Source organism: Nocardiopsis sp. L17-MgMaSL7 (assembly GCF_003182025.1).
Taxonomy (GTDB): Bacteria; Actinomycetota; Actinomycetes; order Streptosporangiales; family Streptosporangiaceae; genus Nocardiopsis; species Nocardiopsis prasina.
On record NZ_QGTF01000004.1, the window covers coordinates 115,344 to 346,029 of the forward strand.

At 70.3% G+C, this 230,686-nt stretch carries 201 protein-coding genes, 2 tRNA genes, 1 pseudogene and 2 CRISPR repeat arrays (2 of these 206 only partly in view); of the genes and pseudogenes, 122 read left to right on the forward strand and 82 right to left on the reverse strand.

Translation table 11 applies throughout. The features are described from left to right. The 13 genes from BDW27_RS08295 to der form a co-directional block, all read left to right on the forward strand. Positions 1-117, forward strand: the 3' end of a protein-coding gene (locus tag BDW27_RS08295) for a hydroxymethylglutaryl-CoA lyase (RefSeq protein WP_110049077.1). It extends 807 nt beyond the left edge of the window; the window shows 117 of its 924 coding nt (coding positions 808-924); the start codon falls outside the window, past its left edge; the stop codon is at positions 115-117. Positions 118-456: 339 nt separating this feature from the next. Next, positions 457-2,097 carry a CTP synthase gene (locus BDW27_RS08300; RefSeq protein ID WP_083927514.1) on the forward strand — a complete coding sequence of 547 codons (1,641 nt, stop codon included), beginning with the start codon at positions 457-459 and terminating at the stop codon, positions 2,095-2,097. 44 nt (positions 2,098-2,141) lie between these two features. Next, the gene (locus BDW27_RS08305; protein WP_017544589.1) at positions 2,142-2,810 is read left to right on the forward strand and encodes an NUDIX hydrolase; all 669 of its coding nucleotides are present in this window, start codon (positions 2,142-2,144) and stop codon (positions 2,808-2,810) included. A gap of 7 nt (positions 2,811-2,817) precedes the next feature. Further along, positions 2,818-3,852 carry a site-specific tyrosine recombinase XerD gene (locus BDW27_RS08310; RefSeq protein WP_233515688.1) on the forward strand — a complete coding sequence of 345 codons (1,035 nt, stop codon included), beginning with the start codon at positions 2,818-2,820 and terminating at the stop codon, positions 3,850-3,852. 290 nt (positions 3,853-4,142) lie between these two features. Further along, on the forward strand, positions 4,143-5,102 hold the full coding sequence (locus tag BDW27_RS08315) for a ParA family protein (RefSeq protein ID WP_017544591.1): 960 nt from the start codon (positions 4,143-4,145) through the stop codon (positions 5,100-5,102). Continuing rightward, on the forward strand, positions 5,099-5,500 hold the full coding sequence (locus BDW27_RS08320; protein WP_017544592.1) for a hypothetical protein: 402 nt from the start codon (positions 5,099-5,101) through the stop codon (positions 5,498-5,500). The genes BDW27_RS08315 and BDW27_RS08320 overlap by 4 nt, the downstream gene beginning before the upstream one ends. A gap of 120 nt (positions 5,501-5,620) precedes the next feature. Further along, positions 5,621-6,484, forward strand: a complete 864-nt coding sequence (locus BDW27_RS08325) for a ScpA family protein (protein WP_110048885.1) — start codon at positions 5,621-5,623, stop codon at positions 6,482-6,484. Then, entirely contained in the window at positions 6,484-7,074 is a 591-nt protein-coding gene (gene scpB, locus BDW27_RS08330; protein ID WP_110048886.1) for an SMC-Scp complex subunit ScpB, read from the forward strand. Before BDW27_RS08325 ends, scpB begins: the two co-directional genes overlap by 1 nt. Beyond that, entirely contained in the window at positions 7,061-9,049 is a 1,989-nt protein-coding gene (locus tag BDW27_RS08335) for a pseudouridine synthase (protein ID WP_110048887.1), read from the forward strand. The genes scpB and BDW27_RS08335 overlap by 14 nt, the downstream gene beginning before the upstream one ends. Positions 9,050-9,167: 118 nt before the next feature. Next, positions 9,168-9,530: a chorismate mutase gene (aroH, locus tag BDW27_RS08340; RefSeq protein WP_026129265.1), complete on the forward strand. Its 363-nt coding sequence runs from the start codon at positions 9,168-9,170 to the stop codon at positions 9,528-9,530. A gap of 131 nt (positions 9,531-9,661) precedes the next feature. Then, positions 9,662-10,804 (forward strand): prephenate dehydrogenase, encoded by a 1,143-nt coding sequence (locus tag BDW27_RS08345; protein WP_110048888.1) that lies wholly within the window; start codon positions 9,662-9,664, stop codon positions 10,802-10,804. 108 nt (positions 10,805-10,912) lie between these two features. Then, a complete protein-coding gene (gene cmk, locus BDW27_RS08350; protein ID WP_017544598.1) occupies positions 10,913-11,602 on the forward strand; it encodes a (d)CMP kinase in 690 nt (229 codons plus the stop codon). Between the two features lie 220 nt (positions 11,603-11,822). Beyond that, positions 11,823-13,259 (forward strand): ribosome biogenesis GTPase Der, encoded by a 1,437-nt coding sequence (gene der / locus BDW27_RS08355; protein WP_110048889.1) that lies wholly within the window; start codon positions 11,823-11,825, stop codon positions 13,257-13,259. 70 nt (positions 13,260-13,329) lie between these two features. Here der and BDW27_RS08360 read toward each other — a convergent pair whose 3' ends face one another. Next, positions 13,330-14,778 carry an MFS transporter gene (locus BDW27_RS08360; protein ID WP_017544600.1) on the reverse strand — a complete coding sequence of 483 codons (1,449 nt, stop codon included), beginning with the start codon at positions 14,776-14,778 and terminating at the stop codon, positions 13,330-13,332. 98 nt (positions 14,779-14,876) lie between these two features. Between BDW27_RS08360 and BDW27_RS08365 the strand changes: the two genes are divergently transcribed. Continuing rightward, entirely contained in the window at positions 14,877-15,374 is a 498-nt protein-coding gene (locus BDW27_RS08365; protein ID WP_110048890.1) for a DUF523 domain-containing protein, read from the forward strand. 31 nt (positions 15,375-15,405) lie between these two features. Here the strand turns inward: BDW27_RS08365 and BDW27_RS08370 are convergent, their stop codons facing one another. Together BDW27_RS08370 and BDW27_RS08375 are read right to left on the reverse strand one after the other, a co-directional pair. Next, the gene (locus BDW27_RS08370; protein ID WP_017544602.1) at positions 15,406-15,963 is read right to left on the reverse strand and encodes a dihydrofolate reductase family protein; all 558 of its coding nucleotides are present in this window, start codon (positions 15,961-15,963) and stop codon (positions 15,406-15,408) included. Further along, positions 15,960-16,913, reverse strand: a complete 954-nt coding sequence (locus BDW27_RS08375) for a helix-turn-helix domain-containing protein (protein WP_017544603.1) — start codon at positions 16,911-16,913, stop codon at positions 15,960-15,962. The genes BDW27_RS08370 and BDW27_RS08375 overlap by 4 nt, the downstream gene beginning before the upstream one ends. Before the next feature lie 213 nt (positions 16,914-17,126). Here BDW27_RS08375 and BDW27_RS08380 point away from each other — a divergent pair. The 4 genes from BDW27_RS08380 to BDW27_RS27740 all read left to right on the forward strand — a co-directional run bounded on the left by BDW27_RS08380 (position 17,127) and on the right by BDW27_RS27740 (position 20,169). Continuing rightward, a tRNA-Pro gene (locus BDW27_RS08380) sits at positions 17,127-17,200 on the forward strand. A gap of 388 nt (positions 17,201-17,588) precedes the next feature. Beyond that, positions 17,589-18,197, forward strand: a complete 609-nt coding sequence (locus BDW27_RS08385) for a phosphoesterase PA-phosphatase (protein ID WP_110048891.1) — start codon at positions 17,589-17,591, stop codon at positions 18,195-18,197. A gap of 50 nt (positions 18,198-18,247) precedes the next feature. Beyond that, entirely contained in the window at positions 18,248-18,907 is a 660-nt protein-coding gene (locus BDW27_RS08390) for a TetR/AcrR family transcriptional regulator (RefSeq protein ID WP_110048892.1), read from the forward strand. Then, positions 18,904-20,169, forward strand: a complete 1,266-nt coding sequence (locus BDW27_RS27740) for an Acg family FMN-binding oxidoreductase (protein ID WP_233515689.1) — start codon at positions 18,904-18,906, stop codon at positions 20,167-20,169. Before BDW27_RS08390 ends, BDW27_RS27740 begins: the two co-directional genes overlap by 4 nt. Before the next feature lie 60 nt (positions 20,170-20,229). Here the strand turns inward: BDW27_RS27740 and BDW27_RS08400 are convergent, their stop codons facing one another. After that, positions 20,230-21,048: an acetylxylan esterase gene (locus BDW27_RS08400; protein ID WP_110048893.1), complete on the reverse strand. Its 819-nt coding sequence runs from the start codon at positions 21,046-21,048 to the stop codon at positions 20,230-20,232. A gap of 167 nt (positions 21,049-21,215) precedes the next feature. Between BDW27_RS08400 and BDW27_RS08405 the strand changes: the two genes are divergently transcribed. Then, a complete protein-coding gene (locus BDW27_RS08405) occupies positions 21,216-21,623 on the forward strand; it encodes a RidA family protein (RefSeq protein WP_026129267.1) in 408 nt (135 codons plus the stop codon). Positions 21,624-21,644: 21 nt separating this feature from the next. Here BDW27_RS08405 and BDW27_RS08410 read toward each other — a convergent pair whose 3' ends face one another. The 4 genes from BDW27_RS08410 to BDW27_RS08425 form a co-directional block, all read right to left on the reverse strand. Further along, positions 21,645-21,875 carry a helix-turn-helix transcriptional regulator gene (locus BDW27_RS08410; RefSeq protein ID WP_017544608.1) on the reverse strand — a complete coding sequence of 77 codons (231 nt, stop codon included), beginning with the start codon at positions 21,873-21,875 and terminating at the stop codon, positions 21,645-21,647. Next, entirely contained in the window at positions 21,875-22,372 is a 498-nt protein-coding gene (locus BDW27_RS08415; RefSeq protein WP_110048894.1) for a DUF2975 domain-containing protein, read from the reverse strand. The genes BDW27_RS08410 and BDW27_RS08415 overlap by 1 nt, the downstream gene beginning before the upstream one ends. Before the next feature lie 86 nt (positions 22,373-22,458). Further along, positions 22,459-23,481: a zinc-dependent alcohol dehydrogenase family protein gene (locus BDW27_RS08420; RefSeq protein ID WP_026129268.1), complete on the reverse strand. Its 1,023-nt coding sequence runs from the start codon at positions 23,479-23,481 to the stop codon at positions 22,459-22,461. A 212-nt stretch (positions 23,482-23,693) separates the two neighbouring features. Beyond that, positions 23,694-24,143, reverse strand: a complete 450-nt coding sequence (locus BDW27_RS08425) for an ArsI/CadI family heavy metal resistance metalloenzyme (protein WP_110048895.1) — start codon at positions 24,141-24,143, stop codon at positions 23,694-23,696. An 88-nt stretch (positions 24,144-24,231) separates the two neighbouring features. On the opposite strand from BDW27_RS08425, the gene BDW27_RS08430 reads away from it, so the two are divergent. From BDW27_RS08430 to BDW27_RS08450, 5 genes are all read left to right on the forward strand, one after another. After that, the gene (locus tag BDW27_RS08430; protein ID WP_026129269.1) at positions 24,232-24,615 is read left to right on the forward strand and encodes a helix-turn-helix transcriptional regulator; all 384 of its coding nucleotides are present in this window, start codon (positions 24,232-24,234) and stop codon (positions 24,613-24,615) included. Beyond that, positions 24,612-25,754 (forward strand): ACR3 family arsenite efflux transporter, encoded by a 1,143-nt coding sequence (gene arsB, locus BDW27_RS08435; protein WP_110048896.1) that lies wholly within the window; start codon positions 24,612-24,614, stop codon positions 25,752-25,754. Before BDW27_RS08430 ends, arsB begins: the two co-directional genes overlap by 4 nt. Next, on the forward strand, positions 25,744-26,184 hold the full coding sequence (locus BDW27_RS08440) for an arsenate reductase ArsC (RefSeq protein WP_199560591.1): 441 nt from the start codon (positions 25,744-25,746) through the stop codon (positions 26,182-26,184). The genes arsB and BDW27_RS08440 overlap by 11 nt, the downstream gene beginning before the upstream one ends. Positions 26,185-26,573: 389 nt before the next feature. Then, the gene (locus BDW27_RS08445; RefSeq protein WP_110048897.1) at positions 26,574-27,662 is read left to right on the forward strand and encodes an NAD(P)/FAD-dependent oxidoreductase; all 1,089 of its coding nucleotides are present in this window, start codon (positions 26,574-26,576) and stop codon (positions 27,660-27,662) included. Between the two features lie 91 nt (positions 27,663-27,753). After that, positions 27,754-28,818, forward strand: coding sequence for a glutathione S-transferase family protein (locus BDW27_RS08450; protein WP_110048898.1), 1,065 nt, complete (start codon positions 27,754-27,756; stop codon positions 28,816-28,818). A gap of 151 nt (positions 28,819-28,969) precedes the next feature. Here the strand turns inward: BDW27_RS08450 and BDW27_RS08455 are convergent, their stop codons facing one another. Then, entirely contained in the window at positions 28,970-29,710 is a 741-nt protein-coding gene (locus BDW27_RS08455; protein WP_110048899.1) for a FadR/GntR family transcriptional regulator, read from the reverse strand. 179 nt (positions 29,711-29,889) lie between these two features. On the opposite strand from BDW27_RS08455, the gene BDW27_RS27205 reads away from it, so the two are divergent. The 11 genes from BDW27_RS27205 to BDW27_RS08505 all read left to right on the forward strand — a co-directional run bounded on the left by BDW27_RS27205 (position 29,890) and on the right by BDW27_RS08505 (position 41,532). Beyond that, positions 29,890-30,027: a hypothetical protein gene (locus tag BDW27_RS27205; protein WP_158543568.1), complete on the forward strand. Its 138-nt coding sequence runs from the start codon at positions 29,890-29,892 to the stop codon at positions 30,025-30,027. 77 nt (positions 30,028-30,104) lie between these two features. Continuing rightward, a complete protein-coding gene (locus tag BDW27_RS08460; RefSeq protein WP_110048900.1) occupies positions 30,105-31,514 on the forward strand; it encodes an aldehyde dehydrogenase in 1,410 nt (469 codons plus the stop codon). A gap of 14 nt (positions 31,515-31,528) precedes the next feature. Continuing rightward, on the forward strand, positions 31,529-32,293 hold the full coding sequence (locus BDW27_RS08465; RefSeq protein ID WP_017544620.1) for a 3-oxoacyl-ACP reductase: 765 nt from the start codon (positions 31,529-31,531) through the stop codon (positions 32,291-32,293). Positions 32,294-32,339: 46 nt separating this feature from the next. Continuing rightward, positions 32,340-33,038 carry a gamma-glutamyl-gamma-aminobutyrate hydrolase family protein gene (locus tag BDW27_RS08470; RefSeq protein WP_110048901.1) on the forward strand — a complete coding sequence of 233 codons (699 nt, stop codon included), beginning with the start codon at positions 32,340-32,342 and terminating at the stop codon, positions 33,036-33,038. 334 nt (positions 33,039-33,372) lie between these two features. After that, positions 33,373-34,038 carry a hypothetical protein gene (locus BDW27_RS08475; RefSeq protein ID WP_233515690.1) on the forward strand — a complete coding sequence of 222 codons (666 nt, stop codon included), beginning with the start codon at positions 33,373-33,375 and terminating at the stop codon, positions 34,036-34,038. A gap of 196 nt (positions 34,039-34,234) precedes the next feature. After that, positions 34,235-34,308, forward strand: a tRNA-Pro gene (locus BDW27_RS08480). Between the two features lie 480 nt (positions 34,309-34,788). Next, positions 34,789-35,529 carry a MerR family transcriptional regulator gene (locus tag BDW27_RS08485; RefSeq protein ID WP_017544623.1) on the forward strand — a complete coding sequence of 247 codons (741 nt, stop codon included), beginning with the start codon at positions 34,789-34,791 and terminating at the stop codon, positions 35,527-35,529. Positions 35,530-35,694: 165 nt separating this feature from the next. Beyond that, positions 35,695-36,906 (forward strand): MFS transporter, encoded by a 1,212-nt coding sequence (locus BDW27_RS08490; RefSeq protein WP_110048903.1) that lies wholly within the window; start codon positions 35,695-35,697, stop codon positions 36,904-36,906. Positions 36,907-37,150: 244 nt separating this feature from the next. Next, positions 37,151-37,765 carry a hypothetical protein gene (locus BDW27_RS08495; protein WP_110048904.1) on the forward strand — a complete coding sequence of 205 codons (615 nt, stop codon included), beginning with the start codon at positions 37,151-37,153 and terminating at the stop codon, positions 37,763-37,765. 405 nt (positions 37,766-38,170) lie between these two features. Beyond that, a complete protein-coding gene (locus BDW27_RS08500; protein ID WP_110049080.1) occupies positions 38,171-40,180 on the forward strand; it encodes a prolyl oligopeptidase family serine peptidase in 2,010 nt (669 codons plus the stop codon). Positions 40,181-40,311: 131 nt separating this feature from the next. Then, entirely contained in the window at positions 40,312-41,532 is a 1,221-nt protein-coding gene (locus BDW27_RS08505) for a pyroglutamyl peptidase (protein WP_110048905.1), read from the forward strand. Between the two features lie 60 nt (positions 41,533-41,592). On the opposite strand, the gene BDW27_RS08510 is transcribed toward BDW27_RS08505, so the two are convergent. Next, positions 41,593-42,501 (reverse strand): LysR substrate-binding domain-containing protein, encoded by a 909-nt coding sequence (locus tag BDW27_RS08510; RefSeq protein ID WP_017544628.1) that lies wholly within the window; start codon positions 42,499-42,501, stop codon positions 41,593-41,595. 159 nt (positions 42,502-42,660) lie between these two features. On the opposite strand from BDW27_RS08510, the gene BDW27_RS08515 reads away from it, so the two are divergent. The 5 genes from BDW27_RS08515 to BDW27_RS08535 all read left to right on the forward strand — a co-directional run bounded on the left by BDW27_RS08515 (position 42,661) and on the right by BDW27_RS08535 (position 47,547). Next, a complete protein-coding gene (locus tag BDW27_RS08515; RefSeq protein ID WP_017544629.1) occupies positions 42,661-43,977 on the forward strand; it encodes an MFS transporter in 1,317 nt (438 codons plus the stop codon). 85 nt (positions 43,978-44,062) lie between these two features. After that, positions 44,063-45,340, forward strand: coding sequence for an NAD(P)/FAD-dependent oxidoreductase (locus BDW27_RS08520; protein ID WP_110048906.1), 1,278 nt, complete (start codon positions 44,063-44,065; stop codon positions 45,338-45,340). An 8-nt stretch (positions 45,341-45,348) separates the two neighbouring features. Further along, the gene (locus BDW27_RS08525) at positions 45,349-45,771 is read left to right on the forward strand and encodes a RidA family protein (RefSeq protein WP_017544631.1); all 423 of its coding nucleotides are present in this window, start codon (positions 45,349-45,351) and stop codon (positions 45,769-45,771) included. Beyond that, positions 45,768-46,436, forward strand: coding sequence for a DUF1028 domain-containing protein (locus tag BDW27_RS08530; protein WP_017544632.1), 669 nt, complete (start codon positions 45,768-45,770; stop codon positions 46,434-46,436). Before BDW27_RS08525 ends, BDW27_RS08530 begins: the two co-directional genes overlap by 4 nt. Then, positions 46,426-47,547: a M20 family metallopeptidase gene (locus BDW27_RS08535; protein WP_110048907.1), complete on the forward strand. Its 1,122-nt coding sequence runs from the start codon at positions 46,426-46,428 to the stop codon at positions 47,545-47,547. Before BDW27_RS08530 ends, BDW27_RS08535 begins: the two co-directional genes overlap by 11 nt. A 31-nt stretch (positions 47,548-47,578) precedes the next feature. Here BDW27_RS08535 and BDW27_RS08540 read toward each other — a convergent pair whose 3' ends face one another. The 8 genes from BDW27_RS08540 to BDW27_RS08575 all read right to left on the reverse strand — a co-directional run bounded on the left by BDW27_RS08540 (position 47,579) and on the right by BDW27_RS08575 (position 57,868). Then, the gene (locus BDW27_RS08540) at positions 47,579-48,079 is read right to left on the reverse strand and encodes a hypothetical protein (protein WP_233515691.1); all 501 of its coding nucleotides are present in this window, start codon (positions 48,077-48,079) and stop codon (positions 47,579-47,581) included. A gap of 73 nt (positions 48,080-48,152) precedes the next feature. Beyond that, on the reverse strand, positions 48,153-49,394 hold the full coding sequence (locus BDW27_RS28070; protein ID WP_110048908.1) for a helix-turn-helix transcriptional regulator: 1,242 nt from the start codon (positions 49,392-49,394) through the stop codon (positions 48,153-48,155). Positions 49,395-49,541: 147 nt separating this feature from the next. Further along, positions 49,542-50,624, reverse strand: a complete 1,083-nt coding sequence (locus BDW27_RS08550) for a hypothetical protein (protein ID WP_017544636.1) — start codon at positions 50,622-50,624, stop codon at positions 49,542-49,544. 10 nt (positions 50,625-50,634) lie between these two features. Beyond that, a complete protein-coding gene (locus BDW27_RS27210) occupies positions 50,635-51,711 on the reverse strand; it encodes a TIR domain-containing protein (protein WP_110048909.1) in 1,077 nt (358 codons plus the stop codon). Positions 51,712-51,752: 41 nt separating this feature from the next. Then, the gene (gene fxsT, locus BDW27_RS08560; RefSeq protein WP_110048910.1) at positions 51,753-55,619 is read right to left on the reverse strand and encodes an FxSxx-COOH system tetratricopeptide repeat protein; all 3,867 of its coding nucleotides are present in this window, start codon (positions 55,617-55,619) and stop codon (positions 51,753-51,755) included. A 165-nt stretch (positions 55,620-55,784) separates the two neighbouring features. Further along, positions 55,785-56,000 carry a GNAT family N-acetyltransferase gene (locus tag BDW27_RS08565; RefSeq protein WP_233515692.1) on the reverse strand — a complete coding sequence of 72 codons (216 nt, stop codon included), beginning with the start codon at positions 55,998-56,000 and terminating at the stop codon, positions 55,785-55,787. A 114-nt stretch (positions 56,001-56,114) separates the two neighbouring features. Beyond that, positions 56,115-57,260 (reverse strand): PrsW family intramembrane metalloprotease, encoded by a 1,146-nt coding sequence (locus BDW27_RS08570; protein WP_110048911.1) that lies wholly within the window; start codon positions 57,258-57,260, stop codon positions 56,115-56,117. Further along, the gene (locus BDW27_RS08575) at positions 57,257-57,868 is read right to left on the reverse strand and encodes a hypothetical protein (RefSeq protein WP_370446463.1); all 612 of its coding nucleotides are present in this window, start codon (positions 57,866-57,868) and stop codon (positions 57,257-57,259) included. Before BDW27_RS08575 ends, BDW27_RS08570 begins: the two co-directional genes overlap by 4 nt. Positions 57,869-58,157: 289 nt before the next feature. On the opposite strand from BDW27_RS08575, the gene BDW27_RS08580 reads away from it, so the two are divergent. Next, positions 58,158-58,943, forward strand: a complete 786-nt coding sequence (locus tag BDW27_RS08580) for a class I SAM-dependent methyltransferase (RefSeq protein ID WP_110048912.1) — start codon at positions 58,158-58,160, stop codon at positions 58,941-58,943. Positions 58,944-59,323: 380 nt separating this feature from the next. Here the strand turns inward: BDW27_RS08580 and BDW27_RS08585 are convergent, their stop codons facing one another. Further along, entirely contained in the window at positions 59,324-60,757 is a 1,434-nt protein-coding gene (locus BDW27_RS08585; protein ID WP_110048913.1) for a WGR domain-containing protein, read from the reverse strand. 547 nt (positions 60,758-61,304) lie between these two features. On the opposite strand from BDW27_RS08585, the gene BDW27_RS08590 reads away from it, so the two are divergent. Both BDW27_RS08590 and BDW27_RS08595 read left to right on the forward strand, forming a co-directional pair. Further along, positions 61,305-62,045: a maleylpyruvate isomerase family mycothiol-dependent enzyme gene (locus BDW27_RS08590; RefSeq protein WP_017544644.1), complete on the forward strand. Its 741-nt coding sequence runs from the start codon at positions 61,305-61,307 to the stop codon at positions 62,043-62,045. A 104-nt stretch (positions 62,046-62,149) separates the two neighbouring features. Then, positions 62,150-63,124 (forward strand): phosphotransferase, encoded by a 975-nt coding sequence (locus tag BDW27_RS08595; protein WP_110048914.1) that lies wholly within the window; start codon positions 62,150-62,152, stop codon positions 63,122-63,124. Positions 63,125-63,143: 19 nt separating this feature from the next. On the opposite strand, the gene BDW27_RS08600 is transcribed toward BDW27_RS08595, so the two are convergent. Further along, entirely contained in the window at positions 63,144-64,616 is a 1,473-nt protein-coding gene (locus tag BDW27_RS08600; RefSeq protein ID WP_110048915.1) for a bifunctional phosphatase PAP2/diacylglycerol kinase family protein, read from the reverse strand. A 316-nt stretch (positions 64,617-64,932) separates the two neighbouring features. Between BDW27_RS08600 and BDW27_RS08605 the strand changes: the two genes are divergently transcribed. From BDW27_RS08605 to BDW27_RS08635, 7 genes are all read left to right on the forward strand, one after another. Then, positions 64,933-65,256 carry a hypothetical protein gene (locus tag BDW27_RS08605; RefSeq protein ID WP_017544647.1) on the forward strand — a complete coding sequence of 108 codons (324 nt, stop codon included), beginning with the start codon at positions 64,933-64,935 and terminating at the stop codon, positions 65,254-65,256. 133 nt (positions 65,257-65,389) lie between these two features. Next, entirely contained in the window at positions 65,390-67,312 is a 1,923-nt protein-coding gene (locus BDW27_RS08610) for a hypothetical protein (protein WP_110048916.1), read from the forward strand. A 220-nt stretch (positions 67,313-67,532) separates the two neighbouring features. Further along, positions 67,533-68,825, forward strand: a complete 1,293-nt coding sequence (locus BDW27_RS08615; RefSeq protein WP_110048917.1) for an NAD(P)/FAD-dependent oxidoreductase — start codon at positions 67,533-67,535, stop codon at positions 68,823-68,825. After that, entirely contained in the window at positions 68,819-69,622 is an 804-nt protein-coding gene (locus tag BDW27_RS08620; RefSeq protein ID WP_110048918.1) for a DUF1365 domain-containing protein, read from the forward strand. The genes BDW27_RS08615 and BDW27_RS08620 overlap by 7 nt, the downstream gene beginning before the upstream one ends. After that, positions 69,619-70,878, forward strand: coding sequence for a cyclopropane-fatty-acyl-phospholipid synthase family protein (locus BDW27_RS08625; protein ID WP_017544651.1), 1,260 nt, complete (start codon positions 69,619-69,621; stop codon positions 70,876-70,878). Before BDW27_RS08620 ends, BDW27_RS08625 begins: the two co-directional genes overlap by 4 nt. Next, entirely contained in the window at positions 70,875-72,188 is a 1,314-nt protein-coding gene (locus tag BDW27_RS08630; RefSeq protein WP_110048919.1) for a cyclopropane-fatty-acyl-phospholipid synthase family protein, read from the forward strand. Before BDW27_RS08625 ends, BDW27_RS08630 begins: the two co-directional genes overlap by 4 nt. After that, positions 72,185-72,997 (forward strand): DUF1295 domain-containing protein, encoded by an 813-nt coding sequence (locus BDW27_RS08635; RefSeq protein ID WP_017544653.1) that lies wholly within the window; start codon positions 72,185-72,187, stop codon positions 72,995-72,997. The genes BDW27_RS08630 and BDW27_RS08635 overlap by 4 nt, the downstream gene beginning before the upstream one ends. Positions 72,998-73,091: 94 nt before the next feature. On the opposite strand, the gene BDW27_RS08640 is transcribed toward BDW27_RS08635, so the two are convergent. The 7 genes from BDW27_RS08640 to BDW27_RS08670 all read right to left on the reverse strand — a co-directional run bounded on the left by BDW27_RS08640 (position 73,092) and on the right by BDW27_RS08670 (position 79,413). Next, positions 73,092-74,570, reverse strand: coding sequence for an aldehyde dehydrogenase (locus BDW27_RS08640; protein WP_110048920.1), 1,479 nt, complete (start codon positions 74,568-74,570; stop codon positions 73,092-73,094). Between the two features lies 1 nt (position 74,571). Then, entirely contained in the window at positions 74,572-74,832 is a 261-nt protein-coding gene (locus tag BDW27_RS08645) for a tautomerase family protein (protein WP_017544655.1), read from the reverse strand. Positions 74,833-74,920: 88 nt separating this feature from the next. Further along, on the reverse strand, positions 74,921-75,898 hold the full coding sequence (locus BDW27_RS08650; RefSeq protein WP_158543569.1) for an ABC transporter substrate-binding protein: 978 nt from the start codon (positions 75,896-75,898) through the stop codon (positions 74,921-74,923). Between the two features lie 76 nt (positions 75,899-75,974). After that, positions 75,975-76,796 carry an ABC transporter ATP-binding protein gene (locus tag BDW27_RS08655; protein ID WP_233515693.1) on the reverse strand — a complete coding sequence of 274 codons (822 nt, stop codon included), beginning with the start codon at positions 76,794-76,796 and terminating at the stop codon, positions 75,975-75,977. A gap of 10 nt (positions 76,797-76,806) precedes the next feature. Then, complete coding sequence (locus BDW27_RS08660) at positions 76,807-77,736, reverse strand: ABC transporter permease (protein WP_110048923.1); 930 nt, start codon at positions 77,734-77,736, stop codon at positions 76,807-76,809. Further along, a complete protein-coding gene (locus BDW27_RS08665; protein ID WP_110048924.1) occupies positions 77,733-78,560 on the reverse strand; it encodes an ABC transporter permease in 828 nt (275 codons plus the stop codon). Before BDW27_RS08665 ends, BDW27_RS08660 begins: the two co-directional genes overlap by 4 nt. 115 nt (positions 78,561-78,675) lie before the next feature. After that, a complete protein-coding gene (locus BDW27_RS08670; RefSeq protein ID WP_017544660.1) occupies positions 78,676-79,413 on the reverse strand; it encodes a FadR/GntR family transcriptional regulator in 738 nt (245 codons plus the stop codon). Between the two features lie 188 nt (positions 79,414-79,601). Between BDW27_RS08670 and BDW27_RS08675 the strand changes: the two genes are divergently transcribed. Both BDW27_RS08675 and BDW27_RS08680 read left to right on the forward strand, forming a co-directional pair. Next, positions 79,602-80,282, forward strand: a complete 681-nt coding sequence (locus BDW27_RS08675; protein WP_110048925.1) for a class II aldolase/adducin family protein — start codon at positions 79,602-79,604, stop codon at positions 80,280-80,282. Then, positions 80,279-81,175, forward strand: coding sequence for a VOC family protein (locus tag BDW27_RS08680; RefSeq protein WP_017544662.1), 897 nt, complete (start codon positions 80,279-80,281; stop codon positions 81,173-81,175). The genes BDW27_RS08675 and BDW27_RS08680 overlap by 4 nt, the downstream gene beginning before the upstream one ends. A 64-nt stretch (positions 81,176-81,239) precedes the next feature. Here the strand turns inward: BDW27_RS08680 and BDW27_RS08685 are convergent, their stop codons facing one another. Further along, entirely contained in the window at positions 81,240-82,025 is a 786-nt protein-coding gene (locus BDW27_RS08685; RefSeq protein ID WP_017544663.1) for an SDR family oxidoreductase, read from the reverse strand. Positions 82,026-82,160: 135 nt separating this feature from the next. Further along, positions 82,161-82,385 carry a hypothetical protein gene (locus tag BDW27_RS08690; protein ID WP_233515694.1) on the reverse strand — a complete coding sequence of 75 codons (225 nt, stop codon included), beginning with the start codon at positions 82,383-82,385 and terminating at the stop codon, positions 82,161-82,163. On the opposite strand from BDW27_RS08690, the gene BDW27_RS28140 reads away from it, so the two are divergent. Then, positions 82,384-82,455: a hypothetical protein gene (locus BDW27_RS28140; RefSeq protein WP_370446473.1), complete on the forward strand. Its 72-nt coding sequence runs from the start codon at positions 82,384-82,386 to the stop codon at positions 82,453-82,455. The two genes, BDW27_RS08690 and BDW27_RS28140, sit on opposite strands and share 2 nt — an antisense overlap. 52 nt (positions 82,456-82,507) lie before the next feature. Here the strand turns inward: BDW27_RS28140 and BDW27_RS08700 are convergent, their stop codons facing one another. After that, positions 82,508-83,557: an NAD(P)-dependent alcohol dehydrogenase gene (locus tag BDW27_RS08700; RefSeq protein WP_017544664.1), complete on the reverse strand. Its 1,050-nt coding sequence runs from the start codon at positions 83,555-83,557 to the stop codon at positions 82,508-82,510. A gap of 234 nt (positions 83,558-83,791) precedes the next feature. Here BDW27_RS08700 and BDW27_RS08705 point away from each other — a divergent pair, with 234 nt between their 5' ends. Together BDW27_RS08705 and BDW27_RS08710 are read left to right on the forward strand one after the other, a co-directional pair. Further along, positions 83,792-84,175, forward strand: a complete 384-nt coding sequence (locus tag BDW27_RS08705) for a VOC family protein (protein ID WP_110048926.1) — start codon at positions 83,792-83,794, stop codon at positions 84,173-84,175. A 64-nt stretch (positions 84,176-84,239) separates the two neighbouring features. Beyond that, the gene (locus BDW27_RS08710; protein ID WP_110048927.1) at positions 84,240-85,481 is read left to right on the forward strand and encodes an MFS transporter; all 1,242 of its coding nucleotides are present in this window, start codon (positions 84,240-84,242) and stop codon (positions 85,479-85,481) included. Between the two features lie 160 nt (positions 85,482-85,641). On the opposite strand, the gene mgrA is transcribed toward BDW27_RS08710, so the two are convergent. Further along, positions 85,642-86,637: an L-glyceraldehyde 3-phosphate reductase gene (gene mgrA / locus BDW27_RS08715; protein WP_110048928.1), complete on the reverse strand. Its 996-nt coding sequence runs from the start codon at positions 86,635-86,637 to the stop codon at positions 85,642-85,644. Positions 86,638-86,870: 233 nt separating this feature from the next. On the opposite strand from mgrA, the gene BDW27_RS08720 reads away from it, so the two are divergent. Together BDW27_RS08720 and BDW27_RS08725 are read left to right on the forward strand one after the other, a co-directional pair. Beyond that, positions 86,871-87,269, forward strand: a complete 399-nt coding sequence (locus tag BDW27_RS08720; RefSeq protein ID WP_017544668.1) for a VOC family protein — start codon at positions 86,871-86,873, stop codon at positions 87,267-87,269. 106 nt (positions 87,270-87,375) lie between these two features. Beyond that, complete coding sequence (locus BDW27_RS08725) at positions 87,376-88,374, forward strand: sigma-70 family RNA polymerase sigma factor (protein WP_110048929.1); 999 nt, start codon at positions 87,376-87,378, stop codon at positions 88,372-88,374. 84 nt (positions 88,375-88,458) lie between these two features. On the opposite strand, the gene BDW27_RS08730 is transcribed toward BDW27_RS08725, so the two are convergent. Next, entirely contained in the window at positions 88,459-88,680 is a 222-nt protein-coding gene (locus BDW27_RS08730; RefSeq protein WP_110048930.1) for a heavy-metal-associated domain-containing protein, read from the reverse strand. Continuing rightward, positions 88,677-89,078 (reverse strand): nuclear transport factor 2 family protein, encoded by a 402-nt coding sequence (locus BDW27_RS08735; protein ID WP_233515695.1) that lies wholly within the window; start codon positions 89,076-89,078, stop codon positions 88,677-88,679. The genes BDW27_RS08730 and BDW27_RS08735 overlap by 4 nt, the downstream gene beginning before the upstream one ends. A 75-nt stretch (positions 89,079-89,153) precedes the next feature. Here BDW27_RS08735 and BDW27_RS08740 point away from each other — a divergent pair, with 75 nt between their 5' ends. The 11 genes from BDW27_RS08740 to BDW27_RS08790 all read left to right on the forward strand — a co-directional run bounded on the left by BDW27_RS08740 (position 89,154) and on the right by BDW27_RS08790 (position 103,168). After that, the gene (locus BDW27_RS08740; RefSeq protein WP_110048931.1) at positions 89,154-89,705 is read left to right on the forward strand and encodes a TetR/AcrR family transcriptional regulator; all 552 of its coding nucleotides are present in this window, start codon (positions 89,154-89,156) and stop codon (positions 89,703-89,705) included. A 159-nt stretch (positions 89,706-89,864) separates the two neighbouring features. Further along, positions 89,865-91,040 (forward strand): glycosyltransferase, encoded by a 1,176-nt coding sequence (locus BDW27_RS08745; protein WP_110048932.1) that lies wholly within the window; start codon positions 89,865-89,867, stop codon positions 91,038-91,040. A gap of 136 nt (positions 91,041-91,176) precedes the next feature. Continuing rightward, positions 91,177-91,937: direct repeats of the CRISPR family, unit length 29 nt; unit sequence CTGCTCCCCGCGCACGCGGGGATGGACCC. A gap of 225 nt (positions 91,938-92,162) precedes the next feature. Further along, positions 92,163-95,072, forward strand: a complete 2,910-nt coding sequence (gene cas3, locus BDW27_RS08750) for a CRISPR-associated helicase Cas3' (RefSeq protein WP_110048933.1) — start codon at positions 92,163-92,165, stop codon at positions 95,070-95,072. Beyond that, on the forward strand, positions 95,062-96,813 hold the full coding sequence (gene casA / locus BDW27_RS08755; RefSeq protein ID WP_370446465.1) for a type I-E CRISPR-associated protein Cse1/CasA: 1,752 nt from the start codon (positions 95,062-95,064) through the stop codon (positions 96,811-96,813). Before cas3 ends, casA begins: the two co-directional genes overlap by 11 nt. Next, on the forward strand, positions 96,810-97,457 hold the full coding sequence (gene casB / locus BDW27_RS08760) for a type I-E CRISPR-associated protein Cse2/CasB (RefSeq protein WP_110048934.1): 648 nt from the start codon (positions 96,810-96,812) through the stop codon (positions 97,455-97,457). The genes casA and casB overlap by 4 nt, the downstream gene beginning before the upstream one ends. Before the next feature lie 116 nt (positions 97,458-97,573). After that, complete coding sequence (gene cas7e / locus BDW27_RS08765) at positions 97,574-98,758, forward strand: type I-E CRISPR-associated protein Cas7/Cse4/CasC (protein ID WP_110048935.1); 1,185 nt, start codon at positions 97,574-97,576, stop codon at positions 98,756-98,758. Between the two features lie 80 nt (positions 98,759-98,838). Further along, complete coding sequence (cas5e, locus tag BDW27_RS08770; protein WP_110049084.1) at positions 98,839-99,558, forward strand: type I-E CRISPR-associated protein Cas5/CasD; 720 nt, start codon at positions 98,839-98,841, stop codon at positions 99,556-99,558. Then, positions 99,558-100,352 carry a type I-E CRISPR-associated protein Cas6/Cse3/CasE gene (gene cas6e, locus BDW27_RS08775; protein WP_110048936.1) on the forward strand — a complete coding sequence of 265 codons (795 nt, stop codon included), beginning with the start codon at positions 99,558-99,560 and terminating at the stop codon, positions 100,350-100,352. Before cas5e ends, cas6e begins: the two co-directional genes overlap by 1 nt. Next, on the forward strand, positions 100,349-101,302 hold the full coding sequence (gene cas1e / locus BDW27_RS08780; protein WP_110048937.1) for a type I-E CRISPR-associated endonuclease Cas1e: 954 nt from the start codon (positions 100,349-100,351) through the stop codon (positions 101,300-101,302). The genes cas6e and cas1e overlap by 4 nt, the downstream gene beginning before the upstream one ends. Continuing rightward, positions 101,299-101,649, forward strand: coding sequence for a type I-E CRISPR-associated endoribonuclease Cas2e (gene cas2e / locus BDW27_RS08785; protein ID WP_110049085.1), 351 nt, complete (start codon positions 101,299-101,301; stop codon positions 101,647-101,649). Before cas1e ends, cas2e begins: the two co-directional genes overlap by 4 nt. Before the next feature lie 98 nt (positions 101,650-101,747). Continuing rightward, positions 101,748-102,325: a CRISPR direct-repeat array (repeat unit 29 nt; unit sequence CTGCTCCCCGCGCACGCGGGGATGGACCC). Between the two features lie 63 nt (positions 102,326-102,388). After that, the gene (locus tag BDW27_RS08790) at positions 102,389-103,168 is read left to right on the forward strand and encodes an endo alpha-1,4 polygalactosaminidase (RefSeq protein ID WP_110048938.1); all 780 of its coding nucleotides are present in this window, start codon (positions 102,389-102,391) and stop codon (positions 103,166-103,168) included. On the opposite strand, the gene BDW27_RS08795 is transcribed toward BDW27_RS08790, so the two are convergent. Beyond that, positions 103,153-103,470 carry a DUF6506 family protein gene (locus BDW27_RS08795; protein WP_110048939.1) on the reverse strand — a complete coding sequence of 106 codons (318 nt, stop codon included), beginning with the start codon at positions 103,468-103,470 and terminating at the stop codon, positions 103,153-103,155. The genes BDW27_RS08790 and BDW27_RS08795 overlap by 16 nt on opposite strands. Positions 103,471-103,591: 121 nt before the next feature. Between BDW27_RS08795 and BDW27_RS27755 the strand changes: the two are divergent. From BDW27_RS27755 to BDW27_RS08815, 4 genes and pseudogenes are all read left to right on the forward strand, one after another. After that, positions 103,592-103,909: pseudogene (locus tag BDW27_RS27755) on the forward strand (VOC family protein); the annotation flags it as partial. 76 nt (positions 103,910-103,985) lie between these two features. Beyond that, on the forward strand, positions 103,986-104,240 hold the full coding sequence (locus BDW27_RS27760; RefSeq protein ID WP_233515712.1) for a hypothetical protein: 255 nt from the start codon (positions 103,986-103,988) through the stop codon (positions 104,238-104,240). Positions 104,241-104,432: 192 nt separating this feature from the next. After that, the gene (locus BDW27_RS08805) at positions 104,433-105,614 is read left to right on the forward strand and encodes an SDR family oxidoreductase (protein WP_110048940.1); all 1,182 of its coding nucleotides are present in this window, start codon (positions 104,433-104,435) and stop codon (positions 105,612-105,614) included. Between the two features lie 395 nt (positions 105,615-106,009). After that, positions 106,010-107,101, forward strand: coding sequence for a glycoside hydrolase family 5 protein (locus BDW27_RS08815; protein ID WP_017544677.1), 1,092 nt, complete (start codon positions 106,010-106,012; stop codon positions 107,099-107,101). A gap of 48 nt (positions 107,102-107,149) precedes the next feature. Here BDW27_RS08815 and BDW27_RS08820 read toward each other — a convergent pair whose 3' ends face one another. Next, positions 107,150-109,648, reverse strand: coding sequence for an ATP-dependent Clp protease ATP-binding subunit (locus BDW27_RS08820; protein ID WP_110048941.1), 2,499 nt, complete (start codon positions 109,646-109,648; stop codon positions 107,150-107,152). 218 nt (positions 109,649-109,866) lie between these two features. On the opposite strand from BDW27_RS08820, the gene BDW27_RS08825 reads away from it, so the two are divergent. Both BDW27_RS08825 and BDW27_RS08830 read left to right on the forward strand, forming a co-directional pair. After that, the gene (locus BDW27_RS08825) at positions 109,867-111,183 is read left to right on the forward strand and encodes a bifunctional o-acetylhomoserine/o-acetylserine sulfhydrylase (protein ID WP_110048942.1); all 1,317 of its coding nucleotides are present in this window, start codon (positions 109,867-109,869) and stop codon (positions 111,181-111,183) included. A 17-nt stretch (positions 111,184-111,200) separates the two neighbouring features. After that, on the forward strand, positions 111,201-112,388 hold the full coding sequence (locus BDW27_RS08830; protein ID WP_110049086.1) for a homoserine O-acetyltransferase: 1,188 nt from the start codon (positions 111,201-111,203) through the stop codon (positions 112,386-112,388). A gap of 43 nt (positions 112,389-112,431) precedes the next feature. Here BDW27_RS08830 and BDW27_RS08835 read toward each other — a convergent pair whose 3' ends face one another. Next, positions 112,432-113,379 (reverse strand): aldo/keto reductase, encoded by a 948-nt coding sequence (locus BDW27_RS08835; protein WP_110048943.1) that lies wholly within the window; start codon positions 113,377-113,379, stop codon positions 112,432-112,434. Positions 113,380-113,628: 249 nt separating this feature from the next. Here BDW27_RS08835 and BDW27_RS08840 point away from each other — a divergent pair, with 249 nt between their 5' ends. Then, entirely contained in the window at positions 113,629-115,779 is a 2,151-nt protein-coding gene (locus BDW27_RS08840) for a M48 family metallopeptidase (RefSeq protein WP_146223249.1), read from the forward strand. A 12-nt stretch (positions 115,780-115,791) separates the two neighbouring features. Here BDW27_RS08840 and BDW27_RS08845 read toward each other — a convergent pair whose 3' ends face one another. The 4 genes from BDW27_RS08845 to BDW27_RS08860 all read right to left on the reverse strand — a co-directional run bounded on the left by BDW27_RS08845 (position 115,792) and on the right by BDW27_RS08860 (position 120,056). After that, on the reverse strand, positions 115,792-117,123 hold the full coding sequence (locus BDW27_RS08845; RefSeq protein WP_110048945.1) for a hypothetical protein: 1,332 nt from the start codon (positions 117,121-117,123) through the stop codon (positions 115,792-115,794). Next, on the reverse strand, positions 117,120-117,590 hold the full coding sequence (locus BDW27_RS27215) for a hypothetical protein (protein WP_158543570.1): 471 nt from the start codon (positions 117,588-117,590) through the stop codon (positions 117,120-117,122). The genes BDW27_RS08845 and BDW27_RS27215 overlap by 4 nt, the downstream gene beginning before the upstream one ends. 83 nt (positions 117,591-117,673) lie before the next feature. Continuing rightward, positions 117,674-119,065, reverse strand: a complete 1,392-nt coding sequence (xylB, locus tag BDW27_RS08855) for a xylulokinase (protein WP_110048946.1) — start codon at positions 119,063-119,065, stop codon at positions 117,674-117,676. A gap of 43 nt (positions 119,066-119,108) precedes the next feature. Continuing rightward, entirely contained in the window at positions 119,109-120,056 is a 948-nt protein-coding gene (locus BDW27_RS08860; RefSeq protein WP_017544685.1) for a sugar-binding transcriptional regulator, read from the reverse strand. 218 nt (positions 120,057-120,274) lie between these two features. Here BDW27_RS08860 and BDW27_RS08865 point away from each other — a divergent pair, with 218 nt between their 5' ends. The 6 genes from BDW27_RS08865 (at position 120,275) to BDW27_RS08890 (ending at position 126,145) form a co-directional block, all read left to right on the forward strand. Beyond that, on the forward strand, positions 120,275-121,633 hold the full coding sequence (locus BDW27_RS08865) for a sugar ABC transporter substrate-binding protein (protein WP_110048947.1): 1,359 nt from the start codon (positions 120,275-120,277) through the stop codon (positions 121,631-121,633). A gap of 75 nt (positions 121,634-121,708) precedes the next feature. Further along, positions 121,709-122,635 carry a carbohydrate ABC transporter permease gene (locus tag BDW27_RS08870; protein WP_017544687.1) on the forward strand — a complete coding sequence of 309 codons (927 nt, stop codon included), beginning with the start codon at positions 121,709-121,711 and terminating at the stop codon, positions 122,633-122,635. Next, complete coding sequence (locus tag BDW27_RS08875) at positions 122,632-123,522, forward strand: carbohydrate ABC transporter permease (protein ID WP_017544688.1); 891 nt, start codon at positions 122,632-122,634, stop codon at positions 123,520-123,522. Before BDW27_RS08870 ends, BDW27_RS08875 begins: the two co-directional genes overlap by 4 nt. Next, positions 123,522-124,517 carry a zinc-dependent alcohol dehydrogenase family protein gene (locus BDW27_RS08880; protein WP_017544689.1) on the forward strand — a complete coding sequence of 332 codons (996 nt, stop codon included), beginning with the start codon at positions 123,522-123,524 and terminating at the stop codon, positions 124,515-124,517. Before BDW27_RS08875 ends, BDW27_RS08880 begins: the two co-directional genes overlap by 1 nt. 14 nt (positions 124,518-124,531) lie before the next feature. Further along, a complete protein-coding gene (locus BDW27_RS08885; RefSeq protein ID WP_017544690.1) occupies positions 124,532-125,623 on the forward strand; it encodes an ABC transporter ATP-binding protein in 1,092 nt (363 codons plus the stop codon). 99 nt (positions 125,624-125,722) lie between these two features. Next, on the forward strand, positions 125,723-126,145 hold the full coding sequence (locus BDW27_RS08890; RefSeq protein ID WP_110048948.1) for a hypothetical protein: 423 nt from the start codon (positions 125,723-125,725) through the stop codon (positions 126,143-126,145). Between the two features lie 103 nt (positions 126,146-126,248). On the opposite strand, the gene BDW27_RS08895 is transcribed toward BDW27_RS08890, so the two are convergent. The 4 genes from BDW27_RS08895 to BDW27_RS08910 are packed head-to-tail and all read right to left on the reverse strand — an operon-like array spanning position 126,249 to position 129,828. Further along, the gene (locus tag BDW27_RS08895) at positions 126,249-126,773 is read right to left on the reverse strand and encodes a flavin reductase family protein (RefSeq protein WP_110048949.1); all 525 of its coding nucleotides are present in this window, start codon (positions 126,771-126,773) and stop codon (positions 126,249-126,251) included. 25 nt (positions 126,774-126,798) lie between these two features. Further along, positions 126,799-127,344: an NADPH-dependent FMN reductase gene (locus BDW27_RS08900; protein WP_110048950.1), complete on the reverse strand. Its 546-nt coding sequence runs from the start codon at positions 127,342-127,344 to the stop codon at positions 126,799-126,801. Positions 127,345-127,373: 29 nt separating this feature from the next. Beyond that, on the reverse strand, positions 127,374-128,543 hold the full coding sequence (locus BDW27_RS08905; RefSeq protein ID WP_110048951.1) for an LLM class flavin-dependent oxidoreductase: 1,170 nt from the start codon (positions 128,541-128,543) through the stop codon (positions 127,374-127,376). 28 nt (positions 128,544-128,571) lie between these two features. Further along, positions 128,572-129,828 carry an SfnB family sulfur acquisition oxidoreductase gene (locus tag BDW27_RS08910; RefSeq protein WP_110048952.1) on the reverse strand — a complete coding sequence of 419 codons (1,257 nt, stop codon included), beginning with the start codon at positions 129,826-129,828 and terminating at the stop codon, positions 128,572-128,574. 597 nt (positions 129,829-130,425) lie between these two features. Here BDW27_RS08910 and BDW27_RS08915 point away from each other — a divergent pair. From BDW27_RS08915 to BDW27_RS08925, 4 genes are all read left to right on the forward strand, one after another. Continuing rightward, on the forward strand, positions 130,426-130,968 hold the full coding sequence (locus BDW27_RS08915) for a cysteine dioxygenase family protein (protein WP_110048953.1): 543 nt from the start codon (positions 130,426-130,428) through the stop codon (positions 130,966-130,968). Further along, positions 130,965-131,375 carry a rhodanese-like domain-containing protein gene (locus BDW27_RS08920; protein WP_110048954.1) on the forward strand — a complete coding sequence of 137 codons (411 nt, stop codon included), beginning with the start codon at positions 130,965-130,967 and terminating at the stop codon, positions 131,373-131,375. Before BDW27_RS08915 ends, BDW27_RS08920 begins: the two co-directional genes overlap by 4 nt. Before the next feature lie 186 nt (positions 131,376-131,561). Beyond that, positions 131,562-131,708, forward strand: coding sequence for a hypothetical protein (locus BDW27_RS27450; protein WP_017544698.1), 147 nt, complete (start codon positions 131,562-131,564; stop codon positions 131,706-131,708). After that, positions 131,705-132,955, forward strand: coding sequence for a YeiH family protein (locus tag BDW27_RS08925; protein WP_110048955.1), 1,251 nt, complete (start codon positions 131,705-131,707; stop codon positions 132,953-132,955). Before BDW27_RS27450 ends, BDW27_RS08925 begins: the two co-directional genes overlap by 4 nt. A gap of 148 nt (positions 132,956-133,103) precedes the next feature. On the opposite strand, the gene BDW27_RS08930 is transcribed toward BDW27_RS08925, so the two are convergent. Beyond that, positions 133,104-133,646 carry a winged helix-turn-helix domain-containing protein gene (locus BDW27_RS08930; RefSeq protein WP_017544700.1) on the reverse strand — a complete coding sequence of 181 codons (543 nt, stop codon included), beginning with the start codon at positions 133,644-133,646 and terminating at the stop codon, positions 133,104-133,106. 239 nt (positions 133,647-133,885) lie between these two features. Here BDW27_RS08930 and BDW27_RS08935 point away from each other — a divergent pair, with 239 nt between their 5' ends. The 5 genes from BDW27_RS08935 to BDW27_RS08955 all read left to right on the forward strand — a co-directional run bounded on the left by BDW27_RS08935 (position 133,886) and on the right by BDW27_RS08955 (position 138,883). After that, positions 133,886-134,752: a MetQ/NlpA family ABC transporter substrate-binding protein gene (locus BDW27_RS08935; protein WP_110048956.1), complete on the forward strand. Its 867-nt coding sequence runs from the start codon at positions 133,886-133,888 to the stop codon at positions 134,750-134,752. 251 nt (positions 134,753-135,003) lie between these two features. Beyond that, entirely contained in the window at positions 135,004-136,053 is a 1,050-nt protein-coding gene (locus BDW27_RS08940) for an ABC transporter substrate-binding protein (protein WP_110048957.1), read from the forward strand. Between the two features lie 137 nt (positions 136,054-136,190). Further along, positions 136,191-137,240 (forward strand): ABC transporter substrate-binding protein, encoded by a 1,050-nt coding sequence (locus BDW27_RS08945; RefSeq protein WP_110048958.1) that lies wholly within the window; start codon positions 136,191-136,193, stop codon positions 137,238-137,240. Positions 137,241-137,247: 7 nt separating this feature from the next. Beyond that, positions 137,248-138,018 carry an ABC transporter ATP-binding protein gene (locus BDW27_RS08950; RefSeq protein WP_017544704.1) on the forward strand — a complete coding sequence of 257 codons (771 nt, stop codon included), beginning with the start codon at positions 137,248-137,250 and terminating at the stop codon, positions 138,016-138,018. Beyond that, complete coding sequence (locus BDW27_RS08955; protein ID WP_017544705.1) at positions 138,011-138,883, forward strand: ABC transporter permease; 873 nt, start codon at positions 138,011-138,013, stop codon at positions 138,881-138,883. Before BDW27_RS08950 ends, BDW27_RS08955 begins: the two co-directional genes overlap by 8 nt. Before the next feature lie 77 nt (positions 138,884-138,960). Here BDW27_RS08955 and BDW27_RS08960 read toward each other — a convergent pair whose 3' ends face one another. The 5 genes from BDW27_RS08960 to BDW27_RS08980 form a co-directional block, all read right to left on the reverse strand. Next, entirely contained in the window at positions 138,961-139,752 is a 792-nt protein-coding gene (locus tag BDW27_RS08960) for a sulfite exporter TauE/SafE family protein (RefSeq protein ID WP_017544706.1), read from the reverse strand. 47 nt (positions 139,753-139,799) lie between these two features. Next, on the reverse strand, positions 139,800-140,960 hold the full coding sequence (locus tag BDW27_RS08965; RefSeq protein ID WP_110048959.1) for an iron-containing alcohol dehydrogenase: 1,161 nt from the start codon (positions 140,958-140,960) through the stop codon (positions 139,800-139,802). A gap of 216 nt (positions 140,961-141,176) precedes the next feature. Continuing rightward, complete coding sequence (locus tag BDW27_RS08970; protein WP_017544708.1) at positions 141,177-141,773, reverse strand: Dps family protein; 597 nt, start codon at positions 141,771-141,773, stop codon at positions 141,177-141,179. 113 nt (positions 141,774-141,886) lie between these two features. After that, positions 141,887-143,101 carry a cytochrome P450 gene (locus BDW27_RS08975; protein WP_110048960.1) on the reverse strand — a complete coding sequence of 405 codons (1,215 nt, stop codon included), beginning with the start codon at positions 143,099-143,101 and terminating at the stop codon, positions 141,887-141,889. Positions 143,102-143,224: 123 nt separating this feature from the next. Continuing rightward, positions 143,225-144,388 carry a CdaR family transcriptional regulator gene (locus BDW27_RS08980; protein WP_110048961.1) on the reverse strand — a complete coding sequence of 388 codons (1,164 nt, stop codon included), beginning with the start codon at positions 144,386-144,388 and terminating at the stop codon, positions 143,225-143,227. Between the two features lie 309 nt (positions 144,389-144,697). On the opposite strand from BDW27_RS08980, the gene BDW27_RS08985 reads away from it, so the two are divergent. After that, positions 144,698-145,525 (forward strand): aldo/keto reductase, encoded by an 828-nt coding sequence (locus BDW27_RS08985; RefSeq protein ID WP_026129282.1) that lies wholly within the window; start codon positions 144,698-144,700, stop codon positions 145,523-145,525. A 48-nt stretch (positions 145,526-145,573) separates the two neighbouring features. On the opposite strand, the gene BDW27_RS27455 is transcribed toward BDW27_RS08985, so the two are convergent. Beyond that, on the reverse strand, positions 145,574-145,729 hold the full coding sequence (locus BDW27_RS27455) for a hypothetical protein (RefSeq protein ID WP_017544712.1): 156 nt from the start codon (positions 145,727-145,729) through the stop codon (positions 145,574-145,576). Positions 145,730-145,811: 82 nt separating this feature from the next. Between BDW27_RS27455 and BDW27_RS08990 the strand changes: the two genes are divergently transcribed. Further along, a complete protein-coding gene (locus BDW27_RS08990) occupies positions 145,812-146,345 on the forward strand; it encodes a RidA family protein (protein ID WP_017544713.1) in 534 nt (177 codons plus the stop codon). 58 nt (positions 146,346-146,403) lie between these two features. Here BDW27_RS08990 and BDW27_RS08995 read toward each other — a convergent pair whose 3' ends face one another. Beyond that, entirely contained in the window at positions 146,404-147,309 is a 906-nt protein-coding gene (locus tag BDW27_RS08995; protein WP_110048962.1) for a DMT family transporter, read from the reverse strand. A 64-nt stretch (positions 147,310-147,373) separates the two neighbouring features. Here BDW27_RS08995 and BDW27_RS09000 point away from each other — a divergent pair, with 64 nt between their 5' ends. Further along, entirely contained in the window at positions 147,374-147,964 is a 591-nt protein-coding gene (locus BDW27_RS09000) for a TetR/AcrR family transcriptional regulator (protein WP_110048963.1), read from the forward strand. On the opposite strand, the gene BDW27_RS09005 is transcribed toward BDW27_RS09000, so the two are convergent. Next, positions 147,961-148,845 carry a sulfotransferase gene (locus BDW27_RS09005; protein WP_110048964.1) on the reverse strand — a complete coding sequence of 295 codons (885 nt, stop codon included), beginning with the start codon at positions 148,843-148,845 and terminating at the stop codon, positions 147,961-147,963. The genes BDW27_RS09000 and BDW27_RS09005 overlap by 4 nt on opposite strands. 166 nt (positions 148,846-149,011) lie before the next feature. Here BDW27_RS09005 and BDW27_RS09010 point away from each other — a divergent pair, with 166 nt between their 5' ends. After that, positions 149,012-149,809 carry a Sir2 family NAD-dependent protein deacetylase gene (locus BDW27_RS09010; protein ID WP_110048965.1) on the forward strand — a complete coding sequence of 266 codons (798 nt, stop codon included), beginning with the start codon at positions 149,012-149,014 and terminating at the stop codon, positions 149,807-149,809. Positions 149,810-149,820: 11 nt separating this feature from the next. Here the strand turns inward: BDW27_RS09010 and BDW27_RS09015 are convergent, their stop codons facing one another. The 4 genes from BDW27_RS09015 to BDW27_RS09030 all read right to left on the reverse strand — a co-directional run bounded on the left by BDW27_RS09015 (position 149,821) and on the right by BDW27_RS09030 (position 157,261). Next, on the reverse strand, positions 149,821-153,033 hold the full coding sequence (locus BDW27_RS09015) for an NACHT domain-containing NTPase (protein ID WP_110048966.1): 3,213 nt from the start codon (positions 153,031-153,033) through the stop codon (positions 149,821-149,823). A 168-nt stretch (positions 153,034-153,201) separates the two neighbouring features. Then, a complete protein-coding gene (locus BDW27_RS09020; protein WP_110048967.1) occupies positions 153,202-153,876 on the reverse strand; it encodes a uracil-DNA glycosylase in 675 nt (224 codons plus the stop codon). Between the two features lie 494 nt (positions 153,877-154,370). Further along, on the reverse strand, positions 154,371-156,176 hold the full coding sequence (locus BDW27_RS09025; protein ID WP_233515709.1) for a glycoside hydrolase family 15 protein: 1,806 nt from the start codon (positions 156,174-156,176) through the stop codon (positions 154,371-154,373). Between the two features lie 404 nt (positions 156,177-156,580). Continuing rightward, positions 156,581-157,261: a YitT family protein gene (locus BDW27_RS09030; protein ID WP_017544725.1), complete on the reverse strand. Its 681-nt coding sequence runs from the start codon at positions 157,259-157,261 to the stop codon at positions 156,581-156,583. A 169-nt stretch (positions 157,262-157,430) separates the two neighbouring features. On the opposite strand from BDW27_RS09030, the gene BDW27_RS09035 reads away from it, so the two are divergent. Then, complete coding sequence (locus BDW27_RS09035) at positions 157,431-158,891, forward strand: PLP-dependent aminotransferase family protein (protein WP_017544726.1); 1,461 nt, start codon at positions 157,431-157,433, stop codon at positions 158,889-158,891. Between the two features lie 24 nt (positions 158,892-158,915). Here the strand turns inward: BDW27_RS09035 and BDW27_RS09040 are convergent, their stop codons facing one another. Then, positions 158,916-159,737 carry an alpha/beta hydrolase gene (locus tag BDW27_RS09040; RefSeq protein WP_110048969.1) on the reverse strand — a complete coding sequence of 274 codons (822 nt, stop codon included), beginning with the start codon at positions 159,735-159,737 and terminating at the stop codon, positions 158,916-158,918. Between the two features lie 312 nt (positions 159,738-160,049). On the opposite strand from BDW27_RS09040, the gene moaA reads away from it, so the two are divergent. The 3 genes from moaA (at position 160,050) to BDW27_RS09055 (ending at position 163,041) form a co-directional block, all read left to right on the forward strand. Beyond that, positions 160,050-161,057 (forward strand): GTP 3',8-cyclase MoaA, encoded by a 1,008-nt coding sequence (gene moaA / locus BDW27_RS09045; protein ID WP_199560597.1) that lies wholly within the window; start codon positions 160,050-160,052, stop codon positions 161,055-161,057. A gap of 150 nt (positions 161,058-161,207) precedes the next feature. Further along, positions 161,208-162,395, forward strand: a complete 1,188-nt coding sequence (locus BDW27_RS09050; protein ID WP_017544729.1) for an RtcB family protein — start codon at positions 161,208-161,210, stop codon at positions 162,393-162,395. Between the two features lie 43 nt (positions 162,396-162,438). Then, entirely contained in the window at positions 162,439-163,041 is a 603-nt protein-coding gene (locus tag BDW27_RS09055) for a molybdenum cofactor guanylyltransferase (RefSeq protein ID WP_110048971.1), read from the forward strand. A gap of 423 nt (positions 163,042-163,464) precedes the next feature. Here the strand turns inward: BDW27_RS09055 and BDW27_RS09060 are convergent, their stop codons facing one another. Further along, positions 163,465-163,731, reverse strand: a complete 267-nt coding sequence (locus BDW27_RS09060) for a hypothetical protein (RefSeq protein WP_110048972.1) — start codon at positions 163,729-163,731, stop codon at positions 163,465-163,467. 548 nt (positions 163,732-164,279) lie between these two features. Here BDW27_RS09060 and BDW27_RS09065 point away from each other — a divergent pair. Next, positions 164,280-164,489, forward strand: coding sequence for a dodecin (locus BDW27_RS09065; RefSeq protein WP_017544732.1), 210 nt, complete (start codon positions 164,280-164,282; stop codon positions 164,487-164,489). Positions 164,490-164,560: 71 nt separating this feature from the next. Here BDW27_RS09065 and BDW27_RS09070 read toward each other — a convergent pair whose 3' ends face one another. The 3 genes from BDW27_RS09070 to BDW27_RS09080 all read right to left on the reverse strand — a co-directional run bounded on the left by BDW27_RS09070 (position 164,561) and on the right by BDW27_RS09080 (position 167,959). Next, complete coding sequence (locus BDW27_RS09070) at positions 164,561-165,352, reverse strand: hypothetical protein (protein WP_110048973.1); 792 nt, start codon at positions 165,350-165,352, stop codon at positions 164,561-164,563. A 184-nt stretch (positions 165,353-165,536) separates the two neighbouring features. Then, a complete protein-coding gene (locus BDW27_RS09075) occupies positions 165,537-166,262 on the reverse strand; it encodes a cell wall anchor protein (RefSeq protein ID WP_110048974.1) in 726 nt (241 codons plus the stop codon). Positions 166,263-166,411: 149 nt separating this feature from the next. Next, a complete protein-coding gene (locus tag BDW27_RS09080; protein ID WP_110048975.1) occupies positions 166,412-167,959 on the reverse strand; it encodes an LCP family protein in 1,548 nt (515 codons plus the stop codon). A 464-nt stretch (positions 167,960-168,423) separates the two neighbouring features. On the opposite strand from BDW27_RS09080, the gene BDW27_RS09085 reads away from it, so the two are divergent. The 3 genes from BDW27_RS09085 to BDW27_RS09095 all read left to right on the forward strand — a co-directional run bounded on the left by BDW27_RS09085 (position 168,424) and on the right by BDW27_RS09095 (position 171,278). Beyond that, a complete protein-coding gene (locus BDW27_RS09085; protein WP_110048976.1) occupies positions 168,424-169,332 on the forward strand; it encodes an Lrp/AsnC family transcriptional regulator in 909 nt (302 codons plus the stop codon). 66 nt (positions 169,333-169,398) lie between these two features. Continuing rightward, positions 169,399-170,304, forward strand: coding sequence for a dihydropteroate synthase (gene folP, locus BDW27_RS09090; RefSeq protein ID WP_370446467.1), 906 nt, complete (start codon positions 169,399-169,401; stop codon positions 170,302-170,304). A gap of 227 nt (positions 170,305-170,531) precedes the next feature. Then, on the forward strand, positions 170,532-171,278 hold the full coding sequence (locus BDW27_RS09095; RefSeq protein ID WP_110048977.1) for an RraA family protein: 747 nt from the start codon (positions 170,532-170,534) through the stop codon (positions 171,276-171,278). 159 nt (positions 171,279-171,437) lie between these two features. Here the strand turns inward: BDW27_RS09095 and BDW27_RS09100 are convergent, their stop codons facing one another. Continuing rightward, positions 171,438-172,139, reverse strand: a complete 702-nt coding sequence (locus BDW27_RS09100) for a FadR/GntR family transcriptional regulator (protein WP_026129287.1) — start codon at positions 172,137-172,139, stop codon at positions 171,438-171,440. 168 nt (positions 172,140-172,307) lie between these two features. Here BDW27_RS09100 and BDW27_RS09105 point away from each other — a divergent pair, with 168 nt between their 5' ends. Continuing rightward, on the forward strand, positions 172,308-173,576 hold the full coding sequence (locus BDW27_RS09105; protein ID WP_110048978.1) for an MFS transporter: 1,269 nt from the start codon (positions 172,308-172,310) through the stop codon (positions 173,574-173,576). 9 nt (positions 173,577-173,585) lie between these two features. On the opposite strand, the gene BDW27_RS09110 is transcribed toward BDW27_RS09105, so the two are convergent. From BDW27_RS09110 to aceA, 3 genes are all read right to left on the reverse strand, one after another. Next, positions 173,586-174,434 carry a CPBP family intramembrane glutamic endopeptidase gene (locus tag BDW27_RS09110; protein ID WP_017544741.1) on the reverse strand — a complete coding sequence of 283 codons (849 nt, stop codon included), beginning with the start codon at positions 174,432-174,434 and terminating at the stop codon, positions 173,586-173,588. A 111-nt stretch (positions 174,435-174,545) separates the two neighbouring features. Beyond that, entirely contained in the window at positions 174,546-174,803 is a 258-nt protein-coding gene (locus BDW27_RS09115) for a hypothetical protein (protein WP_110048979.1), read from the reverse strand. A 297-nt stretch (positions 174,804-175,100) separates the two neighbouring features. Beyond that, complete coding sequence (gene aceA / locus BDW27_RS09120) at positions 175,101-176,399, reverse strand: isocitrate lyase (RefSeq protein ID WP_017544743.1); 1,299 nt, start codon at positions 176,397-176,399, stop codon at positions 175,101-175,103. Positions 176,400-176,616: 217 nt separating this feature from the next. Here aceA and BDW27_RS09125 point away from each other — a divergent pair, with 217 nt between their 5' ends. Then, on the forward strand, positions 176,617-178,056 hold the full coding sequence (locus tag BDW27_RS09125) for a helix-turn-helix domain-containing protein (RefSeq protein ID WP_082206267.1): 1,440 nt from the start codon (positions 176,617-176,619) through the stop codon (positions 178,054-178,056). Between the two features lie 90 nt (positions 178,057-178,146). On the opposite strand, the gene BDW27_RS09130 is transcribed toward BDW27_RS09125, so the two are convergent. Further along, positions 178,147-179,307, reverse strand: coding sequence for an alpha-hydroxy-acid oxidizing protein (locus BDW27_RS09130; RefSeq protein WP_110048980.1), 1,161 nt, complete (start codon positions 179,305-179,307; stop codon positions 178,147-178,149). Between the two features lie 163 nt (positions 179,308-179,470). On the opposite strand from BDW27_RS09130, the gene BDW27_RS09135 reads away from it, so the two are divergent. Further along, positions 179,471-180,421: an ATP-dependent DNA ligase gene (locus BDW27_RS09135; protein WP_110048981.1), complete on the forward strand. Its 951-nt coding sequence runs from the start codon at positions 179,471-179,473 to the stop codon at positions 180,419-180,421. A 2-nt stretch (positions 180,422-180,423) separates the two neighbouring features. Here the strand turns inward: BDW27_RS09135 and BDW27_RS09140 are convergent, their stop codons facing one another. Then, complete coding sequence (locus BDW27_RS09140) at positions 180,424-181,377, reverse strand: Ku protein (protein ID WP_110048982.1); 954 nt, start codon at positions 181,375-181,377, stop codon at positions 180,424-180,426. A 182-nt stretch (positions 181,378-181,559) separates the two neighbouring features. On the opposite strand from BDW27_RS09140, the gene BDW27_RS09145 reads away from it, so the two are divergent. After that, on the forward strand, positions 181,560-182,789 hold the full coding sequence (locus tag BDW27_RS09145; RefSeq protein WP_110048983.1) for an acyl-CoA dehydrogenase family protein: 1,230 nt from the start codon (positions 181,560-181,562) through the stop codon (positions 182,787-182,789). A 73-nt stretch (positions 182,790-182,862) separates the two neighbouring features. Here BDW27_RS09145 and BDW27_RS09150 read toward each other — a convergent pair whose 3' ends face one another. From BDW27_RS09150 to BDW27_RS09170, 5 genes are all read right to left on the reverse strand, one after another. Continuing rightward, positions 182,863-183,876: an ABC transporter ATP-binding protein gene (locus BDW27_RS09150; RefSeq protein WP_110048984.1), complete on the reverse strand. Its 1,014-nt coding sequence runs from the start codon at positions 183,874-183,876 to the stop codon at positions 182,863-182,865. Next, on the reverse strand, positions 183,873-185,027 hold the full coding sequence (locus BDW27_RS09155) for an ABC transporter ATP-binding protein (RefSeq protein WP_110048985.1): 1,155 nt from the start codon (positions 185,025-185,027) through the stop codon (positions 183,873-183,875). The genes BDW27_RS09150 and BDW27_RS09155 overlap by 4 nt, the downstream gene beginning before the upstream one ends. Continuing rightward, entirely contained in the window at positions 185,027-186,043 is a 1,017-nt protein-coding gene (locus BDW27_RS09160) for an ABC transporter permease (protein WP_110048986.1), read from the reverse strand. The genes BDW27_RS09155 and BDW27_RS09160 overlap by 1 nt, the downstream gene beginning before the upstream one ends. 16 nt (positions 186,044-186,059) lie before the next feature. Continuing rightward, positions 186,060-187,571 carry an ABC transporter permease gene (locus tag BDW27_RS09165; protein ID WP_110048987.1) on the reverse strand — a complete coding sequence of 504 codons (1,512 nt, stop codon included), beginning with the start codon at positions 187,569-187,571 and terminating at the stop codon, positions 186,060-186,062. A 135-nt stretch (positions 187,572-187,706) separates the two neighbouring features. Then, positions 187,707-189,434 carry an ABC transporter family substrate-binding protein gene (locus BDW27_RS09170; RefSeq protein WP_110048988.1) on the reverse strand — a complete coding sequence of 576 codons (1,728 nt, stop codon included), beginning with the start codon at positions 189,432-189,434 and terminating at the stop codon, positions 187,707-187,709. Positions 189,435-189,965: 531 nt separating this feature from the next. On the opposite strand from BDW27_RS09170, the gene BDW27_RS09175 reads away from it, so the two are divergent. The 7 genes from BDW27_RS09175 (at position 189,966) to BDW27_RS09205 (ending at position 197,699) form a co-directional block, all read left to right on the forward strand. Beyond that, positions 189,966-190,736 (forward strand): hypothetical protein, encoded by a 771-nt coding sequence (locus tag BDW27_RS09175; protein ID WP_110048989.1) that lies wholly within the window; start codon positions 189,966-189,968, stop codon positions 190,734-190,736. A 57-nt stretch (positions 190,737-190,793) separates the two neighbouring features. Next, entirely contained in the window at positions 190,794-191,447 is a 654-nt protein-coding gene (locus BDW27_RS09180) for a TetR/AcrR family transcriptional regulator (RefSeq protein WP_017544755.1), read from the forward strand. A gap of 380 nt (positions 191,448-191,827) precedes the next feature. Continuing rightward, the gene (locus BDW27_RS09185; protein ID WP_110048990.1) at positions 191,828-192,235 is read left to right on the forward strand and encodes a MerR family transcriptional regulator; all 408 of its coding nucleotides are present in this window, start codon (positions 191,828-191,830) and stop codon (positions 192,233-192,235) included. Then, a complete protein-coding gene (locus tag BDW27_RS09190) occupies positions 192,235-193,206 on the forward strand; it encodes an aldo/keto reductase (RefSeq protein ID WP_110048991.1) in 972 nt (323 codons plus the stop codon). The genes BDW27_RS09185 and BDW27_RS09190 overlap by 1 nt, the downstream gene beginning before the upstream one ends. A 141-nt stretch (positions 193,207-193,347) precedes the next feature. Then, a complete protein-coding gene (locus BDW27_RS09195; protein ID WP_199560593.1) occupies positions 193,348-195,573 on the forward strand; it encodes a hypothetical protein in 2,226 nt (741 codons plus the stop codon). 51 nt (positions 195,574-195,624) lie between these two features. After that, entirely contained in the window at positions 195,625-196,332 is a 708-nt protein-coding gene (locus BDW27_RS09200) for an SEC-C metal-binding domain-containing protein (RefSeq protein ID WP_110048992.1), read from the forward strand. A gap of 95 nt (positions 196,333-196,427) precedes the next feature. Continuing rightward, positions 196,428-197,699, forward strand: a complete 1,272-nt coding sequence (locus BDW27_RS09205; RefSeq protein ID WP_110048993.1) for a DUF5685 family protein — start codon at positions 196,428-196,430, stop codon at positions 197,697-197,699. A gap of 42 nt (positions 197,700-197,741) precedes the next feature. On the opposite strand, the gene BDW27_RS09210 is transcribed toward BDW27_RS09205, so the two are convergent. Further along, the gene (locus BDW27_RS09210; protein ID WP_026129291.1) at positions 197,742-198,077 is read right to left on the reverse strand and encodes a hypothetical protein; all 336 of its coding nucleotides are present in this window, start codon (positions 198,075-198,077) and stop codon (positions 197,742-197,744) included. Between the two features lie 377 nt (positions 198,078-198,454). Between BDW27_RS09210 and BDW27_RS09215 the strand changes: the two genes are divergently transcribed. After that, the gene (locus tag BDW27_RS09215; RefSeq protein WP_110048994.1) at positions 198,455-199,663 is read left to right on the forward strand and encodes a PLP-dependent cysteine synthase family protein; all 1,209 of its coding nucleotides are present in this window, start codon (positions 198,455-198,457) and stop codon (positions 199,661-199,663) included. 135 nt (positions 199,664-199,798) lie between these two features. Here BDW27_RS09215 and BDW27_RS09220 read toward each other — a convergent pair whose 3' ends face one another. Further along, positions 199,799-201,520 carry a DUF2075 domain-containing protein gene (locus tag BDW27_RS09220; RefSeq protein WP_233515697.1) on the reverse strand — a complete coding sequence of 574 codons (1,722 nt, stop codon included), beginning with the start codon at positions 201,518-201,520 and terminating at the stop codon, positions 199,799-199,801. Positions 201,521-201,933: 413 nt separating this feature from the next. On the opposite strand from BDW27_RS09220, the gene BDW27_RS09225 reads away from it, so the two are divergent. Continuing rightward, positions 201,934-202,878, forward strand: a complete 945-nt coding sequence (locus tag BDW27_RS09225; protein ID WP_110048995.1) for a hypothetical protein — start codon at positions 201,934-201,936, stop codon at positions 202,876-202,878. Then, positions 202,878-204,779, forward strand: coding sequence for a DNA/RNA helicase domain-containing protein (locus tag BDW27_RS09230; RefSeq protein WP_110048996.1), 1,902 nt, complete (start codon positions 202,878-202,880; stop codon positions 204,777-204,779). Before BDW27_RS09225 ends, BDW27_RS09230 begins: the two co-directional genes overlap by 1 nt. Before the next feature lie 148 nt (positions 204,780-204,927). Here the strand turns inward: BDW27_RS09230 and BDW27_RS27070 are convergent, their stop codons facing one another. Further along, positions 204,928-205,503, reverse strand: coding sequence for a hypothetical protein (locus tag BDW27_RS27070; RefSeq protein ID WP_146223250.1), 576 nt, complete (start codon positions 205,501-205,503; stop codon positions 204,928-204,930). A 734-nt stretch (positions 205,504-206,237) separates the two neighbouring features. Here BDW27_RS27070 and pglW point away from each other — a divergent pair. Next, the gene (gene pglW, locus BDW27_RS09235; RefSeq protein WP_110048997.1) at positions 206,238-210,524 is read left to right on the forward strand and encodes a BREX system serine/threonine kinase PglW; all 4,287 of its coding nucleotides are present in this window, start codon (positions 206,238-206,240) and stop codon (positions 210,522-210,524) included. Between the two features lie 51 nt (positions 210,525-210,575). On the opposite strand, the gene BDW27_RS27075 is transcribed toward pglW, so the two are convergent. From BDW27_RS27075 to BDW27_RS09265, 6 genes are all read right to left on the reverse strand, one after another. Further along, the gene (locus BDW27_RS27075) at positions 210,576-212,087 is read right to left on the reverse strand and encodes a hypothetical protein (RefSeq protein ID WP_146223251.1); all 1,512 of its coding nucleotides are present in this window, start codon (positions 212,085-212,087) and stop codon (positions 210,576-210,578) included. 158 nt (positions 212,088-212,245) lie between these two features. Then, positions 212,246-214,444 (reverse strand): tetratricopeptide repeat protein, encoded by a 2,199-nt coding sequence (locus BDW27_RS09245; RefSeq protein WP_370446468.1) that lies wholly within the window; start codon positions 214,442-214,444, stop codon positions 212,246-212,248. A 229-nt stretch (positions 214,445-214,673) separates the two neighbouring features. After that, a complete protein-coding gene (locus BDW27_RS09250) occupies positions 214,674-215,285 on the reverse strand; it encodes a DUF6879 family protein (protein ID WP_110049000.1) in 612 nt (203 codons plus the stop codon). Continuing rightward, entirely contained in the window at positions 215,278-215,547 is a 270-nt protein-coding gene (locus BDW27_RS09255; RefSeq protein WP_110049001.1) for a hypothetical protein, read from the reverse strand. Before BDW27_RS09255 ends, BDW27_RS09250 begins: the two co-directional genes overlap by 8 nt. 981 nt (positions 215,548-216,528) lie before the next feature. Then, positions 216,529-216,711 carry a DUF397 domain-containing protein gene (locus BDW27_RS09260; protein ID WP_233515698.1) on the reverse strand — a complete coding sequence of 61 codons (183 nt, stop codon included), beginning with the start codon at positions 216,709-216,711 and terminating at the stop codon, positions 216,529-216,531. 2 nt (positions 216,712-216,713) lie between these two features. Beyond that, positions 216,714-217,568 carry a DUF5753 domain-containing protein gene (locus BDW27_RS09265; protein ID WP_110049002.1) on the reverse strand — a complete coding sequence of 285 codons (855 nt, stop codon included), beginning with the start codon at positions 217,566-217,568 and terminating at the stop codon, positions 216,714-216,716. A gap of 237 nt (positions 217,569-217,805) precedes the next feature. Between BDW27_RS09265 and BDW27_RS09270 the strand changes: the two genes are divergently transcribed. The 5 genes from BDW27_RS09270 to brxD all read left to right on the forward strand — a co-directional run. Continuing rightward, positions 217,806-218,378, forward strand: a complete 573-nt coding sequence (locus BDW27_RS09270; RefSeq protein ID WP_110049003.1) for an ATP-binding protein — start codon at positions 217,806-217,808, stop codon at positions 218,376-218,378. A gap of 589 nt (positions 218,379-218,967) precedes the next feature. Next, complete coding sequence (gene pglX / locus BDW27_RS09280) at positions 218,968-222,681, forward strand: BREX-2 system adenine-specific DNA-methyltransferase PglX (RefSeq protein ID WP_110049004.1); 3,714 nt, start codon at positions 218,968-218,970, stop codon at positions 222,679-222,681. Between the two features lie 436 nt (positions 222,682-223,117). Then, complete coding sequence (locus BDW27_RS09285) at positions 223,118-226,939, forward strand: phage resistance protein (protein WP_110049005.1); 3,822 nt, start codon at positions 223,118-223,120, stop codon at positions 226,937-226,939. After that, the gene (pglZ, locus tag BDW27_RS09290) at positions 226,936-229,899 is read left to right on the forward strand and encodes a BREX-2 system phosphatase PglZ (RefSeq protein WP_233515699.1); all 2,964 of its coding nucleotides are present in this window, start codon (positions 226,936-226,938) and stop codon (positions 229,897-229,899) included. Before BDW27_RS09285 ends, pglZ begins: the two co-directional genes overlap by 4 nt. After that, a protein-coding gene (gene brxD / locus BDW27_RS09295) for a BREX system ATP-binding protein BrxD (protein WP_110049006.1) crosses the window boundary here: on the forward strand, positions 229,896-230,686 show its 5' portion. 535 nt of this gene lie beyond the right edge of the window; only the first 791 of its 1,326 coding nucleotides appear in the window; its start codon is at positions 229,896-229,898; its stop codon lies off the right edge, out of view. Before pglZ ends, brxD begins: the two co-directional genes overlap by 4 nt.

Consider the following 230,686-nt stretch of genomic DNA (forward strand, 5'->3'; position numbering starts at 1 on the left):
GGTCTGCGCACCGGGGTGAGCCTGTCCGGGGCGGCCGCACTGGGTGACTGGATGGGCGAGCGGCTCGGCAAGCAGCCGCCCGCCTACCTCGGCCGCGCCGGAGGCTTTCCCGCCTGACCCACGGCACGGGCTCCGGGCCGGTGAGTGGTGGTCCGGAGCCGCCAAGGGCTCCATGGGGGAGTTCGGAACGGTGTTGCCTTCGCCACCCGGCGGGCGGTGGTTCGCGCGGGAGGCCCGCGCCACCAGGGGTTCGCGGCAACCGCGCAGGTGGGGATGGGGAACAGCGGGGGCAGGGCGGACGTTCCCGGGTGTGGACGAACGGGGGGCCTGTTATTCTGGTGCCCCGTGGAGTCCGACGCGCTGGAACGGCATCGCCGCCGCTCGGAACCGGACCGCCGCACGGCAGCCAAGCTCGCCCGAGCCAGCCGTAGCCACTCAAACCACGGGAGCAACACTTTGGCATCCGCCGCGAGTACCAAGCACCTTTTCGTTACTGGCGGCGTCGCCTCCAGTCTTGGCAAGGGCCTGACCGCCTCCAGCCTGGGACGGCTCCTGAAGTCACGCGGACTTCGGGTCACCATGCAGAAGCTGGACCCCTACCTCAACGTCGACCCCGGAACGATGAACCCGTTCCAGCACGGTGAGGTCTTCGTGACCGACGACGGCGCCGAGACCGACCTGGACGTCGGCCACTACGAGCGCTTCCTCGACGTCGAGCTCTCCGCCTCGGCCAACGTCACCACCGGCCAGATCTACTCCAGCGTCATCGCCAAGGAGCGCCAGGGCGCCTACCTCGGTGACACCGTGCAGGTCATCCCGCACATCACCAACGAGATCAAGTCGCGCATCTACGCGATGGACGCTCCCGACGTCGACATCGTCATCACCGAGATCGGCGGCACCGTCGGCGACATCGAGTCGCAGCCCTTCCTCGAGGCCGTCCGCCAGATCCGGCACGAGATCGGCCGGGAGAACTGCTTCTTCCTGCACGTCTCCCTCATCCCCTTCCTCGGCCCGTCCGGCGAGATGAAGACCAAGCCGACCCAGCACTCGGTCGCCGCCCTGCGCAGCATCGGTATCCAGCCCGACGCCATCGTGTGCCGCTCGGACCGGCCCATCACGCAGAGCCTGAAGTCCAAGATCAGCCTCATGTGCGACGTGGACGAGGCCGGCGTGGTCTCCACCCCCGACGCCCCCTCCATCTACGACATCCCCAAGGTCCTGCACCGCGAGGGCCTGGACGCCTACGTCGTCCGCCGTCTCGGCATGCCCTTCCGCGACGTGGACTGGACCGAGTGGGACGAGCTGCTGCGCCGCGTGCACCAGCCCGACCACGAGGTCACCATCGCCATGGTGGGCAAGTACATCGACCTGCCCGACGCCTACCTCTCGGTCAGCGAGGCCCTGCGCGCCGGCGGCTTCGCCACCGACACCCGCGTGAACATCCGCTGGGTGGCCAGCGACAACTGCGCCAGCCCCTCGGGCGCGGCCGCCGAACTCGACGGCGCCGACGGCGTCCTCATCCCGGGCGGCTTCGGCGTGCGCGGCATCGAGGGCAAGCTCGGCGCGATCCGCTACGCCCGTGAGAAGGGCGTGCCGCTGCTCGGCATCTGCCTGGGTCTCCAGGGCATGGTCATCGAGTACGCGCGCAACGTGCTCGGCCTGGAGGGCGCCAACAGCCTCGAGTTCGACGACAAGGCCGTCGACCCGGTCATCGCGACCATGGCCGACCAGGAGGACGTCGTCGCGGGCGACCGTGACATGGGCGGCACCATGCGACTGGGCCTGTACCCGGCGGACCTGGGCGAGGGCACCCTGGCCCGCGACCTGTACGACGGCGCCGACCAGGTCACCGAGCGCCACCGCCACCGGTACGAGGTCAACAACGCCTACCGGCCCAAGCTGGAGGAGGCGGGTCTGGTGTTCTCCGGCCTCTCCCCGGATGGCAAGCTGGTGGAGTACGTGGAACTGCCCCGGGACGTGCACCCGTTCTTCATCGCGACGCAGGCGCACCCGGAGCTGCGCTCCCGCCCGACCAACGCGAACCCGCTCTTCCGCGGCCTGATCTCCGCCTCGCTGGAGCACAAGGTCTCCTAGCGGCGACGACCAGGCGGGTGGGGCCCGAGCCTGAGAGGGGCCGCATGGCCAACCACACCCGCCCGGTCGAGGACGAGACGACGGGGGCGTTCGCGAAGGTCGCGGACGCCCCCGAGTCGTGGCCGGTGGAGCGGTCCGAGGAGCGGTACCGGGGCGCCAAGTGCTCTATGCGCACGGACTGGGTGGAGATGCCCGGAGCCCACGGCCAGGGCCGGATCGTGGCGGCCCGCGACTACATGGACCACCCGGGCGCCTCCGCGATCCTCGCCCTCGACTCCCAAGGCCGGGTGCTGCTGCAACGCCAGTACCGGCACCCCACCCAGCACACGCTCTGGGAGCTGCCCGCCGGTCTGATCGACGGTGACGGCGAGGGGCCGCTGGCCACCGCCCGCCGTGAGCTGGTGGAGGAGGCCTCGCTGCGCGCCGCCACCTGGCACAGACTTCCGGACTTCTACCCGAGCACGGGGTTCTCCAACGAGCGCATCCACGTCTTCCTCGCCCGTGACCTCACCGAGGTCCCGGAGGAGGAGATCGACTTCGTGCGCGAACACGAGGAGGCCGACCTGGCCAGCGAGTGGCTCCCGCTGCCGGAGGCCGTGCGCGCGGTCATGGAGGGGCGGCTGCACAACGGGGCCACGGTCATCGGCGTCCTCGCCGCGCACGCCGCCTCGCAGGACGGGTTCGCCTCCCTGCCTGTGGCCTCGGACGACTGAACCGCCCGTGGGAACCGAAGCAGTGGAGAACGGGCCGGGGCGGACCGAACTCGACGACGGCCCCCTGGGCCGGGTCCGGTCCGCGTTCCTCGACCACCTGAGCGCCGAGCGGGCGCTGGCCGACAACACCCTGCTGGCCTACCGGCGTGACCTGTGGCGTTACGTGGAGTACCTGGACGCCCAAGGCGTCACCGACCTCGCCGTGGCGACCGCCGGGCACGTGGGAGCGTTCCTGGGGGCGCTGCGCGACGGTGACGACGCCCACGCGCCGCTGAGCGCCTCCTCCGCCGGACGCACCCTGGCCGCGGTTCGGGGGCTGCACCGGTTCGCGGTGCGTGAGGGGTGGGCGGCCACCGACCCCGCCGCCGAGGTGACCCCGCCGTCCCCGCCCATGCGCCTGCCCAAGGCCGTGCCCCTGGACCAGGTGGAGCGGCTGCTGGAAGCGGCCGGGCCGGTGTCGGCGCCGGCCTCGGACGCACGTGTCGACCTGCTCGCCCAGCGCGACCGCGCGCTGCTGGAGGTGCTGTACGGCACGGGGGCGCGGGTGTCGGAGGCGGTGGGCCTGGACGTGGACGACGTCGCGGACGCGGTGGACGCGGGCGGGCCGGTCGGCCTGGTGCGTTTCCGCGGCAAGGGCGGCAAGGAGCGGCTCGTGCCTTTGGGCTCCTACGCGCGCCGCGCGCTGGCCGGTTACCTGACCCTGGTGCGGCCGGTACTGGCCGCGTCCGGGCGGGGCGGCCCGGCGCTGTTCCTCAACACCCGGGGCGGACGCCTGACCCGGCAGGGCGGGTGGGTGCTGCTGTCGGCCGTGGCGGAACGGGCCGGGGTGGGGGGCGTCTCTCCGCACACCCTGAGACACTCCTTCGCCACCCACCTGATCGACGGTGGCGCGGACATCCGCGTCGTCCAGGAGTTGCTGGGGCACAGTTCGGTCACCACCACGCAGGTCTACACGCTGGTGACGGTGGAGCGGCTGCGCGAGGTGTACGCGTCCAGTCACCCCAGGGCGCGGCGCGGGGCGGATCCGGGTGGCCCGCCGTGACCGCCGGGGCCCGCTGCGGAGGGGGCCCGACCGCGTTCGGGACGAGTCCGACGTGCGTCGTGTGTACCCTTCTCCTACGAGAGAAATGGGTACGACCGTGCGGTTCCTCCCGGTTGCGGAGGGTGGGGAATCCTCGTCGGATCATGTTGAAGTGCGCCGTGTCGTCGTTCTAGAGTCGCCGCACAGAGGTACGTTGCTGTCGACATATTGAGTTTCCGACGGCGGCCAGTCGTGGGAAACGTCAAGAGTCCCATCGGGCCGTGGCCGGTCCGTAGGGGAGGTCAAGGGTTGTGAACTGGTCGGACAACGACGAGGCGGCGAACACCGCACCCGTCGGCGAGGAGGGCTTCGCCGACCCGGTGAGCAACCCGTGGGGGACGACACGCAACACGGGGGCGGATCTGCACACCAAGAGACCCGTGCGTACATATCCGGAGCCTGCGCCGCTTGACGAACACGGTCCGGCACGGATTGTAGCACTCTGTAACCAGAAGGGTGGGGTCGGTAAGACCACCACCACCATCAACCTCGGTGCCGCCATCGCGGAGTACGGCAGACGGGTACTGCTGGTCGACTTCGACCCGCAGGGCGCGCTGTCCGTGGGCCTGGGACGGCTGGACCCGCGCGAGCTGGACCTGACCGTCTACAACCTGCTCATGCAGCGCGACGTGACGGTCGAGGACGTCCTGCTCAAGACGGACGTCGACGGTCTGGACCTCATTCCGAGCAACATCGACCTGTCGGCCGCCGAAGTGCAGCTGGTCGGCGAGGTGGCCCGTGAGCAGATGCTGGGGCGCGCTCTGCGCCCGGTCATCAACGACTACGACGTCATCCTCATTGACTGCCAGCCTTCGCTGGGCCTGCTGACCGTCAACGCGCTGACCGCGGCGGACGGGGTCATCGTGCCGCTGGAGTGCGAGTTCTTCGCGCTGCGCGGTGTGGCGCTGCTGATGGACACCATCCAGAAGGTGCAGGAGCGCCTGAACGAGGACCTCGTCATCGACGGTTTCCTCGGCACCATGTACGACCCGCGCACCCTGCACGCCCGCGAGGTGCTGTCCACGATCGTGGACGGCTTCGGCGACAAGGTGTACGGCACGGTGATCAACCGAACCGTGCGCTTCCCGGACGCCACCGTGGCCGGCGAACCCATCACCAGGTTCGACTCGTCCTCGGCCGGGGCCAACGCCTACCGGTCGCTGGCCAAGGAGGTGCTGGCGAGGTGGCCTCTCAGCGGTCACGACGTGTGACGCTACCCGGGGCGGACGAGCTGTTCTTCCGCCCCTCCGGTCCCGAAGAGGAACCGGTCGAGACCGAACGCCAGTACCAGGTACCGGAACAGGATCGACAGAGCACCACCGAGGCCTCGTCGGAGCGGCCCGCGCGCAAGTCGAACGGCAGGGGGCGGAGCAAGGTACGCCGCGCTCCGAAGCCGAGCGGGCGCCAACGCCACGACGAGAAGATCACCGTCTACGTCTCCGGGGCCGAACTGCTGGCCCTGGAACAGACCCGGCTCTCGCTGCGTGCGGAGCACGGGTTGTCGGCCGACCGCGGCCGCCTCGTTCGCGAGGCCGTCGCCGTGCTGCTCGCCGACTTCGAGGAGCACGGCTCCAGCAGCATGCTGGTGCGCCGGCTGACCGAGGACTGACGTCCCCGGGCCGACCGCTGGGGGAGCGGACGGCGACCGGGAACCCGAGAGTGAGGGTGTCACCGGCTGGTCCCAGCCGGTGACACCCTTGTGTCATGAGCGAGAAGACGTGGACCCGTCATGGTGACTGACCAGGAGGGCGCACCGCCGGGGGCGGACGGCGCCGACGAGGTCGACGAGAACGCCTTCCAGGTGCACCTGGACAACTTCGAGGGCCCCTTCGACCTGCTCCTCGGGCTGATCTCCAAGCACAAGCTGGACATCACCGAGGTGTCGCTGTCGAAGGTCACCGACGAGTTCATCGCGCACATCCGCAGGTTCGGCGACGACTGGGACCTGGACCAGGCCAGCAACTTCCTGCTGGTCGCGGCCACCCTGCTCGACCTCAAGGCCGCCCGCCTGCTGCCGCGCGGCGACGTGGAGGACGAGGCGGACCTGGCGCTGCTGGAGGCGCGCGACCTGTTGTTCGCCCGGCTGCTCCAGTACCGCGCCTACAAGGAGGTCGCCTCGTTCATGCGCGAGCGCCTGGCCACGCAGGGGCGCAGGTACGCGCGGGCGGTGCCGCTGGAGGAGCGGTTCGCGGGGATGCGCCCGGACGTGCTGTTCAAGCTCGGCCCCGAGGAGTTCGCGGCGCTGGCCGGCCTGGTGTTCACGCCCCGGGAGCCGCCCAGTGTCTCGGTCACCCACATCCACCTCACCAAGACCTCCGTCAAGGAGCAGGGCGAGCTGATGGTGGCCGAACTCCGGGAGCACGGGCAGCTGACGTTCGCCCAGCTGACGGCCGAGTGCGACGGTACCTTCGAGGTCGTCGCCCGCTTCCTGGCCCTGCTGGAGCTCTACCGCGCCGCGAACGTGGGCTTCGACCAGCCCGTTCCGCTGGAGCAGCTGACCGTCACCTGGACCGGCGGCGACGAGGACGTCGAGCTGGAGTCCGACTACGACGAGGCGGAACCGACCGCCGAGACGACACCGGGGGAGCAGTGATGACCGCAGAGCACACCGCCGGGGCCGAGGAACTCTCCACGCCTCCAGCCCTGCGCCGCGACCTGGAGGCCGTGCTGATGGTGGTCGACCAGCCGGTGTCCGAGTACGACCTGGCCCGCGCCATGGACGTGCCGCTGGAGGTGGTGACCCGTACCCTGGAGGAACTCTCCCGGGAATACACCGAACAGGGCCGTGGTTTCGACCTACGGGCGGTGGCTGAGGGGTGGCGTGTGTACACGCGCCCCGAGTGCGCCGACATCGTCGAGCACTTCCTCAGGGAGGGGCAGGAGGTGCGGCTCACCCAGGCCGCACTGGAGACGATGGCTGTCGTCGCCTACCGCCAGCCGGTCTCACGTGGCAGGGTCTCCGCCGTTCGCGGGGTCAACTGCGACGGGGTTATGCGTACCCTCGTACTGAGGGGCCTGATCGAAGAGGCCGGACACGATCCCGAGTCCGGTGCGCTGCTGTATCGGACCACTTCCTATTTCCTGGAACGGCTGGGCCTGCGTGGCCTGGACGAACTGCCTGATCTGGCGCCGTTCCTCCCCGACGACATCGAAGGTCTTGACGACACCGGTGAGCACACCTAACAGAGAACGTTCCCGTGGTGAGCGGGACGGACACGCCCCGCGCGGTGAGCGCGGCGACTATGACAACCGCGGCGGCCGAGGCCCCCGCGACGACCGAGGCGGGAACGACCGCAGTGGTGGCGGACGCTACGACCGGGACGACCGTCCCCGCCGTGACGACCGCGGCCGTGGTGGTCCGCAGGGCCGGGACGACCGGCGTGGCGGCTACCAGGGTCGTGATGACCGTGGGGGCCGCTCCTACGACCGTCGTGACGACAACCGTGGCGGTCGCTTCGACCGCGACGACCGTGGCCGTGGCGGGTACCAGAACCGCGACGACCGGGGCCGCGACGACCGCCGTGGTGGTCCGCAGGGCCGCGATGACCGTCGTGGCGGCTACCAGGGTCGTGATGACCGTGGGGGCCGCTCCTACGACCGTCGTGACGACAACCGTGGTGGTCGCTTCGACCGCGACGACCGTCGTGGCGGCTACCAGAGCCGCGACGATCGCGGTGGCCGTCCGCAGGGCCGTGACGACCGTCGTGGTGGTTACCAGAGCCGTGACGACCGTGGTGGCCGTCCGCAGGGCCGTGACGACCGTCGTGGTGGTTACCAGAGCCGTGACGATCGCGGTGGCCGTCCGCAGGGCCGTGACGACCGCCCCCGCCGCGACGACCGGGGTCGGGACGACCGTGGCCGTGGCGGGTACCAGAGCCGCGACGACCGTGGCGGTCGTTCCTTCGAACGCCGTGACGACAACCGTGGTGGTCGCTTCGACCGCGACGACCGCCGTCCGCAGGGCCGCGACCAGCGGCGCGACGACCGTGGTGGCCGTTCCTTCGAACGCCGTGACGACAACCGCGGCGGCCGTCCGCAGGGCCGTGACGACCGTCCCCGCCGTGACGACAAGCGCGGTGGCGGCTATCAGGGCCGTGACGACAACCGTGGCGGTCACCGCGACGAGCGTCCCCGCCGTGACGCCCAGGGGCGTCGCCTCCCGGGCCGTGACGACAAGCGCGGTGGCGGCTACCAGCGCCGTGACGACAACCGCGGCGGCCGTCCGCAGGGCCGCGACGACCGTCCCCGCCGCGACGACCGGGACCGCGACCAGCGCCCGGTCCGCCGCGACCACGCGCCCGTCAACGACGTCAAGAGCGAGAACCAGCTCTCCAAGGCGGCGCGTGAGCGGCTCAGCGCCCTTCGCGCGGACTACGACCCACGCGACGAGGACCGTCACTCCGGTGACTCCCGTGACACCTACACGGACGTGCCCAACGGCATCCGGCTCCAGAAGGCCCTGGCGGCCGCGGGCGTCGCCAGCCGTCGGGCCAGCGAGGAGATGATCGCGGCCGGGCGCGTGAGCGTGGACGGTCAGATCGTCCGCCGCTTCGGTGCCCGGGTCGACCCGGAGGCCTCCGAGATCCGCGTCGACGACATGCGCGTGGTCACCGCTCCGGACAAGCTGTACTTCGCGCTGAACAAGCCGCGCGGCGTGGTCAGCACCATGTGGGACCCGGAGGGTCGCCCGACCCTGGCCGACTACGCCGGTCAGACCGCCGAGCGCATCTTCCACGTGGGTCGGCTGGACACCGAGACCGAGGGTCTCATCCTGCTGACCAACGACGGTGATCTGGCCAACCGCCTCACGCACCCGCGCTACAAGGTCGTCAAGACCTACATCGCGAAGGTGCCCGGCCCGGTGCCGCACCGCGTGGTGCGCGAGATCCAGAAGGGCGTGGAGCTGGAGGACGGGCCGGTCCAGGTCGACTCCTTCCGCGTGGTCGACAACGACGACGCCCAGGCCATGGTGGAGATCCGTCTGCACGAGGGACGCAAGCACATCGTGCGTCGCCTCATGGAGGCGGTGGGCCACCCGGTCTCGGACCTGGCACGCACCCAGGTCGGTCCGATCGACCTCAACACCCTGCGACTGGGCACCATGCGTGCGCTCAGCTCGCGCGAGGTCGGCGAACTCTACAAGGCCGCGGGTCTCTGACCCGGAGGTCTGTCGATACAGTTGACGGCGGTCGCGCCCCACTCCCGGGGAGCGGCCGCCGTCTCCTGTGTCCCCCAAGGCGACGGCACCACCGACGAGGACGAAAGCGGGATCGAACGTGGCGGTACGGGCCATTCGCGGTGCGGTGCAGGTCGACGCGGACGAACGCGAGCAGGTACTGGAGGCCACCACCGAACTGGTCTCCGAGGTGATGCGCCGCAACGGGCTCACCACCGACGACGTGATCAGTGTGTTGTTCACGGCCACCACTGACCTGACCAGCGAGTTCCCCGCGCTGGCGGCGCGCGGTGTGGGCTTCACCGACGTCCCGCTGATGTGCGCGTCCGAGATCGACGTCCCCGGAGCCCTGCCGCGCGTGGTGCGGCTGATGGCCCACGTGGAGACCGACCTCCCGCGCTCCGAGGTCCAGCACGTCTACCTGCGCGGCGCCCAGGCTCTGCGCCTGGACATCGCCCAGTAGTCGGCCCCGGCGTCGCCACCGCTCCCCGGCCGCGGACTCCACCGGCACCGCGGGCGGGAGGCCTGGTCAGGAGGTCGTACCCTTGGACCGTGCCCGCGACAGGCGTGGGCACGGTGAAGCGGGGGAGTGCTGTGGGCGAGGAAGCGGCCGGGACGCGCCGGACGGAGCCGCGCCGGGTCACCGTGGTCGGGACCGGTCTGATCGGTACCTCGATCGCCCTGGCCTTGCGTGCGCGCGACGTCGACGTCACCCTCAGCGACCCGGACCCCGCCTCCCTGAGCCTGGCCTGCGACCTCGGCGCGGGGCGTCCGCTGGAGGAGGCCGGGCACGGTGCCCCCGCGGACCTCGCCGTGATCGCCGCCCCGCCCGCCGTCGTCCCGGCGGTGCTGCGCGACGCCCAGCAGCGGAAACTGGCCCAGGTGTACACCGACGTGGCCAGCGTGAAGACGAGCGTGCTGGAGGGTGCGGAGCGGCTCGGCTGCGACATGGCGACCTTCGTGCCCGGACACCCCATGGGCGGCCGGGAGAAGCACGGTCCGGGCGCCGCCCGCGCCGACCTGTTCCTCGGCCGTTCCTGGGCGCTGTGCCCCACCCCGGAGGCCGACCACTCCTCCGTCGAGGCCGTGGCCGGCCTGGCCCGCGCGTGCGGCGCGGACCCGCTGGTGCTGGACGCCCGGGCGCACGACCGCGCGGTGGCGCTGGTCTCGCACGCCCCGCACGTGGCCGCCTCCGCGGTGGCCGCCCGGCTGCTGTCCGGAGACGACGACGCGCTGACCCTCGCGGGCCAGGGGGTGCGCGACGTCACCCGCATCGCCGGGGGCGATCCGGCCATGTGGGAGGAGATCCTCACCCACAACGCGGGTCCGGTGGCCGAGGTGCTGCGCGGGGTGGCCGCGGACCTGGCCGTCACTGCCGACGCCCTGCGCTCCTGGAGCGAGGCCGGGCTCGGGACCCCGCTTCGGGACGACCTGGAGCCCGTCCGCGACCTGTTGGCGCGCGGGCGTTCGGGGCAGGCGCGCATCCCCGGCAAGCACGGGTCGGTCCGGCGCCCCGAGTACACCGTGATCCCCGTGGTCATCCCCGACGAGCCCGGAGCCCTGGGCCGGCTGTTCGCTGCGGCCGCCACGGCTGGCGTCAACATCGAGGACGTGCGGATCGAGCACAGCCCCGGCCTGCCGCTGGGTGTGGCCGAGCTGTACCTGCTCCCGGAGGCGGTCGACACCCTCGCCGCCGCGCTTTCCGCCGACGGCTGGTCGGTCCACCCGGGCCTGTGAATCCACGGCCGGTGCCCGTGGTGCCGGGCGTCTCGGCACGAAGGTAGGCTGAGGCGTCGGCGACAGCAGACGCCGACGCAGGCACAGTGATTTCGGGAGTCAGCAGCAGTGAGCGCGCAGGGCAAGGGCATCGTCATCGCCATCGACGGTCCCTCCGGGTCGGGCAAGTCCAGCACGGCCAGGGGTGTCGCCAGGGCGCGGGAGCTGCGCTACCTCGACACCGGGGCCATGTACCGGGCCCTGACCTGGTGGATGCTGGACAACGGCGTGAACGTCGACGACGCCGCCGCGGTGGCCGCCAATGTCGGCCGTCCGGTGATCTCGATGGGCACCGACCCGTCCTCTCCGTCCGTGACAGTGGACGGCCGCGACGTGGCCGTCGAGATCCGCGGCAAGGAGGTCACCACCAGCGTCAGCGCCGTCTCGGCCGTGCCCGAGGCCCGTGAGCTGCTGGTGCGGACCCAGCGCGAGGTCATCGAGACCGCTCGTGAGGAAGGCGCGGGTATCGTGGTGGAGGGCCGTGACATCACGACGGTCGTCGCCCCCGAGGCCCCCGTCAAGCTGTTCCTGACCGCCAGCTCCGAGGCGCGCGCGCAGCGTCGCAGCAAGGAGGTCCGGACCGTCGACGTCGCGGCCACCCAGGCCGACCTGGCCCGCCGGGACAAGCTCGACTCCAGCCGGGCCCACTCGCCGCTGACGCAGACCGCCGACGCCACCGAGCTCGACACCACCGGTCTCACCCTCGACGAGGTCGTCGCCCTGGTCGTCAAGCTGGCCGACGAGGCCCGCGACAGCTAGCGAGCGACCCGCCGGAGACGGTGGGAGGCCGGGGAGAGACCGGCCACACCACCCCCGTCAGGGGGAACACACGAACATCCACGGGGGTTGCCCTCCGTGGCAGGACACGGGCGCCCACGGTGGCGCCCGTGGTGATTCACGTGGCGATCGCGCTGAATCCTTCGACATCCTCGCGGCACGCATCCTGGGCGCGTGAGGACCTGGAACCGGGAGTGAGTACATGATTGAGTTCGACGTGTCCGACGTGGGCGAGGCGCCCGAGGGCGAGGAGGCGGCGCTGCCCGTCGTCGCCGTCGTCGGCCGCCCCAACGTCGGTAAGTCCAGCCTGGTGAACCGGATCATCGGCCGCCGTGAGGCCGTGGTCGAGGACGTCCCGGGCGTGACCCGTGACCGGGTGGCCTACGACGCCGAGTGGCAGAGCCACCGCTTCACGCTGGTGGACACCGGCGGCTGGGAGACCAGCGTCAGCGGCCTGGCCGCGATGGTCGCCCGCCAGGCCGAGTACGCCGCGCAGACCGCCGACGTCATCCTGTTCGTGGTCGACGCGACCGTGGGCATCACCGACGCCGACGCCGCGGTCACCCGCGTCCTGCGCGCCACGAAGAAGCCCGTGGTGCTGGCCGCCAACAAGGTGGACGGCGGGCAGCAGGAGGCCGACGCCCTCGACCTGTGGAACCTCGGTGTGGGACAGCCGTTCCCGATCAGCGCCCTGCACGGTCGCGGTACCGGTGACATGCTGGACGCCATCGTGGAGGCCTTCCCCGAGACCCCCGTGGGCGAGGCCGAGGACGAGGAGGACGGTCCGTCCCGCATCGCCCTGCTGGGCCGCCCGAACGTGGGCAAGTCCAGCCTGCTCAACCGGCTCGCCGGTGAGGACCGCGTGGTCGTGGACTCGGTCGCGGGTACCACCCGTGACGCGGTCGACGAGCTGATCGAGCTGGGCGGCCAGACCTGGAAGTTCATCGACACCGCCGGTATCCGCCGTCGGTTCCGCGCGCTCCAGGGCGCCGACTACTACGCGACGATGCGCACCGGCACCGCCTTGGAGCGGGCCGAGGTGGCCGTGGTGCTGATGGACGTCAGCGAGCCGCTGGCCGAGCAGGACATCCGGGTCGTGGAGCAGGTCGTGGAGGCCGGGCGCGGTCTGGTGCTGGCCTTCAACAAGTGGGACGTCCTCGACGAGGAGCGCCGCATCTACCTGGAGAAGGAGATCGACCGCCAGCTGGCGCGGGTCTCCTGGGCTCCCCGGGTGAACATCTCCGCCATGACCGGCCGCCACATGGAGCGCCTCGTTCCGGCGATCGAGACCAGCCTGGCCGGATGGAACCAGCGGATCTCCACGGGACAGCTCAACAACTGGCTCAAGGAGCTGGTGGCGGCCACCCCGCCGCCGGTGCGTGGCGGCAAGCAGCCCAAGATCCTGTTCGCGACGCAGGCCGGTGCGCGTCCGCCGCACTTCATCCTGTTCACGACCGGGTTCCTTGAGGAGAACTACCGCCGGTTCATCGAGCGTCGTCTGCGCGAGGACTTCGGTTTCGAGGGGACCCCGGTGCACATCAGCATGCGTATCCGGGAGAAGAAGAACGCCACCCCGGGCCGCGCCTCCAAGGGCAGTGTGCGTCCGGACCGCAAGCCGCGTGGCGGCGGCCGCCGCTAGCGGCGGGTTCGAGGCATGAGGAAGGGGGCGTCCCGGTGGGCGCCCCCTTCGTCGTGTTCTGTGCGTCCGTTCAGGTGTCCGTGGGCAGGCGGCGGACGTTGCTGCCCCGGATGCCCGAACCGAACTCGCCGCTCTTCCTCGGGTAGGGCAGGTTCCCGGAGGTTCCGGGGGCACGCTCCGGGACCGGGATGACCGGGGCGCCGGGGAGCGGTTTCCCGGCGCTCTCCCTCATCCGCCAGACCACGACGAGTCCGATGACGCTCGCGGCCATCACCAGCCAGGCGGGGGAGTACGGGTTCCCGGTGGCCTGCACCAACGACTCCGAGATCAGCGGGGTGGTGCCGCCGAACAGCGCCACCGAGATGTTGAAGCTGATGGCCAGGGCGCCGTAACGGACCTTGGTCGGGAAGAAGGCCGGGAGCGAGGCGGGGCCCGCGCCGGAGAAGTGCACCAGGGTGAAGGCCAGGACCAGCACGCCCAGGGCCGCCGCCCACGCGGTGCCCTGTTGCAGCAGCCAGAAGGCGGGCAGCGACAGCAGGAGCCCGAAGAAGCAGCCGGACATCAGGATGGGCCTGCGGCCCACCCGGTCGCTCATGAAACCGAACAGCGTCACGGTGGCCAGCATGAAGATCATGGCCCCCAGGGTCACCACCAGGGCCAGGGTTGAGCTGTACCCCAGCACCGCCTCGAGGTAGGTGGGCATGTAGGCGGTCACCATGTAGTTGTTGACGTTGAAGACCATGACCAGGCCGATGCACAGGACGATGGCGTGCCACTGGCCGACGATCGTCTCCTTGAGCTGGCCCTTGCGGCGCTCGCCCTCCTCGTCCTTGGCGAAACCGTCGGTGTTCTGGTTGTAGACCGGGGTCTCCTCCAGCTTCACCCGCAGGTAGAGACCGATGGCGCCCAGTGGCAGGGCCAGCAGGAACGGGATGCGCCAGCCCCAGTCCTGCATGGTGTCGGTACCCAGGAGCAGGGTCATCACCGTGACGATGGAGGCGCCGCCGATGTAACCGCTGACCGTGCCGAACTCCAGCCACGAGGAGAGGAACCCCCGTCGCTTGTCCGGGGAGTACTCGGCGATGAACGTGGTGGCGCCGCCGTACTCGCCGCCCGTGGAGAAGCCCTGGAGCATGCGGGCGACCAGCAACAGAATCGGCGCGACGATACCGATGGTCGCGGCCGAGGGGATCAGGCCGATCGAGAAGGTGCTGACCGCCATGAGCAGCATGGTGGCGGCCAGGACGCGCTTGCGGCCGATCCGGTCACCGAGCGGGCCGAAGAACATGCCGCCGAGCGGACGGACCAGGAAGGCCGCGGCGAACGTCGTGAACGTCGCGATGAGCTGCACACCGGCCGACTGCGAGGGGTAGAAGACCAGGCCGATCGTCACGGCCAGGTAGCTGTAGACACCGAAGTCGTACCACTCGGTCGCGTTGCCGATCGCCGCCGCGACCACGGCCTTCCGCGTGGTCCTGTGCTCCGTCTTCAGGGTCGGCTGGCCCGGTTGTTCGCTCACTTCTCCCCCTCGGTGCAATCACCTGACGTACATAGACAAGCACTTTGGGTGGCGGAAGCGTGGGAGGTGTACGTGTCCAGCGGCGGTAGCGTGGCCTCATGCGTAAAGTGCTGGTCAGCGCCTGCCTTATGGGGCGCAGGGTCCGTTACGACGGTCGGGCCAAGCCGGTGGGGGACGACACCGTCACCCGCTGGCGGGAGGAGGGCCGCCTGGTCGTGCACTGCCCGGAGATCGCCGGGGGGCTGCCGGTCCCCAGGCCTCCCGCCGAGATCGAACCCGGCGCGGACGCCGCCGACGTGCTCGCCGGGCGGGCCCGGATCCGCACGCCTGAGGGCGTGGACGTCACCGACCACTTCGTCTCCGGCGCGCGGGCGGCGCTGGCCACCGCGCGGACGCACGGCGTCGTGGTGGCGGTGCTCAAGGAGTCCAGCCCCTCGTGTGGCACCAGCGAGGTGTACGACGGGGCCTTCGAGGGACGCAAGGTGCCCGGCGAGGGCGTGACGGCGCACCTGCTCCGTGAGAACGGGGTGGCGGTGTTCAACGAGGACGAGGTCGCGCAGGCAGCCGAGCGCCTGCGGGCCCTGGAGGCGGGCTGAGGGGGCGCCGGTGCGGCGACGCCCCCCTTGGTCAGTCCTTCACGACCTCGTAGCGCAAGCAGGCGAAGGCTCCCATGAGCTTGGCCTCCAGGGGCCGCAGCGACACCCGTCCGTCCAGCAGGGGCGCGCCCCCGCCCAGACTCACCGGGGCCACCGACACCGACACCTCGTCCAGCAGCCCCAGCCTGGCCAGGTCCGCGGCGATCCGTCCGCCGCCGACCACCCAGATGTCACGGCCGTCCGCGGCCCGCGCCATCTCGGCGTGCAGGTCCCGTAGCTCCTGGTCGGTGTCGGCACTGGTGAAGCGGAGGTCGCCCTCGAGCCGGGGCAGCTCCCGGTGGGTGAGCACCCAGGTGGGCGCCTCGTACGGCCAGGGCTTGTCACCCTCGTACTTGTGGATCCACTCGTAGGTGGTCGCCCCCATGACGATCGCCCCGGCGTTCCTGATGAACTCGGCGGTCTCGTCGATCGCGCCGCTGCCCTCCTCTCCCTCCTGTGCTCCCTCCACGGCGAACAGCCAGTCCAGCGAGTTGTCCCGGTCGGCGATGAACCCGTCCAGACTTGTGGCGGTCTCGTACACGGTCCTCATACTGTGTCTCCCCGTTTCCTCGGTGCTTCGTAGCGTTCCGGCAACCACTCCAGGGGGTCGCCCTGGTCGACCTCCACCCCCGCCTCCCGCAGCATGTGGCGGACGTTCTGCCTGCGATGAGCGGAGTAGGTGAGCACGTGTGCCACCACCCCGCCGAGCAGGAAGCTCTCCGGCGGGTCGCACAGGGCGTCGATGAGTCGGTCACGCCAGGCGTCCCGACGTCCGATGTCCGTGACCACGGCGATCCAGCGCGCCCCGGCCCTCTCATGCCTGATCCGCAGCGACTCCGGGTCGTCCGCCCCGTGCCCGGGTGTGTCCGCGCCCTCGATGGAGGCGAGCCATGACTCCTTGGTGCCCACCAGGTGGTCCAGGATCGCGGCGATGGAACCCTCGGGTCCGTCCCAGGACAGGACGGTCCGCTCCTCCCGTACCCTGCGGTACTCCTCCTCGGGCAGTGCGGCGGCGAGCCGGATGAGGTGCGCGGTGTCGTCCACGTCGTGGTGGGTCTGGAGCGCGGTCACGTCCATGCCGGGGTGTCCCCTCTGGTTCTCCTCGACCCACAGGTGGATCGGTGGGTGGAAGTGGACGCCGTTCGGTGCGGGCAGCCACCGGCCGCTGCCTGCCGTGGTGGCGCTCGGCGGGTGCCCGAAGGACCGGGCGAAGGCCCGCGTGAACCCCTCCACGGAGGCGTACCCTGCCTCGAAGGCCGCGTCGGTGACGCTGCTGCCCTGCCCGATCCGCCAGGCGGCCCGTTCCAGCAGGACCCTCCGACGCAGAGCCACCGGTGACTCCCCGGTGTCCCGGGACAGCTGACGGCTGAAGTGAAACGGGGAGGCGTGCGCCTGCCCGGCCATCTCGCTCAGGCGGGTGTTGTCCTCGTCCAGGACCGCGTCGAGCAGCTCCCGCAGACGGTCCCGCCCGGAGGGGGATTCGGTGGTGGGTTCGGTCATGTGACCAGTATGTTCCGGGGGCCCTCGCCCGCGCTTGACCGTTCTTGCGCAGTGTCGGCGGCCGACGGTTCCGCACCCGACGGAAGCGCCGCGAGTCGAGTCGCCGCCGGGGCCGGGTGCCCTCGCCCCGGTGCGCATCGTGGTGCGAACCCTCCGGAGGATGCGATAGAGTTTTCCCCGTTGGCGGCGCCGCATACGGCGTTGCCCAGCGGCCGGGACGTAGCGCAGTTTGGTAGCGCACTTGACTGGGGGTCAAGGGGTCGTGGGTTCAAATCCCGCCGTCCCGACAAACGAAGGGCGTTCACTCAGGTGGACGCCCTTTCGCGTGTCCGGGAGCGGATGGGCGACTCGCCACTGTCATCGGCGGCGTCTCCGCTGTCTGGACCGGCCAGCGTCGGGCGGGGATCGAGGACGGCGCCGCCCTCGCGTCCGCACGGCCCGACGGGGCCGTGCGAGCACGCCGTGCAACCCCTCGTGGGCTCACAGCGTTCCCTCCCTGCCAGGTGTGTGCCCGTGCGCTCCGAAGCCGGCGGGGTCGAAACGCGTGGCCACGCCGGGGGATCGGAGAACCCGGAGGACACTGGTGGCGCGAGGGGGCCGACGACTCCGGGCCCACCGGTCGCCTCATGCGGAGTCTTCCGCGCCCCACCACCGAAGTCCAGGAGAGCACCCGACATGACCACTCCGACTCCCCGCCGTCGCACGGGCGAGCGCGCCGCCCGCCTGGTCACCGAGATCTTCGCTCCCGGCGTCCTGGTCGTGGTCATCCTTCTGGCTGTGGGCTGGTACAGCGCTCCCGACCCGTCCGGCCTGGGCTGGGGGCTGCTGGCAGCGCTGTTCTGCGGCATCGTTCCCTACGGCATCCTCATCGTCGGTGCGCGGCTGGGCTGGTGGAGCGACCACCACGTGGGGGACCGTAGGCAGCGCCTGGTCCCGCTGGCCATCATCATCGTCTGTGTCACCGCTGGTATCTCGACCCTGGTCTTCCTGGGGGCTCCGCGGCCGATGGTCGCGCTGGTCGCGGCGATACTGGTCACCCTGTTCGTCACGTTGGCCATCACTGTGGCCGCCCGGTGGAAGATCTCGGTGCACACCGCCGTGGCCGGGGGAGTGGTCGTGCTTCTGGCGCTCACCTACGGCTCGTACACGCTGGCCCTGGTGCCGCTGGTCGGGCTCGTGGCCTGGTCCCGGGTGCGGCTGCGCGACCACACCGTCGCCCAGGTGATCGCGGGGGCCGCCCTGGGTGCGGGGCTGGCGGGCCCGCTCTTCCATCTGTTCACCTAGCGGGCGCCACCCGGTTGACAGCCCCATTTTAGAGTAAATACTCTAATCGGGTGAACGACGCCAGTACACCGCCCACAAGGCCAGCCCGGACGACGGCACGGGACAAGGTCCTCCTCGCCGCCTTGGACCTGTTCAACGAGCGGGGAACCGCAGCGGTCTCCACCAATCACATCGCCAAGCGAGCGGGTGTCAGCCCCGGCAACCTCTACTACTGGTTCGACGGTAAGCCAGCGATCATCACCGCCCTGTTCGAGCAGTGGAGCGAAGCCTCGGCTCCGGTCGCGCCCGAGGACGAGACCCCCGAAGCGCTGCTCACCGCGTTGTACGCCACCCACGGGGCCAACGACGGCCACGCCTTCCGCTACCGAGGCCTGGCCCGCGAGCTGCTGTCCCTGCTCCACGCCGACGAGCGCCTCGCGGAGCGGTACCAACGCAACTACCGCGAACGGACCGCCCTGTTGGAGGGCATCGCCGCGCAGCTGGTGGAGGCGGGCCTGTTCCGACGCCCCGACCCTCCCGGTTCGATCGGGGACCTGGTCGTCGCCGCCTGGGTGCTGAACGAGTTCACGCCCCCCTTCCTGCAACAGGTCGAAACCGGCGGCGTCGCCCCCGACTCCGCGCGCGCCACGCGCGCTCTGCTGAACGGACTGCTCACCGAACGAGGACGCCGTGTCCTCGACTCGGCCCACCGAGACGAGAGACACCCGTGAACCCCGACAGCAGCCCCTCGACCTCGTCCGATCCGGACCGGACCGGAACGACACCTGACGATCCGAGCTCCGCCGAACCTCCCCGACGGAGCCCGAGCCGCAGGAGACTGCTGCGTTGGGCGGGCCTGGGCGCGGGAGGGGCGATCGTGGCGGGGAGCGGAGCTGTGGGGGTGCGCGCGGGCACGAACGGTGTGTGGGGTGCGGGTACGCGTGACTCCCATGAGCTGTGGCGTTCCTGGAAGGACGAGACCGGTGTGCGAGGCGTCGTCGCGGCCGGCGTACTCGCGGCCAGCCCCCACAACACCCAACCGTGGCTGTTCGACGTCCGTCCCTCATCGATCGACGTGCTCTCGGAACCGAGTCGCAGGATCCCGATCACCGACGCGAGCCTGCGCGAGCACTACTCCGGCCTCGGCTGCGCGGTCGAGAACATGGTCAGAGCGGCGGGCGCCCTCGGATTCACCGCGACGGTGCGGGTGGTCCCGGAAGGCACGGACTCACCGGTCGTCGCCCGCCTCGAACTGGAGTCCGGTCCCGCTCGGGCCGACCCGCTGTACGAGGCGATCGGTGACCGCCACACCAACCGAGGCCCCTACCAGAACCGCGAGGTGCCCGAGGCACAGCTCTCCAGACTGGAGGAGCTCGCCCGTGCCCACGAAGGGGTCGGGCTGCGGTGGCTCACCAGCCGAGCCGAGCGCGACGAGATGTCCTACCTGATCGTCGAGGCGACACAGGCGATCACCGACGACGAGGAGCAGTCCAGGGACTCGGCCTCCTGGTTCAGGACCCCTCGCTCCGATGTCGACCACCACCGCGACGGCATCACCCTCGACGCGCAGGCGCTGGACTCGTTCACCCTGGCCATGGCGAAGATCCTCCCCGAGCAGTCCCGCCAGGCCGCCGACCGGTTCTGGGTCGAGCGCACCAGATCCGAGCAGTGCCCCACGGCTGCCGCCTACGGGGTCATCACCGTCGGCGACGCCGCCGCCCTCCAGGACCAGTTCAACGGTGGGCGCGCGCTCCAGGCCGTTCACCTGGCCGCGACCCGCGCGGAGTTGGGACTCCACCCGATGAACCAGATCACCGAGCGCATTGACCGCGACCACGCGCTCGGGCAGCCCGATCAGTTCGGTTCCCGCTACGCCGACCTCCTGGGCGCGGAGGCGAAGACCCTGTTGCTCGCGTTCCGCGTTGGATATCCCGAGCGGGCGGCCATGCCCAGCCCCCGGCTGCGCCTGGACGACGTCCTGACCTCACACTGACACCCCGTCGCTGCTGGGGGCGGTCGCTGACCACGGGCTCATCCGGTTGAGCGCGGCCCCTCAGCGGGCGGCGGCGTCGAGGTGGGTGACGTAGGCGTTCATGGCGTGGTCGCGCAGCGCGTCCACTCCCAGGGAGAAGGGATCGGCCGTGTGTCCCCGCACCGAGTCGGCCAGGCCTCCCAGCACCGACATCGGCTTCTCGTGTACCCGCCCGGCGGCGTCGATGTGCCTCACCTCGGAGACGTGGCGGAAGACCGGCTCGGGCGGGACATGGGCGACCACGTCGTTGTTGTTGACGAAGCGGTACATCCGTCCGCGGAACACCTCTTCGTAGGCCCTGGCCAGGGTGGCGTCGCAGGTCCGGGGCTGCCCGAACGTGTAGACGCCGTCCGCCAGGACGCCGTCGGCGAAGTGCAGGCGCGCTGCGGCCAGCATGGCCAGGGCGCCGCCGAGGCTGTGCCCGGTGACCCACACCGTCTGTTCGGCGTCGCGGAACTCCCGCAGGGCGGTCGACAGGTCCGTGTAGACAGCGTCCAGCGCGCGCTGGAAACCCCAGTGCACCCTGCCTTCGCAGGAGCGCTCGGGGACCGGGGGAGTGTTGATGTCGGAGAGCCAGTCGCGGATCTGTTCGGGCTCGGTTCCCCGGAAGGCGATGACGATCATGTGATCACCCGCCATCACGTAGGCCTGGGTGTCCTCCAGGGGAAAGGGTGGTGAGAAGGCCACCCGGAAGGAGCGCACGCGGTCGAACCCCCACGCCCGCGCGGTGCGCTCCACCGCGTCGTCGTCCCTGTAGGCCAGTCGCGCGGCGTGGGCCAGGGAGCGCACGTGCGACAGCTCGTAGTCCCTGACGGTGTGGTCGAAGGTGATCGTGGTCATCCCTGTACTCCCGAGCGCGTCGATGTCGTCACCATCTGTAACACCATCGCTGCCTTCGAGGGGCCTGTTCGCGCAGCTCCTCCGGGCGGTGAGCGGGTAATTCGCTGGGTTTGCCCAGGCTGGACCGCTAACGTTCCTGGTGTTCGACCTTCCTACTGGAGACATCCATGAACAGCGCAGTGACCCTGATCCGTTCCGCCGCACTCTCCGACGCCGCCGAGTACGCCTACGCGGCCACCGTTCCCGCGGGGGTGCGGCTGATCTTCCCCGCGGGATCGTGCCCCCTCAACGAGGACGGCTCCACCGCGGCGGTCGGCGACTACGCGGGGCAGGCGGCCGTCTGTGTGGCCAACCTGCGGACCGCGCTCGCCGAGGCTGGCGCCGAACTCACCGACGTGGTCAACACCCGGGTGCTCGTGGCCTCCACCTCCCAGGACGACCTCGTCGCCGCCTGGGAGGTGGTCCGGGACGCCTTCGGTGACCACGACGTCCCCAGCACGCTGATGGGCGTCACCGTTCTGGGCTACGACGACCAGCTGGTCGAGATCGAGGCGGTGGCCGCCGTTCGCGAGTAGACGGTCCGGGGGCTGAGGAGATCACCTCCGACCGGTGGCGGTGTCGCCGTCCGGTGCCCAGCGCAGGACGTCTCCGGGTTGGCAGTCCAGAACTCGACAGATCGCGTCCAGGGTGGTGAACCGCACCGCCTTGGCGCGGCCGTTCTTGAGGACGGCGACGTTGGCGGGGGAGATCCCGACGGCCTCGGCGAACTCCCCGACCGACATGCCGCGCCGAGCGAGTTGGACGTCGAGGTCCACGATGATCGCCATCAGACCACCCCGGCCATCTCGGTCTGGAGGTGGGTCGCCTTGCGCAGGAGGCCCCGCATCAGGACGACCATCATCGCGAAGGCCGTGCCCATGGCGGTGGTCAGGAAGGCGGCGCCGAGCGCGGCGACCGCCTCCATGTTGCCGTTGGCGAAGGGCATGTCGGTCAGGGCCAGGTGTGCCGTGACTCCGGCCGTGAGCAGTGATCCCGCGAGGCTGGCGCCGATGATGAGGTCCACCCACAGAAAGGCCCGGGTGCTGAAGAGCGTGTCGCGCCCCAGCATGGCGAGCAGCATCCACGTGGCAGCCAGCGCGACCTGGACGCAGGCGACGCCCAGGATGCCCAGGATCGTGTAGGGGACGACGATCCGCTCGTACGGGGGGAAGTGGGCGGCCTCGTCGGCGATCGCGCCGGGAATGACGACGATCTGTCCGAAGAGGCCGACCAGGATCGCCCCGATGATCGCGAGGCGCAGGATGGGGGTGAGGTAGCGGTGCATATATCGATTATCGATAGAATCCTATCGATAGTCAACACATTCCATCGGGTTCGATGGCACCGCGAGCCTCACCCGCCCCTGTCGTCTCAGAGCGTGAGCATCACCTTGGTGGCCCGACGCTCGTCCATCGCCCGGTATCCCTCGGCCGCCTCCTCGATCGGCAGGGTCAGGTCGAAGACCGCGCCCGGGTCGATCTGGCCGGTCATGATCAGCTCGACCAGCTCGGGAAGGAACCGCCGCACCGGCGCCGGACCACCCAACAGGCTGACGCTGGAGAAGAACAGGTCCAGGCCGTCGAGTTCGACCCCGTGGGACACACCGACGAAGCCGACGTGTCCGCCCGCACGTGTGGAGTGGATGGCCTGCACCATGGACTCCTGGGTGCCGACCGCCTCGACGGTCGAGTGGGCGCCGAGTCCGCCGGTGAGCTCCTTCACCTTCGCCGCGCCCGCCTCGCCGCGCTCCTCCACGATGTCGGTGGCGCCGAACCGCCGTGCCAGTGCCTGCCGGTCGGCGTGGCGCGACACGGCGATGACACGCTCCGAGCCGAGCCGTCTGGCCGCCAGGACCGCCAGCAGGCCGACGGCGCCGTCTCCCACCACCGCCACGGTCCGACCCGGTCCGGCCTGGGCGGCGACCGCGCCGAACCAGCCGGTCCCCAGGACGTCGGAGGCCGCCAGCAGGCCGCGGACCTGCTCCGGCGTCGGTTCGCCGGGCACCCGGACCAGGGTGCCGTCGGCCAATGGGACACGGGCGTAGTCGGCCTGGGTGCCGATGGAGCCCATCATCACCTGGTGGACACAGCGGGACTGGAAGCCCGCCCGGCAGATCTCGCAGGTGTTGTCGGAGGCCACGAACGAGCCGACGACGAAGTCGCCCACCCGAACCGCACGCACCTCCGGTCCGACCTGCTCCACCACGCCCACGTACTCGTGGCCCATCCGCGCTGGCCCGTCCTGCTGCTCGATGCCGCGGTAGGGCCACAGGTCCGAACCGCAGACACAGGTGGCGGTGATCCGCACCACCGCGTCGGTGGGTTCGACGATCTCCGGTTCCCGGACCTGCTCGACCCGGACGTCACCGGGTCCGTGCATCACTACAGCTCGCATGATCGCTCCCTCATTGGGCCCACTGTCCTTCCCCCAACAGCACCACGTCTCACATCCGTGAGGGAGTCCCGCCTGAGAGGGGCACCACGAGGGACTCCCTCACGAACGGGAGGGAGCGCGACCCGGGGCACGGGCAGCCGAACCGGGATGTTCGCGCTCGGCGCGCGGTGGCGTCGGCGCCGGGACACCTCGGTTCGGGGGGCATCGGGCGGCTACGCCTGGCCGGAGGAGCAGCAGCCGGAGGGTTCGGCGGGGGTGAGATCCGTGACGGCCGCGGGCGCGGCGCCCCTCTGGTCGCTGTCGCCCTTGATCGCGTAGACCTCCCAGGGCTCCCGTCCGGGTCCGTGGACCCACACCTTGTCCTGGACCGCGTAGCAGCACGAGGTGTCGTTCTCCTCGAAGGTGGCCAGGCCGGAGTCCCTGAAGCGAGCCGTGGCCGCGTCGACCTTCGCGGTCTCCTCCACCTCGACCCCGAGGTGGTCCAGGCGGGTCTCCTGGCCGGGCTCGCCCTCGATCAGGACGAGCTTGAGCGGGGGTTCGGCGATGGCGAAGTTGGCGTAGCCGGGGCGGCGCTTGGCGGGCTCGACGCCGAAGAGGGTCGAGTAGAAGGCCACCGACGCTTCGAGGTCGGCGACGTTGAGGGCGAGTTGGATACGGGACACGGGGTCCTCCTGAGTTCTGCATTGATGTTCATCTATCCAGGGTGGCTCCAGTGTTGCCTTCTGATTTGAAGTTTGTCAACATAGGCGCATGTCGAATCAAGAGGAGGGGGTCCTCGACCCCCCGGGCGGCGGAACCGACTGCTGTCCCAGGCTGTTGCAGTCCCCGCTGGAGGAGGGCGAGTCGGTCGAACTCGCCAGGGTGTTCAAGGCCCTGGGCGATCCGGTGCGGTTGCGCCTGCTGTCGATGATCGCCACCGCGCGCGGCGAGGAGGTCTGCGTCTGCGATCTGACGCCCGCCTTCGACCTGTCCCAGCCCACCATCTCCCACCACCTCAGACTCCTGCGTGAGGCGGGGCTCATCTCGTCCGAACGGCGCGGGACCTGGGTGTACTACCGGCTGCTCCCGGAGACGACCGACCGGCTGGCCTCGATCCTCACCCGCGCCGCGAGGCCCGCGGGGGTCGCCTCGTGAACGTTCCCGCTCGCTCGGACGCCGCCCCCTCGGGTGTGGTCGGACGCCTGTCGTCGCTGGACCGGTTCCTGACCGTGTGGATCCTGGCGGCGATGGTCGCCGGCCTGGCCCTGGGGCGGCTGGTCCCCGGGCTGGGGGAGGCGCTGTCCGCAGCCGGGGTGGCCGGTGTGTCCCTGCCGATCGCGCTGGGGCTGCTGGTGATGCTGTTCCCGCCCCTGGCCAAGGTCCGCTACGACCGGTTGGGGGCCGTCACCGGTGACCGCCGTCTGCTCGTCACCTCGCTGGCGGTGAACTGGCTGGCGGGCCCGGCGGTGATGTTCGCGCTGGCCTGGCTGTTCCTCCCGGACCTGCCCGAGTACCGCACCGGGCTGATCATCGTGGGCCTGGCGCGCTGCATCGCGATGGTGATCGTCTGGAACGACCTCGCGTGCGGCGACCGCGAGGCCGCCGCCGTCCTCGTGGCCATCAACTCCGTGTTCCAGGTGGTGGCGTTCGGCGCCCTCGGCTGGTTCTACCTGTCGGTGCTGCCCGGGTGGTTGGGGCTGGAACAGGCGGCCCTGGACGTGTCGTTCGTCGACATCTCGGTCTCGGTCCTGGTCTTCCTCGGAATACCCCTGCTCGCCGGGTACCTGACGCGCCGCCTGGGGGAACGGGCACGCGGACGGGAGTGGTACGAGACCCGGTTGCTGCCCCGGTTGGGCCCGTGGGGGCTGTACGGGCTGCTGTTCACCATCGTGATGCTCTTCGCCCTCCAAGGGGAGGCGATCACCTCGCGGCCCTGGGACGTGGCCCGCATCGCCCTGCCCCTGCTCGTCTACTTCCTGGTCATGTGGGCGGGGACACTGGCTCTGGGCCGTGCCCTGGGCATGGCCTACCCGCGCTCGGTCACCCTGGCCTTCACGGCTGCGGGCAACAACTTCGAGCTGGCGATCGCGGTGGCCATCGCCTCCTTCGGCGCCACCTCGGGACAGGCACTGGCCGGGGTGGTGGGCCCGTTGATCGAGGTGCCGGTGCTCATCGCGTTGGTGTACGTGGCCCTGGCGGCCCGGCGCTGGTTCCCGGAGGAGGGGCGCGCCGGGGTGCCGTCCACCGAGGACGGGAAGCCGTCCGCCGAGGAGAGGCAGGGAAGTGGTGGCTGAGACCCCGAAGGTGAACCCGCCCTCTGAGGAGGCGGTTCCGCAGGTGCTGTTCGTCTGCGTGCACAACGCGGGGCGGTCCCAGATGGCGGCGGCGTTCCTCGAACACCTGGGGGCTGGCCGTGTACGGGTGCGCTCGGCCGGTTCCGCGCCCGCCGACCAGGTCAACCCGGCGGTGGTGGCGGCGATGTCGGAGATCGGAATCGACATCGCCGCGAACACCCCGAGGGTCCTCTCCGAGGAGGCCGTCCGAGCCTCGGACGTGGTGATCACCATGGGATGCGGCGACGCCTGCCCGTTCTTCCCCGGCAGGCGCTACCTCGACTGGGAGCTGCCTGACCCGGCGGGGCGGGGCGTGGAGGCCGTGCGGCCGATTCGCGACCGGATTCGACGGCACGTGGAGGACCTGCTGGGAGAACTGTTCCCGGGATGACCCCGGCCCGCTGGCCGCGCCCGTGGACGGTCCCGGGGAGGGGTCACCGACCGGGTTCCGGTGGGGTCTGCGCCCACGCGGTCGAGCGCTTCCCGGGGCGGGGCTTCGGTGGGCGTCCGCGCTCGTCGCCATTCGGGCTCGCCGTGCTGTGGCTCGTTGGGCTTCGTGGTTTCCGTGGTGGGCCACGACCGAGGGGGCTCGGGCGCGAACACCGTACGGACCCGGATCACGCGGCCCGCGGCCGGGAGTGCGGGCAGGGCCACGTTGGACACGAAGCGTCCGGTCCGTCAGCAGCCCCCGGGACGACGCTCCTCCGCGCGCGGCGCCCCGGCATGAACCGGGGCGCCGCGTTGTTGCCCACTGATGGTGGACGAAGGTGAGGAGCGGTCGTGGAGGGTGTTCTGGGCGGGGGCCCGCCCGAGGCGGCGGACGTGGTGGTCATCGGAGCCGGACAGGCCGGGCTCTCGGTCGCCTGGCACCTGCGGCGGCTCGGGCTCGAACCCGGCGCCGGGTTCGTGGCCCTGGACCGAGGGCCCGACTCCGGCGGGGCCTGGCAGTTCCGCTGGGAGTCGCTGCGCCTGGACGACGCCCACAAGGTGGACGATCTCCCCGGGATGCGTGAGATGGGTCTGAGCTTCGCCACCGCCGACCCCGCGCGGCCCGCCCGGGAGGTGGTGCGCGACTACTACGAACGCTACGAACGCTGGTTCGGGCTGAACGTGGTGCGGCCGGTCCGTGTCACCTCGGTGAGTGATGAGGGAACCGGCCTCCTGGTCGCCACCGACAAGGGGGACGTCGCCGCACGGGTGGTGGTCAACGCCAGCGGAACCTGGGCGCGTCCGTTCCGCCCCTACTTCGCCGGAGCCGCCGACTTCCGAGGTGTACAGGTCTCCACGCCCGAGTACCGGTCGGCCGAGGACTTCGCCGGGATGCGGGTCCTGGTGGTGGGCGGCGGTACCTCGGCGGTGGGTTTCCTGCGGGAACTGGAGGGGGTCGCCGCGAGCACGGTCTGGGCCACCCGACGTCCGGTCGGGTTCGTCGACGACCCCCAGGCCGGGGTCCGCGCGGTGCGCCGGGCGGACGAGGCCGCCAGGGCCGGGCTGCCACTGCCCAGCATCATCAGCGGCACGGGCCTGCCCGCGACCCCCGAGAACCTCGCCGCACGCGACCGGGGGCTCCTCGTGGCCCGCCCCATGTTCACCGCGATCGAACCGGACGGGGTCCGCTGGGCCGACGGCTCCCTCACGCCCGTGGACGCCATCGTCTGGGCCACCGGGTTCCGTTCCGAACTCACGCACCTGGCACCCCTGCGTCTGCGTGAACCCGGCGGAGGGGTCCGGGTCGAGAACGGCCGCGCCGTCCGCGAGCCGCGCCTGTTCCTGGCCGGGTTCGGCCCCCAGGCCAGCACGATCGGCGCCAACCGGGCCGGGCGCGCCATCGCCCGACAGGTCATGGCCGAACTCGGAACCGGTGCCTGAAGAAGAGCCTGTGGACAACCGTTCCGCGGCCGCCCCGAGGGTTAGGGTCGTTTCTGGACCCAATCGTTCCCCAACGTCGGAGGTAGCCGGTATGAGGGCCAACAAGCTTCCCACCGAGGAGATCAAACGGGACCCGGCGGCCTTCGCCGACCGGGTCACCGCCGACGGTCGCTTCGGACGCACGGCCGAAACGGGACGCTACCGGCTGATCATCAACCGGGCCTGCCCGTGGGCGCACCGCGTGGTGATGACCCGGCGGCTCATGGGGCTCGAGGGTGCCGTCTCCCTGGCTGTCACGGACCCGGTCCAGGAGATCATCGAGGGCGACCCGCACTGGGTGTTCAGCGAGCGCACCGGCAGCCCCGGCGGACGGGACCCGGTCCTGGGCATCCACGCCCTGCGCGAGGCCTACCTCGCCCGTGCCCCCGCCTACGACGGAGGGGTGAGCGTGCCCGGGCTGGTCGACGTGCCCAGCGGACACCTGGTCTCCAACGACTTCGACCAGATCAGCGTGGACATGGCCACCGAGTGGGGCGACCTGACCCGGGAGGGGGCTCCGGAGCTGTACCCGGAGGACCTGCGCGAGGAGATCGACGCCGTGAGCGCGGAGGTCTACCGCGACCTCAACAACGGTGTCTACCGGTCCGGCTTCGCTCCCGACCAGCGGCGCTACGACCGGGCCGTGACCGCCGTCTTCGCACGGCTGGACGCCCTGGAGAACCGCCTCACTGACCGCCGCTACCTCGTGGGCGACCACGTCACCCTGGCCGACCTGCGGCTGTGGGCCACCCTTGCGAGGTTCGACGCCGTCTACCACGGTCACTTCAAGTGCAACCGCCGCAAGCTCGTCGAGTACCCGGCACTGTGGGCCTACGCGCGGGACCTGTTCCAGACGCCCGGGTTCGGGGACACCACCGAGTTCGAGCACATCAGAGTCCACTACTACCGGGTCCACACCGCCATCAACCCCTCGGGCGTGGTGGCGATCGGGCCGGACCCCGGCGCCTGGCTCACCCCGCACGGTCGGGAGGCCCTCGGAGGCAGTCCCTTCGGGAAGGGCACCCCGCCCGGTCCGGTCCCCGCCGTCGAGAGAGTCCCGCCCCTGGAGGCCCAGGACCGCGCGGCCGGAGGGACCTGGGACGCCCCGGTCGGCTGACCCGCACACGCCCTCGCCCCCGCTTCTCGTCCATGTTCGGCGAGGGCGTCCAACACGGACCGCGAACCCTTTTCGATGACCGGAGGCGGAGCCCCGAGGGTGGGCACGTGTCCGGGTGGGCGTACCGGGGATGCGGCCGCTTCCGGCGCGCTCAGGAAAGGAAGCCCCGGATCAGCGCCTCGCTGCCCTCCAGATGCTCACGGACCGCGCGCCGCGCCGACTCCGGCTCGCCCTCGCGGATCGCCCGCACCAGCTCCCCATGCTGTGCGTTGCTGTGCTCCAGGTTCCTGACCAGCATCGGCATGGCGTCGAGGAGGTCGTTGACCCGCATGCGCACCTCGGTGAGCGCTCGGGTGAGGGAGGCCGACCCGGTGAGCTCGGCCAGGGTCAGGTGCAGCACCGTGTCCAGACGCCGGTAGTCCTCCACCTCGGCCTCCTCCGTCGCCTCCAGGCGATCGCCGAGCAGGTCCTCCTGTTCGGGGGTGAGTCCCTTCTCGGCCAGCAGCACGGCCGCGCCGGTCTCCAGGGCACGCCGGTGGGTGAACAGGTCGTCCAGGTCCGTTCCGGCGTCCCGCAGGACCCTCTGGGCCTCGCTTCGACTGGGCCTCGGGCGCACGTAGGTGACGAAGGTGCCGCCGGACCTGCCGCGCCGGGACTCCACGTACCCGGCTTCCTGGAGGGCGCGCAGGGCGTCGCGGAGGGTGATCCGGCTGACCCCGAGCCGCGCGGCGAGCTCGCGTTCGGCCGGGAAGCGCTCCCCGTGGCCGACCACCCCCAACCGGATCGCGGACAGCAGGCGTTCCACGGTCTCCTCGAACGGGTTGCCGGTCCGCACGGTCCGGAACACGGCCTCGGCCGCGACCCCGGTCGGATCACCACCCGAAAGGTTCATGCTTGTTCCTTTTCTGCTTGATGGTGGTTGTGGAGAGGGGTGGCACCTGCCGGGACGCCGGGGGTTTCCCTCTGACGCGAGGCCATTGACAGCGCCGAAGGGCCCTGGTTGCATGTTCCACCATTGGTCTGAAGTCGAACCATACTCCCGAGCGCAGTCGCACGGACAAGGAGCCCCGGGTGCGAGACAGCCTCCCCCCACTGTCGCTGGACCAGCTCGGGACCGAGGCGGCCGCCGGAACGGTGGACACCGTCCTGGCCGCCTTCGACGCGGCCGTCACCGACTGGGAGCTCTTCCGGGGCTTCGAGCGTATGTAGACGATCAGTTCCCCCCCCCCCCGAGCACGGGGGTGCGGGCGGACACCCGAGGTAGCGGCACCAGGGAGGGACACCCAGTGGGAACCAGCGAGACCGCACCGGGCCAGGGGCCCCACCAGCACGGACCACGGGAGCAGGAGGTGGTCGACCCTGCCACCGGGGATGTCATCGCCACCGTCCCCCTCGCCTCCATGGAGGAGACCGACGCCGCCGTGGCCCGCGCGGCCGGGGCCTTTCCCGCCTGGCGCGACACCCCGCCCGGGGAACGGGCCCGTCTGCTGCGCGCCGTCGCCGACCGCATCGACGCCCACGTCGAGGAACTGGCCCAGCTTGAGGTCGCCAACGCCGGACACCCGCTCGGGCAGGCCCGCTGGGAGGCGGGCAACGCCCGGGACGTGTTCACCTACTTCGCCGCCGCCCCCGAACGCGCCACCGGTCGGCAGATCCCCGTCCCCGGCGGCTGGAGCGTCACCTTCGCCGAACCCCTCGGCGTGGTGGGCGTCATCGTCCCCTGGAACTTCCCCATGCCGGTCCTGTCCTGGGGGGTGGCCCCCGCCCTGGCCGCGGGCAACACCGTCATCGCCAAACCCGCCGAACTCACCCCGCTCACCGCCCTGCGCATCGGCGAACTGGCCCGGGAGGCCGGGTTGCCCGACGGTGTGCTCCAGATCCTGCCCGGCGCCGGGCCCGTGGCCGGGGACCGTCTGGTCCGCCACCCCGACGTCGCCAAGATCGTCTTCACCGGCTCCACCCGCGTGGGCAAGGGGATCATGGCGGCCGCCGCCGACGACCTCACCCGCGTCACCCTCGAACTCGGCGGCAAGAGCGCCAACATCGTCTTCTCCGACGCCGACCTGGAGCGGGCCGCGGCCGCCGCGCCCATGGCCGCCTTCGACAACGCGGGCCAGGACTGCTGTTCCCGGTCCCGCCTCCTCGTCCAGGCCGACGTGTACGAACCGTTCCTGGAACTCCTGCGCCCCGCCGTGGAGGGCATCGCCGTCGGAGACCCACGCGACCCCGGAACCGAGATGGGACCGCTGATCAGCGCCGCCCAGCGCGACCGCGTCGCCGCCTACGTGGACGGCGCCACCGTCGCCTTCCAGGGAGAGGCGCCACGGGGTCCCGGATTCTGGTTCCCGCCCACCGTGCTCACCACCCACGACCCGGCCGAACCCGCCTTCCGAGAGGAGATCTTCGGCCCGGTGCTGTCCGTCCTGCCCTTCGACACCGAGGCCGACGCGGTGCGCCTGGCCAACGACACCGAGTTCGGGCTGGCCGGGTCCGTGTGGACCCGCGACCTCGGCCGCGCCCTGCGGGTCTCCCGCGCCGTGCGCGCCGGGAACCTCTCGGTGAACTCGCACTCCGCCGTACGCTACTGGACCCCCTTCGGCGGCATGGGCCAGTCCGGCATCGGCCGCGAACTGGGCCCCGACGCCCTGGACGCGTTCACCGAGACCAAGACCGTCTTCCTGTCCGACGACACCTGAGCCGGAGGAACACCATGAACCGATTCCTGGACCGCGTCGCCGTCATCACCGGGGCGGCGGGAGGCATCGGCCGCGCCACCGCCCGCCGCCTGGCCGAGGAGGGGGCCACCGTCGTCGCCGTCGACCTCGACGAGGAGGGCGGCCGCAGCGTGGCCGAGGAGACCCGCGGCGGGTTCATCCGTGCCGACGTCACCGACGAGGCCGAGGTGGAGGCGCTGTTCTCCCAGGTCCGCGACGAGTTCGGCGGCGTGGACGTGGCCTTCAACAACGCGGGGATCTCGCCGCCCGAGGACGACTCCATCCTCACCACCGACCTCGACGCGTGGAAGCGGGTCCAGGAGGTCAACCTCACCTCCGTCTACCTGTGCTGCAAGTACGCCCTGCCGTACATGCGCGAACAGGGGAAGGGAGCGATCGTCAACACGGCTTCGTTCGTCGCCACCATGGGCGCCGCCACTTCCCAGATCTCCTACACCGCCAGCAAGGGCGGGGTGCTCGCGCTCAGCCGGGAACTGGGCGTCCAGTTCGCCCGCGAGGGCATCCGGGTCAACGCGCTCTCCCCGGGGCCGGTGGACACGCCGCTGCTGCGCGAGCTGTTCGCCAAGGACCCCGAACGCGCCGCGCGCCGCCTGGTCCACGTCCCGCTGGGGCGCTTCGCCGACGCCACCGAGATCGCCGCCGCCGTGGCCTTCCTGGCCAGTGACGACGCCTCGTTCGTCACCGCGTCCAACTTCCTCGTGGACGGCGGGATCTCCGGGGCCTACGTCACCCCGATCTAGTCTGGTCACCGTCCGACCGTACATACTCGTGCTCGCAGGAGGACCCATGCCGCCCGTCGTCGGGATCAGCGCCTACGCGGAGCAGGCCCGGTGGGGACCGGCCTGGGACCTGCCCGCGACACTGCTGCCGCAGTACTACGTGGACTCCGTCGCGGCGAGCGGCGGGGTTCCGGTCCTGCTGCCGCCGGTGGCCGGAATCGCCGGGGCGCTGGACCGGCTGGACGGGCTGCTGCTGGCCGGGGGCGGCGACATCGACCCCGGCCGGTACGGATCCCCGACCAGTGAGCACACCGCGGGGGTGCGGGCGGACCGGGACACCGCCGAGGTGGACCTGCTCGCCGGGGCGCTCGCCCGGGGCCTGCCCGTGCTCGGGGTCTGCCGGGGCATGCAGTTGCTCAACGTGTGTCGGGGAGGGACCCTCAACCAGCACCTGCCCGACCTCGTGGGCCACGCCGGACACCGTCAGCGGGTCGGCGTCTTCGACACCCACCCGGTCACCGTCGCCGAACACTCCCGCACCGCCCAGGTGCTGGGACGCACCATGCTCGACGTGCCCACCTACCACCACCAGTCCGTCGCTGACCTGGGCCGGAACGTGTCCGCCACCGCCTGGGCGGAGGACGGGACGGTCGAGGCGCTGGAGTACACGGACGTGTTCAACGTGCTCGGCGTCCAGTGGCACCCGGAGATGGGGACCGACCCCAGCCTGTTCGTCTGGCTGACCGAGCGCGCCGCCGAACGCTGATCCCGGCTCCCGCCCGCGAGGGACGAATCCGTCCGAGCGCGCTGGCACACTGTGCTGACGCCCCTGGTCAGGGGAAGGGGCCCGGCCGGGGCTGGAAGTGAACGGGGGAGACGATGGACAAGCCCACACGGACGGAGCGAGAGTCGGGGGCGCGGCCGTGAGCCCGCGGAACGGGGAACGGAACGGTCAGGGACCTCAGTGGCACCCGGGTCACCAGGGGCAGTACGGCCGGGACCAGCCCCAACCTCCCTACGCACGCCCGTACCAGGGTCACCCGCAGTTCCCCCGTTCCCACCACCCCCACTGGTCGCAGGGCCACCCGCAGCACGTCTCTGTGGACGGCCTGGCGCACGGGTGGACACGCTCGCCGGGATGGGCGCTGCCGGGGGAGCCCGGAACCATCACGGGGCGCCCCCACGGCGGCGCCGGCACCTACCTGCGCCACCTGGTGGCGTTCAGCCCGCTCCTCGGGGTGTTCTTCCTCGTCATCCTGCTCCTGGCCGCGATCCTCTTCGAGACGGCCAGCCCCGGGGCCGGCCTGACCGGCGGCATCATCGCCGGTGCCCTCGCCACGCTCTGCCTCAGCGTCTTCCCGGTGCGTCACACTCGGCGCATGCTCGTCGGCACCGTCGTGGTGATCTCCTCGGTGGGCGTCGAGCTGCGTGACCACCGGGGCTTCGAGGTGCGGCTGCGCTGGCAGGACGCGACGCAGGTCGGCAGGACCGTCGACCGCGTCGCCGCCGGACCGAGCGTCGAGGTCGGCGGGCAGCGGGTCCAGACCAGGGACCTGGAGTCCCGAGGCCTGGTGGGTTGGGGCGAACGGATCATCCCCGAGGGGGCCGCGCGCATGAGGACCGCCCTGGCCTCCCAGCCCCGCCATCCCCGGACCGGCGCCGAACTGGTCGCCGTCTCCTTCCAGGCAGCCGGAGGCCACGGCTGGGACAACCCCCTGGTCACCGAGGCCCGACGCCACCGCCCCGACCTCTTCGGCCAGCGGTAGGACACACCCGTGCGGCCCCGACTCCCGAGGGCTCCTTACGGGTGGAGTGCGCCGCGAACCCCGGTGGCCCCGGTGCTCGAGTTCCCCGACGGCTCTCGCCCGAGGCCCCGATCGGGGGTCGGACTGGTTCGAGTGCCCTGCTGAATGCGGTAAAGTTTCACCTGTTGGCGGGGCGGAGACGCCGCCGCTCAGCGGCCGGGACGTAGCGCAGTTTGGTAGCGCACTTGACTGGGGGTCAAGGGGTCGTGGGTTCAAATCCCGCCGTCCCGACAGAGAAGTTGCAGGTCATGGAGGGGTCCACCATCTGGTGGGCCCCTTTCTGCGTCTCAGGTGGGGTAAAAGTGGGGCAGAACCGGGGCCGTGTGGGGGGTCATCCCACGTCGTGCAGGATTTCGTTCCTCGCGTTTGCCGCGCATCGTCGTACCGGCCGCAGTTGGCGGCGGCAGACACGTTCGGTGGTGTCGGTACCGTTGTGGCCGACCAGCGGGGGATCTCCTCGATATGAGCTCACCTGTCCAGCTGCCCTGGCCGACGTAGCGCCGGATCCTGATCGCTTGTTCCTCAATCACCGGCAAAGAACGAGTATTCGATAGCGCTCGTCCCCGGACCCGGGGTTGTGAATACCGTCGCGGTACGGTTTACGGTCCTCCTCAACAGCCCTACGAGGGCGGACACAGTTATGGTTTCTCGTCCTGGTGACCGCGCTCGCTTCGCGCGTTCTGCGCGACGTGGACCCAAAGGAGCTGTCCGATGCTCAGCAGCGAACTGGCCGAACTGACCGGGGTCACCAAGCGCACGTTGCGCCACTACCATCAGATCGGACTGCTGCCCGAACCACCGCGCTCAGCCAGCGGGTACCGGCGCTACCACGTTGGCCACCTCGTCCGACTCCTGCGGATCACGAGAATGACCGCGCTCGGAGTGCCGTTGTCGGTGCTCCCCGAGGTGCTGGACGATGCGCAAGCCGCGGAGGAACTGCTCGACGAACTCGACCGGCAGGCGACCGCCGAGATCGAACGGCTCACCGCCCGCCGGGCCAGCATCGACGCACTGCGTCACAGCGGCGCCCCTCCCGACTTGCCTCCGGAGCTCTCGGCGTTGCGTTCCAGCCCAAGGGAGATACCTCCGGGCATGGCCCGCCACGAGCACGAACAGCTGATCCTGGTCGGACACCTGCTCGGCAAGGTCAGTCCAGAGGGAGTCGCCTCCCTGCAAGAGGAGGCGGACAGGGGGTCGTTCGCCTCCACACCTCTGATGGCACGCTTCTACACCCTGGAAGCCGATACTCCGGAGGAGGAGGTCGCCACGTTGATCGAGGAGCTGGTGGCCTACCTGGAACCGATAGCGGCGCGACTGGCCGACCAGTTCGCCCTGGTCGACCCACAGGGCTCAGAGCTCGTGGACCAACACAACGAGCGGATGCTCAAGCCCGTGCAACACCGCGTCCTGCGCCGGGTCCAGCAGCAACTGACTCCCCACGACCAGACCTGAAGCAGCCCTGCGACGCAGGGCCGCCCCTCACCCCTCAACCAGGCACGACCCAGGTGTCCAGTCAGGTGAGGCCCCCGACCTGTCCAAGCGCGCTCTGAGGCTTCGCTGCGAGCGGCGCTGGAGCGGGCTTGACTGCGACGCGACGTCATAGTTTGTGCTTGTCGCATGAAACGGACCGTCGTCTTCTACCTGACCTCGTTCGGTACCTCGTTGCTGGGCAACTCGATCACCGCGATCGCTCTGCCCCTGGTGGTGCTATTCACCACCGGGAGCCCCTTGAGCGCCGGCGTCGTGGCGATCGCCGCTGCGGTGCCCGCGGCCCTGGCGGGGCTGCTCATGGGGTCGCTCGTCGATCGGATCAACCGACGCACTGCCGCCGTTCTCTCCGACGTCATCTCGGCGGCGGCGCTGCTGGTCCTGCCGATCGTTGATCTCACGATCGGGTTGAGCCTGGGCTGGTTCCTCGCCGTGGCCGTTCTGAACTCGTTCGGGGACGTGCCGGGCCTCACCGCACGGGAGGCGATGCTGCCGGCGATCGCCAGGGCCGCCGCAATGGACTCCTCACGGCTCATCGGACTACGGGAGTCTCTGGCCGGGGTGTCGCTGCTGCTCGGCCCGGCCATCGCAGGGATCCTGGTCGCCGCTTTCGCGCCGGTCACAGTGCTATGGATCACCTCCGGTCTGGCGACGACGGCGGCCCTACTCACGCTCCTCATCCCCAAGAGTGCGACTGTGCTCGCCCCTGACCACACGGAGGCTTCCACAACACCGCCCGCGAGATCGGTGTTCCACGGCCTGGGGGTCATCGTCCGGTCCCCGCTGCTGCGCGGACTGGTCCTGCTGGGCATGGCCCTGGCCATCGTGCTGGCCGCGACGCAGGGCATGGTGATCCCGGTCCACTTCGCGTTCCAAGACGAGCCCCAGTTCGTCGGATTCGTGCTCAGCGCACTTGCCGCGGGCCTGTTGATCGGCGGCGGATGCTTCGCGGTTCTCGGCCACCGCATCCCGCACCGCGTTTGGTTCACCACCGGTCTCGTCCTCGTCGCGATGGGCTTCTCCATCATCGGCGTCCTCGGCCCTGTCTGGTCGATCTTCGCCGGGGCGGCGATCGTCGGCGTCGGCGGCGGCTCCATGAACGCCGTGATCGGACTCGCGTTCATCGAGAACGTCGACGACTCCCAACGCGGCACGGTGCTGGGCGCGCAGAACGCCATCATGACTCTGGTCCCCGCAGCGGGCATCGGTGTCGCCGCCGTGCTCATCGAGGTCAGCGGTCTGCACCTCGCGACGACCGCTCTCGCGGCACTGTGGATCCTCGCGGCCATCGGCGCGCTGCTCACCCCACGCCTTCGCCGCTTGGGACAGCACGAGGCCTGATGAACCTCAGTCTCCGTGGGGCTCATCGCCTGCGGCGAGGGATTTCCCAGGCTCTCTACCGCGGGAAGGCGTGCTCGGGCGGCAAACACTTCCGGTGGTGAGCGCTCTTGCCTCTCTGGCACAGGTTCTGCCTTGCCAGGGTCCGCGATGACGGTGAGAAGCAGGGGTGACCGGTCGACAACGCCATCACGATCAAACCCCCGTTCACCGATTCCACGCCAACCATAAGAAAGGAAACACAACCATGCGAATCTTCGAAAACTTCCGAACCGTGCTGCGCGAGAACTGGAGGACCTACCTCCTACTCAACCTCGTCGTCTACGGCACCCTCGTCGTGACGATGATCGTGACCCCGCTCATCCCCGGGATGTACGAGTTGGGGCTCAACAACGTGGAAGCGTTCCTCGAAGCGCCGGGTTCCTCCATCGTCGTCGACGCTTATGCCAGCGGCAGCATCGTGAAGGCAACGCTGTTGACGTTCCTTGCGAACCTCCTGTTCGCCGCCCTGTTGACGACGACTCTGCCCTCGCTCGGCATCCCCTTCTTCGGTGTGGTCGCGACGCTAGGACGTGCCGTTTTCATCGGCATGCCGTTCTCTCCGACATCGTCTGAAGAGGCGATGATGGTCATCATCAGTTCGCCTGTGCTCTTGATCGAGTTCCAGGCCTATGTCCTGGCGATGCTGGGGTCCGTCATCCTCTGGCAGTCGACCTTCGGCTACCGGCGGCGCGAACTTCCGTCGGCTTGGGCCGGGTACCGGGCGGGCATCAGAGACAACATCCGTCTCTACCCCCTCATCGTCGTGGTGCTCATCGGCATCGCGTTGATCGAGGCATTCACGTACAACTTCCTGCACTGAGGTTTTCTGAGCAAGTTCCTCTGGTGGCCTGAACGTGCGTTCTGGCCAGGTGATCCGTGTGGTTCAGCGACCTTCCCCGACTCCCCATGGCTCGCTTCAGTTTGACTGGGGGTCAAGGGGTCGTGGGTTCACATCCCGCCGTCCCGACAAACCAAGGGCGTTCACTCAGGTGAACGCCCTTCTTCGTGTTCCGAGGCCGACCGCTCCGGGGGCCGTGACGCACAGCCACAGTGGACTCCCCGGCGCCCGTCATCGGCCCACGGATCCCCGGCGAACCGCCACCAGTCCGGGGGGCCACCGCACGTACTCGAAGGCGAAGCGCGGGTGCGGCTGCTGGCGGGTGAGCCGTGAAGCGGACGCTGTCCCGCTCTATGGCCCGTTCTCCGCACGCGATACCGTGTGCCGGTGCCTTCACCGATATCTGCCTCGTTCTCCGACTTCGCCGACATCGACGCCTTCACGCGGATTCCCAGGATCTCCGCCGTGGCAGCCGGGCCCGACGGGCGGGTGGTGGCCTCGATCGACGAAGTCGACGAACACGGATCCCAACGCAGGTCGGCCCTGTGGGCGCTCGACCCGGAGGGCCTGACCCCGGCCCGGAGACTGACCTTCTCCACGGACGGCGAGGACGCACCGCGGCTCACCCCCGACGGTTCGCTGCTGTTCACCTCCCGGCGCCCCGACCCGGACGACGACTCGGCTGGGGGCACTGCGGCCGTCTGGCGCCTGCCCGAACACGGGGAGGCGGCCCTCGTCGCCCGGACCCCCGCGGGCCTGAGCGTCTCCGGTGTCGCGAAGGACGGCTCGATCCTCGCGAAGACGAGCGTCCTGGCCGGATCCACCCTGGAGGATGACGCGGACCGTCGCAAGGCCAGGAGGGCCGCCAAGCGGAGCACCATCTGGCACACCGGCATGCCGATCCGCCGTTGGGACCACGAACTCGGCGACGTCAGCCCACGCCTGGTGCTCATCTCCCCTGACGGCGGGATCAGCGACCTGACCGACGGCGTCGACACCCTGGCGCTCTCGGATGCGTCGGCCGACCTGTCCCCGGACGGCCGAACCGTCGCGACGACCTGGACCGAACGGGTCGAGGGCGGGCAGACCCGGACCGGTGTCGTCCTCATCGACACCGACAGCCGCGAACGATCCACCCTGCTGGCCGCTGACGAGCACCAGGAGTACGGCTCCCCGGTGTTCTCGCGCGACGGGGCCCACGTGGCGGTCACGCGCATCACGATCTCCACCCCCACCGACACCGGTTACGACTTCCTGGAGATCCACCCGCTGACGGGTGGTGAGCCGGTCAGGGTCGACGTCGGAGACCTCACGATCAGGGGGTACGTCTGGAGCTACGACGGCACCCTCCTGGTCACCGGCGATCTGCACTCCTCCGGCGCCGTGCTCGCCGTCGACCCGAGCACCGGCGAGGCGCGCACCCTGGCGGACGCCGGTGTGTTCACCTCGCTGGCTCCCGCGCCGGACGGCTCCCTGTTCGCGCTGCGTTCCGACGTCGCCACCCCCGCGCGTCCGGTACGGCTGGCGCCCGACGGTGAGCGGACCGAACTCCCCGCACCGGGTTCGGTGGACGCCCTGCCCGGCACCCTGGAACGGGTGTGGACCGACGTCGACGGCGTACGGGTCGGCGGATGGCTGTGCCTGCCTGACGGCGCCTCCCAGACCGACCCGGCGCCGGTGATGCTGTGGATCCACGGCGGTCCCCACGGATCCTTCAACGCGTGGTCCTGGCGGTGGTGCCCGTGGCTGGCCGTCGCCCGGGGCTACGCCGTGCTGATGCCCGACTTCGCCATGTCCAGCGGCTACGGGCACGCGGGGTTGAACCGCGGCTGGCCCAGGCTGCCGGACGTCGTCTACGGGGAGTGCGAGGCTCTGCTCGACCAGGAGCTGGAGCGCCCCGAACTGGACGGTTCGCGCACGGCGCTGCTCGGTGCCTCCTTCGGAGGCTTCATGGTCAGCTGGATCGCCGGTCGGACCGACCGCTTCTCGGCGGTCGTCACCCACGCTGGTTCGTGGGCGATGGGGCAACAGCACCGCACCACCGACGCCGCCGCGAAGAAGATGCGCGTGCACGGCCGCGAGGACCAGCAGCCCGAGTGGTACCGGGACAACTCCCCGCACCAGGGCGCGTCGCGTGTGGTCACGCCGGTGCTGATCACCCACGGCAACCGGGACTACCGGGTGCCGATCAGCGAGGCGCTGCGGATGTGGTGGGACCTGGTCTCGGGCTGGGACGGCCCGCCGGAGACCATGCCGCACCGGTTCCTCCAGCTGACCGGCGAGAACCACTGGGTGCTCACGCCCTCCAACGGCCGCGTGTGGAACGAGACCGTGCTGGCCTTCTGCGACCAGCACCTCCGGGGCGGTGACCCGATCCCCGAGATCCTGCCGTGGTGATGGTTCCACGGTCACGTCAGTGAGGCGAACAACTGAGAGGACGGGACAGCTTGTCGGACAGATCAACCGTAGGAAACGGGAGCGCGCGTCCATGGCGGACCGGTTCCCGTGTCGCAGCGTCGGCACTCGTCATGGCCCCCGCCCTGGCGCTCGTGGCTCCCGCGCACGCCGAGCCGGCGGACGGCTGCCTGGGTGAGGAGGGCGCGACGGTCGAGGAGGCGCGGGTCGAGCAGGAGGTCCCGCAGGAGATCCTGCGCGGGTCCGGGTTCGACGCCGCCGTGGACCGCTTCGAAGAGGAACTGTGCGCGGCGTCCGACCTGGACGGTGCCGGTGCGGTCGTCCAAGGACACGGGGAAGCGCTCTGGAGGGACGCGGTGGAGCGCGTCCAGGCCCCCGGGGAGGTCGAGGGGGACCTGAGCGCCGAGGATGACCGGCCGCTCTACTGGGCGCGGCTCGCCATGACCTCCGCGCTCAACCGCTGGGAGCCCGGGTTCGCGCTGAGCGGGGCCGAGCGCGCCGAACTCGTGGCCGATCTGGAACGACGCTCCCGGGGCCAGGACGGAGAGGACTTCGCGGAGGCCCCCGGGGAAGCCGACGTCAGCCACGTGGTCGTCACCGGGTTCGACCCGTTCCTCCTCGACGACGACATCCGCCAGGCCAACCCCTCCGGCGCCGCGGCCCTGGCCCTCGACGGAGCGGTGCTGGAGACAGCCGACGGCGTCGCGGTGGTCAAGGCGATGCTCTACCCGGTGCGCTGGAGGGACTTCACCGACGGCATGGTCGAGCAGTCCCTCCTGCCCTACTACACCGGTGACCAGCCGGCCGACGCGGTCATCACGGTCAGCCAGGGTTCGCCGGGGAGGTTCGACCTCGAGGCGCACAACGGTGCCTGGCGCGGTGGCTTCCAGGACAACGAGGTGCTCGGTACGCCCGAGATCATCCCCGTTCCCGAGGGCGTTCCCACCGTCTCCCCCCAGCCCCAGTGGTCGGACTCCTCCCTGGACCGCCCCGCCATCGTCGAGGAGACCACCGGGGCTCCCTTCCCCGTGTTCGACAACACCGAGGTGACCGAGATCCCGGCGGGCGGGACCGCGCCCGTGGTGCGCCCTGACGGCCCCACCCCCGGTTCCGAGGCGCGGTCCGGCGGCGGAGGGAACTACCTCTCCAACGAGATCGCGTACCGCAACACCCTGCTGCGCGACGCCACCGAAGGGGACGTCCCCGCAGGTCACATCCACACTCCGGTGCTGAACCTCGGCCTCGGCGGGAACATCTCCGATCCGGCCTTCGAAGAGGAGCGCGAGGCGATCGTCCGCCAGGTCGAGGACATCGTCGCGGCCTCGATCCGCTAGCGAATCGCCCGTCCGGGCCCGCCCGTGTGCGCAGGCCCGGACGGGCGCCCCCCGTTCGGCTCAGACCACGACCTCCCGGCAGACCTCGATGAAGGCCTGGGTCCGCCGGACCGGCGCACGGTCGGTCAGCTGGACGATCTCGATGCCCAGCCCCTCGGGCTCGACGTCCAGCTCCCGGGTCGCGTACGGCAGGTCCTCGTAGCTGCGTTCCAGCACGGTGCGCTGGGTCAGCAGCGCGTTGCCCAGGCCGCGCGCGACCAGGGCGCGGACCATCTCGAAGCTGGTCGTCCGGAAGCGTACGTTGGGGGTCAGCCCGGCCCGGGTGAACAGGCCGAGGAAGTACTCGCCGCCGGGCGGCAGGTCGAACAGGATCAGCGGTTCGACGGCCAGGTCGGCCAGGCTCGGCCGCTCCTTGGCGCTCACCGCCCCGCCCACGGGGGCGAGGACGTACGGGGGATCGGACCGCAGCGGCAGCGCGGTCACCCCGCTCGTGGTGCGCACCGAGGCCAGCTTGTAGTCGTAGGTGATCGCCAGGTCGATCCGCGTGTTCAGCAGGTCCTCCAGGAGCCTCTCGTGCGCGGCCTCGACGAAGGAGAGCTGGACGCTGGGGTGACGGCGGGAGAACTCGGCGATCACCCTCGGCAGCAGTATCGGCGCGATCGTGGCGTAGCAGCCGATGGTGAGTGTGCCCTCGATCTGCTCCCGTTCCTGGCGCGCCGACTCCCTGAACTGGGCGAGGCTGGCCAGCACGTTGTCGGCGGCCGCGATCGCGCGCTGGCCGGACGTGGTGAGCCGCATCCCCTTCTGTGAGCGCACGAACAGGGTGATGCCGAGGGCCGACTCCAGCTCGACCAGGGCGGTCGAGACCGCCGACTGCGACACGAACAGCTCGCGCGCGGCGGCGGTCACCGAACCGTGCCTCGCGACGGTCGTCAGGTACTCCAGTTGACGCAGGCTCACGTCCGCCATGCCCGCCCCACTCTCGGTTATCAGTTTTTCCGATGGGCAAGTTCAGATCTATGTGTTGTACAGATCGTACTTCGCACCCCGATACTCGTGACCCAGGCCACAGGCAGGGCGTCCCCCGGGCCCGTCCGTGCCTTGAGTAACGAGTCCCCAGGAGGCGAGATGACCGGTGCGACCCCGGATTCAGTGGACCGGAAGGACCTGCGCCGCAGCGTGTTCGCCGGAGCGGTGGGCGTCTTCGTCCACTGGTTCGACTGGGCCGTCTACGCGTACCTGGCCACCACCATGGCAAAGGTCTTCTTCCCCGAGCAGGACGGCACCACCGGACTGCTCTCGGTGTTCGCGGTCTTCGCCGTGGCGTTCTTCGTACGACCGCTCGGCTCCGTGCTGTTCGGACACCTCGGAGACCGGTTCGGACGCAAGACCACCCTGTCCATCGTCATCATCTCGATGGCGGCGGGCACGCTCATGCTCGGGCTGCTGCCCACCTACGACTCCGTCGGCATCCTCGCGCCGATCCTGCTCGTGGTCGCCCGCGTGATCCAGGGGCTCGCGGCGGGCGGGGAGTTCGGCAGCGCCGCCGCCTTCCTCGCGGAGTTCTCGCCGCCCAAGCGGCGGGGCTTCGGGTGCTCGTGGATCGAGTTCGGCTCGGTCGCCGGGTTCCTGTGCGCGTCGTTCGCGGTGTGGGCGCTCCACGCGGCCTTCCCGGCCGAGGTCGTCCTCGACTGGGCCTGGCGGATCCCCTTCCTGCTGACGGTGCCCATGGCGGCGGTCGGCCTCTACATCCGCCTGAAGATCGAGGACACGCCCGAGTACCGCGCGCTGGAGGACATGAACAACGTCCCCAGCCAGCCGGTCGTGGAGGTGTTCCGCTCCAACGGCAAGCAGTTCCTCCAGACGGTGGGCATCGAGACGTTCATGAACTCGACCTTCTACATCGTCCTCGTGTACCTGATCACCTACCAGGAGGAGATCGTGGGGGTGCCCGCGGACCGGGCCGCCCTGCTCTCCGCCGCCGCCTCGGTGGTGGCCATGGGTGTGATCCCGCTGTCGGGCATGATCTCCGACCGGGTGGGCCGCAAGCCGGTGCTGTACACCGCCGCCGGCGCGATGATCGTCGGCTCCGTGCCCCTCTTCCTGCTCATGCAGGCGAACACGTCGTGGGCGGCCTTCCTCGCCACCTTCGGACTCGCGGTGATCCTCGCCGTCATCCTGGGCACGCACGCGTCGACGGTGGCGGAGCTCTTCCCCACGCGTACCCGCCAGAGCGGCCTCTCCATGGCCTACAGCGTCGCCGGTGCCTTCTTCGCGGGCACCCTGCCGTACCTGATGACCTGGCTGATCTCGGTGACCGGAAGCTCCATGGTCCCGGGTTTCACGATGATCGTGATCGGCGTCATCGGTGCCGTCACCCTGCGGACCATGCCCGAGACCAGGGGATCCGACCTTCTGCACGAGAGCGACCGCGCGCGGGTCTGACCCGCCGACCGGCCCCGTGCCCGGGGGCTCGCGCCGTCGAGCCCCCACCAGTACCTCGCAACCGTCCATGGGAGTGGAGAGCAGTATGTCCGTTGAGGAGATCGAAGTCGTCGTCGTCGGAGGGGGGCAGGCCGGGATCGCGACGAGCGAGCACCTGCGCGGCCGCCGTGTTCCGCACGTCGTCCTCGAACGGCACCGCGTCGCCGAGCGCTGGCGTTCGGAGCGGTGGGACTCCCTGGTCACCAACGGGCCCGTCTGGCACGACCGGTTCCCCGGGATGGAGTTCGACGGCCTGGGTCCCGAGGACTTCGCCACGAAGGAACAGGTGGCCGACTACCTGGCCGCCTACGCGGAGAGGATCGACGCTCCGCTGCGCTGCGGGGTCGAGGTGACCTCCGTACGCAGGCACGACGGCCGCAGGGGCTTTCGCGTGGAGACCTCGGACGGCGTCTACGACGCACGTTACGTCGTGGCCGCCACCGGACCGTTCCAGCGTCCGGTGATCCCGCCGATCATCCCGGAGGGGGAGGGGCCGGTCCAGATCCACTCCAGCGGTTACCGCAACCCGGCGCAGCTGCCCGAGGGCGGCGTCCTCGTGGTCGGGTCCGGGTCGTCGGGCGTGCAGATCGCCGACGAACTCCGCGCCTCCGGCCGTCCGGTGTACCTGTCCGTCGGCCCGCACGACCGTCCTCCGCGCCGGTACCGGGGACACGACTTCGTCTGGTGGCTGGGCGTGCTCGGCAAGTGGGAGGCCTCGACCCCGCCCCAGGGCGCCGAGCACGTGACGATCGCGGTCAGCGGTGCCCACGGCGGCCACACCGTGGACTTCCGGGGGCTGGCCGAGCGGGGCGTCACACTGGTGGGCCGGACCGAGACCTACGCGGGCGGGACCGTGCGCTTCGCCTCCGACCTGCGGGACAACGTCGTCGGCGGCGACGCCAACTACCTGGCGCTGTTGGACGAGGCCGACGCCTACGTCACCCGCAACGGGCTCGATCTCCCCGAGGAGCCCGAGGCCAGGGCCCTGGGACACCTCCCGGACTCGGTGACCGACCCCGTCCTCGAACTCGACCTCGCCGCCGCCGGGGTCACCTCCGTCGTCTGGGCGACGGGCTTCACCGCCGACTACGGCTGGCTGCCCGCGGACGCCTGCGACGAGCACGGCAGGCCGAGGCACCAGCGCGGGGTCTCCAGCGAGCCCGGCGTCTACTTCGTGGGGCTGCCCTGGCAGTCGCGCCGGGGATCGAGCTTCCTCTGGGGGGCCTGGCACGACGCGAGCTACGTGGCCGACCAGATCTCCATCCAGAGGGGATACATGGAACACAACGACGCCCACCCGCGCCCGTCCCACGTCCAGAGGTGAGAGCACCCATGACCACGCACACCCGCATCCGCAAGTTCAACACCCGCGACACCTACCCCGAGCAGAACATCGACAACGACCTCTGCCAGGCCGTCGTCGCCGGGGGAGTCGTCTACCTGCGCGGCCAGATCGGCCAGGACCTGGAGACCCGGGAGTCGGTCGGCGTCGGCGACGTCCGCGCCCAGACCGAGAAGGCCATGGCCAACATCGACCTCCTTCTGCGGGAGGCGGGCAGCGGCCTCCAGGACATCGTCAAGGTGACGGTCTACCTGGTCGACCCGCGTTACCGCGAGGACGTGTACCGGGAGATGGGGCGCTGGCTCAAGGGCGTCCACCCGGTCTCCACCGGGATCGTCGTCCAGGCGCTGGCCCGGCCGGAGTGGCTGGTGGAGATCGACGCCACCGCCGTGATCTCGGGGGGCCGGGAGTGACCTTCTCCATCGCGGCACACCAGGACGGCAGGTTCGGCGTCGCGGCGGTGTCCTCCTCGCCGGCGGTCGCCGCGCGCGTCGTCCACCTGCGGGACTCCGTCGGGGCCGTCGCGTCGCAGAACATCACCGACCCCCGGCTGGGTTCGGCCCTGCTGGACCGGCTGGAGGCGGGCGCGAGCCCCGAGGCGGCCCTGGAAGAGGTCGTCGGGGCCGCCCCGAACTCCAACTACCGCCAGCTCACCGTGGTGGACGCCTCGGGTGCGGCGGCGACGTTCAGCGGGGGGCTCACCCTCGGCGTGCACGGCGAGGCCACCGGTCCGCACTGCGCGGCCGCGGGCAACATGCTCACCCGCGCCGACATCCCCGCGATCATGTGCGAGGCCTTCGCCTCGGCCGGGGGAGAGCTGGAGGAACGCCTGCTCACGGCGCTCTCGGCCGCACTGGCGGCGGGGGGTGAGGCCGGGCCGGTGTACTCGGCGGGGTTGTCCACCGTGTCCGGTCACGGCTGGCGCGACACAGACCTGCGCGTGGACTGGCAGGACGAACCCGTCGAGGCGCTGCGAGGGTTGCTCGACGTCTGGCTGCCCCAGCGCGACGACTACGTCCAGCGCGGCCTGGACCCGGCCGCCTCACCCGGATACGGGGTGCCCGGCGATGACCGCTGAGACGCACCGCCCGCCCGATGTCTCCGATCAGCTCGCGCGGCTGATCGCCTACTCCGAGATCCTGCACGCACATCCGGAGACCGCCTGGCGGGAACACCGCGCGGCGGCGTGGACGGCCGAACTGCTCGACGAGTTCGGTTTCGAGACGACCACCTCCTACCTCGGCTTCCCGACTGCGGTGCACGGCTCCTACGGGTCGGGCAGCCGCAGGGTGGGCCTGGTCGTGGAGTACGACGCCCTGCCCGGCCTGGGCCACGCGTGCGGGCACAACCTGATCGCCGCGATGTCGGCGGGCGCGGCGATCGCGCTCCGGCCCTGGGCGGACCGTCTCGACCTGCGGATCGAGGTCGTCGGAGCCCCGGCCGAGGAGGGCGGCGGGGGCAAGGTCGAGCTGTTGGACGCGGGCGCCTTCCACGGCCTGGACCTGGCGCTGATGGCCCACCCGGGACCGGTTGACGCTCCCCGCGCCGAGCCGTACGCGGTCGCCCACGACCACGTCCGCTTCACCGGGCAAACGGCCCACGCGGCCGCCTACCCGCACGAGGGCCGTAACGCCAACGACGCCTTCGTGGTCGCCCAGGTGGCCCTGGGGCTGCTGCGGCAGCAGCTTCCGCCCCACACGCGGGTGCACGGAATCCAGACCGTCGGAGGGGAGGCCCCCAACGCCATCCCCGGTGTCACCGAGGGCCGGTGGTACACCCGGGCCCGGACCCTGGCGGAGCTGGAACCGCTCAGGGATCGGGTGGAGCGGTGCTTCGAGGCGGGGGCGTTGGCCACCGACACCGAGCTGGAGTTCACGCCCGAGTCCCAGCCCTACTCCGAGTTCCGCACGGACGAGCGCGCCCTGGAGATCTACACGCGCCACGCCCTGGCGATCGGTCGCCGGTTCGACGCTCCGGTGGAGCACCAGACGATGAACCGCGCCTCGACGGACATGGGCAACGTCTCCCAGCACGTGCCCGCCATCCACCCCTACATCGGCCTGGACTGCTTCCCGGTGAGCAACCACCAGCCGGAGTTCGCCGCCGTGTGCGTGGGCGAGGCCGCCAACCGGGTCATCGAGGACGGCGCCACGCTGCTCGCGCGGACCGCCCACGAGTACTTCTCCTAGCTCGCACGGCCCGGCCCCCGGGGTGGTCCGTTCAGTAGCGGGCCACCCCGGGCTTCCAGAGGGTGGCCCGCTCCACCACGTAGACCTCCAGGTTGCCCACGCTCGCTCCGCACGTGTCCTGCCGCTCGGTGGCGACCAGGGCCGAGGCGATCAGCTCCGCGCGGTGCCGCTCCTCGGGCTCGGTGTCGCCCACCGGGATCACCTGGCGCACGTGGTGGCAGCGCGCGCGGCCGCTGGTGTGCACCAGACCCACCACGTACGTGCGCTTCCAGCGCCGTAGGGCGGCCTGGTGCGGGATCACGTACCGGTAGCGGCAGCGTACCCGGGTGCCGTCGGGCAGTCCCGCCTCGGCCTGGTAGGTGATCGACCACCAGTTCTCGGCCACGGGCACGACCGTCGCGTGCATGGCTCTCGCCCATGCCTCCAGGGTCGACCGGTTCTCGGCCTCGATGACGGCGGCGTCGGTCACGGCGCCCTCCGCGCTGTTGAACGGACCCCGGGCGTCCCCTCGAGTCGCCCGGGGCTCTGACATGTGATCACTCTAGGTGGCCAGTGGGATCCGAAGGGTACAGATTGTGTCCCCAGTGTCGAGACCGTTCGCCCGTTCAGGACAGCAGGCCGATCCGTTCGGCCAGAACCCCCGCCCCGTCGCGGCGCCGGGGATCGCGTGACTCCAGCTCCTCCAACACCATGTGGCGGGCGAAGGCGTTGTAACGGACCGTCTCCGGAGCCGCCGCGTGCGCGGCCTCCAGCACCCGCAGCGCCTCGTCCCGCTGTCCGGCCAGACGGTGGGCGCGGGCCTGCTCGATCCGGTGCCGGGCCCCGCGCGGCCTCGACGGGATCGCCTCCGCCGGGGCGCGTCCGGACTGGCGGACCGCCTCGTGCCCGCTGCGCAGCTCCACCGCCACGGTCACCGCGTGGGCGCCGATCACCGGCCGGGAGAACGAGGTCATCGGGTGGTAGTAGGACGCGGGCAGCCGCTCGGCCGCCTTCCGGGCGGTGTCCCAGTGCCGCCACGCCGTCCCCGCCTCCCCGCGCCGCGCCGCCGTGTACCCGGCCTCGAACCGCAGTGCGCCCCACACCGCCAGCACGTCCAGGTCGGCGTCCGGCAGGTGCCGCTCCAGGTGGCGGCTGGCCTCCTCAGTGACAGCGTCCGCCGCCTCCCAGTCGCCCGCGTCCCGGTGCGCCTGGGCCAGCAGCCAGGCCGCCACCCCCAGGGCGTGCGGGTCCTCCGCCTCCTGCGCGGCGACCATGCCGCGTTCGGCCACCCGCCACAGAAGGCTCTGCGCGGGCTGGTAGGCGATGAAGAACTGCGCCAGCGAGCACACCTCCGACAGCACCGAGTTCGCCGCACGCCGGTCCGTCCCGTTCTCGGCGCCGCGCACCGCCCGCTGGGCGTCATCGAACAGCCCGGGGAGCAGGCGCCCCACCACGTCGCGGTGGTTGGGCGCCGAGTGCCGCGCCCGCCAGGCCCCCGCCAGCCGGGCGCGCAGCCGCTCCACCGTGGGAACCGGCCGGTCGTCGCCCAGCGCGAGGGAGTTGACCGACGCTCGGACCCTCGGCAGCAGCGTGTGCCCCGGACCGCTGAACAGTGCCACGGGTACGGACTGCTTGCCGGTGAGTTCGGCCAGGTCACGAAGGTGCAGCGCCTCCACCAGGGACAGGAGGACCGGGAGTCTGGGCGTGCCCAGCCGTCCGGTCTCCAGGGCCTTGACCCACGAGGCGGAACGCCCCACGAGGCCGCCGAGCACCTCCCTGGTCAGACCTCGTCTGGTGCGGTTCAGCTTGAGACGGGTACCGAAGGGGATGTCGACCTCGTACGGGTCCGGGGTGCCGTCCACGGGCATCGCGGTTTCCTTCCCTGGGGGAGACGCGGAGTCCAGGCTACGAGCCGCCTCCTGGCCCCACGGCGGGAAGACGACCACTTCCCCCGGTCGGACCCCGCGCACCGTGTATGGCCCGGTCGGACCCCCTCCGAACTGGGGTGACGTCGCTCAGTTCCGTGTGCTGAGGGAGGGCGGCGGTGCCACCTGGGGGCCGCCGGGGCTGCGCAGACGTTCGAAGACGAGGTCGAAGGTGAACCCGGCGGTGAACCCCACCGGCACCACGAAGAACAGCAGGCGCCGGGCATCGAGCTCCACCAGCAGCTCCGGGACGGTCAGCAGCTGGGCGGCCACGTACAGCAGGACCGACACCGCGCCCGCGCCCAGTCCACGCGCGCAGGCCCGCAGGGCCGAGGGGGTCCGACCGAACGAGTCCCTGATCAGCGCCCCCGACACCGCCGCGCACATCGGCCCGGCCAACAACAGGGTGAGACTGAGCGCGTCGGCCGGCCCCGGACCTCCGGCCAGCACGATCGACGCCAGCGCGGCGAGCAACAGCAGGATCGCGCCGACCAGCCCGGCCGATTCGCGCCAGCGACCCCACCGCCGGGCCCGCTCCTCACGGCGCCGTCGTTCGGCCCGCCGCTCCATCTGACGGCGCAGCACCTCCGTCATGCGCCGGGCCGATCCCGGCGACCAGGACTCGCCCAGGGCGCGCACGTCCTCGCGGTCCACGTGCTCACCGGAACCGTCCAGGTACACCCACACCTGCCGGGCCGCGCCACCGAACACGGCCAGCGGGACCAGGGGGACGCCCTGGGCCAGCGCCACCACCCCGGTGACCCGGGTGGACCGTCCGCCCCCGGCCAGGACGATGCCGTCCACCTCGAACAGGGTCCGGTAGTACGGCACCTCCCACTCGGCGCCGGTGTCGCGGATCGTGGTGACACGAACCCTCGACCCCTCGGGCAGGTCGGGCGCGTAGTCCTGGTGCCGGGGAGGGTGGGCGATGATCTGGGCTTCGGGCGCGGAGGCCGCCGCGTACCCGCGCGCGACCAGGGTCTCGACGTAGTGCTCGTCGTCGGCGAAGACCACGAGGTCGTACCCGGCCAGGGCCAGCTCGCGGCCGAGTTCGTGGCAGGCGCCGCGCACCTGGTCGGTGGCGCTCAGGGGCGGTTCGTACTCGCGGGAGGAGTCGACGCTGCCGACCACGGCGATCCGCGGTCGCTTCGACGGGACGGGTGCCTGCTTCACGGGGACTCCATCACGGTGCGGGGAGGTCGGTCGGGGTGTCCTCCGTGGAGGGCCGACCCTGGGGGAGGAGGGCGCGCAGGGCCGCCGCCGCGGCGGCGGCACCGGCGGTCTCGGACACGGCGCGGGCGAGCCAGGCGAGGGCGTGGGAGTCCGGGTGCTGGGCGCGCAGGTGGGACACGAGGCGGGCGTGGCGCTCGGGGGCGGGTACGGTGACCGGCCAGTACAGGGGGTTGAGTGCCCGGTCCCGGCGGAGTTCTCCGAGCCTGCGCAGGAACGCCGCCCAGCACTCGGGGTCGTCCAGCGCGGGGACCGTGAGCAGGACCCGGGCGGCCCTCTCACCGACGGTCCCGCGCGCGTCGGGACCCCCAGGTTCGCACTCGGTGACTTCCTCGGGCGGGGCGGCCCCGTCCGAGCCCGGAGCCGAACCCGAACCCGGGACCGGGCCGTCCGGGTCACGGCCGTCCCTCCGGGCCGCCGCGTCCCAGGCGGGGACCGCCTCACGGGCGAGGGCCTCGGGCAGGGGCGGCAGGGCGACGGCCGCGGAGCGGGCGACTAGGGCCCCGATCCGGTAGCACAGGGCCTGGTACGCGGTCGGGTCGGTGAGCATCAGCTCCAGGACCCCGGCGTCCGCGTGACCCGGCACGCCCACCCAGTCCAGCCGCTGGCGTTCCCGCACCACGCGGGGGAGTGGCCCGCTGAGCGGTTGCCACACCAGGGGAAGGATGTGGTGGGGCGGGGCGCCGTCGTCGCGGAACCGGCGGACCCGCTCCTCGACGATCCACCACTCCCGGGCGCACCAGGCGCTGTTGAGGTGGGTCTCGCTGAGCAGGACCACCAGCGTGCGGGTGGTGGCGCAGTGCCGGAGCAGCTCGGAGCGCCACCCGCCGCCCGGCTCCAGGGTGGGCCCGGTGGCGCCGAAGGCGTGGTCGTCGGTGTGCAGACGGACCATGCCCTCCAGGTCGGCGTGGAAGCGCAGCACGTGCTCGCGGTCGGCCCTGCGCCCGCCGTAGCTCGTGAAGAAGGCGCTGGTCCCGCCCGCGCCGACCCCCTCCGTGCCGGTCGCCTCCACGCCCGTCGTCTCCACCATGGCCCTCCCCCCAGTCGGCCCAGCCCCGTCACCGATGTCGCTCAGATCTCCGGCACCTCCAGGTCGATGTGACCGCGTTCGCTGACGGAGTCGCCCATGTGCCGGGCGGTGCTGTTCAGGTAGTTGGCGTAGGCCAGCTCGTAATGCGGGTGCTGGGTGCCGCACACCTGGTGGAGCTCCTCCTGGGTGCGCACGTCCAGCGCCACGGCCTCGGTGATCTCCCCCTTGGCCACCAGGGCGTTGGCCAGGTTCACCGCCGCGCCCAGGGAGAGGGGGTGCCCCGCGCCCACCTGGGGGTCGGTGCACAGTCCCTCGTGCGCCCGCCTGGCCTGGACCTCCGCCTCCTGGACGTGCCCGGTCCGGCAGGCGTAGGCGGCGAGGTTGGCCCTGGCCACCAGGGTGAAGGGGTGGTCCTGCCCGAACACCCCCGTGTAGCCGTCGACACACGTGCGGGCCTGGCGGTGGGCCAGGTCGTGGCGGTGGGCGGCGGCCAGGCACGCCGCCAGTTCCAGGGCCATGGCCAGGCTGCGGGGGTGCTCGTCGCCGTACTCGCGGCGGTGCTGTTCGTGGGTTCGGCGAATCCGCTCCAGCGCCTGTTCGGGGTCGCCCACGAGCCGCTCGTTCACCGCCAGTTCCTTGCAGGCGTGCAGCGTGTGAGAGGACAGCTCCCCGATGGTGCGGCGCAGCATCTGCGCCGCCTGGTGGATCTGCCGGTGCGCCATCACGTACTCGCCCGTGCGACGGCGGTAGGTCGCGGTCGCCGAGGAGAGGATCCAGGTGTAGGGGTGGCGGTGGCCGAGGATCTCCCGGGTGACCCGGTGTGCCCGCTCACCGACAGTCAGGGCCTCCGCGTAGTCTCCGGCCGCCGAGAGCGACAGCGCCAGGTTGTGCTCGGCCAGGAGGGTGTGCTGGTGGTGGGGGCCGCGACCGGCCAGGTAGGCGGCGTAGGTCTCCTTGTCGTGTTCGAGCGCCGACCCGAACCGTCCCAGGGCCCGCAGGTCCGCGCCCATGCCCCGACGCGTCAGCAGCGTGAACGGGTGCCGTTCGCCCAGGACCTCCCGCTGGAGTTCGAGGGTGCGGGCGTTCAGGCGTCCCGCCTCACGGTGCTCGCCGCGCGAGCGGTGCACGTTGGCCAGCTGGGTGGCCAGGTGCAGGCGGAGCCGGTCGCGTTCGCCGAAGGCGTCGGTCCAGGTACGCAGCAGCGGGGTGCCCAGGTCCAGCGCCGCCTCGAACTCGCCCTTGCGGTGGTGGTAGCGCACCTGGTTGACGAGCCAGCGGCGGACCTCGTCGTCCCCGCTCAGGTTGGCCTCGGAGGGTGCGATCTGCCAGCGCAGGTTCTGGTAGCGGCGGTCGTGGCGGGGGTCGTCCGCCTCCTCGTCGTGCGGGGCGTAGGAGGCCAGCACCTGGCGCACGGACTCGCGGACCCCGGCGCGCTCCTCGGCGGGGATGCGGTCCCGGACCACCTCCTGCACCGCCGGGTGCACCGAGAACATCTTCAGCTGCCGGTCGAAGTCCATCAACAGGACCCGGGTGAGCTGGAAGTGGACGTGGTTGAAGTTGACCCGTCCGGTCCGGTACTGGGGGTCGGCCCCGCTGTACTCGCTGACCGCGCGCGGCGACCGGAGCAGGTCCTCGGGGACCCCGTCGGCGGACAGGTGCGCCGCCAGCCGGATCAGGCACAGACTCGCCGGGTGGTACTGCTCCAGTTCGTCCAAAGCGAGGGAACTGCTCAGCCGCTCCTCGAACGAACCGGCTCCCCGGACCACCGAGGGTTCGCGTTCGTCGAGCAGCCGCGTGTACTCCACGACAGCCTCGGCGGCCCCGTCCAGGCGCTGCCCCGAGCTCAGCCACTCCAGCGCGCGGTGCAGCTGGGCGGGCAGGTGGCCGAGTCGGCGCGAGAGGGCCAGCGCGGTCCCGGCCTCGATCTCCGGGAGGCGGTCCCGGAAGAGCTCCACCACCTCGCCCTCGGTGAAGGGCCCCACCTGGAGGCAGCGCCGGTGGCCGTAGGCCTCCCACTCCCGGTGGTAGGAGGTGATGATGACGTGTCCGTGGTCGTGCGGGATCAACGCGTCCAGCCCGCCGGGCGGCCCCGCGTTGTCGTAGACCAGCAGCCAGCGGTTGAGCGGACGCCCCGACCGGAGGGCGGCCAACACGGGGTCGGCCTCGGGGGAGCGGTGGTCCGGGAACCGTTCGGCCAGGGTCGCCGCCAGTTCCTCAAGGGACGACTCGACCTTCTCCGGGCGGTCCGAGGCGATCCACCAGATGAGGTCGTAGTCGCTGCGGAAGCGCCGGACGAACTCGCGGACGATCTCCGACTTCCCGCTGCCCTGCATCCCCACCAGCACCACCGGTGGTTTGTCCTCCATGCCCTGCCCGAGGAGGTCGCGCAGCCGCTCCAGGAACCCCTCCCGGCCGCTGAAGTTCTGGTTGCCGTGGGGGGCGTTGCTGATCAGCTCCGGGTTGGGTGCCCCGGGGTAGCTGGGGCCCTGACCGGGGCCACGGGAGCGGTGACTCGGGAACCTCGGGTCGAAGCGGGCGAGCAGGGCGCCACGGGCGTCCTCCTCCTCCCGGATGCGCAGGTTGATCCACTCGGCGTCCGGGAAGCCGTCCGGTGGGGCGCCCTCGTCGATGGTCACCCCCAGCACGCGGTGGGCTCCGTTGCCGCCCTGCTGCGGGGCGGTCTCCAGCAGACGGTGCAGGAGCCCGAAGGCGGGCGACCCGTGCAGGTGGGCCGAGACCAGCACCATGATGATCCCGTGTCCGCTGGTCTCCGGCAGGGGCGCGCCCGGGGCCGTCCTGGGCCGCACCACCCGGATGCCGACCCATTCCAGCTGGGGCTGGACCCAGTCCGCCCACGAACGGTCCCGGGAGTCGGCCAGCAGGGTCACCGAGGCGACGGCCCCGTGCCGGATCTGCTCGAAGACCAGCCTGACCTGCTCGCTCTGCTCTTGGGTGAGGTGACGTCCCCGGGGGACCGTGTCGCCGGTGAGGATGGAGGTCAGCCGTTCGTAGGCGTGGAACAGGGAGCTGGGTATCCACGTGCGTTCGAGGAAGGCCGCGAGGGTGAGGCGCTCGGCGATCCGCGCCTTGTAGGGGATCTCGGCGCGACCCCAGTACTGCCAGGGATCGTCCTGGGAGGCCTCGACCCAGGACGCGAACGTCTCGTACGCGCGGTCCCGGAGTTCGTCCAGGTTGGGGAGTTCCAGGTCCACGCGGGTCAGGACCGGCCGGACCGGAACGTGCGGTGCCTCGGCGCGCAGCTCGGCGGCGATGCGGGCCGACTTCTGGATGGCGGTGGTGTTGAGTGTCAGGCAGAGGGCGACCTGGTCGGCCAGGACGGCGGCGATGCGCCGCCCCAGGAGCCCGTTGCCGGGGGCTGTGTCGACCAGGACGTGGTCGTATCCGCTGTCCGCCAGCGCCGCGCGGAGTTCGCGCAGGAAGCGCGTGGACAGGTCGCCGCGGGCGAACCCCGAACCGTGGATGGTGTCCAGCTGGGTGAGCCGGGCGGCGTGGTGGGTGCCCGGACCCAGGTAGCCGATCTCGCCCTCAGGTACGCCGGGGATGACCGGCCAGCGGCTCAGGTGTTCGACCTGGTCGCTGAGGTCGGCTCCGCGGGCGCACACCTCGGCGGGGTCGGCCCCCGGGTCGTGGCAGCCCTCGATGACACCGGTGATCATGTCGACCAGGCCGTGGGGACGTCCGCCGCGGAGTCCGAACAGCGGGGAGAAGTACTCGCGCAGCTCGGGGGAGCGCAGGTTGAAGTCGACGAGCAGAACACTCCGACCGGTGCTGGCGATGTTCCAGGCCACATTGGCCAGGGATGTGGTGCAACTGCTGCCCGACAGGGGCGAATGGAACACGAGGATCTGTCCGGCGGAGTTCGTGTCCCCGATTACTTTGCTGGTCAACGCGGCTCCGGGGGGAGGAAGTTTCCTTTTCTCGCACCTTCCCGTCGGCCCGTGTGTCCCGTGCGCACGGGCTTTCGGCTTGGGAGAGAGGATGTTCCCACTTTTCATGGGAAGGAACCCCGGGAAACCTGGGTTGGGTGGTGAGGGAAAACGGCCGCAGTGAATTCAGGGGCCGTTGTTACCATTGGTTCTGAGGTCGGCTTGGAGAAGGACCGGTGAGACGGCGAATCCGTGCCGGGCGTAGGCGGGGACCGCCCGGTCGCTGGAGTGGACGCTCACCCGTTCCAGTCCGAGTTCGCGGGCCAGCCCCAGCACCGCCTGGATCAGCTGGCCGCCGAGACCGAGGTCCCGTGATTCGGGGCGTACGTGGACGCACTGCACGTCTCCCGAGGCGCAGCCCCCGGGGCGGTCTGCGCCGCGCCGGGGGCTCGTGGATTCCAGGAGGTGCTCGGGTCTTCTGAGGGTCCCCGGGAACCCCCGCAGGAACCGACCTCCTCAGCCCCGGTACTCCGAGGCCCGCTCCTCCGCCGCCGCCACCATCCGGTCCTGCCTTTCACGGACGGCGGGCCGCTCCGGAGCCGCCACCCGGCCCAGTTCGCGGTGCCGACCGTGCCGACTGGCGAGGGTGACCGCCGCCGATCGGAGCATGCCCAGTTCCTCGCCCTGTTCTGCCAGGGACTCACGGACCCGACGTCGATGGGCGTGCCGTGCCACGAAGTACACGGCGAGCGCGCTCAGGAACACCACCAGCGTCTTGAACAGTACGCCGAGGAGGCCCTCCAACAGCGGAGCGTCGAAGAGCCAGTGGACGCCGATCGCCAACAGGAACAGGAGCAGGGCGCCGGTGGCCCGGCCGGGACTGGGCCGCCAGGCCGAGGCGGCCAGGAGGCCGACCGCGGTACCCGCGATCGCCGACATCGCCCAGTGCGAGCCCAGACCGGTGAGACCGACCCGCAGGAACAGCGTCTGGAGTACCGAGGCGACCCCGTCCGTGGCCCCCTGCATCATGATCGAGTTGAGCGCGTAGGTGAAGTCCTCGGCGAGCTGGAAGCCCAACCCCACCAGGGCGCCCATGACGAAACCGTCCACGGGGCCACGCACCACGCGCGCGGCCATCACGGCGATCAGCACCACCCCGGCGGTCTTGAGCAGCTCCTCGTTGAGCGGTGCGGTCAGGGCCGCGCCCCACGCGGAACCGAACTCGACGCCGCCCAGTCGCGACCACGCGGACATCAGTTGGGTGTTGGAGAACAGGGACAGACCGATCGCCCCGGTCAGGCCCCAGAGCACCGCGAGGAGCGAGAACGTGAAGCTCGGAGGTCGGACCGGGCGAATCCGGCGCAGAACCCAGAAGCCGAACACACCGGCCACCGCCAGCACCACGGCGGCGGCCAACGTTTCGGTGGGGAAGACCCACATCGCCCCGAAGAAGTTGGTCAGGGTGAAGACGAAGCCGCCCAGGCAGAGGAGGGCGAGGCCCAACGTGGCGAACAGCGCCGGAAGGCGCTGGGCTCGGTGCGGTTCGGCGTGCGGGGCGGTCAGGTGTTCGGTGCCCTCGTGGCCCTGGCCGGACTGCCGGGGGGTGGGGACCTGCCCACTCGCGGTGGACGGGACGTCGGGTTCGGGTCGTGCGTGGCTCATGAGGTCCCTTCCGTGTCCCGGTCGAACCGGATCGACTGGACCGTTCGTTCGGCGTCGGCGAGATCGGCCATGCTGGCGTCGGCGCCGACAGCCTGGGTCTCCACGGCGAAACCGCCGTTCGGAGAGGGGAACACTGTCGCGACTCCGGTGTGCTCCTGGATGTGCAGGTCCCCGGTGAGGCCCTGCGCGCCGCCGTCGGAGGTGATCGGCTGCGGTTCTCCCAGGGTGGCCGAGGAGTCACTGACCCTGACCGTCTCGCGCATGCCGTCCCAGAGCTCCGAGGCGTCGGCGCGCTCGGACGGCTCCACCACGCTCATGTGGAGGTTGACCGGTCCCTTGACGAAGCGGAGCTGCTGGCCCAGGGTGCTGGACCCGGTGTCGAGTTCCCAGCCCTCGTCGAAGGTCACCGACGCCCCGTAGCCCTCGCTCGACCCGAGAGTCACGGCCTGCCCCGGTTCCACCGCCTCGGAGGAGGGCAGCGCCGCGTTCACCAGGGCCCACCCTCCCGTCAGGAACACGACCACCGCGGCCGTGGCCCCCAACGGGACCCAGTTGCTCCGTGGACCTCGTGACCTGGCGTGGCGTAGCTCCGTGCTCTCGTTCACCATCGCGCCCCCGTCTCCGCGCTCGTTCCGGTGTTCGCGTCCTGGAGACAGCGAAACACCCACAAAGGTGCCGAACAGAGAAAAGAGGGACACTTGGCGCAATTTTGCGGTGATTTCACCGACTCTGGGAGTGGTGACGAGACCGCGGGATCCGGTCCCGTCATGGGACCCCGGGTCGACGTGGCCGAAGGTGGCCCCGATGTCCCGTGGCCACCCCCTTGGCGAAACAAGTCCCCCCGTGATGGGATGCCACCTTCAGCGTGACGACCGAACGGAAGAGCACGGGCGACCGATGCCGAAGCAGAGCACAGAGCAACTCACCACGGACCGTTCCTCCCTGGTCCACCGCATCCGCTACGCCTTGCGGAACCCGGGCCGGATAGCGCCCCACGTCCTGCGGTCCGCGCGTGACCTGCGTCTGCGCCTCACACACCGGGACCACGTCTCCTACTACCGCGCGGTGATGGCCTCCGACGCGGCCCGGGACCCGAAGGCGGCGGTCGGCAGTCGCAACGAGGAGCGCTGGCTCGCCCTGGGACAGATGCAGTTCGACTACCTGGTCGAGCACGGCCTCAAGCCCGGCCACCGGATGCTCGACATCGGTTGCGGCAACCTGAGGGCCGGGTGGCGCTTCATCGACTACCTGGACACCGGCGGCTACTACGGCATCGACATCTCCCCGGACATCCTGATCGCGGGCAAGAAGGTCCTGGCCGAGCGCGGACTCCAGCCCAAGCTGCCGCACCTGACCCTCACTCAGGACCTGACCTTCGACTTCCTCCCCGACGACTCCTTCGACGTCGTCCACGCCCACAGCGTGTTCTCGCACTCGCCCGTCGAGGTCATCGACGAGTGCCTGGGCCACGTGGGCCGCGTGCTCGCCCCCGGCGGGTTCTTCGACTTCACCTTCGACCGCACCGAGGGCACCGAGCACCACGTGCTGCACGAGGACTTCTACTACCGCACGCAGACCCTGGTCGAGCTCGCGGAGAAGCACGGGCTGCGGGCCCGCTTCATGGAGGACTGGGAGGAGCGCCCGCACGGACAGTCGAAGATCCGGGTCACCGCGGCGGAGTGACCCACGGGGTCGACTTCTCGCCTCCTGGGCAGGGTGAGTACGAACTCCCTCTGCCTCAACGCCTTCGACACCCCTCCGGAGCGACAGGGGGACGTCAGCCGTGTGGTGCGGTCCCGGACCGCCGATTCTCCTCCCCTCCTTTTCGAGAAGGCGGGCGAGCCCGTCGGCGGCCCCGCCCCGGATCTGCGTGGCAGCCTGATGCGCCTGATTCTCAAGGGAACCCGTGTGAAACGGGTCCCCTTCTGTCTGGATTCCCTAACCGGGAGCGTTATGGATAAATTGTCATTCGCATTCCGAATTCCCGCCCAAGCGGAAACCGGCGTTCCGTGCGAAATCACCCTGGACGAACTCAGTGTGCGGCATCAGGCAAATCCCCGGGGCTAGCTCAGGCGGCGGATGTCGCCTCTGACGCGGTAGAAGCCCCCGCTGCCCGAGGTCAGCACCTCGTTCACGACGTAGCGGGCCCCCGCGCGACGGATGTCCTTGGGGAACTGCACCCGCAGGGACGGGTCGTAGCCGTGGGAGACCACACGGACCCGCAGGCGGCCGCCCTCGTCCACACACTCGACGATGATCCCGTCGGTGTCGGTGAGCTCGCTGCTCCGCACGGTCTCCAGCTCGGTGGCGGGGGTGACCGCGTCCCAGGAAGGGGCCTTGACGCTGACCGGCTCCGGGACCGTGCCCCGCTCCGCGGCCAGGATCGCCTCCTCGGAGGCGTCGACGCAGGCCAGAGATCCGTCGGTGGTGACGATGTACAGCCGGTCCTGGTGGAACTGCATCGAGTAGGCCGAGCCGCAGCCGGTGGCCAGCTTCCACAGGCGGCGCCCGTCCCTGGAGAAGCAGTAGACGGAGGAGTGGTTGTCACCCGCGAACACGTAACGCCCGTCCGGGGAGGCCGCGCAGGAGAAGACCGCCCCGTCACAGCGGTACGTGGAACGGTGTACGCCGTCCTTGCCGATGCGGTCCACGGAGTTGCGGGCCGTGGCGGCGAAGACCTCGTCGCCCTCCTGCCAGCCGAACAGCACCGCGCCGCTGGTCGGCACCGACCAGCGTTCGTTCCCGGTGCCCGCGTCGTACATGGTGACGCCCCGGGAGTGCCCGTGGTAGACGCCCGACTCGTCGTGGCGGACCATCCACGCGGCGTTGCCCGCGCTGCGCCGGGACCACTGGAACTCGTCCTCGTGGTCGATCACGGTGATCTGACCGGCGACGTCGGAGACACCGAGCACGCCGTCGTGGATGTCCAGCCAGAAGATGTCCACGTCCTCGGCGATCTCGTACGCCACGTGCGGGATCTTCGCGCCCAGGTCGTAGACCTTGCCGTCGTCGCATCCCGCGTAGATCCAGAAGTCGTCGGCCACGATGCACTTGACGCCGTCCGGGAGTCCGTAACGGGCGGTGACGGTGCCCTGGTGGGACAGGGTGTACACGTCCCCGCGCTCGTTGCCGACCCAGCAGCGCTCGTCGTCGACGAAGATGCCGAAGGCGGGGCTGCCCGAACGGAACCGCCACAGGACCGGTGCCAGGTTGGCGGTCGACCGCTGGCTGACGATCGTCCGCCTGGTCACCGCGCGCCGCTTGCGGACCCCGGCCACGGCGGGCTCGTACCCCTTGCGCCTCTTCTCGGCGACCTTCCTCGCCGCCGTCGCCTCGGCCCTGGCGACGGCGGTGTGGCTCGCGGTGCGCGCCTGTCCGGGTTCCCCGATCCGTCCGTAGCGGATGGTGACGTCGGTGCCGTCCACGGTCACCTCGTAGAACTTGTGCGCGCCGCCGCCCTCTTCCGAGAGCTCCAGGTAGGTGCGGGTACTGGTCATGGGACGCCCTTCGACGATCGGGTTCCGGGCACACGCGGGGGAGACGGGTGCCAGGCAGGGGTGGGGAGGGGTACCTGCCTCCGGGAGGAGGCCGTGTCGACTGGTTCGAAACTATCGGCGGGTGCCGACATTTCCGGTGCCTCCTGGACCCTGACCGTCGGCGAGACGGGCATCGCTCCGCCGTCTCACCCCACGGTGTCGGCGAGTACCCGGGCCGGTCCCATCGACGATGAAGTACCGTTCGGCGTCCGCCCGCGCGCCGAACCCACCGGGGCCGGCGGTGCGCGCTCCCCAGGGGTCTGTCACCCGCGCGGACGGCCCTGCCTCATGGCGATCCCCTCGTCGCGTGGCGGTTCGGGGCGTTTCCCCGACGGGCAGTGGCATCGCAAGCCCCGGACACGCGGGACCGGTCCGTCGACACCCTCACCGACCTGGCGGAGGTCCTGGCCCCGTGACCAGGCTTCGCACGCTGACGGAGTCCGATTCTTCGAGAATCCAGCTTGTGTAAAACCGAACTTCGGCCAGCGCTGGGTGCTAGCTTCCCAACATGGACACGCCTCGACACCTCACGGTCCTCCGCGAGAGCGGCACTCTCCTGGCCGACGCCGCCGAGGGCAGGCCGCACGCGCACGTGCCCACCTGCCCCGAGTGGAACGTCTCCGACCTGGTCTGGCACGTCGGCGAGACCCACCACTTCTGGAGGTCCGTCGCCTCCGGGGAGATCCGGGACCCCGACGACGGGTACGTACAGCCGGAGCGTCCCGAGGACGAGGAGCTCCTGGACTGGTACCGGGAGGGGTTGGCCGAGACCCTCACCGCCCTCACCGCGCTGGACCCCGAGGAACCGCGCTGGACCTGGTCCCCGCAGAAGAACGGCGCCTTCATCCACAGACGCATGGCCCAGGAGACCGCCGTGCACGCGTGGGACATGCTCAACGCGATCGGAGGCCCCGCGCGGCTTCCCGCCGACGTGGCCTCGGACGGCGTGGACGAGTTCCTCACCTTCTTCCTCGGCCTGGCCGAGATGCTGGACCTGCCCCGGGAACCGGTCGGCCCGATCGGCGCGGTGCTGCTGACCGCCACCGACGTCGACCGCTCCTGGTCGGTGGACCACACCGGCCAGCACTGGCGGGTCATCCAGGGCGTGACCCGGGCCAACACCACGGTGGAGGGCGCCGCCTCCGACCTGCTGCTCACCCTGTGGCGACGCGCCGATCCCGATTCGCTGCGGATCACCGGCGACGAGCAGGGCTTCGCCCGGTTCCTCAAGGTCGCCGAGACCGAGTGACCCGAGGCGACGTCCGCGGGCCGCGTGCCACGTGCTCCGGGGACGGAGCGGCGCACGAAGAAACTGCGTGTCCCGACGGGGCGGGGGGTGTTAGTTTCACAGCCATGTTGGACAGGCCCGTTGACTTCGACGAACACCAGATCAAGGACGCCCTGGCGGACTGGGGCATCCACGCGCAGGTGCTGACGCACGTCCCCCTGGGGTTCGGCGACCACCACTGGAGCGCCACCGACACCTCCGGTCGGCGCTGGTTCCTCACGCTGGCCGACCTCGCACACAAGCCCTTCCTCGGCGGCGACCCCGACACCGCCCTGCGCAACCTGCGCCGGGCAATGGACACCGCCGCGGACCTGCACGACGTGCACGGGCTCGGTTTCGTCGTGGCCCCGCTCCGCTCCACCGAGGGTGTCACCGCACTGAGGATCGGCGACCGCTACGCGCTCAGCGTCTTCCCGCACATGGAGGGCACCCCCGGCGACTTCGGGCAGCGGCTCACGCCCGAACAGCGGGCCCGGGTCCTGGACACGCTCGCCCGTCTGCACGGGCGCACCCCGCCCTCCGACGTCCGGGCCACCCCGCCGACCCTGGACGGAGCCGACCGGCTGGCCGGGCTCACCACCGCCCCCGAGGGCATCGGTGACCACGGCCCCTTCGCGGGGCCCACCGCCGAACTGCTCTCCACCCACGGCGCCGTCCTGCGGGAGCGTCTGGACGAGTTCGGCCACCGAGCCGCCGAGGTCGACGACGCGCGGGCGGTCACCACCCACGGCGAACCGCACCCGGGCAACCTGCTGTGGCGAGGGTCCGGTCCGTTGCTCGTCGACTGGGACACCGTGGGCCTGGCCGTCCCCGAGCGCGACCTGTGGCTGGTCACCGACGACCCCGACGAACTCGCCCGCTACGCCCGGGCCACCGGGCACCGGCCCGACTCCGCGCTCCTGACCCTGTACCGGCTGCGCTGGGACCTCCAGGACGTCGTGGAGTTCGTCGACTGGTTCGCCGCCCCGCACCTGCGCGGCCCCGACACCGAGCAGGCCTGGCGGGACCTCGGCGCGATCCTGCGCCGTCTGGAGCTCTGAGCCGGGGGCGGGCCCGGGCTCAGCCGTTGACCAGCGGCACGAACACCCGCAGTGCCCCCGGGCGCTTGCGGAAGACCACCTCGGGCGATCCCTCCACGACCTCGCCGTCCACGGCCAGCAGCCGGGGCTCGTCCGGAATGGACAGGGTCAGCGACTCGGTCAGCCGCTCGGTGTAGCCCGCCCCGGACACCGTCCGGGCGAACAGCACGTCCGCCAGGGCACGCAGTCGGGGGAAGGGCGAGCGCGCGCGCAGCACCCGCACGTCCAACCGTCCGTCGTCCAGGCTCTCCCGCAGACCCGGAACCCGGGCGTGCGTCCGGTACCGGCAGTTGCCCACGAACGCCCACCACACCTTCACGGGGCGTCCGTCCACCAGCGCCGGGGTGGGCTGGACCTCCCGCAGGTCGCGCCAGAGAGCGAGCGCGAAGGCGGGCCACTTGCCGATCCGGTCCGCCCAGCGGTCGCGCTCCTCCACCATGCGCGGGTACGACCCGAACGACGACGTGTTGAGGAAGACACGCCCGTCGACCTCGCCCACGTCCACCCGGGCCAGCCGAGCGCCCTGATAGGCGCGCAGGGCGATCTCCACCGAGGTCAGTCCCAGGGTGCGGGCGAAGTTGTTGAGGGTACCGTCCGGCAGCACCAGCAGCGGCCGGTCGTGGGTGAGCGCCGCCGTGGCCCCGGCGTTGACGGTCCCGTCGCCGCCCGCCACCGCGAGCACCTCGCAGTCGCGGGCCGCCCCGTCCATCACCGCGGCGACGTCGTCGTCGGCGGAGAGCGGAACGATCCGTGCCCGGGGCAGTTGGCGGGCCACCCTGGTGGTGGTGTCGGCGGTGGTCAGCGTGGGCACCCCGGTGTCGCCGCCGCGAGGGTTGACCACGACGGTCACCCCCGAGCCCTCCGGGTCCACGTCCGCCTCTCCGGCGGGGGCGGTGCTCGCGCCGAAGACGAGTTCGGGGCGGGGCGGGAGGAGGGTGCGGGCGAGCAGAGCCGAGGCGGCGCCGACCGCGACCCCGCCGAGCACGTCACCCGGGTAGTGGACCCCGCTGTGCACGCGGGAGAAGCCCACGGCGCCCGCCATGGCGGACACCAGCACCGACAGCGGCAGCGGGGCGTCGGACAGGACACCGCCCGCGTAGCCCACCGCGGCGGCGGTGTGACCTGAGGGGAAGGAGGAGCTGGCATAGGTGCGGTAGGGGACACGGGCGGTCGGTACCGCGGAGCTGTCCGGGCGGGAGCGCCGTGCCAGGTACTTGACCGCGGTGGCGCCCGCGTTGGCGAGCCCGGCGGCGACGATCGCCCGCAGCGCGGTGCGGCGCAGGCGTGGGCCGCCGGTGACCGCGAGTGTGGCGGAGACCAGGACCCATGGCGCCATGTTGTCGGTGCTCTGCACGAACTTCGGCGTGTAGCCGTCCAGGAAGGGGGTGCCCACTCGGGTCACACGATCGTAGACGCGCTGGTCGATGCGTTGGAGTCGAGGGAGCAGTCTCATGGGGCCAGCCTGGTGGCTACCGGATGAGTTGTCCATAAGGCGCGCTTCGCCCCGAGAAGCGGCCGGAAGGGAGATGGTGCTCGGGGGCGACGACTGGGGAAGGGCCGTCGCCCCCGAGCGCCACGGCTCAGCGGTTCGCACCACCGGAACTCCGTGGACCTGTTCTGAGGTTAGCCTGTCCTGTTCGGCTTGGGGTGGGATCCCCGTCACTGTGCGGGGTCGTCCCTGGGTGGCCGGTTCCGGCCCGGTGAAAGACGTTTCGGAGGGGGTGAGGGAGAGTAGGTCTTCGGGCGTTCCCCCCTGAGGAAAGGCGCCCATGTCCACCACTGAGACCCCCGACCCGATCCACGTCGTGGTCCTGCACTCCGAGCAGCCGCTCACCGTCGACCTCTCCGAACTCCACCCCGACTGCCGGGTCACCGTGCTCACGGACGGAGCCCCGGGTGCGGCCAGTGAGGGGATCGAACCCCCGGATGTTGTGTCCATGCCCCGTTCCGAATGGGCCGACCAGCTCGCCCGCTGGGCGCGTGGCGGCGAGGTGGACGTCGTCACCAGGGACGAGACCTGCCAGGACGTGTGCGCCGACCTGCGTTCCGGGCTCGGGCTGGACCCTCGTCCCGCGGCGTCCGCCGACCACTGAACCCGCTCCTGCCACGGGGCTTCGGGCCCCTTCGAGTGGCCCCTCCCGCCGCTGCCAGGTTGTCGTTCGCACGACGGGCCGTCGGGGTGCGGACACACGAGGGGGCTGTCGCGGGCGGGGAGGGGCGGGGCGAGTGAACGACCACCGAAGCGCCTCGGATCCGCCCTCGCGGGAGCCCCTGCGCGCCGCACTCGCCTGGACCGGGGCCGGGCTCTTCGCTGGTTCCCTGGTCTTCGCCGTGGTCGGCCTGGCCCTGACCTTCGAACCGGTCGCCGCTCTGACCGGAACGGAGCGCGTGGCCGACATCCCCGCGCACGCCACCACCTCCTGGCTCCTACTGGGCCTGATCGCGGCGGCCGGTCTGGTCGTTCAGCGCCCTCTCCTGCCCCGGTCGGGCGTGAGCGCGGGCGGGGAGGACACTTCGCCGAGGGCGCTCGGGATCGGAAGGACGCTGGTGGCGGTGGGTGCCGCGGTGCTGGCTCTGCTCGCCGTGCGTCACTTCCCCCGGGACGCCCTGCTCCCGGCCTCGGTCCACGCGCACTCCTTCACCGAAACCGGCGTCCTGATCTGGTCCTGCGTGGTGCTGTTGGCAGCGGCCGGGCTCCTTTCGGCCGGGGCGGGACACGCGCGCGGGCGCCGCTCGCGCCCCCTCCTCCCCGTCACCTCCGCCGGTGCCGGGGTCGTCGCCGTGGTCCTGGTCGCCGGGCTTGCCGCGTCGGTCACCCATCCCAGAGTGATCCACACGGTCGTCGCGGGCGACCTCGGCGAATCGCCGTCCGTCCCCTCCAGTGTCGGGGCCGAGGGGTGGGTCTGGTCTCCTCCGCCGGGTGTACGGGTGGAGCGCGTGGAGGCCGGGCCCCGGGGACCGATCCTCGTGCTGCCGGACGGGGTCATCGCCCTGGACGGCCCGAGCGGGCAGGAGCTGTGGACCTATCGCGAACCGCACGGCGAGGGGGTCGCGGCGCGACTCCTCGACGACGTCCTCTTCCTGACGCGGGACTCCGGGAACATCTCCATGACGGGTACGGCGCTGGACCCCGCCACCGGCGGGATCATCCCCGGTGAACCCCACCTGGAGGAGCTGGTGGCGTACGCGCGGTCGACCACCCTGCACGAGTACCGCGACGACGCCGGGACCAGGGGGATCGAGGCGCGGGCGTTCGACCGCACGGCGACGGGGACCGGAGGGACGCGGTGGACCTTCGTCCCACAGGGGGAGGGTCTGTACTGCGAGCTCCAGCGGGACGTGTGGCCGACGACCGACCCCGGCACCGGAGACGGGCTGGTCGTGGTGGCCCACGCCTGCGCGGACGAGCGGGAGTACGGGGAGAGGACGCTCGCCCCAGCCCCTCCGCTCGCGTCCGCCGACGGCTCCGAAGGAATCCTCGCCCACGGGGAGTCCCTGGACTCGGCGGTCGCCACCGTCGCCGCTCTCGACCTCGCCAGCGGTGAGGAGGTGTGGCGGCACGAACACCCCGTCCTCCGGTCGTGGGACCGGTTCGACCTCGGCCCAGTGGAGGGTGCGGCTCTCTCCGAGGGTGAGGCGCGTGCCCTCCGGTTCGGGACCTACGGCGAACTGTTCCTGCTCGACCCGCGCACCGGGAAGCCCCTCGGCCACCCGGAAGAGGCGCGGGATCCACGCGGGCGGTTCGGACCCGGGGTGGACCGGGTCCTGCGCGCGGACACCGCGGGCACGGTCCTCGCGCTGAAGGGCCGCTACCCGGGGACCGCGCAGGCCGTGGAGGTCCTCACGGCCGACCCCGGGGGCGAGGTGACCGCTCGGGTCACGATGGACGTGGCCGGGGAACCGGCCCCCGAACTCCTTGACCAGGCGGTCGTCCTGGACGACGCTCTCCTGATCCCCTACGTGGATCGGGAGGCCGATGAACGCGGCGTCCACTCCTTCGCGCTCGCGGCCGGCGGTCTCGGCGGGGAACGCGTGGAGATCGGTCCGTCCGCGAAGGACGTACCCGGGGAGCACCGGCTGGTCGCCGTCCCCGGCGCCGTGGTCTCCCACGGCTCCGGCGCGGCCGACGTCCACGGCCTGGTGCCCTGAGTCCGTCCGGGAGGGGGCTGGCTCCGAGCGGAGGCGGTCCCCGGGGCGGTGGTCTCCTCCCTGAGTCAGGAGGGGCCCGCGTGTACGGCTGGCATCCCTGACCCCCTGGGCTCCTCCTCTCGCAATCCGTGAATCTTTTTTTCCCAACTACCACCAATCCGCTCCCCGACCTGCTCCGAATCACTGGTGTCAGCCAGACACCTGTTTCGCGAGAGGACGCATGAGCACACACCACACCGGGCGTCGCAGGGTCGCGGTCATCGGTAGCGGCGTCTCCGGACTGACGGCCGCGTACATCCTCGGCCGGCACGACGACGTCACCCTGTTCGAGGCCGACGACCGCCCAGGCGGCCACGCCCACACCCACCGCGTTCCCGGGGCGGACGGCGGCGAACTGGGTGTCGACTCCGGCTTCATCGTCCACAACCGCCGCACCTACCCCCATCTCCTGCGGCTCTTCGACGAACTCGGCGTGGCCACCCGGCCCACCGAGATGAGCCTGTCGGTGAGCTGCGAGGGCTGCGGTCTGGAATACGCGGGCGCACGGGGGGTGCGCGCGCTGTGGCCGAGCGGGTCCCGGCGCAGCGCCGACCACGTCCGCATGCTCCTCGACATCCCGCGCTTCCACCAGGCGGCCCGTCGCCTGGTCTCCGTGGCCCGCAGGGTCGACCCCGGGGGCACGGTGGTCGGCCCCACCCTGGGGGAGTTCGCGGACCGGCACCGTTTCTCCCCCTACTTCACCGCGCACTTCCTCCTGCCGTTGGTGTCGGCGGTCTGGTCCTGCCCGGCCGGAACCGCCCTGGACTACCCGGCCCGACACCTGTTCGGCTTCCTGGAGCACCACGGCATGCTCGGCGTCTGGGGGTCCCCGCGCTGGCGCACCGTGGAGGGCGGCTCCCACACCTACGTGGAACGTGTACTGGCGGGACTGCACTCCGTCCGCCTGGGCACACCCGTGCGGGCCCTGTCCCGCAACGGGGACGGGGTGCGGCTGAGCACCGACTCCGAGGTGCTGGAGTTCGACGCCGCCGTGGTCGCCACCCACGCCGACCAGGCCCTCGCGCTCATCGAACACCCCTCCGCCGACGAACGGGAGGTCCTGGGAGCCTTCACCTACACGCGCAACCACACCCTGCTGCACACGGACACCTCGGTCCTGCCCTCGGACCGGGACACCTGGGCCTCCTGGAACCACCGGCTGACCTCCTGCTACCCGGGCGGCTCCCCGGTGCGGGTCAGCTACCACATGAACCGGCTCCAAGGGCTGCCCGAGGGCACCGACTACGTGGTCACGCTCAACGCCGACGACGACGTCAAACCCGACCGGGTGGTGGCGGCCATGGACTACGCCCACCCCGTCTTCACCCCGGAGTCGGTGGCCGCGCAGGGACGGCTGCGTTCCCTGGACACCCCCGTCCTCGCCTTCGCCGGGGCCCACCACGGCTGGGGGTTCCACGAGGACGGCTGCCGCTCCGGGGTCGAGGCGGCCGCCGCCCTGGGGAGGCGGTGGTGATCCCCGCCCTGTACGAGGCCACGGTGCGGCACGCCCGCGCCGAGCCCGTCCGGCACGCCTTCGAGCACCGCACGTACTACTGGCTGGTCGACCTCGACGCCCCGCCCCGCCTCCCGTGGCCGCTGCGAGCCCTGGCGGGGTTCCACCCCGCCGACCACGGTGACGGCCGTGCGGCGACCCTGCGCGCCGACATCGTCCTCCACCTGCGCGAACACGGGATCGACCTGAACGGCGGCCGGGTGTTCATGCTCGCGCACGCCCGGGTGTTCGGGCACGTCTTCAACCCGCTGACCGTCTACTGGTGCCACGACCCCGACGGTTCCCCGCGTGCGGTCGTCGCCGAGGTCCACAACACCTACGGCGACCGCCACCGCTATCTCCTCCACCCGGACCAGCGGGGGCGGGCCACCGTGCCCAAGGCCCTGTACGTCTCCCCGTTCAACGAGGTCGACGGCGAGTACCGGCTCAGCCTGCCCGAGCCCGGCGAACGGCTCGCGCTCACCGTCGCCCTCCACCGTGAGGGCCGTCCTCCCTTCACGGCGTCCGTGCGCGGCCGTCGCCGCCCCGCGACCCTCGCCCAGCTGCTCCGCCTGTCCGTGCGCCACCCGTTGGCGCCGCTGGTCAACGCGGCCCGCATCAGGGTCCACGGTGTCTGGCTCCACCTGCGCGGCCTCCCCATCCGGGAACGCCCCGAAGCCGGCTGCCCTCGCACCGATGCGCGCGGGCCCCGCACGCGTGCCCCCGACAGCGCCCGCCCCAGTCCCGGCCGTCCCCAACCACGAGGAACACGACCATGACCGCGACCAACCCCCACCCACCCGGCGCCGTCGACCCGCGCCGCTGGCCCGACGTGGCCAGGGTCCCCAACAGCCGGTTGCGCACCGCCGTGGCCCGCCTGATCGCCGCCCGCGCCGTCCCTGCCGTGGGGATCCGCCTGCACGTCGGCCAGGAAGCACCACCCGCCGAGCTCACCGAAGGGGGCGCCCCCGTGCTGTGGCTGCGCGACCCCGACGCCTTCCACGCCCGCCTGGCCCACGACGGCCTCATCGGGTTCGGGGAGTCGTACATGGCGGGGGAGTGGGACTCACCCGACCCGGTCGCCGTGCTCACCCGCTTCGCCGAGCACTACGAGGAGCTGGTCCCCAAGCCGCTCCAGCCGTTGCGCCACCTCACGCTGCCGCGCCGCCCGTCCTCGGACCGCAACACCCGCGCCGGGGCCCGTCGCCACATCAGCCACCACTACGACCTCTCCAACGACCTCTTCGCCCTCTTCCTCGACCGCACCATGACCTACTCGTCGGCGCTGTTCACCGACGACGACCCGCGTGACGCCGACGGCCTGGCCCGTGCCCAGGCACGCAAGACCGACCGGCTCCTGGACGCCGCGCGGGTCGGGGAGGGCACCCGGCTGCTGGAGATCGGTACCGGCTGGGGTGAACTGGCCGTGCGCGCCGCACGCAGGGGAGCCCACGTCACCTCCCTCACCCTCTCCACCGAACAGCGCGACCTCGCCCGGGAGCGCGTGGCCGCCGAGGGACTGTCCGACCGGGTCTCCGTGGAGCTGTGCGACTACCGGGACGCCACCGGCACCCACGACGCGGTGGTCAGCTGCGAGATGGTCGAGGCGGTCGGCGAACGCTACTGGCCCGACTACTTCGCCGCACTGGACCGGCTGGTCCGGCCCGGCGGAAGAGTCGCCCTCCAGACCATCACCATGGAACACCGCCTGATGAGGGCCTCCCGGGGCTCCTACACGTGGATGCACAAATACGTGTTCCCCGGCGGGCTCATCCCCTCGGTCACCGCCGTCCGCGAACAGCTCGCCGCCCGGACCGGACTGCGGATCACGGACCGCCTCGCCTTCGGCCGGGACTACGCCGACACCCTGCGCGTATGGCGCGAGACCTTCGCCGGGGCGGCGGAACAGGTGCGTTCGCTCGGCTTCGACGACACCTTCCGCCACATGTGGACCTTCTACCTGGCCTACTGCGAGGCCGGGTTCCGGTCCGGGCTCATCGACGTCGAACAGATCACCATGGAGCGTGCCGCATGACGACCACCCACCCGCACCCCCGGGGCGTCGCCCACCTGCTCGGCCCCCTGGTCGCCGCCTTCTTCAACGGGGTCCTCCCGGTCCGACTGCGGGCCTGGGACGGCAGCGAGACCGGACCGCACGGCGCCCCGCGCGTGACCGTCCGCGACCGTGACGCCCTGCGTCACGTCCTGGCCCGCCCCGGAGAACTCGGGCTGTCCCGCGCCTACGTCACCGGTGGTGTCGAGGTCGAGGGTGACCTCACCGACGCGCTGCGCGGGGTGTGGGCGTCCGTTGAGGCACACGGCACGTCGCTCCCCGGCCCGCGCACCTGGGCGAGGATCGCCCGCACGGCCGTGGTCCTGGGAGTGGTCGGACCGCCGTCGCCCCCTCCGGTCTCCGAGGCCCGTGTCAGGGGACGGCGTCACTCCCGGGAACGGGACGCAGCCGCGATCTCCCACCACTACGACGCGGGCAACGACCTCTACGAGCTGCTGCTCGACGAGACCATGGCCTACTCGTGCGCGCTCTGGGACGAGGACGATCCCGGCCAGAGTCTCGCCGACGCCCAGCGCGCCAAACTCGACCTGGTCTGCGACACCCTCCGCCTGAACAAGGGGGACCGGCTGCTCGACGTCGGGTGCGGGTGGGGGTCGCTCACCCTGCACGCGGCCCGCTGGTACGGGGCGCACGTCTCGGCGCTCACCCTGTCCGCCCGGCAACGGGACCACGTGCTCGCGCGCGCCGAGGAGGAGGGGCTCGAACAGCTCGTGGACGTGCGCCTGCTCGACTACCGCGACGTCGCCCCCGACACCTTCGGGCCCGGCGGCTTCGACGCGGTCGCCTCCGTGGAGATGGGCGAGCACGTGGGCCGTGACGGCTACGCGCCGTTCACCCGCCAGCTCCACGGTCTGCTGCGCCCCGGCGGCGCCCTGCTGGTCCAGCAGATGTCCCGGCGCGGACCCCACCCCGGCGGTGGCCCCTTCATCGAGCGCTACATCGCGCCCGACATGCACATGCGTCCGCTCGGTGAGACCGTCGGCCTCCTTGAGGACGCGGGGCTCGAAGTGCGGGGCGTACGGGCCATGCGGGAGCACTACGTCCGCACCGCCCGCGCCTGGACGGACGCGCTGGAGCGGCGGTTCGACGAACTCGTCGCCCTCGCGGGGCCCGAGGCGGTCCGGGTGTGGCGCCTCTACCTGGCCGGAGGGTCACTGGCCTTCGAGGAGGGGCGCATGGGCGTGGACCAGATCCTGGCGGTCCGCCCGGACCCGGTGAGCCGGGACGAGACCAGCGCGGAACCGGTCGCCGAGGCGGTGGCGACACGATGACCGCCCTCACCGCCTTCCTGCTCAACCTCGCGGTCACCGCGGTCGTGGTGGGCGCGGTCATGCTCGCCACCTTCGCGGTCGCGGTCCGTGTGGGACGCCACGGCGTCGTGGACGTCGCCTGGGGGCTCGGCTTCGTCGGGGTGGCCGTGTCCACCGCCGTGGTCGCCACCGCCACGGGGACCGGCGACCCCGCGCGGATCTGGTTGCTGGCCGCCCTCACCGCCGTGTGGGGTCTGCGACTGGCCGTCCACATCGGGCTGCGCGGCCGCGGCAAGGGCGAGGACCCCCGGTATGAAAGGTTCCTCGCCAACGCCCCGGGCAACCGGAACCTCCACGCCCTGCGGGTGGTCTACCTGCTCCAGGGGTCCCTCCTCCTGCTGATCTCGCTCCCGTTGCAGGTCGCCGCCCACACCGCCGGTCCGCTCGGCTGGCTGGCGTTCCTGGGCGTGCTGGTCTGGCTCACCGGGTTCGCGTTCGAGTCCGTCGGCGACGCCCAGCTCGCCCGGTTCAAGGCCGACCCCGCCAACCGGGGCCGGATCATGGACCGGGGGCTGTGGGCCTGGACCCGGCACCCGAACTACTTCGGCGACGCCCTCGTGTGGTGGGGCCTGTTCCTGGTCGCCGCCGGGTCCTGGTGGGTGCTGCTCACCCTGCCCGCGCCCCTGCTGATGACCTACCTGCTCACCCGTGGTTCGGGCCAGCGACTGCTCGACGAGCACATGTCCGGCCGACCCGGCTGGTCGGAGTACGTCGCCCGGACCAGCGCCTTCGTTCCGCTGCCCCCGAAGAGGGCGGCCGCCCGGGAGTGAGCCCCCGCGCGGTCTCGCGTGGGAACACGGCAGACCCCCGGCCGGAGGGTGTGGAGTGGCCCCGGCCGGGGGCGGTTCGCAGGACGGGGGCCGATCAGGCGGCCCCGTCCGCCCCCGGGTCCTCGCCGACGCGCACCACCACGGCCTTGGGCTCGGTGAAGAACTCGCGGCTGTAGGTGCCGCCCTCGCGGCCCAGGCCGGAACGACCCACCCCGCCGAAGGGTGCGCGCAGGTCGCGGACGAAGAAGCAGTTCACCCACACCGTGCCCACCCTCAGGGAGGCGGCCACGCGGTGGGCGCGGGACAGGTCCTCGGTGAACAGCATGGCGTTGAGCCCGTAGGGGCTGTCGTTGACCTCCGCCACCACCTCGTCCTCGGTGTCGAAGGGGGTGACCGTCACGAGCGGACCGAAGACCTCCTCATTGCGGTGCGGTGCCTCCTTCGGCAGGCCGGTGACCACGGTGGGACGTACGAACAGCCCCGGTCCCGCCGCACCGGTCGCCACGGTGCCGCCCCACTCCGCCACCGAGTCGAGGTATCCCGACACCTTGCGGTGGTGCTCCCCGGAGGACAGCGGGCCCAGCAGTGTGGCCGGGTCCTTGGGGTCCCCGGGCACCAACAGGTCCGCGGCCCCGCACAGGCGGCGCGTGAACTCCTCCGCGATCGACCGGTGCACGTACAGCCGCGACCCGGCCAGGCACACCTGCCCGGCGTTGGTGAAGGCCGCGCGCGCCGACCACTCCACCGCCTGGTCGATGTCGGCGTCGGCGAACACCACGTTCGCGCCCTTGCCGCCCAGTTCGAGGCTGACCGGGGTGAGGTGGGTGGCCGCCGCGCGCGCCACCGCCGTCCCGGTGGCGCTCTCACCGGTGAAGGTGACCCGGTCCACCCGGGCGTGGCCGGTCAGCGCAGACCCCACCGAGTCGGGGCCGTAGCCGTGCACCACGTTGAGCACCCCGGGCGGCATCCCGGCCTCCAGAGCCAGGCGGGCCAGGATCGTGACCGAGGCGGGGGAGTCCTCCGCGGGCTTCAGCACGACCGTGTTTCCCCAGGCCAGCGCGGGAGCGATCTTCCAGCTCGCCAGCATCAGGGGGAAGTTCCATGGCGCGATGGCCACCACCACACCGGCCGGTTCGTAGCGGGTGTAGGCGTGGTGGCCGGTGTCGGAGGGGTACAGCTCGGCCGGGGTGAGGGCGGCGTGGTCGGCGAAGAACCGGAGGTTCTCAGCGGTGCGCGGAACGTCCTTGTTCAGGCTCTGCGACACGGGTTTGCCCATGTCACGGGTGTCCGCCAGGGCCAGGTCCCGGCGGTTCTCCAGCACGAGATCGGCCAGCCGGTGCAGGATCGCACGGCGCTCGGAGCGGCTCATCCTCGGCCACGGTCCGGAGTCGAAGGCCCGGCGGGCGGCGTCCACGGCCAGGTCCGCCTCGGCCCCACTGCCAAGGGGGAAGCGGGCCCAGGGGCGGCCCGTGTAGGGATCGACGCTGTCGAAGCCGGGACCGTCCCCGGCGGTGATCTCCTCGCCGTCGATGACGTGGCCGAACAGCTCGACGTCCGACTGTGCCCCGGCCATGTCAGTTCCCCTCCGGAGCGGGTGCGCCGACGCCGACGCCGTCCGCCGCGTGCTCGGTATCGGATCGGTCCAGGCCGCGCTGCTCGGCCAGGGTGGTGCCTCCGGCCGACCAAAGGGTGGGCGGCACCTCGCGGACGATGACGCGGATGCTCCGCGCGGGGGCGTCCAGGCTGGTCTCGACCGCTTCGTGCACGGACCGCATGAGCTCGCGCAGCCGCGCGGGGTCCCGGCCCTCGGTGAGGGTCACTTCGATCAGGGGCAAGGGAACTCTCCTGTGAGGGGTCGGGCCGGTGCGGTCCCGGCCGGGGTCGGTGCCACACGTGGCGGCGCCGACCCCGGCCGTGGACGGGTCAGTCCTGGAGGGTCAGTTCGGACATCTCGATGGGCTCGTGCAGGACACCCGTGGCCAGCAGCAGGTCGTTCCAGCGGCCCAGTTCGTCCACGTCCACCGCGCCCTCGGTCCACACCGGGAGCTCCATGGCCTCGGCCTGCTCCTCGGTCGTCTCGGAGTAGGTCTGCACGATCTCCGCGGCGATGGCGGGGTCCTCGGCGAGCATGCCGTTGGCGCGCTCGATCGCTCGCGTGAAGCCCTCGACAGTGGTCGGGTTGGCCGCCACGAACTCGTCCGCCATGCCGATCCCCGAGACCGGGATGCCCTCGGCGATCCCGGTGTAGGAGGAGAAGACCTTGCGGGCGCCGTCCTCCTCGGCGCCGCTGCGGAACGGCTCCACGAGCCAGACCGCGTCCACGGCGTCCTGTTCGAGGGCGGGCACCATGTCCGGGAAGGGGTACTCCACGAACTCGATCCCGGCGGTCTCCACCCCCTGCTCCTCCAGCGAGGCGGCGATGCTCACGTCACCGATGTTGTTCAGGGTGTTGACCGCGATGGTCCTGCCCTCAAGGTCCTCGGGTGCCTCGATGGGGGAGTCGTCGTTCACGTAGATCCCCGCTGTCTCCTCGGTGCCCCGCACGCCCTCGGCGACGATGGTCACGCCGATGTACTGGCTCTCGGCGAGGAAGAAGGACGGGTAGCTCGCGAAGGCCGCCTGGAGGTCGTCGGAGACCATCGCCGGGACGGCGGCCGCACCGCCCTGCACGGGCTGGGCGGACACGCTGAGGCCCTCCTCGTCGAAGAAGCCCTCCTCGATGGCGATGAACACGGAGGCGTGGTCGATGATGGGCGTGATGCCCACGACCAGCGTCGTGGTCTCGTCGGTGGGACCGTCGTCGGCCTCGGAGGAATCGGAGCAGGCGGTGGCGGCGAGGACGAGCGCGGCACCGGCGCAGGCCACGGTCCAGCGCCTGCTCGTCGACGGGGTATCGGACATATTCATCATGATGGATTAGCGCCTTGGGGGGTCGGCGGGGCGCGGTAGGGGGCCGCGCACCCGGCTGGTTGCTGGGTCAGTCGTTGCCGGAGTGGCTGTGGAGCGGTTCCGGCGCCCGATCGGAGGAGGGGCGCCGGATCAGGCGTGCGACCTCGCCGCGCAGGGCGACGAACTCCCGCAGTTCCTTGGTCTCGATCTGGTCCCTCGGCTGGGGGAGCGGCACGTCGATGGTGGTCACGACCGTGGTGGGCGGGCCCGAGAGCACGACCACGCGGTCGGCGAGGTAGACGCTCTCGTCGATGTCGTGGGTGACGAAGACGATGGTCATGTCGTAGCGTTCGCGCACCTTGAGGACCAGGTCCTCAAGGTCCTCACGGGTCTGGGCGTCGATGGAGGCGAAGGGCTCGTCCATCAGCAGGACCCCCGGCTGGTAAGCCAGGGCCCGGGCGATGGCCACCCGCTGCTGCATGCCTCCGGAGAGCTGGCTGGGGTACCTGTCGGAGTGCCCCTCCAACCCCACGGCGGCCAGCGACTCCGCCTCTCGCCGCTGGGCCTCCTCGCGTCCCAGGCGCAGGTGGCGCAGGGGGAAGCGGACGTTGCCCGCCACGGTCTGCCACGGGTACAGGGACCGGGCGTAGTCCTGGAAGACCATCGCCAGTCCCTCGGGCACACCGTTCACGGGCCGTCCCTGGAAGGAGACCTCGCCGCCGGTGGGGCGCTGGAGCCCGGAGAGGACGCGCAGCAGCGTGGTCTTGCCGCATCCGGAGGGTCCCACCACGGAGACCAGCTCACCCTCGGCGACCGAGAAACTGATGTCCGCGAGCGCGGTGTGCGCCGTGGCACCACTGCCGTAGGTGTGCGTCAGGCCTCTGACGTCGAGCATGGGTGTGGTCCTCATGGTCGGGGCCTCACTGGCCCGCGGGTTCGGAACTGGGGCGGTTGGCGATCCGGTGCCAGGCCAGCAGCCGGTGCTCCACCAGGGTCAGGGCGAGGTTGAGCAGGTATCCGAGGACGCCCAGGAGCGCGATCCCCGCCCACATGTCGAGGATCTGGAAACCGCGCTGGGCCTGGACGATGTGGTAGCCGATCCCCCCGGTCGCGGCGACCATCTCGGAGATCACCATCAGGATGAGACCGAGCGCCAGGGCGGTGCGCACCCCCGCGAGGATCTTCTGCGAGGCTCCCGGCAGGACGATGCGAGTGAGGCGTGTGTGCAGGGGGACGCCGAACACACGGGCGGTGGCGTGCTTGAGCGGGTCGATGGAGCGCACACCCTCGATGGTGTTGATCAGGATCGGCCAGCACGTCCCGAAGGCGATCAGCAGCACCCGCATCAGGTCGTCGCGACCGAACAGCACCAGGAACAGGGGGATGAGCGCGGGTGGCGGCAGCGCGCGGGCGAACTGGATGACGGGGTCGATGTAGTCGCCGATCCGTCGGTTCAGGCCGATGGCCACGCCCAGGGCGACCGCCGTGACGGTGGCCAGGGCCAGACCCGCGAGCATGCGCGCCAGGCTGGGCAGGACGTCGTCGCGCATGCTGTCGGTCAGCCATGCCTCGGCCGAGGGCAGCCACAGTTCACCGGCGCGGGCCAGGAACTCGGTGGGCGGGGGGAAGAACGGCGAACGCGCGTTCAGCGCCGCCAGTTCCCACACCAGCAGCAGTCCCGCCAGGACGGCCCAGCGCAGCAGGAACGATCCCAGAGTGCGTCCGGCGCGGGCGGTCCGGCCCGATCGTGCAGGCCCCTGGGCCCCCTGGCCGGGGTTCGCGGGTGCCGGTCGCACCATGCCGGGACCTCGCGCGTGCGAGGTCGGCTCCACCGTCGGGAACGTCTTCACGTCTGTTCCTCCATGAGGCGCTTCCAGCGGAAGAGTCGCTGTTCACCGGCGCGCAGGAGCCCGTTCACGACCAGACCCAGGAGCCCGGCCACGATCGTCCCCGCGTAGACCATGTCGGTGTTGGCACCGCCCGAGCTCATGCGCAGGATCCAGCTGCCCAGGCCCTCGGCGGCACCGGCGAGCAGTTCGGCGCTGACGGTGACGATCAGCGCGATCGCGGCCGAGATCCGAACCCCGGCGGCGACGAAGGGGGCGGTGGACGGCAGGACCACCCGGGCCAGGACCGCGAGCCGGGGCACCCCGAACACCCGGGCCGACTCCCTGGCCAGCGGCTCCACGGCCCGCACCCCGTAGAGGGTGTTGAACAGGATCGGCCACAGTGCCGCGTAGGTCACCAGGGCCACCTTCATCTCCGACCCCTGGCCGAAGACGAGGATGGCCACCGGGATGAGCGCCACGGAGGGGATCGGGCGGAGGAACTCCACCACCACCGAGGAGGCGCGTTCGACCCAGTGCAGGGAGCCCAGGAGCAGTCCCAGGCCGACACCGGCGACCGCCGCGATGCCGAGGCCGGTGACGGCGGCCGTGAGGGTGGCGGCGACCTCGGTCAGGAAGGCCGGGTCGACCAGGAGCCGCCCGGTGTTGGCCAGGACCACGGAGACCGGGGGCAGCGCGGACGAGTCCACACCCCAGCGGGCCACGGCCTCAGCGAGGCACAGGGCGACGACGACGCCGACGAGCCCCCGGCGTAAGGTGCCGAGGATCGACGTGCGCGGACCGTGGTCCAGGCGACCACGCCGCGTGAGGGAGTTCAGGGGGGTCACGTCGGAACGCTCCTGGAGGATGACGGAATGCAATCACTCTATTGATTATGGTTAATATGTCAATGTGCGTTCCCCGAACTCCACGAAGCCCGCCCCGTCGCCCCTCCCGTCCGGTTCAGCCCGGCGGCGTGCGTGTGCTGCTGCGCGGCGGAGTGTGCTCGTCGGCCGCGCGTCTGGCGAGCCGGGCGTCACCCGAGGCGATGGCGTCCACCAGGTTGCGGTGCAGCTGGAGGTTGGCCTCGAAACCCGCCTCGAAGCCGGGGTCCGCCGCGATCTCGCGCACCGACTCGCGCGCGGTGTCCAGGAGCGATACGTACAGGGTGCTCAGCAGCTGGTTGGGGGAGATCCGCGCGATCTCCTCGTGCAGCTCCCAGTTGCGCGCCAGATAGCCGGCCGGGTCGTTCCTGAGATCCGCCATCAGGGCCACGATCTCCCGCAGGCGTCGGATCTGCTCCGTGCCCGCCTCCCGCGCCGCGTGCTCGGCGATGGTGGCCTCCAGGGCCTCGCGGACCTCGAGGCTGTTGGCGACCGACAACGCGTCGTCTCCCAGCCCCAGGATGAGGTGGCTCAGCCGGATGTGCGCGCTGGGGGAGCTGACGAAGATGCCTCCGCGGGGGCCGGGACGCGCCTCCACCAGACCGCGCGTCTCCAGGAGCCGGACCACCTCGTTGAAGGTGCCGACGGAGACCTCGAACCGCTGGCGCAGCTCCTCCTTGGTGCCGAGGCGGTCACCTGGGCTGACCTGCTTGTTCATGATGATGCCGCTGATGTGGCGCACCACGCCCTCAGCCTTGGACATGCGTTCGGGCAGGGGGGCGCCCATGGTGGGCCAGTCGCTGTAACGATTCGCCATAATGATCATAACTATACGACCTTCCGGCGAATCACCCAGGTGAGGGCCCTGCCCTTTGTCTCCGAGGGCGGTTCGGCGGCCTTCGGCTCCCTTCGCGGCCACCGTTTCAGAAACCCTCCGGGCGCCCGTCTCCCCGCTCCCTCCGGCGCCACCGCGCCCACCCCCGATTCGCCTCCTCAGGAGACCCCGTGGACCCCACGACGACCGAAGCACTGATCGCTGCCGGAACCGCACTGGCCCGCCACGGCCTGGTCGACGCCTTCGGGCACGTCTCGGCCCGGACCCGCGACGGCGGTTGGGCCATGACCCGGGGGGTCCCCCTCGGCGCCCTCACCCCCGACGACGTCCGGCCCTTCGACCCCACCGCCGACACCCTCAGCCCCTCCCTGCCCAAGGAGGGGTGGATCCACCGCGCCGTCGTCCGCGCACGCCCCGACGTCGGGGCGATCTGCCGGGCCCAGCCCCCCACCGCGACCGCCCTCGCCTCCGCCGGGGTGCCCGTCGTCCCCCTGCACGGGCAGGGCTCCTTCCTGGGACCCGCCGTCCCGGTACACGAGGACCCCAGGCTGGTCCGCGACCCCGAGCACGCCGCACGGCTCGCCCACGACCTCGGCCGGGGTCCGGCGGTCCTGATGCGCGGGAACGGAGCCGTCACGGTCGGCGCCTCGGTCGCCGAGGCGGTCGCCCTCATGTGGGTGCTGGAACGCTCAGCCCTCATGAACGCCACGGCCTCCGCCGCCGGAACCGCCCGCCCCCTGGCCGAGGACGAGCAACGGGCCTGGCGCCAGGTGGCGCCGGAGCTGTGCTCGCGCATCTGGCTGTACCTCGCCAACGAGGAAACCCCCCAAAGGAGATCCACGCGACCATGATCGAACTCAAGGACATCGCCTACGTGCGCTCCGGCGCCGCCGACCTTCGCGCCGCCGTCGATTTCGCCACCGACGTCGTCGGCATGGAGCTGGTCCAGGAACAGGACGGGGTCGCCTACCTGCGGGTGGACCACCGCCACCACTGTCTGGCCTTCGTCGAGGGGGAGTCCGGGGTGATCAGCTCCGGGTTCACCGTCGCCGACCTCGACGCGCTCGCCGACGCCGAGACCGAGCTGGAGGCCGCCGGTCTGCCCGTGCGGCGCGGCGGCAAGGAGGGCGCGCGGTCCAGGAGGGTCCACGATTACCTGACCTTCGAGGACCCCTTCGGCAACCGGATCGACCTGGTCGTCGGCCAGACGCACCTGACCACCCCGGTCGCCTTCTCGCGTCCGGCCGGGATCACCGAGTTCGGGCACATCTGCTTCGACGCCCCCGACATCTACGAGGCCGGACGGTTCTGGACCGGCACCTTCAACGCGAGGGTCTCGGACTGGGTGAGTGACGTCGCCTGCCTGATGCGCATCGACCCGGTGCACCACAAGCTGGCGGTCTTCCACGGTGAGCGCCCCGGGCTGTGCCACATCAACTTCCAGGTGGAGTCCATCGACGACGTCATGCGCTCCTGGAACTTCCTCAAGAGCAAGGGTGTGGAGATCGAGCAGGGGCCCGGCCGCCACCCGCAGTCCACCGCGATCTTCCTGTACTTTAAGGGGCCGGAGGGCCTCACCTACGAGTACTCCTTCGGCGTGCGGCGCATCCCCGAGAACGAGGACTGGCAGCCCCGCTGGTTCGACCTCAACGAGCCGGGCGCCATCGACATGTGGCTCGGGGAGAACAAGCGGGTGAGCACCCAGCACCAGGTGTCGTCGGACAGCATCGCTCTGTCCGACTGACCCGCCCGACCGGGCGGGAGGAGGGGCAGCCGTACACCGCCCCCGTCTCCCGCCCGTTCCGGACTCAGACCGACGGGATCTGGCCGCCGTCGACCCTGATGATCGAACCGTTGACGTAGGCGGCCTGCCTGCTGGCGAGGAACGCGGCCACCGCGCCGTACTCCTCCGGGTCGCCGTAGCGGCCCGCCGGGACCGTGGCCCGACCCTTGGCCTGGGTCTCCTCCAGCGACGTCCCCTCCCGCTCGGCGCGGGCGCGGTCCAGCGACTCCACGCGCGGGGTGGCGATCCGTCCCGGGACGATGACGTTGGCGGTCACACCGTGGGCGGCCACCTCGTTGGCGACCGTCTTGGACCAGGAGTGCAGCGAGGCACGCAAGGTGTTGGACACGCCCAGGTTCGGGATGGGCGTGATCGGTCCGCCCGACGTGCTGGTGATGATCCGTCCCCAGCCGCGCTCACGCATACCGCCGACCACGGCGTCGGTCAGACCGATCACCGGGAGCACCATCGCGGAGTACATGTCCTCCCACAGCGCCGGGTCCTGGCCGAGCGCGGGGGTGGGCGGCGGGCCGCCGGTGTTGTTGACCAGGATGTCCACCGGGCCCAGTTCGTCGACCACGCGGGTCACGACCTCACCCGCGCGCCCGTGGTCGGCCAGGTCCCACGCGATTCCGACAGCGTCCACTCCGTGGGCGCGGCAGGCCGCGACCGTCTCGTCGAGACGCTCCTCGTTGCGGCCGGTCACCGCGACCCGGACCCCTTCGGCGGCCAGCGCGACGGCCATCGCGCGGCCCAGTCCGGAGCTGGCCGCGGTCACGAGCGCGACCTTCCCAGCGATTCCCAGATCCATTGTTCTCCTCAGACTTCCTACGACTGCTGACGGCATCTTGGCAGTACCGGGGAGACCTGGGACACGCGGGGCCTGGTCAGTGGGGGCTGGGGCAGCGTCGAGGGCGGTGGCGGTGGACCCGGAGTGCCGAGGGGGCTACACAGAGGTGCCCCGTCCCCATTCCCGGCTGATCCGTTCCCGGTGGGCGGCCAGACGCGAGGTGCGGTTCACCGTCAGCGCTCCCACGAACCGCCGCCCCCGGTGGTAGGAGACCTCCAACCGGGAGCGGTCCGGATCGTGCTCGTGGCCCCGGCTCCGGGCGCCCCGTCGTGCGTCCCACTTCGACACCTCGAAGAACGGCACCCGCCGCTGGTGCTCCATGTCGGGCTGCGGTAACCGCGCGAAGGCCGCCCGGCACCACGCCCGGGAACGGGCGGGCCGGACGGCCTGACCACGGAGCCCCGCCCTACGGCCCGGACCGGAACCGGGGGCGCGACGGCCCGTCAGCTCTCGTTGGGCACCACGACCGCGCGGCCGCTGATGTCTCCCGCCTCCAGCCTCCGGTACGCCTCCAGGGCGTCGTCCATGGAGAACCGCTCGACGTCCGGCCGGATCTGCCCCGCCCGGTACATGTCCACCACCTCCCACAGTTCGGCCACCGAACCCCAGTAGGTGTTGGTCAGGTACGACTCGTACGGATTGGTGAAGAACGAGAACTCGTGGGTGCCGCCCGCGATACCCACGATGCTCACCCGGCCCCCCTGGGCCACGGACGCGGCCGCGGTCGACACGGTCGGCCCCGCGCCGACGAAGTCGAAGACCGCGTCCACGCCCCGGCCCCCGGTGAGCTCCCTGATCCGCTCCACCTGCGCCTCCCCGGCCTCGACCGTGATCGCTCCGTTGGCCTCCGCCCGGGCACGGGCCTCCTCCTTGACGTCGGTGGCGATCACCGTGGCCCCGGTCAGCGCACGCAGGATCTGCACGCCGATCTGCCCGAGCCCGCCCAGGCCGATCACCAGCGCGTACCGGCCCCCGCCGCTCAGGTGCGGCAGCGCGGCCCTGATCGCGTGGTACGGGGTCAGTCCGGCGTCGGCCAGCGGCGCGGCGGCCACGGGGTCGGCGTCACCCAACGGGATGAGGTGCCGCTCGGGCACGGTCATGTACTCGGCCATCCCGCCGTCACGGCCCAGACCCACCGCCATGTAGGGCATGGTCGCCACGTTCTCGCAGTAGGTCTCCAGTCCTGCGGCACATTTGCGGCAGTGCTGGCAGCCGATCGGGCCGTACACGAGGTAGGCCTCGCCCACCCGGACCCGTTTGCTCACCGCGCTGCCGACGGCCTCCACCCAGCCCGCGTTCTCGTGCCCCAGGACGAACGGCGGCTTCTGCGCGCCCGGCTGCCCCTCCTTGAACAGGCGGTACACGCTGATGTCGGAGTGGCACGCGCCCGCGCCCGCGACCCGCAGGAGGACCTCCCCGGGGCCCGGTTCGGGGGTGGGGACGTCGGTGAGTGAGGGGAACACCTCGTAGTTCTCGAACACCACTGCGCGCATGTGCGGTCTCCCCCCGCGTGAGGCGCGGCGCCCGTTCGGGGGGCACCGAGGACAGGGCACTGCCGTGCCCGGTAGTCCACGCGAAGCTAACACCGGGCGACCCGCACGTCACCCAAGGGGCGTGCACGGAACCGTCCGCATTGTTTGACCCCGATCCACCGATCCTCCCGGTGAGTTGCGTGAACGCCCAGGGTCAGTACGGGTGAGAACACAGCGATCCTCAGGGAGGACACCATGTTCGACAGCACCAGGGCCTTCGGCTCCTTCGCGGTTCCCGACACCGAGACCGCCCGCGCCTTCTACGGTGACACCCTCGGCCTCGCCGTCAGGGACGTACCCGGCATGGAGGAGTACGGCCTGCTGGAGATCGACCTCGGCAACGACCGCGCCATCCTCGTCTACCCGAAACCCGACCACCGGCCCGCCGTGTTCACCGTCCTCAACCTGACCGTGGACGACATCGACGCCGCCGTGGACGGCCTGGTCGACCGGGGGATCACGATGCTCCGGTACGACGACTTCGACCAGGACGCGAAGGGCGTCGTCCGTGGCGGCACACCACTCGTGGCCTGGTTCACCGACCCGGCCGGGAACGTCATCGGCCTCATCCAGGAGTAGTCCACGCGCGGGACGGTGCCCGCACCCCGCATGGGGGAGGCACAGCGCCGGTAGCATCGGCCGGATGCCCTCCCCCCGTATCGACGGTGTCGGCGGACACCGCGACTTCCGCCGCCTCTGGGCCGGTGCGGCGGTCAGCCAGTTCGGATCGGCCGTCGGCCTGGTGGCCCTGCCCGTCATCGCCGTCGTCGTGTTGGACGCCGCCGCCTGGCAGGTCTCACTCCTGGCCGGGATCACCGCGCTGACCACCGTCTTGGTCGCCTTCCACGTCGGCCGCGTCGTCGAGCACGCACGCAAACGCCCGGTCATGATCGGCGGCGACCTCCTCAGGGCAGTCACCCTGGCCAGCCTTCCCGCCGCCCACGCGCTCGGCGCGCTCACCTACACCCACCTGTGCGCGGTCGCGGCCGTCAACGCCGTCTGCGCCATCGCCTTCACCGGCGCGTCGCAGGCCCACCTGAAGTCCCTGGTCTCACCGTCCGGGCTCATCGACGCCAACAGCCGCCTCGAATCCACACGGTGGCTGGGCATCTCCCTCGGCCCGGCCCTCACCGGTGCGCTGATCGCCGCGTTGTCGGCGGTCGGCGCGCTCGCGGCCACCACCGTGGGCTACCTGTTCGGCGCCCTGGCGGTCCGGACCATCCGTGAGCCCGAACCCGCCCCGCCCGTGCGTCCCGCGCGAGGGGAGGGAGCTTCGCGGCGTGAGGAGCTCTTCGCCGGGCTCGGTTTCGTCTGGGGCCACCCCACCCTGAGACCGATCCTGTTCGGCTGGGTCCTGTTCGCCGGGGCATCCTCCATGGCGGCCCCGCTGACCGCCGTGTTCTACATGCGCGACCTCGGCTTCAGCGCGTTCGAGTACGGGCTCCTCATGGGGGTACCCTCGCTCGGCGGTCTGCTGGGGGCGCGCCTCGTGCCCCGGCTGGTGCGGAGGCTGGGCGCGTTGCGCACCCTGCGGTGGGCCTCCCTGCTGCGCGGCCCCTGGTACTTCCTCATCCCCTTCGCGGTTCCCGGTCCGGTGGGCCTGTTGATGTGCGGGACGGGGTTCGGTCTGCTCCTGGTGTTCGCCGCCGCGGCCAACTCGGCGATGGCGGGGTACCGGCAGCTGGAGACCCCGGATGCCCTGATGTCCCGGGTGGCCACGCTCTGGGCCTTCGCCACGACGGTCTCGCAGCCGCTGTTCATCCTGGTCGGTGGAGTGGTGGCCAGCTTGGTGGACGCACGGGCGGCGCTCCTGGCCGCCGCGGTGGCGATGGCACTGGCCGGGTTCCTCCTGCCTCGCGGGGGCCGAGCCGCCAGCCCACCATGATCCCTCACAGGCGGGTCGGCGACCCGCGCACGCGTCGGCGGGCGCCCACCGCCCGCGCTCCGTGGACGCCTCAGTTCGAGGCATCCTGTACGCGATCCCTCGCGGGGCGTCCCGACCCCCGCGTTGGTGACCCGCGCCCGTCTGACGCCTCGAACGCCCGCTACTCGACCGGGGCGTACCCGTCGATCGCGGCGAGCTCCTCGGTGGAGAACTCCAGGTTGCCGATGGCGGCCACGTTGTCCTCCAGCTGCGCCACACTGCTCGCGCCCACCACGGCGGAGGTCACCCGACCGCCGCGCAGCACCCAGGCCAGAGCCATCTGGGCCAGGGTCTGCCCGCGTCGCTCGGCGATGCCGTTCAGACCTCTGACCCGGTCCAGAAGGGACTCGGTGATGCCGTCCTTGCTCAGGAACGGGCTCGCCCCGGCAGCCCGCGAACCCTCCGGGACCCCGTTCAGGTACCGGTCGGTCAGCAGCCCCTGGGCCAGGGGGGAGTACGCGATCGATCCCGCGCCCACCTCGTCCAGGACGTCCAGCAGCCCGTTCTCGACCCACCGGTTGAACATCGAGTACGAGGGCTGGTGGATGAGCATCGGGGTGCCCATCTCACGCAGGATGTGCGCGGCCTCCAGGGTCTGCTCCGGAGAGTAGTTGGAGACCCCGGCGTACAGGGCCTTGCCCTGCCGTACCGCCGTGTCCAACGCGCCCATGGTCTCCTCCAGGGGCGTGTCCGGATCGGGCCGGTGCGAGTAGAACACGTCCACGTGGTCCAGGCCCGTCCGCTCCAGGCTCTGGTCCAGGCTGGCCAGCAGGCCCTTGCGTGAACCCCACTCGCCGTACGGGCCCGGCCACATCAGGTGCCCGGCCTTGGTGGACACGACGAACTCGTGCCGGTACCGGCGCAGGTCCGAGGCGACCACGCGGCCGAAGTTCTCCTCGGCGGAACCGGGCGGCGGACCGTAGTTGTTGGCCAGGTCGAAGTGGACGACACCCAGGTCGAAGGCGCGCAACAGGATGTCGCGCTGCGTTTCCAGCCCGCGGTCCCCGCCGAAGTTGTGCCAGAGCCCCAGTGAGAGGGCGGGCAGGCGCAGGCCACTGCGACCACAGCGTCGGTAGGGCATGGTGTCGTAGCGCGTGGGTGCGGCGACGTAGGTCATGGTGGGTCCCTCATGGCTGGTGGGAAAGGGTCACTCGGCCACATTCTGGCACGTCCGCCCCTCCCGCGACGGTTGTCCACAGCCCCGAGTCGACCGCCGTCGGGTCCGCCTGGAGGGTCCGTCCGGGCCGCTCGTCGCGGCCGGAAGCAGGACCGGGGAGGCCGATGACTCCCGGGGCCCGGCCTGGTCAGTACGGGTGAAGGAGAACGACCCGCACACCATCGGAGGAACCCATGAAACGCCCCAACCTGGACAGCATGCTGCTCGCGAGCGCCGACCCGGACCGCCTGCGCGACTGGTACGCGGCCGTCCTGGACCCCGCCGACAACGACACCATGGACCAGTACCGGGTGCTCCGTTTCGGCACCTTCCACCTGTTGATCGACCAGCGCGACGACATCGGTGCAAGGACCGCCGACCCCACCCGGGTGATCCTCAACTTCGACGTCGGGGACGCCCGCGCCGTCGCCGCCCTCATGGACGAGCGCGGGACGGAGTGGGTTGCGCCGTTGGAGGACCGGGACGGCAGCCTCTTCGCCACGGCGAAGGACCCGGACGGCAACTACGTGCAGATCATCCAGATGAGCGAGGAGCACCTCGCCGCCATGGAACGCGGTGACTTCGGCCAGTGACGATCGGCCCGGGCGCGCCGTCCCGGTGGGCCCGGGCAGTGCCGAGGCGAAGACTTCACAAAGGAACGCCACTGGTCAGTGCGTTCTGTCGGGGGTGAGGCGTAGCGTGACGGCCGTGGTGAAACACACGACCGGCACCGACCAGGAGTTCGAGCGGCTCGTCGCTCCCTACCGGCGGGAGCTGTACGCGCACTGTTACCGCATGCTCGGCTCGGCGCACGACGCCGAGGACCTGCTCCAGGAGACCTACCTGCGCGCCTGGAAGGGCTACGACCGCTTCGAGGGCCGGTCCAGCCTGCGCACCTGGCTGCACCGGATCGCGACCACGGCCTGCCTCACCGCCCTGGAAAGACGCGGTAGGCGCCCGCTTCCCACCGGGCTCGGCGGTCCCACGGACACGCCCGGGGGAGCGCTCGCCGAGCGCTCCGACCTGCCCTGGCTCGAACCGATGCCGGACGTCCTGGGCGCTCCCGACGACACCGGTGACCCGGGCGCCGTGGTGGCGTCCCGGGAGAGTGTGCGGCTCGCCCTGGTGGCCGCGCTCCAGTACCTCCAGCCCCGGCAGCGTGCCGTGCTCATCCTGCGCGACGTGCTCCGGTTCAGCGCCGCCGAGGTCGCCCAGATCTTCGACACCTCGGTCCCGGCGGTGAACAGCCTCCTGCAACGGGCCCGCGCCCAGCTGGGGCGGGTCAGCCCCGAGGAGGACTCCGTCCCCGAACCCCGGTCCGACCAGCGCGAGATCCTCGACCGCTACGTCGCCGCCTTCGAGTCCTACGACATCAGAGCGCTCACCGAGCTGTTCACCGCCGAGGCGGCCTTCGAGATGCCACCGTTCGCCACCTGGGTGCACGGAGCCGAGAACATCGGGCGGCTCATCGACGCGCACTGCCCGGCGCAGGGCCCCGGTGACCTGGCCATGGTGCCGACCTCGGCCAACGGGCGGCCCGCCTTCGGCATGTACCTCCGAGCGGAGGACGGCTCGTACCGAGCGTTCGGAGTCCACGCGCTGACCCTGGCGGCGGAGGGGGTCAGACACTGCGCGGTCTTCTTCGACACGGGGCTGTTCCGCCTTTTCGACCTGCCCGCGGTCCTGACCCGTAGCTGACCCTCTGTTGCGGAGCCGGGGGAGCCCTCAGCCGTTCGAAGTCCACGGAGACTCCTGGATTCGGGTGCCCCCGGGCGGCCGAGGCTAGGGGGCGTCCCACGGTCCGGCGAGCTCGTAACCGGCCTGCTCCACGGCCGCGCGGACCTCGCCGACCGCCAGTTCCCGTTCGCTGCTCACGGTCACGCGGTCCAGCTCCACCTCCACGGAGACCGAGAGGACACCGTCGACGCGCTCCAGCTCCTCGGACACGAGTTCCTCGCAGTGACCGCAGGCCATGCCGACCACGGTGTAGGTTCGTTCGATCATGCCGGGGCCCCGGCGTTCTTCTCCATGCGGGTGAGCGAGTGGGCCTCGCGCAGACGGCCGTCCGATGCGAACCTCCCGAAAAAGTGCACGTCGATCGAGAACGCCTTGCGCTTCGTCGTCACGTGCATGGTGTACCGGGCGGTGAGCAGGTCGCCTTCGCTGGTGGCCTCGTGCACCTCCAGCCGGGAGCTGGGCCGGTTCTTACGGATGGGTCGCAGGTGCGCGATGAGCCTGCTCCGGTCCATGCGCAGACCGTCGTTGGTCTGCTCCATGCCCGGGGTGTGGAAGCGGTCGACGATCGTGGCGAGGTCCTCCTCGGTGTCGGTGACCGCCCGCTCGAAGCCGCCGCAGAATTCCACGATGAACCTCGCGGGGTCCTCGCCCTTGAAGGGGTCCACTGTTTCCTCCCTGATTCCACAATTCTGACACGATGTAAGATATGCCACGCGCTCAAGTTTGACAAGGTGTAAGAGATGCCGCCAGTTCCAGCCCCGAACCGCCGGGCCGACGCCCAGCGCAGCCGAGCCGCGATCCTCGAGGCCGCGATCCGCTTGCTTCCCGATGCGAGGATGGACGCCGTCGCGGCCGAGGCCGGGGTCACGCGCCAGACCGTCTACGCGCACTTCCCCTCGCGGTCCCAGCTCCGCTCGGCGGTGCTCGACCGGATCACCGAGGAGGCCCTGGCCGCGATGGACGCCGCCGACCTCGACTCCGGTCCCGCCGCGGACGCCCTGCTTCGCCTGGTGGACGCCGCCGCGCGCACTATCGGCAGGTACCCGCATCTGGTGCTCTGGTCCGACTCCACCTCCGAGGACGAACGGCACGCACCGGTGGCCGAGCGGCTCAGAAGGGTGATCAGCAGGGGTCAGCGCGACGGCGAGTTCGACGACACCCTCTCGACCGACTGGCTGGTCTCGGTCGTCATCGCCGTCGGGCACGCCGAAGCCGGCCTGAGTGAAGAGGAGACCCACCGGTCGAGGCGCACCACGCTCCTCCGTGTCGTCGGCCACCAACGGGATGTCTGACCAGCGGCCCAGCCCGATTCGCCCCGATTCGGCCCGCCCACTGGCACAAAGGGCTCCCGAACGCGACTACCGTGCTCATGGGCCGTGTCAGTGCGCGGCCCTCCTTCTGACCATTTCTCCCACCCGCGGGACCACCGCGGGCAGCCAGATGGGAACCGTGTGAACAGCACCCATGACCGATCGCCCCGGGACCTGCGCCTCATCGTGACCGGAGGGGGGACGGGCGGCCACACCTACCCCGCACTGACCGCGGTCAACGCCCTGCGGGCCCGCCTGGAGTCGACCGGCCACTCCCTCGAGGTGCTGTGGGTGGGCGCGGGGGACAGCCTCGAGCAGCGCGTGGCCACGAGCAACGGCATCGCCTTCGAGTCGGTGGCGACCGGCAAGATCCGCCGGTCCAAGAACCCGATCAAGATGGTCTCCCCGGCCAACGTCAAGGACATGACCAACGTCCCCCGAGGCGTGGCGCAGGCCCGGTCGCTGGTCTCCGACTTCGCCCCCGACGTGGTGCTGGCCACCGGCGGCTATGTCGCCGTCCCCGTCGGCCTGGCCGCCCGCATGTGTCGCCGTCCCCTCGTGGTGCACGAGCAGACCGTCCGACTCGGACTGGCCAACAAGGTCCTCGCCCGGGCCGGAGCCCAGATCGCCGTGTCCGCGCAGTCCTCGGTCGCCCTCCTGCCCGAGGGTTCCCAGGACACCGCCGTGGTGACGGGCAACCCCGTGCGCCCAGAGGTCCTCACCGGCCAGGCGCACCTGGCCGCCAAGGGCCTGGGCTTCGAGGGCCACGACCCGGAGCTGCCCACCGTCTACGTGACCGGCGGCGCCCAGGGTTCGGCCCAGATCAACACGAACGTCCGCGACATCCTGCCGTGGCTGCTCGGCAGGGCCAACGTCGTCCACCAGTGCGGTGCGAACAACGTCGAGGAACTGCGCGAGAGCGCCCGTGGCCTGGACCCCGAGCTGGCGCGGCGCTACCACCTGACCGCCTTCGTGGGTCCGGAACTCCCCGACGTGCTGGCTCTCGCGGACGTGGTGGTCTCCCGAAGCGGCGCCGGAACCATCGCCGAACTCACCGCCCTGGGCAAGGCCGCGGTCTTCATCCCGCTGGCCTCCTCCGCCGGGAACGAGCAGGCGCACAACGCCCGCCACCTCCAGGAGTCCGGGGCGGCCGTCGCCCTCCTCGGCGAGGTCAACCCCGCGAACCTCCAGGCGGCGGTGGAGCCTTTGCTCGCCGACCCGGCCACCCGTAACGCCATCGCTTCCCAGGCCCGCTCCAAGGGCATGCCTGACGCCGCCGAACGCCTCGTGGACGTCCTTATCGCCGCCGCCAACTGATCCCGGAGCCACCTTCACGGAGATGGCTCCATTCGTGTCACGGAATCATTTATGGCCAGGGAAATCACCAGTGTCCAACTTTCGAGAAGTTGGAAAAACGACCCCTTGCCACTGGTAAGTTCCCTGGTCATGAAGTCTGCTCCCCGCGCACGCGGGGATGGACCCAGCAGTCCAGAGGGCGTGCTTTTTGGCGGGGGCTGCTCCCCGCGCACGCGGGGATGGACCCGGCGTCCGCCCGAACCGTTTCGCTGGCTCGGGCTGCTCCCCGCGCACGCGGGGATGGACCCATCATCGGCCTGGCCGTCGGGGTCGGTGCGCTCTGCTCCCCGCGCACGCGGGGATGGACCCGGGACACCGGTCTACACGGTGACCGACTTCAACTGCTCCCCGCGCACGCGGGGATGGACCCGGCACCGGGCCGGAGGCGGCACCGACAGTCACCTGCTCCCCGCGCACGTGGGGATGGACCCGCGTAGAAGTGGTGCATCGGGTTGTTCCTTTCCTGCTCCCCGCGCACGCGGGGATGGACCCAAAGGCCGCCAAAGGCCGTCCCTCAGTAGGATCTGCTCCCCGCGCACGCGGGGATGGACCCAGCCAAAAAGACATTGAGACGATCTCGATGGACTGCTCCCCGCGCACGCGGGGATGGACCCACCAACCCCTGGAACGCCAGCGACCGCCAGCACTGCTCCCCGCGCACGCGGGGATGGACCCACCAGATCGGGGGTGCTCCTCTGCTGTGCCTGCTGCTCCCCGCGCACGCGGGGATGGACCCCAACACCGACGGCGCCGCCGGAATGGGTTCCTCTGCTCCCCGCGCACGCGGGGATGGACCCATCGTCGGAGAATTCAGCGACAACGACCAGTCCTGCTCCCCGCACACGCGGGGATGGACCCCCCACAACAAGACCGACTCGGAAGGGCTGCTGCCTGCCCCCGCGCAAGCGGTCACGGCCTTCTGGTTGCGCTCTGTAGTGCCTTGTGTTCGAAATGGGGGACTCAGTACCACAAGTGTCTCGTTGTTGTCAGAGAACCAGTCGACAGGCGGATGGCCACATTAGGTCGAAACGATTGTTCGGTTTTTGACGTGGGTTGTCGTTGGCAGGCATTTAGATAGCTGCCATGACCTCCGTTACCCCTCCCCAGCCATGGAGGGACGGCCTCTCCGAGGCTGCCCGCAGCGTGTGGGCCAAACACGACTTCGACTCCGACGGCTGGCTGCCGCTCTACCGGCACATGGCCGACAGCGCCTTCGTCGCGGCCAGTCTCTGGGATGAGTGGCTTCCCCCGCAGGTGCGCGGTCTCATCGCGTCGGTGCTTCCCCACGGCGAGGGCGATGCCCGCCTGCTCGCGGTCTGGCTCGCGGCCACCCACGACATCGGCAAGGCCACCCCTGCTTTCGCCTGCCAGGTGGAGCACCTAGCGGACGGCATGCGGGCACACGGACTCGACATGCCCCTCCAGAAGCAGATGGCAGACCGGCGGCTCGCGCCGCACGGGCTCGCGGGACAGCTCATCCTCCGGGACTGGCTCGCTGATCGTCACAACTGGCGGGAACGGGACACCAATCAGCTCGCGGTGATCGCCGGAGGCCACCACGGCATCCCACCGACCAACACCGCTGTCACCGCTCTGGACAACCGCCCCGAACTCCTGCGCACTCCCGGCTGCACGAGAACTTGGCGCGCGACCCAGACTGAGCTCCTGGACGTGGCGGCCAGCGTCACCGGCGCAGACGAGCGCCTTCCGGACTGGCGCACGGTCAAGCTTCCGCAGACAGCCCAGGTCCTGCTCACAGCCCTGGTCATCACCGCAGACTGGATCGCCAGCAACCCGGACTACTTCCCCTACTTTCCGGGTGAGCGCGGAACCGACCCCGAACGCACCGAAACGGCCTGGCGTCTGCTTGACCTCCCGCGTCAGTGGGAACCCCGGGAACCCCTGGGGTCGACCGCCGAACTCTTCGCCGCGCGCTTCGACCTCCCCGAGGGCGCCACGGTCCGCCCGGTTCAGGAACAGGCGGTCGAGGCTGCCCGCGCGATGACCGGGCCCGGACTGGTGGTCATCGAAGCTCCCATGGGAGAAGGAAAGACCGAGGCGGCGTTGGCCGTCGCGGAGATCCTCGCCGCCCGTACCGGGGCGGGTGGCTGCTTCGTCGCACTCCCCACCATGGCCACCAGCAACGCCATGTTCTCCCGCTTCACCCATTGGCTCGACCGTCTCCCGGGCATGCCGAAGGAAGCCGCCTCGATCTTCCTCGCCCACTCCAAGGCCCACCTGAACAAGGAGTTCTCCGGCTACCTCGGTGGCGGAAGCCGCCTCGCCACCGACACCGATCGGGATGTCGAGGGCGCACCCGGCGGCGCCGCGCTGGTCGCGCATCGCTGGCTGCGCGGTCGCAAGAAGGGGATGCTCTCCTCCTTCTCGGTCGGGACCATCGACCAGCTCCTGTTCACGAGTCTCAAGAGCAAGCACCTGGCTCTGCGCCACCTCGCGATGGCGGGCAAGGTCGTCGTGATCGATGAGGCGCACGCGTACGACACGTACATGAACACCTACCTGGACCGGGCCCTGGGCTGGCTCGGCAGGTACGGCGTCCCCGTCGTCGTCCTGTCCGCCACCCTGCCGGCCGGGCGCAGGCGTGAACTCGCCCAGGCCTATACGGGGGACCGGGGGCAGGGGTCTGCCGGACAGGCGTACGAGGAGGTCGGCCGAGCCAGTGCCTATCCGTTGATCACCACGGCTGAACCCGGTGCCGCTCCGTGCCTCCACACCCCGGCGGCTTCCGGCCGCACCACCGAGGTCGTCGTCCAACCCCTCGGCGATGATCTGCCAACCCTGACCACCCGCCTGGAAGCGGAACTCGCCGAGGGTGGCTGTGCGCTGGTTATCCGCAACACCGTCGCCCGGGTCCACGAGACCGCGGCTCATCTGCGCGACCACTTCGGCGATGCCATGGTGACCGTCGCCCATTCGCGCTTCCTCGATCTGGACCGGGCCTCCCGGGACGAACAGCTCCTACGTGAGTACGGTCCTCCTGCCAAGGTCAAAGAAGGTGGCGGTAGGCGGCCCGAACGCCACATCGTGGTCGCCAGCCAGGTCGTGGAGCAGTCCCTGGACGTCGACTTTGATCTGCTGGTCACCGACCTCGCCCCGATCGACCTGGTTCTCCAGCGCATGGGACGCCTGCACCGTCACACCAGGGGAGAGGGTCAGGACGAGCGCCCACCGGGGCTGCGCACCGCCCGATGCCTGGTCACCGGGGTGGAGTGGGCGCAGACCCCGCCGAGGCCAGTGCGCGGATCGCGGACCGTTTACGGCGAGTACTCGCTGCTTCGTTCGCTCGCGGTGCTGCGCCCCCACCTTGAGGCCGAGACCAGTAGCGAGCGCGCACTCCGGCTGCCCGACCACATCAGCCCGCTGGTCCAGGCGGCCTACCGCGACATCGACGACGTGACCGAGACAGCGCCGCCCGGTTGGGAGCAGGCCCTGATGGAGGCCCGAGCCGCCGAGGAAGCCAAGCAGGCGGACAAAGCCACCAGGGCCCGGGTCTTCCTGCTCGACCCGGCGGCTCGCGACGGCCGTGCGATCCTCAGCTGGCTGGACGCCGGTGTCGGTGAGGCGGACGAGAGCCAGAGTGGCAGGGCCCAGGTCCGTGACACCGGCGAGAGCCTGGAGGTCCTGGTGGCCAGGAGAGCCCGGGACGGTTCGCTGACGACCGTTCCGTGGCTATCGGAGAAGCGCGGTGGCCTGCCCCTTCCCACCGAATCCGTTCCCGCGCCCTGGGCCACACGGGCCCTCGCCGCGAGCGGACTGCGCCTGCCCTACCAGTTCACGGTCACCGGCCTGATGATCGACCGTGCCATCGCCGAACTGGAGGCCGACCTGGTCGAGGCGTGGCAGAACAAGGACGCCCACTGGATCGCCGGTGAACTCGTCCTGTTCCTGGACGAGGACGACCGGGCCGAGCTGGCCGGACACCAGCTGCACTACACAGAATCCGACGGACTGGAGGTCACCCGTGCCGAATGAGGCACCCACCGCCGTGGCGACACCGGCGTCCACGTCCGCGCCCCCGCCCGCTTTCGACCTGACCCGGAGCCCCTGGCTCCCGGTGCTGCGCACTGACGGCGAAGAGGCGGAACTGTCACTGATCGAGGTCTTCGAACAGGCCGGGGAAGTACGTCGTCTGGTCGGTGACGTGCCCACGCAGGACTTCGCACTCCTGCGTCTCCTCCTGGCGATCCTGCACGACACCGTGGACGGTCCCCAGGAAATCGAGGACTGGGCCGAACTCTGGGACGACGGCCTACCGCTGGAGTCGATCCGCGGCTATCTCGACACTCACCGGGACCGCTTCGACCTCCTCCACCCCCGAACCCCCTTCTTCCAGGTCGCGGACCTGCACACCAAGAACGGTGAGTACTCGGCGCTGGACCGGATCGTCGCCGACGTTCCCAACAACGCGCGTTTCTTCAGCATGCGCGCCCACGGTGCGGAACGGCTCGACTTCGCCGAGGCCGCCCGCTGGCTGGTGCACACCCACGCCTACGACCCCTCCGGAATCAAGTCGGGGGCCGAGGGCGACCCGCGTGTGAAGGGCGGCAAGGGTTACCCACAGGGTGTCGGCTGGGCCGGGAACCTCGGCGGTGTGTACGTGGAGGGTGACGACCTCAGGCAGACCCTGCTGCTCAACCTCATCGCCTTCGACACCCGCAACCTGGAAACCGGCGGGGAGCCCGGAACGGGCGGAACCGGATCCCGGCACGACCGGCCCGCCTGGGTACATCCGCCCACCACCTCGGCCCCGTTGGAGGGGACACAGGCGGCCTCCCGCCCGCACGGACTGCGTGATCTCTACACCTGGCAGAGTCGCCGTCTGCGCCTGCACAAGGACGAACGGGGCGTGCACGGAGTTCTGCTCTCCTATGGCGACCCCCTGCCGCCGCGCAACATGCAAAATCGCGAGCCCATGTCCAGTTGGCGCCGCAGCCCGGCCCAGGAGAAGAAGCTCCGGGAGGCCACGGTCTACCTTCCTCGCGACCACGACCCGGCCCGTGCCGCCTGGCGTGGTCTGGGTGCCCTGGTCACAGGCGAGGTACGCGGTGCGCAGCAGCGTCAGGAAGCTGCTGACCAGGTGATCCCCCGCGTCCTGGAATGGGTCGCGCGCCTCACCGTGGACGGGTACCTGCCCCGCGGATACCTGGTTCGGGCTCGCCTGGCGGGAGCGGTCTACGGCACGCAGCAGTCGGTCATCGACGAGATCGTCGACGACGCCGTGTCCATGCCCGTGGTCCTCCTCCACGAGGACCACGGGGAACTGGCACGGGCCGCCGTCGGCGCGGTCAGCGATGCGGAGGACGCGGTCACCGCCCTTGGTGACCTGGCCACCGGCCTGGCCCAGGCGGCGGGAGTGGACGGCGAGGGGCCTCGAGCCACCGCGCGGGACCGCGGGTTCGGGGATCTCGACGCGCCCTTCCGTCAGTGGCTGAGCGCACTGGCGCCGTCCGCCACGGACGACTCTCCGGATGACTCGACCCACTCGAAGGAGCAGCGTCGAGCGTGGCAGTTCACCGTTCGGGAGATCGTCTCCCGCATCGGTGACAAACTCGTCGACTTCGCGAGTGAGGCCTCGTGGGAAGGACGCGTCCTGGAAACGAAGAGCGGCGCGTTCTGGCTCAACACCTCCAGTGCTGACCTGCGCTTCCGCAGAGCACTGCGCACCTGCCTTCCCCTGACCAACTCCGACGACAGCACGGAGCAAGACCAGTGACCTCAACGAGCCGCACCGACCACGTCCACGAGCTCAGGCCGGTTGGTGAGGCGGCCGACGAGCGGATCCGCCAACTCCAGGCCGGATACCTCCAGGATCGATCCGACGCGGTGGCGACCCTGGCCAAGCTCCGCAGGGGCGCGGGCAAGACCGTCGAGGCGGTACCGGAGCTGGTCGGTCTGACCATCGATCACGACTTCTACGACCGATTCGGCCTGGAGCATCCTCGCATCTGCGATGCCGAAGCCGCCGTCCACGAGGCGCTCACGCTCTACGCCCTGCACCAGCAGTCCAAGCGGGAGAAGGGGATGCACCGGCGGGGGAGGGACTTCGGAGGAGCGGTGCGTCGCCTCATGCCGTCCGGAGACATCGACGAGCCCCTGCGTAAACGATTCGTCCAGGCCCAGACGGCGAACAGCGCCGAGACGCGGATCGACCGGTTGAGGGGGATCGTCACCCTCCTGCGCACGAACGACATCCAGCTCGACTACGGGCTTCTCGCCGACCAGCTCTACGACGCCCGCACTCGTTCCGGCGCCGAGCGGGTGCGCCGGTCCTGGGGGCGCGGATTTCAGGCGTACCGGCTGAGCAAGGCCGAACGGGAGGCGGAACAGGACGCCCCCGGGACCCAACCCGCCGGTTGACGTACCGCGGGGCGCCGCCCCGTTCCATGGCAGCAGACCGCACGACCACCCCAGGCTTCCCGCGCCCACATCACAGCAAGCGCACGCGCACCGCGCCGACAGACGAGGACACCCCTATGAGCCGCACCATTCTCGACGTGCACGTGTTGCAGACCGTGCCGCCCAGCAATCTGAACCGCGACGACACCGGGGCGCCGAAGACCGCCGTCTACGGCGGTAAGCGTCGTTCCCGGGTCTCCAGCCAGGCCTGGAAACGGGCCACCCGACTCGCCTTCGATGCCCTGGTCGACCCCCAGGACCTGGGCACCCGCACCAAGCGGGTGGCCGAACTCATCGCGGCCCGTATTCGGGAGATCGATCCCTCCATCGAGCAGGCCGAGGCGCTGAGCCTGGCTGCGGAGACCGTGCAGACGGCGACCGGCTCCAAGATTGAGCCGCCCAAGCGCAAGGTCGACGCCGCCAAGAAGAACGGCGACCCGGCCCCCGCCCCCGAGTCCGCGTACCTGATGTTCCTCAGCGCCCGGCAACGTGACGGTCTCGCTGAGCTCGCAGTAAAGGGCCGAGACGACATCAAGGCCTTCCTCAAGGAGAAGGAGAACAAGGCGCTCGCCAAGTCGATCGCGGACACCCGCCACTCGGTGGACATCGCACTGTTCGGTCGGATGGTCGCCGACGGGGCCGATATCAACGTGGACGCGGCGGCTCAGGTCGCGCACGCCATCAGCGTCCACGAAGTGGAGAACGAATCGGACTACTACACGGCGGTCGATGACCGGAACCCGGAGGAGGAGACCGGGGCGGGCATGATCGGTACGGTCGAGTTCAACTCCGCCACCCTCTACCGGTACGCGGCCGTTGACGTGGATCTCCTCAGGCGGAACCTGGGAGAGGGACTGCGTGAGGACGAGCCCGTCACGGAACCGCTGCGTCGCGCCGTGGAGGCGTTCGTGCGCGGCTTCGTGGAGTCCCTGCCCACCGGCAAGATCAACACCTTCGGGAACCATACGCTGCCGGACGCGGTGATCGTCAAGTTGCGGGGCTCGCGCCCGATCAGCTTCGTGGGGGCCTTCGAGGATCCAGTCGAGGCCGACGCCGGACACGTGGCCCAGGCCAGCGCCCGGTTGGCGGAGTACGTGCCTCAGGTGGAGCGGGCGTTCGGAGCGTCCGACGACGTCGACACCTGGGTGGTTCGGGTGGGGGAGCGGACCGCCAAGCTTTCGGGTCTGGGCGCCGACGTGACCCTTCCCGAGCTGGTCGAGCGGGTCGGCGCGGCCGTGGTCCAGCGTCAGGCTCCGAAGTGAGCGGCGCCGCTCTGACCCAGCCCGCCCCGAGCCCCCGCGTCCAGGGTTCGAGTACTCCGGAGTCCACTGGTTCGCTCACACTGCCGTTGGTGCTGGCGGGCCCGCTCCAGGCGTGGGGGTCCTCCTCGCGGTTCTCGCGGCGGAACACGGAGAACGCACCCACCAAGAGCGGGGTGGTCGGGTTGCTCGCGGCGGCTCTCGGCCGTGACCGGACCGCGGACCTGGCCGACCTCGCGGCGCTGCGGTTCGGGGTTCGCGTGGACCAGCCGGGCACCCGGGTCCGGGACTACCAGACCGCACACCACCTGGTCACGGGTGTGTCCATGCCGGTGTCCGAACGCTTCTACCTGTCCGACGCGGTGTTCGTTGTGGCGGTGGAGGGTGGTTCCGAGCTGGTGCGGAGGCTCTACGAGGCAGTGCTTGCCCCCGTCTACCTGCCCTACCTCGGCAGGCGCTCATGCCCGCCCTCGCGGCCCCTTGAACTGGGTGAGCCGGCGGCGAGTCCGTTAGAGGACGTGTTGCGGGACCTGCCATGGCAGGCCGCTGGGTGGTACAGAAAACGGCGCGGGTTGCGTCAGGGGCCGGATATCGAACTGAGCACCTACGTGGACGCGATGCCCGGAGGCAGCCGGGCCGACTCCCTGCGCGACCTTCCGCTCAGCTTCGACCCACGCCACCGTCGGTACGGCCTGCGTGCGATTCGCTCCGGTTCGGTCACCGTCCCCAACTCCGAACTGGTCGAGCGGCGTGTGCAGGCGGCGCCCGATCACGACCCCCTGTCCGCGCTGGGAGACCCCTGATGCACCTCACCCGATTCCGCTTCAACACCCACCGGCCTGGCGCGCGCAGACTCCTGTCCTCGCCGCAGGCCCTGCACGCCGCTGTGATGGGCGGGTTTCCCGACCTGCTGCCCGGTACTTCCTCTCCCGGCGACCCACTGGCCGGGATCGCGGGATCCAGTGAAGCAGGGGGCTCTGGTGGTGAGGGAGACAGGCCGCGGGTCCTGTGGCGGGTGGATCACAACGCCAAGGCGGAAGTCCTCCTCTACGTGGTGAGCCCGGGCAGGCCCGAGCTCACCCACATGGTCGAGCAGGCGGGTTGGCCCCATGCAGAAGAGGGGCCGGGGTGGCGGACACTCGATTACTCGGGATTCCTGTCCCGCCTGGAAGCGGGGCAGACCTGGGCGTTCCGGTTGACGGCCAACCCCGTCCACAGCATCCGGCGCAAGGACGGCGAGGACACCAAACCGACCGCACACGTCACTCCCAGGCACCAGGCAGGATGGCTGCTCAAGAAGCAGGAGCGGTGCGGGTTCGAGGTGCGTCGCACCAGGAAATCCGACCCGGCTCTGCCGGAAATGGACGGCTACGAACTACTGGTGCACGACCGGAACAGCGCGGGCTTCGACAAACCCGACCCCAGGCCCGAGCGGAAGGGGAAACGGATGCGGGTGCCCGTGGTGACCGCGACCTTCGACGGGAGGCTGACCGTTACCGATCCCGATCTGCTGCGCCAGGCCCTGAGCGCGGGTATCGGCCGCGCGAAGGCGTACGGATGCGGTCTCATGACCCTGGCCCCGGTGGGTGAACGGTGACAACGGTCGGGAGGAGGCGGACGCCCTCGCCACGTGAGCTGACCCGGATGAAGGACCGGGTGTCGTTCGTCTACCTGGAGCGGTGCGTGGTGCACCGGGAGGACAACGCCATCACAGCTGAGGACGGGGACGGCACGAGGTACATACCCGGAGCGACCATCGGGACCCTTCTCCTGGGGCCTGGGACCACTGTGACCCAGGCTGCGATGAAAGTCCTTGGGGAGTGCGGAGCCAGCGTCGTCTGGGTGGGTGAGCATGGGGTCCGCTTCTACGCGGCGGGGCGCGGGCTGACGACCTCCTCGCGGATGGTGGAGGCACAGGCCACGGCATGGGCCAATCGGCAACGACGGCTCGACGTGGCTCGAGCGATGTACAGGTTGCGCTTCCCGGACCTGGAAGTGGACGCCTTCAGCCGCCAGCAGTTGCTCGGCAAGGAAAGCGACCGAGTGAAGAAGTGCTACCGGGCGGAGTCCGAGCGAACCGGTGTGCTCTGGAAGGGACGAAAGTACACGCCTGGCCAACACGACAAATCCGATGCGCCGAACAAGGGCATCACCTCCGCCGCTCAATGCCTCTATGGAGTGGCCCACACGGTGACGGTCGCCCTGGGATGCAGTCCTGGGCTGGGTTTCGTGCACTCTGGGCACGATCGGGGTTTCGTCATGGACATCGCGGATCTCTACAAGGTGGAGATCGGAATTCCGGTGGCCTTCGACGCAGCCGCGCAGGGCGAAGAAGACGTGGACGGATTGACCCGGAGACTGCTTCGGGACCGGATCAACACGGAGGGGCTGCTCGAACGTTGTGTCCGCGATGTTCGCAGCCTGCTTCTCGGTGATGCGGCTGGCGAAGAGGTGGAAGGGCCGGAGGAGGACCGGGTCGGCCTCGTCGGTGATGGTGAACAGCTGTTGGAGGCTGGACGGCATCATCCGGACGAGGTGGTGTGGTGACCGTCATCGTTTTGGCCAAGTGCCCCAAGGGATTGAGGGGGTTCCTGAGCCGCTGGCTGATGGAGATCTCGTCGGGGGTGTTCATCGGTAACCCGTCCCGAAGGGTCAGAGAGGCGCTCTGGGCCGAGGTTCAGGAGTATGCCAACAACGGCCGAGCGCTGCTCGTGTACGGGAACGACTCGGAACAAGGATTTGCCTTCGAGACATTCGAGCATGATTGGGAGCCCAGGGACCACGAGGGGCTGGTGCTGATGCATCGACCCAAGAACCCAACCCGCAGAAGCGTGGCCACACCCAAGACCGGTTGGAGTAACGCTGCCAAGCGGAGAAGGTTCGGGAAGCGATGAACCATGTGGCGCCTGCGGGGCTTTTGTCTTCAATGTCCAACTTTCAAGAAGTTGGAAAAATGACCCCTTGCCGCTGGTAAGTTCCCTGGTCAAAAAGTCTGCTCCCCGCGCACGCGGGGATGGACCCTCGTCCCCGTCCGGCGACACCCACACCAGCCTCTGCTCCCCGCGCACGCGGGGATGGACCCCTTATGCGGCGCGTGATTCGAGTGCACAATAACTGCTCCCCGCGCACGCGGGGATGGACCCAGGGTGGTGGCTCCGGCTCCGGCTCCGGCCAGCTGCTCCCCGCGCACGCGGGGATGGACCCCTTGACACAAAAAAATCTTGGCACGCCCAACCCTGCTCCCCGCGCACGCGGGGATGGACCCCCTTTGCGTCTACGCACGAATCCGTGATGACACTGCTCCCCGCGCACGCGGGGATGGACCCACGAGGCGGCCGCCGGGGGTGGTGGTGTCCAGCTGCTCCCCGCGCACGCGGGGATGGACCCGCCGTCCGCCGCGACCTCTGACCACCCCGGCTCTGCTCCCCGCGCACGCGGGGATGGACCCCCAAATCATTTACTACACGGACGAGGAGGCACCTGCTCCCCGCGCACGCGGGGATGGACCCGGCTGTGAGGAGCCACGGGTCGAGCGCTCTCTCTACTCCCCGCGCATGCTGGGATGAACTGCCTGCTTGACTGGTGGGGTCTAAGAAGCTGGGGGATGCCGTGGGCGGTCGGGGTTGGTGCGCAGTGGGGCTCGCGGTTCTGCTCGTGGGATGCGGGGCGCAGGCAGGGGAGTCGGAGGCTCTGCCGGAGGGCGGGTTCGACTACCAGTTGGGTGATGCCTACCCGCCGCCCGAAGGGGCCACCATCGTGGTGCGCGACTCCACGGCCGAACCGGAGCCGGGCATCTACTCGGTCTGTTACGTCAACGGCTTCCAGACCCAGCCCGGGGAACTGGACTCATGGCTGGACGCGGGGCTGGTGTTGCTGGACGGGGACGGAGAACCGGTCGCCGACCCGGGGTGGCCGGACGAGATGCTCCTGGACACCTCCACGGACGACAAGCGGGAGCGGATCGCGGGAATCCTGGCGGACACCGTCGACGGGTGCGCGGAGGCGGGGTTCGACGCTGTGGAGTTCGACAACCTGGACTCCTACCTGCGTTCCCGGGGTGCCTTGAGCGTTGACGACAACCTGGCTCTGGCCGGGGACCTCGTCGCGTCGGCACACGAGCGAGGGCTCGCGGCCGCCCAGAAGAACGCGGCGGAGGAGGCCGAACGCGGCAGGGACGAGGCCGGGTTCGACTTCGCCGTCACCGAGTCCTGCGCCGCCTGGTCGGAGTGCTCCGTCTACACGGACGCCTACGGGGACGACGTGCTCGACATCGAGTACCCCGAGGACCTGGAGGAGGCCGGGACCACCTTCGAGCAGGTGTGCTCGGACCCGGACCTTCCGTCCCGGACCGTGCTGCGGGACCTCGGCCTGGTCGGGCCCGACCAGGCCGACCACGTCTACGCGCGCTGCTGAGCCTCGGACTCGCCGAAGTCGGCGGCCGCCCTGAGGGACTCGGCGGAGAAGACCACGTGACCCACGGCCACGTGGTCGGGCAGGTTCGCGCGCACGCGGGCGGCGGCCTCCAGAGTGAAGCCGCCGCAGAGTTCGATCAGCCGCACTCCCTCGGCGGCCAGGGTCGCGGCGATCGCCGGTGCCGCGTCCTGGTCCGTCACCGGAACGAGGATGGTGCGTTGCCCGGCACGATCGATCTCGGTGCGGTCCCTGACCGGGTCGGTGTCGGGGTGCTCGTACAGGTAGGCCCAGATCATGCTCATACCGTCACCCTAGGAACTCAAGCCTGGTTGAGGTCAACGGGCAGGTTCGCTGCTCCCGAGGGTCCTGGGTGCCATACTTCGCTCGGGGCCGTCCCCTGGCCCGGCAGACAAGGAGTGTTGGATGGGTTTCCCGAGCACGCTGGACCACCTCGTGTACGCCGTGCCCGATCTGGGTGAGGCGGTCACCGACTTCGCCCGGCGCACCGGGGTGACGCCCGCGCGCGGCGGAGCGCACCCGGTGGGGTCGGCCAACGCCCTGGTGGCGCTGACCGTGGACGGTCGGCCCGCCCCCCACTACCTGGAGATCGTCGGCCCCGACCCCGCAAGGGAGGACCCGGGACCGGTGCGCGTCTTCGGGTTGGCCGACCTGGAGCGTCCCCACCTGGCGACCTTCGCCGTGCGGGTCGGTGAGGACCTGGAGACCGCCGTCGAGCGGGCCCGCGCGGTGGGCCACGACCCCGGTGACGTGGACCCGTGGTCCAGGACCACCCCCCGACGGGACGGTGCTCCGCTGGATGCTGGCCAAGAGGGAACCCGACTCCTACCCGGCGCCGGTGCCGTTCCTGATCGACTGGGAGGGAACCCCGCAGCCCGGACTGGGGGACCTGCCCGCGCTCGAGCTCCTCGCCCTGCGCGCGGAGCACCCCGAGCCCGCGTCGCTGGCTCCGGCACTGGGCGCGCTGGGTGTGGACCTGGACCTCCGCGAGGGACCTCGGGCCTTGTTGGAGGCCGACCTGCGCGGTCCGCGAGGCGAGTTCGTCCTGCGCTGAACGATCCAGGCCAGCCGCGCCGGGCGTTCCCCAACGCGGACTCCCGGATTCCCCCATCTCTTCCCAGGCGTCGTTTTCAGGCCCCGCATGTCGGGTACCGCAGCATCCACATCCCCCACACAGCAGTATCCGAAGAACAGGGGAGCACATGCCGCAGGGTCAACACACGCCCGCCGACCGTGGGGGCGCACTGTGACCGGCTGGAAGGCGCCCCTCGCGATCGCCGGGCTCCGATGGGCGTGGACCAGGGCCCGCCGTGCGCGAACTCCCGAGCCCCCTCCTCGTGACGGACTCGAACTCCTCGCCTGGGGCGCGGCTGGGGCCGCTCTCGGAATCGGCGCCTCCGCGCTGTCCGAACACCGCCGGTCGGGGCTGATGAACGGCAAGGTCGTGTTGGTCACCGGCGGCTCCCGGGGGCTCGGCCTCCAGTTGGCTCGCGAGTTCGGTGCCAGCGGCGCCTCCGTGGTGATCTGCGCGCGCGGGCAGGAGGGGCTGGACCGCGCCGTCTCCGAACTCGCCGGTAGGGGCGTGCGCGCCCACGGCGTGGTCTGCGACGTCACCGACCCGGACGCGATCGAGGGCCTGCTCGACGAGGCGGAACGGCACTTCGGGCGCTTGGACGCCGTGGTCAACTCGGCCGGGATCATGCGGGTCGGTCCCCAGGAGACCCATACGGACGACCACTTCCGGCAGGCCATGGACGTCATGTTCTGGGGTCCGTTCCACCTGTCCCGCGCGGCCGTCGACCGCCTGCGCCGCACTCGGGGCACCATCGTCAACATCACCTCGATCGGCGCCTACCTGTCCGTCCCGCACCTGCTGCCCTACTCGACCGCCAAGCACGCCTGGGCGGCGCTGTCGGAGGGCATGGCGGCCGAGACCGCCGGCACCGGCGTGCGCGTCACCACCGTGGTTCCGGGGCTGATGCGCACCGGGTCGCACCGGGGCGTGGTCTTCAGCGGTGATCCGGAACGCGAGTACGCGTGGTTCGCGCTCGCGGCCGGATTGCCCCTGTTGAGCGTCAGCGCCGAACACGCCGCCCGGCGCATCGTGCACGCCACGGCCCGGCGCCAGGGGTTCCTCGTGATCTCCCCGATCACCCGGGTCGGTCTGGCGGTGCGCGGGATCGCACCCGGGCTCACCCAGGAGGCGATGCGCGTGGTGGGCCGACTGCTGCCCGACGCCCCGGGGCACGTGGAGGAGCGCCCCGGTTCGGAGGCGGGCCAGAGCAGCCTCGGACGGGTGGTCGGCGCTGTCGCCGTGCTCAACGAACGGGCGGGCCACCGCATGAACCAGCGTTCCCGAGCGGACGAACAGCGCGACGAACGGAACCGAGACTCCCAACGGTCCAACGAAGAGGAGGACACCCCATGAGCGCGAACCCCGAGGGCGCGGGCGGTGGCCCGACACAACGTCAACCCGATCCCATGCCGCCGGACCCCTTCCCGCCGGCGCCGATGCCTCCCGAGCCGGTTCCGCCGGAGCCGAGCCCGACCCCGATCCCCGAGCCGGAGCCGGTTCCCGAGCCGCCAGGGCCCGAGCCGCAGCCCGAACCCGCCTGAGCGCCGGTCCCGAAACGGTGTGCGTGTCCAGCCATCGCGGGCCCGTGGGGCGCACCGACGAGGTGTGCCCCACGGTTGGTCACCGGGAGTCACCGCCCTTGACGGCTGAGCGACCGGAGCCTAGCTTCTTCTGGTAACACTCCTTCCGGATATGGGCCGCGCGAACCCCCTCGCGCGGCCGGTCCGCACCCCGCTGGAGGTCCTCGCATGGCGCGTCACCGCACCACCCCCGTCCTCGGAGCCCCCCGCAGACACCCCTTCAGGACCCTGGGAATCGCCACTTTGGGAGCGCTCCTAGTCGGCGCCGCCCTCTTCCCCGGTGTTTCCACGGACGACGTCACCCCCGTCTCCGACCAGACCGCGCTCAACGCCGTCGAGGAGCACGGGCAGCTCCAGGTGTGCGGCCTCAAGCTCTGCGACGAGAGCGGTCAGCCGATCCAGCTCACCGGCATGAGCTCCCACGGGCTCCAGTGGTACGACCAGTGTCTGACCGACGCCTCGCTCGACGCCCTGGCCCAGGACTGGCGCGCCGACGTGCTGCGTGTGTCCATGTACATCCAGGAGGGCGGTTACGAGACCGACCCGCGCGGCTTCACCGACCGGGTGCACGAGCTGATCGAGGAGGGCACCGAGCGCGGCCTCTACGTGATCGTCGACTGGCACATGCTCACGCCCGGCGACCCGAACCACAACACCGACAGCGCGAAGGAGTTCTTCGCCGAGATCGCCGCCGAGCACGCCGACAAGGACAACCTCCTCTACGAGATCGCCAACGAGCCCAACGGGGTCTCCTGGAACTCGGTGAAGGGCTACTCCGAGGAGGTCATCCCGGTGATCCGGGCGCAGGACCCCGAGGCGGTCGTGCTGGTCGGCACCCGGGCCTGGTCCTCGCTGGGAGTCTCGGAGGGCTCCGACCACTCCGAGATCGTCGACAACCCGGTGGACGCCGACAACATCATGTACGTCTACCACTTCTACGCCGCCTCGCACAGCGGCGGGCACTTCGACGTCTTCCGTGAGGCGGCCCAGGAGCTGCCCCTGTTCGTCACAGAGTTCGGCACCCAGGAGCACACCGGCGACGGCCCCAACGACTTCGCCTCCGCCCAGGCCTACCTCGACTTCATGGCCCAGGAACAGATCAGCTGGGTGAACTGGAACTTCTCGGACGACTTCCGCTCCGGCGCGGTCTTCGAGACCGGTACCTGCGACGCCGGAGGGCCGTTCACCGGCACCGACTCGCTGAAGCCCGCGGGGGAGTGGATCCGCGACCAGATCCGCACCAGCGGTCTGTCCGCCTGACCCCGGCCGGGTCCCGGAGGCGTCTCCTCCGGGACCCGGGCCCACGCCTCAGCTCGGCGGAACGGTGGAGATGGTGAGCTGGTCCTCACCGTCCACGTCGACCACCACCTGGTCGCCGGGAAGCACCTGGCGGTCCAGCACCATGCGGGAGAGCCGGTTGCCCACGTTGCGCTGGATGGTCCTGGCCAGGGGACGGGCGCCGAACTCGGGCTGGTAGCCGCGCCGGGACAGCCAGTCGATCGCCTCGTCGGTGAAGCGCACCCGGATGTCCTGCGCGAGCAGGCGCTCCTCGGTACTCTCCAGCATCAGCGTGGTGATCTGCCTGATCTCGTCCTCACCCAGCTGCTGGAAGACGATGATCTCGTCCACACGGTTCAGGAACTCCGGACGGAACTCCTCCCTCAGGCGTCGCATCACACGGCGCTCGGTGTCGGGGTCCATCTGCCCGTCCGCGGTGAAGCCCATCGGACCGCTCCCGGTGATCGCCTCCGAACCCAGGTTGCTCGTCATGATGACCACCGTGTTGCGAAAGTCCACGGTCCGGCCCTGGCCGTCGGTGAGCCGACCGTCGTCCAGGAGCTGCAACAGCAGGTTGAACACGTCCGGGTGAGCCTTCTCGATCTCGTCGAGCAGCAGCACCGAGTACGGGTGTCGGCGGACCGCCTCGGTCAGCTGCCCCGCCTCCTCGTAGCCCACGAACCCGGGCGGCGCACCCGTGAGCCTGCTGGTGGTGTGCCGTTCCTGGAACTCGCTCATGTCGATCCGGACCATGGCGTCCTCCGCCCCGAACAGCGCCTCCGCCAGGGCCCGGGCCAGCTCGGTCTTGCCCACGCCGGTCGGTCCCAGGAACAGGAAGCTGCCCACCGGCCGGTCGGGGTCGCCCAACCCGGCGCGGTTGCGACGGATTGCCTCCGAGACGGCGGTGACCGCCTCGTCCTGGCCGATCACGCGGTCGTGCAGCACCTCCTCCAGGTTGACCAGCCGTTCCCGTTCCTCCTGGGTCAGCTGAGCCACCGGGATACCCGTGCTGCGCGAGACCACCTCCGCGATGTCGGCGGGGCTCACCTCCGGAACCGCCGAACCGGTTCCGCGCGCCTGGTGCACGTTGCCCTTTGCCGCGTTGATCTCGTCGCGCAGCGCGGAGGCCCGCTCGTAGTTCTCCTCCTGGACCGCCCGGTCCTTGCGTTCCTCCAGGTCCTTGAGCTTGCGTTCCAGCTCGCGCAGGGCCGAGCTGGAGGTCTTCAGGCGCAACCGGACCCGGGCTCCGGCCTGGTCGACGAGGTCGATGGCCTTGTCGGGCAGGAACCGGTCGGTGACGTAGCGGTCGCTCAGTTCCGCCGCGGCGACCAGGCTGTCGTCGCTGAACCGCACCTGGTGGTGCGCCTCGTAGCGGTCCCGCAGCCCCCGCAGGATCTCGACGGTGTCCTGCACGGACGGCTCGGGCACCTGGATCGGTTGGAACCGGCGCTCCAGGGCGGCGTCCTTCTCGATGTTCTTGCGGTACTCGTCGACGGTGGTCGCACCGATGATGTGCAGTTCGCCGCGGGCCAGAGCCGGCTTGAGCATGTTCCCGGCGCTGGTCGAGCCCTCGGACGCGCCCGCCCCGACCAGGGTGTGGATCTCGTCGATGAAGATCAGCAGCTCGTCCGACCGTGCGCGGATCTCGTCCACGATGGCGTTGAGCCGTTCCTCGAAGTCGCCCCGGTACCGGGTGCCCGCGACGATGCCCGAGAGGTCGAGCTGGACCAGGCGTCGGCCGCGCAGGGTCTCGGGGACGTCGTCGTCGAAGATGCGCTGGGCGATGCCCTCCACGATGGCGGTCTTGCCCACGCCGGGATCGCCGGTGAGCACCGGGTTGTTCTTGCGCCGTCGCGCCAGCACCTCGATGCACTGTTCGACCTCGTCGTCCCGGCCGATCACCGGGTCCAGGCGCCCCTCCCGGGCGAGCGCGGTCATGTCGGTGCCGAACTCGTCCAGTTGGGGGGTGTCGGAGGGGGCGGACTCGCCCTGCTCGCTCGCGGGCACCGCCCCGGCGGCCTTCTGGAGCGCCTGCGGGGTGACCCCGGAGTCCCGCAGGAGCTGTCCGACCGGAGCGTCGGGGGTGACCGCCAGCGCGAACAGCAGGTGCTCGGGTGTGATGCTGGCGCTACCGGTGGCGCGGGCGATCTGGAGGGAGTCGAGGAAGGCGCGCTTGGCGGCGGGCGTGAGCCGGGGCGAGCCGCCGCGCGCCGCGCGGGGTGTCTGGGCGACGGCCTGGTCCACCACGTCCTCCAGCGGGGCCAGGTCGGTGTCGGTCCGCCCCAGCAGCTCGCGGATCGGCGGGTAGCGCAGGAGCGACCACAGCAGGTGGACGGAGTCGACGTCGGCCCCACCGCTCTCCAGGGTGCGCCGGACGGCGGCGTCGGCCACCCTCTGCGCCTCGGGGTCCATCAGCTTGGAGAGGTCGACGCGGCGGACGGGGCCCCGGGACCCGCTGAGGAACCGCGCCAGGAACTCGTCGAAGGAGCCCGGGTCGTCACCCGGGCCGTCGGGAAGGTCGGTGCTCATGTCGTGTCGTCCCCCGTGGTGTTGACGGACGGGCGAAATTGCCCGTAGGAGTCGCTCAATCACCCTAAGTGAAACCACCTGAATCGGGCGGTACCACCCGCCCGGAGGGTGGGGGCGTCGGGGATTCGGCTGATCCCTGGCCATGGCTGATGGGCGGGTGCTAGCCTCGACCTGATTCCCTACTTTTCCGGTTGGCTTTATTCGTAAAGGGGCTTTCGTTGAGCACCGACACCACCCGCGTCCGGTCCTGGTCCTTCGAGACCCAGCAGATCCACGCCGGGGCCGAGCCCGACCCCGCGACCAACGCGCGGGCGACCCCGATCTACCAGACCACCTCGTACGTGTTCCGGGACAGCCAGCACGGCGCCGACCTGTTCAGCCTGGCCGAGCCGGGCAACATCTACACCCGCATCGGCAACCCCACCCAGGACGTCCTCGAACAGCGCGTCGCCGCCCTGGAAGGCGGTGTGGGCGCGGTCGCCTTCGCCTCCGGCTCGGCCGCCGTCACCTCGGCCCTGCTCAACCTGGTCGGCGCCGGTGACCACCTGGTGTCCAGCTCGCTCCTCTACGGAGGCACCTACAACCTCCTCCACCACACGCTGCCCAAGCTCGGCGTCCAGGTGTCCTTCGTGGAGGACCAGGACGACCCCGAGTCGTGGCGGGCCGCGACCCGGTCCGAGACCAAGCTCTACTTCGCCGAGACCCTGGCCAACCCGGGCGGCAACGTCCTGGACGTGCGGGCGGTGGCCGACGCCGCCCACGGGGTCGGCGTCCCGCTGGTCGTGGACAACACCGTGCCCACCCCCTACCTGCTGCGTCCCATCGACTTCGGCGCCGACGTGGTCGTGCACTCCGCCACCAAGTACCTCGGCGGCCACGGCACCACCGTCGCCGGAGTGGTCGTGGACGCGGGCAGCTTCGACTTCGGCGCGCACGGCGACCGCTTCCCCGGATTCGTGGAGCCCGACCCCAGCTACCACGGGCTCAGGTACTGGGACGCGCTCGGCCCGGGCGCCTACGCGGCTAAACTCCGGGTGCAGCTGCTGCGCGACACCGGCGCAGCCATCGCCCCGTTCAACTCCTTCCTCGTCCTCCAGGGGATCGAGACCCTCTCGCTGCGGATCGACCGCCACGTCAGCAACACGCGGGCGTTGGCCGAGTGGCTGGAGGGGCGCGACGAGGTCGAACGCGTCCACTACGCGGGTCTGGCCTCCAGCCCCTTCCACGCCCTGGCCCGGAAGTACCTGCCCAGGGGCGCCGGGGCGGTCGTGTCCTTCGAGCTGCGCGGGGGAGTGGACGCCGGGCGGGCCTTCGTCGACGGCACCGAGCTGTTCAGCCAGCTCGTCAACATCGGTGACGTGCGCAGCCTCATCGTTCACCCGGCCAGCACCACCCACAGCCAGCTGGCCCCCGAGGAACAGGCCGCCGCCGGAGTCACCCCCGGGCTGGTCCGGCTCGCGGTGGGCCTGGAGCACGTCGACGACCTGCGCGCCGACCTCGAACTCGGCTTCCGCGCCGCCAAGGCGCACCAGTGACCGGTCGTCCGCGACCGGTGGGTCCGGCCCGTCCGCGTCAGGACGGTCCGGGCCCCGCTCCCGCCCTCCCCGTCCCGCCGGGGACCCGACCGGCCCGGGGCGGCTGGCGCGAGGGCGACCCCGTCGGGCGGCGCCGCTGGGTCGGCCTGGAGCACCCCCTGGAACTGGAGTCGGGAGAGCGTCTGCCCGGGGTGCGCCTGGCCTACCAGACCTGGGGGCGACTCAACTCCCGGGGCACCAACGCGGTGCTCGTGCTGCACGCCCTCACCGGGGACTCCCACGTGACCGGGCCACCCGGCCCGGGCCAGCCCAGCTCCGGATGGTGGGAGGGGGTCGTCGGCCCAGGCAGGGCACTGGACACCGACCGCTACCTGGTGGTGGCCCCCAACGTCCTGGGCGGCTGCCAGGGCAGCACCGGTCCGTCCTCGGACGCCCCCGACGGCCGCCCATGGGGGAGCAGGTTCCCCAGGATCACCCTGCGCGACTCCGTCCGTGCCGAGGAGGCGCTCGCGGACGCGCTGGGCGTGGACGCGTGGGCGGCGGTGATCGGCGGTTCCATGGGCGGGATGCGCGCCCTGGAGTGGGCCCTCACCCACCCCGCGCGGGTCCGCCGGGCTCTGCTCCTGGCCTGCCCCGCGGCTACCACCGCCTGGCAGATCGCCTGGGCCGCCCCGCAGCTGCACGCCGTACGCGCGGACCCGGACTGGTTCGGCGGCGACTACCACTCCACCGGCCGGGCCCCGGTGGACGGCCTCGGCGTGGCGCGACGGATCGCCCACGTCACCTATCGCGGCGCGGGTGAGTTCGACGCGCGCTTCGGCCGCGCCGCGCAGCGTGGGGAGGATCCGGGCGCCGAGGGGCGGTACGCGGTGGAGTCCTACCTCGACCACCAGGCGTGGAAGCTGGCTCGGCGCTTCGATCCGGCCAGCTACGTGCTGCTCACCGAGGCGATGAACGGGCACGACGTCGGACGCGGCCGCGGAGGAGCGGCGGCCGCGCTGGCCGCGTTGCCGGAGCGAACGATCGTCGCGGGGATCGACAGCGACCACCTGTACCCGCTCTCGCAGCAGCGGGAGATCGCCCGCCACCTGCCCCGGCCCGGTCAGGTGCGGGTGATCGGCTCCCCGCACGGCCACGACGGGTTCCTCGTCGAGACCGGGCAGGTCGCCGCTCTGGTCAGGGAACTGCTCGCCGACGCCGGGTGAGCGCGGGGCTGCCTCCCGCACGCTCTCCCCGCCCCGGACGGGGTCAGGCGGACGCCGCGTCCAGGAGAGCGGTCTCCTCGGCGGTCAGGCGCAGGTCCGCCATGGCCAGCAGCGCCTCCAGCTGGCGGGGCTCACGGGCGCTGGACAGCACCGAGGTCACCCCGGGGCGCGCGACCAGCCAGGCCAGGGCGACCGTGGACGGCTCCACCGACCGCTCGGCCGCGATCGTGTCCAGCGCCGCCAGGACCCGCTCGCCACGCGGGTGCTCCAGGTAGGCGCGGGCGCTGGCGGCCCGGGGACTGCCGTCGTCCGTGGCGCCCGGCCGGTACTTGCCGGTGAGGAAGCCCCGGGCCAGGCCGAAGTAGGGCAGCAGCGCCAACCCCTCGGCGCGGGCCAGCGGCACCAGGTCCCGCTCGATCCCGCGTTCGACCAGGTTGTACTGCGGCTGCACGCACACCGGTCGGTGCCACCCGTTCCGGTCACAGGCGTCCAGCCACTCCCTGATGCGGTTCGGTGCGTGGTTGGACAGGCCCACGTACCTGACCCGTCCCTCCTCGACCAGCGATGAGAAGGCCTCGGCGCTCTCGGCCACGGGCGTCTCGGGGTCGTCGAAGTGCGCGTAGTAGAGGTCGATCGTGTCCACGCCGAGGCGCCCCAGGGAGGCCTCGGCGGCGGCCCGGACGTTACCGGCGGACAGTCCCAGGAACTCCGGGTGCTGGCTCACCTTGGTGGCGACCAGGGTGCGGTCGCGGCCCCGGCTGGCCAGCCACCGGCCGATGACCTCCTCGGACTCGCCGCCGGTGTGCCCCTCGGCCCAGACCGAGTACGAGTCGGCGGTGTCGACGAAGTTGCCGCCCGCCGCGTGGTAGGCGTCCAGGACCGCGAACGAGGTGGCCTCGTCCGCGGTCCACCCGAAGACGTTGCCGCCCAGGGTCAGGGGGCTGACGTGCAGGTCGGAGGCGCCGAGCTGGCGCAGAGGGGTGGAGTTCATGCTCACCGTTCCGTGTCTTCCCGCCGGGGTCGTGGGGAGTCCGACCCACGCTAGGGCAGTCGGACCCGGGGGTCACGGAAGCGCCACGCGGGGATGACGCGTGAGGGAAACGAGGTCCTGATCCCGCCCGCGAGCACGTCGGACCCCGTGGCCGGAGGCGGCCACCCGCGAGGCCCTTCACCCCCGTCGGCCCTGGTCTGGATAGGCTGCGGGTGCCCCCAGCAGTGACGCACCGATGAGGTGGACCCGTTGAGCGAAGTGTCGCCCAGGAACAGCACGACCAACTCGGTCCGCGACGTGAGCGGCACCGCCATCATGGGTGACCACCTCACGATCAACCTCGTTGACAGCGCCTGCGGCGAGTCGGCCGAACACGCCTTCGGTCTCCTGGCGCCGCCGCGCTTCGTGGACCGGAACGACCCCCTGACGAAGGCACGCCGGGCCCTGGAGGAGCGCCGGGGCACCTCGACCGTGCTCACGGTGTACGCCCCCGGGCAGGGCGGCGGGACCACCGCCTTCGGCCTCAAGCTCCTCTACGACAGCTTCGAGCGGGACCGCCGACGCTTCCCCGGCGGCTACTACTTCGTGGACCTGTCCCGCGAGGACCCGGGCGTGGCCGTCGCGCAGTTCCTCCGCCTCATGGGGGTCCAGGAGGCGGACGTCCCGGCCACTCCGGAACGGCGGTGGGAGATGCTGCACCGGAGCGCGCGGTGGCGGAGCGGTGTCGCGGTGATGGTGGACGCGCCCCGCAGCATCACGGAGGCCCTTCCCTTCTTCGCGACCTCCCCGGGCAGCCTCACCGTGGTCACCGGCTCCCACCGGTTCGATCTGAGGACGCTGGGCCGCGAGGACCTGCGCCGGATCAGACACGTCGACTGGGAGGACGTCACACTGGAGGGACTGTCGGACGCGGACGCCACCACGATGTTCCTCCAGCAGGCCAAGGTCGCCGTGGAGGGTGAACGGGACCGGGCGATGGTCTCCGACTTCGTGTCCGCCGCCCGGGGCAATCCCGGGCTGGTCGCCGACTACGCCTTCGACGTCGTCACCGAACGCCTGTTCAGGTCCGAAGACGGGGACCCGCTGGCCGCCGCGCACCGGCGCACCTTCGGGGCGGCAGCCATCCTCGGCCACCAGCCGCGTGACCGCGGGGACTTCGCCGGGCTGACCGGGGACCAGCGGGCACTGGCGGTCCTGCTCGCGCAGCACCCCGACAGCGACTTCGGCGTGGACCTGGCCGTGTCGCTCCTCCACCCCGGGACGGATCCGGTCGAGGCCCGCGCGCGGCTGGACGTGTTGGTCGAACGGGGGGTCCTGCACCGGACGACGGGAGAGGGTTCGCTCCGGTACCGCTTCACGACACGGAGCATGAGGACGACCTTTCCTCCCGACCCGGAGCAGGCCATGGACACACCCGAACGCGTCCTCGCCCACTACTACGCGATCGCGTACGCCGCGCACCGGCGCCTGATGCCCGGCCGTTGGCTCCAGCGGGACCTCGACGGCCGGTCCGCCTTCCCGGAGGGCGCCCGTTCGGCCCGCTCCTTCGCGACGGTCGGGGAGGCCCGGCGGGCGTTGTACGTCGAACGCCGCACGCTGGTCAGGGTGGTTCTCGACGCCGTGCGCGCGGGGCACCACGCGATGGCGGCCGAACTGTGCGAGGTGCTGTGGCCCTTCTGGTTCCTCTCCGGCTACTTCACCGACGTGGTCGACGCGCAGAGCCCTCTGCTCAGGGCCACGGAGGGGACCCACCGCCTCGAACCGGCCCGTCTCTCCCGACTGCGCGTGCAGACCGCCATCGCCTACCGCCGGGACCGGAACTGGGCGGAGGCACGCCGTGAGGCCGAACTCGCCCTGGAGCTCGCGGAGGGCGCGCACCCGCTGGTGCGGCTCACCGCACTCGACGCCCTCGCGGACATCGAGGCGGACGAGGGCCGGTGCGACGCCGCGAGCGGGCACTTCGCCGCCGCGACCCGGATCGCCGAGGGGATGGACCCGGTGGACCCGAGGGCACTGCACATCATGGTGCGCAAGGAGGGCGTGGCCCACCTGGGAGCTGGTCGGCTGCCGCAGGCCGAGCGGCGCATCCTCCGGGCCCGTGACCTGCTCTCCGAGGACGACCACCAGAACCGGGCCCGCACCCACAAGGCCCTGGCGGACCTGCGGGTGCGCCAGGGGCGACTCGACGAGGCGCTGGAGGAGTACGACGGGGCGGTCGCGTCGCACCGCCTCCTCGGAGACCAGCGCCGGGTCGGAGACGTGTACGTGGCGCGCGCCGACGCCCTCGCGGAGCGGGACCCGGTCGCCGCCCGGGCGGAACTGCGCCGAGCGCTGGACGCGTACGAGGCCGCCGAGGCCGTGCGGGAGGCCGCCGAGGTCCGGGAACGGATCGGCGCCTGACCCCGCCCCGGGTCACTCGCCTCGCAGGCGGTGGACGGTGAAGGCGAGCCGGTGCTCGCCGAGGAGCACCGGAAGGTCCCGCTCGGGTCCCCGTCCCTCGACCCACAGGTGCCAGTAGGCGGAGGCGGCGGCGGTGGGGTCGACCCCCTGGTGGGGGGAGTCCGCCACGAGGCGCACCCGCGCGCCGTCGCGGTCGACGACCAGGCAGTCGGGTCCGTCCGCCGCCACCGCCAGGTGGGCGCGGGGGTGGTCGGCCAGCCGTGCCCGCAGGCGCTCCCAGGAGGCGGCCTCCCGGGGGCCCTCCGAACCGGGGCCGCAGAGGAGGAGGCAGGCCGCATCGAACCAACGGGCCTGGGTCTCGTCCGCGTGGGCGGCCAGGTGGGGTCGGTCCAGCGGCATCCGTGCGGCGTCGACGGCCTCTGCGGGGAGTCGGCGGACCCGGAGCCCGTCCTTCTCCTCCAGGACCGTGCACCACAGCGGCGTGGTGTCCGCGGCGTCGGGCCATCCGCGTCGGTGGGGGACCGGCGGGTCCGGCGGCAGCACGCGCAGGGCCTGTTCGGGCTCGGACAGGTTCAGGAGCCGGTAGAAGGTCGCGCGCAGGATCTGCCCGGACCGGCCGGGTACGGAGTTGAGCAGGTCGGTGTGGGCGGAGAACCGGTCGGGCTTGTGCTCGGCGGCGTCGGCCAGCACCTGGGGCAGCAGGGGCCGGTCCGCGCGCAGCCGGGTGGCGGCCCGGCCGAACGCGGCGATGGGGGAGTCGTCGGCCATCTCGTGGTGGGGGAAGGTCGCCAGCATGGTGTGCGTGCCCTGGGCGGCGCCGTAGAAGGTGACCGAACCGTGGTCACCGATCACGTGGTCGGCGGCGACCAGCACCGCCTGCCAGCCCTGCCGGGGCGGCAGCACGCGGAGCCCGGAGCGTTCGGCCGTGGCCAGCCAGGACCGCACCTGCCAGGTGCCGTGGCCGTGCCAGACGTTGGGGTGCAGGGCGAGGGCCACGCGGTACTCGTCCACGGGAAGTTCGGTGAGGAGGGTGTTGAGGAAGCCGGGCCAGGCGCCCAGGAGGGAGGTGGGCCCCCAGGTGGAACTGACCAGGACCAGCCTGCGCGCGCCCGTCTCCAGGTGGTCGCGGTAGCGCTCGCGCCAGGGGAGTCCGGCCAGGATGCGGTCGTGGGTGGGGTCTCCGGCGACGACCGCGGAGTCGACCGCCTCGGGGCAGGCGGCGCGGAGCCGGTCGAGCTGTTCGGTGTGGGAGAGCACGAGGGCCGCGGGGATCAGCTCCCCGTCCCGCAGCAGGGTGGGGGCGGCCAGGCCGAACACGGCGTCGGTTTCCGGGGAGTCCGTCACGTCACGGTTTCCGGTTTCCGGTTTCCGGTTTCCGGTTTCCGGTTTCCGGTTTCCGGTTTCCGGTTTCCGGTTTCCGGTTTCCGGTTTCCGGTTTCCGGTTTCATGAGTTTATTGTACCCGGCACCATGGGAGAAGACGACCAAGGGGGCCTTGATCAGGTGCAGGTCATCGCCGTAACTCGCGGCGATGGCCAGGTCGAATTCCTCCTCCATCGCCTGTTCCCATGGTGCGACGACGGCGCCGATGTCACCGAGGAATTCGGTGACGCCCTCGCGGAAATTGGACGTGCGCGCGCGGGTGAAGACGATCTGGATTCGGGGATCGGATTCGAGCAGCGGAAGAATGTCGAGCAGCCGCGTGAGGGTGGTGACGGTGTGCGCCACGACCAGCACGCGGCGGCAGTCGGGCGCCGTCGACCAGCCGGGGGCCGATCCGATGGGTACCCTCAGCCGCTCCTCGACCGACATGCGCTCTCCCGCCACTCGTGTCCGTTCTGCCCGGCCCGCGACGGAACAGAGTACCGAATCCCCGTCTCCGTGTCGGGGGCCGGTCAGACGCCGTGGGCGGCCCGGCGGTGCTCGGCGTAGCGTTCGCGGACCCGCAGACCCACCTCGGGTGCCTGGCTGGACTCCTCTTCCGGGGCTCCCAGGGGCCACACGGGAGGCTCGGCGGTACCGGCGAGCGTCCAGGCGGCCTGGCGGGCCGCGCCGATGGCCACGTACTCGGCGGCGGGCGGCACCACGGTGGGAGCGCCCAACACGAGCGGCGCCACCGCGCGCACGGCGGCCGAGCGGGCGCCGCCTCCCACGAGCAGGACGCGCTCGACCGGGACACCGCTCTCGGTCATGGCGGCCAGCCCGTCGGCCAGCCCGCACAGCATGCCCTCCACGGCGGCGCGCGCGATGTTCTCCGGGCGCATGTTGTCCCGGCGCAGGCCGTGCAGCGATCCCGTCGCGTGCGGCAGCTCCGGGGTGCGCTCCCCGTCCAGGTAGGGCAGCAGGACCACCCCGTCCGCGCCCGGTTCGGCGCTCAGGGCGAGGGCGTCCAGCCCGGCCAGGCCGGTGCCGAGCATCGCGGCGGTGGCGCTGAGCACCCGTGCGGCGTTCAGGGTGCACGCGAGGGGCAGGAACCGGCCGGTGGCGTCGGCGAACCCGCAGACCGTGCCGGTGGGGTCGTGCGCGGGACGGTCGTGCGCAGCGAACACGGTGCCGCTGGTGCCCAGGGAGACCACGGCGTCGCCCGGGCGCAGGCCCAGACCCAACGCCGTGCCCATGTTGTCGCCGGTGCCGGGGGCGATGACGACGCCCTCCGGGGTGTGGCCCACGGCCTCGGAAGGGGAGGCCACGCGGGGCAGGTCGAGTTCCCGGCCGAAGGCGCGCACCAGCAGGTCGGTGCGGTACGCGCCGTCGGAGGGCGACCAGTACCCGGTGCCGGAGGCGTCGCCCCGGTCGGTTGTCGGCGCGGTGCGGGACCCGCCCAGCCGCCAGGTCAGCCAGTCATGGGGGAGCATCACACCGCGCGCCCGCGCGGCCAGGTCGGGTTCGTGTTCGGCGAACCAGCGGAGCTTGCTGACGGTCAGGCTGGCCACGGGCACGTTGCTCACCGCGTCCGCCCAGGCCCTCGGCCCGCCGAGTTCCTCGATCAGGTCGTGGGCGGCCCCGGCGGAGCGGGCGTCGTTCCACAACAGCGCCGGCCGGACGACCTCGCCGTCGTCGTCGACCACCACCATGCCGTGCTGCTGACCGGCCACGGACACGGCCGAGACGTCGTCGAGCAGTCCCGAGGAGGCCGTGGTCAGCGCCGTCCACCAGTGCGCGGGATCGGTCTCGGTTCCGTCGGGGTGGGGTGCGCGGCCTTCCCGCACCACCTTTCCGGTCGTGGCGTCACACACCACGATCTTGCAGGACTGAGTCGAGCTGTCGATTCCGGCGACGAGTGTCATGTCTGCTCCGTGAGGGTGAGGGGGGTCGAAGCCGTCGTGGAGGTCAGGGCCTCGCTGACTCGACGAGGATGCGTGCCGTCGTGGTGTCGGTGACCAGTGAGGAGATCACCCCGGTCTTGAGGATGGAGTGGATGGCCTGGGTCTTGCCGGTGCCACCGGCCACGGCGATGACCTCGGGGACCGCGCGGAGCTGCTCCAGGGTGATGGCGATGATGCGGGAGGTCAGCTCCGGGGCGATGGGGGCGCCGTGCACGTCCACGGTGCGGGCGCACACCTCCGCCTGGACCCCCTCGCGTTCGAGGGCGGCCCCCTCCGACGCGGGCAGGGCGTCGCGGACCAGGGAGAGGGTGGGCGACCACGAACCGATGGCCACCACGGCCTTGTCGAGTTCTCCGTAGCGCTGCATGGCGTCGGCCACCTGGGGCTGGCTGCGCAGTGCCTCCGCCGTGGCGGGGTCGGACACCACCAGCGGCGCGTAGATGGGGAAGGCCGGGCCGCGCGCGAGGCTGGCCACGCGCCGCACGAGCTCGACCGAGTTCTCCTCGACCCCGCCGGGCAGCACACCGGTGAGCTGCACGACCGTGCACCGGGGCAGGTCGCCCAGGGCGAGCGTCATCGCGTTGAGGGTGCGGGAACAGGCCAGTCCGAGGGTGTCGCCCTCGTCGAGGATCTCGGTCAGGTACTCGGCGGCGATGCGCCCCAGGCTGCGGTGGAGGGCCTCGCCCTCCCCCGCGTGGGCGACCACCACCGCCTGCTTGAGGCCGTAGGCCGTGCTCAGGCGCTGGGAGAGAGCGGTGTCGACCTCGGTCGGTTCGGCGATCTCGATGCGGACGATCCCGACGTCGCGGGCCTCCTCGAGGATGCGCGCCACCTTGAACCGGCTGATGCCGAAGTCCTCGGCGATCCGGATCTTGGAGTCACCCGCGAGGTAGTACCTGCGGGCGACCGCGGTGGCGCGGATCAGTTCCGCGGGTCGGAACGCGTGCTTCATCTACGCCCTCCAGTGGTGTCGCTCAAACGAGCGGAGTATTGCCCATTATTGCACCACGGGTTGACCGGTGACACCCGTCACAACTTAAATAAGGCCCGGGCCGCTCATGTGAAGTTCAGTTCGCTCATATGAGCGGCCGGCGTCCGTGGAAGACCGCACGGCCCCCTGCCTCACGCGGTTCCACGGTCCCTGCCTGCCCAACCCCCCAGGAGGAAGTCATGACCACGAAAGCACCGGGAGGCGTGCCGCTCGCCGCGGCGGCCACCGGACTGGCCCTGATCGCCACCGGCTGCTCGGGGGCCGGGGGCGCCGGGGCGGACGGCGACCGGGTCGTCACCGTCGCCACGGTCTCCAACCCGCAGATGGAGGACATCGAGGCGCTCGCGTCGGAGTTCAACGACGAGCACCCCGACATCACGGTCGAGTTCGTGGTCCTGCCCGAGAACCAGCTCCGCGACCGCGTGACCCAGGACATCGCCACCCAGGGCGGCCAGTACGACGTCGTCACCATCGGCACCTACGAGGTGCCGATCTGGGCCGAGAACGAGTGGATCCTCAGCCTCGACGAGTACGCAGCCGACCCGGCCTACGAGATCGACGACATCATCCCCACGGTGCGCTCCGCCCTGTCCCACGAGGACCAGATGTACGGGGCGCCCTTCTACGGTGAGTCCTCGTTCCTCATGTACCGCGAGGACCTCTTCGAGGAGGCCGGCCTGGACATGCCGGAGCGGCCCACCTGGGAGGAGGTCGCCGAGTTCGCGGCCGAACTGGACGACCCCGACTCCGGCACCGCCGGGATCTGCCTGCGCGGGGTCCCGGGCTGGGGCGAGCTCCTGGCCCCGCTCAACTCCGTGATCCTCACCTACGGCGGCCAGTGGTACGACGAGGACTGGAACGCCCACCTGGACTCGCCCGAGGTACAGGAGGCCGTGCAGACGTACGTGGACCTCGTCCGCGACCACGGACAGTCGGGTGCCCCCAACGCGGGCTTCACCGAGTGCCTCACCACCATGGCCCAGGGCGACGCCGCCATGTTCTACGACTCCACCGTCGCGGCGGGCAACCTCGAGGACCCGGACTCCAGCAGCGTCGTCGGCGACATCGGCTACGTCGCCGCGCCGACCATGGAGACCGAGCACGCGGGCTGGCTGTGGGCCTGGGCCCTGTCGATCCCCTCCACCTCCACCGACCCCGAGGCCGCGTGGGAGTTCGTCTCCTGGGCCACGTCCAAGGAGTACCACCAGCTCGTCGGTGAGGAACTGGGCTGGGAGCGCGTCCCGCCCGGTTCGCGCGTCTCGACCTACGACATCCCCGAGTACCAGGAGGCCGCCGAGGCCTTCGCCGAGCCCACCTACGACGCCATCGACAACGTCGACGTGGAGCAGCCCGGAGTGCACCCGCAGCCCTGGACCGGGGTCCAGTACGTGTCCATTCCCGAGTTCCAGGACCTCGGCACCCTGGTCTCCCAGGAGATCTCCGCGGCCATCGCGGGGCAGCAGACGGTGGAGGAGGCCCTCGCCAAGTCGCAGGAGTACGCGGACCAGACCGCCGAGTCCGGCGGCTACCGCGACTGAGAACCGCCGGTCCCGGGCACCGCGGCCGGGACCGGTACCGGTGCCCACCCCACCCAGACTCCTCCGAGGAGGGCCATGACCGTCCAGACCACGCCGGACACGGCGCGGCGCGGGCCCCGAACCCGGGAACTGACCCGGGCGGAGCGATGGCTCAGGCGCGGCCCGCTGCTGCCAGGGCTGCTGTTCGTCATCGCGATGACCCAGATCCCGTTCCTGTTCACCGTCTACTACAGCTTCCAGAGCAGCAACCTGTTGCGCCCCGAGTCGGACTCCTTCGCGGGGTTCGCCAACTACGGCAGCGTCCTCGGGAACCCGCTCTTCCACAACGCCGTCGCCAACACCGTCCTGCTGACCGTCGGCGCCGTCCTGGCCTCGCTGGTCCTCGGACTGGGGCTGGCGCTCCTGCTCGACCGCGCCTTCCTCGGCAGGGGGATCGTCCGCACCCTGATGATCACGCCGTTCCTGGTCATGCCGGTCGCCGCCGCGCTCCTGTGGAAGACCTCGATGTACCACCCGGTGTACGGCCTGCTCAACTGGGTGCTCTCGCCGTTCGGGGTCCAGGCGGACTGGGTCAACGACTTCCCCCTGCTGTCCATCATCATGGTGCTGACCTGGCAGTGGACCCCGTTCATGATGCTCATCATGCTCGCCGGTCTCCAGAGCCAGTCGCCCGAGGTGCTGGAGGCGGCGAAGGTCGACGGCGCCGGAGCCTTCGCGGTCTTCCGCCGGATCACCTTCCCGCACCTGCGCCGATTCGTGGAGCTCGCGATCCTGCTCGGCACGATCTACATCGTCCAGACCTTCGACGCGATCTACATGATCACCCAGGGCGGTCCGGGACAGTCGACCACCAACCTGCCCTACTTCATCTACCTTCAGGCCTTCCGCAGCTTCGACGTCGGAGAGGCGGCCGCCGCGGGAGTGATCGTGGTCGTCGCGACCCTGATCGTGGCCATGTTCGCCCTGCGCGTGGTCTCCAGCCTGTTCGAGGAGGAGACGTGACCCCCGTGACCGCACCCCCGGCGGCTCCGTCCCCGGCGACCGTGTCCCGGGTCGGCTCCGCGCGGCGCCCCCGCCGGCGCCGACCCGTACGCCCCCTGGCGGGCATCCTCGGTTGGGCGGCGGGACTGCTGTTCTTCTTCCCGGTGCTGTGGATGTTCCTCACCGGCTTCAAGCAGGAGTCCCAGGCCTCCACCAACCCGCCCACGTTCTTCTTCCAACCGACCCTGGACCAGTACTCGGCGGTGATCGGGCGCGACTTCGTCCCCTATCTGCTGAACTCCCTCCAGGCGTCCGTGCTGTCGACGCTCCTCGCCATCGTCCTGGGCCTGCCCGCCGCCTACGCGCTCTCCCTGGTACGCGTCCCCAAGTGGCGTGACTCGCTGTTCTTCTTCCTGTCCACCAAGCTCCTGCCGCCGGTGGCCATGATCCTGCCGCTGTACGTCATCGCCAGGAACCTGGGCGCGCTGGACGACGCCCGCACGCTGACCCTGGTGTACACGGCGATGAACCTGCCGATCGCGATCTGGATGATCCGGTCGTTCCTGGTGGAGCTGCCCAAGGAGGTACTCGAGGCCGCCCGCATGGACGGCGCGCGCCGGTTCACGGAGATGCGGCGCGTCATCCTGCCGATGATCGCCCCCGGTCTGGCCGCCACCGCCCTGATCTGCTTCATCTTCGCCTGGAACGAGTTCTTCTTCGCGGTCAACCTGACCGCCACCCAGGCATCCACCGTCCCCGTCTTCCTCGTCGGCTTCATCAGCGGCGAGGGCCTGTACTGGGCCCGACTCTCGGCCGCCTCCACCATGGCGGCCCTGCCCGTGATCCTCGCCGGATGGGCCGCCCAACGCTGGCTGGTCCGCGGCCTGTCTCTAGGAGCCGTGAAGTAATGCGCGCACTCGTCGTCAGCGAACCCGGTCACTACTCCGTCCAGCAGGTGGACGACCCCAAGCCGGGCCCCGGGGACGTGGTCGTCGCCCCGGCCGCCGTGGGCATCTGCGGGACCGACCTGCACATCATCGACGGGGAGTTCGCCCCCACCCCCTACCCGATCGTCCCCGGACACGAGTTCGCCGGGACCGTGGTCGCGGTCGGCTCGGAGGTCACCGACGTGGCCGTCGACGACCGCGTCGCGGTGGACCCGTCCCTGTTCTGCGGAGAGTGCGCCAAGTGCCTGGTGGGGCGCGGCAACCTGTGCGCGCGGTGGAACGCGGTGGGCGTGACCCGGCCCGGTGCCAGCGCCGAGTTCGTCTCGGTGCCCGCGTCCTCCTGCTACCGCATCCCCGACTCCATGCCCTTCGAGCACGCCGCGCTCATCGAACCCCTCTCTTGCGCCGTGCACGGGTTCGACCTCCTGCCCGGTCGGGTGGGCGAGCACTACCTGGTCTACGGCGCGGGCACGATGGGCCTGCTCATGGCCCAGCTCGCCGCCTCCGCCGGGGCCGCCAGCGTGTCCGTGGTCGACCCCAACACCGAACGCCTCGCGGTGGCCGCCTCGCTGGCGGCCGACGCCGTGGCCGTCGGCGCCGACCAGCTCGACCGCCCCGACTGGGAGGTGGTCATCGACTGCACCGGGGTGGTCCCGGCCATCGAGGACGGCCTGACCCGCGTCGCCCGGGGCGGCACCTTCCAGGTGTTCGGCGTGGCCCCGGCCGAGGCGACCGCGACCTTCTCACCGTTCCGGATCTACAACGACGAGATCACCGTGGTGGGCTCCATGGCGGTGCTGCACAGCTACGGGCGGGCCGTGGACATCATGGCCAAGGGCGTCGTGGACGCCGACACCATGGTCACGGACTCCTTCGCCCTCGACGACTACGCCCTGGCCGTGGAGGCCTTCCGCGCCGGTCGGGGCCGCAAGCTCCAGGTCAACCCGCAGCTGTAGAGGAGAGATGTCACGTGGCATCGGTCAGTTTCGAGAAGGCCACCCACTTCTACCCGGGCTCGGACGCGCCCGCCGTGGACGAGCTGAGCCTGGAGATCGAGGACGGCGAGTTCCTCGTCCTGGTCGGGCCGTCCGGCTGTGGGAAGTCGACCTCGCTGCGCATGCTCGCCGGGCTGGAGGAGGTGGACTACGGGACCATCCGCATCGGGGACACCGACGTCACCGACCTCAGCCCCATGGACCGCGACATCGCGATGGTGTTCCAGTCCTACGCGCTCTACCCGCACATGACCGTCGGCCAGAACATGGGCTTCGCCCTGGAGATGGCCAGAATCGGTAAGGAGGAACGGGCGCGCCGGGTGGCCGAGGCCGCCGAGCTCCTGGACCTGACCCCGCTGCTCGACCGCAGGCCCAAGGCGCTCTCGGGAGGCCAGCGCCAGCGCGTGGCGATGGGGCGCGCGATCGTGCGGGAGCCCCGGGTCTTCCTGATGGACGAGCCCCTGTCCAACCTGGACGCCAAGCTCCGGGTGTCCACCCGCACCCAGATCGCCGAACTCCAGCGCAGGTTGGGGGTCACGACCGTCTACGTCACCCATGACCAGGTCGAGGCCATGACCATGGGTGACCGGGTCGCGGTGCTCAAGGACGGTCTGCTCCAGCAGTGCGACACGCCGATCGGGCTGTACGAGCGCCCGGCCAACGCGTTCGTCGCGGGGTTCATGGGGTCACCCGCGATGAACCTGCGCGAGTTCCCCCTCACGGGCGAGGCCGTGCGGGTGGGCGGCCACGACCTCCCGTTGGGCCCGGGGCAGCGGGCCCGCCTGGAACGGGACGGCGCGGACTCGGTCCTGCTGGGGTTCCGGCCCGAGGCGGTGGACCTGGTGGGCGACACCGACGGTTTCCCGATGGAGATCGGTCTGGTCGAGAACCTGGGCGCGGACTGCTACCTGTACGGCGGTATCCCCGGGCACCCGGCCGACAGCGACCTGGTGGTCCGGGTGGCGCCGGACCGCGCCCCGAGCAGCGGGCAGGTCGTCCACCTGCGGGTCAGGCCGGGGCAGGTGCACGTCTTCTCACCGAAGACGGGGGAGCGTCTGGACGAGTGATCCGCGCCATGGCCGTGTCGGACCCTTCTCCCTTGCCTTGGTAAAGTCGCGTCAATAAACTTGAGCGCAGAAAACTCAAGGACGAGGGGAAGTGGTCCGATGCGCGTCACGGATGTCTTCGCGGGTACCGACGAGCGGATCGACGAGCACCTGTGGTCCCAGTTCGAGGCCGAGCCCGTGGCCCGTGTGGACAGCGGACGTCGTGGCGGCGACCTCGTGGTCGAGGTGGAACTCGCCCCGGGCGTCGATCCCCGAAGGGTGCGGGTCCGCCACGAGGGCGACACCCTCGTCCTCGTGCGGAGCGCGGACCGCGCACCCCTGTACCGCGTGGTCCTGGACGCCCCGGTCGGCCGTGCCTCCCTGCGCCGAACCCCGCGCGGGCTCACCGTCACGGCGCCCCTCGCCGGGCCCGCGCCGACGGCCGTGCGCCCCGGGCTGAGCCCTCGTCTGACCCGGACCTCCCGTCTGCGTACCGCCCTGGCCGGGTTCGCGGCCCGACTTCGGGCCGCGTTCACCCGCTGACCCGGAGCCACGGTCCCGTCGGTCACCTCCTCCGTGACGAAGGGGCGCCCCCGAACGGTCGGGGGCCCTGCTCTCGGTGGGGGGAGGTCCTCGCTCCGCCGCGCTACTCCGACGGCGCCACCGTGGCGAAGCCGCCCCGGTGGTAGATCAGTGGCGGCCGGGGGTCCTCCAGGACCAGGGTGTGGGTCACCTCGCCGACGACCAGCCAGTGGTCGCCGATCAGCCGGGTGTCGAAACGCGTGCAGACCAGGTGCGCCACAGCCCCGTCCAGCAGCGGCACCCCGTCCGGGCCCGGCCGCCAGACCGTGGGGTGGGCGAACCGGTCCACGCCCTTGTTCGCGAACCGCACGGCGACGTCCTCCTGCCCCTCGCCCAGGAGGTGCACCCCGAACTCACCCGCGCGGCGCAGGGTCGGCCAGGTGGTGGAAGCGTCGGCGACGTAGAGGGAGATGAGCGGGGGATCCAGGCTGACGCTGGTGAAGGACGTGGCGGTCAGCCCCACGGGCCTCCCCCCGACGCTCGCGGTGACGACGACCACCCCGGCCGGGTGGTGGCGCATCGTCGCACGGAACCGGTCCGCCTCGGGCCGCGTGTGGGCCGGGGTGCGCGGGGTCTCGGTGACACTCAACGGACTCTCCCTACTGGGGCGGCGGTCAGACAGTGGTGGTCCTGTGTCGCAGGGCGGTGCGCAGGGCGGGGGTGGACCCGAGAGCCCACGGCTCCAGTACCGCGTCAAGCCGTGGGGCGGGATCCCCGCCGGTGGGAACGGTGTCCTGGAGCAGCGCCAGTCCCGAGGTGGGCACCGTGGCCCCGAGCTCCAGGAGCAGCGGGCGCAGGTGCACGTCCACGGCCAGGGTGTGCGCGGGGGAGGCCATCACCAGGACGGGGACGGCCGTGACCCCCTCCAGCCCGCCGGACGGAAGCAGATCCAGGAAGACCTTCAGCAGCCCGGTGTAGGTGGCCTTGTAGGTGGGGCTGGCCACGACCAGCAGGTCGGAACCGCTCACCCGTTCGAGGGCCGAACGCACGTCCAGGGTGGGGCCGGGGGTGAGCAGCAGCGGCGAGAGGTCCGCCAGCTCCAGGACCTCCGGCTCCGGAGGCAGTCCGGCGGCACGTGCGGCGTGGTGCGCCACGGCCCGGGCGGCGGTGGCGGTGCGGGAGCCCCGGCGCGGGTTCCCGACGAGGACGGTGGTGGTCATCACGGCTCCGGAACTGAGGAGGGGCGGGTTCAGGGCGCGGCGGGCTCGGCCACGGCGAAGGGGACGTGGGTGGGGGAGCCGGTGGCTTCCCGGCCGTCGGGGTGCCGCCACAGGCCGCGTTCGCGTAGGAGGGGGAGCACGCCCTCGCCGAACCAGTACGCCTCCTCGAGGTGCGGGTAGCCCGAGAGCACGAACTCCCCGATGCCCGCCCGGTGGTACTCCTCGATCAGGTTCGCGACCTGCTCGTGGCTGCCGACCATAGCCGTACCCGCTCCGCCGCGAGCCAGACCGACACCGGCCCAGAGATGGGGGTGGATCTCCAGGTCGTCGGTCCGCCCGCCGTGCAGCTCCAGCATCCGCCGCTGACCCTCGGACTCGCTTCGGCGCAGACTGCTCTGCACCTGTGCGACGGTCTCGGGGGAGAGCCCGTCGAGCAGGCGCCGGGCCTGCGCCCACGCCTCCTCCTCGGTGTCGCGGCTGATCACGTGCAGCCTGATCCCGAACTCCAGGGCGCGGCCGCGCTTGGCGGCCAGCGCGGAGACCCGGCCGATCTTCTCGGCGACGGCGGCCGGAGGCTCACCCCAGGTCAGGTAGGTGTCCACGTGGGACGCGGCCACCTCCAGGGCGGCGGGGGAGGAGCCGCCGAAGTAGACGGGCGGGCGGGGGTCGGGCGTCCGCTGGAGCACGGCGCCCTCCACCGTGACGTGCTCTCCCTGGAGATCCACGGTCCGGCCGCGCCACAGCGTGTCCACCACGCGCAGGAACTCGCCGGTGCGCCGGTACCGGGCGTCCTTGTCGAGGAAGTCCCCGTGTTGGCGCTGTTCGGCGGACTCGCCGCCGGTCACCACGTTGAGCAGCAGGCGGCCCCCGCTGAGCCGCTGGTAGGTGCTGGCCATCTGCGCGGCCAGGGTGGGTGAGAGCAGCCCGGGGCGGAACGCCACCAGGAACTTGAGCCGCCTCGTGTCCCGGACCAGCATCGCCGTGGTCAGCCAGGCGTCCTCGCACCACGAACCGGTGGGGGTGAGGACGCCCTCGAAGCCCAGCCGTTCGGCGGCCTGGGCGATCTGGCCGAGGTACTCCAGGGAGGGTTCGCGCGTCCGCCAGGCTGGGGAGGACACGACGTCCGCGCCGTGACCTCCGCCGACGACGCCTCTGCTGTCTCCCTGCGTGGGCAGGAACCAGTGGAAGGTCAGGGGCATGAGGGTGTCAGTCCTTGCTCTCGTGGTGCTAGATCTGTCCGTGCCGGGGAGGACGGCGACGGTTGAGGGAGTACGCGCCGATGTGCTGGACCTTCCAGCGCACCGGGTCGTGGACGGTGTGGGTGCGGGCGTCCCGCCAGTGGCGGTGCAGGTTGGCGTCGTCCGCCGTGGCGCGGGTGCCCGCCGCCTCGAACAGTGCGGAGGAGACCTCCACGGCGGTCCGGCCGCCGACGACCTTGGCGGCGGCGACCGCTATCGAGGCCTCCGCGGTGGCGTCCTCCGTGTCGGGGGCGCCCTCGGCCAGGAGCGCGTCGGCCGTCTCCACGCGTTCGGCCGCGGTGACGAGCAGGGCCTCGGCCGAGCGGACCTGGACCTCCAGTTCACCGAAACGCTGTACGAGCAGGGGGTCCTCGGCGGCGGTGTCCACGCCGCTCTCGAACCAGGGCCGGCTCTTGGTGCGCACGAACTCCGAGGTCTCCTCCAGCGCGCCGCGTGCCGCGCCGACGTCGATGGCGGCGTGCAGGAGTTGGGCGAGGGCTCCGTACGTGGTGGGCTCCTCGAAGGTCCGGTACTGCTCCAGGACCAGTTCGGGGGACACCGTCACCCCGGCCAGGTGGACGGTGCCGCTGGCCGTGGTGCGCTGACCCATGCCCGCCCAGTCGTCCTCGATCCGGACACCGGGGTGGTCCGCGGGGACGAAGGCCAGGTGGGGGCGGGGGCCGTCAGGGGTGGAGGCGGGGGCGACCACGGCCAGCCAACCGGCGAACAGCGAGCCGGTGGCGTAGTACTTGGTGCCGTCGATCCGGAAGTCCCGCCCGTCACGTTCGATCCGGGTGGCGTGGGTGTGCGCGTTCCTTCCGGAGCGCTCGGCCTGGGCGTTGCTGACCAGGGCGCCGGCGAGGACGTCGGAGTACACGCGGCGCCGGGCCTCGGGGCCGCCGCGCAGCCGCAGGGCGTTGAGGAACGCGAAGTGCGGCTGGAGGATCTGGGCCAGGCTCAGGTCGGCGGTGCCGAGCAGGCGCAGGACCTCGGCGACGGTGGCGGCGCCCACGGCCGCGCCGCCGAGGTCGCGGGGGACGGTGACGCCCAGCAGACCGGAGCGGGAGATCGCGCGGACCACGTCGTGGGGCAGACAGCGTTCCCTGTCGCGTGTGGAGGCCTCGCGCGCGACCAGGGGGACGAGGGTGCGGGCCACGCGGAGGGCCTCGGCGGCGGAGGTGAGGACGGGAACCGGCGCGGTGTCGGGGGCCGTGCCGGAGGTGGGGCCGGCGATGGTCTCGGACAAGGGGAACCTCCTGAGCTGGGGCGCGATCGACACGCCCGGTAATCCGAAATGCCTACTGGAATTACCTGGAATCAAAGCACGGGCGGGCCGGGTCGGTCGTGAGGCACCGATCGTCGGTGTGGCGCGGCGGTTCCGGTGGTGTCCCGGGCCGAGGGTCGGGCGGCTCCGCGCATGGCAGCCCCCTCGGCCCGGAACGTGGACCGGCCTCGCGCTCGTGTGTCCGTCCGGCGGGGTGGCCCGGACGGCGCGAGGGTTCGGCGGGTCCTCGCCGACCGGCTCCGCGATTCCGGTCGGCCTGGGTTCCACTGTGGTCGCCGTAACCCGATTTTGTCAACCAATAAAGTAGGGATTTCTGGAAAGCGGTGGTCAGAGTGGGTGGTGGTGGAGTTTCGCATGGTGCTGATGAAGCTGGTGGGGTGCGTGTCGACTCGCTACTACCGACTAAACCTGTAGGGAATATGGTTTACTGGCGAGCATGGCAGTCAGCGCATCACCACACCTTCGGCCCTGGTGGCGACCGCTCACCTTCGACGAACGCTGTCAGTGACCCCGTCCCAGCACGACCACTGACGCCGCCCGGAGAGAAGCAAGAAGCCCATGACCGTCGACGACACCGCAGTCCGCGCCGCCGCGCCCACCCCGCTCACCCTGGACCGCCTGTCCGAGCTGACCGCGAAGGTCGCCGAGGAGGTCCGCCAGGGAATCCACGAGATCCGTTTCGACGCCGAGGACCGCTGGTCCGTCCGGCTCCACGCCGACGACTACACGGACGTCTGGCTCATCTCCTGGACGCCCGACCAGTCCACCCGACTGCACGACCACGCGGGCTCCCTCGGCGCCCTGACCGTCGTCACCGGCGAACTGGTCGAGCACTACTGGGACGGGGAGCTGCGCGAACGCACCCTCGCTGAGCGCGGCGGCGGCCGCTTCCCGCTCGGCCACGTGCACGACGTCATCAACACCTCGGACCGTCCGGCCGTGAGCGTGCACGCCTACTCGCCGCCGCTGACGGCCATGCACTACTACGAGGTGACCGAGGAGGACTCGCTGCGCCGCACGGGGAGCATCCTCACCACCGACCCCGAGCCCGACGTCCCCACGCTGGAGTCGGTGCCCGCTGTCGAAGGGGCGGACCGATGAGCGTCATCGAACGCGTCCTGAACAGCAGGCGCGCGCACCTGGAGCGGCTCACTCCTGTCGAGGCGCTGCGCGCCCAGCGCGACGGCGCTCTCCTGGTCGACACCCGGCCGGTCGTCAACCGCGCCGCCGAGGGGGAGATTCCCGGTGCCCTGGTGATCGACCGCAACGTCCTGGAGTGGCGGCTCGACCCCACCAGTCCGGACCGGGTGCCCGAGGCCGACACGCCGGACCTGCACGTGGTGCTGTTCTGTAACGAGGGCTACGCCTCCAGCCTGGCCGCCGTCCAGCTCCAGGAGCTGGGGCTGGCCCGCGCCACCGACCTGGTCGGCGGCTTCCGCGCCTGGCGTGAGGCCGGTCTGCCCGTGACCGAACCCGCGCGAGAGCGGGCTCCCGTCTCCGCTTCCTGACCCCGCCCACCGGCTCGGGGCGGCCCTGACTCCGCCGCCTCGGAGGCTGGTGTCGTCGCATGTCCCTTATCTATACTAAATGAGTAGGTTTAATGAGGAATGGTCGGACCGCGACCATCCACCCGTCCCACCCTCCTTCCCCTTCCCCCGACCCAGGGCGCCGGGCGCGCCCGGAGGAGAAGCGTCATGAGTGAAACACCCTCCACACCACCACCCACCACTCCCGAACGGACCGGCTTCAGGATCAGCGAGGACTGGGCCGCCACCCTCACGGGTCTCGTGCTGCTCGGCCTGTGCCTGCTCGGCGTGATCCCCGAGGGGCTGATCCCGTGAGCACCGAGAACACCGACCCCCACCGCTCCGACGACACTCCCGAGAAGGGCGGACCCGCGGAGGCCGCGGCTCCCGCCGCCATCGGGGCCCCGGCCACCACCGCGGCCGAGGCCCCGGACACGGGTGGGGTGTCCGACGCCCCAGGGAACACCACGCCCCCAACCGCCTCCCGGGGCTGGACCGCGCTCGGCCTGCTCGTCGTGCTGGCCCTGGCCGCCGCCACCCGGTTCCTGGAGTCCTGGGTCCCCGAAGCCGCCGAGGGCACCGCGCTGTCCGGCTTCGCGGGCGCCGTCGAGTACCCCGTCTACGCGATCCTCCTCGGCCTGGCCGGGAACCTGGTCCTGTCACTGACCGGGCTGCTCGACCGCCTGTCACCGGCCTTCCGGACCGAGTTCCTCATCAAGACCGGTCTGGTGCTCCTGGGCTCCACCGTCCTGTTCGACGTCATCATTCGCGCTGCCGGACCGGCCGTCCTCCAAGCCCTGGTCCTGGTCACCTCGGTGTTCCTGTTCACCTGGTGGCTCGGCGGCAGACTCGGCCTCGACGACCGCCTGCGCGCCCTGCTGGCCTCCTCGGTCTCCATCTGCGGTGTCAGCGCCGCGATCGCCGCGGCCGGAGCCGTGCAGGCCAGGAAGGAGCAGTTGGCCTACACGGCGAGCCTGGTCATCCTCTTCGCGGTGCCCTCGATCTTCCTCCTCCCCTGGCTGGTTCAGGTGATGGGGCTCAGCGACGCCCAGGCGGGCGCCTGGATCGGCGGCAACATCGACACCACCGCCGCCGTCGCAGCCTCGGGGGCGATCGTGGGCGAGGAGGCGCTCCAGATCGCCTCCATCGTCAAGGCCACCCAGAACGTCCTGATGGGTGTGGTCGCGGTTCTGCTCACTGCCTACTTCGCCTTCCGGGTGGCCGCCGCCGACGGCACGGCCGCCGAGGGCCGACGTCCCGGAGTGCGCACCCTGTGGGACCGCTTCCCCAAGTTCGTGCTGGGTTTCCTGGTCGCCTCGGTGGTGGCCACGCTGTGGGCCAACAACGCCGCCGAGGACGCCCAGGCGGGCCTGGACACGGCCAAGGCCCTGCGTGACTGGTTCCTCATCGCGGCCTTCACCAGCATCGGCCTGGAGTTCCGGCTCGGTTCGCTGCGCGAGGCGGGTTGGCGTCCGATCGGTGTCTTCGGCGCCGCCACCGCGTTCAACCTGCTGGTCGGTCTGCTGCTGGCGATGCTGTTGTTCCGGGACTTCTCCTTCTGACCAGGGAGGCTCGGGGCCGCAGGGGCGGCCCGGCCGAATGAGGGGCGCGGCGCCTCCTGTGAGGGGGCGCCGCGCCCCTGTCGTGTCCGTGGGCGCGAAGGGGGCCGCCGTGCGTTCTGCGAGAGACTCCGCGCGACGGCCCCGCCGGTCAGTCCCCCCGTTCAGGGACTGACGTCGTGGGGCCGTGGTAGATGTACCCGACCTTGCGCACCGTGGCGATGCGGCCCCCGGCCCGGCCGAGTTTGCGGCGCAGGCGGTGGATGTGCACGTCGATGGTGCGCGAGTGCAGTTCGCGGCTGGAGCCCCAGACCCGTTCCATGAGCTCGCCCCGGGTGACCGCGCGGCCGGGGGCGGCGGTCAGGCACTCGAGGAGCTCGTACTCCTGGAAGGTCAGCTCGACCTCGGTGCCCTGGGCCCACACGCGGCGGGAGTCCCGGTCCAGGAGCAGGTCGCCGCCGGCCTCCGGCGTGGGGCGGACTCCCGGGTGCGGTTCGTCCACGACGACCCCGTACACCAGCATGTACCGGCCGCTCTCGGGGAGCGGGAGCAGGCCGAGGAGCGAGTGCTCGCCCCCCGGGGCCTCCGCGCCGGGGGAGACGGCGGGTGCGGGTACGGCGGTCAGGGCCGGGTGACTCCGCGTCGGGGTGGGGCGGTCGTCGGCTCGAGGAGGTGCGGTGTGTGCGCTGAGCATGTACCCATGATGCTTCCGGTTTCCCTTAAAAGCTACCGGATTAGTGGGTAATTTTTCACGCTGTGGGGAAGGCCACGATCGGCCTGGGGCAAAACGGATTTTTCCTACCAACAAGGTGGTCTAGTCTCTGGTACCAACACGCCCGCGCCCCACGAAGGTGCCGGGCCTGCCGGTGGCGGTTCCCCCGCCGTCGGGCACCCCCCGCGATCCTCCGCCCCACGACCACGAAGGAGTGCACCATGCGCACGACCTCGACCCTTATCGGCGCGTCCGCCCTGGCTCTGACCCTCGCCGCCTGCGGTGCCCCCAGCGAGCAGGGCTCCGGGTCCGCCGACGCCGAGTCCGGGCAGGGGCCGCTCAGGGTCGGTGTCAGTCCGGTGCCGCACGGTGACATCCTCGCCTTCATCGACGAGAACCTCGCCGAGGAGGCCGGGCTGGAGCTGGAGATCGAGGAGATCGCCGACTACAACACGCCCAACGCCGGGCTCGTCAACGGTGACCTGGACGCCAACTACTTCCAGCACCGCTCGTTCCTGAACGAGTGGGTCGAGAACGGCCCCGACGCGGAACTGACCTACGTCACCGACGTCCACATCGAGCGGTTGGGCCTCTACTCCGAGACCTACGAGGGCGCGGACGACCTGCCCACGGGCGCCAAGGTCGCGGTCCCCAACGACCCGGCCAACCTCTACCGCGCGCTGACGATCCTGGAGACCGAGGGTCTGATCACCGTGGATCCCGACGCCGGTGAGACGGCCACGGAGAAGGACGTCGTCGACAACCCGCAGGACCTGGTCATCACGCCGCTGGAAGCCGCGCAGCTGCCGCGCTCCATCGCCGACGTCGACGCCGCGGTCATCAACGGCAACTACGCCATCGAGGCCGGGGTCACCGAGGACGCCAACGTTCTGGCCTGGGAGCCCGAGGGCGACGACTACGTCGAGAAGTACGCCAACGGCCTGGTGGTCCTGGACGAGAACACCGACGACGAGCGCGTCCAGTTGCTGGCCGAACTGCTGCACGACGAGCGGGTCCTGGAGTACGTCCAGGAGACCTGGCAGGGCGTGGTGCTGCCGGTCAACGCCGACGGCTCCCTCGCGGAGTAGCGTTCACGGGCCTCCGGGTCCGGCGTGCCGACGGGCGCGCGCCTTCACCCCCTCGGGGCGGTGGAGCCCCTCGGGCTCCACCGCCCCTTTCGTGTTCCCGCTGGTGGGTGGCGGGTTGATGACTTTCCGTGATCGAACGTGGGTAAAGTGTCCTGAGTCACAGGAAACCTCCGTGCCTCCTGTTCCACAAAACCTACTTATTAAGTAGAGTTTGCCCCGTTCGCCCCTCTGATCACCCGAAAGGGACCCTCATGAGTCTGCGCAAGCCCGTGCTTTCGGCCGCCGCCACGGTACTGGCGATCGGGATGACCGCGACCGCCTGTGGAGGGTCGGGCGGAGATGGAGGCGGTGACGTCGACACCCTGACCCTCGGTTACTTCCCGAACATCACCCACGCCCCCGCCCTGGTCGGCGTGGAGAACGGCACCTTCGCCGAGGCCCTGGGCGACGTCGAGCTGTCCAGCCAGACCTTCAATGCGGGCCCCGACGCCATCAACGCGTTGTTCGCCGGCGAGATCGACGCCACCTTCATCGGGCCCAACCCCGCCATCAACGGGTGGTCGCGGTCGGACGGCACCGCCCTGCGCGTCATCGCGGGGTCCACCTCGCGTGGCGCGGGCCTGGTGGTCCGCCCGGGGATCGACTCCGTCGACGACCTGCCGGGCACCACCCTGTCCACGCCGCAGCTGGCCAACACCCAGGACGTGGCTCTGCGCTGGTTCGCCCAGGAACAGGGCTGGGAGGTCGACACCGAGGGCGGCGGTGACCTCTCGATCATCCCGCAGGACAACTCGGACATCATCAACGCCTTCGAGCTCGGGGAGATCGACGGGGCCTGGGTGCCCGAGCCCCACCTGAGCCGCCTGCTGGTGGAGCTCGACGGGGAGCTGCTGGTGGACGAGGCCGACCTCTGGGAGGAGACCGGCGGCGACTTCGTCACCACGCACCTGATCGTCAGCGCCGACTTCCTGGAGTCCCACCCCGACGTGGTGGAGGACCTGCTGCGCGGTCACATCGAGACCGTCGACTGGATCAACGACAACTCTGAGGAGGCGCAGGAGGCCGCCATCGCGCACCTGGGAGCGGTCTCCGGCAGTGGTCCCAGTCCCGAGGTGGTCGCCTCGGCCTTCGAGAACACGGTCTTCACGGTCGACCCGATCGCCCCCTCGCTCCGGGGCGGTGCGGAACACGCCGAGGTCGTCGGTCTGCTGGACCCTGTCGACCTGGAGGGCATCTACGTCCTGGACCCGCTCAACAGGCTGCTCGACGAGGGGTCCCGTGAGCAGGTCGCCGGGCTGTAGTCGCCCGGCGGTCGCGGGGTGGCGGGCTCGGACGGGGGCCGCCACCCCGGCCCACTCCGCCCCGGTGCTTTCACAAAACCTACTTATTAAGTAGAGTTTTCCCCGTCCCTCCGCAGACACCGACAAGGACCCCTGAGATGCGCGTTTCCCCGACCCCGCTGAGAACCACCGCGGCCGCCCTGGCCCTGGGGCTGGTCGCCACCGCGTGCGGGAGCGAGGGGGACGGTGGCGCCGCCGACACCCTGACCCTCGGCTACTTCCCGAACATCACCCACGCCCCCGCGCTCGTGGGCGTGGAACGGGACATCCTCGACGAGGCGCTGGGCGAGGTCGAGTTCGCCACCCAGACCTTCCACAACGGTCCCGACGCGGTCAACGCCGTCTTCTCCGGGGAGATCGACGCGGCCTTCCTCGGCCCCAACCCCGCCGTCAACGGCTGGTCGCAGTCCGAGGGCGAGGCCCTGCACGTCGTCGCCGGAGCCGCCACCCAGGGCACCGGCCTGGTGGTCCGCGACGACATCGAGACCGTCGACGACCTGCCCGGACACACCTTCTCCACACCGATGCTCGGCGGTACACAGGACGTGGCGCTGCGCTGGTTCGCCCAGGAACAGGGCTGGGAGGTCGACACGGCGGGCGGCGGCGACCTCTCGATCATCCCCCAGGACAACCCCGACACGGTCGACGCCTTCCGGCTCGGCGAGATCGACGGCGCCTGGATCCCCGAACCCCACCTGAGCCGGGTCCTGGCCGAGGACGACGCCCACCTGCTCGTCGACGAGCCCGACCTGTGGGAGGGGACCGGTGGACAGTACGTCACCACCCTCCTCGTCGTCAGCGCCGAGTTCCTGGAGAACGAGCCCGACACCATTGCCGACCTGCTGCGCGGCCATGTGGAGTCGGTCGACTGGATCAACGACAACCCGGAGGAGGCCGCGGAGACCTCCCGCGCGCACCTGGAGGCGCTCACCGGAGGCGAACTCGACCCCGAGCTCACCACCGCGGCCTTCGAGAACGTCACCTTCACCGTCGACCCGGTCTCGCCGTCGCTCCTGGTCCAGGCGGAGCAGGCCGAGGCCATCGGCCTGCTGGACCCCGTCGACCTCAACGGAATCTACGCCCTCGACCCGCTCAACGACGTCCTCGCCGAGGCCGGACACGAGCTGGTCGCCGGGCTGGAAGGGTAAGGGCACCATGACCGCCATCACCGAACCCCGGACCGGGACGAACGCCGTGGAGATCGACTCCATCTCCAAGGTCTTCGGCCGGGGCAGGGGCGCTGTGACCGCCGTCGACGGCATGTCGATCCACGTCGGCACCGGCGAGTTCCTGTCCATCGTCGGCGCCTCCGGCTGCGGCAAGAGCACCCTGCTGTCGCTCGTCGCCGGTCTGGAGGAACCCACCACGGGTTCCGTGGACGTCGGAGACCACCGAGTGGCCATGATGTTCCAGGAGGCCGCGCTCTTCCCGTGGCTGACCGTGGGCGCCAACATCGAGGTCCCCATGAAGGTGAACCGGGTCCCCGCGGCCGAGCGCCGCAGGCGCGTGACCGAACTCCTGGACCTGGTCCGCCTGACCGGCTTCGAACGCAAGCGCCCCCACGAGCTCTCCGGGGGCATGCGCCAGCGTGTCGCCCTGGCACGCGCCCTGGCCCAGGACGCCGACGTCCTGCTGATGGACGAGCCCTTCGGCGCGCTGGACGCCATGACCCGGGACATCCTCCACGACGAGCTCGAACGGATCTGGCAGGAGAAGTCGCTGACCGTCATGTTCGTCACCCACAACGTGCGCGAGGCCGTGCGCCTGGGCGACCGGGTCGTGCTGCTGTCCAGCCGCCCGGGCCGCGTCATCGAGGAGTTCACGGTGCACGGCGAACGCCCCCGCCGGATCGACTCCGTGCCCATCGCCGAGCAGGCCGCCGCCATCACCGACCGACTGCGTGAGGAGGTTTCGCGCCATGCCTGAGACCGACGTGCGTGACCGACAGGTCCAGGGGCTCGACGCCCTCGAACTCCAGCCCCAACGCGGCGTCGACGAACGCGGCGCCGGTGAGATCGCCCGGGGGGTGTGGGCCGCGACCTGGCCCAAGCTGGCCGCGGTCGTCATCGTGCTGGCGGCCTGGCAGGCGGTCGTGTGGTCCGGCTGGCGCACCGAATTCGTGTTCCCCGGCCCGGACCGGGTACTGCCCACCCTGTTCAACGAGGTCACCAGCCCCGAGTTCTGGACCGCCGTCCAGGTCACCATGCGCCGTGCCTTCGTGGGGTTCGCGCTGGCCCTGGCCGTGGGCGTGGTCGTCGGGTTGGCGGTGTCGCAGTTCAAGCCGCTGCGGACGGCGATCGGATCACTGATCACGGGTCTCCAGACCATGCCGTCGATCGTGTGGTTCCCGTTCGCGATGCTGCTGTACGGCATCAGCGAGTCGGCCATCATGTTCGTGATCATCCTGGGCGCGGCCCCGTCGATCGCGGGCGGTCTGACCTCCGGCATCGACTACGTGTCCCCGTCCCTGCTGCGGGCGGGCAAGGTCATGGGCCTGCGCGGGGTCCAGCGCTACACGCTGCTGGTCATCCCGGCCGCGCTGCCCATGTTCGTCACCGGTCTCAAGCAGGGGTGGGCGTTCGCCTGGCGTTCACTGATGGCCGGAGAGCTCCTGGTCATCATCAACCAGCAGAACTCGATCGGCTGGGCGCTGAGCCAGGCCCGCCAGCTCAACGACGCCGAGCGGCTGCTCAGCTACATCATCATCGTGCTGGTCATCGGCATCATGATCGACGTGTTCTTCAGCTGGGCGGACCGCTCGCTGCGCCGCCGCTGGGGCATCACCCAGTAACCAGGGAACGAGGGGGAGGGGCCGTGTGTTCGCGAGGGCGCACGGCCCCTCCGGCGTCGCGCCCCCGGCACGCGACGTCAGACCAACAGTCCGACCAGGTAGGAGATCCCGGTGAGCGTCAGCAGCCCGCCGAGGAGGACTCGCAACGGTTGCTCTCCCAGGCGGCGGCTGAGGGACAGGCCCACCAGCGCGCCGAGCGCACCGCCGATCCCCAGCGCCAGTCCCACGCCCCAGTCCGGGGCGGCGGGGGCGGCGCCGAAACCCACCTGGTCGAAGACGGCATAGGCGCCCAGCCCCACCACCGAGGTGACCAGGGTGGTGGTCAGGCCCACCACGGCCGCGCGGGAGGTGGGCCATCCGCCCACCGCGATCAGCAGCGGGGCCAGGACCGAACCCCCGCCGATCCCCACGGCGGCGCCGAGGAGCGCGGCGCCCCCGGCGGCGAGGGCGAGCGGAGCGCCACCCCGCCGGACCCGGCCCGGGGCCGGTCCGGGCCCCGGGCGCGACGACCTCGTGACCAGCAGCCGGGCACCCACACCCAGCATGAGCACGGCGAGCAGGCCGCGGAACAGCGCCGGGTCCGACAGCCACGTCACACGGACGGCGGCACCGGCGACCGCGCAGGGCGCCGCGGCGCACGCGGCGACCAGCATCCCCGTTCCGTGGCCGCGCGCGGAGCGGGCCAGGCGTCTCAGCCCGAGCGGGGTGGACACCACGTTGTAGAGCAGGTTGGTGGCGCTGACCGAGGGGCCGTGCAGGCCCAGCACACCGAGCTGGACGGGCAGGAGCAGCACGGCGCCGGAGATCCCCACCGGAGTGGTGACGGCGGCGACGCAGAAACCGGCCAGGACGGCGAGGAGCAGAGTCACCCCAAAACCCTACTGTAAAGGTAGGAATAAGGGTGTCGGTTCCTCGATCAGCCGTACACCCCGTGGTACAGCTCCACGATCTCCTCGGCGACGGGCACCCTCGGGTTGTTGCCGGGCGATCCGGAGGCCAACGCCTGCTCGGCCATCAGCGGGGCCAGCTCCCACCACCGCTCGACCCCGATCCCGTACTCGCGGGGGGTCGGCACCTCCAGCTCCTGGTTCAGCAGGCGCAGCTCCCACACCAGGGCGCCGGTGGCCTCACCGTCGGTGCTGTCCGGCGCGGCAAGCCCCATCGCCCGGGCGCAGTCGGCGTAGCGGGAGGGGGCGGAGGGGATCGAGAACTCCGTCACGGCGGGCAGGAGCATGGCGTTGGACAGCCCGTGGGCCACCCCGAAGTGCGCCCCGAGAGGTCGGCTCATCCCGTGCACCAGGGCGACGCTGGAGTTCGAGAAGGCCATCCCCGCCTGGGTGGCGCCCACCATCACCGCCTCCCGGGCGGTTCGGTCGCCCGGATCGGCGTACGCGGTCCTCAGATGGGTGAAGATCGTACGCATCGCCTCGCGCGCGAACCCGTCCGAGACCGGGTTGGCCCGGGCGCTCACGTACGCCTCGATCGCGTGGGTCAGGGCGTCCACCCCGGTGTCGGCGGTCAGCCGCCGGGGCATGCCCAGCGTGAGCTCGAAGTCCACCAGCGCGGCCCGGGGAAGCATCGCCAACCCCGAGCAGAGCATCTTCTCCCCGGAGTCGGAGTCGGTGATGATGCTGTAGCGGGTGCACTCCGAACCACTGCCCGCCGTGGTCGGCACCGCCACCACCGGCAGAGCGGGGGCGTCGGTGACCACCGGTGCCCGGTAGTCGCGCATCCGGCCACCGTGCGCGCCCAACAGGGCCACCGCCTTGGCGGTGTCGATGGGGCTGCCACCGCCCACACCGACCAGGGAGTCGAAGCCACCCTCCCGCAGCGCCCGCACCCCCTCCTCCACCACGGCGGTCGTGGGGTCGGGAACGGTGTCGGCGAACACCCCCGGGGCCAGGCCCGACGCCTCCAGACCGGCCAGGAGTCGGTGGAAGAACGGCTGCTCGGCGATGAAGGGGTCGGTCACCAGGAGCGGACGGGACAGTCCGAGGGAGTCCAGGGTCCCGGCCAGTTCGGCCGAGGCCCCCGCACCCACGCGGATGACCTGGGGCAGGACGATGGAAGCGGACACTCGGGGTACCTCCGGGGGGACGGGAGCACGGGCACCGGCGACGTCCCCGGCGTGCCGGGGGCCGCGGCTCGACGCCCGGTACCTACCCCGCTCTCCGATTCGACTCCCCCCGCACCGTACCGATTTCGTACCGGCTCGGTGACGCACGGTCCCCGAGCGGGCGGAGGGCCGGGCGCCGGGCCCGGCCCTCCGGCACGTGTCCGACGGTGCGCCCGGTCAGGTGTGCACGAGCGGTGTGTCCACCAGGTGCTCGGCCACGAACCAGGCCTCCAGTTCGTTGGTGCGGATGACGTCGGAGACCAGGACGTCGTTGGTGCCGTCGTCGCCCATCTCCTGCACACGCGCCGCGGCGTCGTGGCAGTCCTCCAGGACGGCCTCGTGCGCCTCCAGGAGCCGGGAGAGCATCGCGGGGACCTCCTCGACACCGTTCGGCGGGCGCGGGATGCTGGTCAGCTCCGCGACGTGCCTCGGGTCGCCCACCGCGACCCCGCCCAGGGTCTGGATGCGCTCCGCGACGGTGTCGATCAGCGCCGTCTGCTCCTCGGCGTGCTTGTCCATCAGCAGGTGCAGCTGGTAGAAGGTGTGCCCGCGCATCAGCCAGTGGTGCTTCTTGTACATGTCGTGCAGGATGCGGAGGTCGCTCAGCACCTGGTTGAGCCGCTGACACGAGTACATGCGCGTGTCGTAGGACAGACCGACCGGCAGCTGACGGACCGTCCCGAACTTCTGGATCTCCTCACCCCTCTGGTGGAGCCACGGCTGGCTGCTGCGCGGCTTGGGTGTCTGGCTCGAACTCTGGTCGGCGGTGGTCACTACGGGTTCCCCCTCCGGGTCGGTGTGCTGCGTGGAACAGAGAGCTCCGCCAGCCAGTCTTGGCCACCGACCGTTGTCGGGAGAGAAAACGCACGCCATGTCAGAGCAAGGATTCAGGAGTTGTCCCGGTCGAACGCCACGGGGAGCGCGAACAGCCCGTGCATGATCATGCTCGGCCACCACCGCAGCTCGCCCTCGTCCACGGCCAGGCGCAGGCCCGGGAACCTCTCCAGGACCGCCGTGACGGCCACCCGCGCCTCCACCCGGGCCAACTGCGCGCCCACACAGAAGTGGGCCCCGTACCCGAAGGACAGGTGCGACGCCCCGCGCCGGGGGTCGAAGACGTCCGGGTCCTCGTAGCGCCGCGGGTCGCGCCCTGCGGCCAGCAGTGACACCAGCACCGGTTCCCCGGCCTCCAGGCGGACCCCGCCCACGGTCGTCGCCTCACCCGGGAAGCGCCAGGTCGCGTTCTGCAACGGGCTCTCCAGGCGCAGCGACTCCTCGATCGCCGGGCCCACGAGTTCGTGGTCGGCGCGCAGACGCGCCATCTCCTCGGGGTCGCGCAGCAGGAGCAGGAGCATGTTGCCGATCAGCGCGACCGTGGTCTCGTGCCCCGCCACCAGCAGCAGGAACGCCGTCGAGGTCACCTCGTGACGGGAGAGTTCACCGGACCGGTGAGCCTCCACCAGGTCGCCCAGGAGGTCGTCGGAGGGCTCGCGCAGCCGCGCCGCCACCAGCCCGTCAAGATAGGCGTCGAACCAGTCCGTGGCCGCACCGATCGCCTCGTACTCGTCCGGGGAGGAGGAGTCGATCACCGCCGCCTGCCGGTGGAACTCGGGCCGGTCCTCCTCCGGCACCCCGAGGATGTCGCAGATGATCGCGATCGGAAGCGGGTAGGCCAGGTCGCGCACCAGGTCCGGCGCCTCCTCCTTCGTCAGTGCGTCCAGGAGTTCACCGGTGATCCGCTCGGCGCTCTCCCGCAGCGCCCTGACCCGGCGGGGAGTGAACGCCCCGCTGGTCGCTTTCCGGAGCCGGGCGTGGTCGGGAGCGTCCACGTTGACCATGCTGCGCACGAGGCTGGGGCGGTGGTCGAAGGGCAGCCCCAGCCCGGCCCGGTACCAGGTCGCGTCGGCGCGCTCGGGGTCCTTGAGCATGTTCGGGTCGGCCAGCACCGACCGGGCGTCGTCGTAGCGGGTCACCAGCCAGGCCCGGGCGCCGCCGGGCAGGTCGATCCGGTGGACGGGCGCGTGGTCGCGCAACCAGCGGTAGGCCGGGTGCGGGTCCGCCTCGAACTCGGGTCCGTGCAGTGCGGGGGGTGTGCGGGTCATCGTCGGCCTCTCCACAGGGATGCGGGTCACCCGTTTCCTACCCACCCGGACACGCCGTGTCGCGGCTGCGGAATGCGGGCGCCGTGCCTCGGAGCCCCCGTGGCGCCACCACACGGAACGGACTCAGGGTGCCACCGCGCAGGCGGTCTCCAGGACGAACCTCGGCCAGGGGCGGTGGGGGTCGTGGCCGGTCAGTTCCCGGACGCGCCGCAGCCGGTACCGCAGGGTCTGGGCGTGGACGTGCAGCGCCTCCGCCGCCGTGGTGGCCGCGCCCGCACGGAAGTAGGCGTTCAGTGTGTCCAGCAGGTGGCGGTGGTCGTGGGTCAGCAGCGGGCCCAGGACCACGTGGCGCACCGTCGACGGCGCGACCCCGCCACCGTTGAGCAGGGACAGCACACACGCGTCGGAGTCGCGCAGCAGGCCGTGCGCGCCGAAGGCGTGCGGGGGAGCGGTCTCCACGGCCCCGTCCGCCAGCCGGTACGCGGCGGACAGGTCCGCCAGCCCGCGCGGATCCAGGGCACAGCCCCGCCACCCCCGCGCCAGCACGGTCCGTGTGATCCGCTCGGCGTCCTCGGGTGCGGCCAGGACGACCGCCCGGCCCGAACGCGTGGTCACCAGGGGGTCGGCTCCTGCGGGCGAGGCCTCCGCCACCAGCTCCATCCCCGCAGCCACCGTGACGTCCTCCGCGCGCACGGGTTCGGCGACCACCAGCACCGCCGGGTCGGGCGGGGCGATGCCCAGGGTCCGCGCCCGGTCCCGGATGGCGCCCCGGGACGCCTGGCGGCCGATCAGCAGGTCGTCGAGGAGCGCGCGCCGGGCACGTTCCCGATCCGCGTCCAGCCGTTCGGCGGCCTCGGCGTGACCCGTCTCCAGGCTCTCGGAGATCTGGTCGAGGGAGGCCAGCCACAGTTCGCTCAGAGCGAACACGTCGGCCGCGTCGAGCCTGTCGCCCGCCTGTTCGCGCAGCAACCGCGCGGCGGCGGCCGATCCGACCCGGTGAGCCCGCACCACGGCGCCGATCGAACGGCCGTCGGCGGCCCGTGCCCTGCCGATCCCACGGAGCCGCTCCACGTCCTCCGTAGGCAGGCGACGGTCCCCGCGCACCCACAGCTCCAGGGACCGGGCGACCAACCAGCCGGTGATGGCCCGTACCTCCGCCAGCTGGGATCCGTGCAGCGCTCGGTAGGCGGGCACCTCCGTGTGGACCTCGGCGACGATCCGCTCCACCAGCCCGGCCCGGTCACGCTCCAGCTCAGCGCTGACCCGTACGCGTTCCTCGCGGCCCATGCCCCTCCTCCGTCCCGCGCCGACGATCCTCCGGCGGGCCCCGCACCGAGCGCGACACCTCGTCCTCCGGGCGGGCGGGCAGCCTATCGCCCCCTCAGGCGCACGGCCGAGACCGGCCATCCGGGTAAAAACCGTGCACATGTGCGGCGCAGCCTCTGAGGTCAACCTCCGCTGACATGGCAGTATGCGCACACAGGCCCGGTATAGAGCACGATTCCAACACCGAGCGTCGGCGTGCCGGGCGCGCCGGGCACACCGGTCGGCCGGGAGAACGGCCGGGCCGGACGGGGAGGACAGGGGATGAGGACGATGACGGTTCCCGGCATCGCGCTGAACAACGGGCTGCAAATGCCGCAGCTGGGTTTCGGCGTGTGGCAGGTGCCCGACGACGCCGTGGGGGAGGCGGTCTCACACGCCCTCGCGGCGGGCTACCGCAGTATCGACACCGCCGCCGCGTACGGCAACGAGGAGGGGGTGGGCGAGGCGCTGCGCCGGTCGGGACTCGAGCGGGAGGACCTGTTCGTCACCACCAAGCTCGCCAACGCCGACCACGGCTACGACTCCGCTCTGCGCGCCTTCGACGCCAGCCTGGAGCGGCTCGGCCTGGACATGGTGGATCTCTACCTCATCCACTGGCCGCTGCCCGAGCGCGACCTCTACGTGCCCACCTGGAAGGCGCTGGAGCGCCTCTACGCGGAGGGCCGCGCCCGCGCCATCGGTGTGTGCAACTTCAAGCGCACGCACCTGGAGCGGGTCATGAAGGAGGGCGGGATCGCCCCCATGGTCAACCAGATCGAACTGCACCCGCTGCTCTCCCAGGGAGAGATGCGGGCCTTCGACTCCGACCACAACATCGCCACGGAGGCCTGGAGCCCGCTCGGGCAGGGCGAACTGCTCCGCCACCCGCTGATCACGCGGATCGCCGAGGAAATCGAACGGACCCCGGCGCAGGTGCTTCTGCGGTGGCACGTCCAGCTGGGCAACGTGGTCATCCCGAAGTCGGTGACGCCCGAGCGCATCTACGCCAACTTCGAGATCTTCGACTTCGAGCTCTCGGACGAGGACATGGCCCGGATCGACGGTCTCGACCAGGAGCACCGGTTCGGCCCCGACCCGGACAGCTTCGACGGCGACTGAGCCGCGCGGCTGACCGGTGACCGGTGGCGGCGCGGCTCGCGGCGTCGTCTAGCGGAGCTCGCGGAGCCTGCGGGCGCCGGACAGGGTGGCCTCGATGCCGTCGCGGCGCACACGGGCGACGTACACGCCACCGCCGACGAAGATCGCGAGGAAGAGCCCGACCACTGCGGTCAGGGCCAGGACGGACAGCACGGAAGTGATCATGCGGTCATGGTAGCCGCATGTCGGACGACGCTCTCACCGGGGGAGTCCCGGGTGCGTGCCGAGCGAGACGGAGGGTCCGCCGATGGACCAGACACCGCACGAGATCATCAACCCGCTCTCCCTTCCCGACCCCGTGGGCTATGCGCACGCCCTCGTGGTGGCCCCGGGCCGCACCGTGTACGTGGGCGGCCAGATGGCCCTGCGTTCCGACGGGGTACTGACCGGTGACTCACTGGTGCAGCAGTTCGACCACGCGCTCGCCAACGTGGTGGAAGCGCTGAGAACGGCGGGGGCCGAACCGGCTCACGTGGTGAGCATGCGCGTCTACACCACCTCGGTGGGCCTCTACCGGGTCAACCTCAAGGCACTCGGATCGGTCTACCGCCGCCACATGGGTCGCTACTACCCGCCGATGGCGGTCCTGGGCGTCACCGAGTTGCTGGAGGAGGGGGCCCAGGTCGAGCTGGAGTGCGTGGCGGTGGTCCCGGACTCGCGTGACGGCGCGGAGCTGGACGAGGGGCGTCCCCGCGAACTCGTGGAGGAGGTCGACGACCCCTTCGCGGACGACCGGGCGACCGCGGAACCCGGGGAGTTCTCCCGGGACACGCGGCCCTGATCACCGCAGGGAAGGCGCGGGGCCCCGACCGGGGACGGTCGGGGCCCCGCGCTGGTGGTCAGCGTTCGTGCGAGCGCACCAGGAGCACCGCCACCACGCACACCGCCATCCCGGCCAGCGCGCCCGCGCCCACCGGGTCGCCGAACATCAGCCAGGTCCACACGAGCGTGGTGGGCGGGGTCAGGTAGAGCAGCGCCGACACCCGCGCCACGCTGGTCCGTGCCAGGTTGATCCAGTACAGCCCGTAGCCGCCCAGCGTGGACAGAACGACCACCCACGCCACCGCGGCCCAGAACCCCACCGTCATGGGCGGGGCCAGGGTGCCCGTCGAGGCGGCGAGCCCGGTGAACAGGATCGCGCTCACCGCGCACTGCACGGCCAGTGCCTCCACCACGTTCCCGCCGGGGCGCGATCTGCGTTCCACGAGGGTGGCGGCCACCAGCGAGAGCATGGCTCCGAACGGGAGAGCGTACGCCCACCAAGGGGCGGATCCGGTCCGGAGCAGGTCCGAGCCGACCACCATGCCCACGCCGACCAGACCCACCACCGGTCCGAGGACCTGGCGCCCGCGCACCCGCTCACCGAGCAGGGGGACGGCGAGCGCGGTGGCCACCATCGGTTGGAGGGCGGCGACGAGCGCGCTCGTCCCGGCGGCCACCCCCGCTTCGGCGGCCGCCACCACCCCGTACAGGTACCCGGCCTGTGCCAGGAGCCCGAGCACCGCGTGCAGGGCCATGTCCCGGCCGCTCATCCGGGACCCGCGCCACAGGCACCAGGCCACGAGCAACCCGCCCACGACGAGGAACCGCCAGGCGAGGAGAGTGGTCGCCGGGGCCTGCCGGGTGCCGAGCTCGGCCCCGACGAACCCCGAACTCCACATCACCACCAGCCCCGAGGCCAGCAGGAAGGGGATCAGGGGACGGGCGGTCGGGCGGGTCCGTGTGCGTGAGGTCATGACGTCCATGCCGCAGAGGTAAACACACCGGTCGGTATACTCACAATGTAGTCACCGACCGAAGGAGCGCATCATGGCCGGCATCACCAGGGAACCGCGGCTCACCCCCGCCGCGCGCCGTGTCCTGGACGTGGCGACCGACCTCTTCTACACCCGGGGGATCAACACGGTGGGCATGGAACTGGTGGCCGAACGCGCCGGGGTCACCAAGAAGACCATCTACGACCGGTTCGGCTCCAAACAGCGGCTGGTCGTCGCCTACCTGAGGGCGCGGGACACGCGCTGGCGCGACTTCCTCGACACCCGCATGGACCCGGCCGCCTCCCCGCGTGCGCGGATCGGGGAGACCTTCGAGGCCCTGGACGCGTGGATGCGGCAGGAGAACCAGCGCGGCTGCGCCATGGTCAACGCCTACGCCGAGCTCTCCGACCCCGAACACCCCGGCCGCACCGTGGCCGAGGAACAGAAGCGGTGGTTGCGCGACCTGTACACCGACCTCGTTCGCGAGGGCGGAGCCACCGACCCCGAGGCGCTCGGCGACGTCCTGGCCCTGCTCCACGAGGGCGCCGTCGTCGCTCGCAACGTCACGGGCGTCGCCGACGCCGCCCTGACCGCGCGCGCGGCCGCCGACACCCTGCTCACCGCGAACGGGGTGGGTGCCTAGAGGTAGCCCAGCCGGGAGAGTTCGTGACGCGCCACCTCGTGCACGTCACCGTGGTCCTTGCGGGTCAGTCGCTCCCGCCACGAGCCCACGCCCCAGGAGTGGTCGGTCAGCAGCTCACTGGCCGAGACCCGGGCGCCGGTGAACTCCAGGAGCCGCTCGGAGGTCTCGATCTCCTGGCCGTGCACGTCCTCGTAGCGCAGGGTCATCAGCTGTTCCGGGCCGATCTCCTGGCGCAGCGTCGCGGACATGCGTACCGCGCCCCGCCAGCGCATCGCGCACTTGGTCGCCACCGAACCCTCGGTGAAGTCGTCCAGGTCCGACTCCTCCTCCAGGCCGAAGAAGTGGTTGGGGAACTCGTGGTCCAGCTTCATGAAGCTGGGCTTGAGCCAGGCCAGGGAGCGCTCGTCCTCCATCATGTCCGCCACCACGTCACGGCCGTCGCGGATGATCTGGACGAAGCGCGCGTCGGGGAACGCGGCGTACAGGGCGCTGGCCGAGTACAGGAGGTCGGGGCTGGCGTCACCGTAGCGGCGGGCGGCGGCGCTGTGCTCGCACGGCTCGGCGGAGGCGTTGGCGGGCACCCGGGCACCAGGGCCCGGGCATCTGGGACAGGTCAGGGGGGTGAGCTGCCAGGTCTCGGCGTAGGCCTCGCGCAGCAGGCTCGCGGTTCCGGACACCTTCTCCTGAGCGAGGGAGGGGCGCCTGGCCACGGCGTAGACGGCGTTGAGCACGCCCGAGGAACCGGCACCGAGATGGAAGCCGGGCGCGCGGGCCAGGGCCCGGGCGATCACCGGAACCCCGGAGTGGGGTGCGCCGAGCATGAACACCGGGCGCTCCACCTTGGTCCCGTTGACCACGAGGATGTAGGAGGGCTGCTTCATGATTGTGTCGTATTTTTGCACCCTTTGCCCTTCTCGTGTGCATCGGTCGGGGCCTGGCGGCACCCGCCCCACACGTTCCCCGAGGTTAAGGGCAGGATCGGTCCAGAAAGCGCCGTGCTGGGCCAAGACCGGGGAAAGCCGTGCAAAGACGCTGTAAGAATGGGGTATGGCCTCGATGACCGACGACACCACGCCGTTCGCCGACCCGGAGGGGTTCGAACACGCGGCCGAGCTGCTCGCCTCCGCGCGGCGCATCACCGTCCTGACCGGCGCCGGAGTGTCCACGGACTCCGGTATCCCGGACTTCCGTGGCCCCCAGGGGCTGTGGACCACCGACCCCGACGCCGAGGCGATGTCGGACATCGACAGCTACATGGGTGACGTGGACGTGCGCCGCCGAACCTGGCTGGCCCGCCGCTCCCACCAGGTCTGGAAGGCCGGCCCCAACGCCGCCCACCTCGCCCTCGCCGACCTGGCCGCAGCCGGGCGCCTGCACGCGCTCGTCACCCAGAACATCGACGGCCTGCACCAGCGAGCCGGGGTCCCCGAGGACGAGGTCATCGAGGTCCACGGCACCATGCTCCGGGTGATGTGCATGTCCTGCGGACTGCGCACCCCCAGCTCGGAGGTGCTCGCCCGCCTGGACGAGGAGTCCGACCCGCACTGCTCGGAGTGCGGAGGAATCCAGAAGACGGACACCGTCTCCTTCGGTCAGCGCCTGGACCCCGAGATCATCGAACGCGCCGCACAGGCCGCACGCGAGTGCGACGTCTTCGTGGCGGTGGGCACCTCGCTGACCGTCCACCCGGTGGCCGGGCTGTGCGACGTCGCCATGATGGGGCGGGCCCCGCTGGTGGTCGTCAACGCCGAACCCACCCCGTACGACGACTACGCCACCGCGGTCCTGCACGACCCCATCGGCGACGTGGTCCCGGCGTTGGTCAGGCGCGCCCTGGCGGGGTAGGAGGAGTCGCCCTACCCCGGTCCGGCGGAGCCGCCCGGGAACCCGGAGCGCCGGATCGGTCCCGATGACGCGGAATGGTTGTCGGGCAGGGAGGGTGTGACGCTCCAGCGCTCCTCCCCGGGATGGTTCTCCAGTTTCCCCAGGAGCGTCATCAGTTCCCCGCGGAGCCGTTGGAAGGAGTCCCAGACCCCTTGTGGGGTGGTGGTGCTCCTGCGCAGGGCCCGAAGCGCCTTCTGAACCATCTGGGAGAGCTTCCGACGGGAGTCCGGACTCAGGTGGTGGGGCCAGGAGCGCAGGTCCTCCAGGGCCTGGCGCAACACGGTGAGCACCACCTGGTCCGGTGCGTCCCGGAACATGAGGCGGGAGTAGCTGTGCAGGCGATCGGCAACCATCGCCTCCGGGATCTGGTCGATTGGTTCCAGACGCAGGCGCAGGACCTCGTGGGCCTCGACCCAGGCGCTCCCTGCCCCATCCGTGTACCAGGTGCCGATGTCGTCGGAGACGTAGCGCAGGTACGGGGTGAGCAGGAGGGCTAGCCGGGAGGCGGTTCCGTTGGCGCGCATCGCCGTGGACCTGAGCAGCCGCGAGCTCACAGTCCCGTAAGGGACCTCCACCTCGTAGGGGTTGAGAGTGGTGGGGGTGTCCCCGGGAGCATCCGCGCGTAGCTCGAAGCCCACGCACTCTCCCAGGTTCATGGGTTCACCCCGGTTGCGGCTGAGCATGCTGAGGGGATGCTCGCTGTCCCAGTACCCGACGTGGCGCATTCTGATGATGTCGAGGATGCCGAACCACTGGGAGGCGGGCAGGGCCCGCCAGAGAGAGACCGTCTGCCGCCAGGCCTGCCAGGGGTCGCCGGTGTCGGGGAAGAGGTTCTCCAGGGCGACCGGCTCCTCGCTGACCAGAATGAGGAGGGTGACGAGGTTCGCTGTGTAGCGGGCCTCCCGTGAGGTGAGGGGCATCCGTATGGGCTCGTACCCGGGGAACGAGCGGTTGGCCGCAGGGTAGGGCGCCTCCTGGAAGAGGTCGAGAAGCAGTTCCCGGAACTCCTCCCGCAGGTCCGGTTCCTCCTCCAGCCGTCGACTCAGGAGCTCGTCCAGGAAGGTCACTACCCTGTCCCGGCCCGCGTAGGCGGCGAAGGACGCCAGCGCGTACATCTCACCGTCGTCCAGGTGCAGGGCCCGGCTTCGGCGACGGGACACCCGGGCGCGGTCCTCGACCAGCTCCTCCAGGGCCGCCACCACCATGCGGGCCACCAGATACTCCCCGAAGGTGGCGTGGAGGAACTCGAAGGCGCTGTTCGTGCCGTCCGTGGTTCTGGAACGCGCCTCGTGGACGAAGAAGAACCGTCCCAGCACCTGATGGGCTGGAGCGATCTGACCGTGCAGGTCGGCGTTGTCGGGTGTCTCGGCGGCCTCCGGCATGAGGACGGCCAGGTCCGCGTCCAGTTCCTCCGCGCGCACGCTCTGGCGTCCGCGTGCGAACATCGCCATCGCGGCCACCTCCAGACGCCGCAGCTCGTCCTCGATCGCCCGGGCGAGGTCCCGGCCGCCCAGGTGGGGCCGGTGCTTGTCCACCTCCCGCCGCGCGAACATGGTGAGCAGCCGCTCGTACAGCTCTCCGTGGGAGAGGGTGTCCGAGGCGTTGAGCAGTGCGTTGCCGTGGGCGTCGTAGAAGAGCAGCATGATCAGGAGGAGGGGCTGCTCGGCGAGATCGCGGTAGCGGAGCACCGCCTCCGGCGGCAGGGGACGCAGCTTGGAGGAGGCGGCGTTGGCCTCGTTCCACACGCGGAGCATCTGCTCGATCTGGGAGTCGTCGAAGGGCTCCAACCGAATGACCGTGGTCAACGGGGGGAACCGGGTCCGGTCCGCCACCAGGGTGCGGCTGGTGACGATCACGACCACCGGCTGCCCCATGTGCTCCTGCTTCTCCTGGAACTCCTGAACTCGCTCCAGGTAGTCGGACCGGTCGACCCCAGTCGCTTGGAGGAGTTCGTCGAATCCGTCCAGAATGATGACCGGCAATGCCCCGTCCGCGTCATCTGAGAGGTCGCGCCAGGACATGTTCGTGTGCAGGTCCGCAGCCAAACCTTCTTCCAGCTGCACGTGCAGTGGGGCATTGGGGCTGACGGTTCTCAACTCCACCCGAACTGGCAGGAAGTCCGCTGGTGGCAATCGAGCGGCGAGCATCTCGGTGAACTTGGACTTGCCCGCGCCGGGATGGCCCAGGATCACCGTGGGGTATTCGGTGGCGCGTGGGTGTGTGATCAGGGAGGCCACGATCGTCTGGAGATCGTCTTGGGCGGGGAACTCGCGCCACCAGTCATCGCTGGCGGGGCTGCTGTTCTCGTGTGCGACGGTGACCCGCCCGCGCGGTGGGATGTATCCCGCCCGGAGTGAGGGGAGCACCAGCCCGGCCGGGGCGTCGTCGGAACGCAGGATCGGCCGGTTGAGCACCGCCTGGTAGGAGGCCGTGAGCTCCTTCCTCCGCCGTGAGACGGGACGGGCGGAGCCCATCCTGGTCAGTTGTGCGTGCAGGTCGGTCAGGCCAGCGCCGATCTCCTTCCGGGTTCGATCGTGCTCGCCCGCGTGCAGCCACAGACCGAATTCCGGGACCTCGGCACCCAGTTGCAGCAGGGACTCGTTCAGGCCACGGCAAGCGAGCCCGGGGACGAGGTCGTAGAGCTTGCCCAGGATCGAGTGCTTCTGTGGGGTCAGCCCGTGCCGTTCAGCGATCTCCAGACCCAGAACGAACTCGACGAAGGCATCATTCAGCTGGAAGAAGAGCTTCTCATCGACTTCACGACGTGCCTTGAGGGGCGCATTCACCCTGGTGGTGGGTGATGCGAGCCAGATGTTGTCGAGGTCCCTCTCGAGGATCGTGAACTGCTCCTCCGTGGTGATCTTCAGATCGGCCAGGGAGAAGGGTGCGTCCATGGACCGCAGTGACTCCTCGACGGCTTCGAAGAAGGTGGTGATCACCAGTACCTTGTAGGCCGCCTGGATCTTCTCGGTGCGGGACATCCGGCTCTCGCCCCGGAGCCTGCCGCCCAGTCCCTCCAACAGTTGGCGGCCCTTGCTCACCAGTGCGCCGCGCACCCCGAAGACGTCGGGGACTCCCACCAGACCAAGTCCGCCGTCGGCCACCTTCTCCGCGAGGTCGAGTGCCTCCGAGTCGCTGTTGCCGAGGATCCTCAGCGCGTCACTGTAGGTGAGCCGTTTGGCCATCGGGTCGGTGCCTCTTCCTCGTCCGGGGGTGCCTGGGGGCGGGAACGCGATCGGACCCGACACCGGGGGTGGCGTCGAGTCCGCACGTCAGAAGGGGTTTCGCGAATATGGGGTTGTCCGTTGTACGAGCGCCCACTGGGGAGTGGACGCTCACGGGGGTGAGACGCCCTAGGGCAGCTGCCAGTTCACCGGCTCGGCGCCCTGTTCCCTGAGCATCTCGTTGGTCCTGCTGAACGGCTTGGAACCGAAGAAGCCGTTGCGGGCCGAGAGCGGGCTGGGGTGCGCGGACTCCACACACGGGATGCCCGGCATCAGCGGGCGCAGGTTGCGGGCGTCACGGCCCCACAGGATCGACACGAGCGGCTTGCCTCGCTCGGCCAGCGCCCGGATGGCCTGCTCGGTGACGGCCTCCCAGCCCTTGCCCCGGTGCGAACCGGCGTTGCCCGGGGCCACCGTCAGGACCCGGTTGAGCAGCAGGACACCCTGCTGGGTCCACGGGGTGAGGTCACCGTTGGAAGGCATCGGGGTACCCAGGTCCTCGCCCATCTCCTTGTAGATGTTGCGCAGGCTCGCGGGGAGACGGACCTCGGGCGCCACCGAGAAGCTCAGACCGACGGCGTTCCCGGGCGTGGGGTAGGGGTCCTGTCCCACGATCAGCACGCGCACGTCGTCGAAGGGCTGTTGGAAGGCACGGAGCACGTGGTCCCCGGCGGGCAGGTAGGTGCGGCCCTCGGCGACCTCCTGACGGAGGAAGTCGCCCATAGCGGCGATCTGCGGGGCGACCGGCTCCAGCGCCTTCGCCCAACCGCTGTCCATGATCTCGTGCAGGTCCTTGTTCGGCATGGCCAGAACACTAGCGCCAGCCACGGACAACCAGGTCCGGTTCGGCCTCTCTGGCCGCCATACCCGCCTCATCGCAGCGGGCACGGATGGTCACCGGCGGGCCCGCTTCCGCTGTCGGACCAGGTGGGAGCGGACGTCCCGGGTTCGGGGGAGCCCTCACCAGCAGACGGGTGTGGTGGACCACCAACGCCTCGTAGTGGCGGACGGCCTCGTCCAAGTGGCCGGAGTGTCCCAGGTAGGCGGACAGGTAGTGGCAGGCCCACGGCGTCAGGGATCGTCCTCACCGCGTGTCCGGGCCAGGTCCGGGACCAGTGAGGAAAGATCCGGAAACGCGTCGCCCGGAGGAGATCGGTGGGCCCATCCTGGACGGCGGATCCCACGCTGACCAGTGACCGGGGGGTTCCCCGACCGTGTGCCATCTGGTTCGAGCATGATCGCGCCCCGGTGGGGACACTCCCCATCGGGGCACGGGGGCTATCGGACCGAGGGAAGGGCTACTCGGCGCGCCACCCTCCCTGGCGGTCGGCGAGGTTGAGCGCCGTGGTCACCAGGGGCACGTGGCTGAAGGCCTGCGGGAAGTTCCCCACCTGGCGGCCGGCCCCGGGGTCCCACTCCTCGGCGAGCAGGCCGACGTCGTTGCGCAGGGAGAGCAACCGCTCGAACAGCTCACGAGCCTCCTCCTGGCGGCCGATGGACAGCAGGGCGTTGGCCATCCAGAAGCTGCACGCCAGGAAGGCCCCCTCGTCCCCGGGGAGCTGGTCCGCGGAGTTCTCCAGGTCCGTGCGGTAGCGGAGCACGAATCCGTCCACCATCAGGTCCTCGCGGACCGCCTCGATGGTGCCGACCACGCGGGGGTCGTCGTAGGGGAGGAAACCGACCTCGGGGATGAGCAGCAGGGCGGCGTCCAGCTCCTTGCTGCCGTAGTACTGGGTGAAGGTGTTGCGCTGGGGGTCGTAGCCGTACTCGCACACCTCGGCGTGGATGGTGTCGCGCAGCGCCCTCCAGCGTTCGATGGGCCCCTCGGTGTTGAACTCCTCGATGCTGCGCACCGCCCGGTCGGCGGCCACCCAGGCCATCACCTTGGAGTGGACGAAGTGCTGCCTGGGGCCGCGCACTTCCCAGAGGCCCTCGTCGGGCTCGTCCCAGCACCACTCCAGGTAGTTGACCAGGGACCGCTGGAGCCCCCACAGGTGCTCGCCACCCTGGATGCCCGAGCGCCTGGCCAGGTGCAGCACGTCCATGACCTCGCCGTACACGTCCAGCTGGTACTGGCCCACCGCGGCGTTGCCGACGCGGACCGGGGCGGAGGACTCGTATCCCGGGAGCCACTCGGCCTCCCACTCGGTGAGGCGGCGCTCCCCCCGGATGCCGTACATGATCTGCATCAGCTGGGGTTCACCGGCGACCGCCCGGGCCAGCCACTCGCGCCAGGCCATCGCCTCGTCCGTGTACCCGGAGCGGATCAGTGCCTCCAGGGTGATGGTGGCGTCCCGCAGCCAGCAGTACCGGTAGTCCCAGTTGCGGACACCGCCGATCTCCTCGGGCAGGGAGGTGGTGGGCGCGGCCACGATCCCGCCGGTGGGGCGGTAGGTGAGCCCCTTCAGGGTGATGAGGGAGCGCACCACCGCCTCACGGTAGGGGCCCTCGTAGGTGCACTGGTCCACCCACTTCTCCCAGAACCTTTCGGTGCGGGAGAGGGCCTTCTCCGCGTCCAGGTGGTCGGACTCCTCCACCTGGGAGGGGTGCCAGGTCATCACGAACGGCACGCGCTGCCCTGCGGTGACGGTGAAGGTGGTGTCGTGGGTGAAGTTGTGGCCCTTGAGGGCCACGGGGGCGCTCAGCCAGATCGCGTCGGGCCCGGCGATCGCGACCAGTTCGGTCCCGGCGCGGTGCATCCACGGGACGACGTGGCCGTAGTCGAAACGGATGCGCATGGTGGTGCTCATGCGCACGGTGCCGCTCAACCCCTCCACGATCCGCACGATGTGCGGGGCGCCACCCCGGGGCGGCATGAAGTCGATGACCCGGACGGATCCGGTGTCGGTGTCCCACTCCTGTTCCAGGATGAGGGTCTCGCCCCGGTAGTGGCGCCGGTCGGCCCGGGGGCTTCCTTCGGCCGGGCGCAGGGTCCAGTGACCGTTCTGTTCGTCGCCCAGGATCGCGGAGAAGCAGGCCGAGGAGTCGAAGTCGGGAAGGCACGCCCAGTCGATGGACCCGTCCCGCCCGACCAGCGCGGCGGTCTGCATGTCGCCGATCATTGCGTAGTCTTCAATCCAGCCGGGCACGCGGCTCACCCCCAACACGTCGTCTTCGTCTGTGCGGTGGCGCGAGCCGCCCCGTCGCCACGGGGACTGTCGCTTCCGCGCGATCCTGCGCGCGCACGCCCGTGTGCGCACCCCGTCGGGGACCTGTCTCCCGACCCGCCTTCGGGTCGGGACGCCGTTCGGGTCATGCTCTTCCCCCCGGACCGCCCACAGCCGCCTCGTACCCGGGTATGTGCCCAGGTGTGGGCAGGCGAAAAGGCCGGTTGTGGAAAAGGACCCGTCCCCGCCGGTCACCGCGGTCCCCATCTTCCATGCTCTGTGGGGGCCTGGCTACAGGCGGATGCACGTGCATTCGGATGGGCGAGAAGTATGTCGCGGAATGGGTGGCTTTCAGTGGGGAGAAGTTATGACGTGGTGATCAACGAGCGGTGACGGACGTGCTAACGGCCCGTCAGAGTGGGGCTTTCCGGCGTATCCTCCGGCATCCGCAACATCGGGAGGAAGACCTGGGCCAGGGGGCCGATCGTCACCATGAACACCACGGTTCCCACGCCGACCGTCCCGCCGAGCAGGAACCCGGACAGTGCGACGGCGACCTCGATGAGGGTGCGGGCCAGCCGGACGGACAGTCCCCGCGCGGCCAGTCCGGTCATCAGGCCGTCCCGGGGCCCCGGGCCCAGTCCGACGCCGATGTAGAGGCCGGTGGCGACCGCGCACACCAGGACCCCCGACGCCAGCAGGAGTACCCGGACCGGCAGGGAGTCGGTGGCGGGCAGCAGCCACAGGGACAGGTCCACGGACGCGCCGACCATCACCACGTTGCTCAGCGTGCCGAGGCCCGCCTTCTGGCGCAGCGGGATCCACAGCAGGATCAGCAGGGCGCCGACGATGACGCTCCAGGTGCCGATCGACAGTCCGGTCTGGCGCGACAGCCCCTGGTGCAGGACGTCCCAGGGCATCGCACCGAGGTCGGAGCGGATGAGCAGGGCGCCGCTCAGGCCGTACAAGTAGAGGCCGAGGTAGAGCTGGGCAAGGCGGCGGAGCCGGGGCCGTGGCAGGACCGGGGTGATCAGCAGCCGCCGGGCCAGGGCGGACAGGGGGCTCCGGGGTGGTTCGGACAAGGCCGACCTCGACTTTCACGCGTACCGGCGCCACGCCGGAAGAGATTCATTGGGTGATTGGATGACCATCCGCAGGGGGGCCACATCGGTATCGTGGCCCAGGTGGTGCTCGGATTGAAGAGCCAATCCCGGCAACTGGCCCGATTTCTCCCCCGGTGAGGTGAATCCCATGGCGAGGCAGCGCACCGACCATCCCGGAACCGGCGGCGGCACCCGGCGGATCAACGGCCGGCTGCTCGCGCGGCTGATCGGCGAGGGCCCGGTCGAACGCCCCTACTACCTCGCGATCGCCCGTGCCGTGAGCGGGCTGGTCCTCGACGGCCGGGTCCCCACGCACACGCGGCTTCCCGCCGAACGCGACCTCGCCACCGCCCTGGGGGTCAGCCGCAACACGGTCACCGCCGCCTACGGCTGGCTCCGTGACAACAGCTTCCTCGACAGCAGGCAGGGTGCGGGCAGCTGGACGGTCCTGCCGGACTCGGGCACCCGGGGCCCCGCGCCCTTCGTCCCCGCCGCCGAGCAGATCGACCTCGGCGTGGCCGCGCCCCCGGCGGTCGACGGGTTGCGGGCGGCCTCCTTCCACGCCTCCGAGCAGCTCGCCGCCCACGTGGGCGGGATCGGCTACTACCCCTACGGTCTGCCCGAGCTGCGGCACGCCATCGCCCGGCGGTACGTGGAGCGCGGATTGCCCACCACACCCGAGCAGATCTTCGTCACCAGCGGCGCCCAGCAGGGTGTCACCCTTGCGATGGACCTGCTGGTCAACCAGGGAGACGAGGTCCTGCTGGAGTCACCCACCTACCCGCACGGCCTGGACGCGGCCCGCCGCAACGGAGCACGCATCCGCACCACCGGGGTGACCCCGCAGGGCTGGGACATGGAGTACCTCGTGGACGCCTTCCGACAGCGCAGGCCGACCGCGGCGTACATGATCCCGGACTTCCACAATCCGACCGGCGCGCTCATGGATGACGACGAACGCCGGATCCTGGTTCGGGAGGCCCGCCGCGCGGGTTCCCACCTGATCATCGACGAGTCCGGGGCCGAGCTGGCCATCGACTCCGGGGACCTGCCCGCCCCCGTGGCAGCGCACGACACCGACGGGCGGGTGTTGACCGTGGGCTCGGTGGCGAAGCTGTTCTGGGGCGGGCTGCGGGTGGGCTGGGTGCGCGCCACTCCGCCCATGGTCACCCGGATCATGGCGATCCGCCAGCGCTTCGACCTGGCCGGGTCGGTGCACGACCAGCTCACCGCGACCCACCTGCTGTCCGACGTCATGCGCATCCGGGCCGAACGCAGTCGCCAGTTGCGCCGCAACCGGGACGCCCTGCTGTCCGCCCTGCGCGATCGCCTCCCGGACTGGCGGCCCAGCGTCCCCGGGGGCGGCCTGGTGCTGTGGGCGGCGATGCCCCAGCCGGTCGCGACCGCGCTGTCGGAGGCCGCCGTCCGGCACGGGGTGCACCCGGCGGCCGGACCGGTGTTCGGAGCGGACGGCACCCTGGAGCGCTACCTGCGGCTGGCCTACACCCGCCCGCCGGACGTGCTGGCCGACGCCGTGGAGCGGTTGGCCGCGGCCTACGCCGAGACCCTGGCCCACCCCTCACAGCCGCGCGGCCAGCTGTACGTCTGACCGGCAGGAGTCCGCGCCGCGTCCTCAGACGGCGAAGCGCCGCGCGAAGCGGACCACCTCGGCGATCACCTCGTCGCGGTTGGTCTCGTTGAACACCTCGTGCCGGGCGCCGGGGAAGACGCGCACGGTGACGTCCTCGCCCGCCACGGCCTCGACGCCCGTCCTGGTGTCGTCCAGCGGCACCAGACGGTCCTCGTGGCCGTGCACCCAGAGCAGGGGGAGGGAACCGAGGTCGCCCGCGTCGTTGCCCCGTCTCAACTCGGTGAGCAGGGCGTTCGCGGTGGCGCGCTTGAAGGGGCCGTGCCAGACCAGTTCGTCGGCCAGGTAGGCCTCGCCGACGGCGGGGTCGCGTGAGAGGACGGCCGGGTCAATGGGGGCGTCCGGGATCACCTCGGCGGCGGCGATCTCCTCCAGCGCGGTCCAGCGGCCCAGCACCGGGCCGGACAGGGCCAGGGCCTGCACCGCGCCGGGGTTCACCTGGGCGTAGCGGGTGGCGATCAGGCCGCCCATGGAGTGACCGATCATCACCAGGGGGAGGCTGCGGTAGGCGGTGCGGGCCTGGGTGACCACCCGGTGGACGTCCTCGACGACCCCGGCGTAGTCGTCGATGAGCACTCTCTCGCCGGAGGAGCCGCCGTGGCCCCGGTGGTCGGCTCCGTAGACCACCGCCCCGGCGGCGCACAGGTCCCGGGCGACCTGTTCGTAGCGGCCCAGGTGTTCGCCGTAGCCGTGGACGAGCACGGCCAGCCAGGTGGGTTCGCCCTCGGTCGGGGCCCAGGCCCGCGCCGCCAGTTTCCCGGAACCGTCCGGCCCTCCGGCCAGCCCCCACTCACGTGTGCTGATCACCGTGTCCTGCCTCCTCGTTGCCGCTGCCGTCTGCGACGATCGGGTGGTCGCCGCCGGAGTGGTCACCCTAGAACATCCGTGGGGCGGGGCCGGGGCGCCTCGTGGGGGCCGTGGTCACGGTGTGTGTTTGGGGCAACGGCCAGACAGGGCAGTGTGATCTCGTGCGAGTCGACGAAATATGCCAAATGGTGTGATCGCGACGACTCGCCGTGAAACTGGATCTTCTACGCTTAAGAGGGGGTATCCCTCTTGTGGGAGCACCCCCGTGCTTTCCCGACAGGCAAATCCGGACTGGAGAGGAGGATGACGCTCGTGCTGGCCGACTCCTATGGCCGCGTGGCGACGGACCTGCGTGTGTCGCTCACCGACAGGTGCAACCTCAGATGTACCTACTGCATGCCGCCGGAGGGACTGGAGTGGCTTCCCAAACCGGAGCTGCTCACCGACGACGAACTCCTTCGCCTGATCCGCATCGGCACCACCCGCCTCGGTATCAACGAGGTCCGCTTCACCGGCGGTGAGCCCCTGCTGAGACGAGGCCTGGTGAACATCGTCGCGGGCACCACCGCCCTCGAACCCCGCCCGCACACCGCGCTGACCACCAACGGGATCGGGCTCGCCCGGACCGCGCCCGCCCTGGCCGAGGCCGGACTGGACCGGGTCAACGTCTCCCTCGACACCCTCGACCCCGTCGTCTTCGAGAAGCTGGCCCGGCGCCGACGCCTGCCCGACGTCCTCGACGGGATGGCCGCCGCGGCGAGCGCCGGACTCACCCCGGTCAAGGTCAACGCCGTGCTCATGCGCGACGTCAACGACCACGAGGCCGCCGATCTCCTCCGGTTCTGCGTGGAGCACGGCTACGAACTGCGCTTCATCGAGCAGATGCCCCTGGACGCCCAGCACGGCTGGCGCCGGGACACCATGATCACCGCCGACGAGATCCTGGGGCGCCTGGAGGCCGAGTTCGACCTCGACCCGGCCGACGCCGACACCCGTGGCAGCGCCCCAGCCGAGCTCTTCCACCTGCGTGACCAGACCTTCCCCAACGGTGAACCGGCCACGGTCGGGGTCATCGGTTCGGTCACCCGCCCGTTCTGCGGCGCCTGCGACCGGGTCCGGCTCACCGCCGACGGCCAGATCCGCAACTGCCTCTTCGCCCGAGAGGAGTCCGACCTGCGCACGCCCCTGCGCGAGGGCGCCACCGACGACGAGATCGCCGACCGCTGGCGGGCCGCCGTCGGGGCCAAGCTCCCCGGCCACGGCATCAACGACCCGAGCTTCCTCCAGCCGGCCCGCCCGATGTCCGCCATCGGCGGCTGACCCGCCCGCGCCGCGCGGCGGCCCGCCAAGGGGGCGAACCGGCGTAAAGCGGTTGCCGTCCTTCCGTCTCACTGGCTTTGATGTTCCGGGGCACCGACACCGACCAACGACGGTGCCCCGGGCTGACGACGAGAGAAACGGGAGGTGCCCATGCCCTACACCGAGGTCCCCGGGGACCTGGTACCGATCCGCATGTGGGCCGACCCCGAGGAGGTCGAGCCCGCCGCCATGGACCAGCTCCGCAACGTGACGAGCATGCCCTGGACGCACGGTCTGGCTGTCATGCCCGACGTCCACTACGGCAAGGGCGCCACGGTCGGCTCCGTCGTCGCGATGCGCGACGCGGTGAGCCCGGCGGCCGTGGGCGTCGACATCGGTTGCGGCATGACGGCCGTGCGCACCGGCCTGACCGCCGAACGGCTGCCCGACGACCTCGGATCCCTGCGCTCGGCCCTGGAGGCCGCCGTCCCTGTCGGCTTCCACGCCCACGACGAGCCCGTCGACCCCGCGCGCGTCCCGGGGCTGGGCAGCACCGGCTGGGACCGCTTCTGGGACGGATTCGACGGGCTCGCCTCCGCCGTGCACCCCCGCAACGAGCGCGCACGGCGCCAGATGGGAACCCTCGGCGGCGGGAACCACTTCCTGGAGGTGTGCCTCGACGACGACGGCGCCGTCTGGATGGTCCTGCACTCGGGGTCCCGCAACATCGGCAAGGAGTTGGCCGACCACCACATCACCCAGGCGCAGGCGCTGCCGCACAACCAGGACCTGCCCGATCGCGACCTCGCCGTGTTCGTGTCCGGAACCCCCGAGATGGACGCCTACCGGCGCGACCTGTTCTGGGCGCAGGACTACGCGCGCCGGAACCGGGACGTCATGATGGGACTGGCCTGCCAGGTCCTGGCCGAGCGCGTCCCCGGCACCACGTTCGAGCAGCGGATCTCCTGCCACCACAACTACGTGGCGGAGGAGACCTACGACGGTGTGGACGTGCTCGTCACCCGCAAGGGGGCGATTCGTGCGGGTTCGGGAGAGTTTGGTGTGATTCCCGGCAGCATGGCCACCGGTACGTACATCGTGAAGGGCCTCGGCAATCCCGCCTCCTTCAACTCCGCCTCGCACGGCGCCGGACGCCGCATGAGTCGGAACAAGGCCCGCAAGACCTTCACCCGGGCCGACCTCGTCGAGCAGACCAAGGGTGTCGAGTGCCGCAAGGACCTCGGGGTCGTGGACGAGATCCCCGCCGCCTACAAGGACCTGGAGTCGGTGATCGAGGCGCAGACCGACCTCGTCGAGGTGGTGGCCCACCTGCGCCAGGTGGTGTGCGTCAAGGGGTGAGCCCCGCCCTCCCGGCCGACGCCGCGTGCGGCATGCTGGGAGGGTGACCGAGAACCTCGACGCGGTGGTGCTGGCCGGGGGAGCGGCGACCCGCATGGGCGGCGCCGACAAGCCCGGCCTCACCGTCGCCGGACGCACCCTGCTGGAACACGTGGTCGGCGCGGTACGCGCCCACGCACCGCACGCCGACGTGACCGTGGTCGGGCCCGAACGCGACCGCCCGCGTGCGCGCTACGTCCGGGAGGACCCGCCCGGCGGGGGCCCCGTCCCCGCCCTGCGCGCCGGACTGCCCCACGTGAGCGCCGCGTGGGTGGCGCTGCTCGCCGCCGACCTGCCCCACCTGGCCCCCAACCACCTCGCCGCTCTGGAAGCCGTGCTCCGGGACCGCGGTGAGGGGCAGCACGACGGGGCCGTGTTCGTGGACTCGACCGACCGCGAACAGTGGCTCACCGGGCTCTGGAACACCGAGGCGCTGCGCACCGCCCTCGACGCGTACACGGGGCGTTCGCTCCACCGGTTGCTCAGCCCCCTCGATCCCGTGCGGGTGCCGCTCACCGACGCCCCCGAAGAGTTCGACGTGGACACCCCCGAGGCCCTCGAACGCGCCCGCGCCGCCTGGCCCCCCAAGGAGCGTGGACCAGCCTGACCGCTCCGCTCCGAGCGGGTTCCGCGCTCTGAGGCGCTCGCCCCGGCAGTCCGTCCAGGTCCGCGAACGCCTGGACCAGCCGCCGGTCCCGAGCGCCTGCTTCCGGCAGGGGGCTCACCCGTCGGGCCCGTGAGTCGAGCGTGGACGCCCATCACCGCGTGCGCGTCGTGGTGGACCACGGAGGGGCATGCCGAGGCCCGAGGTACGCCGCAGGCCGGGTGGTGCGCCGCCTTCTGGAGGAGGCCGGGGCCGACCCCGGTCCGGTCGGACTCCATGCGGGCCTGCTCGGACCGGCCCCGGTCCTCAACCGTCTGGGGGGCCGTTTCCCGGGCTCGTCCCCGGCCGGAACTGGTGGCCGCAGCGGCGCGCTGCCGTCACGAGGAGATCCGCCTGAGGGCCTCGAACACCGCCGTGGGTGACGGATCAGCGGCGGGTGCCTGGCTCGTCTGCGCCGTGCTGACCAGCGTCGCCGCCGTCTCCGTCCAGGAACTCGGCCAGCGGGACCGTCTCACGGAGGAAACCGCGCAGGCCAAGGAAGTTGGCGAGGTACTCGCGGTGGTCGTCGCAGGCCACCCACACCTTGCGGCGGTCGGGGGTGTGCAGCTTGGGGTTGTTCCACACGAGCGCCCACTCGGCGGCGGCACGGCAGCCCCTGCGCGAGCAGTGTGTGTCCGGTGCGGTATTACCCAATGCTGGTCCCCAGGCGACAAAGCGGATTCGGTGGTCAAGCCCCGGCCACGGGCGGGTATTCACGCCGACCGGGTGCGGACAAAAGGCGACGCCGGGTGGTTACGGGGGCAAACCACCCGGCGTCGCGCGCGATGTTTCGACGGGGGCTCGAAACATCGTCCCGCGCTTCGACGGGGGATCGAAGCGCTAGACCCAATGTACACCGACGCCCCCCGGGGTACGTCAAGAGTGAGTTACGACGTTGTCTCGGGACAGTCCCGCCAGGGCCGGTCCTAAGTCCCAGGTCAGGACTTATCTGACACTTCACCCACCCTTCCGATCCCGTTCGGCGGGCCCATTCCCTTGTCGGAACGCCTGTCACCTGGGCCAAGCCCGTCCCAACCGGGTCCAAAGTCCTCAGAAACAAACAGCAAAGCGCACCGATCCGTTCTCCGGAAAGGTTCCCGGAGTAAATCGAAGGGGCCGTGTGGCTGGCGGGGATTGAGGGGAGGCAGGGAACGGGGCCGGGTTCGCGCGGCCCCAGCCACCGACTACACAGGGGGTCACCCATGACCGGCCACACCTACCGCGTCACGGAAATCGTCGGAACCTCTCCCGAGGGCGTCGACCAGGCGATCCGCAACGGCATCCAGCGGGCCTCGGCCACGCTGCGCGGTCTCGACTGGTTCGAGGTCACCCAGGTCCGGGGCCACATCGAGGACGGCGATGTCGCCCACTTCCAGGTGGGCCTCAAGGTCGGGTTCCGTCTGGACGACTGACCGCCCCGGCGTTCCGGCGTCACGGTTCGGAACGCGGTCCGGGCCGGGGCCCCGCGGCCCCGGCCCCGTGCTCAGTCGTCCTCGGGTTCCGGGCCGCGCAGTACGTCGACGTGCACGTGGTCCAGGTGGCGCAGGATCTCGTTGTCGGGATCGGCCTCGTAGTGGCGCCACCCCATCGAGGGATACCGGGTGCTCCAGATCTTGTCGTCGAAGATGATCACGTCGATCTGGTAGTCCGGCGCGTGCGCGATCAGCCAGTGCGCCAGCAGCCACCCCTCCCGCCGGTTGTCCTCGTTGACCGGTCGGTAGAAGACGTCGAGCGCCCGCCCCTCGTAGTGCGCGGAGCCCTCGCCGTGCCCGGTGTCGTACCCTCCGGCCACGAACCCGCCGATCTGGGTGTCGGCGAAGTCGTTCTCGATCCCCGCCTTGAGGGTCTCGGTGCGCGGGGTCATTCCGGAGGGCCGCTCCTCCTCGAACTCGACCTCCTCGCCCGAGTAGCGGCAGCTCATCGAGGGGCCCGCGTCGTCTTCCGGCCCGTTGACCAGCGCGTCCATGACCTCGTCGGGGATGTCGTCGACGTCCGGCCGAGAGATGGGCGCGTCGTCCCCCTGGGCGATCACGGCGGCGGCGGTGCTGGCCCGCTTGGCCTGGTCGCGGTCGAGCTTGACCTGCTCGTCTCCGGTCCACACCGAGCACTCCTGGCTCCACGGCGTGGCGGTGGGGAAGATCCGGTTCTGGTTGGCCACCACCCAACGGGTGCCGAGCACGGCGATCAGGGCCAGGAGGGTTAGGACCGCGATGGCCAGGACCAGTCCGTGCCATCGTCGGTGGACCCTGTCGGCCCCGGGAATTCTGTGGGTCATGGACTCCGCTCCTCCACGCCGGAGACGGGGGCGGCCCCCGCCGCCGTCGACGCCTCGGGCGCCGTATCTGTCCGGCTACCTCGCACATTCCTCCGTATATGGGACACGGCGGGAACAACACTCATTCCCGACAGTGACGCGGATCAAGCGGAAGCGGCCGTGACCGACGCGCGGGGCGGACGATTCACCACACCGACCACAGGACCATGACGCCGCCCAGGAGCAGGGTCAACGCCCACACCCGGTCCATGGTCACGCCCTTCCAGCGCAGGGCGTGCACGCCGAGGAAGTCGTAGGCGATCAGCGCCGCCACCCCCGCCGCTCCGAGCATGGCCAACGAGTGCACCCCGGTGGCCGCGAGCCCGAGGAGGGTGGCGTCCCACAGGTTCCACACCCCCTCGGCGGCGTCCGCGGTTCCGGCCCCGAGGCTCACCCCGGGGGTCCCGGTGACGTCACCGGGGCCGGTCGCCCCGTGCCCCGCGTGGCCGCCGCCCTCCACATGCGTGTGGTCGAGCTGGCCCGACAGCACCGGCATGAGCATGAGCCCCGCGCCGTGGGCCGAGGACATCAGGAAGGACCACGCGGTCAGCTGCCACAGAGACAGGCGCACGTCCCGCCAGTGGAAGTGTTGGCGCGAGAGCAGGATCACCAGCCCCAGCAGCACGATCACCCCGCCACCCAGGACCGGGAAGAGGACCGAGGCGGTGGCCGACCCCGTGACGGTGATCGCCACCGCCGCGACGGCGACGCTAACCGCGTGCCCCACGGCGATCGCGGGCAGGGCGGCCAGTACCTGGCGGCGACCGCCCTCCTGAAGTCCCCTGCTGACGGCGAGCAACCACCCCATGCCGGGGTGCAGCCCGTGGAAGGCGCCCAAGGCGACGAGAGTCCAGAGCTGAGCTGTGGTCACCGTGTCAGATTCACACGCCCGCACTGGCGTGACAACGGCCCGTGGCCAACTGTCCGACTCCGGTCACCGTGCGTCGCGGGTGTTTGCCGCAAGCCCCCCAGGGGGATCCCCGCCCCCCGGGACCGGCGTGCCGAACCCGGGGGAGGAGGTCAGGGGCAGATGGAGCCGAGGTCGGTGGCCTCGGAGCCGACCTGACGGCCCGGGTCGGCGGGGGAGGGCTCGGCCAGACCGGTGTAGCGCTGCCACTCGGTCCGCTCGTCCTCCTCCCACTCCTCCCACTCCTCGGGGGTCGGGTCCTCGACGTCCTCGGGACGGTCACCGTCGGGGGAGGCGGAGGGCGCGTCGAGCGGCGCGTCGTCCTCCTCCTCGCTGACCGTGATCGCCTCCGCGACCAGCTCCTTGATCTCGTCCCAGTCCGGGTTGCCGGTGGACACCTGCGGCGGGGACAGCTGGAGGGCGCTCATGTCACCGTGGTCGGTGAGCTCGTCGGCCAGTTCGATGAAGGCGGGCACCTTCGACTGCGGGATGTCGGTGGTCAGAGTCCGCTTGGTGGCACCGGCCAGCCGCCGGTAGCTGGTCAGGACCGTGGTCGGGTCGACCTGTTCCGCGACGTACTTGACCAGGCAGCCCTGGCGGCCCATCCGCCCGTAGTCGTCGGAGCCGATCCGGGAGCGCCCGTACCAGAGCGCCTCGTGGCCGTCGAGGCGGCGCACGCCGGGCTCCAGCACCCCGCCGTGCACCCCGTAGGGGATGGGCTCCTCGATCCGCACCCGCACGCCGCCCACGGCGTCGATCAGGTCGCGGAAGCCCATCATGTCGACCATCGCGTAGTACTCGACCTCCAGGCCGAGGTTGTGCCCGATCACCTTCTTGAGGGTGTCGGCGGCGGGGTCGGCGACGATCGGGTTGAGGGCCAGCTCCTCGGGCTCCTCCGCGACGGTCTGGTACACGTCGTTGAGCAGCAGGTCGAATCCGTACGGCTCGGGGTAGCGGTCGGCGAGCGCGCTCCCCTCCGGGAAGCGCACGTTCTCCAGGTTGCGGGGGAGCCCCACCAGGACGGCGTCGCCGGTGTCGGTGTCCAGGCTCGCCACCATCATGGTGTCCGTGCGCACGCCGTAGCGGTTGTCGGCGGAGTCCGCCCCGATCAGCAGGACGTTGACCCGGTCCGCCCCGTACCACGGGTCGGCGGCGTCGTGCGGCGGCAGGTCGTCGCGCTCGGGGGCGTCGAAGACCTGCCCCAGCGTCTCGTAGGCCGTGTAGCCGCCGTGGAGCGCCCAGGCCGCCGGTGCTCCGACCGTCAGGCACAGAAGCAGGACCACGACGCCACCGAGCAGGCGCTGGCCGAAACGCGCCCCCTCGGGACGGGTGATGGCCCACGAGTGCACGATCACGGTCAGCCACAGCACGGCGACCACGAACACGGCGCCCATCACGCCCAGCAGCCAGCGGTCCTGCACGGCCATCCCGGCCAGCACGGTCATCGTGCCCGCCTCGTGTGTGCCGATCCAGACCAGCCCGAGGACCAGGGCCGAGACCCCCACGAGGTAGGCGCCGAGGATCACGGTCCCGGCGAGCCGGCGCCTCATGCGCAGGTGCGCCGCACCGGGGAGGGGAAGCGACGCGGCGGTCCACAGCAGCGCCCCTCCCGTGCTCGGGCGCGTGGGCGCCTTGTCCCGCCGCTCGTCCTCCGCTGCCACCAGCGATTCCTCTCAAGCCGCGGGGCGATCACGGCCGCCCCGTTTCTCCGGTTTTGATCGTTCGCGCCACGTTCGCCGTGTGGCGGTCACTTTCTGTTGTTATGCCCTTTCCCAGGTGCGTGCACGGGGGCGGCCCGCCGGTCGTCCCGCGCCGTGCGCGGTGCGTGCCCTCGGTGGCGTGCCCTCGGCGGGTGTCGCTCGGGCCCGTGTCATCAGTGTGGCGCTTTGTCGGGGTTGTGTGCACAGCGGCCACCTCATAAGGGGTGTTCTATACAAGTCTGTTATGTGGTCGAGAGATGCCTGTTGGGGCATTGGGCGGCGCTGTCCAGCCGGTCAAAGGGGTGAATCAACCGATTTCTTTGGCGATCAGTAGTGAAGCGGCTCCACAACTGCGATGATCTGGCCGGAGGAGGGGGCGCCGTCCGGGGGTAAGGGCGGCGTCATGGGAACGAAAGGCAACCATCGTGCTCGATGCGGTTGACGCCGCGCTCATGCGGGCGTTGCAGGGGGACGGCAGAGCGACGTTCCAGGCCCTGGCGGACGGGGTGGGGCTGTCCAGGACGGCGGTTCGCGCCAGAGTGCGCCAGTTGGTGCAGTCGGGGGCGATCAGGATCGTCGGAGTGTTGCACGCCGGCGTGGTGGGAATGGAGGTCCTCGGTCACGTGTCGTTCCGCGTCAGCGGGCCGGTCGGTCCGATGCTCGACGCGTTGGGGGAACGCGAGGCCGTGACCTTCGCTGCGCAGGCCGCCGGGAGGTTCCCGGCCGTCGCGCAGGTCAGGGTGGCCGACGACGCGGCCCTGACCAAGGAGCTCGCCGACCTGCGCTCGCTGCCGGGTGTGGACGGCGCGGAGGTCTTCCGTGCCAACGCCGTGTACAAGGACGCTCACAGCAGTGTGCGTGAACTGCGCGACATCGAGTTGGACGCGCTGGACTGGCGTCTGGTGCGCAGACTGCTCAAGGACGGACGGGCCTCGTACGCCGACCTGGCCCGACAGGTGGGGCTGTCGCAGGCGGCGGCCCGCTCCCGGGTGGTGCGCCTGCTCAACTCGGGGGTGGTCCACGTGACCGCGCTGGTGGAGCCGTCGGCCGTGGGCGCCAACGAACAGATCGGCTTCGGACTGCGTTGCCGGGGCGACGCGGACGCGCTGGGCACTGCCATGGCCAACATGGGACGGATCTCGTTCCTGGCCAGCGGCTTCGGTCGCTACGACGTGATCGGGACCCTCACCGCGCCGGACCGGTGCCAGCTGGTGGAGGCTCTGGAACGGATCCGGGCCACCGCGGGGGTCGGGCACGTGGAGACGTGGGACCACCTCCAGGTGCGCAAGGAGCGCCGGGGCGGTGAGCGCACGCTGGGCTGGGTACCCGGCTGATCCGGGCCGACCACGGCGGGGCGGGGCGGGTGACCGTCCGCCCCGCCCGTACCCCAGGATGGAGTCATGGTGACGCACGGTCCGCAGACGCCGGAGACAGCAGCCAAGCGTGAGACCGGGACCCGGCGCCCAGTGGCGCACGGCCCCGGGGCCCTGCGGTTGCGCGGGCGGACCTTCGCGGGCCGGCGCTTCGCGGTGATGGGCGTGATCAACCGAACCCCCGACTCCTTCTACGACCGGGGCGCCACCTACGTCCTGGAGGCCGCGCTGGCCTCCGCGGACCACGCCGTGGCGGCGGGGGTCGACATCATCGACGTCGGCGGGGTGAAGGCCGGGTACGGGGCGCACGTGGACGAGGCCGAGGAGGTCCGCCGCACCGTGCCGTTCGTGCGCGAGCTGCGGTCCCGCCACCCCGACGTGGTGATTTCGGTGGACACCTGGCGGGCCGGGGTGGGCCGGGCCTGCGCCGAGGCCGGGGCGGACATGATCAACGACACCTGGGCGGGGGCCGACCCGGACCTGGCCCGGGTGGCGGCCGAGTTCGGCACCGGTCTGGTGTGCAGCCACAGCGGGGGGCTGGCCCCCCGCACCGACCCCCACCGCGTGCGCTACGACGACGTGGTCGGGGACGTGGTGTCCGGGGTGTGCGAGCTGGCCGAGCGCGCGGTGTCGGTGGGGGTGCGCCCGGACGGGGTGATGATCGACCCCACGCACGACTTCGGCAAGAACACCTACCACTCGCTCGAACTCACCCGCCGTCTGGGCGAGCTGGCGGCCACCGGCTGGCCCGTGCTGGTGGCGGTCTCCAACAAGGACTTCGTGGGGGAGACCCTCGGCGCCGGCCTGACCCAGCGCGGTGACGGGACCCTGGCCGCCCTAGCGGTGTCCGCGCGCGAGGGCGCCCGGGTCTTCCGGGTCCACGACGTCGTCGCCGCCCGTGCCGCTCTGGACGTGGTCGCGTCGGTCGTCTGAGGTTGCGCTGGTCGCGTCTGCCAGGCAGGGGACACCGAAGGTGATCGGACGGACACGGGTATCCCGCTCAGATGTAACCATCGGTAGCATTTTTACGTGTTTCAGGCTCGCACGCCTTGCGTCACGTTTAAGTTACCCGCGAGTATAGAAGGGGTCGGTCCGAACCGACCGCACCGGGCGCGGGTGTAATGGAGGCTGACGTGGCGCTTGCGAAGACGTTGACGGCTGTGGGAACGGTGGCCTTGGCACGCTGCGGGGGGCGTCCCTTCGGGACCCACCTCTTCTCCGTCTGGCCGGGGGCCGGGTTCGCCGCGAGTGCCTTCCCCGTCCGCTGCGCGCCGGGGGACAACCTCGCGCTGCACGTCGCGATCGCCCAGGCCCCGCCGGGCTCCGCCCTGGTGGTGGACGTCTCCGGGGAGTCCGAGTACGGCTACGTGGACGAGATCCTCGCCGTGGCCGCCCGGACTCGGGGCGTGGCCGGGATCGTCCTGGACGGCTGCGTGCGCGACATCGCCGCCATCGCCCGTTGCGAGCTGCCGGTCTTCGGCGCCGGGGTGGCGGTCCGCGAGGCGGGGCACGATGCGGGCGGCTCCGTGGGACAGCAGGTGTTCATGGACGCCAGCGGTCCCGCGCCGCTGCCGGTCCGGCGAGGGGACTGGATCGTGGCCGACGACGACGGGGTGGTCTGCCTCCCGCGCGGCCAGGTGAGCACGATCATCGCGGAGACCATGGACAGCGTCTCCCGTGACCGGGAGCTCATCGACGCGGTCTGTGCGGGGGAGAGCACCCTCGACCTCCTCGACCTCGACCCTTCCAGGGTGACGGGCTGGGAGGGGGCCGCGGACCGGGGTGCCCGGCGCGGTCGGCCGAGGTCGATCGGATCGCGGCGCGAGGGGCGCGCGGTGCCGGAAGGGCACGCCCGCCCCAGGCTCGGCCCGCGCTCGGCGGTGAGCGACGTCCACGGCGGAGACTGACCCGGCACGGCCCCGGGGCGACACGACTGGCGACCGCGGAACGATCGGGGAGCAGGGGGAGCCGGGGCGGGCTGACCGCACGGCGCTCGACCCGAACACGGGAGGGGGCCCGGAACCAGCAGTGGTCCGGGCCCCCTCCCGTGTTCGTCCCCGGGTGACTCAGTCCTCGGTGAGGGAGAGGAGTTCGTCGAGGTAACAGGTGGCCTCACGGGCGGCGCGGACGGGGTCCGCCTCCCGGACGGCCTCCGTCAGGCCGCTGTGGTCGATGCCCTCGGTGGCGGAGGAGGGGCCGTCGGAGGCCTCGGCACTCTGCTCGTAGGCGGTGTGCGCGATGCTGGCGTAGACGACCTGGGCGATGTCGTCGTAGAGGTCGATGAGCAGGGTGTTGTGCGTGGCGTTGACCACGGCGCGGTGGAACGTGAAGTCGGCCTCCACGAAGGCACCCATGTCCTTGGTCCGCCAGGCCTCCTCGCGCAGGGCCATGGCGCGGTCGATGTCGGCCATGTCCTCCTCGCTGTGGCGCATGGCGGCCAGACGCGCGGCCTCGACCTCCAGGGCGCGGCGCACCTCCAGGTTCTCCCGCAGACGGGAGCGTTCCAGGCGGCGGCGCAGGGCTCCGCCGAGTTCGCTGGAGGCGCGGACGAAGGTCCCCGCTCCCTGGCGGATCTCCAGCAGACCCGCGTGGGCGAGGGCCCTGACGGCCTCGCGGACGGTGTTGCGTCCGACCTCGAGTTGTTCGGACAGTTCGGACTCGGTGGGGATGCGGTCGCCGACGCCCCACTCACCGGAGTCGATCTGGGCTCGTAGCTGACTGATGACCTGGTCGACGAGACCGGTCCGGCGTGTCGACGCGAGGGGCACGCTCATACCTCCTAGGGGCGGGTCGCCGGATGACAGGCCCAGCGCACGGGTAGGGAACGGTTAAGGAGGGAGCCTAGACCAGTTGGGCGCAGGAATAGGCCCCGAACGTCAATGCGTTATCCTCATGAAGTACATAGGGTCATCCTACGAATTTGTGAGCCACGTCCTATGAGCGTCACCCCCACGCGCGAGAACGCAGCGCAGGGCACCCCGCTTCCCGGTACCGACCAGCCCAGAGCCGCGCCCCGCGCGGCTCTCCTTCTGATCGCCGTCGCCATCGCCCTCGCCGCACTCAATCTGCGGACCGCGATCACCAGTGTGGGCCCCGTCCTCGGAGAGATCACCCAGGGGCTGGGCATGACCGCGGTGGGCGCCGGTGTCCTCACGACGCTCCCCGTCCTGTGCTTCGCGGTCTTCGGCGGGCTCACCCCCATGCTCAGCCGCCGTCTCGGCTCCCACCGCCTGCTCGTCCTCGCGCTGACCGCCGTCACCCTCGGCCTCGTCACGCGGGCCATGGCCCCCGAACCCTGGCTCTTCCTCACCCTGAGCGTCGTGGCCCTCTCCGGCGGCGCCGTCGGCAACGTCATCCTCCCGGCCCTGGTCAAGCAGCACTTCCCCCACCGTGTGGGCCTGATGACCACGGTGTACACCACCGGCCTGGCCGTGGGCACCGCGATCGCGGCCGCCGCCACCGTCCCCCTGGAACGGGCCACCGGTGACTGGCGGATCGCCCTGGGCGCCTACGCCCTCTTCGGCCTGGTCGCGGCGCTTCCGTGGCTCCTGGCCCTGCGCCACGAGCCCGCCCCCGGCGACGCCCGCGCGGCACTCGGTGTCCGGCAGGTGCTCGGCACCGGGCTCGGATGGCAGGGCGTCCTGTACTTCGGAACCCAGTCCTCCATCGCCTACATCATGTTCGGCTGGTTCGCGCAGATGCTCCGCGACCAGGGACTGGACGCCCAGTCCGCGGGGGTGATGCTGGCGTACCTCACCGCGCTGGGCATCCCGATGTCACTCGTCATGCCCTCGCTCATCGTCCGGGTGCGCGACCAGCGCCCCTTCGTGGTGCTCTTCGTCGCCGCGTACCTGGTCGGCTTCACCGGGATGTGGGTGTCCCCGCTCAACGGCACCTGGGTGTGGACCACCTTCGTCGGGATCGGCCTGGGCAGCTTCGTGCTGGCGCTCACCGTCTTCGCCGTGCGCACCCGAACCGCCGAGGGCACCGCCGCGATGTCCGCCTCCAGCCAGAGCCTGGGCTATCTGCTCGGCGGTGCCGGGCCGTTCCTGTTCGGACTCCTGCACGAGACGAGCGGTGACTGGCACGCGCCGATGGCGATGGTGATCGGTCTGGTGCTCGTCAACCTCGTCGTCGGCCTCCTGCTCGGCCGCCCCCGCTACCTGGAGGACGCGATCGCCGCGAAGGCGGCCCAGAGGGTCTGAGAAGACGGGTCAGACCGGCAGCCAGTCGATCCGGCCGATGAGGTACACCGCACCCACGAACGCCACGACGTCGATCACCGTGTGCGCGACCACCAGCGGCATCACCCGGCCGTAGCGCAGGTAGAACCAGCCGAACACCAGCCCCATGACCAGGTTGCCGAAGAACATCCCGACACCCTGGTACAGGTGGTAGAAGGCGCGCAGGACCGAACTGGCCAGCACCGCCTTCCACGGCGACCACCCCATCTGCCCGAGCCGGTGCAGCAGGTAGCCCACCACGATCACCTCCTCCAGGACGCCGTTCTTCAGCGCCTGGAGGAGCAGGACCGGGGTGTCCCACCAGTTGCCGTCCAGGGTGCTGGGCACGATGGTGCGGGTGAGGCCCAGTTGCCAGGAGACCAGGTACACGACCAGCCCGCCGGTGCCGATCAGCGCGGCCAGGGCCAGGCCGCTCCAGGTGTCGAACCCCGGACGGCGCAGGTCGAACCCGACCGTGCGGGCGGACTCCCCGCCCCGGTGCAGCAGGTACACCACCAGCGCCACGGGGGCGAAGGCGAAGAGCACCGAGTACAGCTGGAAGGACAGGTCCAGCCACGGACGGTCCTCGGCCCGCGAGCGGATGAGGTTGGCGGTCTGGTCGGCCATCGACTCGGGAGCGGTGAGCACGCCCAGGAAGGAGATGGTCGCCGACACGGCGGCGGCGCCCAGCGAGAGGGCGAGGACACACAGCACCTCCCAGCGCATCAGTGAGCGGCTGGCGAGCATCTGCGGGACGGTGGTTCCCGCGCGCGCCCCCTCGGCGGAGCCGTCGGGGGAGGGACGGGGAGCGCGCGGGTTCGGGTCGGTTCTGTCGGTCACGCGTCGAATCTACGCGCTGTCGGCGCGGGAGGCCGCGACCCCCGTGGAGGACGGGAGGGCGTCGGCTCGGTGGCCGAGGCCCACGGCCCCGACCGGGCGGGGCCGGCTGACCTAGTCGTCGTCACCCTCGTCGCCGTCGCCTCCCTCGTCCCCGCCCTCGTCGCCATCGCCGCCGCCGATGACGTCGTCGATGCCCTCCTCGATGTTCTCCTCGACCTCCTGCTCGATCCCGTCCCTGACCTCCTGTTCGAGGTCGTCGGTGTTCTCGCAGGCGGCCGCGCCGAACACGGCGACGGCGGCGATCGCGCCCGCCGCCACTACGCGGCGGGTCGTGGAGAGGGTCGCTCTGCTGGTGACATCGATTTTCACGTCGGCTCCGTGTGGTCGGTGAATGGGTGCCCCGGGTGGTCGGTCGGAACGCTCCGGTGCCGTGGGGGCGGCCCGGCGGGGCCCGCGAGAGGCGGGCTTGACTGTTCCGTTACCCGTTGCTTGGAGACACCGTATACGGGCCACACGCCCGCGCGCGGACGTTTCGGACACGCTGAAGAGCCGCCGGTCATGCGCGAGTGACACGGACCGCGCATGGCCGACGGCCAGGGGGAGGCCGTCCCGCCCCGCCCCAGCCACGAAAGCGGGGAGGGACGGCCTCAGGGACGAAGACCAGGGTCAGTGAGCCGCTGAGAACTGGTCTTCTTCGGTGGAACCGGTGAGAGCCGTGGTGCTGGCCTCGGGGGAGATGGTCGTGCTGATCGCGTCGAAGTAGCCGGTGCCGACCTCGCGCTGGTGGCGGGTGGCGGTGTAGCCGTCGGCCTCGGACGCGAACTCGGCCTCCTGGAGCTCGACGTACGACGTCATGCCGTTCCGGGCGTAGCCCTTGGCCAGGTCGAACATCGAGTGGTTGAGCGAGTGGAAGCCCGCCAGGGTGATGAATTGGAACTTGTAGCCCATGTGGCCCAGCTCGCGCTGGAACTTCGCGATGGTCGCGTCGTCGAGGTGACGCTTCCAGTTGAAGGACGGCGAGCAGTTGTAGGCGAGCATCTGGTCCGGGTACTCGGCCTTGATGCGCTCGGCGAAGTCGCGGGCGACCTCCAGATCGGGGGTCGCGGTCTCCATCCAGAGCAGGTCGGAGTGCGGGGCGTAGGCCAGGCCCCGGGCCACGCACGCCTCCACGCCGTTGCGGAAGCGGTAGAAGCCCTCGGCGGTGCGCTCACCGGTGGTGAAGGCCTGGTCGCGCTCGTCGATGTCGCTGGTGATCAGGGTCGCGGCCTGGGCGTCGGTCCGCGCGATGACCAGGGACGGGACACCGGCGACGTCCGCGGCGAGGCGGGCGGCGTTCAGGGTCTTGACGTGCTGGCTGGTCGGGATCAGGACCTTGCCGCCCAGGTGACCGCACTTCTTCTCGGAGGCGAGCTGGTCCTCCCAGTGGACACCGGCCGCGCCCGAGGCGATCATGCCCTTCATGAGCTCGTAGGCGTTGAGGACGCCACCGAAACCGGCCTCGGCGTCGGCCACGATCGGGGCCAGCCACTCGGGGGCGGTGTCGTCACCCTCGGACCAGGTGATCTGGTCGGCGCGCATGAGCGCGTTGTTGATGCGGCGGACGACGGCCGGGACCGAGTTGGCCGGGTAGAGGCTCTGGTCCGGGTAGGTGCTGCCGGAGAGGTTGGCGTCGGCCGCGACCTGCCACCCGGAGAGGTAGATGGCCTTGAGGCCGGCGCGGACCTGCTGGACCGCCTGGTTGCCGGTGAGCGCGCCGAGGCTGTTCACGTAGTCCTCGGTGTGGAGCAGGTCCCACAGGCGCTCGGCGCCGCGCCGGGCCAGGGTGTGCTCCTCGGTGACCGAACCACGCAGCTTGACGACGTCGTCGGCGGAGTAGGTGCGCTCGATACCGGCCCACCGGGGGTTGGTCTCCCAGTCGCGCTGGAGTGCGGCGCTGGCTTCCTGACGTCGAGCGCTGGTGCTCATGTTCGATCCCGCCTTACGTGTAGTCCCCAAGGTCTTCGCACCGGTCGAGTGTCCTGCCAAGGGCCAGGGGGTGAGCCCCTGAGCGGTAAGTTCCCCGCCGGTAACTATGATTCTTGGGCAAGATCCAAGGGTTTTCCACTGGAAATCTGGTGAAGATCGTTGTTTCTTTCCGTAAGATGAAGCCATGGCGTACTTTGGTGCTGAAGAAATACCGTCTTTGACAGGTGACCTGGATCTCGTCACGTTTGGTCAGAGGCTCCGTCATCTGCGCAAGGCGCGCGGGATGACCCTGTCCGACCTGGGGGAACGCGTCGGGCGGGCGCCCTCGCAGCTCTCCCTTCTGGAGAACGGCAAACGTGAACCCAAGCTCTCCCTGCTCACGTCCCTGGCCTCCGCCCTCGACGTGTCCGTCGAGGAGCTCCTGTCGAAGCAGCCCCCGAGCCGTCGCGCGCAGCTGGAGATCGCCGTCGAGGAGGCCCAGCGCGACTCCCTCTACCAAGGCCTCAACCTTCCGCACCTGAAGGTCGGCAAGCGGGTCCCCAACGACGTCCTCGAACACATCGTGGGGCTCTACGACGAGCTCAAGAGACGCAACGCCAAGCCGACCGCCACCCCCGAGGAGGCGCGCCGGGCCAACGCCGACCTGCGCCGCCAGATGCGCGAGCGGGGCAACTACTTCGAGACCATCGAGGCCGCGGCCGCCGACACCCTCTCGGCGGTCAACTACACGGCCGGACCCCTCTCACAGGGGCAGATCCTCGCGATCGCCACCCACCACGGGTTCTCCCTGAAGTACGTGCAGGACCTTCCCCGCTCGGTGCGCTCCCTGACCGACCACGTCAACCGCCGCATCTACCTCAAGCGCGAGACCACGCTGGGCATGCACAGCCCGCGCACGATCCTCCTCCAGACCCTCGGCCACGTGATCCTCGGCCACAGCCAGCCCCGCGACTTCGGCGACTTCCTCCGCCAGCGCGTGGAGGCCAACTACTTCGCCGCGGCCGTCCTCATCCCCGAGAGCACGGCGGTCACCTACCTCCAGGAGGCCAAGAAGGCGCGCGACCTGTCCGTGGAGGACCTGCGGGACGTCTACTCCGTCTCCTACGAGATGGCGGCGCACCGGTTCACCAACCTGGCCCACCGCCACCTGGACCTGGTCTGCCACTTCATCCGCAACGACGAGACCGGCATCATCTACAAGGCCTACGAGAACGACGGCCTGGTCTTCCCCACGGACGACTCGGGCGCCATCGAGGGCCAGCGCATGTGCCGCCAGTGGTCGGGCCGCCAGGTCTTCCAGTCACCGGACCGGTACTCGATCTACTACCAGTACACGGACAAGCCCAACGGCACCCACTGGTGCGTGGCCCACGTGGACCCCAGCCGCGAGCGCAACTTCGCCATCACCCTGGGCGTGCCCTACAAGGAGTCCCGCTGGTTCCGTGGACGCGAGACCACCAACCGCACCAAGTCCAACTGCCCCAACGGCGAGTGCTGCGTGCGGCCGCCCGCCCAGCTCGCCAGCCGGTGGGAGGGCAACGTGTGGCCCTCGGCCCGCGCACACTCCCACGTGCTGTCGGCACTGCCCTCGGGCACCTTCCCCGGTGTGGACGAGCACGACGTCTACACCTTCCTGGAGGGCCACAGCCAGGACTGACGCCCACCCGGCCACCAGCAGGAGGGGGCCGACGCCGCGTGCGTCGGCCCCCTCACTGTCGTCTCCGGACCGTTCGGTCCCCGGAACCGATCAGGCGCGCAGGTCCCGCAGAGCCTCGGGGGTGAGGTCGGACAGCGAGGGGTAGCCGTCGACCGCCATGAGCAGGTCCGCCTCGGCCAGCATCGACCGCAGCACGTGCACGACCCCGTCCGCACCGCCCAGGGCCAGCCCGTAGACGTAGGGGCGGCCGACCGCCACCGCCGTCGCGCCCAGCGCCAGGGCCTTGACCGCGTCGGTTCCGGACCGCACCCCGGAGTCGAAGACCACCGGCAGGTCCGTGGCGGCGACCACGTCCGGCAGACACTCCAGGGCGGGGATGCCGCCGTTGGCCTGGCGGCCGCCGTGGTTGGACACGTAGACGGCGTCCACCCCCCCGTCCGCCGCCCGGCGGGCGTCGTCGGGGTGGCACACACCCTTCACGATCAGCGGCAGGTCGGTCAGGGACCGCAACCAGGGAAGGTCCTCCCAGGTCAGCGGGTTTCCGAACACGCCGGCCCAGTGCGCCACCACGGCGTCGCGAGGAGCGTCGGAGCCCACCCGCTCCTGGAAGACGGGATCGGAGGTGTAGTTGGCCAGGCAGTGGCCGCGCAGCATCGGCATGTTGGCGGTGGCCAGGTCGCGCGGACGCCAGCCGGTGACCCAGGTGTCCAGGGTGACGACGATCCCCGCGAACCCGGCCGCCTCGGCGCGGCGGACCAGACTGGCCGCCAGTTCGCGGTCGGTCGGCGTGTACAGCTGGAAGAACCCCGGGGTGTCGCCGAACCGTGCGGCGACCTCCTCCAACGGGTCCTGGGACAGCGTGGAGGCGATCATCGGGACCCCGGTGCGCGCGGCGGCCTCAGCGGTGGCCAGGTCGCCGTGCCCGTCCTGGGAGCAGAGGCCGACCACCCCGACCGGGGCCATCAACAGCGGTGAGGCCAGGTGGACACCGCACAGGTCGACGCCGGTGTCGCGCTCCTTGGCGCCCACGAACATGCGCGGGTACAGGCCCCACCGGCGGAACGCGGTGGCGTTGGCCTCCTGGGTGTGCTCGTTGCCCGCGCCACCCGCCACATAGGACCACACCCACGGCGGGAGCGTCTCGGCGGCCCTGCGCTCCAGTTCGGCGAAGGTCACGGGGTGGGAGGGGACGACGCCGGTGAGGCCGTCGAGGTAGATCTCCAGCTGGTAGTCGCCGTAGTGCGAAGCCATGGTCGTCTCCGGGAGGGGGCGGGGGTGGGACCCGCATCATTCAGACGGGCACGCGCGCGTGTCAAGTCCTTCCCCGGGGGCGGGAGGGGCCCGGGGGCGGTGCCTTAGCTGGGAATTGGGCTCCCGATGAGCTGCTGCGGGGTAGGGGGCAGGCGTGGAACCGATGCTCGCAAGCGCCGTCGACCATCTCCCCACCGGTGAGAGCCTGCTCTACGAGCCGAAGTGGGACGGTTTCAGGTGCCTGGCCGAGACCGGTCCCGTACGCCTGACCAGCAGACAGGGAAGGCTGCTGTCCCAGCGGTTCCCGGAGATCGTCGACGCCCTGGCCCAGCAGCTGCCCGAGGGGGTCCTGCTGGACGGGGAGATCATCCACTGGGCGAGCGACGGGCGGCTGGACTTCGGTGCCCTGCTCAGGCGCAACAGCGCGTCGCCCCGCCACGCCCGTGCCCTGGCCCGCACGGCTCCGTGCCACCTCGTGGTGTTCGACCTGCTCAGGGCGGGCGGACGGGACCTCGCGCACCGCGCTCTCTCCCACCGGCGCGCGGAACTCGAACGGCTGATGGCCCTGGTCGAGCAGCCCTCGCCGCTCACACTGGGCTGGCAGACCGACAACCCCGAGGTGGCCATGCAGTGGTGGGAGGAGATGCCCGCCGTGGGGGTGGAGGGCGTGATGGTCAAGGACGCGCGCCGTTCCTACCGCCCGGGCCGCAGGGACTGGCGCAAGTGGAAGCACCGCGTCACCACCGAGGCGATCGTGGGCGGGATCGTCGGCCACGCACGAGCCCCACGCGCCCTCATCCTCGGGCGCGTGGACTCCTCGACCGGCGAGCTGCGGGTGGCGGGTCGGACCTCGGACCTCACCCCGGACCAGTCCGAGGAGCTCGCGGGGCACGTGGTCAAGACGGACGACCATCCCTGGCCCCGGCTCCTCGCCGCGACATGGGGCGGGGACGAGTCCCGCCAGAGCTACACGCGGGTCGTCCCTGACCTGGTGGTGGAGGTGTGCCCGGACTCGGCGGAGGTGTCCGGCCGATGGCGGCACGTCGTCCAGTACCTGCGCGCGCGCCCCGACCTGACGCCCGGGGACGTGCCACCGGACCTGGACACCGAGTAGCGTCAGCCGGCCTTGGAGATCGCGTCGGCCAGCTCGTCCTTGCTCATACGGGTGCGGCCGGGGATCTCGAGCTGTTTGGCCTGCTCCAGGAGCTCGCTCTTGGTGGGCTGGTGGTCCTCCGAGGTCCTCGGAGCGGGGGCGCGTCCGCGCTGTCCGGACTTCGCCGCCCGGTCCTTCTTCCTCTGCTTCAGGGAAGCGCGCAGCGCGTCGTCCAACGCGACGACCTTGCCCTCGCCCTTCTCCTCGGGCTCCCTGCCCTCGTAGCTGACCGTGCCGCCGCGCGCCTTCGTGGCGATGAGCTCCTCCAGGCGACGCTCGTACTCGTCGGAGTACTGCGACGGCTCCCACTCGGTGGTCATCGCGTCGATCAGCTGGGAGGCGAGCCGGAGTTCGCCCTTGTCGACCTCACCGCTCGGAGGCCGCATGACGTCCTCGGGGTCGCGGATCTCGTCCGGCCAGTACAGGGTGCTCGCCGTGAGGACGCCCTGCTGTGGGGCGATCAGGGCCAGGTGCTGCCGGTTGCGCATGACCAGCGTCCCCAGGCCCGCCCTTCCGGACTCCTCCAACGCGGCCAGGAGGAGTCGGTACGGCTTCGCCGAGCTCTTGTCCGGGCCGAGGTAGTAGGTGGACGAGAACCACAGCGGGTCGACGTCCTCAGCCGAGATGAACCCGGTGATCTCCAGGGTCTTGCTCCGCCCGGGCTGGATCTGCTCCATGTCCGCGGGTTCGAGGAGCACGAAGGAGTCGGACTCGTCGACCTCGGCGCCCTTGACGATGTCCTCGTTCGCCACCCGCTCACCGGTGTCCTCGTTGACGCGTTGGTAGCGGACGCGCGCGTTGGTGCCGCGCACGAACTGGTGGACGGTCGGTCCGTGTCTCTCACGTGCGGAGTACATGCGCACTCCGACCGACACCAGTCCGAAGCTGATCGTTCCGGTCCACACTGTTCCTGGCACTGCTCACACCCCCGTCTCCCAGTGTGTGAGCGGGGTGGCAAATACCGGACAGACGCACGTCACGACTCTTCCCCGTTCCTCCGCTCCCGATCCGTTGTGCCTGCCCAACCAGACTGTTACCGTTGGTAGCACTTAAAGGTCGTCCCTCCGCCCCCGGAGGATCCAACAAAGGATGTAAGCGCATGAGTGAGGCCACCGCGCCCGTCTTCAGCCTGGAACCGAGCGAGGATGTTCGCGACGTCCGGGACTGGGCCCACGGGTTCGCCGCCGACGTCATCCGCCCCGCCGCCGCCGAGTGGGACGAGCGGGAGGAGACCCCCTGGCCGATCATCCAGGAGGCCGCCAAGATCGGGCTCTACTCCCTGGACTTCTTCGCCAACCAGTGGCTGGAGCCCAGCGGACTCGGCATCCCCGTCGCCTTCGAGGAGCTGTACTGGGGTGACCCGGGCATCGCGCTGGCGATCACCGGCACCGGCCTGGCCGCCGTGTCCGTCGCCTCCAACGGCACCCAGGAACAGCTCTTCGAGTGGGTGCCGCAGATGTTCGGCTCCGCCGACGACATCAAGCTCGGCGCCTTCTGCTCCTCCGAGCCCGACGCCGGTTCTGACGTCTCCGCCATCCGCACCCGCGCCGTCTACGACCAGGCCAAGGACGAGTGGGTCATCAACGGCGTCAAGACCTGGGCCACCAACGGCGGCATCGCCGACGTCCACGTCGTCGTGGCCTCCGTCGAGCCCGAGCTGGGTTCGCGAGGTCAGGCCTCGTTCATCATTCCGCCCAACACCCCCGGCCTGTCCCAGGGCCAGAAGTTCGCCAAGCACGGCATCCGCGCCTCCCACACTGCCGAGGTCGTCCTCGACGACGTCCGCGTCCCCGGCTCCTGCCTCCTGGGCGGGAAGGAGAAGCTGGACGAGCGGATCGCCCGGGCCAAGGAGGGCAAGCGCTCCAAGGGGCAGGCCGCCATGAAGACCTTCGAGGCCTCCCGCCCGAGCGTGGGTGTGATGGCGGTGGGCTGCGCCCGGGCCGCCTACGAGTACGCCCGTGACTACTCAGTCCAGCGCGAGCAGTTCGGCAGGCCGATCGGCGACAACCAGGGTGTGGCCTTCCTCCTGGCCGACATGGCCACCCGCATCGACGCCGCCCGTCTGCTGGTGTGGCGGGCTGCGTGGATGGCCCGCAACGGCAAGGACTTCGCCAACGCCGAGGGCTCCATGAGCAAGCTCTACGCTTCGGAGACCGCCACCTTCGTCACCCAGAACGCCCTGCGCATCCTCGGCGGCAACGGCTACACCAGGGACTACCCGGTGGAGCGCTGGCACCGCGACGCCTCCATCTTCACCATCTTCGAGGGCGCCAGCGAGATCCAGAGGCTCATCATCGGCCGCACCGTCACCGGCCTGCCGATCCGCTAGGAACGGCCCCGGCCCGAAGGAAGCGACGCCGGGCGCGGGTCGGGGCCACTCCACCCCCCGCGCCCGGCGCCGCCTACTCCGGGAAGTGGCAGGCCACCGGGTGGCCCGTTCCCCGGTCCACCAACTCGGGAGCCTCCTCCGCGCACAGGTCCCGCGCCTTCCAGCAGCGCGTACGGAACCGGCAGCCGCTGGGCGGGTTCACCGGGCTCGGCACGTCACCCGTGAGGACGATCCGCTCCCGCACCCGTTCCGTACGCGGGTCGGCCCAGGGCGCCGCGGACAACAGGGCGATCGTGTACGGGTGCGAGGCCCGGTCGTAGACGTCCTCACGGGTGCCGGTCTCCACCACCCCGCCCAGGTACATCACCGCCACCCGGTCCGAGATGTGCCGCACCACCGACAGGTCGTGCGCGATGAACACGTAGGACAGGCCCAGGCGCTCCTGGAGCTCCGCCAACAGGTTCACCACCCCGGCCTGCACCGAGACGTCCAGCGCGGAGACGGGTTCGTCGAGCACCAGCAGGCTGGGTTCCAGCGCCAGGGCCCGGGCGATCCCGACCCTCTGCCGCTGACCGCCGGAGAACTCGTGCGGGTAGCGGTTCCCGTGCTCGGGGCTCAGCCCCACCATCCGCAGCAGCTCGGCCACCCGCTCCGGCCCGCCGTCACGCCAGCGCCGGTGCACCTTGAGGGGTTCGGCGATGATGTCGTTGACCGGGAGCCGGGGGTTGAGCGAGGCGTAGGGGTCCTGGAAGACCATGCCCACCTCGCGGCGGACCCGCTGCATCCTCGCCGCCGACATCGTGGTGAGCTCCTCCCCTCGGAAGCGCACCGAACCGGCGGTGGGGGAGACCAGCTGGAGGATGGCCCGGCCGGTGGTGGACTTGCCGCAGCCCGACTCCCCGACCACGCCCAGGGTCTCGCGTTCGGCCAACCGCAGGCTGACCCCGTTGACCGCGTGCACCTGCCCGACCACCCGGCGCAGGAGCCCGGAGCCGTGCACGGGGAAGCGCACCTCCAGATCCCGGACGTCGAGCAGCGGGGTGTCCGGGTCCGTCCGGGTACCGGGTTCCTCTGGAACGGTCGTCATCGCGTCCCCCCGTTACGGAAGAAGGTCGTCGGGTCCGCCACGTCCACCAGCCGGTCACTGTGATGGCAGGCGGCCAGGTGGCCGCTGTCGGGTCCGTCCACCTCGACCAGCTCGGGCTCGGCCGACCGGCAGGTGGCGTCCGCCAGCGGACAGCGCGGTGAGAAGGGGCAGCCCCGGGGCAGGTTGATCAGGGAGGGAGGGGTGCCGAGAATGGGCCGCAGGCGTTCGCGGCGCTCCGAGGTCATCGACGGGGTCGAGCCGAGCAGCCCCGCCGTGTACGGCATCCGGGTCCGGTAGAACACGTCGTCGGTCCCCCCGATCTCCACGGGGCGGCCCGCGTACATGACCAGGACCCGGTGGGCCAGGCCCGCCACCACTCCGAGGTCGTGCGTGATCAGCAGGATCGCCGCGTTGACGGTGTCCTTGACCTCCAGCAGTTTCTCCAGGATCTGGGCCTGCACCGTGACGTCCAGAGCCGTGGTCGGCTCGTCGGCGATGATCACGTCGGGGTCGTTGATGATCGCCATGGCGATCATGACTCTCTGCCGCATGCCGCCGGAGAACTCGTGCGGATAGCTCCGCAGGCGCTGCGCGGCCTGCGGGATGCCCACCAGGTCGAGCATCTCGCGGGCGCGTTCGAGCGCCTTGCGGGGCGGGACCAGGCTGTGCGCCCGGACCGCCTCGGCCAGCTGGTCCCCGACGGTGTGCACCGGGTTGAGCGCCGTCATGGGGTCCTGGAACACCATCGAGATCCGTCGGCCGCGCAGGGAGCGCAGCTCCTTCTGCCGCATCGCCAGCAGGTCCCGGCCCCGGTAGAGCACCCTCCCGCTGACGCGTGCGCTGCGGGGCAGCAGGCCCAGCAGCGCCATGGAGGAGACCGACTTGCCCGAGCCGGACTCGCCGACGATGGACAGGACCTCGCGTTCGCGCAGGGTGTAGGAGACGTCGCGCACGGCCCTGACCACGCCGTCGTCCGTGGGGAACTCCACGGAGAGGTTCTCGACGCGCAGGACCTCGTGCTCGGTGGGGGCCTCGGCGTCGGAGAGGGTGCGGGCGGTGTGGACCTCCCCGGCCGCGTCGGTGACCGCCGCACCGAGGACGGGGTCGGGTAGGGGCCCGGGCGGCGGGGGGATGGCGGGTGTCTGGGTCATCAGTCACGCACCCTGTTCTGTCGTGGGTCGAAGGCGTCTCGCAGGCCGTCGCCGATGAAGTTCACCGACAGCGCGATCAGGATGATGAAGAGGCCGGGCCAGTAGAACAGCCAGGGGCGGGTGCCCATCGCGCTCCGGTAGTCGGTGATCAGCCGTCCCAGCGAGGTGTCCGGCGGCTGCACGCCCATCCCGAGGAAGGAGAGGGCGGACTCCAGCAGCACCGCCGCGGCGATGGCCAGGGTCACGCTGACGATGATCACGCCCACCGTGTTGGGCAGGATGTGCTTGAAGATGATGCGGACCGAGGAGGTGCCCACCGAACGGGCGGCCTCCACGAACTCCTTCTCCCGCAGGGACAGCACCGAGCCCCGTACGAGGCGGGCGGTCTGGGTCCAGGTCACCAGCCCCAGGACGACTCCCAGGTAGACGATGCCGGCCTGCCCGGCGATCTTGGCGGCCGCCGCGGCGATCGCCAGCAGCGGGATCGCGATGAGGACGTCGGTGAGGCGCATCAGCACTGCCTCGGTCCAGCCCCGGAAGTAGCCCGCGCAGGCACCGATCACCGTCGCCACGACCGTGGCCACGATCCCGACCAGGAAGGCCACGGTCAGGGAGACCTGGGTGCCCCGCATGGTCAGCGCGAAGTAGTCCTTGCCGACGTTGTCCTGCCCGAAGGGGTGCTCGCCCAGGGCCAGCCCGGCGCCGCCGAGGAACCTCGGCACCAGGCTCAGGGTGGGGTCGCCGCCGTCGGTGAGGGGACCGGTCGCGGAGGGCGACTTGTCCCACCAGCCCGGCACGGGGCCGAACCCGATCGAGGTGAAGGACAGCAGGACCACCCCGGCGAGGAGAACCATGCCGAGCAGGGCCGCGCGGTGCCGGAAGAACCGCGAGCGGACCAGCTGCCACTGGGTGCGGGCGGCGATGTTCAGGCCCTCGGCGGCGTCGGGGTCCGGGTGCCCGGGCGCGGTCGTACCGTCCTCGGGGTCCGGCGGCGGAGCGTCGTGGTGCGTCGTCATCGAGTGTCTCCCTCGGTCATGACAGCCGAATCCGGGGGTCGAGGTAGGCGTAGGTGATGTCGGCGACCATGTTGAACAGGACGATCGCGCCGCCCGCCACCACGAAGAACGCCATGACGGGTGCCGGGTCGGCCTCGTTGAGTCCGGTGAGCAGCAGGTGCCCCATCGCGCGCCAGCCGAAGACCGTCTCGGTGACCACCGCCCCGCCGATGACGGTTCCGAAGTCGTAGGCGGCCAGGGTCGTGATGGGGATGAGCCCGTTGCGGAGGGCGTGCCGGGTCATGACCGTGCGTTCGGGCAGGCCCTTGGCCCGAGCCGTGCGCACGTAGTCCTGGTTCATCACCTCCAGCATGCTGGCGCGGCTGTAACGGGTGTAGGTCGCCAGGGAGACCAGGATCAGGGCCAGGGTGGGCAGGGCCAGGTGGCCCGCCGAGTCCAGTGACAGCTCCCAGAACGTGCCCTGGTAGTTGGGGGTGCGGGCGCCCACGGTGGAGATGGGTCGGCCCTGCATGGAGGAGCTGTAGGAGGCGAAGGAGCGCAGCATCCGGTCGACGAAGATGACGCCGCCGGTGAACAGGCCCGTCCACAGCGCCGTCGCCACGGCCTCGCGCCGGTACAGCACACCGCCGATCCCGTAGCCGAGCGCCACGCACACGGCGACGGTGGCCAGGGCCAGGCCGCCGATGACGGCCAGGCTGGGGTCGGCCAGGACCGGTGACAGCGCGAAGTACATGACCGTGCCCACCGCCGCAGACGCCAACGCGGCGTACATCGGCCGGTTCGGACTCGGCCCCGAGATGAGCACGCTGAAGCCGACGGCGGCGCCGAAGGCGCTGACCGCCACCACCACCGGTCCCAGCCCGGGGTCGGTGAACCACCGGGTGACCGAGACGAACGTGAGGATCCCCGCCGTGGCGGCCGCGGCACCGGCGAAGGCGATGATCCGGGTCCGCCGGTCGCCCACGACCAACGAGCTCCAGGCCAGCCCGGCGAGCAGGGCCACCACGGCGATGACCAGGGGAGGGATGGCCGGTTGCGCCAGCCAGTTGTTGAACTCGATGGCGCCGTACTGCTTGAGCAGGACCCCGACCCAGAAGATGGGCAGGGAGAACGCGACGAAGGCACCGAAGGTCACCGAGTGGTCGAATCCGCTGTACTGGCGCAGGGCGGACACGACACCGATGGCGATGCCGATGATGATCGCGAGGAGGGTGGCGGCCACCACCAGCTGCATCGTGGCCGAGACGGCGTCGGTGAGCAGGACGTTGACGTCCTGGCCCTGCCGGTTCACCCCGAAGTCACCGGTGAGGGCGCCACCGAGCCAGAGGAAGTAGCGGGAGTAGACGGGGAGGTCGAGGCGCATCCGCTCGATCCGCTCCGCCATGGCGGCCTCGCGGGCGTTCTCCGGCAGTTCGCGGAGGTCGGCGAGCGGGTCCCCGGTGTTGGTCGCGAGGACGAACATCACGAAGGTCGCGGCGAAGAGCACGAAGACCGAGACGACGAGTCTTCGCGCGATGAAGACGAGCACGGGTGCTGACTCCTGGAGGCAGGGGGACGTTCGCGCGCGGCCGGCGGGCCGGCCCTCCCGGCCAGGGCCGGGGCCGTGCCGTCCGGGTGGGGACCGGACGGCACGGGTGTTCGCGCGCGTTGGGTGCGGTGCGGCCTACTGGACCGACCAGTCCCACACGTTCCAGACGATGTCGGTCTGCGCGGGGTTGGGGATGACGTTCTCCACGTTGTCGCTCCACGCGGCGGTGCCGGGGTGGCTGAAGAGCGGGATCGTCACCAGGTCGTCCCAGAGGATCGTCTCGATCTCGTTGATGATCTCCAGCTGGGCGTCGGGGTCGGCCTCCTGGAGGACGTCGGCCAGCAGCCCGTCCAGGTCGTCGTTGGCGTAGCAGCCGTTGTTGTTGCCCTTGGCCTCGCCGGTGCACTCGTCGGGGGAGCGGAAGGTGGAGTTCCAGCTGCTCACCTGGGCCGAGCCGGACCACGCGTACATGGCCACGTCGTAGGTGTTCTGCGACAGCCCGCCGTCGGTGTCGAAGAACGTGTCCTCACCGTTGATCTGGACGTCGAACCCGGCCTGGTCGCAGGAGTCCTTGATCAGCTCCGCGGTCTGCTGGCGGCGGGGGTTGCCGCCGATGAAGCCGAGCCGCACCTCCTGGCCGACCATGTCGAGCTCCTCGAGGAGTTCCCGGGAGCGGTCGAGGTCGACCTCGGCCCACTGGTCGCCGCCGCTGGCGGCAACGGCCTCCGCGTAGCCCGGGTCGAAGGGCGCGATGTTGCGGACGTCCATGGTCTCGGCGTCGGGCTGGACCGGCTTGATGAGGTTGTCCACGATCAGCTGACGCGGCACGCACTCGGTGAAGGCCTCGCGCAGCTCGTACTCCTCGAAGGGGCTGGAGTCGAAGTTGAAGTCGAGGTGCTCGTAGATGTACTCGTCGTAGACCTGGTACTCCACCCCCTCCAGGGCCTCGACCTGGTTGATCAGGTCGACCGTGGGCTGGGGCCGCATGATGTTGATCTCGCGGTTCTCCAGGGCCTGGGTCTGCTCGTCGGAGGCGATCCAGCGCACGACGATGTTGGAGGTGGCGGGGGCCTCACCCCACCAGCTGTCGTTCGGCTCCAGGGTCAGCGACTGCCCCGCCTCGTAACCGGCGAGCTGGTAGGGCCCGGAGGACGGGGTGAGGGAGGAGTCCGGCAGAGCGCCGCTGACGGTCCAGCCCTCGTTGAAGAACTCGACGGAGTCGGCCAGAGCGTCGTGGTCCTCGTCGCGGATGGCCTCCACGAGCTCCTCGACGGTGAGCCCGCCCTGCTCGGCGACCACGTGCGCGGGCATGAGGGTGTTGTTGCCGTTGCCCGGGCCGTTGCTCGCCCAGTCCGAGAAGGGGACCTCGTACTCCAGCGCGAAGTCCTTGTCACCGATCTCGCAGTCCGGCATGAGGGTGTCCTCGACGCCCGCCGTGCCGTTGGAGGAGAACTCGAAGCGGCCGCTCTGCTGCGCCCACCAGAGCAGCGCGTCGGAGCAGTCGATGACCTCCCCGTCGGACCACACGGCGTCCGGGTGGATCGAGTACTCGACGATCTGCGGGTCGTCGGAGACCTGGTCGTAGGTCCCGAAGTCGGTGTTGGGGGCGACCGCGCCGCCTTCGCCGAAGTACCAGAAGCCGCTGGTCAACTGGTGGTTGATGATCGCGTTCTTGCTGGAGTTGGCTCCGGCGGTGGTGTTGTTGAAGCTGTCGTACTCCTGGTCCCACGCCAAGGTGATGGTGGAGGAGCCGGAGGAGGCGTCGCCGCCGTCGCCGGAGTCTGACGTCGAGCAGGCGGAGAGCACGAGCGCTCCCGCCGCGACCACAGCCGTGGCCTTGGTGATCTTCCCGGTGATTCTCACGCAGTGGTTCCTCTGCCGTTGGGGGACGAATCCAGGATCGAAGTAGATCGGATTCTGGGCAGCGGGTGAGTCCGTGGCAATAGTCCACAACGGGCTGTTATCCACCTGAGGCGTATTTGGCCCCAAAGCTAGCCAAAAAAGGAACTCCAGGTAGGAAACCGGGCCTGCCGCCATCCTCTCGTCCGTTGATCACCTGCGTCTTCGCGGGCTGGCCGGTCTGCCGCGCGTCATAGAGAAGGCCCATGGTCACCTCATCCCATGAAGGGATTACCGATGCGGTTGGAGGTCTGCATTTTCCTTCGGGCTGACCGAGTTGAGTGCGGGCCCGAAGTGAAGAAAGGAAACTCGGAGGAAATGAATCGAAACACATGCGCGAGATTCCTGAAACAACCCGTGCTCCATCCCGGAGAACGAACTCCGCGCCCTGACACCACACCAACCCCCCTCACCACCCCTGGCACCCCGACCCGGGCCGCACACCGGACGGGGCGGACGGCGCCGCCACTCACCACCCCCGTTAGCCTGTGGCCCATGACACCAGGCAACGGCGCCCCCACCCTCACCATCCCGGCGGCCTTCAACGGCCCCGACGGCTCAGGGAACGGTGGCTACAGCGCGGGACTGCTCGCCGCGCGGCTGACCGCCCCGGGCGGCCCCGCCGTCCAGGTCACCCTGCGCACCCCGCCGCCGCTGGACCGCCCGCTCACGGTGGAGGAGTCCCCTGAGGGCCTGCGCCTGGTCGACCCCGCGGCCGAGGACCGCGCCCGCCTCGTGGCCGAGGCCGTCACCACCGGTCCCCTCAACCCCGGGCTGATCCCCGGCGGACCTGTTGGCGTCACCGAGGCCGAGGAGGCCCGCGACCGCTACGCCGGGCTGGACGACCACCCCTTCCCGCGCTGCTACAGCTGCGGCCCCGAACGCGCCGAGGGCGAGGGCCTGCGCCTGTTCGCGGGACGGGTCCGCTCCGGCGAGGGCCCCGACGGGGTCGGCAACACCGTCGCCTGCACGTGGGAGGTCCGCCCGGAGGTGGACGGCGGCGACGGAACGGCCGCCCTCGCCCAGGTCTGGGCCGCGCTGGACTGCCCCGGCGGCTGGTCCAGCGACATCTCCGGCCGCCCCATCGTCCTGGGCCGACTGACCGCCCAGGTCCTCGCGGTCCCGCCGGTCGAGTCCACACAGGTGGTGATGGGACACCTGGAGTCCGTGGACGGTCGCAAGGTCCACACCGGCAGCGCCCTGTACGACGGCGACGGCCGCGTGCTCGCCCTGGCACGCGCGACCTGGATCGCCATCCCGACCTGAGGGGCGACGTCCGCGCCCCGGTCCGCCGTGCCGGGCCCTCCAGTACGGTGAACGCTTGTGGCCTTCGAAAACACTCAGCAGACCGCGCCCGACGACGACACCCCCGCGGCGGCGCCCCGCCGGGGAAGGAGCGGGCGCGGCCGCGACCCCGAACGGCGGCGGACCATCCTGGACGCCGCGGACAGGGTGATCCAGCGCGACGGCCCCGACGCCTCCATGCTCGCCATCGCCACCGAGGCGGGAATCAGCAAACCCATCCTCTACCGGCACTTCGGCGACAAGGGCGGCCTCTACCAGGCGCTGGCCCAGCGCCACGTGGACCCGCTCATCGAGGCCATCCGCTCCGAGCTGTACCAGCACGCCGACTTCGACGTGCGCGCCCGGGCCACGGTCGGCGCGTACCTGTCGATGATCTCGCAGAACCTCAACCTCTACCGGTTCCTCATGGACCGCGCCACCTCGGAGGACGTGCGCACCCGCAGCGACCTCGGACTGATGGTGCGCCGCCTGGGGGAGGAGCTCGCGGACCTGTTGCTCACCGAGGGGCGGATCAGGGATCGGCTGCGGGCCCAGATCGCCGCGCACGCCGTCGTGGGCATGGTCCAGGCGGCGGGGGAGTGGTGGCTCGAACACCCCGAGGTGAGCGAACAGGAGATCATCGACGACCTCACCGGTGCCGTGGTCGGTGCCATCCGGGGCAGCGGCACCTGACCCGGAGCCCCGGCCAGGGCCGCCTCGGCGAGGCAGCGCCGGTCGTCCGCACCTGGTGCGTTCGTGGTTGGTCGGTTGTCTGGCGCCGCTCGGGCGGGGGCCGTTCGTCCCCACCCGGGGCCCGTGGGCCGGTTGGTCGCCTCGCGCGGATCGGGCCGGGACCCTTCGGTCCCACGCGTCCTACGTGGTCGGTCGGTTGCCTCACGCCCCTCCCCGGAGCCACTCGGCCCCCCGGGGCCCTCGTGGTCGGTCGGCTGCCTAGCACCGCTACCTTTCACCCTCGTCCCTTCACCCCCACCCGCCCCTTTGCTCCCCTCTCCCGAGGCGAACTTTCCGCCGGTACTTGACCTGGAGTGCGCTCCAGGTCCCATGCTTGCGGCATGAAGGACTACTACACCCCCGGTGAGGTCGCCGAGCGCTTCGGTCTCACCCTCGACACCCTGCGCTACTACGAGAAGGCGGGCCTGCTCCGGAGGGTCGAGCGCGCCCCCAGCGGTCATCGCCGCTACCGCACCGACGACGTCGACCTGCTCCACCTCGTCCGGTGTCTGCGCGACACCGACATGCCCATCGCCCGGCTGCGCGACTTCGCCGAGCTGGTCCGCGACGGCGACCACACCATCCCCGAGCGCCTGGACGTGCTGCAGAGCCACCAGCGGGACCTCGACGCCCGCATCGCCGAGCTCTGCCAACGCCAGATCACGATCCAGCACAAGATCGACTACTACGCGAGGGCGCTCGCCGACGAAGCCTCGGAAGCGGTCCCCGTGACCGGGGAGAGCGCCTGATGCGACACACCACGATCAACGGCCGCACCGTCAGCGCCCTGTGCCTGGGGGCGATGCAGTTCGGCAGCACCACGGACGCCGCCACCTCCGCCGCCCTCCTCGACCGCTTCGTCGAGGCCGGGGGCACCTTCGTCGACACCGCGGACTGCTACCAGTTCTGGATCGAGGGAGGCCAGGGACACGAGAGCGAGACCTTCCTCGGCCGTTGGCGGCGCGAGCGCGGCGTGACCGACGAGGTCGTGATCGCCACCAAGATCGGCGCACAGCCGACCGTGCCCGGCGCCGGTCTGGTGGCGGCGGAGGGGCTCTCGTCCGCAGCCGTGGCGACGGCCGCCGAGCGCAGCCGCGAACGCCTGGGGGTCGACACCCTCGACCTCCTGTACGCCCACAGGGAGGACCCCGACACGTCGGTCGAGGAGACCATGGAGGCCTTCGCCCGGCTCGTCGCCGAGGGGACGGTCCGGGAGTTCGGGCTCAGCAACCACCGCACCTGGCGGCTGGAGCGGGCCCGTTCCGCGGCGGAGGCCCACGGGTGGCCGCGCCCGCGGGTGCTCCAGTACCGCTACAGCTACCTCCAGCCCCGTGGCGACGTGCCCCTGGAGTCCGCGGGTCACATGCACGCCACCCCCGAACTGTTCGACTTCGTCCGCGCCGAGGCGGCCCAGGGGCGCGAACACGTCCTGGTGGCGTACACGTCGCTGCTGAGCGGCGCCTACACCCGCCCGGACCGGCCCCTGGAGTACGCCTACGACCACCCCGGCACCGCCGCCCGCCTGGCCGTCCTGGACGAGGTGGCCAAGGAGACCGGAGCCACCCGCAACCAGGTGGTGCTCTCCTGGCTCGCGGGCCACGATCCGGGCGTCATCCCGTTGGTCGGTGTCAGCAGCGTCGCCCAGCTGGACGAGGCGCTGGAGGCCATGGACCTTACCCTGACCTCCGATCAGCACTCCCGGCTCGCCGACGCGCGCTGATTCGGACCCGACATAGCTCGCACATGTCCCTATAACTCCGCTTTCGCGGTTTCCTGACGCTTCCGGCGGATACCTTCCCTAGGTAGGCGCGCGGCGGATCCGCGCGCACCACGGATCCGCGAACCAAGGGGGAGGGGCCAGTTGCCCGAGAGCACGACGGCGTTGGAAGCGGACTCAGGTGCCTACCACCAGATCCACTTCGCCTGGGCCGAACCCACCCTCCTCGGTCGCGTCGGCCCCGGACCGGCCGCCACGTCCCTCCCCGACCGGGACCAGCCCGTACTGCGCTCATGGCGCGACCGCCTGATCCCCGCCCTCACCGCCGACTACCGTTCCGCGCTGCCCGGCACCGACCCGACGGCCTACCCGGAGACCCTCTGGGCCCACCACTACCCCGACGGCCAGAGCGCCCTCGTCTACCGGTGGCCCGGCGACGTCCGCGAGGCGCACGCCTGGGCGATCGTGGGGCCCACCCGGGGGCTCACCTTCCCCCGTGTCCTCTCCCTGCACGAGAACCCCAACACCCGGCCCGCCGCGAGCAGGCCACCGACACCGGGCTGGGCGACCATGCGCAGCCTGTCCGCCCCGGCGCCCTGGGAACGCACCGCGGCGCCGGGCGCCCTGCGCACCCGCGACCGGCGCGCCGCCGAGACCCAGATCGACGGCGAACCCATCCTCGCCGGGGCCGTCGCCCACGCGCTCGCGCACCCCGACCGCCCCGTCCACCTGGCCCTGGACCCCGACCGGGCCGACCTGTGGCAGGCCGTCCAGCTGCGCTTCCTGTGGGGCATGCACCGCACCCTGCACGACGTGCTCACCCCGCGCGCCGCCCTGCCCGCCGCCGGGTGGAGCTGGTCCTTCTCCACCTATGACCCGGTCCTGGGCGCGCAGGACGGCCCGCACCTGGCCTTCGCGCCACCCCCCGCGAACCACGCCACGGGGTCGCCCTTCCTCTCACCGGTCCCCAGCGACCACCTGCGGATCGCCGAGGGCCTGGTCACCGTCCTGAGGGAGGAGGGCGGCGACGCGCTCGCCGACCACCTCAGGGATCGCGGGATCCCCGAGGCCACCACCTTCGGTGAACGCCGCGACCTGCTCCGCGACTGGCTGGACCCGGCCCCCCGCTCCGAGCCGCAGGAGGAGGAGCCCGACGAGACCCACACGGTGGAGCAGGTCCCCGAAAGCTGGTTGGCCGCCGAGGAGGACACCGCGGCCACCCCAGCCTTCGGCGCCTACGGCGCCTATGGCGAGCCATCGCCGCTGACCGAGCCCGAATCCTCCCCGGCGCGCTCGCCGCTGACCGGGGGCGAGTACGCACGGCCCTCGCCGCTCCCGGAGGTCGAGTCCTCCCCGGTGCGCCCGCCACTGACCGAGGTCGAACAGGGCCCGAGGACGTCGCCACTGACCGAGGTCGAATCCGCTCGCTGGCCTTCACCGCTGCCCGGAGCCGACCCCGACCCCGACCCGGTGTCAGACCCTGAGAGCGATCTCGAAGAGGCCCCCGACCCCTTCACCGACGACGACTCCCAGGACACCGCCGAGCAGGAGACCTGGGCCGGACGCCTCGATGGTTCCTCCGGAAGGCGGGGGCACACCTTCCTGGGAGTGGCGCGGCGCCAGCCCCCGCAGGAACCGGAACACGACCCCCTCTCGATCTTCGGCCGTCAACCGCGACCGGGGGAACCCGACACCGACACGGCCCGCTCAGCCGAACCCGAGGCCGCGTCCGGCGACACCCGGATCTCACCCGGGGCGGGTTTCTGGGACGAGGCGCCGCGCACGACGGAGCCCGCCACCAAGACACCGGGGACCGATCCCGAGCCCTGGACCATCTCCGCCTCGATGAGCGCTCCCGAACCCGTCCGGGCCGACCGGCCCGAACCCCGTTCCCCCGAGGACGCCCCGCCCCTCGCCCTCCCCGAAACCCCCGACTACGCGGCCGAGACCGTGCCCGAGCCGGACGAGGACTTCGACGACCCCGACGACAACTGGCCCACCCAGTACGCGGACCTGCCCCTCTCCCGCCTGGAGCGGTGGCACTCCAAACGCGGCCCCGAGGGGGCCCACACCGACGTCGTCGACGCCCGCGCCGCCGTCCGCGCCGAGCGCGCGGAACTCCAACGCGTCCGCGACGAGCGCGACCACTACCACACCGAGGTCCAGGACCTCCGCAGGGAGATCGCCCGCCTGGACCAGTCCTGGATCGACGCGCAACCCTTCTCCGAGACCCCGGAACGCAAACGGCGCTGGCCCCTGATCCTGCTCGTCCTGGGTCTGGCCGTGGCCGCCCTCGTCATCGGGCTGGAGGTCGGCTCCAGCACGGGGACGGGCCTCCTCGACCTCCTCAGCCGCATCAGCCCGATCTGACCGCCTCCGTGTGACGGGCAGCACCCACCCGACACGTCCTAACCTGGGAGGATGACCGACATTTCCCCGGCCCCCACGGCGGTCCCGCAGCCGTTGTGGGACGCGATCCGCGACCTCGACCTGCCCAAGCGACACCTCAAGGACCTGACGGCCTTCCCCGACGAGGCCGGTGAGATCCTCCTTGAAGCCGTGGACGTCCTGCGTGAGCGGGACGAACACGCCGCTCGGACGCTCGCCGAGGCCCTGCGCGAGCACGCGCCGAAGAGCGGGCACCGCCAGTTCGCGACCAACCAGATCGTCACGATGCTGCGCGCCGAGGGCCGGACCGCCGAGGCGGACGCCCTGCTCAAGGAGCTCATGGACTCCGGCCTGGAACGCGGCGTGGCCGTGCTCCTCGCCGAGGACCTCGCGTCGCGGGGCGACTTCGAGAAGGCCCTGCACTGCTACAACGTCGTCTGCCGGGGGATGCTCGCCCAGCCCCCGGAGACCGTCGCCGAACTCAACCGGCTCGGCCTGCTGCCCCTGCTCGGCCGCGCCCGCATGCGCGAGGCGCTCGGCATGGCCCCGGACGCCCACGACCTCGCGACCCGCTCCACCGACGCCTACCTGCCCCCTCTGGAGGACGACCTCAGGGGCGCTCCGAGCGGGCACCTCCCCACCGACGAGCGCCCCGCTCCGTCACCCGGACGCAACGAACCGTGCTCCTGCGGGTCCGGGCGCAAGTTCAAGAAGTGCTGCGGTTCGCCCCTGGCCCGCTGACCAGTCACGAACCAGTGAGAACCGGACACCCCTTCCGGGAGTCACATCCCGCATCAGTGCGCGCTCGGCGCACCGGGAGAAGAGGTGTCGGTTTCGTGTTCGGAATCCTGCGGCCCTGCCGTCACAGCCTGTCCGAGGACCTCGCGCGGGAGTGGATGTCCCACATGTGCGGACTGTGCCTCGCCCTTCGGGACGACCACGGCCAGGCCTCCAGGGTCGCCACCAACTACGACGGTCTGGTCGTGTCGGTCCTGACCGCGGCGCAGTCCCGCGACCAGGCCGGAACCCGCGTGGCGGGCCGCTGCCTCCTCCGCGGCATGCGCGGGGCCCAGGTCGCAGACGGTTCCGGCGCCCACCTGGCCGCGGCGGTCTCCCTGATGCTCGCCTCGGCCAAGATCAGCGACCACATCGAGGACGGCGACGGCGCCTACGCCCGCCCCGGCGTGCGCGCCGTGGCCGGTCGCGTGGCGGCGCGCTGGCAGAACGGCGCCCAGCGGACCGGCAGCGGACTCGGGTTCGAAGGCAGGGCCCTGGTCTCAGTGGTGGACCGCCAACGCGAGGCCGAACTCTCCGCCACCGAGGGCACGGACATCCTGACCGTCACCCGGCCCACCGAGGAGGCCACCGGTGAGGCCTTCGCGCACACCGCGGCCCTCGCGGGCATCCCGCGCAACGCCGCCCCGCTCCAGGAGGCGGGACGCCTCTTCGGCCGGGTGGCGCACCTGCTGGACGCGGTCGAGGACCGTGCGGAGGACCTGGCCAGCGGCGCCTGGAACCCGCTCACGGCCACCGGTACCCCGGTCAGCCGGGCCCGGGAGCTCTGCGATGACGCGGTCCTCGGTGTCGACCTGGCCCTCCGTGAGGCCGTGTTCACCGACGACCGCCTGGTCCGCGTGCTCCTGGTTCAAGAGCTCCACCGCGCCGTCGAGCGCACCTTCGCCCACGGCGGCCACCCCGGGCACGGTCACTACCCGCCCCACGGCGGCGGCCACGTTGACTACCCCGGCGACGGCGGACACCCCCACGACGCCGGACACGGGGATCACTCCGGACACGGCGGAAAGGGCTCGAAGCGCTCCGGTAAGCGCGGCTGCTGCGGTGGTGCCTGCTCCTGCGGCACCCCCGAACTCCAGGAACCGCCGCGCGGCCGGGGCATCCTCACCGGCTGCGCCACGGCGCTGTTCATGTGCTGCACCTGCCAGTACTGCTGCCGCGACCCGCACCCCGGCCCGTGGTCGGGTGAACCCCAGGACTCCTGGTGCGACGCCTGCGCGTGCGTGGCCGACACCTGCTCCACCTGCTGCGACGCGTGCAGCTGCTGTGGCAACTGCTCCTGCTGCGAGAACTGCGACTGCAGTTGCGACTGACCCGGTCCCGGGACGGCTTCGTGGAACCCGTCCCGGAGTCCGTCAGTGGTCGCAGCTCCGGCACCGCCGGGTTGCCGCGCGCTTGGTGTTGCCCCCGGTGGCCTGAAGGGGGGAGGTCTCACTGATCCGCTGCCACAGCCGGGGGTCGGGGTAGTTGATCCAGCCCCACAACGGGGCTCGGACGTCCGACTCGGACTGGTGGGAGCAACCGAGCCGGTGGGCCACGCCCCGCAGGGAGATGAGGATGGCGTCATTGGAGGGGTACGGCTTCACGGTGGAGAACGGAGTCCCCGTCCCACAGCTACCGATGTAGTCCCGGGGCAGCGCACAGGCGCACCCCTCACCGATGGGGAGTTCACAGAAATCGCAGCGCTTCATTCTCTAACAGTGCACCCGCATGGTGACGTTCAGGCAACTTTCGGTTCCCAACGCGCCACCAAATAAAAGAACCTCCCTCGGGGCCCCGTCCAGGCCCCGTCGCGCGGGCGGGAGCCGGCAACCCCCTTCCACGACCGCGGGGAAGCAGGGGATCGTGCTCCGCTCCCACCCGATCCCCGCGGGAGCGGCTTCCTTCCGTCACCGCCAGGCCCTCCCAACCCGGGATCGTGGCCTCGCCTGATCACTCGATGGCGAAGAGCCGAAAACGCCTGAGCCGACGAGGACCAACCCAGAGAAACCAGGCGTAAGCAGGAGGCACGAGCGGTGATTTCGCGGTCATGCGGTCCGTGTCGCCGGTGTCTGGGTAGCGACGGCGCATGACCACGACACAGACCGAGCAGATCACAGAGCCCGTGACGACCCGGATCGTCGACTACTACGACGGCCGCAAACGCGCCTGGGTGAAGGAGGCCGTGCGCCTGCTGCACGCGGACGCCACGCGCTCAGCGGACACGCACGTGTTCCGCTTCCCCCTCCCCACGGACTGGGGCATCGACCTCTACGTCAAGGACGAGTCGGTGCATCCCTCCGGGAGCCTCAAGCACCGCATGGCGCGTGCGCTGTACCTGCACGCCCTGTGCACCGGCTGGATCGAGGCCGACACGCACGTGTTCGAGGCCTCCAGCGGGTCCACGGCGGTCTCCGAGGCCTATTTCGCCCAGCTTCTGGGGCTGAAGTTCACCGCCGTGGTGCCCAAGAACACCAGCGTGGAGAAGGTGGAGCTCATCAAGGCGTACGGGGGCGAGGTGAAGAACCCCGGACCCGACGGCGACATCGAGAAGGAAGCCGCGCGGTTGGCCAAGGAGACCCCGAAGGGGCACTTCATGGACCAGTTCACCTACGCGGAGCGCGCCTACGACTACCGGGACGACCACAACGTCGCGGCGACCGTCTTCCAGCAGATCTCCGAGGAGCGCCACCCCGACCCCAAGTGGTTCGTGGTGGGAGCGGGCACCGGCGGCACCGGTGCGACCATCGGCCGACACATCCGCTTCAGTCGTCGCGACGCCCGCGTGTGCGTCGTGGACCCACAGAACTCCGCGTTCTTCCCCAACTGGGTGGCCAACCAGGGCCACCCCAAGAGCCAGTGGCCCGAGGACCCCTCGACGTGGACCAAGGGGAGCCCGTCGCACATCGAGGGGATCGGGCGCCCCACGGTCGAGCCCTCGTTCCTGCCCGCCGTCGTCGACCGGATGATCTCGGTCCCCGACGCCGCCTCGATCGCCGCCATGCGCCTGCTCCTGTCACGCCTGCGCCACCGAGCCGGCCCCTCCACCGGGACCAACCTGTGGGGAGCCCTGCGGATAGTCGCGGAGATGCTGTCCGACGGTGAGCAGGGCAGCGTGGTCATGCTCATGTGCGACCAGGGCGAGCGGTACATGAAGAGCTACTACGACGACACATGGGTCGAGCAGACGCTCAAGCTGGACCTCGTGCCCTACACGAAGGCGCTGGAGGACTTCCTCGCGACCGGCCGCTGGAACGAGCCGGTGGTTGCCGCCGTGCCCGCCGCGAGGGATGCCTGAGCCGAGGCTCCGTACGCAAGGCGCCACGCGCACAGCGGGCGGGCCCTCGCGGTGTTGCGAGGGCCCGCCCGGCCAACAGACGCGGTCCGGGAGGACATCCGAGGAGAAAAGCGAATCCTGCTCAGCTCGGGCCGGTCAGCCCGTTCTGTTCACGAGCGCGGTGAGAAACTCCTGGGTCTCGGGGTCGGTCGAGTACAGAAGGGTGCCGCGCATGCCCCGGGTCAGCAGGACCTTGTAGGTGTTGCGGATCAGCGCCTCGGCCTCGTTGTCGGTCGTCTTCTTCCTCATCGCGGGGTCCCTGTTGGCTGTGCGGTCGACGACCAGGTGACCGTCACGGAACAGCAGGTCCGGTCCCAGGATCACCCCCGACCAGTCATACTCGAACCCCTGAGCCGTGTACACGCATCCCACCTGGTCGAACCCGCCCTCCTCGGTCGCCCAGAGAGAGCTCGGGGGTACTCCCGGCAGCCAGCGTTTCAGGGGGCTGTTCCATGGACGTTCCCACTCCCCGATACGGACGTCGTTCTCCAACGGACGATCATTCTCGGCCTTGCTCCACGGCCAGCAGTACCCAGCGCTCAGGCGCGCTGTGTCCCCCTGCTCCAGAGTCGGTCGTAGAAGCAGTTCCATCTCGGCTGGGGAATCGGCCGTATTCAGGAAGAAGTTGTCGTCCCCGGTCCAAGGGAGGGGACCGCCCGGCGACAGACCCAGCAGGCGGAGAACCCATTCCTCGTACAGCTCGCTGCCACCGCAGCGGAACTGGCCGGCCAGGTCCACCTGATGGACCTCCAGCCCCATCTTCGTCGCGTGCTGTCTGATGGTCTCGGCGGTGCCCATTTCTCCTGGACGAACGACCTGGTGCTCGTCGAGGAGGAATACGGGAACCCTGGCCGCCGACAGCAGTTCGTCCACCTGGGGCCTTCCCGTGCGTAGTGTCGCCTTGGTGAACCGGTTGGCGGAGGACTCTCGGATGCGGTGCGACTCGTCGCAGATCAGGACCTCGAATTGGTTCTTCGAGGCCTCCATGAAGCTGTTGAAGTACTTGAACAGCTCTTTCACCCTCGTGCTGCGCTTGCCCGCGACCCTGCGCATGGTCTCGGTGAAGGCCTTGGAGCCGGTTGCGTGCATCGTGCTCACACCCTTGCGGGAGAGCTCACCGAGCAGGGACAGGGCGATGACGCTCTTACCGCTTCCCGGTCCGCCGGTGATGATGACGGCGGTCTTGCGGTCCTCCTCGTGCGCGCGTTCCACCGCGTGCATGACCATTTGGAAGGCGGTGCGCTGCTCATCGAGCAAGGTGAACTGGGTCCGCTCCTTCACCTCGACCGCCGCAACCTGCATCAACTGCTTGCTGGGTCGGGTCTTCCCACTCAGGAGATGGTCGGCGGAGTCGGCACCTGCCAGCGGGGCGAGCCTTCCCCGGAGGAAGTCGAGGAACTCCCCGCGACGCTGGACGGTGAAGAGCCGACCGTTGCCGTCTTGCGGGAGATCGAAGAGATCGCGTACGGCGGGGTCGTAGGCGTTGTGCAGATAGGCCGCGCCCCGGAGCTGCTTCTCGGGGTCGGTGACGGACGAGACGAAGTCGCCGATGTAGTCGCAGTAGCCGCGGACTTGGAGAACCGGGTGGAGTTTGGGGCCGCCCGGCTGGTGGGGGACCAGGACCATTTTCGGGTCCTCCTCCCATGACTCGGACTCGCTCCACTGCTTGAGCTCGACCACCACGTAACTGTGGTCGTTCGTCTCGGGATGGTGACCCGCGAGCACCACGTCCACGCGCTTGCCGGACAGGGGCAGGCGGTATTCCATGAGCATCTCGACCTCACCAAGCCCAGCGTCCACCAGGTCGCTCGCGAGCACAGGCAGACTCCGGTTCCACGAACGGACCTCGGAGGGGCTCGCGGAGCGCCCAGTGGTGAAACGGAGATGCTCGGAGATGAGCTCACCGAGTTGCTCCTCGAGCTCGGAGAAACGCGACACGGACGCGGCGGATCGGCGGAAGGCCGTCAAGAACACTCCAGGGCAGCACGAAGGGGTATCTCGTGCGGGTGGAGGCGTGTCCTACGGGGCAGGAAGCCTGTCGGGCCGCGAGACGTACCGGGCCAGGCTAGCGATACGCGGCGGCTGGCGCCGTCCTTCACCCACACGGGTCGGAGGATGGGTGCGAGTGAACCTGTAGTGTCACACCCATTTCTTAGCATAAGAGGGATTGGAAGTATTTCCACGCATTCGTGGTGAGATGCCTGACTGCGGAATGATCAGGAGCTGGAACCTTGAACGAGAGCGATGTCGCTCGGGTCTACGTCTACGTTGCGAACTCCGCAGAGAAGAACCTCGAGACCGGTATCGAGCAGTCTGTCTGGGGCTGGAAGCCCAACCGGAGAGGCGTCGTGAGGAACCACGACCTCCTCGCATCCCTCAAAGAGGGGGACTACCTATACCTGGGCTTTGGCGGTTCGGGGCACATCAAGGCGGACGTAGCACAGGAGAAGACGATCTCCCGGATCGAGGTCGCTCGCCTGACAGGAGGGCTGTATGAGCACTCGAGCCCGGTCTGGGCGGACGACGTCTACCCCTACAGGGTGCCTCTGGAGTTCGTCGAAACCTGGGAAGACGTGACCAGGGACGACATCGGCCCGGAGGGCATTGAGGCCCTGCGCAGATCGGCCTGCGGCGAAGGCGGGGCCTTCTCACCCGAAAGCCGGGAGTCCGTCCAAGAGAAGCTCTTCCAGAAGGTGCTCGAAGACTACGAGGACGGCCTCACGGACGCGGAGGACCCCGCCGACAGCACCAACTGGGACCTACCCTCCGACCTCGACCGCCGCGCCTATGTCCTCGCACGCGCCGAGCAGAAGAAACTGCGGAGGAAGAAGCTCAACGGCAGATCCGAGGTGTACTGCGACCTGTGCCAACTGCTGTTACCCGTACGTCTGGTTCACACCGCGCATATCCGCAGGCGCAGCCAAAGCCCTCACGAGGTGCGCCTTGACCCCCACAACCTGATGTTCGCCTGTGTCCTTGGTTGCGACGCCCTCTTCGAACACGGCTACGTATACGTGGATGTCGACGGTTGCGTCCAGGCATCCGAAAAAGCAAAGGACGGGGCGCTCGTCTCGGCGGTGGAACGCCTTGGCAAGAGTTGCTCCGCCTTCACGAAGAACAACGCCGAGTACTTCGCCTGGCACCGTGGAAACATCGCCAATGTGAATGAGAGCTGATGCCGGAAACACCCCCCAGCCCCCTCAGGTACGTCCACGCCGGTCGTGTCGGTGACACGGCCAAGGAGCTGCTGCAGCCGGACTTCGTCGATCGATGCGTTCTCGCCTACCAGTCGGCGGGGTTCGGAGAGCCGGGCGACTCCGAGGTGCGAAGCTGGCGAAACAGTTGGCCGCCGCTCCTCGAAGTCCTGGTCCGTGCGGGCCTCGAGGACCTGCACATCTACCTGGAGTTCGCGACCCTGGACACCGAAAGCCGGATGGACGCCCTGCTGGTCGGTCAACGAGGCCCGGATGATCTGGTCGCCACCGTGGTGGAGTTGAAGCAGTGGACCGAGGCGAACCCGGTCGCCAGGAACCTGGTTCGCCTCCCGGGGGGCGACCGTTTGTGGACCCATCCGCTCGCTCAGACAGCCGGGTACATGGCCTTCCTGGAACGGTGGTTCGAATCCGATGTCGCTCGACTCGAGGTTCGCGGAGTCGTCTTCCTCCACAACGCGACCCGTGCCCAGGCCGCCACGGTCCAGGAGAGCGGGGGACTCCCCGCTGAGTACCGAGTGCCAGTGGTCAGTGGCGAGGAGGTGCGTTCCTCTTCGGAGGACATGAAGCTGAGTGAACTCTTTCGGTGCGCAGACGTTCAGGGGCTCGACCAACATGCCCTCACGACTTTCACGGGTGCCAGGTGGCGGGGGAGCGAGGCTCTTCTGGACAGCGTGGCCGCGGCAGTGCGCGGGGAACCCTCGTTCAAACTCGTCGGGGACCAGCAGACCGCGCTTCTGGACGTCAGGGCGCGCGTGCGGACGGCCCTGGACAGCGGACAGCGCACCCTCATCGTCGTCAAGGGCGGGCCCGGTAGCGGCAAGACAGCACTGGCGATGCGGCTGCTCGGGGACTACGTGAACAAGCCGAACGTCCGTGCTCGCTACGGGACTCCTTCCGGCGCACTGACCCGCAACCTGCGCGAGACTCTGGGGGTCCCTGGCTCGGATCCCCTGTTCCAGCTACCCAAGAACAAGGTGAGGGACTCGCGGCTACTGATCATCGACGAGGTCCACCGCTACCACCGCAGCAGCGGCGGCCTGGGGACCTACGTGCTGAGGAACCTCTCGGAAGTTCCGGTCGTGGTGGTCTTCCTCGACGAACGTCAGCGGGTCCGCCCCAACGAAGGTGTGACCGAGCAGGAAATCCACGAGTTCGCCCAGACTGCTTCACCGCCGATCAACGTCGTCACGCACAGCCTCAACGGAAGTTTCCGCTGCAACGGCTCCCGCGAGTTCAACTCCTGGGTCGACGACCTCCTCTACGACGAACCCAGGCCCTGGGCAGGCACTGACTACGACCTGGCCGTCAGCTCCAACCCGTCGGAAATGGAGCGGTGGCTCGACACGTGCCTGGATCAGGATCGGACCGCTCGGATCAGCGCCGGATTCTGCTGGGGCTGGGACGAGGTGCGTTTGGGTGAGGAGTTGCCCGGCGTCAAGATCGAGTGGGAGGGCGGGCCCCACGGTGAACCCCAGAAATGGGAACGTCCGTGGAACCTCCGCAAGGATCAGACCATCGCGGCCGACGGTGAGTTCGTTGGTCCGGAGAGCTGGTTGTGGGCCACCGGCCCCGGGGGCGAACGCCAGGTCGGCTGCGTCTACACCGCGCAGGGACTCGAGTACCACGACGCCGGCGTCATCTTCGGCCCTGACCTTGTACGACGCGGTGACCAGTGGGAGGCTCACCCCGAAGAGAGCCGGGACCGAGCTGTCCGAGGTGTGAACGCCGACGAGTACCTCGAACTGGCCAGGAACACCTACCGCGTTCTCATGACCCGTGGCATGAGATCGTGCCGCCTCTACTCCACCGATCCTGAGACCCAGGCGTTCCTGTCCTCACTCGTGCCCAGAGACCTCAGATGAACCAGGGTGGCGGACGAGAGTGTCCGCCACCCACCCCGCTGTGAGAATCGGGTCAGTTCACGACTCTCTGCGTTCATATGAATAGCAGAGGTTTCGTCACCAGGGTGATTACGCACAGGTCGGTTTTTCTCACTGAAGCCAGGTGCTGCTACCAGTTCCCTTTCCTCTTCCACCTGGATTCGAGCTCTTTGAAATGTGGTGGGACTGCCAGCCTGGTAGTGGCGCGCGGCGGCCATGATTCATCCCCTACGAAGGGGGAGAGGCAGTAGCGGACGGCGGATGCATGGCGCCACAGGTCAGGGCAAGTGGCGGCTCCGACGAGACGCAAGTATTCTATCTTTGTGGATTCAGGAATGTTCCGGGTCGTCCTGAAGGTGTCCGCGACGTGATGAAGTCCCAGCTCTCGGACGTCCTTGAGAGAGCTGGGACTTCCACCTCTGCTCTTTCGGGGGTAGCAGATGCTCGAGAAACTTCTAGGGGTTGGTGGAGAGTCGCTGTCCTCGCTGAACCGGGACAGGAACTCTGACACGATGCTGCACCAGACGTGTGCCTCTGTGACGCTTTTCAGGGTGACTTCCGAGCCAACGATGGAGATGGCATCGCTTGTCACCTTGCTAACGAACTTCTCCTGGGTTTCTCTCGTTTGCGCGCTACTTCGGAGGCTGGCTTCCGCTAGCTTGACGAACGTAGCATGCAGAGCCTCATCGACCAGGAGGGTCTCCAACCAGGTGGCACCCTTTCTCTTGTTGAGGGCAAGTGTGGAGATCTCGCTCTGAGTGGGAACGTTTCGGGCTGAACGCGTCCAAGTTCCTACATCTCGTGCGTCCTTGTGGAATCCTCCGAAGACTTCGTGGAGGCTTTCACGTAGTGATTCGTATTCACCAGAATCCGAGCATCGTGCCGCTCGTATGAGCAGGTTCTTCTGGTGGCCTGCCCCACGGCAGTGACAATGGCAGTTAGCCTGCTCGGCGTTCTCGCATGAGGAGTTGTGAGGAGGAGGGGAGGTGGTTTCTGGCATCTGGCCCCCAACTTGATTGCTTGCTCGGTGATCTCCGGACCTCGCCGCGAAGATTCCTGATTCGATTCCGGCGTGCTGCGGTTAATGATGGGAACGGCGTCAGCCGGCGGTGGGCACGGACTCACCTGCTGGGCTTCCGCTTCGTGTGTCTGGTTTCACTCTTCCCCCTTGTTCATCAGCGTGCACAGGAATGACCGATAGCGGCCACGCAGGGGAACCATCCAGGCTTCTGGAGCGAAAACGTGACTCTCGGGTTACCACTGAGGTCAAAGGCACCGCAGGTTCCGCTCCCAGGAACTGCGTGGACCGGCCTGTGTCGACTTCTCCCTGGGGCCGAGCTGTGGATGGGCAGGACTCCAAGGACAACCCCTGCTGTCTCACGGGAGTCCTATGCTGGGCGGGCAGTCGCGCGTCGCAGAACCGGACAGGGAGCGGATCGGATGTCGAACCGGTGGTGGGGAAAGCCCTCGGAGTTCCCCTGGGAGCAGGCCGCCCTGGAACACATCCGGGAGCGGTTCCCGACCACGGGCAACTACCGTGCCTGGGCCGGCTTCACCTTCACCGCGCGCAATAAGCGCATCCGCGAGTGTGACCTGTTCGCGGTCACGCCCACCGGCGCCTACCTCATCGAGATCAAGAGCCACCCAGGGCATGCCACCAACCGAGGCAGTGAGTGGACGTTCGTGGACCGCGACGGGCGCCGTCGAACCATCAGCAACCCCCTGCACCTGAACGACCTCAAGGCCAAGGAGCTCAAGAACCGCCTGCAGTGGGCGGTGAACAAGCTCGGTCTGCGCAACGTACGGATCCCCTTCATCGAGGCCGGGGTCTTCCTCTCCGACCCGGACCTGCGTTGTGAGTTCGACGAGGTCCAGGCCGCCCACGTCTACGGCCGCGACGGACTCGAGAAGCAGACCGGCCTGCCCGGGGTGTCGGACGGACTGATCAACACCCCCCACAGCAAGGTCGACCCGGGTTTCCTCAAACACGTCACCCGCCTGATGGAGACCATCGGCATCACGCCCATGGACCGCGCCCTCAAACTGGGGGAGTACACCCTGGAGAAGCGGTCCTTCGACAGCGGACCCACCTGGACCGACTTCAAGGCCAAGCACGAGCGCCTCGGCGGACTCAGCCGCGTACGCCTGTACCACTACGGTGAGGACGCGAGCGAGGACGAACGCCGCTCCGTCGAGCGCGCGGCCAAACGCGAGTACATGTCCCTGGAGGGGATCTCGCACGAGGGCATCGTCAAGGCCGAGTACTACGGGCTCATCGAGGAGAGCGGTACGGACTTCGGTCCGGCCATCGCCTTCCGACACCACAAGTCCTGGCAGCGCCTCGACCACTTCATGGCCGAACACGGCGAGGGCCTGGACGTCGACACCCGCATGGCGATGGCCCGCCAACTCGCCGAGGCCGTCAACCACGCCCACCGTAACCGGCTCTACCACCGTGCGCTCGCGGCCCGCAGCGTGTGGGTGGAGATGGACGGCAGCCACCCGCGCCTGTACATCGCCGACTGGCAGGTGGCCTCCCGGGAGAGTCTTCGCCTACGCGGCAACCGCACCTCGCACACCGCCTCCAGCACTGGAGCCACCGAACACCTGGACGCCGCTCTGGGAGGCCGGGCCCTCGCCGCGCACGTGGAGAATGCCGCGGCCCCGTACCTGGCCCCCGAGTTCCCCGACTACGCGGGACGGGCGGCCGCCCAGGACCTGTTCGGACTGGGAGCCCTGACCTACCTGGTCTTCACCGGGCGGCCGCCCGCCAGGGACCGTGCCGAACTCAGCCAGACCATCCAGCAGCACGAGTGCCTCACCCCAGCGGCGGTCAGCGACGACATCGTCCCGCAGCTGGACACCCTGGTGCGTGAGTCGACCCAGCGCTCCCCGAACGACCGGCTGGCCACCGTGCAGGCCTTCCTGCGCGGACTCGACGAGGTCGAGGAACGCCTGACCCTGCCCGAGGTCACCACCGACCCGCTCGAAGCCCGGACGGGGGACGAGGTCACCCCGGGGTGGGAGGTGCGCGAGATCCTGGGCAAGGGTGCCACCTCACGGGCGCTGCTGATGCGCAACCAGGCGGCGGGGCGCGAGATCGTCTACAAGGTGGCGCTGAACACCGGGTCCGCGGCGGCCGCTCTGCGCAGTGAGGCCGAGACCCTGCGCGAGGTGGGCGCGCATCCGCGGATCGTGGACATGGCCGCCACCGAGAAGGGGGCCGACCCCGGTCTGGAGGAGATCGGGGAACGCACCGTCCTGGTTCTGGAGCGAGCCGGACAGAAGACCCTCTCCGACTTCCTGGGTGAGGAGGGAGCGCTCACCAGCGGTGAACTCCACACCTTCGGTCAGCACCTGTTCGAGGCGCTGGAGCACCTGGAGGAGAGGGCCGTCCTACACCGGGACATCAAACCCGCCAACCTCGGGGTGGCGCAGACCCGTAAGAAGGCGCGTGCCCTGGTGCTGTTCGACTTCTCGCTGTCCAAGGCCCCGTTGACCCACACCTCGGCCGGGACCCGGGGCTACCTGGACCCCTTCCTCGGTGAGAGCCGCTCCTACGACGACTTCGCCGAGCGCTACGCGGCGGCGGTGACCCTGCACGAGATGGCCACCGGCGAACTGCCGCTCTGGGACGAGGACGGCGTATCTCCCGAGTTCCTCGGCGAGGACGTCGAGGTCCCCCGTCTCACGGAGGAGGCCTTCCCCAAACAGAGCCGTGCCGCGCTGGTGGACTTTTTCCACCGTGCCCTGCACCGGGACCTCGGCAAGCGCTTCGCCTCCCTCGCGGACATGCGCACCGCCTGGCAGGCCTCCTTTCACGCCGCGCCCCCCGCTGAAGCGGCGCAGGACACGGAGGAGACCCGTCGGCGCAACATGGAGAGCGCCACGGTGGAGACCCCCCTCCACCTCGCAGGTCTGACCCCCCTCGCCGTGGACACCGCCCAGCGGATCCTGCGCTGCGAGACCGTGGGTCAGCTCCTGCGCACCCCGGTCCGGGACATCACGCACATGCGGGGCAGCACCCGGGGGATCCGCAACGAACTCAGCAGTGCCACGGCCTACTGGCGCAAGAGTCTGGATGTGGCCGAGTACGCGGTGCCGGCGAAGGCCAAGCTGCCCAGCGGCGCCGATGAAGAGACCAAGCGCAACGCCCTGCTCGACCAGGTGATCCGCCAGCTGCTGCCGAACACGACCGAGGCCAACCGCTGGTGGGTCCGGGTGGCACGTGAGCTGTTGGGCACGCCGGAGGGCAAGAAGGGCCTCCTGGACTGGTGGCCGACCCGGCGCGAGATCGCCGATCGGCTCTCCCTGCCCCAGGAACGGGTCGAGGAGGCGCTGCAGGAGGCCTTCGCCTACTGGGCGAAGAACGCCTCCCTGATGGGTTCGGTCCGCGACGACGTCTCGGACATCCTCGACCGTAACAACCGGCTCCGCGAGGTGCGTCAGATCGCCTCCGAGCTGCTGTCCATGCGCGGTTCCACTCTGGAGACCGAGGAGCGCTCGGTGTACGCACTCGCCGCGGTGCGCGCGGTGGTGGAGTACGAGGAACAGCGGACCGAACAGCGCTTCGTGGCGCGGCGCTACCCGCGCCGGGTGATCGTCGCTCGGGTCATCGACAACGACCCCCTGGTCCCAGTCGAGGGTGACCTGTTCGACTACGCCGAATCCCTCGGTGAGCGCGCTGACGAACTCGTGGCTCTCGGCGGCTCCGACGCCCTGCCCGGTCCCGGTACGGTGCGGGAGGCCCTGCGCGGAACGGAGTCGCCGGAGGGCATGAAGCCTCTCCCCGACACCGCGTTGGTGCAGCTCGCCGCGGCAGCGTCGGAACGCGCGGCGGCGACCCCGCGACTGGAGCTGTACCCGGTCGACCTCGACCTCGAGCGGGCCCTGCGCATCACCCAGGCCATCGGCTATCTGGGCAAACCCGGGATCACCCCGGAGCAGATCAGCGACCGGGTGCGTTCGCGCTTCCCTGCACTGCCCGCGCCGAGCCGAAAGCAGCTGCACGCACTGCTCAAGCACCGCCACCCCAAGCTCCGGGAGGAGCGGGTCGGTGACACCGTCTGCTGGTATCTGGAGCCGGAGTTCACCACCTACCAGCCCTCGACCCACACCGGGCACCACCATGAGATGGACCGGGTGGGAACCGCCTCCCTGCAGGCCTGGCAGCGACTGGAGCAAGCGGTCCAGCGAGGCGGCTACCGGGCGCTCAAGACCTGGCTGCCCGACACCGAGCGCTCCGCTCGGATGCTCACTCGTATGCCCGGCACCGTTCCCTTCGACGTCTCGACCGAGTTCGTCCGCGTGGTCGACGAGGTCATGGAGGCCAAGGGCAGGGGCCTGACCTGGGAGCACCTGGCCAAGGCCGACAACAGCGAGCCCCGGCCCAGGCCCTTCGAGACCCTGCTCCAGGAGGTGTTCCAGCGCCTGGGGGAGAGGGTGCGCACCGCCAGCGCGGAGTCGCCCGCCGGTAACGGTGTGGTGGTGCTGTACCGGGCGACACCCCTGGCCCGGTACGAGGCGGGCCGGTCCCTCCTGGGCCGCCTGATCCAGGAGGCTCGCGAGGCCGACCGTGCCCCGTACGGCCTGTGGCTGCTGTGCCCCATGCGGGGTCCGCAGACCCCGGCCACGCTGGACGGCCAGCCCGCCGGCATCATCGCTGACTCCGAGCAGGTTCTGCTGCCAAGAGGCTTCACCGCCCCGGAGGCCATGCTGGTGGGGTAGCCACTGCCCAAAAACTGTGATGCGGTACGTGAAGTTGCTCCGGGTCCACCTTCAAAGGAGACGTGGACCCGGAGCCGCCTGCGCCATGGTTTGATTCTGGGAGTCGCTGATTCCCCTGTGGTATGGCTTCCATATCTTGTCCTGAAGCTCGATCACATCGAGGACTACTTTCTGATGGCCGATCATGAATTCGCGAGTGCCGATGTGGAAGTCGATGTTCTCGACGGGTAGGTCGGGTGAGATGAGGATGTCGATGACCTGGTCTAGAGAACTGGGTGCATCGAGACCGGTCATGTATCGAAACGACGTCACATGAATGTCGTCAAAGGGAACTGGCCGAAGACAGAGCTGTTGGGGTGTGGCCACAGCCCATGTCCAGTCGATATCGGAGAACTTGGGCCAGCCGTGGGGCAGTTGAACCGTTGCTTCACCTGAGGTCAGTTCGGTGCGGAGCCTGTTGGCCTGGGCCGATGCCGATTTCACCCAGTCTTCGATCTTGATGACTTCAGGCAAGGAGATTGCATCGATGGGCCACTTGACCTCCAGGCACACACCGCGTCGTTGTTGCGGATCCACGGCTACCACATCAAGATCCCCAGCAATACGGTTGTCTTGGCGCCGAGCCCGTATGCGCTCGGACACAAGAACCCCAGGAATCTCTCCAAGCCAGTCCTTCCATTTCTCTGCCCGGCGTCCTTGGCGTTGGCCAATAGGGCCATAACGATTTGGATCATAGGCTGAACTGCGCAGGATGATCGTGTCAACGGCCCGAGGTGTGATCAGTGGCGGGCACACGATGACATTCCCCTGTACCTCGGCCAGAGGTGATGCTCGGCAGGAGCGACCTTTTTTGAAGGTAAGCCGCTCGATGGTGGCTTCGACGTGTTCTGACGGGACTGTGGGTAGCTGGTCGGCGACCATCTCTGACAACTTATCTCGATGAATATGGGCAAGTGTTGTTTCGGTGCGCTTAAGTATGTGTGCTGTCGACTCACAAAGTGAGGCAAGACCCATGATGACCGACAGTACGGCGGTAGCGTGGCCGACGGTAAGACCTTCATCGAGTCGGAACGTGTCGGGAAGAGTGCCCTCCGGTAGAGCCTGCCGGTGGATGTCAATGGCCGATTGTGCGCGCTGGGCTGCAGCGTGGAGAACCTCCGGTGGGGGGAGTTCCCGGGATGTTCGTGACCGGCCCCTGATCCACTCGCGCTCGGTTGAGGAGAGCTCCGGAAGACTAGTGGGGTGGGCGGCCTGTTCCAGGTGCATGTCAGCGGCTTCGATTGCTGGATCCCAACGGAAGCGAACACGGAAGGCGTTGCCTCGGCGACGCACCTCGTAGCCTCCGGCTCGCACGGTTCCCTCGAGGTTATCCAGACGGGCCGATGCCAGGGCAGCGATGCAGATTTCCAGGGCGTCTTCACTGTCACAGGCCCCTTCCCCCAACGGAAGCTCGTGATGCCACGTGATGATTTGGGCAAGTACGGTTTCCCAGGGAACTTCCGTGTCAATCCCACGAGCAAACTCCATGGCGCGAAGACGGGTTGCGCATTGCAGCAGGGCCATTAGCCGCTCTGGCCCGGATTTCCAACCAGCGAGTTCGCGTTCGGCCTTTCGGCGGCTGCTAATGAAGCTCAGGAGTGCGTCATCTGGTCTCATTTGTCCACCTATGAATCCCTGGTGCTTTTTATGCCATCGAGTTATCTTCGCAACTCAACGGCTACTCAAGAGTCGTTCACGTCGCCAAGATGGGCGGTGAGTTGCTCGCGTAGGTGCTCGGCTCTTGGGTCATGGAAGTCCCCAATGGACTCCAGAGCCTCGCGCCGGTACCTTTGGGCCCCCGTTTCTTCGCCGTTCTGGGTGATTACCGTGGCCAGGCGGTCCAGGCAGACCGCCAGGTTCCAGCGGGCGCCGTCGCGGCGGTAGCCATTGGCGGCCTGGCGGTAGAAGCGGGCCGCCTCGTCCAGGCGGCCGAGGGACTGGTAGATCCCGCCCACACCCTCGAAGGACTCGGACTCGCGGACGTGCTCACCCATCGATCGGTGCAGGCTGGCCGCCTCGTGGAAATGGTCGAGCGCTTCCTCCGGCCGGTTGAGCATCGAGTAGGCGCGGCCGAGCTCCAGGTGAGCGAAACCCTCGTACGTGGTGAGGTCGAGATCGTGGGCGATCTCCAGGGTTCTCTGCGTCAGGGACAGAGCCAGATTGGCCTGACCCGCTTCCCGCCTGGCCGTGCTCAGGGCGGTGAGACAGGCGAACTCGCTGGTCCTGTCCCCGGTCTCCCGGTGGATCGCCAGAGCGTGGTCGGCCAGCGCCACCGATTCCTCCCATCGCCCCAGTTCCAGGAGGCAGCGGACCAGGTTCCCCATGGCGATCCCCTCCCACAGGCGGTTTCCGAGACCTCGGGCCGCAGCGAGGGAACGCTCGAAGTTCTCGCGCGCCTGAACGAGCCTGCGGCCGCGTTGCTGGGCCAGGGCGAGGGCGTTCAGGGACATGAGGACCCCGTGTTCGTCACCCAGTTCCCGCCTCAGTTCCAGGGCACGTGTGTGGTGCTCGATACCTGCCTCGAACCGGTTGGCCTGGAGGTGGGCTATGCCGAGGTTCTCCCAGAGGTCGGATTCAGCCCGAGGGTGGTGTTCTGTGCGTAGGGCCCTCAAGCCGTGGTCGAGCATCTTGATCCAGGGTTCGCCGTAGACGGGGAAATGCCCCAGCACGTGGGGGAACCGCCAGGTGAGGTCGGTGAAGTCGTGCTCGGCAGCCGTCTGTGCCGCGGCTCTCAGGTTCGGTTCCTCCTGCTCGAACCAGCGGAGCGCCTCCGAGTTGTCGGAGAGAACCGGCCCCGAGGACGGAGCAGTGAGGACCTCGTCCGGCTCCGGGCGGCGCAGGTTGGAGTCCACGGTGAGAGCTGCGGAGTAGGCCGTGCGCAGATACCAGGTCAGGAGTCGCTTCAGGGCTGCTGTTCGGTCTTTGGCAGCCTCCTCGTCGCGTACCTGGTCCATTGCGTAGGAGCGAATCAGGTCGTGGAACCGGTAGCGGTCCGTGCCGGTCTGCTCCAGTAGGTGCGCACCGACGAGTGTGTCCAGCGAGCGTCGGGCCCGGCGCACCGGGAGGTCGGCGAGCGCGGCCGCGGCGCCGGTGCCGAATTCCCTTCCGGGGTGCAGTCCCAGGAGCCGGAACAGGCGTGCCGCGTCCCGGGGCAGGACCCGGTAGGACCAGGCAAAGACGGAACGGACGGTGTCCGCCTCCTCCTCGTCATCGGTGGCCAAAGCGTCCCACAGTCCGGATTCGTCGCGCAGATCCTGGATGAGGTCGGCCAGGGGCATGTGCGGACGGCTGGCCGCACGTTCGGCCGCGATGCGCAGGGCCAACGGAAGTTGTCCGCACAGGCGTGCGAGTTCGGCGATCTCACTCGGGTCATCCCTGGGGCGGTGCTGCACGGTCACGTACTCGAGGAGTTCCACCGCCTGTTCCGTGTCCAGGGTGCGCACGGTGAGACGCTGTGCCCCGTTCCTGGCGACCAGCCCGGACAGCCGGTCCCTGCTGGTGATGACGACCGCGCTGTCGGCGGAGCCGGGCAGGAGCGGGCGCACCTGGGCGGCGTTGGCCGCGTTGTCCAGCAGGATCAGCACCCGCTTCTCCGCCAGGTACGAGCGGTAGAGGGCGGACCGACTGTCGGTGTCGGGTGGGAGTGAGTCTGCGGCGACGCCGAAGGCCCGGAGGAACCGCTCCAACACCTGGTTCGCTGGCAGGGGCAGCCCTGGACCGTACCCCTGGAGGTCGACGTAGAGCTGTCCGTCGGGAAAGCGGCCGCGGACCCGGTGTGCCCAGCGCAGTGCCAGGGCGGTCTTCCCCACCCCGGCGGTACCGACGATGACGTGCATCGCCGCCTCTACTCGCCCGTCGGACTCCTGACCGGTACCGGGCATGTGGTTACTGAGTAGCTCGAGCTCACCGGTGCGGTTCACGAATCCTCGAACGTCCGCGGGAAGCTGTCGCGGTACCGGGGCACCGGAGCTCTCCTGACCCTCCCCGTGGAAGTGCACTCCACCACGGACGTCCCGAGCCTGGATCGCTCGTCCGGAGACACCCGACATCCGTGACTGGTGGCCGCTGGTCGAACTCTCCTCGGGTCCCTCGCCCGGAAGAGGCGTGTGCTCATCGAGCACGGGGCGTTCCCACTTCGGCCACCTCGCGGACGAAGTAGTCCTCCACGGGTTCGGCCCGTTCGTGCAGGGCGGCGATTTCGGACCGGCACTGTTCGAGGAGAGCGCGGTCGGTGTGGCGAACCGCTCCCTCGGCCTCTCCCTGAGCGTCGTAGAGGATCCGGTAGGTCACCTCCTCACCGAGGATGACGATCTCCGGGACGGGGCCTTCCTGTTCGAAGGCGGAGAGCGCCTCCGGGGTGATGACACGGATGTCCTCGCCGCACTGGGCTCGAATCCTTGCGGAGTGCAGCTCCCACAGCAGGTAGGTCGACAAGGGCTGCTCGACGACCCGAACCCGCCGGACCCGGCACCCGGCCTGGGCCAGGCCTTCGAACATCTTGCGCAGGGCGGGACGATCAGCCTCCATTAGCCGAAAGGACTCCTCCCAGTGGCCATGGAGGAAGGCCATCCAGCTCTCGCTCTCTGGCTCGTGGAACTCCTGCTGCCGTTCGAGTTTCCAGACGTCGGCGTTGCGGAGCGATCGGAACCGGTCTCCGAAGTCATCGCCGTACTCGGAGAGACTCAGGTGGTCGCCGGGGAAGGAGCTGACGGAGTCAAGCATCTGCGATGTCCGATTTCGCTGACACGAGTGTGGAACGGGGGATGATGACCAGCCGTTCGTCTTCTGCGATGGCCACACCCTCAGGGAGGCGTGGAGCGTAGGAATCAGTGAGATCACGACCTATGACCGCGATGTCCCCGTTGTCGAGCTCCCAGATGTCCGGGCATTTGTCGATGTTGTTGGAATTGCCGAGTTCGGCCGGTGAGGCTCCGAGCCTGCGCTTCATTTCCGCTGATGAGTCCGCTTCCCAAGGGTCTGCCATGGGTTCCCCTCTCGCGCGCTCCGGCATGGGGGGTGAGCGCGCTGCAAGCAAAATAACATGCCTCGGTCGTGGGCCGAGAGTGGATTTGGTGAGGGAGATCCATGGTCGGTTTCGCCGTGGTGGCATGGCCTGAGGCTCTTGCCAGACAGTTGGTCGACTCCGGGGAACTAGCAGCTCATGGCGAGATGCGGGCCTGGAGCGTGGACGGTTGATGTCCGGTTCCCTTGGGTGGCCTGGGCCGGACGAGGTGGGAGATCCCTGAAAGTCTCCGTAGGTCCTTGAGTGCTTCTGCGGAGTGGTCACCAGCGTGGGTCTGAAGTCTTTCTGTCCGCAGTTCAGGAGACTGATCGGTTGCGATGCTGTCAGGGCCGGAGTAAGCGACAAGAATCCCGATGTGGGGGGGTGCGCGATCGGTCAAATATGGGCTGAAGAAGCAGCAGGGCGCAGCGGGGGTCAATCGCCCGTGCGTGCGTCCGGTGCTGGATCGCGCTTCGAGCTGCCCCCTGGGATTCGGAGGACCCGCGGTCAGTCGCCTTGGAGCGTGGTCCCCTCGACGTCGCGGGGGAGGAGTGGTGCACCAGCTTTTCGCCGGTGTGGCGGAGGGTGGCGATCTCCGCGCGGCATCTCGCGGTGGGGCGCGGCCAGTGAACCGATCGCCCTCCAGGAACGCACGCTGCTCGTCGTACCGGCTCGTCTACGCCACCCGTCTCCTAGCCGGAAGACTTCGGGAACCTGACCACTGTGCCTGCCTCGCGAGCGGTGCCAGGGATGCCCCGGATGTCAGCAGTGATGACTGGTGGTTCCCTTGGGTGTTCGTATTGCCGCTCGCGGGAGATGAGCGCGAGAGCTCGGCGTCGAGCTGACTGATCGTCGACGAGAGGTGGAGTCGCGCTGTCGTCGGCGGTCAGGGGGACCGTGGCTGCGAGAAACAGCATGGTGGCCGACTGGACTGTGTCCGTCGACCACCACGTGACCCTGAGGTCAGCTCTGGGATGCGCAGGCCGATGTCAGGAAGGCGGTCCACTCGGCTACAGGGAAGGGGACGTGGCCCCTGGCGGGGTTCTCTGAATCCCTGAGAGCTGCGCCCCTGGGTAGGTCCGCGACCTCGACGCAGTTCTCGCCAGCTCCGCTGTAGCTGCTCTTATGAAATACGAGGTCAGTCACGATCAATCCCTCATCGACTCAGCAACGTCATGCACGAAGTCTATGGTTTCGGCCACTGTAAGAGCAGCGCTGCTTGCTTCACGCCACATGGCATCGTATCGGCGGATCTCTTCCAGATCCTCCACATACAGGGTGGACGTGGGTGTTTCGGAGTACCCGATGGTGGGGTCGTTGGACTCCGGGAACTCCATGATCTGGAAGCTGCCCAGGTTGGCAGCGTGCAGGCCTGCGGAGAACGGGAGCACCTGGATCGCGATGTTGGATCGTGTCGCCATCTCCACGAGGTGATGCAACTGTTCCCGCATGTTCGAGGCATCACCAGAGTGCCTTCGTAGAGCACCCTCATCGATGACAGCTGCATACTCCGGAGGGTGAAGCCGGTTCAGGATCTCCTGGCGCTCCATACGCGCCTGGATGTGGCGCTGGATGCGCTCTTCTGAGTAGGCGTTGGCACCCAGAAACACACCTCTCGTATACCCGGGGGTCTGCAACAGCCCGGGGATGACCTGCGCCTCATAGACGCGAATGAACGAGGCCTCCACCTCGAAGGACGGTAGCCCAGCTGGGCTGAAGACGTCCTTGTACTTGGACCACCAGCCCGGCTCAACCGCATCCTTGGCGAGCTGGTGCATACCCTCCCAGACGCTCTTGTCTACCTGGTAGATCTCCGCGAGAGAGTCGATGTAGGCAGCCCGAATGCGCTTGAGTGAGGCCGTCTCCATCTTGCCCAGGGTTGCTCGCGGAACCCCTGACTTCCTGGCAGCGATGTCGAGAGTGTCCCCGGATTCCGCACGAAGGTCACGCAGGATGCGAGCAAGGCGGCGACGCCTGATGGTTGGGCTGAAGGAGGGCTTCATGGAGGCAATCTATCAAAATTCTTTGGAGAGTCTCCACATGGCTTGACTCCAGAGAATCTCCAGAACATGATGGATGTGTAGCCAGTGACCGGTGACTCACACAGAGTGTCAGGGCCTCCGGTGCTCAGGCTACGTCGTGCCCCTTTCCCTCCGTAGGGAAAACGTGAAGGTCATCGGCCTTGCGGGCACTCCTTCGACCCACGTGCAGCTTCCCTCTGCGTCAGGAGTCTGTTCGTCATGCCCGTACTCGCACCCGTACCCCCGATGGCCCAGGTGACCATCGCCCTCCACGAGCTGGTGCCCCACTCCTACCGGCACTACTTCAACGGCCGACCCGACCGCCCCCACTACAGGACCCGCCGCTACGACTTCGGCGCCTCTCCGCTCTTCCTCCCACTGGTCCGCGCCTTCCTGAACACCTGCGCCGCCGAACAGAGCCCCGACTACCGCTACCTGTTCACCCTCATCGGCTCTGAACTCGCCAGCAACGCCCTCAAGCACTCCCGCTCCGGACTGCCCGGCCGCTCCTACCGGCTCCTGTGCGAACGCCACCGGGACGGACTCCGCGTCATCTGCCGCGACGACGGGGTCACCACCGACCGCAGGATCGACTACAGGGAACGCCACCACCTCATCGCGAACCCCGGCGGACTGGACCCCACCAGCGACTCCGGACGCGGGCTGGCCATGATCGATGCCCTGGCCACCGACTGGGGCGACAACGGCTGCCCCGGCCACCGCGAAGTGTGGGGCTTCCTCGCCTACGACCTCGAAGACAGCGCCTGGCCCCACCTGACCCACGAGCCATAGCCCTCAGCAGCAAGAACGCACGAAAAAGGGCCCAGGAAAGCGGTGCAACGCTTCCCGGGCCCCCAACACAACCCCGAATTCCAGACCTAGCGAAGTCAGAAAGCAGGATCAGTGACGCACCTATCCCTGCACCCCGACCCTCCAGCGACGCTCTCGGCCGGAACCCACTCTCCGGCCCGGCCTGCACCACCTGCGCCCACCGCTCCTGCCGCGACCGCCGCGCCGAGCACCTGCCCCGCCTCGGCGGCCACCTGGCCGAGTACCGCTCCGAGCACGCCCTCGCCGCCTCGCTCCAGGCTCGCAACCCGCGCCTGGTCATCTGGTATGGAGAGCGGACCGGCTCCTACTGGATCGCCAACCCCACGGGCCTCACTGAGGTCCCCGACGCCCACACCCTCACCCGGCTTCTGCCCCCACTCCTCGAACTCTGGTAACCCCGCCGAACAAGGACGGTGGTGGATCTCCATGCCTAGATGTCCACCACCGTCACACAGTAGGGATCACGATCAAGGATGCCGGTGTGACCAAGGTGCTCCACGCGTGACAATGGAGAGGTACCCCGTCCCTCTCGTTGTGGTTGGAGCCCCCCGTGGTCGATCAGGCGGCGCTGTTGAAGGACCTGCAAAAGCAGGTGAAGTTGTTGGAGGACGACCTACGCGAACGCGGTCAGGACCCGACAGCGATCAAGGGAACCGACTCCACCGGAGAGCCTGAGACCTTCGATGCCTCCCTGAAGCGCGAGTACCAGCGCGCGCGGGACGCCGAGCGCACGGCTGTCACCGAGGGGGAGTGGCGCGAGGGACAGATCACCCAGGCCGCAGTGGCGTGGGTGCTGTCCACGGTCTTTCTGCGCTTCTGCGAGGACAACGGACTTCTTGAGCAGCCGTTCATTGCAGGTCCGAAGGATGAGCGTGACCGGTACGGCGTCGCCCAAGAGCTGAAAGAGGCATGGGTTCTCCAAGGACGGAGCGAGAACCCCGATGCTCCAGAGCGGACCGACCGTGACTGGTTGGAGCACGCCTTCGAACAGATGAGCGTGTCCTCGGTCATGGCGGGACTCTTCGACAAGCGGCACAACCCCATGTGGACCATCACCCCGTCCCACTCGGCCGCCAAGCAGATCATCGACTTCTGGCGTGCCGTGGGCGAAGACGGCCACTTGGTCCATGACTTCACTGACTCCGAGTGGAACACCCGTTTCCTGGGCGACCTCTACCAGGATCTGTCCGAGGCGACTCGGAAGAAGTACGCGCTGCTCCAGACGCCGGAGTTCGTTGAGGAGTTCATCCTCGACTACACCCTCGAACCAGCCATCAAAGAGTTTGGCCTCGACGGTAAGAGGATCTATCAGCATAAGGAGAGCGATGGTTTCCGCCTGATCGACCCGACCTGCGGGTCGGGTCACTTCCTGCTAGGCGCGTTCCATCGGCTGCTTAACAAGTGGCGCGAGGCCGAACCGGGTACTTCGGACTGGGACCTGATTAGCCGGAGCCTGCGCAGTGTCCACGGCGTGGACAAGAACCCGTACGCGGTGGCCATCGCGCGCTTCCGCCTCCTCGTCGCGGCGATGAAGGAAGGCGGGGTTGTCGTCCTCGGCATGAGCAACCCAGAGTGGCCGATCGTCGTGGCGACAGGTGACTCCCTGCTGCATGGGCGCGGTGCTCCGCAACGGCAGGAGGACCTCTTCGGATCTGGGGACGAAGTTCACCGTTACTCATCGGAAGACGTCTTCGATTATGAGGCTGAGTACGACCTTTTGGGTGTCGCCAGCTACCATGCAGTAGTGGGGAATCCTCCCTACATTACAGTGAAGGACAAGCAAGAAAACCAGAATTACCGGGAATGTTACTCGACCTGTTCCGGGACATACGCTCTGTCGGTTCCCTTTGCTGAGCGCTTTTTTGGTCTGGCTAAACGAGCCGGTGGCGACAGGGTTGGTGCAGGATTTGTCGGTCAGATCACAGCCAACTCCTTCATGAAGCGCGGGTTTGGCAAAAAATTGATCGAGAATTTCTTTCGAAATGAAGTTCGCTTAAGCCTTGTGGTTGATTCATCTGGCGCATATATTCCAGGTCATGGGACTCCAACGGTAGTCCTTGTTGGTCGAAACATGTTGCCTTCGCCTGGGGGCTCTATTCGAGCTGTTTTGGGAATTCGTGGTGAGCCGAATCAGCCAGAAAGTCCCTCCCAGGGAATTGTTTGGAAAGACATAGTTAAATACGTTGACAGGCCTGGATTTGGGTCGGAGTATGTGGGGGTTGAAGACCTCGGGTGGGATCGGTTTAAGAAGCATCCGTGGTCGCTTTCTGGTGGTGGCGCATCGGAGTTGAGGGTCTTGCTTGAGGCCGGTCCTGTTGCGTTGCTGTCTGAGAAAATTGATCTGCCTGTGGGTAGGGCTGTCCGGATCGGTTCTGATGACTCCTTTGTGAGGCGCCGTGCGGCATGCTCCGTTGCGGTGTCCCTTGAAGGTATGAGAAATATTGTTCACGGGGATCGCGTGAGGGATTGGAGGCTTGAATCACTTCTTTTTGTTTGGTATCCGTACGCTGAAGAAGCGGATTCCTCTGTGAATATTCAGAATGAGCTCTGGTTTGTTCGCTCATTGTTGGCGGCGAGGAGGACGTTTCAAGGGGTGATGGCTGATGCGGGCAGGGAGTGGTGGGAGTATATGCAGCACACCGCTTCGGCTTATCAGACTCCTCTTTCGATCGTGTTTGCTAATATTGGTACTCACAATAACTATGTGCTGGATCGTGGAGGTAAAGTTTTTGATGCTCATGCTCCGGTGATCAAGTTGCCGGAGGGGGCGACGGAGGATCAGCATCTTGAGCTGTTGGGGGTGCTGAATTCGTCTGTTGCGTGCTTCTGGCTCAAGCAGGTGAGTCACGATAAGGGGAACAGGGGGGAAGGCGGTGGGATCACAAGTGCTGCGTGGGAGAGATTCTATGAGTTCACTGGTACTAAGCTAAAAGAATTCCCGCTACCGTCCAAGCTCCCCCTGGCTCGATCGAGGGAGATCGACTCTCTGGCTCAGAAACTATCGACTCTAGAACCTGCTGCTCTGGTGGAGTCGAGTACGCCTACGACCGGACCCTTGGAGGACACGCATGCTGAGCACGTTGCTACCTGCCAGAGGATGATCGCCCTCCAGGAAGAACTCGATTGGGACGTCTACCACCGCTATGGCCTCATCGGCGATGCGCAGCTTGCAGAGCTGGTTATCCCCGACACGGCTGATGTCCCCTCCGTCAACCTGGGTGAGCGCGCCTTCGAGATCGTTCTCGCGCGCAAGGTCGAGACAGGCGAAGCATCAACTGTGTGGTTCAATCGCCACCGATCCGCCCCCGTCACGGAAATCCCTTCTCACTGGCCTGACTCCTACAGGCAAGTAGTCGCTAAGCGGATCGAACTCATCGAGTCCGACAAGAACATCAACCTGCTCGAACGCCCCGAGTACAAGCGGCGTTGGCAGTCCGAGCCTTGGGAGAAGAAGCAGAAGGCGGCACTCAAGTCCTGGCTTCTGGACAAGTGCGAAGACCGGCGTCTCTGGTTCAACCTCGATGACTACGGGGACGAGCGGGCCCACCCGCTCTCGCTTCGCGCCTTGGCCAACCGGGTCCGGGACCTGTTCCCCGAGGTAGCTGAAGTCGCTGCGCTCTACGACTCCACCAAGGATTTCGGTGAGGTCATCGAGGAGATCGTCAAAACCGAGCACGTTCCCTACCTCGCCGCTCTCCGCTACAAGGACACCGGTCTGCGCAAGCGTGCCGACTGGGAGCAGGTGTGGGACCTCCAGCGTGAGGAGGACAAGCTCAACGCCGATCTCGCGGAGGGGGAGAAGGAACACCGCCTCGACATCCCCGTCCCGCCCAAGTACATGTCCGCTGACTTCCGTCGAAACGAGTACTGGTCCAACCGCGGAAAGCTCGACGTACCCAAGGAGCGGTTCGTCTCCTACCCGGGCGCGGAGACGGACACAGACTCGACCCTCCTGCTCGGTTGGGTCGGGTGGGACCACGCCGAGCAAGCGGACGCCCTCGGAACCCTCGCCCACGAGCGCCTCGACGAACTCGGCTGGGGTAGGGACGAGGACACCCGCGACAAGATGGTTCCGCTTCTCGCGGGGATGCTCGAGCTGCTTCCCTGGGTCCAGCAGTGGCACACCGAAGCCGACGAGTACGGCGAGACCCCTGCCGACCACCTCAGGACGGACCTCGCCGAACTGCGTGACACCACCGGTATCACCGAGTCGGAGATGAAGGCCTGGCGTCCGCAATCCGCCCGAGGGCGCAAGAAGGCCTGACCTCCAGCGCATCCCGCTCAACGTTGCCGAGTGTCCCCACGTCACGGCCGGAGACCGCCCGCTGGTCTCCGGCCCGGGAACGCACAACACCCCTCAACTCGCGTCCATCCCTTGGATGCGGCGTGCTCACGCCGCCGCTCCTGTGGGTAAGCAGTGGGTTGAAACCGTATGACAACCCGAATCCCGCCCCGTTCGTCACATCAGTGCCCCAACCCTCCTTCCAACACAGCAAGACGAACTTCCCCTAGCACCTCGCCCTTCACCGCCCCCACCGCACAGGGTGTTCCTGTCCTCACCCGGACTTAGGCTGGAACCCCGGCCCAGAATCGGGAACCGTGCGCCCACCGGACGCCCCAGCACCCGGCGTGTTCGCACTGGCCGCGCCCACGGTTCCCACCCCCCCCCCGAGCAGAACGCAGAAAGGCGCGCCCCGGCGATGACGACCCCTTCCCCTGGTTCGAGCGGCACCGGCCGAGTGATCAGCGACCTGATCGACATCCCCCTCGCCGTCCAGGACGGCGACCTGGTCGTCAAGCTCACCGAGAGCACCTCAACCCGCCAGGCCCAGGCCCTCGCCGAGTACGTGGTCACCCCCCAGCTGGCCGAGAGCTTCGACCAGGCCCTGGAGGCCATCCGCTCCTCGGTCACCGACGGCAAGTCCCAGGCCGCCTACCTGCACGGTTCATTCGGTGCCGGTAAGAGCCACTTCCTCGCGGTGCTCTCCGCGATCCTGGACCACCACCCGGACGCCCGGAGCAAGTCCGGCCTGGCCGACCTGCTCGCCAAGCACGACAGCTGGCTGTCCGGGAAGAAGTTCATCGAGGTCAAGGCACACCTGGTGGAGAAGGACGTCTCCATCGAGGCCAACATCCTCGGGGGGTACGTGCGCCAGGTTCGTCACGAGTACCCGGACGCTCCGGTCCCGGCGGTCTACCGTGCGGACGGGCTGCTGGATGACGCTCGTGAGCAGCGCTCCCGTATGGGGGACGAGGCGTTCATCGACCTGCTTCCGACTCGAGAAAGCACCCAGGACGGAGGCGCAAACGACCCGGCCTGGGGGGACCTTGCCGGTCCCTCCGTCTGGAGTTCCCAGGAACTCGACGCTGCCTTCGCCGTCCACCCTGACACCGAGGTCGCTACCGAGCAGGGTCTGCGCCAAGAGCTGATCAGTGCCCTGATCAGCGGCCCGTTTAAGCGCTACACCAGCGCGGTGGGGGACTCCAGCGGCGCCTACGTCAGCATCGACGAGGGCCTGTCAGTCATCAGCCGCCACGCCAAGAAGCACCTGGGCTGCGACGCCGTCGTCCTGCTCCTGGACGAGCTGATCCTGCGCTTCACCGCCTTCATCGGTGACGAGGGCCGGATCAGCAGCGAGGTGCAGAAGATCGCCAAGCTGGTCGAGTCCTCGCACAGTCACCGGCCCGCGCCCATCATCAGCTTCGTGCCCCGCCAGCGCGACCTGCGCGAACTGGTCGGCCTCGGCGGAGGCACCGAGGGTATCTCCCAGACCATCAGCTACTGGGACGGCCGCTTCGGCCACATCAAGCTCGCCGACGCCAACCTCACCGAGATCGCTCGCCACCGCCTCATCAAGCCCCGCAGTGACGAGGCCGCCGCCGAGATCGACGCGGCGTTCGAGCGGATGCGCGGCAGCCGGGCCGAGGTGCGCGACACTCTCCTCGACAGCGCGGGCGGAGCCGACACCAGCACCTGGGAGGACTTCCGCAGCCTCTACCCGTTCAGCCCCGCCGCGCTGCATGTGTTGGTGGAGATGTCCTACGCCCTGCAGCGTCAGCGCAGCGCCATCAAGCTCCTCCTGGAACTGCTGGTCAAGTACCGCAGTACCCTGCCCGTGGGCCAGATGGTGCCGATCGGCGCCGTGTTCGACGTGCTCATCGAGGGTGAGGCCAAGCCCTTCAAGGACCACCTCAGCGCCGAGTACGCCAAGATCAGCAACTTCTACCTCAACAAGGTCCAGCCCTGGCTGTTGGAGAAGCATGAGGTCACCAAGGCCGAGGTGGCCGGGCTGGACGTCCGTTCCCCGTTCCGCCGGGACGACCTGCTGGTCAAGACTCTCCTGTTGAGCGCGCTCACCCCGAACGTTCCCGCGCTCAAGGACCTGACCGTGGGTCGGGCGATGGCGCTCAACCAGGGCATCGTCAAGGCCCGCCGCCCCGGGCAGGACGTCAAGGCGGCGACCACGTTCTTCCAGGACATGGCCGCCCAGTTCGGTGAGGTGCGGGTCGGCGCCCAGAGCGACAACCCCACCCTGTCCCTGAACCTGCTGCGGGTGGACACCGAGTCCCTGATGCGCAGCGCCTACTCCGCCGCGAACGACCACGCTCTGCGTCGGCTGTTCAAGCGCCTGCTGTGGGGGAAGTTCGGCCTGGAGCCGGGGGCCGAGCGCGCCGGGGTGGTCTGGCGCGGTACCCAGCGCGCCGTCGAGCTGGTCTTCGGCAACGTACGCTCCACCGACGACCTGGGCCGGGAGGAGTTCCGGCCAGTCGCGACCAACGCGGTCCGGGTGGTCATCGACTACCCGTTCGACGACGGTGACCACAGCCCCTCCGAGGACCGCTACCGTGTGCAGGCCCTGCGGGGGGAGTTCGGTGAGACCGTCCCGGGGCTGGTCTGGCTGCCGACGTTCCTGTCTCCAGGCAAGCTGGAGGACGCCCGTCGGATCCTCATGATGGAGTACCTCCTCGAACCCAACGTTATCGAGGAGAAGGCGCCTGACTGGAGCAGCGAGGACCGCCGTGAGGCCCGCGCCCAGCTGGACAACCAGCGCAACCAGCTGATCGCACAGATCAGCAACCTGCTGCGCGGCGCCTACGGCCTGGTGGAGGTGGAGCGGGACAGCAGCGACTACGGCGCCCCCGCCGACCCGCACATCGAGCCGATGCCGCAGGGCCTGAACATCCCTTTGGAGGCCGGCAGCCAGTTCCCGGCCGCCCTCGAGCGGATCACCACGAAGCTCCTGGACCACCTCTACCCCGAGCACCCCGACCTGGCCAGCCCCACCAAGAAGTCCGCGCTGCGGCGCGGCGACCTCAGCATCGTGCTCAAGGCGGTGGAGGAGGCCAAGGCCGACAAGCTCAACCGGTACGAAAACGCGCCCAAGAGCGACCTGCCCACCCTGCGGCACATCGCCGGTCCGCTGCGCATCGCCACCGTCGGTGAGGTGTTCGTGCTGCGGGACGACTGGCAGCGCGAGATCGATCGGTTCGTCAAGGTCAACATGCCCACCAGCACCGACGTGCGCGTCGGCGACCTCAAGAAGTGGATCCGCGCCCGCGAGGACGGGCAGGGGCTCCCCGAGGACATCGTCGACCTCCTGGTCCTGGTCTACGCCGTGCAGAGCGACCGGGCCTGGATCCGGGCGGGCAAGCGCTACACCGGCGCGGACATCGGCCACCTCGCGGACGACATTGTGCTCCGCCGCCAGGAACTGCCCTCCGAGGAGGACTTCCAGCAGGCCAACGAGCGCGCCCAGCGGATCTTCGGGCTCCCCGCCCAGCCGCTACTCAACAGCCGCTCCGTGCAGCGCATGGCCGAGCAGCTCAAGGAACAGGCGCACCGGCTCCAGGCGGGCAGCGAACACCTGGTCCGTGAACTCACCAAGCACACCCAGGTGCTCGGCCTGAACGAAGAGGCCCCGCGGCTGCGCACCGCACGGGCCGCGGACGAGCTCCTCGGCCGACTCAGCGGATTGGCGGACGACACCGAACTGGTCAGGGCGCTCGGCCAGGCCGACCTTCCCGAGCAGAGCGGTGTCTACCACCTCAGCATCACGGGGGCGGGCAACCTCGCCCAGGCGCTGGCCGCCGCTCGGTGGGACCTGCTGGAGGCGCTGGAGACCATCAGTCAGTCGGGCGGCACACACTCCAGCCGGGCCGAACAGATCCTGAGCGCGCTCAGGGAGGCCGCGCGGCACAACGAGAGCAGCCAGAAGCTGGCCACGGCTCTCAGCTCCGCCAACAGCGCCGCCAGCGCGCTGAACAACCTCATCATCCGTGAGGCCTCCGGACCCAAGGTGACACCCCCGGTTCCGCAACCGAGTGGCGGCACCGTCCCGGAACACACCGGAGTGACAGGTGGAGACGGCTCCACCCTGCCGCAGCCCGCGGCCACCCCCGCCGAGTCCTGGGTCGCGGTCGACCCGGGGGTCGGCGTGGACGCGGCCGTCGCTGAGCTACGTACCCGACTCGGCATCCCCGAGGACCGCAAGATCCAGATCACCATCCGGGAGGCCGAGTGAACAGCGCCACCACCCGCGCGGGTGCGTCCCGACCCGCAGCCCCGGCCCTGGGACGGGTGAGTGCGGAGAGTCTGGCCGGTGCGCTGGAGCGCGCGCTGGACGCCGAGGCCCGGCGGGTCGCCAAGGGTCACCCGCGTTCTGGTGCCACTGCTCTGGCCCTGTCCGCCGCCCCGCACTGGGACGGCCCCGGCACCCTCACCGTGCAGATCGAGACGGGTCAGGGAACGAACGAGCAGCGGACCGTACGGGTGGTGGGCGCCGACAGCGTCCTGACCCTCGTGCACGCGCTGAGCGGCAGCCACGAGGACGTCGACCACGTGGTCGTCCTCACTCCGCTCGACCCCGCCGACCTCGGTGAGGCGCTGCTGGGCCGCTTCCTCGGCGAGGAGGTGGTCCGCCTCGACGACTGGGAGCTGCTGCGCGGCGAACTCAAGGTCACCCGGATCGACCCACGGCTGTACTCGGGCCGGCTGAGCTGGCTGGCCGACACCCTGCGCGAGATCAGGGCCACCCACCAGCTCAAACTGGGCACCGGTGTGCTCAAGCTCGAACAGGCACTGTCCATCGCCGTCTCCGCGCGCTTCGGCCGCAAACCCGGCGAACAGGTGGACAGCGCGGCGCTCCTGGAATGGACCCGCAACCCCGCCTCCGTGGCCGCCTTCACCCGTCTGCACGAGGACGAACGGGAGGACCTGCGCCGCGAGGTCGAGGAGAACCTCGGAGCCGTCCCGCGGGTGCTGTTCACACTCCTGGACCGAGGCCACGCGCTCGACGCAGTCCCCATCGGGCTCACCCTGTCCGAACTCGACGAGGCAGCCCAGGAGGACCGCCCAGACGGGGACCGGGACGCGGCCCGCGCGGCCCAGCACGCCCTGATTCGCGCCCAGGAACGGTACTTCGGCGCCAACCAGCCCCGGGCCGGGGAACTGAGGGAGTTCGGCAACGCCTGCACCGCTTCCCTGGTGCGGTTGCTCGACGGTGCGGAGGAGGACCACGCCGACGAGACCGTCCGCCGTACCGAGGAGCTCCTCTTCCAGCTCGACGCCGCACCGGTGGCCCAGGCCAGCCGACTGCTCGACGCCGGGCTGCACACCCGCCTGGCCGACCTGGGGCGGCAGATCACCCTCGCCCTGGGTGAAGACGGCCGAGGAGGGCCCCTGCCGCAGGACCTGCGAGAGGTGGAACGGGCACTGGGGCGGCTGCGCGACCACCGCCGCCACGGCTCCCGGGACAAGCAGGAGCAGGCACGCGCCGCCACCAACGCGGTACGGCTGCTGCGCCGCCTGGCGCTCGGCTCGGCGGACCACCCGTTGGGCGCCACCACACCCGGCACCGCGCACGGGTGGATCCAGGTCCACGTGCAGGAGACCGGCTGGGTGGACCGCGCGGCCTCAGCGATCTGGCACCACCACGGTGACGTACCCGTCTTCGTCCAGGCCCTGGGCACCCTCTACACGCGTGTCCGCGCCTGGCGCGCTCGGGTCGACGCCGCGTTCGCCACCGCCGTCAACCGCTGGAACAGCGGGCACGCGCCCACCGACACCCAACTGCGGGCCGAGAACCTCCTCAGCCGAGTGGCCCTGCCGCTCGCACAGGACCAGGCACCGCTCGTCATCGTGCTCGACGGAATGAGCGTGGAGGTCGCCGTCCAGCTGGCGGAGGACGTCAACGGAGGCGGACGCCTCGCCGAGGTCGGCCGTATCTCGAAGGGAACCCAGGCCGGTGTGCGCGAGGGCGCTCTGGCCACCGTCCCCTCCGTCACCAACTGCTCTCGGGCGTCCCTGCTCACCGGCGAACTCACCACGGGCAAACAGGACCGCGAACGCTCCGGCTTCACCGCCCTGTGGAAGAACACGGCCTTCGGCCAGCGCAGAGCGGTGCTCTACTACCAGCGCGACCTGGAGGTCGGCGCCGGGCTCCACCTGCCTGCTCAGGTACAGGAGGACATCGACGACACCGAGACCGTGGTCGGAGTCGTCCTCAACACCATCGACGACGCCCTCTCCCGTGGCCGGGAAGCGGACCAGGCCACCTGGTCCACGAAGCAGGTCGGCAAGCTCGGTTCGCTCCTGGACGCCGCCGCTCGGGCCGGCCGCCCCGTCGTGCTCACCTCCGACCACGGTCACGTGTGGGATCGGGGACAGGCCGTCAAGACCGTGTCGGGGGAGTCCGCCCGCTACCGCGTCGGAGAACCCGGTGACGGCGAGATCCTCGCGACCGGAGACCGGGTCCTGATCGGCGACGGCACCCTCGTCGTCCCCCACCGGGAGGACATCCGCTACACCGACCGCAAGGACGGCTACCACGGCGGCTTCTCCGCGGCCGAGATGGTCATCCCCGTGCTGGTGTTCGTACCCGTGGAGACGGCACGCCTAGGCTCGGGGGAGAGCGGTCACGCCCCCGCCCCGCACGGTTGGCAGCGACTGGGGCCGGCCGAGGTCGAGCCGGTCTGGTGGTCCCAGCCGCTGGAGAGCACCCCGGCGGCCGACAGCGGGCACCACACGCGGTTCGACGACTTCACCGGGTTCGTCACCTGGGACCCCCAGAAGGAGAAGGGCACCAGCGCTCAGAAACGACGGCCGGGAAAGAAGCAGGCCAAGACCGAGCAGACCCCCGCCCTCTTCGGAGACCAGACCCTGGGGACCCAGGTGATCGACACCCCCGCGTTCAAGGCCAGCCTCAGCAGAGTCGGCCGGGCTCCGGCCACAGAGGAGATCGCCGCGCTCGTCGACGCCCTCGCCGCCGTGGGCGGAGGCAACCCGCGACTGCCCGTCGGCGCGGCCTCCCGTGCGGCCAACGGGCCCCAGAGCCACCCACGAGCCGTGCGCTTCCTCAAGATGGTCGGGAAGGTGCTCAACGTGGAGGCCTACCCGGTCCTCACCCTGACCGACGGCGACCGTAGCGTCGAACTCAACACCGCCCTGCTTCAGCAGCAGTTCCTCCGAGGGGGCCGAGCGTGAACCCCGTCAGCGCCGCACGCCGTGAGGAGGTCGTCGGCGCCCTGCGCCGCGGCACCGTCCCGCACGGCGGCCTCGACCTGTTCGCGGTCGGACTCGACCGCTACGAGAACGCCCTCGACAAGGAGCTCGGCAACGTCAGCACCGGCGGGGCCGACTTCAAGGCCGTGCGCGGTGAGTACGGCTCCGGCAAGACGTTCTTCGTCCGGTGGCTGGGCGAGCGGGCCAAGCGCTCCAACTTCGCGGTCACCGAGATCCAGATCTCCGAGACCGAGACACCGCTGCACCGGCTGGAGACTGTCTACCGGCGCCTGACCGAACGGCTCACCACCTCCACCCAGCCCCCCAGCGCGCTGCGCGAGATCGTGGACAACTGGGTGTACTCCCTGGAGGAGGACGTCCTCGCCGACGGAACGGTGGAGGAGACCGACGAGGAGGCACTCAACCAGGCCGTGACGGCTCTCCTCGAGCGTCGACTCACCGAGGTCGCGGCCACCAACCCCGGATTCGCCGCCGCCCTCCGCGGCTATCACCGTGCCCAGGCCGAGGGACAGCCGGCCATCGCCGAGGCGCTCATCGCCTGGCTGGGCGGGCAGCCCAACGTCGCAGCCGCGGCCAAGCGCTATGCCGGGATCAAGGGCGACCTCGACCACTTCGGCGCGCTGGCAGCGCTCAAGGGGCTGCTGGTGCTGCTGCGCGACTGCGGCCACCCGGGACTGGTGGTCGTCCTGGACGAGCTGGAGACCCTTCAGCGGGCTCGCACCGACACCCGGGAGAAGGGGCTCAACGC

Excerpts from the sequence above, each read along its gene's own strand:
- BDW27_RS08815 (WP_017544677.1), top strand. The coding sequence starts at position 106,010 with ATGGCGCGTCACCGCACCACCCCCGTCCTCGGAGCCCCCCGCAGACAC.
- BDW27_RS27075 (WP_146223251.1), bottom strand. The coding sequence starts at position 212,087 with ATGGCCCTGCTGCAATGCGCAACCCGTCTTCGCGCCATGGAGTTTGCT.
- BDW27_RS08305 (WP_017544589.1), top strand. The coding sequence starts at position 2,142 with ATGGCCAACCACACCCGCCCGGTCGAGGACGAGACGACGGGGGCGTTC.
- BDW27_RS08585 (WP_110048913.1), bottom strand. The coding sequence starts at position 60,757 with ATGACCAGTACCCGCACCTACCTGGAGCTCTCGGAAGAGGGCGGCGGC.
- BDW27_RS09175 (WP_110048989.1), top strand. The coding sequence starts at position 189,966 with ATGACACCAGGCAACGGCGCCCCCACCCTCACCATCCCGGCGGCCTTC.
- cas6e (WP_110048936.1), top strand. The coding sequence starts at position 99,558 with ATGCACCTCACCCGATTCCGCTTCAACACCCACCGGCCTGGCGCGCGC.
- BDW27_RS08430 (WP_026129269.1), top strand. The coding sequence starts at position 24,232 with ATGTCGAATCAAGAGGAGGGGGTCCTCGACCCCCCGGGCGGCGGAACC.
- BDW27_RS08640 (WP_110048920.1), bottom strand. The coding sequence starts at position 74,570 with ATGGCCGGGGCACAGTCGGACGTCGAGCTGTTCGGCCACGTCATCGAC.
- BDW27_RS08795 (WP_110048939.1), bottom strand. The coding sequence starts at position 103,470 with ATGAGCATGATCTGGGCCTACCTGTACGAGCACCCCGACACCGACCCG.
- BDW27_RS08940 (WP_110048957.1), top strand. The coding sequence starts at position 135,004 with ATGAGTCTGCGCAAGCCCGTGCTTTCGGCCGCCGCCACGGTACTGGCG.
- BDW27_RS09105 (WP_110048978.1), top strand. The coding sequence starts at position 172,308 with ATGAGCGTCACCCCCACGCGCGAGAACGCAGCGCAGGGCACCCCGCTT.
- BDW27_RS27210 (WP_110048909.1), bottom strand. The coding sequence starts at position 51,711 with ATGGTGGAGACGACGGGCGTGGAGGCGACCGGCACGGAGGGGGTCGGC.
- BDW27_RS09135 (WP_110048981.1), top strand. The coding sequence starts at position 179,471 with ATGCTCGCAAGCGCCGTCGACCATCTCCCCACCGGTGAGAGCCTGCTC.
- BDW27_RS08540 (WP_233515691.1), bottom strand. The coding sequence starts at position 48,079 with ATGTCAGAGCCCCGGGCGACTCGAGGGGACGCCCGGGGTCCGTTCAAC.
- BDW27_RS08365 (WP_110048890.1), top strand. The coding sequence starts at position 14,877 with ATGCGTAAAGTGCTGGTCAGCGCCTGCCTTATGGGGCGCAGGGTCCGT.
- BDW27_RS08520 (WP_110048906.1), top strand. The coding sequence starts at position 44,063 with ATGTCCGTTGAGGAGATCGAAGTCGTCGTCGTCGGAGGGGGGCAGGCC.
- BDW27_RS08920 (WP_110048954.1), top strand. The coding sequence starts at position 130,965 with ATGAGCGTCATCGAACGCGTCCTGAACAGCAGGCGCGCGCACCTGGAG.
- BDW27_RS08650 (WP_158543569.1), bottom strand. The coding sequence starts at position 75,898 with ATGTCCGATACCCCGTCGACGAGCAGGCGCTGGACCGTGGCCTGCGCC.
- BDW27_RS08865 (WP_110048947.1), top strand. The coding sequence starts at position 120,275 with ATGACCACGAAAGCACCGGGAGGCGTGCCGCTCGCCGCGGCGGCCACC.
- BDW27_RS08595 (WP_110048914.1), top strand. The coding sequence starts at position 62,150 with ATGTTGGACAGGCCCGTTGACTTCGACGAACACCAGATCAAGGACGCC.
- BDW27_RS08930 (WP_017544700.1), bottom strand. The coding sequence starts at position 133,646 with ATGCTCAGCGCACACACCGCACCTCCTCGAGCCGACGACCGCCCCACC.
- der (WP_110048889.1), top strand. The coding sequence starts at position 11,823 with ATGATTGAGTTCGACGTGTCCGACGTGGGCGAGGCGCCCGAGGGCGAG.
- xylB (WP_110048946.1), bottom strand. The coding sequence starts at position 119,065 with ATGACACTCGTCGCCGGAATCGACAGCTCGACTCAGTCCTGCAAGATC.
- mgrA (WP_110048928.1), bottom strand. The coding sequence starts at position 86,637 with ATGACCTACGTCGCCGCACCCACGCGCTACGACACCATGCCCTACCGA.
- BDW27_RS08525 (WP_017544631.1), top strand. The coding sequence starts at position 45,349 with ATGACCACGCACACCCGCATCCGCAAGTTCAACACCCGCGACACCTAC.
- BDW27_RS08370 (WP_017544602.1), bottom strand. The coding sequence starts at position 15,963 with ATGAGGACCGTGTACGAGACCGCCACAAGTCTGGACGGGTTCATCGCC.
- BDW27_RS09270 (WP_110049003.1), top strand. The coding sequence starts at position 217,806 with ATGCCCGTACTCGCACCCGTACCCCCGATGGCCCAGGTGACCATCGCC.
- BDW27_RS08535 (WP_110048907.1), top strand. The coding sequence starts at position 46,426 with ATGACCGCTGAGACGCACCGCCCGCCCGATGTCTCCGATCAGCTCGCG.
- BDW27_RS08680 (WP_017544662.1), top strand. The coding sequence starts at position 80,279 with ATGATCGAACTCAAGGACATCGCCTACGTGCGCTCCGGCGCCGCCGAC.
- BDW27_RS27215 (WP_158543570.1), bottom strand. The coding sequence starts at position 117,590 with ATGTCGGTCGAGGAGCGGCTGAGGGTACCCATCGGATCGGCCCCCGGC.
- BDW27_RS08900 (WP_110048950.1), bottom strand. The coding sequence starts at position 127,344 with ATGACCACCACCGTCCTCGTCGGGAACCCGCGCCGGGGCTCCCGCACC.
- BDW27_RS08670 (WP_017544660.1), bottom strand. The coding sequence starts at position 79,413 with ATGGCGAATCGTTACAGCGACTGGCCCACCATGGGCGCCCCCCTGCCC.
- BDW27_RS08835 (WP_110048943.1), bottom strand. The coding sequence starts at position 113,379 with ATGAACTCCACCCCTCTGCGCCAGCTCGGCGCCTCCGACCTGCACGTC.
- BDW27_RS08685 (WP_017544663.1), bottom strand. The coding sequence starts at position 82,025 with ATGGATCTGGGAATCGCTGGGAAGGTCGCGCTCGTGACCGCGGCCAGC.
- BDW27_RS08950 (WP_017544704.1), top strand. The coding sequence starts at position 137,248 with ATGACCGCCATCACCGAACCCCGGACCGGGACGAACGCCGTGGAGATC.
- BDW27_RS09050 (WP_017544729.1), top strand. The coding sequence starts at position 161,208 with ATGCCCTACACCGAGGTCCCCGGGGACCTGGTACCGATCCGCATGTGG.
- BDW27_RS08415 (WP_110048894.1), bottom strand. The coding sequence starts at position 22,372 with ATGCACCGCTACCTCACCCCCATCCTGCGCCTCGCGATCATCGGGGCG.
- BDW27_RS09065 (WP_017544732.1), top strand. The coding sequence starts at position 164,280 with ATGACCGGCCACACCTACCGCGTCACGGAAATCGTCGGAACCTCTCCC.
- BDW27_RS08690 (WP_233515694.1), bottom strand. The coding sequence starts at position 82,385 with ATGGAGCACCAGCGGCGGGTGCCGTTCTTCGAGGTGTCGAAGTGGGAC.
- BDW27_RS08975 (WP_110048960.1), bottom strand. The coding sequence starts at position 143,101 with ATGACCCGCACACCCCCCGCACTGCACGGACCCGAGTTCGAGGCGGAC.
- BDW27_RS08580 (WP_110048912.1), top strand. The coding sequence starts at position 58,158 with ATGCCGAAGCAGAGCACAGAGCAACTCACCACGGACCGTTCCTCCCTG.
- BDW27_RS08635 (WP_017544653.1), top strand. The coding sequence starts at position 72,185 with ATGACCGCCCTCACCGCCTTCCTGCTCAACCTCGCGGTCACCGCGGTC.
- BDW27_RS09190 (WP_110048991.1), top strand. The coding sequence starts at position 192,235 with ATGCGACACACCACGATCAACGGCCGCACCGTCAGCGCCCTGTGCCTG.
- BDW27_RS08860 (WP_017544685.1), bottom strand. The coding sequence starts at position 120,056 with ATGAAGCACGCGTTCCGACCCGCGGAACTGATCCGCGCCACCGCGGTC.
- BDW27_RS08385 (WP_110048891.1), top strand. The coding sequence starts at position 17,589 with ATGACCACTCCGACTCCCCGCCGTCGCACGGGCGAGCGCGCCGCCCGC.
- BDW27_RS08450 (WP_110048898.1), top strand. The coding sequence starts at position 27,754 with ATGAGGGCCAACAAGCTTCCCACCGAGGAGATCAAACGGGACCCGGCG.
- BDW27_RS08515 (WP_017544629.1), top strand. The coding sequence starts at position 42,661 with ATGACCGGTGCGACCCCGGATTCAGTGGACCGGAAGGACCTGCGCCGC.
- BDW27_RS08990 (WP_017544713.1), top strand. The coding sequence starts at position 145,812 with ATGGACCAGACACCGCACGAGATCATCAACCCGCTCTCCCTTCCCGAC.
- BDW27_RS08995 (WP_110048962.1), bottom strand. The coding sequence starts at position 147,309 with ATGGACGTCATGACCTCACGCACACGGACCCGCCCGACCGCCCGTCCC.
- BDW27_RS08870 (WP_017544687.1), top strand. The coding sequence starts at position 121,709 with ATGACCGTCCAGACCACGCCGGACACGGCGCGGCGCGGGCCCCGAACC.
- BDW27_RS08980 (WP_110048961.1), bottom strand. The coding sequence starts at position 144,388 with ATGGGCCGCGAGGAACGCGTACGGGTCAGCGCTGAGCTGGAGCGTGAC.
- BDW27_RS09005 (WP_110048964.1), bottom strand. The coding sequence starts at position 148,845 with ATGAAGCAGCCCTCCTACATCCTCGTGGTCAACGGGACCAAGGTGGAG.
- BDW27_RS09265 (WP_110049002.1), bottom strand. The coding sequence starts at position 217,568 with ATGAAGCCCTCCTTCAGCCCAACCATCAGGCGTCGCCGCCTTGCTCGC.
- BDW27_RS27450 (WP_017544698.1), top strand. The coding sequence starts at position 131,562 with ATGAGTGAAACACCCTCCACACCACCACCCACCACTCCCGAACGGACC.
- BDW27_RS09215 (WP_110048994.1), top strand. The coding sequence starts at position 198,455 with ATGACCACGACACAGACCGAGCAGATCACAGAGCCCGTGACGACCCGG.
- BDW27_RS09035 (WP_017544726.1), top strand. The coding sequence starts at position 157,431 with ATGGCGAGGCAGCGCACCGACCATCCCGGAACCGGCGGCGGCACCCGG.
- BDW27_RS09230 (WP_110048996.1), top strand. The coding sequence starts at position 202,878 with ATGCCGGAAACACCCCCCAGCCCCCTCAGGTACGTCCACGCCGGTCGT.
- BDW27_RS09145 (WP_110048983.1), top strand. The coding sequence starts at position 181,560 with ATGAGTGAGGCCACCGCGCCCGTCTTCAGCCTGGAACCGAGCGAGGAT.
- BDW27_RS08655 (WP_233515693.1), bottom strand. The coding sequence starts at position 76,796 with ATGAGGACCACACCCATGCTCGACGTCAGAGGCCTGACGCACACCTAC.
- BDW27_RS08615 (WP_110048917.1), top strand. The coding sequence starts at position 67,533 with ATGAGCACACACCACACCGGGCGTCGCAGGGTCGCGGTCATCGGTAGC.
- BDW27_RS08375 (WP_017544603.1), bottom strand. The coding sequence starts at position 16,913 with ATGACCGAACCCACCACCGAATCCCCCTCCGGGCGGGACCGTCTGCGG.
- cas7e (WP_110048935.1), top strand. The coding sequence starts at position 97,574 with ATGAGCCGCACCATTCTCGACGTGCACGTGTTGCAGACCGTGCCGCCC.
- BDW27_RS09200 (WP_110048992.1), top strand. The coding sequence starts at position 195,625 with ATGACCGACATTTCCCCGGCCCCCACGGCGGTCCCGCAGCCGTTGTGG.
- BDW27_RS08945 (WP_110048958.1), top strand. The coding sequence starts at position 136,191 with ATGCGCGTTTCCCCGACCCCGCTGAGAACCACCGCGGCCGCCCTGGCC.
- BDW27_RS08470 (WP_110048901.1), top strand. The coding sequence starts at position 32,340 with ATGCCGCCCGTCGTCGGGATCAGCGCCTACGCGGAGCAGGCCCGGTGG.
- BDW27_RS08490 (WP_110048903.1), top strand. The coding sequence starts at position 35,695 with ATGAAACGGACCGTCGTCTTCTACCTGACCTCGTTCGGTACCTCGTTG.
- BDW27_RS08495 (WP_110048904.1), top strand. The coding sequence starts at position 37,151 with ATGCGAATCTTCGAAAACTTCCGAACCGTGCTGCGCGAGAACTGGAGG.
- BDW27_RS08505 (WP_110048905.1), top strand. The coding sequence starts at position 40,312 with ATGGCCCCCGCCCTGGCGCTCGTGGCTCCCGCGCACGCCGAGCCGGCG.
- BDW27_RS09285 (WP_110049005.1), top strand. The coding sequence starts at position 223,118 with ATGACGACCCCTTCCCCTGGTTCGAGCGGCACCGGCCGAGTGATCAGC.
- BDW27_RS08400 (WP_110048893.1), bottom strand. The coding sequence starts at position 21,048 with ATGACCACGATCACCTTCGACCACACCGTCAGGGACTACGAGCTGTCG.
- BDW27_RS08905 (WP_110048951.1), bottom strand. The coding sequence starts at position 128,543 with ATGCCCCTGACCTTCCACTGGTTCCTGCCCACGCAGGGAGACAGCAGA.
- BDW27_RS08730 (WP_110048930.1), bottom strand. The coding sequence starts at position 88,680 with ATGATCGAACGAACCTACACCGTGGTCGGCATGGCCTGCGGTCACTGC.
- scpB (WP_110048886.1), top strand. The coding sequence starts at position 6,484 with ATGACCGCAGAGCACACCGCCGGGGCCGAGGAACTCTCCACGCCTCCA.
- BDW27_RS09150 (WP_110048984.1), bottom strand. The coding sequence starts at position 183,876 with ATGACGACCGTTCCAGAGGAACCCGGTACCCGGACGGACCCGGACACC.
- BDW27_RS08820 (WP_110048941.1), bottom strand. The coding sequence starts at position 109,648 with ATGAGCACCGACCTTCCCGACGGCCCGGGTGACGACCCGGGCTCCTTC.
- BDW27_RS09015 (WP_110048966.1), bottom strand. The coding sequence starts at position 153,033 with ATGGCCAAACGGCTCACCTACAGTGACGCGCTGAGGATCCTCGGCAAC.
- BDW27_RS08455 (WP_110048899.1), bottom strand. The coding sequence starts at position 29,710 with ATGAACCTTTCGGGTGGTGATCCGACCGGGGTCGCGGCCGAGGCCGTG.
- BDW27_RS09020 (WP_110048967.1), bottom strand. The coding sequence starts at position 153,876 with ATGCCGAACAAGGACCTGCACGAGATCATGGACAGCGGTTGGGCGAAG.
- BDW27_RS08510 (WP_017544628.1), bottom strand. The coding sequence starts at position 42,501 with ATGGCGGACGTGAGCCTGCGTCAACTGGAGTACCTGACGACCGTCGCG.
- cas3 (WP_110048933.1), top strand. The coding sequence starts at position 92,163 with ATGACCTCCGTTACCCCTCCCCAGCCATGGAGGGACGGCCTCTCCGAG.
- BDW27_RS08570 (WP_110048911.1), bottom strand. The coding sequence starts at position 57,260 with ATGAGCCACGCACGACCCGAACCCGACGTCCCGTCCACCGCGAGTGGG.
- BDW27_RS08630 (WP_110048919.1), top strand. The coding sequence starts at position 70,875 with ATGACGACCACCCACCCGCACCCCCGGGGCGTCGCCCACCTGCTCGGC.
- BDW27_RS08325 (WP_110048885.1), top strand. The coding sequence starts at position 5,621 with ATGGTGACTGACCAGGAGGGCGCACCGCCGGGGGCGGACGGCGCCGAC.
- BDW27_RS08625 (WP_017544651.1), top strand. The coding sequence starts at position 69,619 with ATGACCGCGACCAACCCCCACCCACCCGGCGCCGTCGACCCGCGCCGC.
- BDW27_RS09210 (WP_026129291.1), bottom strand. The coding sequence starts at position 198,077 with ATGAAGCGCTGCGATTTCTGTGAACTCCCCATCGGTGAGGGGTGCGCC.
- BDW27_RS09155 (WP_110048985.1), bottom strand. The coding sequence starts at position 185,027 with ATGACCCAGACACCCGCCATCCCCCCGCCGCCCGGGCCCCTACCCGAC.
- BDW27_RS27760 (WP_233515712.1), top strand. The coding sequence starts at position 103,986 with ATGCTGGCCAAGAGGGAACCCGACTCCTACCCGGCGCCGGTGCCGTTC.
- folP (WP_370446467.1), top strand. The coding sequence starts at position 169,399 with ATGGTGACGCACGGTCCGCAGACGCCGGAGACAGCAGCCAAGCGTGAG.
- BDW27_RS09185 (WP_110048990.1), top strand. The coding sequence starts at position 191,828 with ATGAAGGACTACTACACCCCCGGTGAGGTCGCCGAGCGCTTCGGTCTC.
- BDW27_RS08700 (WP_017544664.1), bottom strand. The coding sequence starts at position 83,557 with ATGCGCGCAGTGGTGTTCGAGAACTACGAGGTGTTCCCCTCACTCACC.
- BDW27_RS08590 (WP_017544644.1), top strand. The coding sequence starts at position 61,305 with ATGGACACGCCTCGACACCTCACGGTCCTCCGCGAGAGCGGCACTCTC.
- BDW27_RS09255 (WP_110049001.1), bottom strand. The coding sequence starts at position 215,547 with ATGGCAGACCCTTGGGAAGCGGACTCATCAGCGGAAATGAAGCGCAGG.
- BDW27_RS08710 (WP_110048927.1), top strand. The coding sequence starts at position 84,240 with ATGCCCTCCCCCCGTATCGACGGTGTCGGCGGACACCGCGACTTCCGC.
- BDW27_RS08485 (WP_017544623.1), top strand. The coding sequence starts at position 34,789 with ATGCTCAGCAGCGAACTGGCCGAACTGACCGGGGTCACCAAGCGCACG.
- BDW27_RS08575 (WP_370446463.1), bottom strand. The coding sequence starts at position 57,868 with ATGGTGAACGAGAGCACGGAGCTACGCCACGCCAGGTCACGAGGTCCA.
- BDW27_RS08410 (WP_017544608.1), bottom strand. The coding sequence starts at position 21,875 with ATGGCGATCATCGTGGACCTCGACGTCCAACTCGCTCGGCGCGGCATG.
- BDW27_RS08405 (WP_026129267.1), top strand. The coding sequence starts at position 21,216 with ATGAACAGCGCAGTGACCCTGATCCGTTCCGCCGCACTCTCCGACGCC.
- BDW27_RS08465 (WP_017544620.1), top strand. The coding sequence starts at position 31,529 with ATGAACCGATTCCTGGACCGCGTCGCCGTCATCACCGGGGCGGCGGGA.
- BDW27_RS08935 (WP_110048956.1), top strand. The coding sequence starts at position 133,886 with ATGCGCACGACCTCGACCCTTATCGGCGCGTCCGCCCTGGCTCTGACC.
- BDW27_RS08740 (WP_110048931.1), top strand. The coding sequence starts at position 89,154 with ATGCCGCCAGTTCCAGCCCCGAACCGCCGGGCCGACGCCCAGCGCAGC.
- BDW27_RS09070 (WP_110048973.1), bottom strand. The coding sequence starts at position 165,352 with ATGACCCACAGAATTCCCGGGGCCGACAGGGTCCACCGACGATGGCAC.
- aceA (WP_017544743.1), bottom strand. The coding sequence starts at position 176,399 with ATGAGCACCAGCGCTCGACGTCAGGAAGCCAGCGCCGCACTCCAGCGC.
- BDW27_RS08890 (WP_110048948.1), top strand. The coding sequence starts at position 125,723 with ATGCGCGTCACGGATGTCTTCGCGGGTACCGACGAGCGGATCGACGAG.
- BDW27_RS08880 (WP_017544689.1), top strand. The coding sequence starts at position 123,522 with ATGCGCGCACTCGTCGTCAGCGAACCCGGTCACTACTCCGTCCAGCAG.
- BDW27_RS08955 (WP_017544705.1), top strand. The coding sequence starts at position 138,011 with ATGCCTGAGACCGACGTGCGTGACCGACAGGTCCAGGGGCTCGACGCC.
- BDW27_RS08720 (WP_017544668.1), top strand. The coding sequence starts at position 86,871 with ATGAAACGCCCCAACCTGGACAGCATGCTGCTCGCGAGCGCCGACCCG.
- BDW27_RS09000 (WP_110048963.1), top strand. The coding sequence starts at position 147,374 with ATGGCCGGCATCACCAGGGAACCGCGGCTCACCCCCGCCGCGCGCCGT.
- BDW27_RS09130 (WP_110048980.1), bottom strand. The coding sequence starts at position 179,307 with ATGGCTTCGCACTACGGCGACTACCAGCTGGAGATCTACCTCGACGGC.
- BDW27_RS08600 (WP_110048915.1), bottom strand. The coding sequence starts at position 64,616 with ATGAGACTGCTCCCTCGACTCCAACGCATCGACCAGCGCGTCTACGAT.
- BDW27_RS27455 (WP_017544712.1), bottom strand. The coding sequence starts at position 145,729 with ATGATCACTTCCGTGCTGTCCGTCCTGGCCCTGACCGCAGTGGTCGGG.
- BDW27_RS28070 (WP_110048908.1), bottom strand. The coding sequence starts at position 49,394 with ATGCCCGTGGACGGCACCCCGGACCCGTACGAGGTCGACATCCCCTTC.
- BDW27_RS09245 (WP_370446468.1), bottom strand. The coding sequence starts at position 214,444 with ATGCCCGGTACCGGTCAGGAGTCCGACGGGCGAGTAGAGGCGGCGATG.
- BDW27_RS08915 (WP_110048953.1), top strand. The coding sequence starts at position 130,426 with ATGACCGTCGACGACACCGCAGTCCGCGCCGCCGCGCCCACCCCGCTC.
- BDW27_RS08420 (WP_026129268.1), bottom strand. The coding sequence starts at position 23,481 with ATGCGAGCTGTAGTGATGCACGGACCCGGTGACGTCCGGGTCGAGCAG.
- BDW27_RS09160 (WP_110048986.1), bottom strand. The coding sequence starts at position 186,043 with ATGACGACGCACCACGACGCTCCGCCGCCGGACCCCGAGGACGGTACG.
- BDW27_RS08985 (WP_026129282.1), top strand. The coding sequence starts at position 144,698 with ATGACGGTTCCCGGCATCGCGCTGAACAACGGGCTGCAAATGCCGCAG.
- BDW27_RS09250 (WP_110049000.1), bottom strand. The coding sequence starts at position 215,285 with ATGCTTGACTCCGTCAGCTCCTTCCCCGGCGACCACCTGAGTCTCTCC.
- BDW27_RS09010 (WP_110048965.1), top strand. The coding sequence starts at position 149,012 with ATGGCCTCGATGACCGACGACACCACGCCGTTCGCCGACCCGGAGGGG.
- BDW27_RS08705 (WP_110048926.1), top strand. The coding sequence starts at position 83,792 with ATGTTCGACAGCACCAGGGCCTTCGGCTCCTTCGCGGTTCCCGACACC.
- BDW27_RS08605 (WP_017544647.1), top strand. The coding sequence starts at position 64,933 with ATGTCCACCACTGAGACCCCCGACCCGATCCACGTCGTGGTCCTGCAC.
- pglW (WP_110048997.1), top strand. The coding sequence starts at position 206,238 with ATGTCGAACCGGTGGTGGGGAAAGCCCTCGGAGTTCCCCTGGGAGCAG.